The sequence below is a fragment of the Roseovarius aquimarinus genome, from assembly GCF_043661195.1.
Taxonomy (GTDB): domain Bacteria; phylum Pseudomonadota; class Alphaproteobacteria; order Rhodobacterales; family Rhodobacteraceae; genus Roseovarius; species Roseovarius aquimarinus.
In genome coordinates, this window is sequence record NZ_JBIHMM010000003.1 from 277,004 (window position 1) to 500,450 (window position 223,447).

General features: G+C 66.4%; 212 protein-coding genes and 1 tRNA gene (2 of these 213 cut by a window edge). 96 read left to right on the forward strand and 117 right to left on the reverse strand.

Going from position 1 to position 223,447, the window contains the following annotated elements; all coding sequences use genetic code 11:
* Together ACGRVM_RS11960 and ACGRVM_RS11965 are read left to right on the forward strand one after the other, a co-directional pair.
* Positions 1-697, forward strand: partial view of a carbon-nitrogen hydrolase family protein gene (locus ACGRVM_RS11960; RefSeq protein WP_377171925.1) — the 3' portion only. 134 nt of this gene lie to the left of the window's left edge; the window shows 697 of its 831 coding nt (coding positions 135-831); the start codon falls outside the window, past its left edge; the stop codon is at positions 695-697.
* The gene (locus ACGRVM_RS11965; protein WP_377171927.1) at positions 697-1,143 is read left to right on the forward strand and encodes a MarR family winged helix-turn-helix transcriptional regulator; all 447 of its coding nucleotides are present in this window, start codon (positions 697-699) and stop codon (positions 1,141-1,143) included. The genes ACGRVM_RS11960 and ACGRVM_RS11965 overlap by 1 nt, the downstream gene beginning before the upstream one ends.
* Here the strand turns inward: ACGRVM_RS11965 and ubiG are convergent.
* Positions 1,140-1,892 (reverse strand): bifunctional 2-polyprenyl-6-hydroxyphenol methylase/3-demethylubiquinol 3-O-methyltransferase UbiG, encoded by a 753-nt coding sequence (gene ubiG, locus ACGRVM_RS11970; protein ID WP_377171929.1) that lies wholly within the window; start codon positions 1,890-1,892, stop codon positions 1,140-1,142. The genes ACGRVM_RS11965 and ubiG overlap by 4 nt on opposite strands.
* A 49-nt stretch (positions 1,893-1,941) precedes the next feature.
* Between ubiG and pip the strand changes: the two genes are divergently transcribed.
* The 6 genes from pip to infB all read left to right on the forward strand — a co-directional run bounded on the left by pip (position 1,942) and on the right by infB (position 10,281).
* A complete protein-coding gene (gene pip, locus ACGRVM_RS11975; RefSeq protein ID WP_377171931.1) occupies positions 1,942-2,922 on the forward strand; it encodes a prolyl aminopeptidase in 981 nt (326 codons plus the stop codon).
* Between the two features lie 95 nt (positions 2,923-3,017).
* The gene (locus tag ACGRVM_RS11980) at positions 3,018-4,670 is read left to right on the forward strand and encodes a Hint domain-containing protein (RefSeq protein ID WP_377171933.1); all 1,653 of its coding nucleotides are present in this window, start codon (positions 3,018-3,020) and stop codon (positions 4,668-4,670) included.
* Positions 4,671-4,875: 205 nt separating this feature from the next.
* The gene (rimP, locus tag ACGRVM_RS11985; protein ID WP_377171935.1) at positions 4,876-5,463 is read left to right on the forward strand and encodes a ribosome maturation factor RimP; all 588 of its coding nucleotides are present in this window, start codon (positions 4,876-4,878) and stop codon (positions 5,461-5,463) included.
* A gap of 5 nt (positions 5,464-5,468) precedes the next feature.
* On the forward strand, positions 5,469-7,148 hold the full coding sequence (gene nusA / locus ACGRVM_RS11990) for a transcription termination factor NusA (protein ID WP_377171937.1): 1,680 nt from the start codon (positions 5,469-5,471) through the stop codon (positions 7,146-7,148).
* A gap of 23 nt (positions 7,149-7,171) precedes the next feature.
* Positions 7,172-7,804, forward strand: coding sequence for an RNA-binding protein (locus ACGRVM_RS11995; protein ID WP_377171939.1), 633 nt, complete (start codon positions 7,172-7,174; stop codon positions 7,802-7,804).
* On the forward strand, positions 7,801-10,281 hold the full coding sequence (gene infB / locus ACGRVM_RS12000) for a translation initiation factor IF-2 (protein ID WP_394624057.1): 2,481 nt from the start codon (positions 7,801-7,803) through the stop codon (positions 10,279-10,281). Before ACGRVM_RS11995 ends, infB begins: the two co-directional genes overlap by 4 nt.
* Before the next feature lie 86 nt (positions 10,282-10,367).
* Here the strand turns inward: infB and ACGRVM_RS12005 are convergent, their stop codons facing one another.
* The 4 genes from ACGRVM_RS12005 to ACGRVM_RS12020 form a co-directional block, all read right to left on the reverse strand.
* A complete protein-coding gene (locus ACGRVM_RS12005; RefSeq protein ID WP_377171943.1) occupies positions 10,368-10,502 on the reverse strand; it encodes a hypothetical protein in 135 nt (44 codons plus the stop codon).
* 142 nt (positions 10,503-10,644) lie between these two features.
* The gene (gene mutT / locus ACGRVM_RS12010; RefSeq protein ID WP_377171945.1) at positions 10,645-11,043 is read right to left on the reverse strand and encodes an 8-oxo-dGTP diphosphatase MutT; all 399 of its coding nucleotides are present in this window, start codon (positions 11,041-11,043) and stop codon (positions 10,645-10,647) included.
* A 13-nt stretch (positions 11,044-11,056) separates the two neighbouring features.
* Entirely contained in the window at positions 11,057-12,286 is a 1,230-nt protein-coding gene (gene argJ, locus ACGRVM_RS12015) for a bifunctional glutamate N-acetyltransferase/amino-acid acetyltransferase ArgJ (protein ID WP_377171947.1), read from the reverse strand.
* A 6-nt stretch (positions 12,287-12,292) separates the two neighbouring features.
* A complete protein-coding gene (locus ACGRVM_RS12020) occupies positions 12,293-13,165 on the reverse strand; it encodes a peptidylprolyl isomerase (protein ID WP_377171949.1) in 873 nt (290 codons plus the stop codon).
* 194 nt (positions 13,166-13,359) lie between these two features.
* Between ACGRVM_RS12020 and secA the strand changes: the two genes are divergently transcribed.
* The 3 genes from secA (at position 13,360) to ACGRVM_RS12035 (ending at position 18,832) form a co-directional block, all read left to right on the forward strand.
* Entirely contained in the window at positions 13,360-16,080 is a 2,721-nt protein-coding gene (gene secA / locus ACGRVM_RS12025; RefSeq protein ID WP_377171951.1) for a preprotein translocase subunit SecA, read from the forward strand.
* 128 nt (positions 16,081-16,208) lie between these two features.
* Positions 16,209-17,249 (forward strand): hypothetical protein, encoded by a 1,041-nt coding sequence (locus ACGRVM_RS12030; RefSeq protein WP_377171953.1) that lies wholly within the window; start codon positions 16,209-16,211, stop codon positions 17,247-17,249.
* 23 nt (positions 17,250-17,272) lie between these two features.
* Positions 17,273-18,832, forward strand: coding sequence for a substrate-binding domain-containing protein (locus tag ACGRVM_RS12035; RefSeq protein WP_377171955.1), 1,560 nt, complete (start codon positions 17,273-17,275; stop codon positions 18,830-18,832).
* A gap of 69 nt (positions 18,833-18,901) precedes the next feature.
* Here ACGRVM_RS12035 and ACGRVM_RS12040 read toward each other — a convergent pair whose 3' ends face one another.
* From ACGRVM_RS12040 to ACGRVM_RS12050, 3 genes are read right to left on the reverse strand one after another with little or no spacing between them, the layout of a single operon-like run.
* Positions 18,902-19,702 carry a DUF4336 domain-containing protein gene (locus tag ACGRVM_RS12040; protein WP_377171957.1) on the reverse strand — a complete coding sequence of 267 codons (801 nt, stop codon included), beginning with the start codon at positions 19,700-19,702 and terminating at the stop codon, positions 18,902-18,904.
* Between the two features lie 2 nt (positions 19,703-19,704).
* Positions 19,705-20,256, reverse strand: coding sequence for a peptidylprolyl isomerase (locus ACGRVM_RS12045; protein WP_377171959.1), 552 nt, complete (start codon positions 20,254-20,256; stop codon positions 19,705-19,707).
* Entirely contained in the window at positions 20,249-20,755 is a 507-nt protein-coding gene (locus ACGRVM_RS12050; protein ID WP_377171961.1) for a peptidylprolyl isomerase, read from the reverse strand. The genes ACGRVM_RS12045 and ACGRVM_RS12050 overlap by 8 nt, the downstream gene beginning before the upstream one ends.
* Positions 20,756-20,892: 137 nt before the next feature.
* Between ACGRVM_RS12050 and ACGRVM_RS12055 the strand changes: the two genes are divergently transcribed.
* Both ACGRVM_RS12055 and ACGRVM_RS12060 read left to right on the forward strand, forming a co-directional pair.
* Complete coding sequence (locus ACGRVM_RS12055; RefSeq protein WP_377171963.1) at positions 20,893-22,077, forward strand: phosphoglycerate kinase; 1,185 nt, start codon at positions 20,893-20,895, stop codon at positions 22,075-22,077.
* 98 nt (positions 22,078-22,175) lie between these two features.
* Positions 22,176-23,069, forward strand: coding sequence for a fructose bisphosphate aldolase (locus ACGRVM_RS12060; RefSeq protein WP_377171965.1), 894 nt, complete (start codon positions 22,176-22,178; stop codon positions 23,067-23,069).
* 8 nt (positions 23,070-23,077) lie between these two features.
* On the opposite strand, the gene ACGRVM_RS12065 is transcribed toward ACGRVM_RS12060, so the two are convergent.
* A complete protein-coding gene (locus ACGRVM_RS12065; RefSeq protein WP_377171967.1) occupies positions 23,078-24,694 on the reverse strand; it encodes an acyl-CoA dehydrogenase family protein in 1,617 nt (538 codons plus the stop codon).
* A 162-nt stretch (positions 24,695-24,856) separates the two neighbouring features.
* Here ACGRVM_RS12065 and ACGRVM_RS12070 point away from each other — a divergent pair, with 162 nt between their 5' ends.
* From ACGRVM_RS12070 to ACGRVM_RS12090, 5 genes are all read left to right on the forward strand, one after another.
* Positions 24,857-25,156 carry an FtsB family cell division protein gene (locus ACGRVM_RS12070; RefSeq protein ID WP_377171969.1) on the forward strand — a complete coding sequence of 100 codons (300 nt, stop codon included), beginning with the start codon at positions 24,857-24,859 and terminating at the stop codon, positions 25,154-25,156.
* A gap of 122 nt (positions 25,157-25,278) precedes the next feature.
* Positions 25,279-26,289, forward strand: coding sequence for a pyruvate dehydrogenase (acetyl-transferring) E1 component subunit alpha (gene pdhA / locus ACGRVM_RS12075; RefSeq protein WP_377171971.1), 1,011 nt, complete (start codon positions 25,279-25,281; stop codon positions 26,287-26,289).
* A 12-nt stretch (positions 26,290-26,301) separates the two neighbouring features.
* Entirely contained in the window at positions 26,302-27,687 is a 1,386-nt protein-coding gene (locus ACGRVM_RS12080) for a pyruvate dehydrogenase complex E1 component subunit beta (RefSeq protein WP_377171973.1), read from the forward strand.
* Positions 27,688-27,699: 12 nt separating this feature from the next.
* Complete coding sequence (locus ACGRVM_RS12085) at positions 27,700-29,025, forward strand: pyruvate dehydrogenase complex dihydrolipoamide acetyltransferase (protein ID WP_377171975.1); 1,326 nt, start codon at positions 27,700-27,702, stop codon at positions 29,023-29,025.
* Positions 29,026-29,185: 160 nt separating this feature from the next.
* Positions 29,186-30,112, forward strand: coding sequence for a hypothetical protein (locus ACGRVM_RS12090; protein WP_377171977.1), 927 nt, complete (start codon positions 29,186-29,188; stop codon positions 30,110-30,112).
* 59 nt (positions 30,113-30,171) lie between these two features.
* Here the strand turns inward: ACGRVM_RS12090 and cysE are convergent, their stop codons facing one another.
* The 16 genes from cysE to ACGRVM_RS12170 form a co-directional block, all read right to left on the reverse strand.
* A complete protein-coding gene (gene cysE, locus ACGRVM_RS12095) occupies positions 30,172-30,978 on the reverse strand; it encodes a serine O-acetyltransferase (RefSeq protein ID WP_377171979.1) in 807 nt (268 codons plus the stop codon).
* Positions 30,979-31,079: 101 nt separating this feature from the next.
* On the reverse strand, positions 31,080-35,099 hold the full coding sequence (locus ACGRVM_RS12100; protein ID WP_377171981.1) for a baseplate multidomain protein megatron: 4,020 nt from the start codon (positions 35,097-35,099) through the stop codon (positions 31,080-31,082).
* Positions 35,099-35,548, reverse strand: coding sequence for a C40 family peptidase (locus tag ACGRVM_RS12105; protein WP_377171983.1), 450 nt, complete (start codon positions 35,546-35,548; stop codon positions 35,099-35,101). The genes ACGRVM_RS12100 and ACGRVM_RS12105 overlap by 1 nt, the downstream gene beginning before the upstream one ends.
* The gene (locus ACGRVM_RS12110) at positions 35,545-36,432 is read right to left on the reverse strand and encodes a DUF2163 domain-containing protein (protein ID WP_377171985.1); all 888 of its coding nucleotides are present in this window, start codon (positions 36,430-36,432) and stop codon (positions 35,545-35,547) included. The genes ACGRVM_RS12105 and ACGRVM_RS12110 overlap by 4 nt, the downstream gene beginning before the upstream one ends.
* Positions 36,429-37,061 (reverse strand): phage distal tail protein, Rcc01695 family, encoded by a 633-nt coding sequence (locus ACGRVM_RS12115; protein ID WP_377171987.1) that lies wholly within the window; start codon positions 37,059-37,061, stop codon positions 36,429-36,431. The genes ACGRVM_RS12110 and ACGRVM_RS12115 overlap by 4 nt, the downstream gene beginning before the upstream one ends.
* Before the next feature lie 12 nt (positions 37,062-37,073).
* Complete coding sequence (locus ACGRVM_RS12120; protein ID WP_377171989.1) at positions 37,074-37,733, reverse strand: phage tail tape measure protein; 660 nt, start codon at positions 37,731-37,733, stop codon at positions 37,074-37,076.
* Positions 37,717-37,929: a rcc01693 family protein gene (locus ACGRVM_RS12125; protein WP_377171991.1), complete on the reverse strand. Its 213-nt coding sequence runs from the start codon at positions 37,927-37,929 to the stop codon at positions 37,717-37,719. Before ACGRVM_RS12125 ends, ACGRVM_RS12120 begins: the two co-directional genes overlap by 17 nt.
* A complete protein-coding gene (locus ACGRVM_RS12130; protein ID WP_377171993.1) occupies positions 37,926-38,246 on the reverse strand; it encodes a gene transfer agent family protein in 321 nt (106 codons plus the stop codon). Before ACGRVM_RS12130 ends, ACGRVM_RS12125 begins: the two co-directional genes overlap by 4 nt.
* A gap of 1 nt (position 38,247) precedes the next feature.
* Positions 38,248-38,661 carry a phage major tail protein, TP901-1 family gene (locus tag ACGRVM_RS12135; protein ID WP_377171995.1) on the reverse strand — a complete coding sequence of 138 codons (414 nt, stop codon included), beginning with the start codon at positions 38,659-38,661 and terminating at the stop codon, positions 38,248-38,250.
* Positions 38,662-38,685: 24 nt separating this feature from the next.
* Positions 38,686-39,093: a DUF3168 domain-containing protein gene (locus tag ACGRVM_RS12140; RefSeq protein ID WP_377171997.1), complete on the reverse strand. Its 408-nt coding sequence runs from the start codon at positions 39,091-39,093 to the stop codon at positions 38,686-38,688.
* Complete coding sequence (locus ACGRVM_RS12145; RefSeq protein WP_377171999.1) at positions 39,090-39,428, reverse strand: head-tail adaptor protein; 339 nt, start codon at positions 39,426-39,428, stop codon at positions 39,090-39,092. Before ACGRVM_RS12145 ends, ACGRVM_RS12140 begins: the two co-directional genes overlap by 4 nt.
* A complete protein-coding gene (locus ACGRVM_RS12150; protein ID WP_377172001.1) occupies positions 39,428-40,027 on the reverse strand; it encodes a head-tail connector protein in 600 nt (199 codons plus the stop codon). Before ACGRVM_RS12150 ends, ACGRVM_RS12145 begins: the two co-directional genes overlap by 1 nt.
* Before the next feature lie 153 nt (positions 40,028-40,180).
* A complete protein-coding gene (locus ACGRVM_RS12155; protein ID WP_377172003.1) occupies positions 40,181-41,371 on the reverse strand; it encodes a phage major capsid protein in 1,191 nt (396 codons plus the stop codon).
* A 34-nt stretch (positions 41,372-41,405) separates the two neighbouring features.
* Positions 41,406-41,960: an HK97 family phage prohead protease gene (locus ACGRVM_RS12160; RefSeq protein ID WP_377172005.1), complete on the reverse strand. Its 555-nt coding sequence runs from the start codon at positions 41,958-41,960 to the stop codon at positions 41,406-41,408.
* Between the two features lie 21 nt (positions 41,961-41,981).
* Positions 41,982-42,221 (reverse strand): GTA head formation protein, RCAP_rcc01685 family, encoded by a 240-nt coding sequence (locus tag ACGRVM_RS12165; RefSeq protein WP_377172007.1) that lies wholly within the window; start codon positions 42,219-42,221, stop codon positions 41,982-41,984.
* Positions 42,214-43,413, reverse strand: coding sequence for a phage portal protein (locus ACGRVM_RS12170; RefSeq protein ID WP_377172009.1), 1,200 nt, complete (start codon positions 43,411-43,413; stop codon positions 42,214-42,216). The genes ACGRVM_RS12165 and ACGRVM_RS12170 overlap by 8 nt, the downstream gene beginning before the upstream one ends.
* 198 nt (positions 43,414-43,611) lie before the next feature.
* Between ACGRVM_RS12170 and ACGRVM_RS12175 the strand changes: the two genes are divergently transcribed.
* Positions 43,612-44,214, forward strand: a complete 603-nt coding sequence (locus tag ACGRVM_RS12175; RefSeq protein ID WP_377172011.1) for a dimethylsulfonioproprionate lyase family protein — start codon at positions 43,612-43,614, stop codon at positions 44,212-44,214.
* 3 nt (positions 44,215-44,217) lie between these two features.
* Here the strand turns inward: ACGRVM_RS12175 and ACGRVM_RS12180 are convergent, their stop codons facing one another.
* From ACGRVM_RS12180 to ACGRVM_RS12200, 5 genes are all read right to left on the reverse strand, one after another.
* A complete protein-coding gene (locus ACGRVM_RS12180) occupies positions 44,218-45,594 on the reverse strand; it encodes a DNA-packaging protein (RefSeq protein WP_449619168.1) in 1,377 nt (458 codons plus the stop codon).
* Positions 45,497-45,838, reverse strand: coding sequence for a hypothetical protein (locus ACGRVM_RS12185; RefSeq protein ID WP_377172015.1), 342 nt, complete (start codon positions 45,836-45,838; stop codon positions 45,497-45,499). The genes ACGRVM_RS12180 and ACGRVM_RS12185 overlap by 98 nt, the downstream gene beginning before the upstream one ends.
* 214 nt (positions 45,839-46,052) lie before the next feature.
* Positions 46,053-47,051: an acryloyl-CoA reductase gene (gene acuI, locus ACGRVM_RS12190; protein ID WP_377172017.1), complete on the reverse strand. Its 999-nt coding sequence runs from the start codon at positions 47,049-47,051 to the stop codon at positions 46,053-46,055.
* A gap of 10 nt (positions 47,052-47,061) precedes the next feature.
* Positions 47,062-48,540, reverse strand: coding sequence for a M81 family metallopeptidase (locus ACGRVM_RS12195; RefSeq protein WP_377172019.1), 1,479 nt, complete (start codon positions 48,538-48,540; stop codon positions 47,062-47,064).
* Between the two features lie 11 nt (positions 48,541-48,551).
* The gene (locus ACGRVM_RS12200; protein WP_377172021.1) at positions 48,552-49,460 is read right to left on the reverse strand and encodes a DMT family transporter; all 909 of its coding nucleotides are present in this window, start codon (positions 49,458-49,460) and stop codon (positions 48,552-48,554) included.
* Between ACGRVM_RS12200 and selD the strand changes: the two genes are divergently transcribed.
* Positions 49,451-51,802, forward strand: coding sequence for a selenide, water dikinase SelD (selD, locus tag ACGRVM_RS12205; protein ID WP_377172023.1), 2,352 nt, complete (start codon positions 49,451-49,453; stop codon positions 51,800-51,802). The two genes, ACGRVM_RS12200 and selD, sit on opposite strands and share 10 nt — an antisense overlap.
* Here selD and mnmH read toward each other — a convergent pair.
* The 7 genes from mnmH to ACGRVM_RS12240 form a co-directional block, all read right to left on the reverse strand.
* The gene (gene mnmH, locus ACGRVM_RS12210; RefSeq protein ID WP_377172025.1) at positions 51,789-52,850 is read right to left on the reverse strand and encodes a tRNA 2-selenouridine(34) synthase MnmH; all 1,062 of its coding nucleotides are present in this window, start codon (positions 52,848-52,850) and stop codon (positions 51,789-51,791) included. The genes selD and mnmH overlap by 14 nt on opposite strands.
* Before the next feature lie 60 nt (positions 52,851-52,910).
* Positions 52,911-54,980, reverse strand: a complete 2,070-nt coding sequence (locus ACGRVM_RS12215; RefSeq protein WP_377172027.1) for a 3-hydroxyacyl-CoA dehydrogenase NAD-binding domain-containing protein — start codon at positions 54,978-54,980, stop codon at positions 52,911-52,913.
* Complete coding sequence (locus ACGRVM_RS12220) at positions 54,977-56,269, reverse strand: acetyl-CoA C-acetyltransferase (protein ID WP_377172029.1); 1,293 nt, start codon at positions 56,267-56,269, stop codon at positions 54,977-54,979. The genes ACGRVM_RS12215 and ACGRVM_RS12220 overlap by 4 nt, the downstream gene beginning before the upstream one ends.
* Positions 56,266-58,536 carry an acyl-CoA dehydrogenase gene (locus tag ACGRVM_RS12225; RefSeq protein ID WP_377172031.1) on the reverse strand — a complete coding sequence of 757 codons (2,271 nt, stop codon included), beginning with the start codon at positions 58,534-58,536 and terminating at the stop codon, positions 56,266-56,268. The genes ACGRVM_RS12220 and ACGRVM_RS12225 overlap by 4 nt, the downstream gene beginning before the upstream one ends.
* Before the next feature lie 202 nt (positions 58,537-58,738).
* Complete coding sequence (kdsA, locus tag ACGRVM_RS12230; RefSeq protein WP_377172033.1) at positions 58,739-59,590, reverse strand: 3-deoxy-8-phosphooctulonate synthase; 852 nt, start codon at positions 59,588-59,590, stop codon at positions 58,739-58,741.
* Entirely contained in the window at positions 59,587-60,375 is a 789-nt protein-coding gene (locus ACGRVM_RS12235) for a 3-deoxy-manno-octulosonate cytidylyltransferase (RefSeq protein ID WP_377172035.1), read from the reverse strand. The genes kdsA and ACGRVM_RS12235 overlap by 4 nt, the downstream gene beginning before the upstream one ends.
* A gap of 75 nt (positions 60,376-60,450) precedes the next feature.
* The gene (locus ACGRVM_RS12240) at positions 60,451-61,152 is read right to left on the reverse strand and encodes a DUF1045 domain-containing protein (protein ID WP_377172037.1); all 702 of its coding nucleotides are present in this window, start codon (positions 61,150-61,152) and stop codon (positions 60,451-60,453) included.
* Positions 61,153-61,302: 150 nt separating this feature from the next.
* On the opposite strand from ACGRVM_RS12240, the gene ACGRVM_RS12245 reads away from it, so the two are divergent.
* Positions 61,303-62,250, forward strand: coding sequence for a glycosyltransferase (locus ACGRVM_RS12245; protein WP_377172038.1), 948 nt, complete (start codon positions 61,303-61,305; stop codon positions 62,248-62,250).
* A 51-nt stretch (positions 62,251-62,301) separates the two neighbouring features.
* Here ACGRVM_RS12245 and ACGRVM_RS12250 read toward each other — a convergent pair.
* Positions 62,302-62,387 (reverse strand) — tRNA-Leu (locus ACGRVM_RS12250).
* Between the two features lie 150 nt (positions 62,388-62,537).
* Between ACGRVM_RS12250 and ACGRVM_RS12255 the strand changes: the two genes are divergently transcribed.
* The 4 genes from ACGRVM_RS12255 to gltB all read left to right on the forward strand — a co-directional run bounded on the left by ACGRVM_RS12255 (position 62,538) and on the right by gltB (position 70,599).
* On the forward strand, positions 62,538-63,533 hold the full coding sequence (locus tag ACGRVM_RS12255; protein ID WP_377172040.1) for a complex I NDUFA9 subunit family protein: 996 nt from the start codon (positions 62,538-62,540) through the stop codon (positions 63,531-63,533).
* Positions 63,534-63,623: 90 nt separating this feature from the next.
* Positions 63,624-64,427: an undecaprenyl-diphosphate phosphatase gene (locus ACGRVM_RS12260; RefSeq protein WP_377172042.1), complete on the forward strand. Its 804-nt coding sequence runs from the start codon at positions 63,624-63,626 to the stop codon at positions 64,425-64,427.
* A gap of 152 nt (positions 64,428-64,579) precedes the next feature.
* Positions 64,580-66,013 (forward strand): NAD(P)-dependent oxidoreductase, encoded by a 1,434-nt coding sequence (locus tag ACGRVM_RS12265; protein WP_377172044.1) that lies wholly within the window; start codon positions 64,580-64,582, stop codon positions 66,011-66,013.
* A gap of 56 nt (positions 66,014-66,069) precedes the next feature.
* Positions 66,070-70,599, forward strand: coding sequence for a glutamate synthase large subunit (gltB, locus tag ACGRVM_RS12270; protein WP_377172046.1), 4,530 nt, complete (start codon positions 66,070-66,072; stop codon positions 70,597-70,599).
* 75 nt (positions 70,600-70,674) lie between these two features.
* Here the strand turns inward: gltB and ACGRVM_RS12275 are convergent, their stop codons facing one another.
* The 7 genes from ACGRVM_RS12275 to ACGRVM_RS12305 all read right to left on the reverse strand — a co-directional run bounded on the left by ACGRVM_RS12275 (position 70,675) and on the right by ACGRVM_RS12305 (position 78,559).
* Positions 70,675-71,820, reverse strand: coding sequence for an iron-containing alcohol dehydrogenase (locus ACGRVM_RS12275; RefSeq protein ID WP_377172048.1), 1,146 nt, complete (start codon positions 71,818-71,820; stop codon positions 70,675-70,677).
* On the reverse strand, positions 71,817-73,199 hold the full coding sequence (locus ACGRVM_RS12280; protein WP_377172050.1) for an aldehyde dehydrogenase family protein: 1,383 nt from the start codon (positions 73,197-73,199) through the stop codon (positions 71,817-71,819). Before ACGRVM_RS12280 ends, ACGRVM_RS12275 begins: the two co-directional genes overlap by 4 nt.
* A gap of 102 nt (positions 73,200-73,301) precedes the next feature.
* On the reverse strand, positions 73,302-74,684 hold the full coding sequence (locus tag ACGRVM_RS12285; RefSeq protein WP_377172052.1) for a glutamine synthetase family protein: 1,383 nt from the start codon (positions 74,682-74,684) through the stop codon (positions 73,302-73,304).
* Between the two features lie 81 nt (positions 74,685-74,765).
* The gene (locus ACGRVM_RS12290) at positions 74,766-75,806 is read right to left on the reverse strand and encodes a TRAP transporter substrate-binding protein (RefSeq protein ID WP_377172054.1); all 1,041 of its coding nucleotides are present in this window, start codon (positions 75,804-75,806) and stop codon (positions 74,766-74,768) included.
* A gap of 59 nt (positions 75,807-75,865) precedes the next feature.
* A complete protein-coding gene (locus tag ACGRVM_RS12295; RefSeq protein WP_377172056.1) occupies positions 75,866-77,185 on the reverse strand; it encodes a TRAP transporter large permease in 1,320 nt (439 codons plus the stop codon).
* Positions 77,185-77,781: a TRAP transporter small permease subunit gene (locus ACGRVM_RS12300; RefSeq protein ID WP_377172058.1), complete on the reverse strand. Its 597-nt coding sequence runs from the start codon at positions 77,779-77,781 to the stop codon at positions 77,185-77,187. Before ACGRVM_RS12300 ends, ACGRVM_RS12295 begins: the two co-directional genes overlap by 1 nt.
* The gene (locus ACGRVM_RS12305) at positions 77,774-78,559 is read right to left on the reverse strand and encodes an N-formylglutamate amidohydrolase (RefSeq protein ID WP_377172060.1); all 786 of its coding nucleotides are present in this window, start codon (positions 78,557-78,559) and stop codon (positions 77,774-77,776) included. The genes ACGRVM_RS12300 and ACGRVM_RS12305 overlap by 8 nt, the downstream gene beginning before the upstream one ends.
* Positions 78,560-78,677: 118 nt before the next feature.
* Between ACGRVM_RS12305 and ACGRVM_RS12310 the strand changes: the two genes are divergently transcribed.
* Positions 78,678-79,556 carry a MurR/RpiR family transcriptional regulator gene (locus ACGRVM_RS12310; RefSeq protein ID WP_377172062.1) on the forward strand — a complete coding sequence of 293 codons (879 nt, stop codon included), beginning with the start codon at positions 78,678-78,680 and terminating at the stop codon, positions 79,554-79,556.
* Between the two features lie 3 nt (positions 79,557-79,559).
* On the opposite strand, the gene ACGRVM_RS12315 is transcribed toward ACGRVM_RS12310, so the two are convergent.
* Positions 79,560-80,159, reverse strand: a complete 600-nt coding sequence (locus ACGRVM_RS12315; RefSeq protein ID WP_377172064.1) for a TetR/AcrR family transcriptional regulator — start codon at positions 80,157-80,159, stop codon at positions 79,560-79,562.
* 151 nt (positions 80,160-80,310) lie between these two features.
* Between ACGRVM_RS12315 and ACGRVM_RS12320 the strand changes: the two genes are divergently transcribed.
* Positions 80,311-81,756 carry a dihydrolipoyl dehydrogenase gene (locus ACGRVM_RS12320; protein ID WP_377172066.1) on the forward strand — a complete coding sequence of 482 codons (1,446 nt, stop codon included), beginning with the start codon at positions 80,311-80,313 and terminating at the stop codon, positions 81,754-81,756.
* A 76-nt stretch (positions 81,757-81,832) separates the two neighbouring features.
* Here the strand turns inward: ACGRVM_RS12320 and ACGRVM_RS12325 are convergent, their stop codons facing one another.
* A complete protein-coding gene (locus ACGRVM_RS12325; protein ID WP_377172068.1) occupies positions 81,833-83,311 on the reverse strand; it encodes a Do family serine endopeptidase in 1,479 nt (492 codons plus the stop codon).
* Between the two features lie 223 nt (positions 83,312-83,534).
* Here ACGRVM_RS12325 and ACGRVM_RS12330 point away from each other — a divergent pair, with 223 nt between their 5' ends.
* Positions 83,535-83,867, forward strand: coding sequence for a hypothetical protein (locus tag ACGRVM_RS12330; RefSeq protein ID WP_377172070.1), 333 nt, complete (start codon positions 83,535-83,537; stop codon positions 83,865-83,867).
* Here ACGRVM_RS12330 and ACGRVM_RS12335 read toward each other — a convergent pair.
* A complete protein-coding gene (locus ACGRVM_RS12335) occupies positions 83,864-84,262 on the reverse strand; it encodes a DUF4112 domain-containing protein (RefSeq protein ID WP_377172072.1) in 399 nt (132 codons plus the stop codon). The two genes, ACGRVM_RS12330 and ACGRVM_RS12335, sit on opposite strands and share 4 nt — an antisense overlap.
* 194 nt (positions 84,263-84,456) lie before the next feature.
* Here ACGRVM_RS12335 and ACGRVM_RS12340 point away from each other — a divergent pair, with 194 nt between their 5' ends.
* Positions 84,457-85,299, forward strand: coding sequence for a PRC-barrel domain-containing protein (locus ACGRVM_RS12340; RefSeq protein WP_377172074.1), 843 nt, complete (start codon positions 84,457-84,459; stop codon positions 85,297-85,299).
* A 64-nt stretch (positions 85,300-85,363) separates the two neighbouring features.
* On the opposite strand, the gene ACGRVM_RS12345 is transcribed toward ACGRVM_RS12340, so the two are convergent.
* The 3 genes from ACGRVM_RS12345 to ACGRVM_RS12355 form a co-directional block, all read right to left on the reverse strand.
* Positions 85,364-86,017, reverse strand: coding sequence for an HdeD family acid-resistance protein (locus tag ACGRVM_RS12345; RefSeq protein WP_377172076.1), 654 nt, complete (start codon positions 86,015-86,017; stop codon positions 85,364-85,366).
* A gap of 35 nt (positions 86,018-86,052) precedes the next feature.
* Positions 86,053-87,609: a phospholipase D family protein gene (locus tag ACGRVM_RS12350; RefSeq protein WP_377172078.1), complete on the reverse strand. Its 1,557-nt coding sequence runs from the start codon at positions 87,607-87,609 to the stop codon at positions 86,053-86,055.
* Positions 87,610-87,752: 143 nt separating this feature from the next.
* Positions 87,753-87,875, reverse strand: coding sequence for a hypothetical protein (locus tag ACGRVM_RS12355; RefSeq protein ID WP_377172080.1), 123 nt, complete (start codon positions 87,873-87,875; stop codon positions 87,753-87,755).
* Between the two features lie 252 nt (positions 87,876-88,127).
* Between ACGRVM_RS12355 and ACGRVM_RS12360 the strand changes: the two genes are divergently transcribed.
* Positions 88,128-88,712 carry a YqaA family protein gene (locus ACGRVM_RS12360; RefSeq protein WP_377172082.1) on the forward strand — a complete coding sequence of 195 codons (585 nt, stop codon included), beginning with the start codon at positions 88,128-88,130 and terminating at the stop codon, positions 88,710-88,712.
* Positions 88,713-88,789: 77 nt separating this feature from the next.
* Complete coding sequence (locus ACGRVM_RS12365) at positions 88,790-91,030, forward strand: DEAD/DEAH box helicase (RefSeq protein ID WP_377172084.1); 2,241 nt, start codon at positions 88,790-88,792, stop codon at positions 91,028-91,030.
* Here ACGRVM_RS12365 and betA read toward each other — a convergent pair.
* A complete protein-coding gene (gene betA / locus ACGRVM_RS12370) occupies positions 91,027-92,703 on the reverse strand; it encodes a choline dehydrogenase (protein ID WP_377172086.1) in 1,677 nt (558 codons plus the stop codon). The genes ACGRVM_RS12365 and betA overlap by 4 nt on opposite strands.
* 124 nt (positions 92,704-92,827) lie before the next feature.
* Here betA and betI point away from each other — a divergent pair, with 124 nt between their 5' ends.
* Positions 92,828-93,511 (forward strand): transcriptional regulator BetI, encoded by a 684-nt coding sequence (gene betI / locus ACGRVM_RS12375; RefSeq protein WP_377172088.1) that lies wholly within the window; start codon positions 92,828-92,830, stop codon positions 93,509-93,511.
* Positions 93,512-93,643: 132 nt separating this feature from the next.
* Here betI and ACGRVM_RS12380 read toward each other — a convergent pair whose 3' ends face one another.
* Together ACGRVM_RS12380 and ACGRVM_RS12385 are read right to left on the reverse strand one after the other, a co-directional pair.
* Positions 93,644-94,348 carry a winged helix-turn-helix domain-containing protein gene (locus ACGRVM_RS12380; protein ID WP_377172090.1) on the reverse strand — a complete coding sequence of 235 codons (705 nt, stop codon included), beginning with the start codon at positions 94,346-94,348 and terminating at the stop codon, positions 93,644-93,646.
* Positions 94,345-94,575: a hypothetical protein gene (locus tag ACGRVM_RS12385; protein ID WP_377172092.1), complete on the reverse strand. Its 231-nt coding sequence runs from the start codon at positions 94,573-94,575 to the stop codon at positions 94,345-94,347. The genes ACGRVM_RS12380 and ACGRVM_RS12385 overlap by 4 nt, the downstream gene beginning before the upstream one ends.
* A gap of 166 nt (positions 94,576-94,741) precedes the next feature.
* Here ACGRVM_RS12385 and ACGRVM_RS12390 point away from each other — a divergent pair, with 166 nt between their 5' ends.
* From ACGRVM_RS12390 to ACGRVM_RS12400, 3 genes are all read left to right on the forward strand, one after another.
* On the forward strand, positions 94,742-95,107 hold the full coding sequence (locus ACGRVM_RS12390) for a cation:proton antiporter (RefSeq protein ID WP_377172094.1): 366 nt from the start codon (positions 94,742-94,744) through the stop codon (positions 95,105-95,107).
* An 87-nt stretch (positions 95,108-95,194) separates the two neighbouring features.
* Positions 95,195-95,815 (forward strand): ribonuclease HII, encoded by a 621-nt coding sequence (locus ACGRVM_RS12395; protein WP_377172096.1) that lies wholly within the window; start codon positions 95,195-95,197, stop codon positions 95,813-95,815.
* 103 nt (positions 95,816-95,918) lie between these two features.
* Positions 95,919-97,034, forward strand: a complete 1,116-nt coding sequence (locus tag ACGRVM_RS12400; RefSeq protein ID WP_377172098.1) for a site-specific DNA-methyltransferase — start codon at positions 95,919-95,921, stop codon at positions 97,032-97,034.
* Between the two features lie 207 nt (positions 97,035-97,241).
* Here the strand turns inward: ACGRVM_RS12400 and ACGRVM_RS12405 are convergent, their stop codons facing one another.
* The 3 genes from ACGRVM_RS12405 to mutY are packed head-to-tail and all read right to left on the reverse strand — an operon-like array spanning position 97,242 to position 101,485.
* Complete coding sequence (locus ACGRVM_RS12405) at positions 97,242-99,209, reverse strand: oxidoreductase (protein WP_377172100.1); 1,968 nt, start codon at positions 99,207-99,209, stop codon at positions 97,242-97,244.
* Positions 99,210-99,260: 51 nt separating this feature from the next.
* Positions 99,261-100,382 (reverse strand): alkane 1-monooxygenase, encoded by a 1,122-nt coding sequence (locus ACGRVM_RS12410; RefSeq protein WP_377172102.1) that lies wholly within the window; start codon positions 100,380-100,382, stop codon positions 99,261-99,263.
* A 32-nt stretch (positions 100,383-100,414) separates the two neighbouring features.
* The gene (gene mutY, locus ACGRVM_RS12415) at positions 100,415-101,485 is read right to left on the reverse strand and encodes an A/G-specific adenine glycosylase (RefSeq protein ID WP_377172104.1); all 1,071 of its coding nucleotides are present in this window, start codon (positions 101,483-101,485) and stop codon (positions 100,415-100,417) included.
* An 82-nt stretch (positions 101,486-101,567) separates the two neighbouring features.
* On the opposite strand from mutY, the gene ACGRVM_RS12420 reads away from it, so the two are divergent.
* From ACGRVM_RS12420 to ACGRVM_RS12430, 3 genes are read left to right on the forward strand one after another with little or no spacing between them, the layout of a single operon-like run.
* Entirely contained in the window at positions 101,568-102,077 is a 510-nt protein-coding gene (locus ACGRVM_RS12420; RefSeq protein ID WP_377172106.1) for a DUF721 domain-containing protein, read from the forward strand.
* 19 nt (positions 102,078-102,096) lie between these two features.
* Entirely contained in the window at positions 102,097-102,789 is a 693-nt protein-coding gene (locus tag ACGRVM_RS12425) for a DsbA family protein (protein WP_377172108.1), read from the forward strand.
* Positions 102,786-103,910 (forward strand): CaiB/BaiF CoA transferase family protein, encoded by a 1,125-nt coding sequence (locus tag ACGRVM_RS12430; RefSeq protein ID WP_377172110.1) that lies wholly within the window; start codon positions 102,786-102,788, stop codon positions 103,908-103,910. Before ACGRVM_RS12425 ends, ACGRVM_RS12430 begins: the two co-directional genes overlap by 4 nt.
* Before the next feature lie 15 nt (positions 103,911-103,925).
* Here the strand turns inward: ACGRVM_RS12430 and lpxK are convergent, their stop codons facing one another.
* The 5 genes from lpxK to ACGRVM_RS12455 all read right to left on the reverse strand — a co-directional run bounded on the left by lpxK (position 103,926) and on the right by ACGRVM_RS12455 (position 110,187).
* On the reverse strand, positions 103,926-104,918 hold the full coding sequence (gene lpxK, locus ACGRVM_RS12435) for a tetraacyldisaccharide 4'-kinase (RefSeq protein WP_377172112.1): 993 nt from the start codon (positions 104,916-104,918) through the stop codon (positions 103,926-103,928).
* A complete protein-coding gene (locus tag ACGRVM_RS12440) occupies positions 104,918-106,165 on the reverse strand; it encodes a 3-deoxy-D-manno-octulosonic acid transferase (RefSeq protein WP_377172114.1) in 1,248 nt (415 codons plus the stop codon). The genes lpxK and ACGRVM_RS12440 overlap by 1 nt, the downstream gene beginning before the upstream one ends.
* A gap of 14 nt (positions 106,166-106,179) precedes the next feature.
* A complete protein-coding gene (locus ACGRVM_RS12445; protein ID WP_377172116.1) occupies positions 106,180-106,422 on the reverse strand; it encodes a DUF4170 domain-containing protein in 243 nt (80 codons plus the stop codon).
* Between the two features lie 73 nt (positions 106,423-106,495).
* Complete coding sequence (locus tag ACGRVM_RS12450; RefSeq protein ID WP_377172118.1) at positions 106,496-108,283, reverse strand: ABC transporter ATP-binding protein; 1,788 nt, start codon at positions 108,281-108,283, stop codon at positions 106,496-106,498.
* Between the two features lie 92 nt (positions 108,284-108,375).
* Positions 108,376-110,187 (reverse strand): trypsin-like peptidase domain-containing protein, encoded by a 1,812-nt coding sequence (locus ACGRVM_RS12455; RefSeq protein ID WP_377172120.1) that lies wholly within the window; start codon positions 110,185-110,187, stop codon positions 108,376-108,378.
* 227 nt (positions 110,188-110,414) lie between these two features.
* On the opposite strand from ACGRVM_RS12455, the gene ACGRVM_RS12460 reads away from it, so the two are divergent.
* The 8 genes from ACGRVM_RS12460 to folP all read left to right on the forward strand — a co-directional run bounded on the left by ACGRVM_RS12460 (position 110,415) and on the right by folP (position 120,835).
* Complete coding sequence (locus ACGRVM_RS12460) at positions 110,415-111,344, forward strand: glycine--tRNA ligase subunit alpha (RefSeq protein ID WP_377172122.1); 930 nt, start codon at positions 110,415-110,417, stop codon at positions 111,342-111,344.
* Positions 111,345-111,869, forward strand: a complete 525-nt coding sequence (locus tag ACGRVM_RS12465) for a DUF6446 family protein (protein WP_377172124.1) — start codon at positions 111,345-111,347, stop codon at positions 111,867-111,869.
* Between the two features lie 69 nt (positions 111,870-111,938).
* Positions 111,939-112,790, forward strand: coding sequence for a DUF1206 domain-containing protein (locus ACGRVM_RS12470; RefSeq protein ID WP_377172126.1), 852 nt, complete (start codon positions 111,939-111,941; stop codon positions 112,788-112,790).
* A 103-nt stretch (positions 112,791-112,893) separates the two neighbouring features.
* A complete protein-coding gene (gene glyS, locus ACGRVM_RS12475) occupies positions 112,894-115,176 on the forward strand; it encodes a glycine--tRNA ligase subunit beta (RefSeq protein WP_377172128.1) in 2,283 nt (760 codons plus the stop codon).
* 243 nt (positions 115,177-115,419) lie between these two features.
* Positions 115,420-117,993, forward strand: a complete 2,574-nt coding sequence (locus ACGRVM_RS12480) for a putative PEP-binding protein (protein WP_377172461.1) — start codon at positions 115,420-115,422, stop codon at positions 117,991-117,993.
* A gap of 173 nt (positions 117,994-118,166) precedes the next feature.
* Positions 118,167-118,793, forward strand: a complete 627-nt coding sequence (locus ACGRVM_RS12485) for a cell wall hydrolase (RefSeq protein WP_377172130.1) — start codon at positions 118,167-118,169, stop codon at positions 118,791-118,793.
* 107 nt (positions 118,794-118,900) lie between these two features.
* A complete protein-coding gene (locus tag ACGRVM_RS12490; protein WP_377172132.1) occupies positions 118,901-119,827 on the forward strand; it encodes a dihydroneopterin aldolase in 927 nt (308 codons plus the stop codon).
* A 3-nt stretch (positions 119,828-119,830) separates the two neighbouring features.
* Positions 119,831-120,835: a dihydropteroate synthase gene (gene folP / locus ACGRVM_RS12495; protein WP_377172134.1), complete on the forward strand. Its 1,005-nt coding sequence runs from the start codon at positions 119,831-119,833 to the stop codon at positions 120,833-120,835.
* Here folP and ACGRVM_RS12500 read toward each other — a convergent pair.
* Positions 120,803-121,753: a DMT family transporter gene (locus ACGRVM_RS12500; protein WP_377172136.1), complete on the reverse strand. Its 951-nt coding sequence runs from the start codon at positions 121,751-121,753 to the stop codon at positions 120,803-120,805. The genes folP and ACGRVM_RS12500 overlap by 33 nt on opposite strands.
* Positions 121,754-121,914: 161 nt before the next feature.
* On the opposite strand from ACGRVM_RS12500, the gene ACGRVM_RS12505 reads away from it, so the two are divergent.
* Positions 121,915-122,085: a hypothetical protein gene (locus ACGRVM_RS12505; protein WP_377172138.1), complete on the forward strand. Its 171-nt coding sequence runs from the start codon at positions 121,915-121,917 to the stop codon at positions 122,083-122,085.
* Between the two features lie 42 nt (positions 122,086-122,127).
* Here the strand turns inward: ACGRVM_RS12505 and ilvC are convergent, their stop codons facing one another.
* On the reverse strand, positions 122,128-123,150 hold the full coding sequence (gene ilvC / locus ACGRVM_RS12510) for a ketol-acid reductoisomerase (protein WP_377172140.1): 1,023 nt from the start codon (positions 123,148-123,150) through the stop codon (positions 122,128-122,130).
* A gap of 132 nt (positions 123,151-123,282) precedes the next feature.
* Between ilvC and ACGRVM_RS12515 the strand changes: the two genes are divergently transcribed.
* Both ACGRVM_RS12515 and ACGRVM_RS12520 read left to right on the forward strand, forming a co-directional pair.
* A complete protein-coding gene (locus tag ACGRVM_RS12515; RefSeq protein ID WP_377172142.1) occupies positions 123,283-123,738 on the forward strand; it encodes an Lrp/AsnC family transcriptional regulator in 456 nt (151 codons plus the stop codon).
* Complete coding sequence (locus ACGRVM_RS12520) at positions 123,735-124,190, forward strand: Lrp/AsnC family transcriptional regulator (protein ID WP_377172144.1); 456 nt, start codon at positions 123,735-123,737, stop codon at positions 124,188-124,190. Before ACGRVM_RS12515 ends, ACGRVM_RS12520 begins: the two co-directional genes overlap by 4 nt.
* Positions 124,191-124,199: 9 nt before the next feature.
* Here ACGRVM_RS12520 and ACGRVM_RS12525 read toward each other — a convergent pair whose 3' ends face one another.
* Entirely contained in the window at positions 124,200-125,399 is a 1,200-nt protein-coding gene (locus ACGRVM_RS12525) for a UbiH/UbiF family hydroxylase (protein ID WP_377172146.1), read from the reverse strand.
* 84 nt (positions 125,400-125,483) lie between these two features.
* Positions 125,484-126,128 carry a pyrimidine 5'-nucleotidase gene (locus ACGRVM_RS12530; protein WP_377172148.1) on the reverse strand — a complete coding sequence of 215 codons (645 nt, stop codon included), beginning with the start codon at positions 126,126-126,128 and terminating at the stop codon, positions 125,484-125,486.
* A gap of 141 nt (positions 126,129-126,269) precedes the next feature.
* Between ACGRVM_RS12530 and ACGRVM_RS12535 the strand changes: the two genes are divergently transcribed.
* Positions 126,270-126,914, forward strand: coding sequence for a GntR family transcriptional regulator (locus ACGRVM_RS12535; protein WP_377172150.1), 645 nt, complete (start codon positions 126,270-126,272; stop codon positions 126,912-126,914).
* A 6-nt stretch (positions 126,915-126,920) separates the two neighbouring features.
* Here ACGRVM_RS12535 and ACGRVM_RS12540 read toward each other — a convergent pair whose 3' ends face one another.
* Positions 126,921-128,825, reverse strand: a complete 1,905-nt coding sequence (locus ACGRVM_RS12540; RefSeq protein ID WP_377172152.1) for a glycosyltransferase — start codon at positions 128,823-128,825, stop codon at positions 126,921-126,923.
* A 92-nt stretch (positions 128,826-128,917) separates the two neighbouring features.
* Entirely contained in the window at positions 128,918-130,081 is a 1,164-nt protein-coding gene (gene carA / locus ACGRVM_RS12545) for a glutamine-hydrolyzing carbamoyl-phosphate synthase small subunit (protein WP_377172155.1), read from the reverse strand.
* 204 nt (positions 130,082-130,285) lie between these two features.
* Between carA and ACGRVM_RS12550 the strand changes: the two genes are divergently transcribed.
* Entirely contained in the window at positions 130,286-130,753 is a 468-nt protein-coding gene (locus ACGRVM_RS12550; RefSeq protein ID WP_377172157.1) for a GatB/YqeY domain-containing protein, read from the forward strand.
* A gap of 82 nt (positions 130,754-130,835) precedes the next feature.
* Here the strand turns inward: ACGRVM_RS12550 and ACGRVM_RS12555 are convergent, their stop codons facing one another.
* From ACGRVM_RS12555 to ACGRVM_RS12565, 3 genes are all read right to left on the reverse strand, one after another.
* Positions 130,836-131,336 carry a DUF2244 domain-containing protein gene (locus ACGRVM_RS12555; protein WP_377172159.1) on the reverse strand — a complete coding sequence of 167 codons (501 nt, stop codon included), beginning with the start codon at positions 131,334-131,336 and terminating at the stop codon, positions 130,836-130,838.
* A 79-nt stretch (positions 131,337-131,415) separates the two neighbouring features.
* The gene (locus ACGRVM_RS12560) at positions 131,416-131,862 is read right to left on the reverse strand and encodes a GNAT family N-acetyltransferase (RefSeq protein ID WP_377172161.1); all 447 of its coding nucleotides are present in this window, start codon (positions 131,860-131,862) and stop codon (positions 131,416-131,418) included.
* A gap of 69 nt (positions 131,863-131,931) precedes the next feature.
* The gene (locus ACGRVM_RS12565; protein ID WP_377172163.1) at positions 131,932-133,899 is read right to left on the reverse strand and encodes a methylmalonyl-CoA mutase family protein; all 1,968 of its coding nucleotides are present in this window, start codon (positions 133,897-133,899) and stop codon (positions 131,932-131,934) included.
* Positions 133,900-134,089: 190 nt separating this feature from the next.
* On the opposite strand from ACGRVM_RS12565, the gene ACGRVM_RS12570 reads away from it, so the two are divergent.
* From ACGRVM_RS12570 to ACGRVM_RS12595, 6 genes are all read left to right on the forward strand, one after another.
* The gene (locus ACGRVM_RS12570) at positions 134,090-134,899 is read left to right on the forward strand and encodes a hypothetical protein (RefSeq protein WP_377172165.1); all 810 of its coding nucleotides are present in this window, start codon (positions 134,090-134,092) and stop codon (positions 134,897-134,899) included.
* Between the two features lie 154 nt (positions 134,900-135,053).
* Positions 135,054-135,848 carry a bestrophin-like domain gene (locus tag ACGRVM_RS12575; RefSeq protein WP_377172167.1) on the forward strand — a complete coding sequence of 265 codons (795 nt, stop codon included), beginning with the start codon at positions 135,054-135,056 and terminating at the stop codon, positions 135,846-135,848.
* Positions 135,849-135,909: 61 nt separating this feature from the next.
* Positions 135,910-137,310 carry a 1-acyl-sn-glycerol-3-phosphate acyltransferase gene (locus ACGRVM_RS12580; protein ID WP_377172169.1) on the forward strand — a complete coding sequence of 467 codons (1,401 nt, stop codon included), beginning with the start codon at positions 135,910-135,912 and terminating at the stop codon, positions 137,308-137,310.
* Between the two features lie 141 nt (positions 137,311-137,451).
* A complete protein-coding gene (ccrA, locus tag ACGRVM_RS12585) occupies positions 137,452-138,738 on the forward strand; it encodes a crotonyl-CoA carboxylase/reductase (protein ID WP_377172171.1) in 1,287 nt (428 codons plus the stop codon).
* Positions 138,739-138,921: 183 nt separating this feature from the next.
* Positions 138,922-139,914 carry a TAXI family TRAP transporter solute-binding subunit gene (locus tag ACGRVM_RS12590; RefSeq protein WP_377172462.1) on the forward strand — a complete coding sequence of 331 codons (993 nt, stop codon included), beginning with the start codon at positions 138,922-138,924 and terminating at the stop codon, positions 139,912-139,914.
* 76 nt (positions 139,915-139,990) lie between these two features.
* Entirely contained in the window at positions 139,991-142,081 is a 2,091-nt protein-coding gene (locus tag ACGRVM_RS12595; protein WP_377172173.1) for a TRAP transporter permease, read from the forward strand.
* A 42-nt stretch (positions 142,082-142,123) separates the two neighbouring features.
* Here ACGRVM_RS12595 and ACGRVM_RS12600 read toward each other — a convergent pair whose 3' ends face one another.
* Positions 142,124-142,990 carry a branched-chain amino acid aminotransferase gene (locus tag ACGRVM_RS12600; RefSeq protein WP_377172175.1) on the reverse strand — a complete coding sequence of 289 codons (867 nt, stop codon included), beginning with the start codon at positions 142,988-142,990 and terminating at the stop codon, positions 142,124-142,126.
* A gap of 75 nt (positions 142,991-143,065) precedes the next feature.
* A complete protein-coding gene (gene trpS / locus ACGRVM_RS12605) occupies positions 143,066-144,085 on the reverse strand; it encodes a tryptophan--tRNA ligase (protein ID WP_377172177.1) in 1,020 nt (339 codons plus the stop codon).
* An 84-nt stretch (positions 144,086-144,169) separates the two neighbouring features.
* On the opposite strand from trpS, the gene ACGRVM_RS12610 reads away from it, so the two are divergent.
* Complete coding sequence (locus tag ACGRVM_RS12610; protein WP_377172179.1) at positions 144,170-144,856, forward strand: rhomboid family intramembrane serine protease; 687 nt, start codon at positions 144,170-144,172, stop codon at positions 144,854-144,856.
* Here the strand turns inward: ACGRVM_RS12610 and murJ are convergent.
* From murJ to ACGRVM_RS12625, 3 genes are read right to left on the reverse strand one after another with little or no spacing between them, the layout of a single operon-like run.
* A complete protein-coding gene (gene murJ, locus ACGRVM_RS12615) occupies positions 144,847-146,409 on the reverse strand; it encodes a murein biosynthesis integral membrane protein MurJ (protein ID WP_377172181.1) in 1,563 nt (520 codons plus the stop codon). The genes ACGRVM_RS12610 and murJ overlap by 10 nt on opposite strands.
* Positions 146,406-149,192 carry a [protein-PII] uridylyltransferase gene (locus ACGRVM_RS12620; RefSeq protein ID WP_377172183.1) on the reverse strand — a complete coding sequence of 929 codons (2,787 nt, stop codon included), beginning with the start codon at positions 149,190-149,192 and terminating at the stop codon, positions 146,406-146,408. The genes murJ and ACGRVM_RS12620 overlap by 4 nt, the downstream gene beginning before the upstream one ends.
* 20 nt (positions 149,193-149,212) lie before the next feature.
* Entirely contained in the window at positions 149,213-150,400 is a 1,188-nt protein-coding gene (locus ACGRVM_RS12625) for a penicillin-binding protein activator (protein WP_377172185.1), read from the reverse strand.
* A gap of 84 nt (positions 150,401-150,484) precedes the next feature.
* Here ACGRVM_RS12625 and rsmI point away from each other — a divergent pair, with 84 nt between their 5' ends.
* Genes rsmI through ACGRVM_RS12645 form a run of 4 tightly spaced genes read left to right on the forward strand, consistent with a single transcriptional unit; the run spans position 150,485 to position 153,678 of the window.
* Positions 150,485-151,372 carry a 16S rRNA (cytidine(1402)-2'-O)-methyltransferase gene (gene rsmI, locus ACGRVM_RS12630; RefSeq protein WP_377172187.1) on the forward strand — a complete coding sequence of 296 codons (888 nt, stop codon included), beginning with the start codon at positions 150,485-150,487 and terminating at the stop codon, positions 151,370-151,372.
* Entirely contained in the window at positions 151,369-151,782 is a 414-nt protein-coding gene (locus ACGRVM_RS12635) for a YraN family protein (RefSeq protein ID WP_377172189.1), read from the forward strand. Before rsmI ends, ACGRVM_RS12635 begins: the two co-directional genes overlap by 4 nt.
* 58 nt (positions 151,783-151,840) lie before the next feature.
* Positions 151,841-152,788, forward strand: a complete 948-nt coding sequence (gshB, locus tag ACGRVM_RS12640; RefSeq protein ID WP_377172191.1) for a glutathione synthase — start codon at positions 151,841-151,843, stop codon at positions 152,786-152,788.
* The gene (locus ACGRVM_RS12645; RefSeq protein WP_377172193.1) at positions 152,785-153,678 is read left to right on the forward strand and encodes an alpha/beta hydrolase; all 894 of its coding nucleotides are present in this window, start codon (positions 152,785-152,787) and stop codon (positions 153,676-153,678) included. Before gshB ends, ACGRVM_RS12645 begins: the two co-directional genes overlap by 4 nt.
* Here ACGRVM_RS12645 and ACGRVM_RS12650 read toward each other — a convergent pair.
* The 4 genes from ACGRVM_RS12650 to cobU form a co-directional block, all read right to left on the reverse strand.
* Positions 153,656-155,170, reverse strand: a complete 1,515-nt coding sequence (locus tag ACGRVM_RS12650; protein WP_377172195.1) for a YifB family Mg chelatase-like AAA ATPase — start codon at positions 155,168-155,170, stop codon at positions 153,656-153,658. The two genes, ACGRVM_RS12645 and ACGRVM_RS12650, sit on opposite strands and share 23 nt — an antisense overlap.
* Before the next feature lie 79 nt (positions 155,171-155,249).
* Positions 155,250-156,116: a glutathione S-transferase gene (locus ACGRVM_RS12655; protein WP_377172197.1), complete on the reverse strand. Its 867-nt coding sequence runs from the start codon at positions 156,114-156,116 to the stop codon at positions 155,250-155,252.
* 58 nt (positions 156,117-156,174) lie between these two features.
* Positions 156,175-156,747, reverse strand: coding sequence for a histidine phosphatase family protein (locus ACGRVM_RS12660; protein WP_377172199.1), 573 nt, complete (start codon positions 156,745-156,747; stop codon positions 156,175-156,177).
* The gene (gene cobU / locus ACGRVM_RS12665; RefSeq protein ID WP_377172202.1) at positions 156,744-157,268 is read right to left on the reverse strand and encodes a bifunctional adenosylcobinamide kinase/adenosylcobinamide-phosphate guanylyltransferase; all 525 of its coding nucleotides are present in this window, start codon (positions 157,266-157,268) and stop codon (positions 156,744-156,746) included. Before cobU ends, ACGRVM_RS12660 begins: the two co-directional genes overlap by 4 nt.
* Positions 157,269-157,422: 154 nt before the next feature.
* Between cobU and ACGRVM_RS12670 the strand changes: the two genes are divergently transcribed.
* The 14 genes from ACGRVM_RS12670 (at position 157,423) to folD (ending at position 172,215) form a co-directional block, all read left to right on the forward strand.
* Positions 157,423-158,256 (forward strand): RNA polymerase factor sigma-32, encoded by an 834-nt coding sequence (locus ACGRVM_RS12670; RefSeq protein ID WP_377172204.1) that lies wholly within the window; start codon positions 157,423-157,425, stop codon positions 158,254-158,256.
* Positions 158,253-159,014, forward strand: a complete 762-nt coding sequence (locus ACGRVM_RS12675; RefSeq protein ID WP_377172206.1) for a ChaN family lipoprotein — start codon at positions 158,253-158,255, stop codon at positions 159,012-159,014. The genes ACGRVM_RS12670 and ACGRVM_RS12675 overlap by 4 nt, the downstream gene beginning before the upstream one ends.
* Positions 159,015-159,072: 58 nt before the next feature.
* Positions 159,073-160,287 (forward strand): bifunctional phosphopantothenoylcysteine decarboxylase/phosphopantothenate--cysteine ligase CoaBC, encoded by a 1,215-nt coding sequence (coaBC, locus tag ACGRVM_RS12680; protein ID WP_377172209.1) that lies wholly within the window; start codon positions 159,073-159,075, stop codon positions 160,285-160,287.
* Positions 160,288-160,372: 85 nt separating this feature from the next.
* Positions 160,373-160,666 carry a TM2 domain-containing protein gene (locus tag ACGRVM_RS12685; protein ID WP_377172212.1) on the forward strand — a complete coding sequence of 98 codons (294 nt, stop codon included), beginning with the start codon at positions 160,373-160,375 and terminating at the stop codon, positions 160,664-160,666.
* A gap of 36 nt (positions 160,667-160,702) precedes the next feature.
* Positions 160,703-160,936 (forward strand): NINE protein, encoded by a 234-nt coding sequence (locus tag ACGRVM_RS12690; protein ID WP_377172214.1) that lies wholly within the window; start codon positions 160,703-160,705, stop codon positions 160,934-160,936.
* 234 nt (positions 160,937-161,170) lie between these two features.
* A complete protein-coding gene (gene sdhC / locus ACGRVM_RS12695) occupies positions 161,171-161,554 on the forward strand; it encodes a succinate dehydrogenase, cytochrome b556 subunit (protein WP_377172216.1) in 384 nt (127 codons plus the stop codon).
* 12 nt (positions 161,555-161,566) lie between these two features.
* Positions 161,567-161,938 carry a succinate dehydrogenase, hydrophobic membrane anchor protein gene (sdhD, locus tag ACGRVM_RS12700; RefSeq protein WP_377172218.1) on the forward strand — a complete coding sequence of 124 codons (372 nt, stop codon included), beginning with the start codon at positions 161,567-161,569 and terminating at the stop codon, positions 161,936-161,938.
* Positions 161,939-161,957: 19 nt separating this feature from the next.
* Positions 161,958-163,763, forward strand: a complete 1,806-nt coding sequence (gene sdhA / locus ACGRVM_RS12705; protein ID WP_377172220.1) for a succinate dehydrogenase flavoprotein subunit — start codon at positions 161,958-161,960, stop codon at positions 163,761-163,763.
* The gene (locus ACGRVM_RS12710) at positions 163,763-164,077 is read left to right on the forward strand and encodes a succinate dehydrogenase (RefSeq protein ID WP_377172222.1); all 315 of its coding nucleotides are present in this window, start codon (positions 163,763-163,765) and stop codon (positions 164,075-164,077) included. The genes sdhA and ACGRVM_RS12710 overlap by 1 nt, the downstream gene beginning before the upstream one ends.
* A 13-nt stretch (positions 164,078-164,090) precedes the next feature.
* Positions 164,091-164,870, forward strand: a complete 780-nt coding sequence (locus tag ACGRVM_RS12715; RefSeq protein ID WP_377172224.1) for a succinate dehydrogenase iron-sulfur subunit — start codon at positions 164,091-164,093, stop codon at positions 164,868-164,870.
* Between the two features lie 149 nt (positions 164,871-165,019).
* A complete protein-coding gene (locus ACGRVM_RS12720) occupies positions 165,020-166,705 on the forward strand; it encodes an NAD(P)H-dependent oxidoreductase subunit E (RefSeq protein WP_377172226.1) in 1,686 nt (561 codons plus the stop codon).
* Positions 166,705-169,482, forward strand: coding sequence for a formate dehydrogenase subunit alpha (gene fdhF / locus ACGRVM_RS12725; RefSeq protein WP_377172228.1), 2,778 nt, complete (start codon positions 166,705-166,707; stop codon positions 169,480-169,482). The genes ACGRVM_RS12720 and fdhF overlap by 1 nt, the downstream gene beginning before the upstream one ends.
* Before the next feature lie 26 nt (positions 169,483-169,508).
* Entirely contained in the window at positions 169,509-171,185 is a 1,677-nt protein-coding gene (locus ACGRVM_RS12730; protein ID WP_394624058.1) for a formate--tetrahydrofolate ligase, read from the forward strand.
* A gap of 136 nt (positions 171,186-171,321) precedes the next feature.
* Entirely contained in the window at positions 171,322-172,215 is an 894-nt protein-coding gene (gene folD / locus ACGRVM_RS12735) for a bifunctional methylenetetrahydrofolate dehydrogenase/methenyltetrahydrofolate cyclohydrolase FolD (RefSeq protein ID WP_377172232.1), read from the forward strand.
* Between the two features lie 51 nt (positions 172,216-172,266).
* On the opposite strand, the gene pdeM is transcribed toward folD, so the two are convergent.
* From pdeM to ACGRVM_RS12755, 4 genes are all read right to left on the reverse strand, one after another.
* Positions 172,267-172,926, reverse strand: a complete 660-nt coding sequence (pdeM, locus tag ACGRVM_RS12740) for a ligase-associated DNA damage response endonuclease PdeM (RefSeq protein WP_377172234.1) — start codon at positions 172,924-172,926, stop codon at positions 172,267-172,269.
* A 6-nt stretch (positions 172,927-172,932) separates the two neighbouring features.
* Positions 172,933-173,856, reverse strand: a complete 924-nt coding sequence (locus ACGRVM_RS12745; protein ID WP_377172236.1) for a restriction endonuclease — start codon at positions 173,854-173,856, stop codon at positions 172,933-172,935.
* Positions 173,857-173,868: 12 nt separating this feature from the next.
* Positions 173,869-175,824 (reverse strand): DNA gyrase/topoisomerase IV subunit B, encoded by a 1,956-nt coding sequence (locus ACGRVM_RS12750; protein ID WP_377172238.1) that lies wholly within the window; start codon positions 175,822-175,824, stop codon positions 173,869-173,871.
* Between the two features lie 87 nt (positions 175,825-175,911).
* Entirely contained in the window at positions 175,912-176,109 is a 198-nt protein-coding gene (locus ACGRVM_RS12755) for a hypothetical protein (RefSeq protein ID WP_377172240.1), read from the reverse strand.
* Between the two features lie 89 nt (positions 176,110-176,198).
* Here ACGRVM_RS12755 and ACGRVM_RS12760 point away from each other — a divergent pair, with 89 nt between their 5' ends.
* Complete coding sequence (locus tag ACGRVM_RS12760) at positions 176,199-177,098, forward strand: DMT family transporter (protein ID WP_377172242.1); 900 nt, start codon at positions 176,199-176,201, stop codon at positions 177,096-177,098.
* Here the strand turns inward: ACGRVM_RS12760 and ACGRVM_RS12765 are convergent.
* On the reverse strand, positions 177,055-177,864 hold the full coding sequence (locus ACGRVM_RS12765) for a division plane positioning ATPase MipZ (protein WP_377172244.1): 810 nt from the start codon (positions 177,862-177,864) through the stop codon (positions 177,055-177,057). The two genes, ACGRVM_RS12760 and ACGRVM_RS12765, sit on opposite strands and share 44 nt — an antisense overlap.
* Before the next feature lie 151 nt (positions 177,865-178,015).
* On the opposite strand from ACGRVM_RS12765, the gene ACGRVM_RS12770 reads away from it, so the two are divergent.
* Complete coding sequence (locus ACGRVM_RS12770) at positions 178,016-178,627, forward strand: hypothetical protein (RefSeq protein WP_377172246.1); 612 nt, start codon at positions 178,016-178,018, stop codon at positions 178,625-178,627.
* Between the two features lie 57 nt (positions 178,628-178,684).
* On the opposite strand, the gene dnaJ is transcribed toward ACGRVM_RS12770, so the two are convergent.
* Both dnaJ and dnaK read right to left on the reverse strand, forming a co-directional pair.
* Positions 178,685-179,839: a molecular chaperone DnaJ gene (gene dnaJ / locus ACGRVM_RS12775; protein WP_377172249.1), complete on the reverse strand. Its 1,155-nt coding sequence runs from the start codon at positions 179,837-179,839 to the stop codon at positions 178,685-178,687.
* Positions 179,840-179,910: 71 nt separating this feature from the next.
* Positions 179,911-181,824 carry a molecular chaperone DnaK gene (gene dnaK, locus ACGRVM_RS12780; protein WP_377172252.1) on the reverse strand — a complete coding sequence of 638 codons (1,914 nt, stop codon included), beginning with the start codon at positions 181,822-181,824 and terminating at the stop codon, positions 179,911-179,913.
* A 211-nt stretch (positions 181,825-182,035) separates the two neighbouring features.
* Between dnaK and ACGRVM_RS12785 the strand changes: the two genes are divergently transcribed.
* Positions 182,036-182,650 (forward strand): alpha-ketoglutarate-dependent dioxygenase AlkB family protein, encoded by a 615-nt coding sequence (locus ACGRVM_RS12785; protein WP_377172255.1) that lies wholly within the window; start codon positions 182,036-182,038, stop codon positions 182,648-182,650.
* Positions 182,651-182,718: 68 nt separating this feature from the next.
* Here ACGRVM_RS12785 and ACGRVM_RS12790 read toward each other — a convergent pair whose 3' ends face one another.
* Both ACGRVM_RS12790 and mscL read right to left on the reverse strand, forming a co-directional pair.
* Positions 182,719-183,528 carry a mechanosensitive ion channel family protein gene (locus ACGRVM_RS12790; RefSeq protein ID WP_377172257.1) on the reverse strand — a complete coding sequence of 270 codons (810 nt, stop codon included), beginning with the start codon at positions 183,526-183,528 and terminating at the stop codon, positions 182,719-182,721.
* A gap of 120 nt (positions 183,529-183,648) precedes the next feature.
* Positions 183,649-184,080 carry a large conductance mechanosensitive channel protein MscL gene (mscL, locus tag ACGRVM_RS12795; RefSeq protein ID WP_377172259.1) on the reverse strand — a complete coding sequence of 144 codons (432 nt, stop codon included), beginning with the start codon at positions 184,078-184,080 and terminating at the stop codon, positions 183,649-183,651.
* A 137-nt stretch (positions 184,081-184,217) separates the two neighbouring features.
* Here mscL and ACGRVM_RS12800 point away from each other — a divergent pair, with 137 nt between their 5' ends.
* A complete protein-coding gene (locus tag ACGRVM_RS12800; protein WP_377172261.1) occupies positions 184,218-184,910 on the forward strand; it encodes a glutathione S-transferase N-terminal domain-containing protein in 693 nt (230 codons plus the stop codon).
* Positions 184,911-184,943: 33 nt separating this feature from the next.
* On the opposite strand, the gene ACGRVM_RS12805 is transcribed toward ACGRVM_RS12800, so the two are convergent.
* From ACGRVM_RS12805 to ACGRVM_RS12895, 19 genes are all read right to left on the reverse strand, one after another.
* Entirely contained in the window at positions 184,944-185,390 is a 447-nt protein-coding gene (locus ACGRVM_RS12805) for a YtoQ family protein (protein WP_377172263.1), read from the reverse strand.
* Positions 185,391-185,409: 19 nt separating this feature from the next.
* Positions 185,410-187,809, reverse strand: coding sequence for a phenylalanine--tRNA ligase subunit beta (gene pheT / locus ACGRVM_RS12810; protein WP_377172265.1), 2,400 nt, complete (start codon positions 187,807-187,809; stop codon positions 185,410-185,412).
* Positions 187,810-187,880: 71 nt separating this feature from the next.
* A complete protein-coding gene (locus ACGRVM_RS12815; protein WP_377172268.1) occupies positions 187,881-188,102 on the reverse strand; it encodes a YrhK family protein in 222 nt (73 codons plus the stop codon).
* 395 nt (positions 188,103-188,497) lie between these two features.
* Positions 188,498-188,866, reverse strand: coding sequence for a hypothetical protein (locus tag ACGRVM_RS12820; protein WP_377172270.1), 369 nt, complete (start codon positions 188,864-188,866; stop codon positions 188,498-188,500).
* Between the two features lie 86 nt (positions 188,867-188,952).
* Positions 188,953-190,026 (reverse strand): phenylalanine--tRNA ligase subunit alpha, encoded by a 1,074-nt coding sequence (pheS, locus tag ACGRVM_RS12825; protein ID WP_377172272.1) that lies wholly within the window; start codon positions 190,024-190,026, stop codon positions 188,953-188,955.
* A 62-nt stretch (positions 190,027-190,088) separates the two neighbouring features.
* Positions 190,089-190,973, reverse strand: a complete 885-nt coding sequence (locus ACGRVM_RS12830) for a fatty acid desaturase (protein WP_377172274.1) — start codon at positions 190,971-190,973, stop codon at positions 190,089-190,091.
* A 115-nt stretch (positions 190,974-191,088) separates the two neighbouring features.
* Positions 191,089-191,310, reverse strand: coding sequence for a 50S ribosomal protein L31 (gene rpmE, locus ACGRVM_RS12835; RefSeq protein WP_377172276.1), 222 nt, complete (start codon positions 191,308-191,310; stop codon positions 191,089-191,091).
* Between the two features lie 11 nt (positions 191,311-191,321).
* The gene (gene rplS, locus ACGRVM_RS12840; protein WP_377172277.1) at positions 191,322-191,696 is read right to left on the reverse strand and encodes a 50S ribosomal protein L19; all 375 of its coding nucleotides are present in this window, start codon (positions 191,694-191,696) and stop codon (positions 191,322-191,324) included.
* Between the two features lie 272 nt (positions 191,697-191,968).
* A complete protein-coding gene (gene trmD / locus ACGRVM_RS12845) occupies positions 191,969-192,796 on the reverse strand; it encodes a tRNA (guanosine(37)-N1)-methyltransferase TrmD (RefSeq protein WP_377172278.1) in 828 nt (275 codons plus the stop codon).
* 51 nt (positions 192,797-192,847) lie between these two features.
* On the reverse strand, positions 192,848-194,725 hold the full coding sequence (locus ACGRVM_RS12850; RefSeq protein WP_377172279.1) for a Hint domain-containing protein: 1,878 nt from the start codon (positions 194,723-194,725) through the stop codon (positions 192,848-192,850).
* 145 nt (positions 194,726-194,870) lie between these two features.
* A complete protein-coding gene (locus ACGRVM_RS12855) occupies positions 194,871-195,032 on the reverse strand; it encodes a DUF1328 family protein (RefSeq protein ID WP_377172280.1) in 162 nt (53 codons plus the stop codon).
* A gap of 84 nt (positions 195,033-195,116) precedes the next feature.
* Positions 195,117-195,638 carry a ribosome maturation factor RimM gene (rimM, locus tag ACGRVM_RS12860; RefSeq protein WP_377172281.1) on the reverse strand — a complete coding sequence of 174 codons (522 nt, stop codon included), beginning with the start codon at positions 195,636-195,638 and terminating at the stop codon, positions 195,117-195,119.
* Positions 195,635-195,769, reverse strand: a complete 135-nt coding sequence (locus tag ACGRVM_RS12865; protein ID WP_377172282.1) for a hypothetical protein — start codon at positions 195,767-195,769, stop codon at positions 195,635-195,637. The genes rimM and ACGRVM_RS12865 overlap by 4 nt, the downstream gene beginning before the upstream one ends.
* 6 nt (positions 195,770-195,775) lie before the next feature.
* On the reverse strand, positions 195,776-196,405 hold the full coding sequence (gene bluB / locus ACGRVM_RS12870; RefSeq protein ID WP_377172283.1) for a 5,6-dimethylbenzimidazole synthase: 630 nt from the start codon (positions 196,403-196,405) through the stop codon (positions 195,776-195,778).
* Positions 196,406-196,423: 18 nt separating this feature from the next.
* On the reverse strand, positions 196,424-196,840 hold the full coding sequence (rpsP, locus tag ACGRVM_RS12875) for a 30S ribosomal protein S16 (protein WP_377172284.1): 417 nt from the start codon (positions 196,838-196,840) through the stop codon (positions 196,424-196,426).
* 24 nt (positions 196,841-196,864) lie between these two features.
* Positions 196,865-197,164, reverse strand: a complete 300-nt coding sequence (locus tag ACGRVM_RS12880) for a chorismate mutase (RefSeq protein ID WP_377172285.1) — start codon at positions 197,162-197,164, stop codon at positions 196,865-196,867.
* Positions 197,161-197,715, reverse strand: a complete 555-nt coding sequence (locus ACGRVM_RS12885) for a GNAT family N-acetyltransferase (RefSeq protein ID WP_377172286.1) — start codon at positions 197,713-197,715, stop codon at positions 197,161-197,163. The genes ACGRVM_RS12880 and ACGRVM_RS12885 overlap by 4 nt, the downstream gene beginning before the upstream one ends.
* 87 nt (positions 197,716-197,802) lie before the next feature.
* On the reverse strand, positions 197,803-199,308 hold the full coding sequence (gene ffh / locus ACGRVM_RS12890) for a signal recognition particle protein (protein WP_377172287.1): 1,506 nt from the start codon (positions 199,306-199,308) through the stop codon (positions 197,803-197,805).
* A gap of 182 nt (positions 199,309-199,490) precedes the next feature.
* Positions 199,491-200,075 (reverse strand): FMN-dependent NADH-azoreductase, encoded by a 585-nt coding sequence (locus ACGRVM_RS12895; protein ID WP_377172288.1) that lies wholly within the window; start codon positions 200,073-200,075, stop codon positions 199,491-199,493.
* 196 nt (positions 200,076-200,271) lie between these two features.
* Between ACGRVM_RS12895 and ACGRVM_RS12900 the strand changes: the two genes are divergently transcribed.
* Both ACGRVM_RS12900 and ACGRVM_RS12905 read left to right on the forward strand, forming a co-directional pair.
* Positions 200,272-201,153 (forward strand): LysR family transcriptional regulator, encoded by an 882-nt coding sequence (locus ACGRVM_RS12900; RefSeq protein WP_377172289.1) that lies wholly within the window; start codon positions 200,272-200,274, stop codon positions 201,151-201,153.
* Positions 201,150-202,076, forward strand: a complete 927-nt coding sequence (locus tag ACGRVM_RS12905; RefSeq protein WP_377172290.1) for a DMT family transporter — start codon at positions 201,150-201,152, stop codon at positions 202,074-202,076. Before ACGRVM_RS12900 ends, ACGRVM_RS12905 begins: the two co-directional genes overlap by 4 nt.
* Before the next feature lie 157 nt (positions 202,077-202,233).
* Here ACGRVM_RS12905 and ACGRVM_RS12910 read toward each other — a convergent pair whose 3' ends face one another.
* Complete coding sequence (locus tag ACGRVM_RS12910) at positions 202,234-202,566, reverse strand: ArsR/SmtB family transcription factor (protein WP_377172291.1); 333 nt, start codon at positions 202,564-202,566, stop codon at positions 202,234-202,236.
* An 87-nt stretch (positions 202,567-202,653) separates the two neighbouring features.
* On the opposite strand from ACGRVM_RS12910, the gene ACGRVM_RS12915 reads away from it, so the two are divergent.
* From ACGRVM_RS12915 to ACGRVM_RS12940, 6 genes are all read left to right on the forward strand, one after another.
* On the forward strand, positions 202,654-203,067 hold the full coding sequence (locus tag ACGRVM_RS12915) for a universal stress protein (RefSeq protein ID WP_377172292.1): 414 nt from the start codon (positions 202,654-202,656) through the stop codon (positions 203,065-203,067).
* 220 nt (positions 203,068-203,287) lie between these two features.
* Positions 203,288-203,650 carry an AtpZ/AtpI family protein gene (locus ACGRVM_RS12920; protein WP_377172293.1) on the forward strand — a complete coding sequence of 121 codons (363 nt, stop codon included), beginning with the start codon at positions 203,288-203,290 and terminating at the stop codon, positions 203,648-203,650.
* Positions 203,640-204,422, forward strand: coding sequence for a F0F1 ATP synthase subunit A (locus tag ACGRVM_RS12925; protein ID WP_377172294.1), 783 nt, complete (start codon positions 203,640-203,642; stop codon positions 204,420-204,422). The genes ACGRVM_RS12920 and ACGRVM_RS12925 overlap by 11 nt, the downstream gene beginning before the upstream one ends.
* Positions 204,423-204,504: 82 nt before the next feature.
* Complete coding sequence (locus tag ACGRVM_RS12930; RefSeq protein ID WP_113911101.1) at positions 204,505-204,741, forward strand: F0F1 ATP synthase subunit C; 237 nt, start codon at positions 204,505-204,507, stop codon at positions 204,739-204,741.
* A gap of 92 nt (positions 204,742-204,833) precedes the next feature.
* Entirely contained in the window at positions 204,834-205,382 is a 549-nt protein-coding gene (locus ACGRVM_RS12935) for a F0F1 ATP synthase subunit B' (RefSeq protein WP_377172295.1), read from the forward strand.
* 4 nt (positions 205,383-205,386) lie between these two features.
* Positions 205,387-205,944: a F0F1 ATP synthase subunit B gene (locus ACGRVM_RS12940; RefSeq protein WP_377172296.1), complete on the forward strand. Its 558-nt coding sequence runs from the start codon at positions 205,387-205,389 to the stop codon at positions 205,942-205,944.
* A 211-nt stretch (positions 205,945-206,155) separates the two neighbouring features.
* Here ACGRVM_RS12940 and ACGRVM_RS12945 read toward each other — a convergent pair whose 3' ends face one another.
* From ACGRVM_RS12945 to ACGRVM_RS12960, 4 genes are all read right to left on the reverse strand, one after another.
* Positions 206,156-206,767, reverse strand: coding sequence for a LysM peptidoglycan-binding domain-containing protein (locus ACGRVM_RS12945; RefSeq protein ID WP_377172297.1), 612 nt, complete (start codon positions 206,765-206,767; stop codon positions 206,156-206,158).
* Positions 206,768-207,019: 252 nt separating this feature from the next.
* A complete protein-coding gene (locus ACGRVM_RS12950) occupies positions 207,020-208,294 on the reverse strand; it encodes a bifunctional folylpolyglutamate synthase/dihydrofolate synthase (protein WP_377172298.1) in 1,275 nt (424 codons plus the stop codon).
* Positions 208,291-209,307, reverse strand: coding sequence for an acetyl-CoA carboxylase, carboxyltransferase subunit beta (accD, locus tag ACGRVM_RS12955; protein ID WP_377172299.1), 1,017 nt, complete (start codon positions 209,305-209,307; stop codon positions 208,291-208,293). The genes ACGRVM_RS12950 and accD overlap by 4 nt, the downstream gene beginning before the upstream one ends.
* Before the next feature lie 59 nt (positions 209,308-209,366).
* On the reverse strand, positions 209,367-210,254 hold the full coding sequence (locus tag ACGRVM_RS12960; RefSeq protein ID WP_377172300.1) for a CPBP family intramembrane glutamic endopeptidase: 888 nt from the start codon (positions 210,252-210,254) through the stop codon (positions 209,367-209,369).
* A gap of 141 nt (positions 210,255-210,395) precedes the next feature.
* Between ACGRVM_RS12960 and ilvD the strand changes: the two genes are divergently transcribed.
* From ilvD to ACGRVM_RS12980, 4 genes are all read left to right on the forward strand, one after another.
* Positions 210,396-212,153: a dihydroxy-acid dehydratase gene (gene ilvD / locus ACGRVM_RS12965; RefSeq protein ID WP_377172301.1), complete on the forward strand. Its 1,758-nt coding sequence runs from the start codon at positions 210,396-210,398 to the stop codon at positions 212,151-212,153.
* Between the two features lie 50 nt (positions 212,154-212,203).
* The gene (locus ACGRVM_RS12970) at positions 212,204-212,917 is read left to right on the forward strand and encodes a hypothetical protein (protein ID WP_377172302.1); all 714 of its coding nucleotides are present in this window, start codon (positions 212,204-212,206) and stop codon (positions 212,915-212,917) included.
* A 63-nt stretch (positions 212,918-212,980) separates the two neighbouring features.
* Entirely contained in the window at positions 212,981-213,751 is a 771-nt protein-coding gene (locus ACGRVM_RS12975) for a DUF6478 family protein (protein ID WP_377172303.1), read from the forward strand.
* Positions 213,752-213,782: 31 nt separating this feature from the next.
* Entirely contained in the window at positions 213,783-214,160 is a 378-nt protein-coding gene (locus ACGRVM_RS12980; RefSeq protein WP_377172304.1) for a hypothetical protein, read from the forward strand.
* Positions 214,161-214,163: 3 nt separating this feature from the next.
* Here the strand turns inward: ACGRVM_RS12980 and rmuC are convergent, their stop codons facing one another.
* Positions 214,164-215,588: a DNA recombination protein RmuC gene (gene rmuC / locus ACGRVM_RS12985; protein WP_377172305.1), complete on the reverse strand. Its 1,425-nt coding sequence runs from the start codon at positions 215,586-215,588 to the stop codon at positions 214,164-214,166.
* Between the two features lie 69 nt (positions 215,589-215,657).
* Positions 215,658-217,511: a DNA mismatch repair endonuclease MutL gene (mutL, locus tag ACGRVM_RS12990; RefSeq protein WP_377172306.1), complete on the reverse strand. Its 1,854-nt coding sequence runs from the start codon at positions 217,509-217,511 to the stop codon at positions 215,658-215,660.
* A gap of 162 nt (positions 217,512-217,673) precedes the next feature.
* Between mutL and ACGRVM_RS12995 the strand changes: the two genes are divergently transcribed.
* Positions 217,674-219,914: a transglycosylase domain-containing protein gene (locus ACGRVM_RS12995; protein WP_377172307.1), complete on the forward strand. Its 2,241-nt coding sequence runs from the start codon at positions 217,674-217,676 to the stop codon at positions 219,912-219,914.
* A gap of 62 nt (positions 219,915-219,976) precedes the next feature.
* Here ACGRVM_RS12995 and ACGRVM_RS13000 read toward each other — a convergent pair whose 3' ends face one another.
* Entirely contained in the window at positions 219,977-220,570 is a 594-nt protein-coding gene (locus ACGRVM_RS13000) for an MlaC/ttg2D family ABC transporter substrate-binding protein (protein ID WP_377172308.1), read from the reverse strand.
* Position 220,571: 1 nt separating this feature from the next.
* Positions 220,572-221,390 carry an MlaA family lipoprotein gene (locus ACGRVM_RS13005; protein WP_377172309.1) on the reverse strand — a complete coding sequence of 273 codons (819 nt, stop codon included), beginning with the start codon at positions 221,388-221,390 and terminating at the stop codon, positions 220,572-220,574.
* A gap of 279 nt (positions 221,391-221,669) precedes the next feature.
* On the opposite strand from ACGRVM_RS13005, the gene ACGRVM_RS13010 reads away from it, so the two are divergent.
* The 3 genes in view from ACGRVM_RS13010 to ACGRVM_RS13020 are tightly spaced (at most 53 nt apart) and all read left to right on the forward strand, a layout consistent with a single transcriptional unit that may run on beyond the window.
* Positions 221,670-222,131, forward strand: a complete 462-nt coding sequence (locus ACGRVM_RS13010; protein ID WP_377172310.1) for a RidA family protein — start codon at positions 221,670-221,672, stop codon at positions 222,129-222,131.
* Positions 222,128-222,895, forward strand: a complete 768-nt coding sequence (locus ACGRVM_RS13015) for a glycerophosphodiester phosphodiesterase family protein (protein ID WP_377172311.1) — start codon at positions 222,128-222,130, stop codon at positions 222,893-222,895. The genes ACGRVM_RS13010 and ACGRVM_RS13015 overlap by 4 nt, the downstream gene beginning before the upstream one ends.
* Positions 222,896-222,948: 53 nt before the next feature.
* Positions 222,949-223,447: the start of a GNAT family N-acetyltransferase gene (locus tag ACGRVM_RS13020; protein ID WP_377172312.1), read on the forward strand. 692 nt of this gene lie beyond the right edge of the window; 499 of the gene's 1,191 nt are visible here — the first part of the coding sequence; its start codon is at positions 222,949-222,951; its stop codon lies off the right edge, out of view.

Genomic DNA, 223,447 nt, shown 5'->3' on the forward strand with positions numbered 1-223,447 from the left:
CTCTGCGAGCCGTAGCCGCCAGCTGGAGGTGCTTCAAACGGAGGCGGAGGACATCACGCTCGCCGCGCTGCGCGATCTCGCGTCGCGGCGGGGCGTCTGGCTCCTGATAGGCTCGCTCGCGCTCAAGACTTCGGATGCGGACGGGCGCTTCGCCAACCGCTCGTTCCTCGTCGCGCCCAACGGTGCCATCGTGGCGCGCTACGACAAGATTCACATGTTCGACGTGACGATCAGCGACAGCGAGAGCTATCGCGAATCCGCAGGTTATCGCCCCGGCACAAGAGCGGTCTTGGCCCAAGCGCCGTTCGGCCCTGTCGGCATGACGATCTGCTACGACATCCGGTTCCCGCATCTCTACCGCGGCCTCGCGCAGAAGGGCGCGCGCATCCTGACGGTGCCCTCTGCCTTCTCGCAGGTCACGGGCGCCGCGCATTGGCACATGCTCCTGCGCGCGCGGGCGATCGAGACGGGCGCCTTCGTGCTGGCCCCGGCGCAGACCGGCACCCACGAAGCCGCCGGCGGCGCGCCGCGCCGGACCTATGGGCACAGCCTCGCCGTCGGGCCGTGGGGCGACGTGCTGGCGGATGGCGGCGAGGGCACGGGGGTGATTTACGTTGATCTGCACCTTCCCGAAGTGGCACAAGCGCGTCAGCGCATCCCGGCGCTGATGCATGATGTGGAATTCGGCGGACCCTGATGGATGATGCGCGCACCAATTCGCTTGCCGTCGCGCTTTTCAGCGAGATCCTCACGAACGACCAGCTCATTCGCAACCAGCTGAGCCGCATTCTGCCCAAGGGCATGGAGGTCTCGCATTTCTCGGTGCTGAACCACCTCGCCCGCGCCGGGCTGGAGCGTACCCCCGCCGAGCTTGCCAAGAGCTTTCACGTCACGCGTGGCGCGATGACCAACACGCTGCACAAGCTGGAATGGGCCGGATACGTCCATATCCGGCCGGATTGGGACGATGCCCGCCGCAAGCGCGTGTCGATCAGCCCGGCCGGGCGCAAGGCCCGCGATGCCGCGCTCGACGCGATCACGCCCCTCATCTCGGAGGTCGTGACCGAGCTGGGGGACGACAAGGTGCGCGCGGCCCTTCCGGTCCTGCGCAGCCTGCGTGCCCGGCTCGAGCCCAAGGATTAGGCCGCGTCCGGACGGCGGCTCGCGGTGACGTAATTGCAGCTCAGATCCCGGTCCGAGATCGACCATTTCCAGCTGATCGGGTTGAAAACGAAGCCCTTGCGGTCCACCGGCTCCAGCCCTGCCTGCCGCAGCAGATCGTAAAGCTCGTCGGGCGTGATGAATTTTTTCCAGTCATGCGTGCCCTTGGGCAGCCAGCGCATCACATGCTCGGCGCCGATGATGGCCATGACATAGCTTTTCGGGTTGCGGTTCAGCGTCGAGCAGATCTGAAGCCCGCCGGGTTTCAGCAGATCGTGGCAGGCCGTCAGATAGGCCAGCGGATCGGCCACATGCTCGACCACTTCCATGTTGAGCACGGCATCGAACCGCTCGCCCGCCTCGGCCAGCGCCTCGGCGGTGGTGTGGCGATAGTCGATCTCGAGTCCCGATTGCTTGGCGTGAAGCCGGGCCACCGGGATGTTGCGCTCGGCGGCGTCGGCGCCGACCACATCGGCGCCCAGCCGCGCCATGGGCTCGGCCAGAAGGCCCCCGCCGCAGCCGATATCGAGGATGCGCAGCCCGGCGAAGGGCGCATCCGCGCTCAGATCACGCTCGAACTCGGCGGCGATTTGCTGCGTGATGTAATCCAGCCGGCACGGGTTCATCATGTGCAGCGGCTTGAACTTTCCGGTGGGGTCCCACCACTCCTCGGCCATGGCCTGGAATTTGGCGACTTCGGCATCGTCTATCGTGGATGCTGCCCTTTGCATTCCGCTCTCCGTGTGTTCATTTGATCGCGTCTGATAACATAGGGCGGTCATGGATAAAATCTCGGGACCGAAAAGCGCAGTCCAGTATCTCTATCCGCCGATCGAGCCTTTTGACCGGCGCATGCTGGATGTCGGCGACGGTCATGAGGTCTATGTCGAGCAGTCCGGCAATGCGGACGGTATTCCCGTCGTGGTCCTGCATGGCGGCCCCGGCGGCGGGTGCAGCCCCGCGATGCGCCGCTATTTCGATCCCGCCATCTACCGCATAATCCTCTTCGATCAGCGCGGTTGCGGCCGCTCGCGCCCGCATGCCTCGGTCGAGGCGAACACGACCTGGCATCTCGTGGACGATATCGAGCTGATCCGCACGACCTTCGGCATCGAGCGCTGGGCCGTCTTCGGCGGAAGCTGGGGCGCGACCCTCGCGCTGATCTACGGCATCACCCATCCCACGCGCTGCCTCCATCTGGTGCTGCGCGGCGTCTTCACCATGACGCGGGCCGAGCTCGACTGGTTCTATGGCGGCGGCGCGGGCATGTTCTGGCCCGAGACCTGGGCCCGCTTCGAGGGGCTCATTCCCGAGGACGAGCGCGGCGACATGATCGCCGCCTATCACAAGCGGCTCTTTTCCGGCGATCACCATACCGAGGTGCTGCACGCCAAGGCCTGGAGCGGGTGGGAGAACGCGCTGGCGACGGTCCGCTCGACCGGGGCGGGCGGGGACAGCCCCGCCGAATACGCGCGCGCCTTTGCGCGGCTCGAAAATCATTACTTCATCAACGGCGGCTTTCTCGCGCATGACGGCTGGATCATGGACAATGTCGAAAGCCTCCGCCACGTGCCCGGCACGATCGTGCAGGGCCGCTTCGACATGATTTGCCCGCCCGTCACGGCGCATGCGCTCTCGAACGCGTGGCACGGCTGCCGCCTGCACATGATCCCCGTCGCGGGCCACGCGCTCAGCGAGCCGGGGATCAGCGCCGAGCTAATACGCGTCATGGACGGGCTGCGCGCGCGCCTGCATCGTTAGAACTGTAGGTATCTTAAGATAAAATTCGGTTGAGTGCGTAAGATGCGCGCAACCTGAATCCGTTATCTCTCTTGCAACCAAAGCGGAGAGCGCACGTGGCATTTGTAAGCGGCACCAGCGGAAACGACACGATCATCACCGGCGCCGAAAATGACGTGGTCTGGGGCGACGATGGGAATGACGCCATCCGCACGGGTGCCGGTGACGATCTCGTCGGCGGCGGCCTCGGCAACGACACCATAATCGGAGAGGCGGGGGATGACGACCTCTACGGTAACGAGGGCAACGATGTGCTCTTGGGCGGTGAAGGCAACGATTACCTCGCCGGCAACCAAGGCGCCGACTCGTTGGACGCCGGCGCCGGCCGCGACACGCTGGACGGTGGAGAAGGCAGTGACCTTATGTTCGCGAGAGACGGCGACGACCGTTTCTTCGGCGACGCGGGAAACGACACGATCTATGGCGGCGGGGGCAATGACACCGGCGGCGGCGGCACCGGCAACGATCTGATCTACGGCGACGACGGCAACGATTTCCTCGGCGGCGAGGAAGGCCGCGATACGATCTATGGCGGCACGGGCAACGACAGCATCGGTGGTGGCGCAGACGAGGATCTGATCTACGGCGGCGCGGACAACGATACCATCGACGGGCTGGGCGGAAACGATACGCTTTATGGCGATGCCGGGAATGATCGGATCGCCGGCGGGGTGGACAACGACCTCATCGATGGCGGCGCAGGCGACGACACCGTCGGCGGCGACGAGGGCAACGACGTGGTCAAGGGCGGGGACGGCCGCGATTCGGTCTCGGGCGGCGCGGGCGATGACCAGCTTCTCGGGGACGAAGGCGACGATACGCTGTCGGGCGGCACCGGAAACGACACGATGGCGGGCGGCGCGGGCGCGGATCGCTACGTCGTCAGAGACGGCAATGGTGACGACGTCATCAGCGATTTCGACGTGGTGAATGATCGTCTCGCCTTCGACATGGCCGAGATCGCGCGTTTCCGCGATGCCGAGGCGCGCATGACGCAAGACGGCGCCGACACGCTCTTCACCTTCGACAACGGCAACACGCTGCGCCTTCAGAACGTCTCGAAGGGTGATCTGCGCCCCGCCAACGTGGAATCGGTGAACGGCCCCATCTGCATCTGCGCAGGCATGCCGGTCGAGACGGCGCGCGGCCCCGTCGCGGTCGAGCATCTGCGCGAAGGCGACATGGTGCTGACCCGTGACGGCGGCGCGGCGCGGGTGCGCATGATGCTGCACGAAACCCGCGTCTTCCGGGATCGCGAAGACCGGCGCCGTCCCGTGCTGATCGCCGCAGGGGCGCTGGGCGACGGGATACCGGCGCAGGATGTGCGCCTTTCGCCGCAGCACCGCGTCATGATGCGCGATACGGCTACCGGCGAGGAGCGTCTCGTCGCGGCCTGCAAGCTGACCGGCTTGCGCGGTGTGCGCCGGATGCGGGGCGTGGCCAGCGCGGAATATTACAACATCCTGCTCGAGACGCATGAGATCCTCGGCGTCGCGAACCTGCCGGTCGAATCGCTGCTGGTCGCCGAGCGGAGCCTGCCGCGTCTGCCGAAGGCCGAGCAGGCGGTCTGGCGCGCCCGTCCGGCGATGACGCCCGCGCGGCCCATCGACGGGCACGCGGACGACCTCGAGGGCGTGGCCTTCGGTGCGCAGGCGCCGCATTGGATGGTGATCGCGCACGCGACTCCGGTTCTCTTCGCCGCCGAATAGGCGGAGCGGCGCCGCCCCCGGTCCGAGGGGGCGGCGCAAATCGCTTGCACCTCGGGACGCGAGCGCCTATATCCCCCTCAACAGCGGCGCGCCTCGGGTCCACACCAAGGCAAACCACCGGAATTCGTGACGGGCCGCGCGCCCGTTTTTTTGTGCCTGAACCACAGCCCCGACCCAGACAGCCCCGACCCAGATCGACGAGACCATGACCAACGACCTTATCGCCAAAGCCGCCATCGACCGCCGCCTGGCCGAGATCATCACTCCGGTGATCGAGGATCTCGGGCTCGAGCTGGTGCGCGTGCGTCTGATGGGCGGCAAGCATCACACGCTTCAGATCATGGTCGATCGCCCCGATGGCGGCATCGAGGTGGACGAATGCGCGGCGGTCAGCACGGCGGTGAGCGCGACGCTCGATGTCGAGGATCCGATCACCGACGCCTACACGCTCGAGGTCAGCAGCCCCGGCATCGACCGCCCGCTGACGCGGCTCAAGGATTTCGACGCGTTCGAAGGCTACGAGGCCAAGATCGAGACGAGCGAGCTGATCGACGGACGCAAGCGCTTCAAGGGCGTTCTGGCCGGGACAGAGGGCACCGAGGTGCTCATCAACGTCGAAGAGGGCGCCGAGACCGTCACCATCGGCCTCGAATTCGACTGGCTGGCCGACGCCAAGCTGGTGCTGACCGACGAGCTGATCCGAGAAATGCTGCGCCAGCGCAAGGCGGCGGGCAGCATCAACGAAACCGAATTTGACGAAATCCAGACAGATACCGGTTCTGAGGAGGACTGAAATCCATGGCAATCACATCCGCAAACCAGCTCGAGCTGTTGCAGACCGCCGAGGCCGTCGCCCGCGAAAAGATGATCGACCCCGGTCTGGTGGTCGAGGCGATGGAAGAATCGCTCAGCCGCGCCGCCAAGTCGCGCTATGGCGCCGAGATGGACATCCGCGTCAGCATCGATCGCAAGACGGGTCGCGCGACCTTCACCCGCGTGCGCACCGTGGTCGAGGATGACGCCGTTGAAAATTACCAGGCCGAGTTCACCGCCGAGCAGGCCCGCCCTTATTTTGAGCCCGCGCAGAAAGGCGGCGCTGTCTGGATGCGCGGTGGCCAGCCGGTCGAGGATTTCGCCGCCGGTCCGCAGATCGGCGATACCTTCGAAGAAGAGGTCCCGCCTGTCGAGATGGGCCGCATCGCCGCGCAATCGGCCAAGCAGGTGATCCTGCAAAAGGTCCGCGAAGCCGAGCGTGACCGCCAGTTCGAGGAATTCAAGGATCGCGCCGGGACCATCATCAATGGTCTGGTCAAGCGCGAGGAATACGGCAACGTCATCGTCGATGTGGGCCGCGGCGAAGCCATCCTGCGCCGCAACGAGAAGATCGGCCGCGAGGCGTACCGCCCGAACGACCGCATCCGCTGCTACATCAAGGATGTGCGCCGCGAGCAGCGCGGCCCGCAGATCTTCCTGTCGCGAACTGCGCCGGAATTCATGGCCGAGCTGTTCAAGATGGAAGTGCCCGAGATCTATGACGGCATCATCGAGATCAAGGCCGTCGCCCGCGATCCCGGCAGCCGCGCCAAGATCGCCGTCATCTCCTACGACAATTCGATCGATCCGGTCGGCGCCTGCGTCGGCATGCGCGGCAGCCGCGTTCAGGCCGTCGTGAACGAGCTTCAGGGCGAGAAGATCGACATCATCCCGTGGAACGACGATCAGCCCACTTTCCTCGTGAACGCGTTGCAGCCCGCCGAGGTCAGCAAGGTCGTTCTCGATGAGGAGGCCGGCAAGATCGACGTGGTCGTGCCTGAGGATCAGCTGAGCCTCGCCATCGGCCGCCGCGGCCAGAACGTGCGTCTGGCCAGCCAGCTCACCGGTCTCGACATCGACATCATGACCGAGGCCGAGGATAGCGAGCGCCGCCAGAAGGAATTCGAGGAGCGCACCGCGCTCTTCATGGAGACGCTCGATCTCGACGAGTTCTTCGCGCAGCTTCTGGTCTCGGAGGGCTTTACCAACCTTGAGGAAGTGGCCTATGTCGAGCTTGACGAGCTTCTGGTGATCGACGGTGTCGACGAGGACACCGCCGGCGAGCTTCAGGCCCGCGCCCGCGATATTCTCGAAGCCAAGGCCAAGGAGGCGCTGGACAAGGCGCGCGAGCTGGGCGTCGAAGACAGCCTGGTTGAATTCGAGGGTCTGACGCCCCAGATGGTGCTGGCACTGGCGCAGGACGGCGTGAAGACGCTCGAGGATTTCGCGACCTGCGCCGATTGGGAACTGGCCGGCGGCTGGACCGTGCAGGACGGCGAGCGCGTCAAGGACGACGGTCTGCTCGAGCCCTTCGACGTGTCGCTCGAGGAAGCGCAGGACATGGTGATGACGGCCCGCGTCCTGCTCGGCTGGGTCGACCCGACCGAAATGGAAGGCGACGCCGAGGACGAAGGCGACGCGGACGAAGAGGAGGCCGGGGCCTGATCGCAGGTTCCGGTATGCACCCGATGGGACGCGGCGGAGAGACTAAGGACCGCAGCGATGGTCCGGAGCGCAAATGCATCGCCACGGGCGAGGTGCAACCGAAACACGGCCTGATCCGTTTCGTGGTCGGGCCGGAAGGCCAGATCGCACCGGATCTGGCCGAAAAGCTGCCGGGCCGGGGGATCTGGGTGGCAGCCGACAGGGCCGCGCTCGAGAAGGCGGCCAAGAAGGGCCTTTTCGCCCGCGCCGCGAAACAGCCGGTGCAGGTGCCCGAGGCGCTGGCCGACTGGGTCGAAAGTCTTCTGGCGCAGCGGGTGGTGAACCTCATCAGCCTCGCGCGCAAGGGCGGGCGCGCCGTGTCGGGCTACGAGAAAGTCAAGGCAAGCCTCGACAAGGAAGAGGCGCAGGTATTGATGCAGGCCAGTGATGGGTCCGAGCGCGGCAAGTCCAAGCTCAGCACCCCGCATTTCGGCTCATTCATCGGCTGGCTGACGGCCGATGAGCTGGGACAGGCCTTCGGGCGACAAACCACGATCCACGCGGCACTGTCCGCTGGCGGTTTGACGCAACGTGTTGTAGAGGAGGCGGCAAGGCTCAAGGGCCTGCGCGTCTCGGACGATGGCAGCGGCCATCGGAAAGGAAAGAAGACCAGATGAGCGAGAACGACGGAAAGAAGACTTTGGGTGTTCGTGGCGGTCCGCGTGGCGGGAGCGTGAAGCAGAGCTTCAGCCATGGGCGCACCAAGAACGTCGTGGTGGAAACCAAGCGCAAGCGCGTGGTCGTGCCCAAGCCGGGTGCGGGCAACGTCGCGGGCGCAGGCAAACCCGCGCCCGTCGGTGATCCCTCGAAACGCCCCGCAGGCATTTCGGATGCCGAGATGGAGCGCCGGATGAAGGCGCTTCAGGCCGCGAAGGCGCGCGAAAGCGAAGACGCCGCGCGCCGCGAGGCTGAGGAGAAAGAGCGCGAGGAAGAGCGCCTGCGCCGCCGCGAGGAGGCCGAGGCCAAGGAGCGCGAGGAGCAGGAGCGTCTCGAGGCGCTCAAGGCCAAGGAAGAAGAGGACGAGCGCCAGCGCCGCGCCGCCGCCAGCGCCGCCGCCGCTCCGGTCGCCGAACCCGAGGGTGCCCGTTCGGCCCCGCGCGGATCGGCCCCGTCGAGCGCGCCGCGCAAGGCGCAGGAGCGCGACACCGAAAGCAAGCGCCCCGCCAAGGGCAAGGGCATGGGCGACGACAATCGCCGCTCGGGCAAGCTGACGCTGAACCAAGCGCTGTCTGGCGGCGAAGGCGGCCGCCAGAAATCCATGGCCGCGATGAAGCACAAGCAGGAGCGCGCTCGCCAGAAGGCGATGGGCGGCAGCCAGGAGCGCGAGAAGATCATCCGCGACGTGCAGCTTCCCGAGACCATCGTCGTCGCGGAACTGGCGCAGCGCATGGCCGAGCGTGTGGGCGACGTCGTCAAGGCGCTCATGCAGAACGACATGATGGTGACGCAGAACCAGGCGATCGACGCCGACACCGCCGAACTCATCATCGAGGAATTCGGCCACCGGGTCGTGCGCGTCTCGGACGCCGACGTGGAGGATGTGATCGCACAGGTTGAGGACAAGCCCGAAGACATGCAGCCGCGTCCGCCCGTCATCACGATCATGGGCCATGTCGATCACGGCAAGACATCGCTGCTCGACGCCATCCGCGACGCCAAGGTTCAGGCCGGCGAAGCGGGCGGGATCACGCAGCATATCGGTGCCTATCAGGTCAAGACCGACAGCGGCGCGACGCTCTCGTTCCTCGACACGCCCGGTCACGCGGCCTTCACGTCCATGCGGGCGCGCGGCGCGCAGGTGACGGATATCGTCGTGCTGGTGGTGGCCGCCGATGACGCGGTGATGCCGCAGACCATCGAGGCCATCAACCACGCCAAGGCCGCCAAGGTGCCGATGATCGTGGCCATCAACAAGATCGACAAGCCCGAGGCGAATCCCCAGAAGGTGCGCACGGATCTGCTCCAGCACGAGGTCGTCGTCGAGGCGATGTCGGGCGACGTGCAGGATGTCGAGGTGAGCGCCAAGAGCGGCAAGGGTCTCGACGAGCTTCTGGAGGCGATCGCCCTTCAGGCCGAGATTCTCGAGCTCAAGGCCAATCCGAACCGCGCCGCGGAAGGCGCCGTGATCGAGGCGCAGCTCGACGTGGGCCGCGGCCCCGTCGCCACCGTTCTCATTCAGAAGGGCACGCTGCGCCGGGGCGACATCTTCGTCGTGGGCGAGCAGTACGGCAAGGTCCGTGCGCTCATCAATGACCACGGCGACCGCGTCAACGAGGCGGGTCCGTCGGTCCCGGTCGAGGTTCTCGGCCTCAACGGCACGCCCGAGGCGGGCGACGTTCTCAACGTCGTCGAGACCGAGGCGCAGGCCCGCGAGATCGCCGAATACCGCGCCAATGCCGCCAAGGAAAAGCGCGCCGCAGCCGGTGCCGCGGTGACGCTCGATCAAATGATGGCGCAGGCCAAGCAGGACAAGAACGTGGCCGAGCTGCCCATTCTCGTCAAAGCGGACGTGCAGGGCAGCGCCGAGGCGATCGTCCAGGCGATGGAGAAGATCGGCAACGAAGAGGTGCGCGTGCGCGTGCTGCATTCGGGCGTCGGCGCGATCACCGAGAGCGATATCGGCCTTGCCGAGGCATCGGGCGCGCCGGTCATCGGCTTCAACGTCCGTGCCAACGCTCCGGCCCGCCAGAGCGCCAACCAGAAGGGCGTCGAGATCCGCTATTACTCGGTGATCTACGACCTCGTGGACGACATCAAGGCGGCCGCCTCCGGCCTCTTGGGTGCCGAGATCCGCGAGAAGTTCATCGGCTACGCCAAGATCAAGGAAGTCTTCAAGGTCACGGGCGTCGGCAAGGTCGCCGGCTGTCTCGTCACCGAGGGCGTCGCGCGCCGCTCTGCGGGCGTTCGCTTGCTGCGCGACGACGTGGTCATCCACGAAGGCACGCTCAAGACGCTCAAGCGTTTCAAGGACGAAGTGGCTGAGGTTCAGTCGGGCCAGGAATGCGGCATGGCGTTCGAGAAATACGAGGATATCCGCCCGGAGGACGTCATCGAGATTTTCGAGCGCGAAGAGATCACGCGGACGCTCGATTGATCCTCGCCGAGATCCGGACATGGAAAAGGGCGCCCGATTGGGCGCCCTTTTTCGTGTGGTGACCGGGGCCGGTTGCCCGAGGCGTCTCAGGCGGCCCGGCTGACCGGAATGCCGCAATAGATCCGGTTGCCATCCGCGATCTGGATGCGCCCGTCAGGCAGCTCACCGACGAAGATACCCTGGATCAGTGTGCAGCTTCCGATCTTGATCGTGCGATACATGATGTAATCCCCCACTCATGTTGATCTGGCGACGCGACTCGCGCCGGGTAGCGTTCATGACTTAACGTTACCTCGCCTTAACGTAGAGTGGCACAGATATTTTGCTATCTAAAGAGACTCGCTATGCGCCAAAGTGCAGCAGTCAGAGCCAGTCCCGGAGTATGGGGATAAGGGGAATATCGGCTGGCGGCATGGGATAGTCGCGCAACTTCGACGGGTAGACCCATTTGAGCGCCTGCCCCTCTCGCCCTTGAATGATGCCTTCCCACTTGCGGCAGGCGAAAAGCGGCATGAGCAGATGGAACGTCTCGTAACTATGGCTGGCGAAGGTCAGCGGCGCGAGGCAGCTGGCCCAGGTGTCGATCCCGAGTTCCTCCTGCAGCTCCCGGATCAGTGCCGCCTCGGGTGTCTCGCTGGGCTCGACCTTGCCGCCCGGAAACTCCCAGAGGCCCGCCATCGACTTGCCTTCGGGCCGCTGCGCCAGAAGGATCCGGCCGTCCGCGTCGATCAGCGCGACAGCCGAGACGAGCACGGTCTTCATACACGCGCTCCCGTCACGAGCGATAATCGGCGTTGATGTCGATATATCCGTGCGTCAAATCGCAGGTCCAGACGCGGGCGGTGCCGCCACCGAGACCGAGATCGACGTGGATCGCCAATTCCTGACGCTTCATATAGGCCGAAGCCGCCGCCTCGTCGTAGTCGGGACTGACCCAGCCGTTCTCGGCCACCTTCAGATCGCCGAACCAGATCGAGAGCGTGTCGCGATCGGCGCGCGCGCCGGATTTGCCGACGGCCATCACGACGCGGCCCCAATTCGCGTCCTCGCCCGCGATGGCGGTCTTGACGAGAGGCGAATTCGCGATCGATTTGGCGTGGCGATGCGCATCGGCATCGCTGGCGGCGCCGGTCACGTTGATCTCGACCAGCTTCGTCGCGCCCTCGCCGTCGCGCACGACCTGCTGGGCGAGATCGAGCATGACGCGCCGAAGACCTTCCATGAAGCCGATGGAATGCTCGCTCACCTGAACGCCCGACGCGCCGGTCGCGCCGACCAGAAGGGTGTCGGATGTCGACGTGTCGCTGTCCACCGTGATGCAGTTGAACGTGGTGCGATTCAGCGCCGAGACCATGGATTGCAGCACCGGCTGCGGCACGGCGGCATCCGTGAAGATATAGACCAGCATCGTGCCCATATCGGGCTCGATCATCCCGGATCCCTTGGCGATCCCGGCGATGCGCACGGTCTTGCCGTCCATCTCGATCTCGGTGGCCGAACCCTTGGGGAAGGTGTCCGTGGTCATGATGGCGCGGGCGGCCTCTTCGAGCCCGTCTTCCCGGAGCGCATCCTTCAGCTTGTCCAGAACGGCGACGATGCGCTCGTGCTTCATCGGCTCACCGATCACGCCGGTCGAGGAGGAGAAGACGCGATGCGCGGGCAGGCCCAGCACCTTCGCCACGGCGCCCGTCACCTCGCGCACCGACTCGACACCCCGCGCGCCGGTGAAGGCGTTCGAGTTGCCCGAGTTCACGATGATCGCCGCGCCCTCGTCGCCGCCGCGGGCGATCTTGGATTGGCAGTCGAGCACCGGGGCCGAGCGGGTGGCCGAGCGGGTGAACACCCCCGCGACGGTGCTCCCCGGCGCGAGATGCGCCAGCATCACATCGGTGCGCCCCTCATAGCGCACGCCGGCCGCGATACTGGCGAAACGAACACCCTCGATGACGGGGAGGTCGGGAAATGCGGCGGGCGCCAGAGGCGAGACGGAGGTGATCTTGCCCACGGTGTGTCACTCTTCGAGAAGGTCGAGCTGATTGAGCACTTGCGGGTCCATCTCGTCGCCGGCGGTGCGCTCGATATCGCCCTCGTCCTGAAGCTCGGTCACGCGCTGCTCGATCGCCTGCTGGCGCAGCGACTCGACGATTTCGGCGCGCACCTCCTCGAGTTCGGGCGCATCCTTGGCGCGGGTCTCGTTCAGCTTGATGACATGCCAGCCGAATTGGGTCTGGACGGGATCGCTGATCGCGCCCGCTTGCATGCCTTCGACGGCGGCCTGGAAGGGCTCGACCATCATGCCTTCGCTGAACCAGCCGAGCGCGCCGCCCGAGGGGCCGGAGGGGCCGGTCGAATGCTCTTCGGCCAGCGCACCGAAATCGGCGCCGCCGCGCGCTTCTTCGACGAGGGTTTGCGCCTCTTCCTCGGTCTCGACGAGGATATGCGCGGCGTTGTACTCGGTCACCGGCTCGGCATTGGCGTAATTCTCGTCGAAATAGGTCTGGATCGCTTCATCCGTCACGGCGGCCTCGGCGATTTTCGCCATCTCTTCGGAGGCGATCAGCGCGCGGCGCTCGTTCTCGAGCGCAAGGGCCGAGCGGCGGGGCAACTCGCCCTCATGCGCGTCGGCCAGAAGCGTCTGCTGGATCAGCTGGTCGAGAATGCCGGGAAAGAGGACATCGGCGGGGACTTGCTGAAATTGCTCGGGCAGGCCCGCGCGCAGGATCAGCATGTGACCCAGCGTGATCTCGGTGCCGTCCACGGTGGCGACGACGGTGTCGGCGGTCGGCGCCTCGTCGCCGGATGTGTCCTGAGCGATGACCGGAGCGGCACCGAGTGCCCCCATCAGCATGGCGCAGGTGGCAATCGGTTTGATACGGTCGAGCATGGGACGTTCCTTCACAGTTTCCGTCGGCTTGTGCCGCGCGGGGTGCGCGACGTTGACACTAAGACAGCAGGCGCTTACATCGCCTTTGAATAAAGGCATATCCCGCTGATACCCCTCCCGACATAGGGGTGCAATCGAAACGGGACAAGGCATTGCCGAATGCGAAGAAATCACAGGACGGGAACGGATTGCACATGCTGGGATTAGGAACGGTCGCCCGAAAGGTGTTCGGCACGCAGAATGACCGGAAGGTCAAGGCGACACGCCCTCTCATCGAAAAGATCAACGCTCTGGAGCCTGAAATCTCGGCCTTGGACGACGCCGGAATCATCGCGAAAACCGACGAGTTGCGCGGCCGCCTGCAGAACGGCGAGAGCCTCGATGCGCTCTTGCCCGAAGCCTTCGCCAACTGCCGCGAGGCTGCGCGCCGGGCCTTGGGCCTGCGCGCTTTCGACGTGCAGCTCATGGGCGGCATCTTTTTGCATCAGGGCAACATCTCCGAGATGAAGACCGGCGAGGGCAAGACGCTCGTCGCCACCTTCCCCGCCTATCTCAATGCGCTGACCGGCAAGGGTGTGCATGTCGTCACGGTGAACGACTACCTCGCCAAGCGCGACGCCGACTGGATGAGTGCTGTCTTCGGCGCGCTCGGCATGAGCACGGGCGTCGTTTATCCCAATCAGCCCGAGGACGAGAAGCAGCGCGCCTATGCCTGCGACGTGACCTACGCCACCAATAACGAGCTGGGCTTCGACTATCTGCGCGACAACATGAAATCCGAGCTGAGCCAGATGAGCCAGCGCGGCCATCACTATGCCATCGTGGACGAGGTCGACAGCATCCTGATCGACGAGGCGCGCACGCCCCTCATCATCTCCGGCCCCGCGCAGGACCGCAGCGAGCTTTACATCTCCATCGACAAGCTGATCCCCGAATTGGCCGAAGAGCATTTCACCGTCGACGAAAAGACGCGGGGCGTGACCTTCACCGACGAGGGGAACGAATTCCTCGAGAAGCTTCTTGTCGAGCGCGAGATCCTGCCCGAGGACCAGTCGCTCTACGATCCCGAAAGCACGACCATCGTGCACCACGTCAATCAGGGTCTGCGCGCGCACAAGCTCTTCCAGAAGGACAAGGACTACATCGTCCGCGACGGCGAGGTCGTGCTGATCGACGAATTCACGGGCCGCATGATGGCGGGCCGTCGCCTCTCGGACGGTCTGCATCAGGCGATCGAGGCCAAGGAGGGCGTCGATATCAAGCCCGAGAACGTGACGCTGGCACAGGTCACCTTCCAGAACTATTTCCGCCTTTACGACAAGCTGTCGGGCATGACCGGCACCGCCATGACCGAGGCCGACGAATTCGCCGAGATCTACGGCCTCGGCGTCGTCGCCGTGCCCACGAACCGCCCGATCGCGCGGATCGACAAGGACGATGCGGTTTTCCGCACCACCGCCGAGAAATACAAGGCCGTGATCGAGGAGATCAAGGAAGCGCACGAAAAGGGCCAGCCCACGCTCGTCGGCACCACCTCCATCGAGAAATCCGAAACGCTGAGCCGCATGCTCGACGAGGCGGGGATCAAGCACAATGTCTTGAACGCCCGCCAGCACGAGAAGGAAGCGCAGATCGTCGGCGATGCGGGCAAGCTGGGCGCCGTCACCATCGCGACGAACATGGCCGGTCGCGGCACCGACATCAAGCTGGGCGGCAACATCGACATGAAGATCATGGAGGCGATCGCCGCCGATCCCGAAGGCGATCCCGCCGAGATCCGCGCCCGCATCGAAGAAGGCCACAAGTCCGAGGAACAGGCCGTCAAGGACGCGGGCGGCCTCTTCGTTCTCGCGACCGAGCGGCACGAGAGCCGCCGCATCGACAACCAGCTTCGCGGCCGGTCGGGCCGTCAGGGCGATCCTGGGCAATCCTCGTTCTTCCTGTCGCTGGACGATGACCTGATGCGCATTTTCGGCTCCGAGCGTCTTGAAAAGGTGCTGTCGGGCCTCGGCATGAAAGAGGACGAGGCGATCATCCATCCGTGGGTGAACAAATCGCTCGAGCGCGCGCAGGCGAAGGTCGAGGGCCGCAACTTCGACATCCGCAAGCAGCTCCTGAAGTTCGACGATGTGATGAACGAGCAGCGCAAGGTGATCTTCAAGCAGCGCCTCGACATCATGCGCGCCGATGACCTGAGCGAGATCGTCAAGGACATGCGCGCCGAGGTGATCGACGATCTGGTCTATCAATACATGCCGCCCAAGACCTATGCCGATCAATGGGACATGGACGGGCTTCACGACGCCATTCTCGAGCAGCTCAACATGGACCTGCCAGTTCAGGCCTGGGGCGACGAGGACGGTGTCGATGACGAGGATGTCGCCGAGCGCATCGAGAAGCACGCCGACGAGATGATGGCGAAGAAGGCCGTCGATTTCGGCCCCGCCAATATGCGGCAGGTGGAGAAGCAGCTTCTGCTTCAGACCATCGACACCAAGTGGCGCGAGCATCTTCTGACGCTCGAGCATCTGCGCAGTGTCGTCGGCTTTCGCGGTTATGCGCAGCGCGATCCGCTGAACGAATACAAGAACGAGGCGTTCACGCTTTTCGAGTCCATGCTGGACAGCCTGCGCCAGGACGTGACGCAGAAGCTGAGCCAGGTTCAGCCGGTCTCGGAGGCCGATCAGCAGGCGATGCTGCAAAAGATGATTCAGGAGCGCGCCGCGCTCAAGGCGCAGACCGAGGCGGCCGAGCCTAAGGAGGACGGCCGCGACGTCGCGCAGCGTCCGGCGACGGCCGCGATCGAGGGCTTCGACGAGAACGATCGCTCCACCTGGGGCAATCCAAGCCGCAATTCGGCCTGCCCCTGCGGGTCCGGTCTCAAGTTCAAGCATTGCCACGGCCGCATCGCCTGAACAGCGCCGAAAATCATCGGGCCGCCACCGTGCGGCCCGAATGACTCCCAAGCAGCGCCACACGCACGCCCTTTTGTGCAGCTAAATCCTTCGCGAGACCCGCCGTTTATGGTGAGTGGAGGATCAAGATGCAAAAGCTCAAGATGATCGCCCTTGGATGCGGAACGCTGGCCCTGGCGCTGGGCGCCGGTCACTACATGCAGTCGCGCAGCGCCGTGCCCCCTGTGGCGCAGGACGCGGCCCCCGCCGCCCCTAGCCTGGGTGACGAGCATGGCGCGCTGGGCGGTCAGGCGCCTGTGCTCGCCGGTGCCGGAGCGGTCGAGCTGTCGTCCATCACGCTCACCTCGGCAGCCCCGCAACTCCCCAAGGCCGTCCCGGCCCCCGCGGCCCTGCCCGAGCTTCCGGACGACCGCCAAGCGGCGCTGGGCGAGGGTGATGCGCTCACCGCGACGGACGCATTGCCCGCCGAAGAGCCTGCACCCGGCTTGTCCTGCGATTACAGCCTGACGGCCGATGTGGCCCCCGGCGCGATGGTGACCCTCGCGCTCGATGCGCCCTGCGCCCCGCGCGAGCGTTTCACGCTTCACCACAACGGCATGATGTTCACCGAAGTGACCGATGATGGCGGCCATGCGAGCATGCTCGTCCCGGCCCTGTCGCGCCAGGCGGCCTTCATCGCGGCCTTCGCCAATGGCGAGGGTGCCGTCGCCAATGCCGAGGTCGAGAGCCTCGACGCCTATCAGCGCGTCGCGGTGCAATGGCAGGGCGACAGCGGCGTGCAACTTCACGCGCTCGAATTCGGTGCCGATTACGACGAGGACGGTCATGTCTGGGCCGGTGCGGCGCGCGATGTGGCCGCTGCGGCGGATGGCGATCGCGGATTTCTGACCCAGCTGGGCGATGCCGCCCAGCCCGATGCCCTGCGCGCCGAGGTCTATACCTTCCCCAGTCTGCTCGAAGGCCGGGATGGGCAGATCGCCCTTCATGTCGAGGCCGAGGTGACGGCGGGCAATTGCAACCGCGATATCGAGGCGCAGGCGCTTCAGATGCAGGCGGGAGGCGGGCTCAAGGTGCAGGACCTGACGCTCATGATGCCCGAATGCGATGCCGCCGGAGATTTTCTGGTGTTGAAAAATCTGCTGAATGACCTCACCATCGCCCGCAACTGACGCGGCGGATCGAGGGCCCATCGATGACACAGCTACGTGCGGCGATCCTCGCCGCACTTTTTCCTTGTCTCGCCGCCTTTTCCGCAACCGCGCAGGACGTGACCCTGACCTCGCGCGACGGCGATGTGACGATCACCGGTGATCTGCTGGGTTTCGACGGCGAGTTCTACCGCGTCGACACGATCTATGGCGAATTGACCGTCGATGGATCGGGCGTGCTCTGCGAGGGGCCCGGATGCCCCAATCTCAGCGCCTTCGTCGCCGAAGCCACCATGTCCGGCGCGCCCACGATCGGGCGGGTGCTCATGCCCGCCCTGATCGAGGCCTTCGCGTTGCGCGAAGGGCTCGAGCTGTCGCGTGAAAACAGCTCCGACATCGCATTCGCCTACACGCTTTCCGATCCCGAGAGCGGTGAGGCGCGCGGGCGGTTCAACCTGCGCCTGACCAACACCGACGAGGGTTTCGCCGATCTTCTGGCCGGTGAGGCCGACATGGCCATGTCCCTGCGCGAAGTGACCCGCGCCGAAGCGATCCGGGGGCGCGAGGTGGGCCTCGGCGATCTGCGCGACGCGCGGCGCAGCCGGGTTCTGGCGCTCGATGCGCTGGTGCCGCTCGTCTCGGCGGGCAATCCGGTCACGCAGATCACGACGCCGCAACTGGCGAAGGTTCTGACCGGCGAGATCAGGGACTGGACCCCGCTCGGCGGGCCGGATGCGCCCATTGCCGTGCATCTGCACGACGCGACCACGGGCCTCGGCCAATCGACCGAGCGGCAGATGCTGCGCGGCGAGGGTGAAACCTTCGCCGAGGACGCCATCCGCCATCTCGACGGGCAGGCGCTCGCCGAGGCCGTGGCGCAGGATCCCTTCGCCATCGGTGTCGGCAGCCGCTCGGAAAAGGGGCTGACGTTCGAGCTGGCGCTGACCGGCGATTGCGGCTTCGGCATGACGGCGACGCGCCGCGCGATCAAGACCGAGGATTATCCGCTGACCGCGCCGATGTTCCTCTACCTGCCTGCGCGCCGCCTGCCCAAGATGATGCGCGAGTTTCTCGCCTTCACCCGCGAGCCTGCGGCGCAGCTCGTGATCCGGCGCGCCGGGTTCGTCGATCAGCTCCCCGAGGAGATCGTCATCGACGAGCAGGGTGACCGCTTCGCCAATGCGGTCCTGCGCGCGGGCGAGGATGTGACCCTCGAGGACCTTCAGCGCATGGTGCAGGTGCTCAGCCCGCTCAAACGGCTCACGACGACCTTCCGCTTCGAGCCCGGCTCGGCGCGGCTCGACGCGCAATCGCGCTCGAATGTGGAAAGCCTCGCCCGAGCGCTCGAGAGCGGTTTCTACGATGGCCGCCGGCTCGTTTTCGTCGGCTTTTCCGATGGCGAAGGTCCGGCGAGCGGCAATCGTGCCATCGCCCTGCGCCGCGCCGACACGGTGCGCGAGGCGGTCATCCGAATGGCGGAGACCGCGGAACTCGACCGGCTGACGCTCGAGACCGAAGCCTTCGGCGAGGCGATGCCGATGGCCTGCGACGACAGCGAATGGGGCCGCCGCGCCAATCGCCGGGTTGAAATCTGGATGCGATAAACGAGGCTGGCCGCGCGCCGTTGAGCGGGCATCGCTTGGGTATTTCCACCAAGAAAAAGCAGAGCGGGATCAATCGCCCTGCCGTTGGCGATCTTCCTCGATGCGATTCATCACGGCGGTCCATTCGCGGTCGCGCAGGATGCGCCGAAAGGCACGGCGCAATTCGCCCGCCGCATCGCGCCTGTACCAGCGCCCATGCACGAGGACGAGGCGGCGCGGCGCCCATGCGATCATGCGCTCGACCGACTCCGCGAGCGGGCCCTTTTGAAAGCTCAGCCGAAGCCCGAGGGGCATCTTGCCATCGCTGTCATCCGTTCCGGCGATCCAGATGAAGGGGCGCATCCATGCGGGGAGCTTGGCCGTTTCGAGATTGTGCAGCAGGTCCGCCACGATCAGCGTGTGAGAGGCGCGGTGAAAGAACACCGCCTCGCGGTGAACGCGCGAGCCTTCGACCATGAGTTGCTCGATCTCCCCCGCCCATGCGCCCGGCGGGATGGCGCCGAGCTCGTGCTGGGCCGCGAAAGGCGTGCCGGCTTTCTCCGCACGCTCCGCCGCGCCGGGCGCGGCATGGGTCTGCGCCTCCGGGAAGGCGGTCTGCCACTCGGCGACATGCGCGGTCTGCAAGGGGCTGGGCGCGACGAGGTGCTGGACCGGGCCGAGCGCATTAAGCGCCGCGCGCAGATCGTCCGTGAGGGGAACGGGCGCATGCACCCAAAGAGCGCCGCTTGCGAGGCGGATGACCGTGCAACGCGCTGGGTAGGGCATGCCCCGTATCCGCCGCGCAAGCCCGTCGATCAGCCAGATATCGTCAGCCACGGGCTGAAGCCCGCTCTGCGGCGCATCGCCCGTGACTGAAAGCTCTGCGGCCAAGATCAGTCCGTGACGCGCACGTCGGTCATCACGTCGGGCTGGCCGATCACGGCGCCGTTGCCGCCGGTGCCGCGCTTGATCGCGTTCACCACGTCCATGCCGTCCGTGACCTTGCCGACCACGGTGTATTGGCCGTTCAGACGCGGCTCGGGGCCGAACATGATGAAGAACTGGCTGTTCGCGCTGTCGGGGCTCTGGCTCCGGGCCATCCCGACGATGCCTTCCTCGAAGCGCTGGTCGGAGAATTCGGCCTCGAGATCGGGCAGGGCGCTGCCGCCCATGCCGGCGCGGCTCATGTCGCCGCCCTCGAGCTTGCCGAATTGCACATCGCCCGTCTGGGCCATGAAGCCGTCGATCACGCGGTGAAAGACGACGCCGTCATAGGCGCCCTCGTCGGCGAGGGACGTGATCTGTGCGACATGCGCGGGAGCCAGGTCCTCGAAGAGGTCGATGGTGACCGTGCCGTTCGCCTCGCCCGCGATGTCGATCTCGAGACCCGTGGCCAGCGCCGGTGCGGCGGCGGTCATCAGGATGGCGGCAAGAAGGTTACGCATCGGCGGCCACCTTGACGCTGATCATGCGGTCGGGATTCGCGGGCGGCTCTCCGCGGGCGATAGCATCGACATGCTCCATCCCCTGGATGACGCGGCCATAGACGGTGTATTGCCCGTTCAGGAAATGGTTGTCCTTGAAATTGATGAAGAACTGGCTGTTCGCGGAATCGGGATTGGCCGAGCGGGCCGCGCCCAGCGTGCCGCGATCATGCGGGATCTTCGAGAATTCGGCCTTGAGATTAGGCAGATCGCTGCCGCCGGTGCCTGCAGCGCGCGGGTTGTAATCCTTTTCCATATTGGCGTTCTGCACGTCGCCCGTCTGGGCCATGAAGCCGTCGATCACCCGGTGGAACGCGACATTGTCGTAGGCGCCGCTGCGCGCGAGCTCCTTCATGCGGGCGGAATGGCCGGGGGCCACGTCGGTCAGAAGCTCGATGGCGACGGTGCCGTCCTTCAGCTCGATCAGGATCGTGTTCTCGGGGTCTTTGATCTCGGCCATGGAAAGGGCCTCCTGTTTGAAATGCGTCGCTGCAATATCTAGGCGCTCGGGCAGGGCTTGCCAAGCGCGCCCGTCTTGACGCAGGCGCGGCGCCGCGCCAAGACGGGCGGCGACCGAGCACGGCCAAGGAGAGCGACATGAGCTGGAAGACCCTCGACGACATGGACCTTGCGGGCAAACGCGTGCTGGTCCGGGTCGATATCAACGTGCCGGTCGAGGGCGGGCGCGTGACCGACGCCACCCGGATCGAGCGGATCGTGCCGACCATCGAGGATATCCTGACCAAGGGCGGGCGCCCTATCCTGATCGCGCATTTCGGGCGGCCCAAGGGCAAGGTCGTGCTCGATCTGTCGCTGCGCGTCGTGATCCCGGCGCTCGAAAAGGCGCTGGGCCATTCCGTGCGCCTCATCGAGACGCTGGACGGCGCCGAGAACCTCACCGCAGAGGCGGAGGCCGCCGAGGTGCTGCTTCTGGAGAACATCCGCTTCAATCCCGGCGAGGAGGCCAATGACGCAGATTTCGCCGCGCGTCTCGCGGCGCTGGGCGACGTCTATTGCAACGATGCGTTCTCCGCCGCGCACCGCGCCCATGCGAGCACGACCGGCATCGCGCATCTCATGCCGTCCTGCGCGGGCCGCCTCATGCAGGCCGAGCTCGAGGCGCTCGAGGCCGCGCTCAGCCGTCCCAAGCGGCCCGTCGTGGCGGTGGTCGGCGGCGCCAAAGTCTCGACCAAGCTCGATCTGCTGGGCAATCTGGTGAGCAAGGTCGACAGCCTCGTGATCGGGGGCGGCATGGCCAATACCTTTTTGGCCGCGCAGGGCCTTCATGTGGGCAAGTCGCTGTGCGAGCACGACATGGCCGCGACGGCGCGCGAGATCATGTCGAAGGCCGCGGCGAGCGGCTGCGAGATCATCCTGCCCGCCGATATCGTCGTCGCGCGCGACTTCGTCGAGAATGCCGAGAACGAGACGGTGGCCGTGCATCTATGCCCCGATGACGCGATGATCCTCGATGCGGGGCCGCAAAGCGTTCGGCGCGTGGCGCAGGTGCTGGACAACGCGAAGACGCTGATCTGGAACGGCCCGCTCGGCGCCTTCGAGATCGCGCCGTTCGATGCCGCCACGAATGCCGCCGCGCGCCATGCCGCCGCGCGCACCCGCGAAGGCAAGCTCGTGTCGGTGGCCGGAGGCGGGGATACCGTGGCGGCGCTCAACCGCGCGGGGGCGGCGGAGGACTTCACCTATATCTCCACCGCGGGGGGCGCCTTCCTCGAATGGATGGAAGGCAAGGATCTGCCCGGGGTCGCCGCGCTCAAGGGATGACCGGGGGAGCGTTCGTTAGCGCCACCACAATTGCAAGCCCGCGCGCGCTGACCTAAAAGCGCGCCTGACCCAGAGATCAGCGAACCGGAGCCGACCAGATGACGCACGCAGCCCAAGCAGACAAGATTCGCGCCGGGAACGGCTTTGTTGCGGCGCTCGATCAATCCGGCGGATCGACCCCGAAGGCGCTGGCGCAATACGGCGTGCCCGAGAGCGCGTATTCCAATGACGCCGAGATGTTCGACCTGATCCACGCCATGCGCGCCCGCATCGCGCAGGCGCCCGATTTCAACGGCGACAAGGTGATCGGCGCGATCCTCTTCGAGATGACGATGGACCGCGCGATCGGCGGCAAGCCCTCGGCGCGGTATCTGTGGGACGAGCGCGGCGTCGTGCCGTTCCTCAAGGTGGACAAGGGCCTCGAGGACGAGGCGGATGGCGTGCGCCTGATGAAGCCGATGCCGGGTCTCGATGCGCTTTGCGCACGGGCCGTGGAGGCCGGCATCTTCGGCACCAAGATGCGCTCGGTGATCGACGCGGCCTCGGCCAGCGGGATCGAGGCGGTCGTCGCGCAGCAATTCGAGGTGGGCCGCCAGATCCTCGGCCATGGCCTCACTCCGATCATCGAGCCCGAGGTGACGATCAGCATCGCGGACAAGGCCGAGGCCGAGGCGCTGCTTCTGGACGCGCTCTCGCGGCATCTCGATGCGCTGCCCGAAGGTACCGAAGTCATGCTGAAGCTGACCCTGCCCGAGAAGGCGAACCATTACCGCGCCCTGACCGAGCATCCCGCCGTGATGCGTGTCGTCGCTCTTTCGGGCGGCTACAGCCGCGACGAGGCGAACCGCCGCCTTGCCCAGAATACCGGGATCGTCGCCAGCTTCAGCCGCGCGCTGACCGAGGGGCTTTCGGCCGATCAGTCCGATGCCGAGTTCAACCGCACCATCGGCGCGACGATCGACAGCATCCACGCGGCCTCGGTCGCCGGCTGAGGCCGGGCTCAGCCGATCCGCGCGAGGATCGCGTCGATATCCACGCCTTCGATCGCGCCATAGCTGCGCCCGCGCGCATCGCCGAGGCGGGTTGCGACATAGGCATCGGCGATGGCGCTCGGCCCCTGCGCGATGAGGATGGCGGAGGTGAGCAAGCTCGCGAGGCTCTCCACGTACCAACGTGCCTGCGCTTCCTCCGGCAGGCGGGGGAAGCGGGCCATATGCGCGCGCAGCGCCGCGTCATAGGCGCGCGATCCGCCCGTCACGCTCCCCAAAATGTCGCCGAGAACCTGGCCGGTCACCGGCGCCTCGCGCAAGATCCTCAGGATCTCGAGGCAGAGCGTGTTGCCGGTCCCTTCCCAGAGGCTTGTCGCGGCGGCTTCTCGCAGGAGGAGGGGCATGCCGCTCTCCTCGGTCGGGCCGATGACGCCGAGGCAGTCCATTGCCTCCTGCACGACGCCGGGGCAAAGGCGCGCGCTCTGATGAAGGGCGAGCGCGGATCCGATGCGGGCGAAGGCACGGCCCTGCTCGGTCGGCTCGTCGAAGGCGCTCGCGGCGGCCATTGCCAGCGCCAGCGCGCCCTCCCATTCGAGCGCGAGATCGGCCAGAACACCGCGCATCAAGGGCAGCTCGACGAGGCGAGCCCCGCCGGATCGCCGCTCGCCGCACCAGTGCCACGCCGTGGCCAAGGCGGCGCGCATCAGGCCCACGGGCGCGATGCCGGCACCGAGCCGAAGATGCTGCATGATCGGCGCAAGGCTCGCCGCGCCGTCGCCCTCTGCGCCGAGCGGATAGGCGATGGCATCGGCAAGCTCGATCTCGGCGACCCCGCTCGCGCGCTGTCCCATCATGTCCTTGAGGCGCTGGATATGCACCATGTTGCGCGTGCCCTCGAGCCAGCGAGGCACGAGAAAGGCGGTCGGCCCGCCGGGCGCTTGGGCCAGCACGATCAGGCCGTCGGACATTGGTGCCGTGCAGGCCCATTTATGTCCGCGAAGCCGGTAATGCTCTCCGTCGCGCTGGGCGCGGGTCACGGGCGCGCCGCCCTGCTTTTCGGTCAAGGCGAGGCTGACCGTCGCCGCCGCCTTGACGCCGACCGGGCGCAGGGCCGGATCGTGAAGGCGGGCGGTCAGCTTGGGCACCCAGAGATCGAAGAGGGGAGGCGCCGCGCGCAGGGCGGGGATGGCGGCATAGGTCGACATGAGCGCGCCGCACTGTCCCGGCGCGATCTGCGCGGTCATGTAGATCATCGCGGCATGGGTGGAATGCCCGCCCACCGCGCCTTCCCACGGCAGCGCGGCAATCCCAGAGCCGAGTGCGGCCTGCATCACGTCATGATAGCCGGGATGATAACTCAGCTCGTCGAGCCGACGCCCGCCCGCATCGAAGAGGCGCGGCCGGGGCGGCTGCCGGTCCGCCTCGGCGGCGGCATCGCGCATCGCCGCGCGCCCGATCTTGCGTCCGTAAAGCGCGAGGTGGTCCCCATCGGCGGTCAAGCCATGCGCGCGGAGCGCCGGGTCCTCGGCCCAAAGGTCCAGATCGCCGCGCGCGCCCGGCTGGTTTTCGACGGCATGCGTATCCGTCTCGGGATGCGGTCCGGACGTTGTTTGGCGGGTGTCTAGCATTCCGAACTCTCCCTAAGCGAGAGCATTTAGGCGCGGCTGCCGCAGGATTGCAACGCCTCCCGCGCATGCGGAGCACCGATCACAAATATGATTCCAATGGCTTGCCCGCTGTGGCAGGGTGCCCCAAAGCCCGATCAGAGGCATGACAATGAGGCACGACCGGTGATCCATCGCAAGAAACCCCCTGTGGGCGTTTTCGTCTATTTCATCATCGCTTTCGCTCTCGGCACGTATTTCACCTTCGCCGCCGTGCAGGGTGATTATGGGTTGTTCAGCCGCGCCGAGATCGAGGCCGAGGCAAGCGAGCTTCAGGCGCAGCTCGATGCGCTCAATGCCGAGATCGCGGTGATGGAGAATCTCACGCACCGCCTGTCGGACACCTATCTCGATCTGGACCTTCTGGACGAGCAGGCGCGCTCGGTGATCGGGCTTCTGCGGGGCGACGAAATCGTCATCCGCTGATCGCGCTTGCCACCCGCATTGCCCCGCGCATATCGTGACCCCGACGTGCAACTGTTTGTGCAAGGGATAGTTTAGCTTTAAACTATCCCCGTCACATGTGCCAACCAAGGGGATACCTGCCAATGGCTGCCCAGAAGAAAGCAATCAAATCAAACGCTTCGGCGGAAGAGCTGAAAGCGTATTACCACGATATGCTCCTGATCCGTCGATTCGAGGAAAAGGCGGGACAGCTCTACGGGATGGGCCTTATCGGCGGCTTCTGCCACCTCTACATCGGCCAGGAAGCCGTCGTCGTCGGGCTCGAGGCCGCGGCGGAGGAAGGCGACAAGCGTATCACCACCTACCGCGACCACGGTCACATGCTCGCCTGCGGGATGGACCCGAACGGCGTCATGGCCGAGCTGACGGGCCGCGAGGGCGGCTATAGCCGCGGCAAGGGCGGCTCGATGCACATGTTCTCGAAGGAGAAGCATTTCTATGGCGGTCACGGCATCGTTGGCGCGAACGTGCCGCTGGGCGCGGGCCTCGCCTTCGCCGACAAGTATCGCGAGAACGACCGCGTCACCTTCACCTATTTCGGTGACGGCGCCGCCAACCAGGGCCAGGTCTACGAGACGTTCAACATGGCTGCGCTCTGGCAACTGCCCTGCATCTTCGTGATCGAGAACAACCAGTATGCGATGGGTACGGCGCAGAAGCGCTCCACCTCGTCGCCCGAGCTCTACAAGCGCGGCGAAGCCTTCGGCATCCCCGGCGAGGCGGTCGACGGCATGGACGTGCTGGCCGTGAAGGAAGCGGGCGAGCAGGCGGTGGCGCATTGCCGCTCGGGCAAGGGGCCGTACATCCTCGAGATCAAGACGTATCGCTATCGCGGCCACTCGATGTCGGACCCGGCCAAGTACCGGACCCGTGACGAGGTGAACAAGATGCGCGACGAGAAGGACTGCATAGAGCATGTCCGCGACCTTCTGCTGACCGGCAAGCACGCGACCGAGGAGGATCTGAAATCCATCGACAAGGAGATCAAGAAGATCGTCAACGCCTCGGCCGAGTTCGCCAAGGACAGTCCCGAGCCGGATGAGGCCGAGCTGTGGACCGATGTCTACGCCGCCGAAATCCCGCAGAAAGCCTGAGGAGCCACGCATATGCCGACAGAAATTCTCATGCCCGCCCTCAGCCCCACGATGGAAGAGGGAACGCTTGCCAAATGGCTGGTCAAGGAGGGCGACACGGTGTCGTCCGGCGACATCCTCGCCGAGATCGAGACCGACAAGGCCACGATGGAATTCGAAGCCGTCGATGAAGGCACGATCGGCAAGATCCTGGTCGAGGCCGGAACCGAGGGCGTGAAGGTGAACACCGCCATCGCCGTGCTGCTGGAAGACGGCGAAAGCCCCGAGGACATCGACGCGGACGCCAAGGCAGAAGCGCCGAAGGATGCGCCGAAAGAAGAGGCCGACGCGCCCAAGTCCGACGCCCCCAAGGCGGTCCCTGCTCAGGCCAAGGCGCCGCGGCCCGACCGCACGCCCGACTGGCCCGAAGGCACCGAGACGAAGAAGCAGACCGTCCGCGAAGCGCTGAACGAGGCGATGGCCGAAGAGATGCGCCGCGACAAGGAAGTCTTCATCATGGGCGAGGAGGTGGCCGAGTATCAAGGCGCCTACAAGATCACGCAGAGCCTGCTGGAGGAATTCGGCGCCAAGCGCGTGATCGATACACCCATCACCGAACATGGGTTCGCCGGGATCGGCGTCGGCGCGGCCTTCGGCGGCCTGAAGCCGATCGTGGAATTCATGACCTGGAACTTCGCCATGCAGGCGATCGACCAGATCATCAACTCGGCGGCCAAGACGCTCTACATGTCGGGTGGCCAGATGGGCTGTCCCATCGTTTTCCGCGGCCCCAACGGCGCCGCCGCCCGGGTGGGCGCGCAGCATAGCCAAGATTACGCCGCGTGGTATGCGCATATACCCGGCCTCAAGGTGGTGCAGCCCTATTCCGCGTCGGATGCGAAGGGTCTGCTCAAGACCGCTATCCGTGATCCCAACCCGGTGATCTTCCTCGAGAACGAGATCCTTTACGGCAAGTCCTTCGAGGTGCCCATGATCGAGGATTACACCGTTCCCTTCGGCAAGGCGCGCATCTGGCGCGAAGGCGACGACGTGACCATCGTCAGCTTCGGCATCGGCATGACCTATGCGATGGAAGCCGCCGAGAAACTGGCCGAAGACGGCATCTCGGCCGAGGTGATCGACCTGCGCACCCTGCGCCCCATCGACTACGATACCGTCATCGCGTCGGTCCAGAAGACGAACCGCTGCGTGACGGTCGAGGAAGGCTTCCCCGTCGCGTCGATCGGCAACCACATCTCGGCGATCCTGATGGAGCGCGCTTTCGACTATCTCGATGCGCCGGTCATCAACTGCCTCGGCAAGGACGTCCCGATGCCCTACGCCGCCAATCTAGAGAAGCTGGCGCTGACTTCCACCAAGGAGGTCTTGAACGCCGTGCATAAAGTGACCTACCGCTAAGGAGAAAGAGCGATGCCGACAGAAATTCTGATGCCCGCGCTTTCTCCGACGATGGAGGAGGGCACGCTGGCGAAATGGCTGGTCAAGGAAGGCGATACCGTCTCGTCCGGTGATCTTCTGGCCGAGATCGAAACCGACAAGGCGACGATGGAATTCGAAGCCGTGGACGAAGGCACGATCGGCAAGATCCTGGTCGAAGCCGGAACCGAAGGCGTCAAGGTGAACACTGTCATCGCCGTTCTTTTGGAAGAGGGCGAGAGCGCCGACGACATCGACGAGGGCGGCAGCACGCCCAAGAAGAAGGAACCAGAGGACGCTGCACCCAAATCCGAGGACAAGGCCCCTGCCGCAAAGGATGCGCCCGATGCGGCCGAGGCGCCCGCCGCACCCGAGACCGCCGATGGCGAGCGCATCTTCGCCTCGCCGCTCGCGCGGCGCATCGCGGCGGACAAGGGCCTCGATCTGAGCGCGATCCAGGGGTCCGGCCCGCATGGCCGGATCGTGAAGGCGGATGTCGAGAAGGCCACCGCCAAGCCCGCGAAGAAGGCGGACGCCGCCGAGGCCGACGCCGTCGGCGCACCCGCCGCCACATCGCCCGCGCCGGCGGGGCAATCCGCGGATGCCGTGGCCAAGATCTACGAGGGCCGCGAGTATTCGGAGGTCAAGCTCGACGGGATGCGCCGCACCATCGCCGCGCGCCTGACCGAGGCCAAGCAGACGGTTCCGCATTTCTACCTGCGCCGCGACATCCGCCTCGATGCGCTCCTCAAGTTCCGCGGCGATCTGAACAAGCAGCTCGAGCCGCGGGGCGTGAAGCTTTCGGTCAACGACTTCATCATCAAGGCCTGCGCGCTGGCGCTTCAGGCGGTCCCCACGGCGAATGCCGTCTGGGCCGGTGACCGGGTTCTCCAGCTCAAGCCATCGGACGTCGCGGTGGCCGTCGCCATCGAGGGCGGGCTGTTCACCCCGGTGCTCAAGGATGCCGAGATGAAATCCCTCTCGGCGCTCTCGGCCGAAATGAAGGATCTGGCCAGCCGTGCGCGCGACCGCAAGCTGGCGCCGCATGAATATCAGGGCGGCAGCTTCGCGATCTCAAACCTCGGCATGTTCGGCATCGACAATTTCGACGCGGTCATCAATCCGCCGCACGGTGCGATCCTGGCGGTGGGTGCGGGCGTCAAGAAGCCCGTGGTCGGCAAGGACGGCGAGCTGTCCGTCGCGACGGTGATGTCCGTCACTCTCAGCGTCGATCACCGCGTCATCGATGGGGCGATGGGGGCCGAGCTTCTGAAGCACATCGTCGAAAATCTCGAGAATCCGATGGTCATGCTGGCCTGAAACGGCCCTCGGTTCAGTCAGTGAAAAGCGTGCCGTCCCGGCGCGCTTTTCGTTTTTGCCGCGAGCCTAATTTCATGATTACGAAAATGTTTCTTGAATCCATGGCCATGACTGTGATTCATCGAAGCATAAGAACAAAAACGAACATGAGGTGAGCGACGTGACTCCTTTCAAGGGCAATATGGTGCTGTGCGCACTGATGATGGTGCCGGGTGCGGCCATCGCGCAGGACATTTCCGGCGCGGCAACGCTTGGCTATGGCTTCTCTTCCATTTCGAACGGCGGCGGTGATCTCAATCAGTTCACGCTCGACGGTGCGGGCGATATCGACTTTCTGAACGGTCTCGCCCTCGGTCTGACTGGAGGACTCGTGCATGCGGATGCCGATCGCGGCGGCGATATCAGTCTGACCGACCTCGGTGCCGATCTGGCCTATACCTCGGTCGGCGGCGCGACCTTCGGCGGATATCTCGACTACACCGATTTTGGCGGGAACGGCCTGCTGACCGGCAGCACGGATACGTCCTCCTACGGCCTCATGGGGGGCTATGCGGGCGATTTGTTGCAGCTCACCGCCAATCTGGGATGGAGCGACGCGTCGGGTGCGGCCGTCGCCGGGGTCTCGGACTGGATGGACTATGGCCTGAACGTTTCCTACACGCCGAGCGATCAGACGCGGATCGCCGGTCACTGGCAGCTCGGCGATCTCGACAACGCGCTGGGCGGCGACGATCTGAGCAGCATCGGAATCGGGGCGAGCCACGTCTTCGGCGCCGGCATCATCGGCTTCGGTGGCATCAGCCGCACGGAGTTCGACGCCGCCAATCTCGAGGCGACCTCCTACGGTATCGGTGTCGGCTATGACCTGAGCCAGATTTCCAACCTGCCCGCGCAAATGTCGCTCGAGCTGGCGCGCACGAATGTCGAGCGCGCGGCGCGCCCCGACGCCGATGTCGACACGATCCGGCTTGGCGTGACGATTCCGCTCGGTGCGCGGGCGAGCGCCGCGCCGCTCAACAGCCTCGCAAACGGCATCATGAGCCCGCGCCGCAACGCGCTTTCGACGCTTTACGGCTCGTCCTTCTGAAACGTGAAAAGCACCGGGGACCACCCCCGGTGCCTTTCTCGAATTCGCCCTGAAAAAGCTCAGCGCACGCCGAGCAACTGGTCCATGCGCACCGAAGGCTGATCGCATCCGGCCTCGCCGACGATACGGGCCGGAACGCCCGCGACCGTCTTGCAGGGCGGCACCTCCTCCAGAACCACCGAGCCTGCGGCGATACGGCTGCAATGGCCGATCCTGATATTGCCCAGCACCTTGGCGCCCGCGCCGATCAACACGCCATCCTCGATCTTCGGATGGCGGTCCTCTTCTTCCTTCCCGGTCCCCCCTAGCGTGACCGAATGCAGCATCGACACGTTGTCACCGACAACCGCCGTCTCGCCGATCACGATGCTATGCGCGTGGTCGATCATGATCCCCTTGCCGATCCGGGCCGCGGGATGAATGTCGACGCCGAAGACTTCGGAGACCCGCATCTGGAAGAAACGCGCCATATCGCGCCGCCCCTCCCGCCAGAGCAGATGCGCGATGCGGTAGGCCTGCAGCGCCTGGAAGCCCTTGAAGAACAAAAGCGGCAGGATGTAGCGATCGCAGGCCGGATCGCGATCATAGACCGCCACGATATCGGCGCGCGCCGCGATGCCCGTCGCGGGATCGTGCCGATAGGCCCAATCGCAGATTTCGCGCAGGATCTGTTCGGGCATCTCGTTCGATGCCAGCTTCATCGATGTGCGATAGGCCAGCGCCGATTCGAGCGACTTGTGATGCAGGATGCTGGAATGCACCATCCCGCCCATGAGCGGCTCGTCCCTGACGGCGCTCTCCGCCTCGGCGGTGATCTGGTCCCAGACCGGATCGCAATTGCTCAGCTGCGCGTGCGATTTGACCATGGCTTTGGCTCCCTCTTTGGGAGTCCAATATAGCACGTCGAAGCGGTTGGCAAAACGCAATGCCCGGCGGCGCCCGTCCTTCGGCGCGCGCCGCTGTCCGATCACGCGATGCCGGTGAGCCGCGCGAATACCCCCGGCCCGAATTTCGCCGAGATCTGAGCCACTTCCACATCGAACGGCCCCGTCACGCCGTCTATCGTCTTGAGGGCGTCCTCATAGACCCAGCCGGGCGATGCTACGATCTCCTCGCGCCGGATCTCTCCATTTTGGAGCACCCTCACGAGATAGCTTTCGCTTTCCTCGCCCAGCGGCACGTCCGGCGTGTCCCAACGATCCCCGTCGATCCGCGTGCGCCGGATCCAGGTCATCGTCGTCGCCTGCCCATCAGTTCGGGCCCTTAGATGCACCGGACTGTAGGGCCTGAGCCCAAGCCCTTCGAACGCGATCACCGCATGCTGATAGGACGGATCGTCCACCGCGCGCCCCGCCGGCCCGATCCGGTAATTCTGCGCCCTGCGGCGCAGCGCGTCCGGCAGGTCGATCTGGCCCGGCGTGCCATCCATCAGCACGAGATAGCTGCCTTCCGGCCATCCCGCCCTCGCAGCGCCTTCGGTCCCCAACTGGCCACGAAGCCGGTGCGTCAGGAAATACGTGTCCTGCGCCACCAGTTCCGCATCCCGAAACTGCATCAGCTCCCAGCCATCGACCGTGCCGTCGCCCACCGCGCAGAGATTGGCGCCCGCCAACAACGCGCGCTCGTCCACACTCTCGAGACGGCCCGAAAGCATGCGCACCGTCACCCCGTCCGCCCTGTCGATCAACCCGGCATTGCCCGGGGCCAGTGGCGTCTCGAGAATGCCCACGGTCGAGCGCGCCTCGATCAGCCGGTTCAGCCGGTAATTAGCATCGCTCTCCGACGCATACAGCGCCGCCGAACCGGGCCAAGGGCGCGCCGTAACCGCCAGATGCGGCGCGCTCGGCGCTTCCTGTCCCGTCATCAGCGGCAGATCGAGAAAGAGCGGCAGCACAGGGACCGGCGGCACGAAGGGCCGCAAGCTCGGCGGCGTTTCGGCGATGTCGATCGCGCGATAGCTCTCCGGCTCGATCCGCACACCGTCCACGCGCTGCGCATTGCCCATTTGCTCGACCCGGTCGATCCGGAAAAGGCCCTTGCCGCCCGCCTCGCTGAGGCCGACGACGTCTCCGGCGCCGAGCGTCAGTTTCGAGGGCGGCAGCATGAAACGCACGGTGTCGATCGACACTCTCGCCTCCGAAAGCCACCGCTCGGTCACCGCACGGCCCTCGGCCCGCGTCATCGCCAGAGGAATCTCGGAGGTCGAAACGGAATGCGTGGCCTCGTCGGGCAAAACGGACTCCTCGGCGATCACCTCGAAATCGCTGTCGGCCTCCACAAAGCGCAGCCTGACGCACCCCGCGATCTCGGCGGCCCCCGCGCGCGTCTCTTCGAGTCGGGTGCCGCTTTCGGCATCGCGCACCAGATCGTCCAAGCCGATTTGCGCATCCGCGCGCCCGTCGCGCATACGGAAACTCAGCACACCGTCCCGCTCCACCGCGTCGAACCCGTAGCGCAGCATCAAGGGCTGCAAAGCCGCACGCGCCTCCCCCACGTGATCGACCGAATAGCCGCTGACATAGCCGAAAAGCCGCGACGTATCGACATGCCGAAGACCCGCGCGCGCCGCGACCTCCTCGACGACCGACGCCAGGGATCGCCCGGCGGTGCGCCCGGTGATCCAATGCCCGCGCGCGTAGTTGCGGCCATCCTCCCACTGGCTCCGATTGTTGGGAAAGAAGGGAAAGGGCCGCGCATCCCAGGCCCAGACATAGGTTTTGTCGATATCGATCATGCGCCCGTCATACTCGGGCGAGAGGGGGTTATACGCCGGATCGGTCCAGTAGCCGCGCAGGGCGCGCAGGTACTGCCGCTGGATCAGATCGTCGCGCCGCCCGTTCGAATATCGCGGCAAGGCCGACTCGGACGATTTCGGGTCGACGAACTTGTTTGGCTCATTGGTCCCCTTGTCGATGGCCGCGCATCCGATCTCGGTAAAGCGGATCGGCTTGGACATGGGCACCCACGGGCTCGGAGTGCTCCGCCGCTCGCCCCCGATGCGATCGTGATGCGCCTGCGACCACCAGTTGCGCAGATCCTTGTAGCGCCAGATCCAGGGCTCGCCGTGCGCGTCATCCGTGATCGGCGTGCGGATCTGCGCCTCCCGCGCCTCGGGTGAATGATAGTACCAGTCATACCCCTCGCCGCCCTCGATATTGGCGCTCAGGTAATCGGGATTATAGATCGAACCCCACGCGGCATCCGCATGCGCGTCCCCCTCCCGCCAATCGGAGAGCGGCATGTAATTGTCGATGCCGATGAAGTCGATATTCGCATCCGCCCAGAGCGGATCGAGGTGAAAATAGCGATCGCCGCTGCCGTCCTGCGGCTGATAGCCGAAATATTCGGACCAATCCGCGGCATAGCTGATCTTGACGTCCGGCCCGAGCAGCAGGCGCACTTCGGCCGCAAGATCGACGAGCGCTTCCACGGCGGCAAAGCGGCCATTCTCGCCGCGCAGCTGCGTGAGCCCGCGCATCTCGGAGCCGATGCAGAACGCCTCGACGCCGCCCGCCTTGGCGCATAGCGCGGCGTTGTGGAGAATGAAGCGCCGATAGCTCCACTCGTCCGGGCCCGAGTAGAAGACGGTCTGCAAAACCGGCGGAGGCGTCAGTGACAGAAGATCGAAATAGGCATTCTCACGCGACTCCCGAGGGTCTTCCGGCGCACTCGGAGCGGGTGGCGGGGTCAGGCTGAAATCGGCCGCGCGGGCTCTTCCGAAGAAGGCGGCGATCTGCGCATCCGCATCCGCCGTGCCGTCGGGTCCGCCCTCGGTGCCCGGCACCCGCGACAAGGTGATGCGTCCGCGCCAGGGCAAAGGCGGCTGGCCCGCCGCGCCCCTATAGGGGTCGGGCAGCGCGTTACCGGCGATCTGGTCCATCAGAATGAACGGGTAGAACATCACCTCCTTGCCCGCCGCCTTCAAAGCCGCGATCGCCTCGAGGACGGAGGCATCCGCCGGGGTGCCGCCATAGATCGGGTTTCCTGTGCTTGTCTGCGGCACCTCACGCGCGGTCTGCCGGGTAAGCCCCGCAACGGCCCATGGCATGTTGCGCGCCTCGTACCGCTTCTGCTCGACCTTGGGCCGCAGGCTGCACGCGCCGCAGCGCAGATCGTCCCCGAACCACGACACCACGAGCGACACGCTCTTGCATGCAGGCAACTCGCCCCGCAGTGCATCGAGCGAGGTCAGAAAATCGGACTTTCCCGAGGGCGTGTTCACATTGGCAAGGACCGACGAGCCGGCGCCGTAATTCATCGTCACCGGGCTGGTGGCGAGGGCGTATTCTCCGCTCCCCGGAAGGAGCGCCACTCCCGTCACGCCGCGCACAGGGTCGAGCTCGGCGCCCACCTCCTCGATCTGCGACGGCCGCATGACCTCGAACGTGAATTGCGGCACGCGGTTGCCGAATTGGCCCAGCTCCAGATCCTCGATCACGACATAGGCCGTGCCGCGATAGGCCGGAGCCGTGCCCGCGCCTTCCACGGCCTCGATCTTGGGGTCGGGCAACTGATCGCGCGTGCCGGTATAGACCCGCATCGTGAGCGCATCACGCGCCAATTCGGTGCCGTCTGCCCAGACGCGCCCGACATGGCTGATCTCGCCTTCGCAAAGCGCGAGCGCGACGCTCACCGAATAGCTGAACTGGCGCACTGTCGGCGCCTTGGGCGCGCCCTTGCCGCCGCCTCCGCCGGATACGCTGACCTCTTCGCGGAACTCTGTCGCCCAGATCACTTGCCCGGCGACACGCATGCGACCATAGACCTGCGCGATCGGATCTCCCTCACCCGATCCCGTCAGACGCAGTCGGCTGATGCGCCCGGTTTCGACGACATCCGATCCTTGACCCATCAGCCGCTGGTCGATGGACCGGCCGATGATGCCCCCGGCAAAGCGCCCGGCTGCCGCCATCGACAGCCCCAGAACCGTGCCGCCCATCGAGCCGCCGAGTGCCGCGCCCGCGGCCGAAAGTAGTATCGTCGCCATCAGATCTGTCCTTCGGGAAATGAAAACCGGGCCACGATGCGCCGCCGCCACGGTAGGCTCAGAGGGCTTTCGACCACCGCATGGCCCGAATACGCGTGGATGAAGGACGCCTCCGGTCCGACGCGCCCCGCGATCCCCAGATGTTTCGCGATGCTCCCCTCGCGCATGCGAAAGAGCAAGACGTCGCCCGGCGCCTCCTCATCCAGTGCCTTGCCGTGAAGGTGCCGCTCGGCGGCTTGCCACAGCGCCTCGGTGCGGCTCGGCTCGGCCCAGTCCATCGAATAGGCGGGCGGCAGTTCCGGCTCATGCCCCAGGACTTCGCGCCAGACCCCCCGCAAGAGGCCGAGGCAATCCGTGCCGGCGCCCTTCAGCGAGGCTTGATGCAAGTAGGGTGTGCCAATCCAGCCACGCGCCGCCGCGACGACGGCGCTCTTTAAATCTGCGCTCATCTCCGGCTCCCCCCGTCCAGCCGGCTCGATCGCGACGGATCGCTGATCGACCAGTCATCGCCGGGAATGTCGGGAAATCCCTGAAAGTTGTGAAGGTTCTCGAACTTGAGCCGGCACGTCTCCGCCCGCTTGTCGCACCCCGCCTCGAGCCGAACCGCATCCTCGGGACGCACATCCGCCCGGATGGGGTGCCAAAGCTCGACGATCCGCCACCCGCCATCCTCGGCGTCGCGCTTGATGAGGCCGTGAAGGCCCTTCGCAGCGCCCTCGAGCACGATCAGCCGTCCATGCTTGAACCAGCCGGCATCGAACCCGCCGAAGGCCTGGAACCGAAAAACGCGCCGCTCCTCGATGTCGGCGGGCTTGCGCTCGGTTGCATATCCCGGCTGGCCCATGTCGAAACCACAGGCGCGGTCGCCCAGCACCGCCGAGCACGGCTTCTGATAGACCCGCCCGATGGGCCGGTTCAGGCTCTCCGTCAGCCCGCGCAGCTCTGCCTCGAACGCCCCGCCCGAGCGGCGAAGCTCGCCGATGGTGCCGCGAAACTGCAAATGCCGCTGACCGACATCCTGCCAATTGACCAGCCACGCGCGGATTTCAGCCCCGTCATAGCGCCCCGCCTCGATATCCTCCTCGCGAATCGACGCATCGCTCAGCGCACCGATCGCTTCCGTATTGTCCACCGACAGCCCGGTCGTCTGCTGAAGCGCCATCGCGCTGAGGCCGGTATCCGCGCGAAAGGTGATCCCGTCGAAGACAAGCGCGCCGTCATGATCGGTAAAGCCCAGAACTTCGCCGTCCTTCCGCGTCAACGCCCAGGCCCGGCATGTCGTCGTGACGCCGCTTTTCAGATGAGCCTCGAGACCCGCGTTCATCCCGCTCATACCCGGATCTCCACCACGGGAATGTTCGGCGCATCGCCCGCCTGAAAGCTGGCGACGCTCACCATGATCCGGTCCGTGTCGAAGCGCACCGGCACGTCGAATTCGAATCCCGCCGTCACCGCATCCCCCGCATTGGGCGGATGTAGGAACGTCACCACGCCCGTCGCATGATCGACGGTGTAGTGTATGCCCTCCTGCTGTTCGTCCCCGCCCAGCCCGATCCGCACCGTTCCGCGCACCGGCTTGGTCACGGGCCGCGCGTAGTCATGCTCGCCCGAGCGGTAGGTCTTCACGAGCTGAAAGCTGGGCGTTACGTCGTCGCCGCGCGCAATCACCTGATCGTCGAAGGCCGGCTCCGCCTGTGCGCCGCCCGTCTTGAAATCGGCCCAGTCCTTCCAGCGAAACCCGTGCATTTGCCCGCGCCGCGCTTCGAAGAACGCGATCAGCGTTTGCAGATCGTCGAGGCTGCGCATCGCGATCCCGGCATCATAGCGGCGCCGCGAATGCTGCCAGGGCGTATTGCGCTCCTCATGACCGTTGGCCAGTGTCACGACATCCGTCAGCCGCTCGGGCCCGCCGATCGAGCCGAAGCTGAGGCTCGCCGGAAATCTCACTTCGTGAAAACCCATCTTCGTGCTCCCTTACCGATTGCGCTGACCGCGCCCGATCGCGCGGCTCAGCTGCGCGGCGATCTGTCCCTGGCTGCGCCGGAACCCCTCCGAATCCGGCGTCGAGATGTTCATCACGACATTCACCGCCCCGCCGCCGCCGCCGCGCACGCCCAGCTTGCCGTCCGGCCCGCGCGCCAGCGGCATGATCGCCTCCGGCCCCGCCTCGCCCATAAGGCCGGTGCCGCCGCGCATCGGGAAGGTCACGGGGCCGCTCACGATCCCGCCTGTGGCGAAGGGCTGCACCCGCCCCTGGGAGAAACTGCCGCCCTTCTCGAAGGGCATCAGCCCGCCCAGAAGGGCGCCGACGCCGTTCGACAAAAGGCCGCCGACATGATCGCTGACCGGTCTCACCGCGGCATTGAACGCGGTGTTGATCATCGACGTCGCAAGCGTGCGCAGCGAGGCCGACAGGCTCTCGCCATCCACCACGGCGCCCTTGATCGCGCGGCTCAGCCCCCGGCTGATCCCGCGGTCGAGCGTGGCCACATCCTGGCCCGTCCGCTCGAACGTGCCGCGCACCCGCGCCAGTTCTGCGTTGAAGGCGGCCGCCATGTCAGCCGCAGCCCCCAGCGAGCCGTCCAGCGCCTCGATCTGCGCATCGAACGCGCCGAAATCATCTCTCTCGTCCATCGTCTTTCGCTCCTCGCGTATCGGGATGGGCGCGCATCAGCGCATCCAGCCCACTGCGTCCCAAGGGTGCGCTCCCGCGCATGTCGCCCAGCATCACGCGCAGCTCGGCGGGGGTCAGCGCCCAGAATTCGGCGGGCTTCAGGCCCAGCCCGCGCATTCCCGCCTGCATCAGCGCCGGCCAGTCGAACCGGCTCATCGGTCCTCGGGCAGGGTGAAGGCCCGCGCCAGCAGCTCCGCCGCCGCGCGGGCCGCCGCCAGCGGCCCGCCTTCGATCTCCGCCGCGATCAGATCGCGCGCGTCTCCGCCCCATCCGCCGCCGCGCAGGCCCGCCACGATCAGCGCCAGCACATCGCGTGTGTTGAACGCGCCCGCCTCGAAGCGTTCGACGAGGGTCACGAGCGACCCCGCCGCCAGGCCGGCCTCCAGCTCGGCCAGCGCTCCCAAGGTGAGCTTGAGCACCCGCTGCTCGCCGTCGATCATGAGCGCCACCTCGCCGGTCCACGGATTCGCCATCTCAGATCGCCGTGAAGATCAGGCGCCCCGCCGAGGCCAGCGACAGCTCGTAGGTCGCCTCGCCGTCATGCGTCCCCGAATATTCGATCGACGTCACCTGGAACGGCCCCTCGACGATGCCGAAATCGGGGATCACCACTTGAAAGTCGGGGGTCTCCCCGTCGAAGAAGATCTGCCGCGCGCGCTCGTCGGAATCCGCGTCCCGAAAGATCCCCGAGCCGCTGATCGCCGCCGATTTGACGCCCGCGCCGGACAGAAGCTCGCGCCATCCCCCAGCGCTCTCGAGGCTCGTCACATCCACGCTCTCGGCGTTGAAGCTGATGCGCGTCGCGCGCAGCCCCGCCACCGACTCGAAATTGCCGTCGCCCGTCAGGTCGACCTTGATCAAGAGGTCCTTGCCGTTCTGAACTGCCATCTGTCTCGTCTCCGATTGAAAGGGTTAGGCCGCGTCCGACACACGGGCGCGAAAGATGAGGTCGATGCGGCGCAACGCGCCGTCCCTAAGGGCCCGGGCGCGGTAGAAACGAAGCCCCGCGAGATGCCCGCGATCGAGGCTCAGCTCCGCATCGGTCAGCGCATCGCCGACTGCCGCCGCCACCGCCTTCGCGGTTGCGAAGCCTGCGGCCTCGCTGACGACGGAGACCGTGAAGCGGTGCCACGCGCCCCCCGCCGTCGCGTCCGAGCGGTCGCGCACCTCCTCGGGGCCGAGCGTCACGTAAAGCGCGGGAAGCGTGCCCGCCGGCGGCGCATCGTAGATCGCGCCGCCCACCATCGCCGACAGCTCGGCATCGCCGATCAGCCGGCCATAGACCGCCGCCTGAAGCGCCGCGGATCCTCCATAGCTCATACCGCCACCTCCTCGGTCGCATGGCAGGTCAGGTAGCGGCCCTGCGGGTCCTGCTCGGTGACCGCCGTGATGTTGAAGACGCGGCTGCCACTGCGCAGCCGCTGCTCGGGCTTTGGGCGCGAGGGCGCACCATGGGGCGCCGCTCTCACCGTGATCCTGTAGCCGGCGCTCGAAAGCGCGGCGGTGCCGTCCTGCGTCTCGCGCCCCGTGCGCGCCGCGATATCGGCCCAAAGCTCTCCGATGCGCCGCCATGTCTCGATATATCCGCCGGCCCCGTCGGGCCCGCGTTCGGGCGCCTCGAGCACGAGGCGCCGGTTCAGCTTGACGTCGTGCATCAGGCCGCACCCCCGCCCAGAAGGCGCACCGTGCGGTAACGCTCGATGAGGCTCGTCACGCCGAAAGGCATGCAGCCGCCGCCCAGCGCCGTATCCGCGCGATACTCGTAGTAATGCGCCGCCAGCAGCAGCACCGCCTGGCCCAGATCGGCAGGCAGATCGCCCCAGCCCGTCCCGAAGCCCGCGCGAAACCGCACCACCACGGCCCCGCCCGAAGGCACGGGCGGCAGGACGGTGCCGAGAGGCACGATCCGGGGCCGGTGCGTGTCGCGCTCGAGGCGGTAATGCGCGGGATCGGCGATCTGCTCGCTGCCCGAGGCATGCCGCAGGACGATCTGCTCGACCGCCTTCACCGGCGCCACGGGAAGCGCCTGCCCATAGCTGGTGCGCCAGGCCAGCAACTCCCACGAAAACACCCGCTCGATCAGCACCTTGCCCGTGCGCGCCTCGATCGACGCGATGGCCGCCCGCAGGAAACTTTGTAGAACCGCATCCTGAACATCGTCATCGGCAAAGCCCGTGCCCAGCCGCAGATGCGCCTTGAACTGCGCCACTGGCAGCGCGGCGTCCGGGACCGCGGTTTCTTCGATCAACATCATGGAACAACTCCGATAGTGCCGGATTCCTCCGGTGCTTCAGGCGCGCGCCACCCAGCGTTGCTCGGACGGAGGGGAGCAGCTGGACAACGCATCAAGTGTCGGGCGGCGCGCGCCCCGGACGGGGGCAGATCCCCCGCCCGATCCGCGCCTGACTTAAGAGGCCGCGAATTTCAGCAACTTGATCGCCGCGTAGTCGCTCACATCGCCGCCGACGCGCTTGGTCGCATAGAAGAGGACATGCGGCTTGGCGCTGAACGGATCGCGCAGCACGCGCAGATCCGGACGCTCCGCGACGGTGTAACCCGCGCCGAAATCACCGAAGGCGACGGACATCGAGCCCGAGGCGATATCCGGCATGTCCTCGGCGATCAGCACGCGGTAGCCCAGAAGGCGCGCGGGCTCGCCTGCCGCCAGGCCGTCCGACCACAGGAAACGGCCATCGGCATCCTTCATCTTGCGCAATGTACCTGCGGTCTTCGAGTTCATGACAAAGCTCGCATTGGCGCGGTATTCGGCCCCCAGCGCATAGACGAGATCGATCACCGCATCGGCACCGTCGAAATCGCCATCGGCGCCCGTCGGCACATAGCCGAGATTGCCCCAGGTCCAGACATCGTTGTCGACCGCCAGTTTGGTCAGAAAGCCGGTAGGCTTGTCCACGCCGTTGCCCATGACGAAAGCGGCCGCTTCGGCGCGGGCGAACTTGTCCGCGATCCGGCCCGCGAGCCAGCCTTCGATGTCGAAGGCGCTGTCGTCCAGCAGGCGCTGCGATGCCTTGGGCAACGCGCTCAGCTCGTGCAGCGGGATGGTGATGCGGTCGATGCCGGGCGTCGCCGTCTCGGTCACGCCGGCGCTTTCGGTCGCCCAGCCATGGCCCACGTCGCCATGGTCGATCAGCACATCGAAGCTGGTCGCCTCGACGGCCACGACATTGGCGATCGCGCGGATCGAGGCGGTCGCGCTCAGCACCGACTTGATCGCATTCGCGGTCTGCGGATCCACAAGATAGCCGCCATCGCCCGCGATCGTCGTGCCCAGTGCCTTGCTTTCCATCTCGAGGCCGCGCAGCCCGTCGTCATCGCCCGAGCGCAGATAGGCATTGAACGCCTTGCGATGGGGGGCGGGGCCGTGATCGCCGCCCGCCAGAACCGGACGCGCGGGCACAAAGGATTTACGTTCCATCATGGTCATCTTCTCTTCTTGTTGTTGCACTCGTTTCTCGATGTCGGACTGAAAGCCCTTCAGCTCCGCCACGAAGCCCGCCACGGCGGACTTCACCTCGGCCACCGGCGCATGTGCGTTGGACACACCTTCCCCGGCACCGGAAATCCCGGTCTCGTTCATCACCTGATCCTTCTGTTTCCCGCTTGCTCGGCCGCTACCTGCGCGCCAATTCCCGGCGCGCGTCCTCGAAGACCGCCGCCAACTCGTGCAGGTCGCCGCCCCCCAGGGCATCGCCCTTGGCGCCGACCCGCGCACTGGGCAGCATCGGGAAGGTCACGAGCGACACCTCCCAGAGCTCCAGTTCCTGCAAGAGCCTCTGGCCCTTCTCGTTCTTGGACGCGCGCACCGTGCGATAGCCGATGCTCAGCCCGTCGATCGCGCCCGCGCCGATCAGAGCAGCCGCCTCGCGGCCCCGCCCCACGGCCTCCAAAAGGCGGCCCTTGACGTAGAGACCGCGCGCGTCCTCGCGCACCTCGTCCCAGATCCCGATGGGCTGCGCCGGATCATGCTGCCACAGCATCTTGACTTGCCGCCGCTCCGCACCGAGCCGCGCCAGCGACTTGGCATAGGCGCCGCGCATCACCACGTCGCCGCACTGGTCGACATCCCCGAAATAGCTGGCATAGCCTTCGATCCCGACCCCGTCCCTGACGGTCAGATCCGCGTCGAACCGCGCGAACTTGCGTTCGAGCCCCGTATCGTTTTCCATGACTCTCATCCTTTCAAAACCTCAGGGCAGCGCCACCAGCAAGGGTTGAAGCGCCTGCGCCACGATCGCGCCCGCGATCCCATAGACCGCCAGCCAGAGCCGCCGCTCCAGCCGCTCCATCGCTTCCTCCAGCCGTTTCTGCTTCTCGGCGATGGACTGGAATTTCAGCATGGCGATCCGCTCATTCGCCTCGAGCCGCAGCGCGGGCGCGCAATCGAACGCCTCGAAGCCATAGCGTTCGGGCCGTTGCTCCTCATGCATCCGCGCCTCCCGGCTCGGGCAGGGCAGGCAGGCCCAGCAGGCTGCGCTTTTCTGCATCCGTCAGGAAATCGGCTCCGGCGACGCGCGCCCATTGCGCATCGCGCTCGGCGGCCAGCGCAGGCACCTGATCGAGATCGGGCTTCAGCTCGAGCAGCGTGCCCTCGAATCCGCTCAGCCAATCGGAAAGGCTCGCCGCGACGCGGCTCGCCAGCGGCAGCACGGTCAGCCGGAAGAACGCGCGGTTCGCTTCCTGGTAGTTGGAATAGGTCGCATCCCCCGGCACCCCGAGCAGCATGGGCGGCACCCCGAAGGCCAGCGCGATCTCGCGCGCCGCGCTCTCCTTGGTTCTCTGGAACTCCATGTCCGACGGCGAAAAGCCCATCGGTTTCCAATCGAGTCCGCCTTCGAGCAGCATGGGGCGCCCTGCATTGCGCGCACCCTGATGATGCGTCTCCATCTCGCTCACCAGCCGGTCATACTGATCGCTGCTCAGACCGCCTTGCCCATCCGCGCCCTTGTAGACGATGGCCCCCGAAGGCCGCGCGGCGTTGTCGAGAAGCGCCTTGGACCAGCGCGAGGCGGAATTGTGGACATCCACCGCCTGCGCGGCGGCCTGCATCGGAGACAGGCCATAATGGTCGTCCTGCGGATGAAAGCTCTTGATGTGACAGATCGCGGGATGGCCGTCGCTCACAGCGAAGCGATGCTTGCGCCCGGCCACCGCGTATTCATAAGCCACCGGCCAGCCGTCGCTTCCGGGAACGACGCTCATCCGGTCCGAGCGCAGCACATGCAGCTCCACCGGCGCGCCTTGGGCATCGCCCACCGCCTCGACATAAGCGTTCCCTGTCAGCAGAAGCTGACCGTAAAGCGCCTCGAGCAATTCGGCCCGCCCCTGCGCGGGATTGGGGCGGCGCATCAACGTCAGAAGCGGATGCTCGGCAAAGCGCGTCTCGGCATCCTGCAGCACCAGCGGCAGCGAGGCGGCCGCCTCGGCGATCATCTTCACGCAGCGAAAACCGACAGGATTGGCGGCGAAGCCCTGACGCGTCAGCGTGCCGGAATCGCGCGCACTCCACGCCACACGGTTCGCTCCATGCCAGGCCATCACGCGGCCGGCAGCGCTCGCCTTGGCTTCGGGCGCGCTGGGCGGCTGCTGCGCTGCGCTCTGCCTGAAGAAGTCCATGATCATCTGCCGCTACTCCTTGATCTGTCCAAGCTTGAAAGGGCGCGAAGGCCCTTCATCCGCTGTTGGGGGCATCATTGTTCCAAAGGTTTAAGAAAACTGAACAGCACCGCGCGCCCCTGCGCAGGATGCGGAATTGCACAACAAACGCTGGCGCGCCGCTTGCCGCGCCGCTACGATTCGCCCCGATCTTGGGGGCTGGAAATGCGATCCGAACATCTTCAGACGTTTCTCGATGCCGCGCGCGCCGCCTTCACGGCTCATGTGCGCGATCCGCGCGCATCGGACTCCATCGCACGCATCTTCGACGCCCTGTCGAAGCCGGGCGAGCCGTCCACGCAGCCGGGAACCCGCCTTCCGGTCTGCGATCACCTCCAACAGGCGACGAGCGATGCGCATTTCACCGATCCCAGCCTCAAGGCTCTCTCATCCGCCTTCATGACGCTCGAGCCGTCGCTCACCTGGTATCGACGCGGCGGCGACAACACGAATGCCAGCCCCGAATTCGCGGAGAACCACGCCAACGCGATGATCGTCGGCCCCGGCGGTGCCGAGCGCCGCACCGATGTCTGGATCGGCGTCTCGCTCGTCGCGCCGCACATCCGCTACCCGGATCACGATCACCCGCCCGAAGAGACGTATCTCGTCCTCAGCGAGGGCGACTTCATGCAAGGCCGGGACAACTGGGTGACGCCGGGCATCGGCGGAACGCTCTACAACCCGCCGGGCATCCTGCACGCCATGCGCTCCGGCGCGGCCCCGCTCTTCGCCTTCTGGGCGCTCTGGGCCGCGCCGCACGGCGCCTAGCAGTCACACCGCCCGCACGCGCGGGTGGCGCCATTTCGCCGCCGGCTCGATCATCAGCTCATGCAGGGCCCAGACCAGCGCATCGACACGGTCGGGGCTGCCCTTGCCCTCATAGCCCTGCGCGGTCATAGCGCACATCTGGTCCTCGAGCGCGCCGAGGCCGCGCAGGTGATGCACGCGTCCCTGCTCGTAGAGCGCCGCCACCGGCTCGGCCCGCGCGACTTTGCCGCGCGCCGCATGAACGGCTCTGATCGGCACCATAGGATCGATCTGCCGGATCACTTCGGACACGAGCTCGCCCCCCTGGTTGACCTCGGCGACCAGCCGCTCCGCCCCCCAGGTCTGCATCGCGCGCACCGCGGCCGCGGCCCATGTCGCCGGGCTGGCGGCCGTCACACTCTCGTCAGCCAGGACATAGGCGCGCCAATCCTGCACCGGCCCGCGCGTCACGGCGCCGACGACGACGATACCGCACTCGTCCGCTTTCGGCCCGCCCGTCACGGGCGGATCGACCGCCACGACGATCCGGTCCATCTCGGGCGCGAGGTCCACCCGCAGCGCCTCCAGCCCCGCGCCGGTCCAGAGCGCGCCTTCGGCATCCTCCATCAGGATGCCGTCAAGCTCCTGCCGCCCCAGCCGCGTGCCCGCATATCGCGTGCGCACCTCATCGAGAAAGCTTTCCGCCAGAAACGCACGGTTCGCTTCGGTCGGCGCGCTCGTCACCACCGTCGAGGGCGCTTTCAGAAGCTCCTTCAGAACGCCCACATTGCGCGGTGTGGTGGTCACGCAGACGCGCGGTCGCTCGCCCAGACGCAGCGCGAATTGCAGCATGTCCCATGTCTCCTGCGCCTTCTTCCACTTGGCCATTTCGTCCACCCAGGCCCCGTCGAATTGCGGCCCGCGCAGCCCTTCCGGCTCATGCGCCGAAAACACCTGCGCGATGGCGCCGTTGGGCCACACGAGCCGCGCCTTGCCCGCCTGCCACTCGGGCCGCCGGTCGGGCGGCGAGCAGGCGAGGATACCGCTCTCGCCGAAGATCATGACGTCGCGCACCTGCGCCACCGTCTCGCCGACAAGCGCGAGGCGCCTGCATTCGCCGGAATCGAGCGGCGTCGAGCCTTCGACCATGCGGCGCACCCACTCGGCCCCGGCGCGCGTCTTGCCCGCGCCGCGCCCGCCCATGATGACCCACGAACGCCAATCGCCCTCGGGCGGCAACTGATGCTCCATCGCCCAGAACTCGAAAAGATAGGGCAGCGCCAACAGCTCCCCCTCGCTCAGCTCATTGAGGAAAGCGTCGCGGACAGCCGGCTCTTCTGAGGCGATCCAGACGGCACCCGATCGAATCCCGTGCCGCGTCCATGTCGAGGGCGTATCCATTGACGATCCCCTGTTCTTTCTTCTTGCGTTGCTCAAGTTGTGTCTCCGCTTCGATTGCCAGTTTCAGCCATTGCCGGATATCGCCGAGAATGCGGCTGCGATTTTTGATGTCTTCGAAATCCTGCGCGCGGACCCTGTCGGACAGCGCCTCGAGGTCCTCGCACATGCCGCGCAACTGACGCTCCAGAGTGGTGACGGTCGCGCTCAGGGTCGATTGTCCCTCTTCGGGTGTTATCAAACTCATTCGTGATCACTGCCTCATGCGATTGCGTTGCTTGCCCCACCGCCCGCGCGAAATGAAAAAGCGGCCTCCGGGGGACACCCCGGGGCCGCTTACCCATTTCTTCCAGCATGCCACAACCTATACGCGAAGCCGTGCGCAAAGTCAAAGAAATCCGGCCGGCGGATCAACGCCAACCGCCCGGATTATTTAGGTTTTCTTAACCTCGGACAACGTGTCAGGCATTCACGTCCACGACGACCCGGCCCTTGACCTTGCCTTTCAGGATATCGTGTCCGAGCTGCGGCAGATCCGAGAGCGTCGCGGGCTGGATCATTGCCTCCAGCTTCTCCATCGGCAGATCCGACGCGATGCGCTTCCACGCCTCGACGCGCCGCGCATAGGGCTGCATGACCGAATCGATGCCCAGAAGATTGACGCCCCGCAGAATGAAGGGCGTGATGAGCGCCCCCTCGATCGGCGCGCCGCCGGCGAGCCCGATGGCCGCGACTGAAGTGCCGTATTTCATCTGCTTGAGAACCCGGCCCAGCATCGCACCCGCGACCGCGTCGATGCAGCCCGACCATTGCTCCGCTTCGAGCGGCTTCTTGGTCACCTCGGTCAAATCCTCGCGCGGCACGATCTGCGTCGCGCCCAAGTCCTTGAGATAGTCACCCGTCTCGGGCCGCCCGGTCACCGCGGCCACCTCATAGCCGAGCTTGGCGAGGATCGAGACGGCGACGCTGCCCACGCCGCCTGCCGCTCCGGTCACGAGAACAGGCCCCGCGCCGGGCTTCAACCCGCCGTCCTCGAGCGCCATGATCGCCAGCATCGCCGTGAACCCGGCCGTGCCGACCGCCATGGTTTGACGCGTGTCGAGGCCCTCGGGAAGCGGCACCAGCCAGTCGGCCTTGACCCGCGCTTTCTGGGCATAGCCGCCCCAATGCGCCTCGCCCACGCGCCAGCCGGTCAGCACCACCTTGTCCCCCGGCTTGTAACGCGCGTCGCTGCTCTCCTCGACGGTTCCGGCAAAATCGATGCCCGGCACGTGGGGGTAATTTCGCACCAGACCGCCGCCCGGTCCGATGCAAAGCCCGTCCTTGTAATTGACCGTCGAATACTCGACCGCCACCGTCACGTCGCCCTGCGGCAGATCGCTTTCGGAAATCTGCGTCACGGCGGCGCTCGTCTTGCCGCTGTCCTCGTCCTTGGTGACGACCAATGCGTTGAAGCTCATGTCTTTCTCCTCATTTGGATGAAATTGGATCAAGTGGATAGATAGGCCGCGCCAGCTTGCGGAAATCGAACAGGTCGAGATTCGAGCTTGTGATGCCTGCACTCGCGCATTCGATCACGGCGCGGCAAAGCGGCTCGAACACCGGCCGGCAGTACATGCGCGATTTCAGAATCAGGAAATCCGCCGAAACAGGATCTATTCCGGCGCATTCGAACACGCCCAGATCCCACGGCTCATGCGGGCGCTCGGTCACCAGAACTGTCGCGCCCTCGGTTGTCAGGACAGCGGCCCGTCCCATGTCGCAGCATTGGCCTGTATAGATCGGCCCGCGCACGACATAGCGCCCCGGGCCCGCGAAGGTGACGTCGCCCGTCAAGTCGAGCGGCGGATTTTCCGGAAATCCGGGCAGCGCGACCTTGTTGCCGAGCCGGAGTTCGACCGCATTCCCCTCACCCGCCGCATGCATCTGTGCCACAGCCTCCGGATCGCAGATCGGCCCGGCCACGATGCCGCGCATCCCGGCCCGCAATGCGGCACGAAGCACGTCGATCGTATCGCAGGTGCCGCCCGACATGCAGTTGTCCCCGTGATCGAGCAGCAGGACAGGGCCTCCGCCCCCGCCCCCCGACGCCGCCCGCGCCTCGGCCAGCGACACCTCGAGCGGCGCCTCTTCATAGACGAACCCCGCGCGCCCCTGCCACGCGGCCTCCCCCAACTCTTCCGCGGCGGCTTGCGCGGTCGACGCATCGTCGGCGACCGCGACCAGCGAAACGCCTGCGTCGGGAATGTCGGACAAGGGAAAGCCGCCGAACACCGTCGCCGCCCAGATGCCCTCCCGTGTCTCGATCTCGCGCGCCAAGTCGATCAGATCGGCCATGATCCCCGGCACCTCGGTATTCATCCGCAGGGTCTGCGCGAGGATCGGCGGATGGACGCGCGCCACCCAAGGCCGCCCCGCGCCCTCGAGCACGCGCGCCATCATCCGCGCGACATGCGCTCCCGTCTCGCGCATGTCGATATGTGGATAGGTCTTGAACCCGGCCAGGACGTCGCAGTTCTGGACCATCCGCTCCGTGATGTTCCCATGCAGATCGAGCGCCACGCCGATCGGCACACCCGGCGCCTTCTCCCTGATCCGCGCCAGCAACTCCCCCTCGCAATCGTCGATGCCCTCGGCCACCATCGCGCCATGCAGATCGAGCAGGATCGCGTCGCATCCTTCCCGCGCGGCCTCGATGACAGGCGCCGCCAGCGCCTCGAAGACGTCGCGCGCCGCGGGCCCGCTGGGATTGGCCGTCGCGCAAAGCGGCGTCACCAATTCGGCTCCCATTCTCTCGGCATAGTCTATGAACGCCCCGAACGCGGTCGCCGAGCCCCTACCGAATTCCAGCGCCGCAGCACCATGCAGCGGCCCGAAATTCTCGAGCGGCGTCGGCACGGGCGAGAAGGTGTTCGTCTCGTGATTGAACCTCGCGGCGATGATGCGCATTCAGGTCTCCTTCAGGCCGTCTCGGGCATGGCCGGCTTGCGGGGCCGCCCGGTCAGGGTGATGGCGATGGAGACCACGATCAAGCCCAGAGCGACGATCTTTTGCCAACTCACCGGCTCTCCCAGAAGAAGGATGGCCGAAATCACGCCCACCGTCGGCGCCGTCAGGATCGAGATCGCCGCGACGGTCGCGGGCAGGCGCTGCAAGAGCACGCTCCAGAGCAGATAGCAGGTCGCCATCGGCCCCGCGACGTGAAAGCCGAAAACCCACCACGTCTCCGCCGAGAGCCCGAGGGCGGTGCCATGCGGCTCCAGCCACAGCGCGAGGGGCCAGGCCAGCACGACCGAAAGCGCGAAGAACCAGAATGTCAGCGCGAGCGGCGTGAGCGACCATGCGCGTGCCTGAACGAGCACGTTGCCGATGGACCACGAAAGCGCCGCAGCCAGCATCAGCAGCGCGCCCCACGGCGACGCGACGAGCGCCGACAGATCGACCGAGGCGAGCACGGCCAGACCCGTCATGCCGATGACCACGGCCAGAACGCGCCGCACGCTCAGCCGGTCCTTGAGGAAAACGGCCGCGAGAACCGCCGTGATCGCGGGCATCGTATAGGCGATGATCGCCGCCCGCGACGCTTCGGTCAGCGTTTGCCCCAGCGCGGCCATCATGTTGAAACCGAACACGACGAAAAAGCCTGTCACAGCGATCATCCCCGCCTCGCCCGCCGCCGGGCGCAGGCGATGGCCCAGCATACGGGCCATGAGCCACAGCACGATGGCGCCTCCGGTGAACCCGGCCGCCCTCAGCGTAAGGGGCGGAACCTCGCGCAGCATGAATTTCACCGCGGGCCAGTTCAGCCCCCAGAGCATGCCGACGAGCGCGACCATCGCCAGAACGAAAGGCGTCAAGCGTGGCTCCAAGTCGCATCTCCCCTGCATCTTCCGGCGCGGTGACCGCCGCGACCGTTCCACAAAGCGCCGTGCTCTTCCATCGAAAACCGGACGCGGGGCCGCGCTGCCTCCGCCATCTCGACAAGCCGCGCGAATTGAGGCACCTCTCGGGCACCATGCAGAGCGATATTCCCCTCACCCGCGACCTCGTCCTCATCGGCGGCGGTCATGCCCATGCGCTTGTCTTGCGCAGATGGGGGATGAACCCGCTCCCCGGCGCACGGCTGACGCTGATCGACCCCACGCCTAAGGCGCCCTATACCGGCATGCTGCCCGGCCACATCGCGGGCCACTACCCGCGCACCGCGCTCGATATCGACCTCGGGCGCCTCGCGCGCTTCGCCGGCGCCCGGCTGGTGACGGGGCGGGCCGTGGCCATCGAGCGTGCGGCGCGGCGTGTCAGCGTCGAGGGGCGTCCCGACATCGCCTATGACGTCCTGTCGATCGACATCGGCATCACCTCGGCGCCGATGCGCCTCGAAGGCTTCGACGCGCACGGTATCGCCGCCAAACCGCTCGGCCCTTTCGCCGACCGTTGGCAGCGTTTCGTCGAAGCGGTGAGATCAGGCTCTGAAAAGCCGCTTTGCGCCGTCCTGGGGGCCGGTGTCGCCGGTGTCGAATTGGCCCTCGCGATGCAGCACCGCCTCTTTGGCGTCGCGACGCGTCCGCAAGTGCATCTTCTCGACACGGGCGCCGCGCTCACCGGCGTCGCCCCGGCCACGCAGCGCATCTTGCGCAGGCAGCTCCGCAGCGCCGGTGTTCATCTGATCGAGAATGCCGAGATTGCCAAAATCACCCACGATAGTGTCGAATTGAAGGGTCGAGATGCCATTCGATCCGCTCTGACCGTCGCCGCCGCCGGTGCCCGCCCTTGGCCTTGGCTCGCCGATACGGGCCTCGATCTCACCGATGGGTTCGTCACGGTCGCCCCCGATCTGCGAAGCACCTCCGATCCGGCGATCTTCGCTGCCGGCGATTGCGCCCATCTCGCCCACGCGCCGCGTCCCAAGGCGGGCGTCTATGCCGTGCGCGCGGTGCCGGTTCTTCATCACAACCTGCGCGCCGCGCTCATGGGCGAGAGCCGAATGCGCCGTTTCGAGCCGCAGAAACGCTATCTCAAGCTGGTTTCGCTCGGCGACAAGTCTGCGGTGGCCGATCGCGGGGCGCTCGGCCTGTCTCTCCCGGGTCTCTGGCACTGGAAGGACCGGATCGACCAGAAATTCATGCAGAAATTCCGGGACCTGCCTGCGATGCCGCCTGCCCCCCTGCCGCGCGAGATGGCGGGTGGCGCCGCACGCGAGCTGAGCGATCATCCGATGATCTGCGGCGGATGCGGCGCCAAGGTCGGCCCCGAAGCGCTCGAGACCGCGCTCGCCGGCGCGCGCACCGATCTGCGCGACGATGTGCTCATCCGCCCCGGCGACGATGCGGGTGCGCTCAGGATAGGCGGGCGCATTCAAGTCGTCAGCACCGACCATCTGCGCGCCTTCACCGACGATCCGTGGCTGATGGCCCGCATCGCTGCCCTTCATGCGCTGGGCGACATATGGGCCATGGGCGCGGAGCCGCAGGCGGCGCTCGTCAACATCGTCCTGCCCCGGATGAGCGCGCAGCTTCAGGCGCGGACTCTTGCCGAAATCATGTCGGCCACGAAGGACGTCATGTCCGAATGCGGCGCCGAGATCATCGGCGGCCACACCACGCAAGGCGCCGAAATGACGATCGGCTACACCGTGACCGGGCTCATGCCCGAGGCCAGCACTCCCATCGGCGTCGGTGGCGCGCGTCCCGGCGACCACATCATCCTCACCGGCGCGCTCGGCACCGGCGTGATCCTCGCCGCCGATATGGCGGGAAGAGCGGATGCGGATGTCGTGACAGCGGCGCTCTCGCACATGTCGAATAGTCCCCAAACCGCAGCGCAGAGCCTGAAATCGGCGCGTGCCATGACCGACGTGACCGGCTTCGGCCTCGCCGGGCACCTCGCCGCCATGTGCCGGGCCAGCGATTGCGGAGCGAAGATCGACCTCGCAGCCCTTCCGCTTCTGGGCGGCGCCGAGGCCTTGCTGGCGGCCGGACGCCGCTCTTCGCTCCATGCCGCGAACCGCGCTCATGCCGCCCCGCGCCTCGCCGACTTGGACGATGCGCCGCGCAGTGAAATTCTGTTCGATCCGCAGACCGCCGGCGGGTTCCTGGCCGCGCTCGCGCCCGAAGACGCTCCAAACGTGCTGGCCGCGCTCGAAGCCGCTGGGGTTCAGGCCGCCGATATCGGACGAATGACCCCGTCAGAGGCGGGCATCAGGTTCCGCTAGCAGTCTCTATTGCGGCCATTAGCTCCGGCAACGCCGCAGTCAGGGCGGCGTCGTCCAAAGCGGGCAGATGGACGGCCAGAGGCTCCGCCATGTCCTGCCGCGCGCGCGCCCGTTCGTAACCCGGATCGTAATGCTGCCGGATCAGCTCCTCGGCCAGCGGCGTGAAGTCCTTGGCCAGCACCATCTCCTGCCAATGATCCACCGCCTCGTGCCCGCGCAGCGGCCGCAGCAAATCGAGCGCGGCTGAAAGCGTCTCGGGGCGTTCGGTCATGTCGCCGTAGGCCTCGGCGAGGAAGCGTGCCCGCGCCTCGACCGGGGCAGTGACGCGCACGACCGGAGCCACCTTCATCGCGCTCCAGAGGCTCGGCGGCAGGATCCGCGTGCCCACCTTGTGCGATTCGGCCTCGATCACCACTGGCCGTTTCGGATCGAGCGTCGCCAGCTTCTGTGCCAGCCGCCCCTCGAAAAGCTTCTGTGTCGGCTGCCCGCCCTCCATCGCGCCGAGGGCCGAGCCGCGATGGTTCGCCAGCCCCTCGAGATCGACGATTTGAACGCCCTCACGCTCGAGCAGATGCAGGAGCCGCGTCTTGGCAGTCCCCGTATTGCCGTCGAGCAGCACGGGCCGCAGAGCGAGCGGGCTGTCGTAGAGTATCCCGACGACCAGCCGCCGATAGGCGCGATACCCGCCGTCGAGAAGCCGCACACGCCAGCCGATCTGTTCGAGAATGGACACGAAAGAGCCGGAGCGCTGCCCGCCGCGCCAGCAATAGACCAAGGGTTGCCACCCGCCACCATGATGCGCGAGCGGCCCCTCGAGATGCGCGGCCACGTTCCGCGCCACCATCGACGCGCCGATGCGCCGCGCCTTGAATCGGTCTTCCTGCACGTAGATCGTACCGACCTCGGCGCGCTGTGCGTCGTCGAGGCTGGGCAGATTGATGGCGCCCGGCAGGTGATCTTCGGCAAACTCGGCGGGCGAGCGCGCGTCGATGAGCGTGTCGCACGGCAGCTCCGCAAGCTGGCCGATATGGGTGAGCGTGAGTTTCATCCCCTCGGCCTACTGCGGATCATCGGCGCGCGAAATGGCAAATCCAACGCGCGCCTGATGTTACTTGAGCCGGTCCCACCCCTCGTCGGGCGCGAAACGTTCGCCATGCGCCTTCTCGAGCCGCTTCAACTGCTCGACGATCTCGGGAACGCCGCGGCGCCGTGCGTAGTGCATCGGCCCGCCCCGGAAGGGTGCCCAACCGGTCGCGAAGATCATCGCGGCGTCGATATCGTCGGGATCCTTCACCACGTCCTTGCGCAGAAGCTCGGCGCAGGCGTTCAGCATCGGCAGAATCAGCCGATCGGTCAGATCGTCGGGCGCACCCTCGTCGCTATCGGGATGCGGCGTGCCTTGCGACCAATCGTAGAAGCCCTTGCCAGCCTTCTTGCCTGTCTCGGACGCCGCCACCTTGGCGCGCAGCCTGTCGGAAATGGGCGCCATCGGCTTTTCGAGGTTCTCCGAAAGGCTGACCGCGACATGTAGCCCGATATCGAGCCCCACTTGGTCGGCCAGCGTGACCGGCCCCATCGGCATTCCGAACCGCAGCGCCGCCGTGTCGATGACCTCCTTCGACACGCCTTCGTCCATGAGTGCCATCGCCTCCATCATGTAGGGCACCAACGCCCTGTTCACGAGGAAGCCGGGATAGTCGGCCACATGCACCGGCAGCTTTTTGATCGCGCCGCAGAAGGCCGCGAGCCGCGCGGCCGTTTTCTTCGATGTCTTGGCGCCTTGGATGACTTCGACCAGATCGATTTTCGAAACCGGGTTGAAGAAATGCAGGCCCGCGAAATTCGCGGCCACGGGCGCATGACCCGCCAGCGCATCGACCGACAGGCTCGACGTGTTGCTGGCGAGGATGGCACCCTTTTTCAAGCGCTTGGCCAGATCCGCGTAGATGCTCTGCTTGATCTCCATCCTCTCGGGACCGGCCTCGATCACCAGATCCGCCGCCCCGATGCCGTAACCCTTGGAATCCGGCATCAGACGGTCGAGCGCATCGCGCCTTTCGAGACTACCTAGGTGTTTCGAGCCGCAAATCTCGTAGGCGAGCTTCATCGCGCGCGCCAGCGCCTCGGGCGAGGTATCGCCCAGCGTGACACGCTTGCCGCGAATGGCCGACATGGCGGCGATCTCGGCGCCCATCGCGCCCGCGCCGATCACGTGCACATGCGCGATCTCATCCTCGCCCTTTGCGTTGCCCCGCAGCCGCTGCCGAAGGAAGAACGCGCGCTGAAGGTTTTGCGAGGTCTGCGTCTGCAGGAGCGAACCGAAGGATTTGATCTCGGCCTTCTGCATCGCCTTGCGGTCCTGACCGTGCTTTTCCCACAGATCGATCATCGCGTGGGGCGCCGGGTAATGCTCTTTCGGTGCCTTCTTTTCGGTCTGCGCGCGCATCTGGCGCACAGCATATCCGCGGGCCGTCGCGTAGTTCATTGCGCGCGCCTTCAGCCCCGGCTCGGGCCGCTTGAGTTTGCCCGCGACGGCGGCGGCCACTGCCGAAGCGACATGGCGCTCCTCGATTACCGCATCGAGAAGGCCAAGCGACTTCGCCTTCTTCGTATGCGCCGTCTTGCCGGTCAGCATCAGCGTCATCGCCTCGATCGGATCGATCAGGTTGAGCGAGCGGAACGTGCCGCCAAGCCCCGGATGCAGGCCCAGCATCACCTCGGGAAAGGAGAAGGACGCGCCGCACAGCCCGATCCGGTAATCACATGCCAGCGCCAATTCGAAACCGCCACCGAGACAGGCGCCATGCACCACGCAGATCGTAGGGCATTTGAGTGCAGCGAGTCTGTCGAACACCGCATGCCCTTCGCGCAGAAGGGTCTCGGGATCGTCGGCAACGTCCTTGAACTCGGAAATGTCGGCCCCGGCGGCGAACCCGCCATCCTTTGCCGAACGGATTACGAGCGCCTTCGGCAGATCGCGCTCCGCGGCGGCCAGATGCGCGTTCAGCTCTTCCAGAACCTTGCGCGAGATGACGTTGGTGCCGCTGCCCTCGCAATCCATGACGAGCCACAGAACGCCGTTCGCGTCGCGCCCGCTGCGCCAGTTACCCTCGCGCGTGCCCGCGCCGCCCATCTCGCGCAGCTCTTCGCCCAGAAATTCCATCACGGGTCCGGTCATCGCACAGCCTCCAGCATCATGGCGCCGCCGAGACCGCCGCCGATGCACTCGGTGGCGATGCCTCGCTTGGCGCCGCGTTTCTTCATCGCGTTGGCGAGGTGCAGAACGATCCGGTTACCGCTCGTCCCCACTGGGTGGCCGAGGCTGATCGCCCCGCCATGCACGTTCAGCCGGTCGCGGTCGATCCGCCCGAAAGCTCCGTCATAGCCCAGCACCTCCCGGCAGAATTCCTCGTGATCCCACGCGGCCACGCAGGAAAGAACCTGCGCGGCGAAGGCCTCGTTCAGCTCCCAAAGGTCGATATCGTCAACGCCGAGGTTGTGCCGCTGCGTGATCGGGCTCGACGACATGACAGGCCCGAGGCCCATGACCGAGGGATCGAGACCCGCCCATTCGCTGTCCGTGATCTCGGCCAGCGGCTCCAGCCCATGCGCGTCGACCGCCTTTTGCGACGCGACGATCACCCAGCTCGCGCCGTCGGTGATCTGGCTCGAATTGCCCGCCGTGACCTTGCCGTAAGGCTTCTCGAACACCGGCTTGGGCTTCGACAGCCCTTCCATGTCGCTGTCGGGACGCACGCCGTCATCGTGGTCGTAGACGCGGCCATCGGTGCCGAACGCCGGCATGACCTCGTTGTCGAAAGTGCCGTCCTTCTGCGCGGCGGCGAGACGGTGATGGCTTTGCATCGCGTATTCATCCGCCATCTCGCGCGTGATGCCGAAGCGGTGCGCGAGGATTTCGGCGGTCTGCCCCATGCCCAGATCGGTGATCGGATCGGTCAGCCCCCGCTCGAGCCCGATGACCGGCTTGAAAAAGTTCGGGCGCACGTCGCCCAGAAGCTTCAGCTTGTCCACCGTGCTGCGCGCGCCGGCCATGCGTCCCATCCACTTGGCGGCGGATTGGCGCAGGATCAGCGGCGTGTGGCTCAGCGATTCAGCACCGCCCGCGAGGATCATGTCGTGGCTGCCGTCTCGGATATAGCGATAGGCCGTGTCGATGCTCTGCATCCCCGAGCCGCAGTTGATCTGCATCGTGAAGGCGACCATCCGCTCGCCGAGGCCCAGCCGCAGCGCCGCGACACGGGCGGGGTTCATCTCGTCCGCCATCACGTTGACGCAGCCGAGGATGCAAAGATCGAACGCCTCCCGCGCGAAGGGCTGCCGCGCCAGCAGGGGGCGCCCGCATTGCACGGCGAGATCCACCGGCGTGAACGGCCCCGGCGTGCCGCGCGCCTTGAGGAACGGTGTGCGCGCGCCATCGACAAGGAAAACTCGTTGCGCTTGGGTCATTCTGCGGCCTCCTGCGGTGTCTCCATACGGGCAAGCTTGTTCTGCGCGTTCGGCACGTAGTTGCGGAAGTAGCGCGGCAGTTCTTCGGGTGTGAAATCGTCCACCGCGATCACCTGCGCCACCACTTCCTGCATCTCGCGGACCCGCTCCAGCTCCGCCGCGCTGATGAGGTTCGCCTCGCGCGCGTCTTCGGGCGTCTTGCGGGCATCGCGCAGCCGTTTCATCACAGGCGCCATGTCGTTCACCATGTCGTAGCAGCGGTTGAGCAGCGCAATGCCCGGATGCGTGCAGCCGCCGCCGATGCCGCTGGTGATGCGGTCGCGCGTGGGCGAGGACGCATAGATCAGATCGCTGCACGTCTCGACGAGCGTATCGCTCGGCCCCATTTCGCGGCGGCCGGGCAGGGTGATCGCGCGCAGGATCCACGCGGCCCAGCGGGCCGGCAGATTGGCGATCACATCGTCAAGCGACGTCTGGATGCGCTGGAAACCCGCCTCGGCGGCGTAGTTCAGCACCGGCAGATCGGTCTCCTGACGGCCTTCGTCCTCCCAACGCTTCAGAGCGGCGGAAAGGATATACATCTCCGACAGGATATCGCCCATCCGGCTCGACAGCATTTCCTTGCGCTTGAGCGCGCCGCCTAGCGTCAGGAAGCAGACATCGGCCGTCAGTGCATAGGCCGCCGACCAGCGCGACAGGCGGCGATAGATATGCGTGGCCTTGCCCGCGTCCGGCGCGGGCGCGAAACGCCCGCCGGTCAATGCGCGGCCCCAAGCGCGGAAGAGCGTCCTGGTGGTATGCCCGATATGCGCCCAGACTGATTTGTCGAACGCCTCCAGAGACTTGCGCTTGTCCGGCTCCTGAAGCGCCATCATGTTGTCGAGCATGTGCGGATGTGCCCGGATCGAGCCTTGGCCGAAAATGATGAGGCTGCGCGTGACGATGTTGGCGCCCTCGACGGTGATCCCGATGGGCACGGCGCGGTAGAGCGCCAGCAGATAGTTGGACGGCCCGTCGATCACCGCCTTGCCCGAATGCACGTCCATCGCGTCGTTGAGCGCCTCGCGCATGCGGAACGTGGCATGCGCCTTCATGATCGCCGAAATGACCGACAGCGCGCGCCCCTCGTCGAGGCCCGCGCAGGTCAGGTGCCGCGCCGCATCCATCGAATAGGCGTCGGCGGCGAGCTTGCCCATGCGCATCTGAACGCCGCCGAACTTGCCAATCGGCAGGCGGAACTGCTCGCGGATGCGCGCATACGCGCCGGTCGTATGCGCGCTCAGGGCGATGGCGGCGCAGCCCATGGACGGAAGCGAGATGCCCCGCCCCGCGGCCAGCGCGCTCATCAGCATCATCCAGCCGCGCCCGGCATAATCCGGCCCGCCGATAATGTTCTCGAGCGGGATGAAGACGTCCTTGCCGGTCGTCGGCCCGTTCATGAACATGGTCGACGCGGGAATATGGCGCCGCCCCGTCTCGACGCCTTCCAGATCGGTCGGAACCAGCGCGCAGGTGATGCCGATATCCTCGTCGCCGCCGAGAAGCCCGTCCGGGTCGCGCATTTGAAACGCGAGACCCAGGACCGTGCAGACGGGCGCCAGCGTGATGTAGCGCTTGGCCCAGTTGAGGCGGATGCCCAGCACCTCCTCGCCTTTCCACATGCCCTTGCAGACGACGCCCGCGTCGATCATCGCGCCCGCGTCGCTGCCTGCCTCGGCGCTGGTGAGGCCGAAGGCCGGCAATTCGCGCCCGTCGGCCAAACGGGGCAGCCAGTAATCCTGCTGCTCCTTGGTGCCGAACTGGTGCAGAAGCTCGCCCGGCCCGAGCGAATTGGGCACCATCACGGTCACCGCGGCGGCGACCGAACGGGTCGAGATGAAGCGCACGATCTCCGAATGCGCGAAGGCCGAGAACTCGAGACCGCCATGCGCCTTCGGGATGATCATCCCGAAAAAGCCCTTCTCGCGCAGGAACTGCCAGACCTCGGGCGCCAGATCGGCGGTGTCCTGGTTGATCGCCCAATCGTCCAGCATCGCGCAAAGCTCGGTGCAGGGGCCATCGATGAAGGCCTGCTCCTCTTCGGTCAGAACCGGCGCCTTGACCTCATGCAGCTTCGACCAGTCGGGATTGCCCGAGAAAAGCTCTTTCTCCCACCAGACCTCGCCGGCGTTCAGCGCCTCGCTCTCGGTCTCCGACAGGGCCGGCAGTGCCTTTTTCGCCCAGCCGTGGATGGGCCGTGTGATGTATTTCGCTCTAAACGAAGACATGGGCAGACTCCCTTCATTGATCGCTCAACGCCCTGCGATGCGTCCGTGTTCCCTGCACCCGAGGCGTCGGCGGACGGCCGGCCCGAACCGGCCCTACGATCGCCGTTGTCCTTGTCACCAAGGGCGTATCGATCCTATCGGACCTTAACGTAAAGCAAATCGCAAGAGGGTGAAGGCCCCTCCCAAGCCGAATGCCGCGACGTCATGTCGCCAGATCTATCTCCGGCTGGGCCTTCGTCAGATCGTCGATCTGCCGCAACTGCCCGATCAGGGCCTTCATCTTGTCCACGGGAATCATGTTCGGCCCGTCGCTCGGCGCCGTGTCGGGCGCCTCGTGCGTTTCGATGAAGAGAGCCGAGACGCCCACCGCCACCGCCGCTCGCGCCAGAACCGGCGCGAACTCGCGCTGCCCGCCCGAGGTCGTGCCCTGCCCGCCGGGTTGCTGCACCGAATGCGTGGCGTCGAACACCACCGGATAGCCCGTGCGCGCCATCACCGGCAGTCCGCGAAAATCGCTGACCAGCGTGTTGTAGCCGAAGGACGTGCCCCGATCGCAGAGCATGATGCGCGTATTGCCGGTGCTGGCGATCTTTTCGGCCACGTTGCCCATATCCCAGGGCGCGAGGAACTGACCCTTCTTCACATTGATGGCGCGCCCCGTCTCGCCCGCGGCCAGCAGCAGGTCTGTCTGGCGGCAGAGAAAGGCGGGGATCTGGATCACGTCCACCACCTCGCCTGCCGGAGCGCATTGATGCGCGTCATGCACATCGGTCAGCACCGGACAGCCGAACTCGCCGCGGATCTTGTCGAGGATCGTCAGACCCTCGTCCATGCCGAGGCCGCGCTGCGTCGACAGGGACGAACGGTTCGCCTTGTCGTAGCTTGCCTTGAAGATGAAGCGCGTGCCCGTCTCGGCGCAGGCTTCGGCGATCCGCCCGGCCATCATGCGCGCGTGCTCGAGGCTTTCCAACTGGCAGGGGCCGGTGATGAGCGCGAAAGGCGCGGTGCCGCCGATCTCGATATCGCCGACCTTGATGGGTGTCGTCTCGATCATGATGCCTCCAGTGCCGCCTCGATCCGGGCCACGTCCTCGGGGTTGTTCAGCTCCCAGAAAAGGCGCCCGCGCGCCTCCACCTCGACGCAGCGCACCGCCAGCCCCGCGCTCAGAAAGCGCAGCTGTTCCAGCCCTTCGAGCGTCTCCAGCTCCGACACCGGCGTCTCGATATAGGCCTTCAGCGCCCCGGGCCGGTAGGCATAGACACCGACATGGTGAAAGACGGGGATCGGCTCGGGCAGCTTGCCGGGCGCGATATAGGGGAGCACTTCTTTGGAGAAATAGAGCGCGTTCATATGCCGGTCGAACACCGCCGTCGTGCCGCCGACGCGGCCGTTCCTACGGTCCTCGGTGAAATTCTCGTAGGTCTGCCGGTCGCAGCGCAGCACGGGCGTCGCCATCTGGACCGACGCATCCGCCTTCATCGCCGCAATGAGGCCCTCGACGAACCAGGGCGGCGTGAGCGGTGCATCGCCTTGGAAATTGACCACCAGATCGGGCGCCTCGCCGAGTTGCGCCGCCGCCTCGGCGCAGCGCGCCGTGCCGTTCTCGCACGCCTCCGAGGTCATGATCACCTCCGCGCCGAAACCCCGCGCATGCTCGGCGATGCGCGCGTCATCCGTCGCCACATAGACGGCATCGACGCCCTCGATGGCCCGCGCCGCCTCCCAGCTCATGCGGATCAGGCTTTTGGTGCTGCCGTCCTTCTGGCGCAACTCGGCCAGCGGCTTGCCCGGATACCGGGAAGACGCATAGCGGGCCGGAATGAAAATGACGGTTCTCATGGGGTGCCTTCCACGTCGATGACTGCGCCCATACATCATAACCCCCGCATGGGGGCAATCGCCAGCCGTCCGCGCTCAGCCTTGCCGGGTGTCGCCCAAAGGCGCGCGGGCGATCAGATGGAAGCGTTTCTGCCGGTCCTCGCCCATGAGGCTGAGCGCATCGATGGGGAAGGGCCGGGTCAGGAGCGGCTCCAGCATCGGCGCCAGCGCGGCCTCGGCGCGGGACATCGTTTCGGGGTCGAGCTGGCCGGTGAGCGTCACGTGAAAGCGGAACCGCTGCATCACATGCGGATAGCCCCAGTGCAGCATCAGCGCATCGGCCTCGGGCGCGAGGCCGCCTTGCCTGCGCCGCGCGATCTCGGCTTCGGTAAGCGGCGCGCGAAACCCGTCCAGATCCCGCACCGCATCCGCGGCGAGCCTGTCCAGCGCCCCCGCCTTGCCTTCGGGCCTGAGGCACAGAAAGCGCCCGAGCCGCGCAAGGGCGAGGCCGTCCAGCATGACGGGCGCCTGCCGCGCCGCGAAGTCGTGAAACGCGCGGCAAAGCTCCGCCGCCGTCCGTCCCTCGGCCAGCCGGAAAGGCGCCTTCATAGTCGCATGCAGCCCATAGGGCCGGGGCGTCTCGGTGATTTCCCCGGTCGCAAGACCCTCCACCGCAAGAGCCTCCGGCGCCGTGCCGCTCGCCGGATCCCAGCCAAGCCACGCCGCGCCGAACCCAGCGAGCGGGCCGGGCGGCGGCGTCCAGTAAACCGCGTACCGCGTGAATTCCTTGCCCTGCATCCGCGCCGCCTCGCTAACCTCTGTCTCGCCTCCACATGCCAGACCGCGCACCCCCTGCAAAGAGGCGTCCCGCAACAAAGCCGTTTCGCGCCCGCCGCCCATATGCCATACCCACCCGCGTCCGGAGCGTTCGCGGCGAAAGGCCCCCGCATGACTGATCTGCGCTATGCCATCGTGCTTTATGCCTATAATCACGAGGATTGCGTGCGCGCCGCCGCCCGCGCGATGCTCGCGCAGGATTGCCCGCCGACCGAGATCATCTTCAGCGACGATTGCTCGAAAGACGGCACCTTCGGCATTCTCGAGCAGGAAGCGGCGGCCTATGCCGGGCCGCACCGCGTCACGCTCAATCGGAACCCCCGGAATCTGGGCGTGATCGGGCATGTGCACCGCATCTTCGAGTTGACCGATGCCGATGTCATCATCAACTGCGCCGGCGACGATCTATGCCATCCGCATCGCGCCCGGCGCATCATGGAGACGTTCGAGCAGGGCCGTCCCTGGCTCGTCTGCTCGCATGCCGCCGTCGTCGATGCCGAGGGCAGGCCCGCGCCCCGCGTCTATGCCAAGGCCGATTTCTATCACGCTGTCGATGCGACGCGGGCGGCCACCTCCATGCAGCTCTATCTCGGCGCGACTTCGGCCTGGCACCGAGACCTCTTCTCGGCATTCGGCCCCATCCGGTTCGAGGAGTGTTTCGAAGATCTGGTCTGCGGCTTTCGCGCGGCACTGGCGGGCCGCGTCGCCGTGATCGACGAAGAGCTCGTAACTTACCGCATCGGGGCGGGCCTCACTAACAGCGCGCACCGCGCCGAGACACTTGCCGACACCCGCCGCCGCCGCGAGTGCGAACTGCGCATGCAGATCGCGGTTCTCAAGCAGCGCGCGGTGGACCTGGAAACCTTCGGCCATGCCGAGCAGGACCGGATGCAGCGCGCCATCTCGAAGGCCCTTGCGGCCCGCGAAACCCGCCTGCGCTACATCACTGAAGGCGCCCGTGCCCTCCTCGGCCCGGCACTGCGCCACCCCCTGGCAACGCTGAGAGCCGCCCTCAGCGAAAACCGCCGCTGGCGCAAGGCCAAGGCGCGCAAGCGGTGAGGCGCGCCTGGTGAAGCGTCGGAATTCGCAGCGGTTTCGACTTTGAGGAATTGGTGCCCAGGAGAGGACTCGAACCTCCACACCGTTGCCAGTACTAGCACCTGAAGCTAGCGCGTCTACCATTCCGCCACCTGGGCAGGTCACGTGAGGGGGCGTTTAGACGGGGGGCAGGGGCGTGTCAACGGGCTTTTTCGCGCGGCGCGCGGTCTCGCCTTGCCCGCGCGGCGCGTCGCGGGTAGGACGGTAGGCGCTAGAACAGGAATGACGGCGCGCCGGAGGCTTTCTACATGTCGAAACTGGTCACAATCTTTGGCGGATCGGGCTTTGTCGGCCGCTATGTCGCATACCGGATGGCCCAGGCGGGATGGCGTGTGCGAGTCGCGTGCCGGCGCCCCGAGGCGGCGGGATTCGTGCGCACCTACGGCGTCGTCGGCCAGGTCGAGCCGGTGATCTGCAACATTCGCAACGACGAGTCCGTGCGCTCGGTCACGCGCGGCGCGGATGCGGTGGTCAATTGCGTTGGCACCTTCGATCGCAAGGGCAAGAACAATTTCGACGCCGTGCAGGACGACGGCGCGACGCGCATCGCCCGCATGGCCGCCGAGGAGGGCGCCGAGCAACTGGTGTACCTTTCGGCCATCGGCGCGGATGTGGACGGGGACAGCCTCTATGCCCAGAGCAAGGGCCGCGGCGAGAAAGGCATTCTCGAGCATTTCCCGAATGCCGTGATCCTGCGCCCCTCGATCGTGTTCGGCCCCGAAGACGCGTTCTTCAACCGCTTCGCGGCGATGACCAAGATGGGCCCGGTGCTGCCCGTCGTCGGCGCGGACACGAAGTTCCAGCCCGTCTATGTGGGCGATGTGGCCGATGCCGCTGCGATGGCCGCGCAGGGCAAGGCGGCGCCCGGCATCTACGAGCTGGGCGGGCCGGACGTGCATACGTTCCGCGAATTGATGGAGCTGATGCTGCGCGTCATCCGCCGCCGCCGGCTCATCGTGAACATCCCCTTCCTGCCCGCCAAGGGCCTCGGCGCCGCGATGGAGCTGGGACAGACGGTGACGCTGGGCCTCGCCCCCGCGCAGATCACGCGCGATCAGGTCACGTCGCTCAAGTCGGACAATGTCGTGGCGGAAGGGGCCAAGGGGCTGCCCGACCTCGGGATCGAGGCGACGGCGCTCGAGGCGGTGCTGCCGGATTACCTCTGGCGCTTCCGTCCCTCGGGCCAGTACGCGGCGATCAAGGAATCGGCCAAGGACGCGTCGGGCAAGCTCGGCACGCATTGATGACGTCACCCGGCCACGCCGGCGCAGACCGGCGGGCCGCAAAGCCCTGAGCCGACCGGGCAGGGCGTAGAGGCAAAGAGCGGTGCAAATATGTCGGACACCACGTTGGTTGCGGCCGCCCTCGGGCTGATCGAGGGGCTGACCGAGTTCATTCCGGTCTCGTCCACCGGCCATCTGCTCCTGACCGGGCATTTCATCGGGTTTCATTCGCCGGGTCGCAGCTTCGAGGTGGTGATCCAGCTCGGCGCGGTGCTCGCCCTTCTCAGTGTCTATTTCACGCGGCTGGCCCAAGTTTTGATCGATGCGCCGCACAAGCCCGGGGCGCGCCGTTTCCTCGCCTCGGTGCTGATCGCCTTCCTGCCCGCGCTCGTGGTCGGGGTTCTGGCGCATGATTTCATCAAGCTGGTGCTGTTCGAGACGCCCGTCCTGGTGGCAGTGATGCTGATCCTCGGCGGGATCATCTTGATCTTCGTCGACCGTTTCGCGCCCGCGCCGCGCCATCACGATGCCGCCCATCTGCCGATCTGGGTGACGCTGCGCATCGGCCTCTTTCAGTGCCTCGCGATGATCCCCGGAACCAGCCGTTCGGGCGCGACCATCGTCGGCGCGCTCCTCATGGGCGTCGACAAGCGCGCGGCGGCGGAATTCTCGTTCTTCCTATCGATGCCGACGATGGCCGGGGCCGTGGCCTACGATCTCTACAAGAACCGCGACGTTCTGGACCTGAGCGCCATGGGCGATATCGCAGTCGGCTTCGCGATGGCCTTCGTGAGCGGCCTTCTGGTGGTCAAATGGCTGCTCGGCTTCGTTGCGCGCAACGGGTACGCGCCGTTCGGCTGGTGGCGAATCGCGGTCGGCACGATCTCCTTGGGGCTGCTTTGGGCGGGATATTGACAGATGGGTAAATACTACTGCCATAAAATCGGTGATGTGGATCTTACTATTTCACCCAACTTCCTGAAAACTGATATATAGGACAGCAGTACTGTCTTTTATCCATCCCGCGACCGGTCTATCCCAGCACTGCTGAATAGATAGGTGCGCCGATGGCCGACAACCCGATGCTGAAATTCACGACCGTCATGCGCGACATGCCGGAGAAACGTCCGCCCGATCTACGCGCGCGGGATTTCCGCGAAATCTATGCCGAATACGCTTCGGACAAGGCGCGCGAGCAGTCGAGCCGGTGCAGCCAATGCGGCGTGCCTTATTGCCAGAGCCATTGTCCGCTTCACAACAACATCCCCGACTGGCTGCGCCTCACCGCCGAAGGCCGTCTGCGCGAGGCCTACGAGATCAGCCAGGCCACGAACACCTTCCCCGAGATCTGCGGCCGCATCTGCCCGCAGGACCGCCTCTGCGAGGGGAATTGCGTGATCGAGCAATCGGGCCACGGCACCGTCACCATCGGCTCGGTCGAGAAATACATCACTGACACCGCGTGGGAGGAAGGCTGGGTCACGCCCGCCAAACCCGCGCAGGAGCGCGCCGAGAGCGTCGGCATCATAGGCGCCGGCCCCGGCGGGCTGGCCGCTGCGGACATGCTGCGCCGTGCCGGCGTGCAGGTCACCGTCTATGACCGGTATGACCGGGGCGGCGGTCTCATGACTTACGGCATCCCCGGCTTCAAGCTGGAAAAGGACGTGGTCATGCGCCGTATGGAGCAGCTCGAGGCGGGGGGCGTCAGCTTCCGGCTTGACTGCAACGTGGGCGAGGACGTGAGCTTTGCGGAGCTGCGCGCCGCGCATGATGCGCTCATCATCGCCACCGGCGTCTACAAATCACGCGAGTTGCAGGGCCCCGGATCGGGCGCGAAGGGCATCGTGCGCGCCATCGACTACCTGACCACAAGCAACCGGCAATCCTTCGGCGATGCCGTGCCCGAATTCGACGACGGCACGCTCAATGCCAAGGGCAAGCGCGTCGTCGTGATCGGCGGCGGCGACACCGCGATGGACTGCGTGCGCACCGCCATCCGTCAGGGCGCGACATCGGTCAAATGCCTTTATCGCCGCGACCGCACGAATATGCCGGGCAGCCAGCGCGAGGTCGCCAATGCCGAGGAGGAGGGCGTCGAATTCGCTTGGCTCAGCCTGCCAAAGGGCTTCTCGGGCGATCCCGTCACCTCGGTGCGCGTCCAGCAGATGCGCCTTGGCGCCCCCGATATCACCGGCCGCCAGACGCCCGAGGAGATCGAGGGCGCCGTGCATGACGAGCCGGCCGATCTGGTGATCAAGGCGCTCGGCTTCGAGGCGGAGGAGCTGCCGACTCTCTGGGACCAGCCAGAACTCGAGGTGACCCGCTGGGGCACCATCAAGGCGGAATTCACCACGGGGCGCACGTCGCTGCCGGGCGTCTATGCCATCGGCGACATCGTGCGCGGCGCGAGCCTCGTCGTCTGGGCGATCCGCGACGGGCGCGACTGCGCGGAGGCGATCCTGAACGATCTGGCCGCGCCCCAGGCGGTGGCGGCGGAATGAGCGGGTTCGGAAAAATGAACGACATGGCGCAAAACACGCGCGGGGAGGCTGAGGCGATGAATGGTTTCGATGCGAATTGGGCCTCCGAAGAGCAGGCCAAGCGCGATTGGCTGGCCGAGAACGGCATGTATGCGCATGAGGAGGAGCATTCCTCCTGCGGTGTCGGCCTTGTCGTCGCCGTCAGCGGCAAGCGCTCGCGCCGCGTCGTGCAGGCGGGCATCAACGCGCTCAAGGCGATCTGGCATCGCGGTGCGGTCGATGCGGATGGCAAGACCGGCGATGGCGCGGGCATCCATCTGCAAATTCCGGTGCCGTTCTTCTACGACCAGATCCGCCGCACCGGGCATGAGCCGCGTCAGGATCAACTCGTCGCCGTGGGTCAGGTCTTCCTGCCGCGCACCGATTTCGGCGCGCAGGAGGCCTGCCGGACCATCGTCGAGACCGAAGTGCTGCGCATGGGCCACACGATCTATGGCTGGCGCCACGTTCCGGTGAATATCGACTGTCTCGGCGAGAAGGCGAACGCGACGCGGCCCGAAATCGAACAGATCCTCATTTCCAATGCCAAGGGCATCGAGGAGGAAGCGTTCGAGCGCGAGCTTTACGTCATCCGCCGCCGGATCGAGAAGGCGGTCATCGCCGCCGGGATCGCGAATTTCTACATCGCGTCGCTGAGCTGCCGCTCGATCATCTACAAGGGCATGATGCTGGCCGAGGAGGTTGCGGTCTTCTACCCCGACCTGATGGACGAGCGGTTCAAATCCGCCTTCGCCATCTATCATCAGCGCTATTCGACCAACACCTTCCCGCAATGGTGGCTGGCCCAGCCCTTCCGCATGCTGGCGCATAACGGCGAGGTCAACACGCTCAAGGGCAACCGCAACTGGATGAAGAGCCACGAGATCCGCATGGCCTCCAGCGCCTTCGGCGATCTGGCCGAGGATATCAAGCCGATCATCCCCGGCGGCGCGTCGGACTCGGCCGCGCTCGACTCGGTCTTCGAAGTGCTGGTGCGGGCGGGCCGCTCCGCCCCGATGGCGAAGACGATGCTGGTGCCCGAGTCGTGGTCGAACCTCGCGCAGGAATTGCCGCAGGCGTGGCGCGATATGTATTCCTACTGCAACTCGGTGATGGAGCCGTGGGACGGCCCCGCCGCGCTGGCGATGACGGATGGCCGCTGGGTCTGCGCGGGTCTCGACCGGAACGGCCTGCGCCCCATGCGCTATGTGGTCACCGGCGATGGCCTCGTCATCGCGGGCAGCGAGGCGGGCATGGTGCCGATCGACGAGGGCACCGTCCGCGAGAAGGGCGCGCTCGGGCCGGGCCAGATGCTCGCCGTCGACATGAAGGAGGGCAAGCTTTTCCACGATGTCGAGATCAAGGACAAGCTGGCCGCCGCCCTGCCATTCGGCGAATGGGTCGGCAAGATCAACGAGCTCGACGACACGCTGGCCGTGGTCAGCGAAGCGCCGATGCACACGGGCAGCGAGCTGCGCCGCCGCCAGATCGCGGCGGGCTACACGATCGAGGAACTCGAGCAGATCCTCGCCCCCATGGGCGAGGACGGCAAGGAATCCGTGGCGTCGATGGGCGACGACACGCCGAGCGCCGTGCTCAGCACCCAGTATCGCCCGCTCAGCCATTATTTCCGCCAGAATTTCAGCCAGGTCACGAACCCGCCCATCGACAGCTTGCGCGAATACCGCGTGATGAGCCTCAAGACGCGGTTCGGCAACCTCAAGAACGTGCTGGACGAAAGCGGTGCCCAGACGCAGATCATCGTGCTCGACAGCCCCTTCGTCGGCAACGCCCAGTGGAATGTGCTGATGGAGCAGTTCAGCTCGGATGTGGGCTATATCGACTGCACCTTCGCGCCCGGGCCGGGCGCGCTTCAGGACAGTCTCACACGCATCCGCGCCGAAGCCGAGGACGCGGTGCGCAGCGGCGCTGGGCATCTGGTGCTGACCGATCAGGCCGTGGGCGCGGACCGCATCGGGATGCCGATGATCCTCGCCACCTCGGCGGTGCACAGCCACCTCACGCGCAAGGGCCTGCGCACCTTCTGCTCGCTCAACGTGCGGTCCGCGGAATGCATCGATCCGCATTACTTCGCCGTGCTGATCGGCGCGGGCGCGACGGTCGTCAACGCCTACCTCGCCGAGGACAGCCTCGCCGACCGGATCGAGCGCAACCTGATGGACGGAACGCTGACCGAGGCGGTCGCGCGCTATCGCAAGGCGATCGATCAGGGCCTGCTCAAGATCATGTCGAAGATGGGCATCTCGGTGATTTCCTCCTATCGCGGCGGTCTCAACTTCGAGGCCATCGGCCTGTCGCGCGCGATGTGCGCCGAGTATTTCCCCGGCCTCGTCAGCCGCATCAGCGGCATCGGCGTGACCGGCATCCAGGCCAAGCTTGAGGAGATCCACGCCAAGGCCTTCGGCACCTCGGACAACGTGCTGCCCATCGGCGGTTTCTACAAGGCCCGCAAATCCGGCGAGACCCACGCCTGGGGCGCGCAGAACATGCACATGCTGCAATCGGCCTGCAACACCGCCAGTTTCGAGCTCTGGAAGCGCTATTCGGCGGCCATGCAATCGGCCCCGCCGATCCATCTGCGCGATCTCATGGCGATCAAGCCGCTCGGCAAGGCGATCCCGCTCGACCAGGTGGAATCGGTCACCGCGATCCGAAAACGCTTCGTCACGCCCGGCATGAGCCTCGGCGCGCTCAGCCCCGAGGCGCACAAGACCCTCAATGTCGCGATGAACCGCATCGGCGCGCGCTCCGACAGCGGCGAGGGCGGCGAGGATCCGGCGCATTTCCACCCCGAGCCGAACGGAGACAACCCGTCGGCCAAGATCAAGCAGGTGGCCTCGGGCCGCTTCGGTGTCACCGCCGAATACCTCAACCAGTGCGAAGAGCTCGAGATCAAGGTCGCGCAGGGTGCCAAGCCCGGCGAGGGCGGCCAGCTCCCCGGCATGAAGGTGACCGAGCTGATCGCGCGTCTGCGCCACTCGACCAAGGGCGTCACGCTCATCTCGCCGCCGCCGCATCACGATATCTACTCGATCGAGGATCTCGCGCAGCTGATCTACGATCTGAAGCAGATCAACCCGCATGCCAAGGTGACGGTCAAGCTCGTCGCCCAGTCGGGTGTCGGCACCATCGCGGCGGGCGTCGCCAAGGCGAAGGCCGACGTGATCCTGATTTCGGGCCATAACGGCGGCACCGGCGCCAGCCCCGCGACCTCGATCAAATATGCGGGCCTGCCTTGGGAAATGGGCCTGACCGAGGCGCATCAGGTCCTGTCGATGAACAACCTTCGGGGCCGCGTCACGCTGCGCACGGATGGGGGTCTGCGGACCGGGCGCGACATCGTGATGGCCGCGATGCTCGGCGCCGAGGAATACGGCATCGGCACGGCGGCCCTCATCGCGATGGGCTGCATCATGGTGCGCCAGTGCCAGAGCAACACCTGCCCCGTCGGCGTCTGCACGCAGGATCCGGCCCTGCGCGAGAAGTTCACCGGCAATGCCGAGAAGGTCGTGAACCTCATCACCTTCTATGCGCAGGAAGTGCGCGAGATTCTCGCTTCGATCGGCGCGCGCAGCCTCGATGACGTGATCGGGCGCGCGGATCTTCTCACGCAGGTCAGCCGCGGCTCGGCGCATCTCGATGATCTCGACCTCAATCCGATGCTCATCACCGTGGCCAGCAGCGAGACGCCCTATGACCGCGCCCGCCCGCGCAACCCGGTGCCCGATACGCTCGACGCCGAGATCGTGCGCGATGCCGCGCGCTTCCTCGACGATGGCGAGAAGATGCAGCTGCATTACGCGGTGCAGAACACGCACCGCACCGTCGGCACCCGCGTCAGCAGCCATATCGTGCGCAAGTTCGGCATGAAGAACGGCCTCCAGCCGGATCACCTGACTGTCAAGCTGTCGGGCAGCGCGGGCCAATCTCTCGGAGCCTTCGCCGCGCCGGGGCTGAAGCTCGAGGTTTCGGGCGATGCCAACGACTATGTCGGCAAGGGCCTCTCGGGCGGCATCATCGTGGTGCGCCCGCCCATGTCGAGCCCGCTAGAGGCGGGCGAGAACACGATCATCGGCAATACGGTGCTCTACGGCGCGACGGCGGGCTATCTCTTTGCCGCCGGGCGCGCGGGTGAGCGCTTTGCCGTGCGCAACTCGGGCGCGCATGTGGTAATCGAGGGTTGCGGCAGCAACGGGTGCGAATACATGACCGGCGGCGTCGCGGTGATCCTCGGCCGGATCGGCGCCAATTTCGGCGCTGGCATGACCGGCGGCATGGCCTATCTCTACGATCCCAATGGCCGCGCCGCACCGATGATGAACCGCGAGACGATCGTGACCGGCCCCGTGGAGCACCCGCATTGGGAGGCGCAGCTCAAGGGCCTCATCGAGCGTCACGCGGAAGAGACCGGCAGCCGCCGCGCGCGCGATATCCTTCAGCATTGGGAGAGCGAGCGGGCCAACTTCCTGCAAATCTGCCCGCGCGAAATGCTCGACAAGCTGCCCCATCCGCTGAGCGAGAGCGACATGGCCGTGCCCGCCGAGTAACGGCGCGATCGGGCCAGCAAAAAACCCCCGGCCGCTGATGGCGACCGGGGGTCTTTTTTCGAGAAGCGGAAGATTTTAGAGGCTTGCCTCGAAAAGCCCGCGCAGGTTCTCGCGCGTCAGCTTCACGGGGTTGCCGCCACAGCTCGGATCCTGGACCGCCTCGGCCACCAGATCGTCGATGCGCGCGGCCTCCACCCCGAGATCCGAGAGCTTGCGCGGAATGCCCAGCGAGTCGTTGAATTCCTGCACGAAGGCGCGGAACCCGTCGAAGCCGCCCTCGATCCCGAGATAGGCGGCGGCGGCGTCGAACCGCGCGCGGATCTCGGGCGCGTTCAGCTCGAGAACGGCGGGCATGCAGACCGCGTTGGTCGTGCCGTGATGCGTGCCGAAGACCGCGCCGACGGGATGGCTCATCGCATGGATCGCGCCGAGGCCCTTCTGAAACGCGGTCGCACCCATCATCGCGGCGCTCATCATATGCGCGCGCGCCTCCAGATCGCTCCCGTCCTTGTAGGCGCGGGGCAGGTACTCCTTGACGAGCCGCATCCCCTCGAGCGCCATGCCCTGGCTCATCGGGTGGTAATGCGGGCTGGAATACGCCTCGACGCAATGCGCGAAGGCATCGAGGCCGGTGCCGGCGGTGATGAATTTCGGCATCCCGGCGGTCAATTCCGGATCGCAGATGACGACCGTGGGCATGACCTTGGGATGGAAGATGATCTTCTTCACATGCGTCACGGAATTGGTGATGACGCTGGCGCGCCCCACTTCCGAGCCGGTGCCCGCCGTGGTCGGCACCGCGATGATCGGCGCGATGGCGTCCGCGTCGGCGCGCGTCCACCAATCGTCCACATCCTCGTAATCCCATACGGGCCGCGTCTGATGCGCCATGAAGGCGACCATCTTGCCCAGGTCCAGCCCCGAGCCGCCGCCGAAGGCGATCACGCCGTCATGGCCGCCCTCGAGATAGGCGGTGACGCCGGCGGCGAGGTTGTTCTCGTTCGGATTGGGATCGACCTCGGAAAAGATCGCGCGGCCGAAGCCCGCGTTTTCCATGATGTCGAGCGTCTGCGCCGTGATCGGCAGATCGGCGAGGCCCCGGTCGGTCACGAGAAGGGGGCGCGTCATCCCGGCCTGCGCGCAGGCGGCGGGCAGCTCGGCAATGCGGCCCGCGCCGAATTTCACCGAAGTCGGGTAGGACCAGTTTCCAGTCAGAATCATTTCGTCACCTTCTTGAGATGGTAGGATTTCGGGCGCGTGAGGTTGTGATAGCCGATCACCGACAGGCCCCCGCCGCGCCCCGTATCTTTGCAGCCGGTCCAGCACAGGCCCGGGTCGAGATAGTCGGCGCGGTTCATGAAGACGGTCCCCGTCTCGATCCGGTCGCCCACAGCCTGCGCGCGGGCGACATCGGCGGTCCAGAGGCTGGCGGTCAGGCCGTAAGGGCTGTCGTTCATCAGCTCGATCACCTCGTCGTCCGAGGCGACCTTCATGATGCCCACGACGGGGCCGAAGCTTTCGTCGCGCATCACGCGCATGTCGTGGCTCACATCCGTCAGGATCTGCGGCGTCAGATACGCGCCGCCGTCATCGGCCGGCATCTTGGCGATATGCGCCTTGGCGCCCGCCGCCACGGCCTCGTCGATCTGCGCGCGCACCTCCTTGGCGAAGCGGACATGCGCCATCGGGCCGATGGTGGTCTCGGGGTCGAGCGGATCGCCGAGCTTGTAACCCTCGACGATCTTCACGGCCTTCTCGACGAACGCGTCGTAGAGACTCTCATGGACATAGATCCGCTCGATCCCGCAGCAGCATTGCCCCGAGTTGAACATCGCCCCGTCGATCAGCGTATCGACGGCGGCGTCGAGATCCGCGTCCTCCATGACATAGCCCGGATCCTTGCCCCCGAGCTCTGTGGCCACGGGGGTGAACGTGCCCGCCGCCGCGCGCTCCATCTCGCGCCCACCGCCGACCGAGCCGGTGAAGTTCACGAAATCGACGGCGCCCGCCGAGATGAGGCCCGATGTCGTCTCGTGCCCCATGAAGACGTTCTGGAACACGTCCTCGGGCACGCCCGCCGAATGAAACGCCCGCGCCATGCGCTCGCCCACCAAGAGCGTCTGCGTCGCGTGTTTCAGCAACACCGTATTCCCGGCGATCAGCGCGGGCGCGACCGTGTTGATGGCGGTCATGTAGGGATAGTTCCAGGGCGCGACGACCAGCACGACGCCATGCGGCAGACGCCTGATGTAGCGCAGGAAGGTCTCGTCCTCGCCCACCTCGATATCCGCGAGCGCCTCCTCGGCGATCTTCGCCATATGAGAGGCGCGCTCGTTGAAGCCACCGAATTCGCCGCCGTAGCGGACGGGCCGGCCCATCATGCGCGCGAGTTCGGGCACCACCTCGTCGTTCATCGCGCCCACGGCCTCGACGCCCGCCATCACAAGCCGGATGCGTTCGGTCAGGGGCCGGGCCGCCCAGTTCATCTGCGCCTTGCGCGCCCGGGCGGCGGCGGCCTTGGCGCCGTCCGAATGCAGCGTCTCGCGCGTGGCGAATACCGATCCGTCGATCGGCGATATGCAGGTCAGTGTCTCGCTCATTGCACCTTGTCCATTCATCCGCGGGGCAGAGCTTTCTTCTTGCCCCAAATATCCCCGCCGGAGGCTCCGCCGCCCGCAAGGGGGCGGGCTGGCGGCTTTGCCTTAGCAGCGCTCGAAACCGCGCGCGATCTCGTAATCGGTGACGGCGGCCTCGAAATCCTCGATCTCGACCTCGGCAGCGCGGGCGTAGTGATCGACCACGTCATCGCCAAGCGCGCGGCGCAGCATCTTCGAGCCCTTCAGCGATTCATAGGCGTCACGCAAGTTGGTCGGGATCATGCCCTCGTCGCCGGAATAGGCATCGCCCTTGAAGGGCGGCGCCAGCTCCAGCTTCTCCTCGATCCCGGCGATGCCCGCGGCAAGCTGCACCGCCATGGCGAGATAGGGATTGATGTCCGAGCCGCCGACGCGGCATTCCACGCGCACGCCCTTCGTGCCCTCGCCGCAGAGCCGGAAGCCCGCAGTGCGGTTGTCCACCGACCAGATCGTGCGCGTGGGCGCGAATGTGCCCTTCACGAAACGCTTGTAGCTGTTGATGTAGGGCGCGAGGAAATAGGTGTAATCGGGTGCGTATTTCAGCATCCCGGCCATGTAGTGCTTCATCAGCTGAGACATGCCCAGATCGTCGGACTTGTCGAAAAACGCGTTCTCGCCGTCCTTCCAGAGCGACTGGTGCACATGGCTCGAGCTGCCGACGCGGTTCTTGTTCCATTTCGGCAGGAACGAGACGGCATGCCCCTGCTGCCAGGCGATCTCCTTGACCGCGTGCTTGGCGATCGTGTGGAAATCCGCCGTATCGAGCGCGGCGGCGTATTTGATGTTGAGCTCTTCCTGCCCCGCCTCGGCCTCGCCCTTTGTGCATTCGATGGGCAGGCCCGCGCTGCGCAGATGGTTGCGCAAGGGCCGCATGACATGCTCTTCCTTGGTGGTCTGAAAGAGGTTGTAATCCTCGTTGTAGCCCGAAATCGGCGCGAGGTCGCGATAGCCGCTCTTGCGGATCTCGTCGAAGCTCTTCTCGAAGAGGAAGAATTCCAGCTCCGTCGCCATCATGGCGCTCATGCCCATCTTCTCGAGACGGGCGAGCTGCTTTTTCAGCATCGCGCGCGGCGAGTGCGGGACCGGCTCATGCGTGTGATGATCGACCACGTCGCAAAGGACGAGGACCGTGCCCTCGAGCCAAGGCATCGGGCGCAGGGTCGAAAGGTCTGGCTGCATGACGTAGTCGCCGTACCCCGCTTCCCAGGAGGTGCTGGCGAAACCCTCGGGTGTCGCCATTTCCAGATCGGTCGCCAGAAGGTAGTTGCAGCAATGCGTCTCCTCCCACGCGCTCTCGATGAAATGCTCCGCGTGGAACCGCTTGCCCATCAGGCGGCCCTGCATGTCGACGAGCGCGGCCAGAACGGTGTCGACCGTTCCTTCCTTCACCTGTCTCTTCAGGTCGTCGAAGCTGAGGGCAGGGGTCTGGGCGGAGGGCTGGGCAGGCATGGGGAACCTCGGGAATGCGGATGAACTGTAGGGGATGGCCTGCCCCGGCATGAAGCCGGGGCAGGTGGAGAGACTGGACGATCACTCGAAATTGTAGGGAGGGCCAGCCTTGCTGATGACGTCGTTGTAGTCGCGGAAGATCTGCACGACCTTCTGGTGCACTTCGCCTTCCTGCGCGATCTCATCCCAGAATGTCAGCGCGGCCTCTTCGACCTCCTTCCATTCCGATTGCGGGATCGAGCGCAGCTGGAGCTTGTCGCCCTGCGCCCGGAGCCGCGCCTCGCCGCCCCAGTACCACTGGTTGCGGTAGGTATGGCTCGCTTCGATACCGGCCATGACGATCTGCTTGAGATGCTCGGGCAGGTCGGCCCATTTCTGCTGGTTCACGAAGAACGAGCCGATCCACGCGCCCGAGATGTTGTTGGTCAGGAAGTAGTCGGTCACGTCCGCCCAGCCCACTGTGTAATCCTCGGTGATGCCCGACCAGGCCATCCCGTCGAGCTCGCCGGTCTGCACCGCGACCTCGGCATCCTCGTAGGGGATCGAGACCGGCACGACGCCGAATTGCGACAGGAACCGGCCCGCCGTGGGGAAGGTATAGAGGCGCAGCCCGTCGAGATCGGCGAGCGATGTGATTTCCTTCGTGGTGTTGAAGTTGCACGGATCCTGACCCGCTGCCGAAAGCCATGTGACGCCGACTTTCTCGTATTCCTCGCGCCAGATATCGGCGAGGCCGTACTGGTTGAAGAGAACCGGCACGTCGAGGATGTGCTTGGTCGCCATCGGGAAATAGCCGCCGAAGCGTTGCAGCGGCGTCGGCGAGGCCATCGAATCGTCATCCGAATGCACGCCGTCGATGGTGCCGCGCTGGAGCGCCTGGAAGAGCTCGCCCGTGGGCACGATCTGATCGGCGTAGAACAGCTCGATCTCCATCTCGCCATTGGCGGCGGTGTTGATGTAGTCGATGGCGGGCTTCGTCACTTCCTCGCCCAGCGCGGCGCCGGCATAGGTCTGGAACCGCCACTTGATCGGCGCTTGCGCGCGCACGATCGACGGTGCGGCCAGAGCCGTCGCGGCGGTGCCGAGACCGGCGGAGGCTAGAAACTTTCTGCGTGTCGTCATCTTTTCTCTCCTTGGGTTGGATCCATGAGCGCCCCGGTGGTCCGGGATCGTGATTGGGCCTAGTTATAGACCAGATTGGGCAGCCACAGCGCGATCTGCGGAAAGGCCATGACGGCGATCAGCGCCCCGACCATCACCAGCACGAAGGGGATGATCGAGCGATAGATGTCGCGGATCGAGATCTCGGGCGGAGCCATCGCGCGCATCAGGAAGAGGTTGTAGCCGAAAGGCGGGGTCATATAGGCGATCTGGCAGGTGATCGTGTAGAGCACACCATACCATATCAGATCGAAGCCGAGCTGCCCGACAAGCGGCACATAGAGCGGCGCGACGATGACCAGCATGGCGGTATCGTCCAGAAACGTGCCCATGATGATGAAGCTGAGCTGCATCAGGATCAGGATCACCCAAGGATTGAGGCCCCATTGCGTGGTGAAAAGATCCGAGATCGCCTTGACCGCGCCCAGCCCGTCAAAGATCGCGCCAAAGCCGAGCGCGGCGAGGATGATCCACATGAACATGCACGAGATGCCGAGCGTCTGGCGCACCGAATTCTCGAAGACCTCGCGCGTCATCCGGCCCTTGAGCACCGCGGCGAGGAAGGCCGCCGTCGCGCCGATCGCGCTGCTCTCCACGAGGCTCGTCCAGCCCTTGACGAAGGGCACCATCATCACCGCGAAGATCACCAGCGGCAGAAGGCCCGCGCGCAGGAGGCGCAGCTTCTCGCCGAGGCTCACGTCGCGCTCGTCGGCGGGGAGTGCCGGGCCCAGATGCGGCTGCATGCGGCACCGCACGTAGATGTAGATGATGAACATCGTGGCCATCATCAGGCCGGGAATGACGCCCGCAAGCCAGAGCTGTCCGACCGGCTGGCGCGCGATCATCGCATAAAGCACCAGCACGACCGAGGGCGGAACGAGGATGCCGAGGCTCGATCCCGCCTGGATGACGCCCGTCACCATGATTTTGTCATAGCCGCGTTTCAGAAGCTCCGGCAGCGCGATGGTCGCACCGATGGCCATGCCCGCGACCGAGAGGCCGTTCATCGCCGAGATCAGCACCATCAGGCCGATCGTGCCGATGGCGAGGCCGCCGCGTACCGGCCCCATCCAGACATGGAACATCTTGTAGAGATCGTCCGCGATGCGGCTCTCGCTGAGGACGTAGCCCATGAAGATGAACATCGGCAGCGTCAGCAGCGGGTACCATTTCATCAGCTTCATCGCGGCCGAGAAGGGCACATCCGCCCCGCCGGTGCCCCACAGCAGCATGCCCCCCGCTGCCGCCACGAAGCCGATGGCGCCGAAGACGCGCTGGCCGGTGAGCAGCATCAGCATCATCGTGCTGAACATCAAAATGGCGATCATCTCGTACGGCATCAGATCTCTTCTCCGCGGATGCGGCCGATATCGCGGAAAAATTCAGCGAGAACCTGGAGGATCATCAGCGTCACGCCGAGGATCATGATCGCCTTGACGGGCCATATATAGGGCCGCCACGCGGTCGGGCTGCGCTCCATGAAGCCCATCTGTTCCTTCGCCGCCGCCGGGCCTTCGGTGACGAAGGTGGTCAGCAAATTCCAGAAGAAGGCGAAGGGCTCGCCCTGGAAATGGCCCAGCGAATAGGCGGTCGAGCCGACCGCGCCATAGAGCAGGACGGCCAGATAGAAGAGGAGGAACAGCACGGTGAAGGCATCCACCTGCGCCTTTCGGCGCGGGCTCCACTCGCCATAGAAAAGATCCATCCGCACGTTCGATCCCATCTGGATCGCATAGGGCCCGCCGAGGACGTAATAGGCGACCATCACGAATTGCGCGGTCTCGAGCGTCCAGAGCGTCGGGTCGAAGAAGGTCTTGGAGACCGAGGACCACATCAGCACGCCGACAAGCGCGAAGATCAGATACATGGCGATGCGCCCGATGAAACGGTTCATCGCGTCGATCCCGCGCACATAGCCCCGGATGAAGCTAGGCATGCGCGGTCCCCTGCGTCTCGAGGCCCAGATGCACCAGTGCCGGCCGGAGCATCGCACAAAGCTCGTCCCCGATCGCCGCGATATCCTCGGGCGAGCGCAGCAGATCGTTTCGCACCTCGATCATCACGTTGGGCAGGCCATGGGCGATCCCGTGCAGTTTCAGCGAATGGGTCACGCCGTCCTCCGGCCCGTAAGGCCGATTGCGATGGAGCGCGCGCCTGCCGCCACGCGCACCCGCTTTCAGCATCGCATCGGCGAGCGCGGTGTCGCTGTCATGCAGGATGCCGATTTCGGTCTCGCGCGGGGTTCCGTAATAGACGGGCGTGAAGCTGTGCACTGTGACGATGGCGGTCGGCTGCGCGCGCGCCTCCCGCGCCGCGATCTGGTCCGTGACCGCCTCGCAGAAGGGGCGATAGACCGCATCGACGCGGGCGGCGCGCTGGGCCTCGCTCAGCCCGACATTGCCCGGCACCTCGATCAGCTCCGAGACGGTCGGCATGGCCGAGGGCGCCTCGGGCGGGCGATTGCAGTCATAGACGAGCCGCGAGATGGTGCCCGCCACCAGCGTGGCGTCCAGACGCTCGAGCATGTGCAGCGACAGATCCCGCGCGCCCGGATCCCAGGCGGCATGGCTGAGCGCGGCCTCTTCGGTCAGCCCAAGCCCGTCATAAGCGGGCGGAATGCGGCGCGACGCGTGCTCGCACAGGATCAGCGCCGCACCGGCGGCACCGGCGTTGATCGTCTCGACCGCATCGCTGACATCTGGCCGCGTCGCCATGAAGACCCTCCCGCTTGTGAAAAATTGTTTTCACGCGCGAGAATTTCTGTCAATATCTTTCCAGTAACGATTTTGCCTTCCGTTCCAAGCAGCCCGAATTTCAAGCAAGGTCCGGCATATGAGCGATCCGGCCACCCCGGCACAGAAATCGGTCCGCGACGCGATCCGGGCGCATTACGCGTCCCTGACCGCGTCCGAGCGCAAGTTCGCGCAGGCTCTTCTGGACAACTATCCCGCCGCCGGTCTCGCCTCGATCACCATCGCCGCCGCCAATGCCGATGTTTCGACGCCCACCTTGGCGCGGCTGGTGCAGAAACTCGGCTTCAAGGGGTATCCGCAATTCCAGCAGGCGCTTCTAACCGAGCTTGAGGCGAAAGCGTCGGGGCCAACCCAGCGCCGCGATCAATGGGCGCAGGACGTTCCCGAATCGCACCTGCTCAACCGCTTCGCCACCGCCATCGGCGACAATATCCAGCAGACCCTCGCCAATATCGACTCGACGCAATTCGATGCCGCCGCCGCGCTCCTCGCCGATCCCGAGCGGCGGCTCTACGTCGTCGGCGGGCGCATCAGCCGCGCGCTGGCCGATTACGCCTTCACCCATTTTCAGGCGGTGCGCCGGCGCATCACGCATATGACGTCGAGCTCGGCCACATGGCCGCATTATGTGCTCGACATGTCCGAGGGCGATGTCCTTTTGCTCTTCGATATGCGCCGCTACGAGACGAACCTTCTGCGTCTCGCCCAGCTGGCGCATGCGCGGGGGGTGCGCGTGATCCTCATGACCGATCAATGGGCAAGCCCCGTCGCCGGTCACGCCACGCACACGTTCCACTGCTGGACGCAGATCCCCTCCGCCTGGGACAGCAACACCTCCACCATGATGCTGCTCGAGGCGTTGATCGCCGCAGTGCAGGAGGCGAACTGGCCCGAAACGCGCGAGCGCTACGAGCGGCTCGACGCCATATTCGACGCGGCGCGGCTTTTCGAGAAATAGACCTCAGCCGGCGAGACTGGCCAGCGCGTCGTCGCGCGCGTCCTCGAGCGCCGTGACAGGCCGACCCGAGCGCGCCATCACGCGAAGACCCGCATAGACCGCGAGCAGCATCTGCGACCGGCGCGGTGCGGCCTCGGGGCCGACCACCTCGGCCACCGCGTTCTCGAGCGCGCCCGCCAGCTTGGCATAGCAGCGCTGCACGATGGCCGCCGTCTCCTCGTCGAGCGCGGCGCGGTCGGCGGAGGCGTTGCACAGAAAACAGCCGGTATCGTCATTGGCATCGCGCCGCGCCGCGATCGGCGCATCTAGAAAGGCCCGGATGCGATCCATCGCCGGCATCGCATCCGAACTCAGCATCTGCGCGCCCGCATCGACCATGTCCGTCTCGAACGCGGCCAAGGCGCGCAGATACATGGATTGCTTGTTGCCGAATGTCGCGTAAAGGCTCGCCTTTCCCAGCCCGGTCGCGTCGATGATGTCGCTCAGGCCCGTGCCTTCATAGCCGCGCTCCCAGAAAAGCTGCATGATCGCCGAGAGGGCCTTGCCCTCGTCGAACTGACGCGGACGTCCCGGCGCGGGGCGGGTCATCGTCTGATCTGACATGTCATTCGCTCCTCTTTACCTACACGTCATGTAACGGGTCTCTTCGACGACTTCAAGACCGCTCGGTCTTTATAGTGCGGCCGTGACGTTTTTGTCTGCAACGAAGCCGCCCGCCCATGCGTTGCATCCTGAACCGGGGAGTTTTGAAGATATGACGAGTTACGATCTCGACGTCGCAATTCTGGGGGCGGGCACCGCCGGGATGGCGGCCTATCGCGCCGCCGCCGAGCATACCGACAAGGTGGCACTGATCGACGGCGGCCCTTTGGGAACGACATGCGCCCGCGTCGGCTGCATGCCGTCCAAACTTCTGATCGCGGCGGCTAACCGCGCCGAGGCGGTGCGCGACGCCGACAAATTCGGCGTCCATACCGATACGCCCCGCATCGACGGCGCCGCCGTGATGCAGCGCGTCCGGGAGGAGCGCGACCGCTTCGTCGGCTTCGTCATCGACGCGATCGACGGCTTTCCCGAACGCCACATCATCCGCGAGAATGCGCGCTTCGTCGACGACCACACGCTCGAGCTGGAATCGGGCCGCCGCTTGACCGCGCGCGCCATCGTCATCGCCACCGGATCGCGCCCCAATATCGCCGGGCCGCTGGAAGGCTTGGGCGACAGGCTCCACACCAATCAGGACCTCTTCGACTGGCCTGACCTGCCCGCATCGGCCGCGGTCTTCGGTGCGGGCATCATCGGGCTCGAGCTGGGGCAGGCGCTCCACCGGCTGGGCGTGCGAACGCGTCTCTTCGGGCGCGATCATGCGGTCGGCCCGCTGACCGACGACGAGGTGCGCCGCTACGCCGCCCGGACCTTCGAGCGGGAATTTCCCGCCCATTGGCACGCCGACAGCGAGCTGAGCCGGACGGATACCGGCGTCCGGGTGAAATGGTCGGATGCGTCCGATGAGGATGCGCCCTGGCATGAAGAGGAATTCGACTGCGTGGTCGCCGCGACGGGGCGCGTTCCGAATGTGGACGGGCTGAACCTCGGGGCGACGAGCCTGCCTTGCGACGACATGGGCGTGCCGGTCTTCGATCCGCTGTCAATGCGCATCGGGCGAAGCCATGTCTTTATGGCCGGAGATGCGGGCAACGACGCGCCGCTCCTGCACGAGGCATCGGACGAGGGGCGCATCGCGGGCGAGAACGCCGCCCTTCTCCCCGAGGCCTATCGCAAGTCGCGCCGCACCCCGCTCAGCATCGTCTTCAGCGATCCGCAGATCGCCATGATCGGCGCGACCCATGCCGAACTGACCGAGGCGGGCACGAATTTCGCCGTGGGGTCGGTCGATTTCGAGGATCAGGGACGCGCGCGGGTCATGGCCCTCGCCCCCGGCCTTCTGCGCATCTATGCCGAGCGGGACAGCGGCCGCGTTCTGGGCGCCGAGATGGCCGGCCCCGAGGCCGAGCATATCGGACACCTGCTGGCATGGTCGATGGCCGAAGGCGCGACCGTTGACCAACTGCTCTCGCGCCCCTTCTATCACCCGACGGTGGAGGAAGGTCTGCGCACCGCGCTGCGCAAGACGTCCGAGGCGCTCGGCATGGCGCCCGCCCCGCCTCTGCGCAGCATCGATTGCGGCCCCGGCTGCTGACCGCGCGCCATGCATGCAGAACGCCCGGCCCCCTTGCGAGGGGCCGGGCGCGTCTCAGTCTCACCTCAGGCGGCGATCACTCGGCGTCGTCGCCCAGCGTGACCGCGATGAAGGTGTAGTTGCCGCCGCGATAGACCCGCAGCAGAAGCGGCGCGTCTTTCTCGGCCGCCGAGGCGACGGCCGCCCGCAGCGCGTCGAGATCGGCGATCTCCTCGTTCGATGCGGCGGTGATGACATCGCCCGGCTGCATGCCCGCGCGGGCGGCGGCGCTGTCCGGCTCGACGCCGGTAATGGCGACGCCGTTCACGTCTTCGGGCAGGCCGAGCCGCGCGCGCAGCGCCGCATCGAGCGGTGCGATCGCCACGCCAAGGCGGGGCGTTCCGGCGTCTGCGGGCTCCGCATCACCGGCTTCCGTGACGCTCTGGCTCGGGTGCAGGCCGATAGCCACCGAAAGCTCCTGCTCCTCGCCATCCCTCAGAATGGTCAGGGTCGCGTCCGAGCCGACCTCGAGATCGGCCACCGCGAGCGACAGCTCGCGCGGGCCGGTGATGGGTTCCTCGCCCAGCGACAGGATGACGTCGCCCGGCTCGAGACCCGCGTCCTCTGCGGGGCTGCCGCGCGTCACCGACGACACCAGCGTGCCCTCGGCGGCGTCCAGACCCAGCGCTTCGGCGATCTCGTCGGTCACGGGCTGGATGCCCACGCCGAGCCAGCCGCGCTCGACCGTGCCGTCCTCTTGCAGATCGGCCACGATGCGCTGCGCCACCGCCGACGGCACGGCAAAGCCGATGCCCACGCTGCCGCCCGAGGGCGACACGATGGCGGTGTTCACACCCACGACGTCGCCCTCGACATTGAAGAGCGGGCCGCCCGAGTTGCCCCGGTTGATGGCGGCATCCGTTTGAAGGAAGTCGTCATAGGGGCCGGCGTTGATGTTGCGCGAGCGCGCCGAAAGGATGCCCGCCGTCACGGTGCCGCCAAGTCCGAAGGGATTGCCGATGGCGACGGTCCAGTCACCGATCTCCAGATCGTCGGACGAGCCCCATTCGACATGCGGAAGCGCGTCGTCGCTCTCGATCTTCAGGAGTGCGATGTCGGTCGCGGGATCGGTGCCGACCAGCGTCGCGTCGAAGCGCCGTTCGTCCTCGAGCACGACCTCGATGCCGCTCGCGTTCTCGATGACGTGGTTGTTCGTCACGACATAGCCGTCAGCCGTGATGATGAAGCCCGACCCCTGCGCCTGGGCCGGTCCTTGCGGTGCGCGGGGTCCGCGCGGGCCGCCGAAGAGATCGCCAAGGCCGGGGGGAAGTTGCGGCTGTGCGCCGCGTGCGCCTTCGGGCGCATCGACCGTGCTGACGATGCCGACGACGGCGGGCAGCTTTTCCTTGACGATGCTCGAGAAGCTAAGCGGCGCGCCCGCCACCGGGGCGACCGAGCTGTTTGCGGTGTCTTGTTGCGCGATGCCGCTCATGGGGACCGCCATCGCGATGCCGATCGCCGTCGCGGCGCCGATCATCAGGCGCGGCTTGCCGGCAAGCCGGGAGAATGTGGTCATCAGGTATTCCTCTTGGTGTGTTGATGCGCGTCAATTGGGCGAGCGCGGCGCGAGGTTCAACCCTGCGGCGAGGCCGATCCGGTCACATCTGCATCCCATTCGCGTGAGCGATGCGTCGCCGTGCCGCGCCCCTCGGGGGAACGCCGCCGCGCGCCGAGGGTTGACCCGGCAGAGAATTAAACCGGGTGCGCCACGAGCATCGCAAAGTTGAAGGAGACAGATCATGGCCGAAGACCGTGCCAAATCGTCCAAGCCGCGCCACACCGAAGCTGGCCCCGAAATCGCGCCGCACGGGCGCGAGAAAATGATGGAAGAGCATCGCGGCCGCCGCGAAGACGAACCGGCCGCCGCCGCGATGGAGACCGATGCGGAAAGCGGCGGTGCCTCGGCCATATCGCATCTGCCGAAGGGCGAAGCGCCGCGCGATCCGGCCAAGCAGTATGAAGGGGCAACCGCGCCCGATCAGAGCGGCGCCGCCGTGACCGGCGGCTGGCTCGGCTGGACCATCGCGGCGCTTCTTCTTCTCGCCGTGGCCTATGCAGCGATGCAGTTCTAGGGAGCTTCGAGACGCGGCGCGAATTCCGCGCGCAGCAGCGCCGCGTTCTTGAGATTGGCCTTGTAGCCGATATCGAAGAGATCACCCACGAGCGGGATCGCCCCGACAACGAAGTCGATCCCGCTATTCGTGGCCATGCGCAGCAAAACGCGCTTGCGGGCCCCATGATGCCAGCCCCGCTCCAGCATCCATGCCGACGGCAGAAACACCACAGCATCCCCTATGCCCGGAATGAGGCCGATCAGCCCGTCGAGGCCGATCGGCACGCGAATGAGAGGAAGGGTGAATTGCGCATCCATGAGCCGGGCCACACGGTCGATACGGTCCAGATCGCGCGCCAAGGCTTCGCGCGCTTTGATATCATTCGGAGTGTCGGGCTTTTGCGAAACTGCCACGGTGGTGAAAATCCCTATTGAAAATGCGCTCGGCGCAGCCATCCAAGGGCCGCGAGCGCCCGAGTCCGTGAACGTGTCCAGCGCCCGGAAGTTCCATGAAAATAAGCGGAATTTAGCTGAAACCATCGGGCGGGGGAGTTGCTTGTCTAGGCATGAAGCAGGTTCGCCCTGCGCAACGGAAAGGAGCAATTCTTATGAAACGCTTTATGATGACAACCGCACTCGTCGCCGCAACGTCGATCCCCGCAGCCGGTCTGGCCGCGAGCGATGACACCGCGCAGCAGGACGGTGCGATGAAAGATGCGACGTCCACCTTCATGGCGCAATCGCCCTCTGGCGACACGATGGACATGAAGGCGTCCAACATCATCGGCCACCGTCTTTACATCGTCTCCGACGGCAGCGAGATGACGCCGATGGACGAGCTGACCGAAGCCCCCGAGAATTGGGAAATGGCCGGTGACATCGACGACGTCATTATCGGCAAGGACGGCAGCGTGAAAGAGGTGTTGGTCGATGCCGGCGGCTTCCTCGGCATGGGCGAAGACAATCTGCGCGTGTCGCTCGACTCGATCCGCTTCCAGCCGGATGCCGACGATGAAGGCGAGTTCTTCGCCGTCTACACCGGCGACCGCAACATGTTGCAGGAGTCCGAGAATTACGACGAAGCCGCAGCCAGCGAGCAGGGCGAAACGCTCGGCACCAATAGCTGGGAAGGCTACACCGAGAACAACGAAGCCCAGATGCAGACTGTCGCGTTCGACGAGATGAACACCGAAGAGCTGCTCGGCACGACTGTCTACGGCTCGAACGACGAGTGGGTTGGCGAGATCAGCGAGCTGGAGCTGGGCGATGACGGCAACGTCTCGGCGCTGATCCTCGATATCGGCGGCTTCCTCGGCATCGGCGAGCATGCCGTGTCCATGCCGATGGACAAGGTCGAGCTGCGCCGCATGGGCGACGACGGCGAGATCAACGCCTACGTCTCGGCGACCGAGGAAGAGCTGGAAAACATGGAAGCCTATGACGCGAGCTAAGCGCAAGGCTTAGGTGACAAGCGAAGGGCGGGCCAGATGGCCCGCCCTTTTTCATGCGCGCGGCTCAGCCCGCCGCCGCCTCGCTCGCAGCGGCGATCTGCTCGCTCCGGCTGCCGAGCGCGATCAGAATCGCGCCCCATGTCACCAGGTCGATCCCCAGAAGGACGCCCGGCACCCAGGCCGCGCTGAAGGGCAGGCCGGAGATCAGCATGACGGCCAGGATCAGCGACAATGCGCCCCCGGCGATCATCCAGCCCCCGCCGCTGCCGTATCGCATCAGGCGGATGCCGTAATAGACGCGCAGCGCGCCGCTGGCCGCGAAGAAGCCGATGATGAGCGCGGTGATGGTGATGAGCCCCAGAACGGGCTGCGCGAGGATCATGAGACCGATGAAGACCGACAGGGCCGCGCTCAGCGCCGCGGCTACCATGTGCCATCCGTGCCGGCGCCGGAACGCGGCGATCAGCCCGATCGCGCCGCTCGCCACCAATACCCAGCCCGCCACAAAGGCGGCGGTGATCGAGGCGAGAAACGGCATCGCGATGGCCAGCACCCCGGCGATCAGCGTGACGATCCCGATGATGAGCAGCAGCCACTTGTTATGCGCGCCTTCCCGGCCCGCGAGATAGGCCGCCTGCGACGCGGCGGAGTCGGGGGCGTCGGAAGGGGTTTCGGCCGCAGCCTCGCGGCCGCCTTGCGTCTGGGACGGGTCGGTCATGAAAAGCTCCTTTTCTGTTTTGGGGAAGGTCTTGGTCAGACCATCGCGTCGGGAATGCCGGGCAGATTGCGCCCGAATTCTTTCGCTGGTCCTAGATCGTAGGGCACAAGAAAGCCGCGCCGATCCTCGGGCGCGACCTCGGCATTGCGGCGTGCGCGCTCGGCCCAGAGGGCGACGGCGGTATCGCCCGAATAGAACTCCGGGCCCGCATCCGCGCCCAGCCAATGCCGAAAGATCCGCTCGCGCAGATGCGTCACCTGCGCTTCGTCGCTCAGCATCACGCCCGCCTCGGTATCCCATCTCAGCGAGCGTCCGTTGAGATTGGCCGACGATACGATCGCGCGGTCCGTATCGAAGATCGACACCTTGGAATGCACGTAGATGATGGGCGAGCCGCTAAGCGTGTCGCGCTTGCCGGTGTCGAGCACCTTGGGCCGCACCGGAGAGCAGACCGTCACGCGCTCGCCGAAGGCCTTCTGAAGGATCTCGATGCATTTCACCTGCTGATACTCGCCGAATTTCGCGTCCGAGCCGACATTGCCGTCGAAGGCGATGGCTTCGGGCGCGCCGGGTAGCACGATGATGAGCGCAAGATGCGGGTTGTCCTGCGCCGCCTCGGCAAGCCGGTGGCAGAGAGGCCGGTCGCGCAGGAACTGCGTCTCGAGATAGATCAGCCCCCGCGCGCGCTGAACCAGACGGTAATGATCGTCGAGAATGGTATGGACGAGGGGCTTCGGGCCGAGAAAAGGCCAATCATGCTTGCGTTTGCGTGAGAGCGTGCGCAGAAGCCGCCCCTCGGCGGTCGGCGCGCTGATGCCGCGCACCACGTCCAGAAATTCGTTCAGATGGCTGTGCACGTCGAGCGCAACCGGCCCGGTGCAGCGCAATTGCACGTCCTGCCAGGTCTCGCTGCGCTCTCGGTCATGCGCCTTGGTGTCGAAGCGCCGCTCGTCAAGATCGAGCCCGCCGATATAGGCGAGCCGCTTGTCGATGACGCAGATCTTCTGGTGATGCGTGCCGGGAATGAGCGACGGGATGGGCCAGCGCTTGGCCCTCAGCTTGCCCGTGCGCGTCTCGCACAAAAGCGGGCGCAGGCCCGGACTGCATTCGAGGATGCGTTCCGCCTCAGCCCCGCCCATGTGGTTGAGCCGGCTCGCGACGGAATTGACCTCCTTCACGAGGCGCGGCCAGAGGAAGAAGCGCGGCAGGATGCCGACCTTGGCCGAATGCGCCGCGTTGATGACGTCGAGCTTCGCTTCGGTCCCCGCCGCCTCGCGCGCGGCGACGAAGGCGCGCCGCGCTTTCCATGACTGGTAATGCAGCTCATGCGCCAGCACCGCGTCGAAATCGGAGATGATGAAGCGCATCTTCACGCCCTTGCGCAGGACATGCACGATGAGATCGAACCAATCGTCCCCGATGGCCCGCCCCTCGTCGCTGCGCAGCTTTGTGGAAAGATCGAATACGCGGTAGCCCGCCGAAATCTCGCGCTCCGCGGCGAGGAAGTCGCGCTCCATCGCCGGATAGACCTCGCCCGCGGTCAGCAATACCTCTACGTCCGCGAGGCCTTCGTTTTCTGTCGAATTGCTCAAGGCGCGCCCCGCGGTGCTGATTGCCGGATGAATTCCGTTCACGTCATGCAGTCTCCGCCGCATGATCGCGTGCGGATGCCTCTCAACGCAAGGGGGGCCGGCAGGTTCCGGGCGCATGGGGGCGCAGTCTTGGCGCCGCCCTTTCAGGCGTCGGCCTGCTCCTCCGCTTCCCGCAGCTTGCGCAAGAGGTCTTCCATCGCGGGGGGAAGCTCTTGTTTCTCCGGCTCGCGATACGCGCGCTTCAGATTTTTCGCTACAGGATGCATGTCGTTATCTCTCGCTTTCCGGCTGCCTCTTTCGGTTTCGTTTCTCGTTGGGCTCCGCCGTCGCCAGCAGCGGAACAGGGGCCTAACCTCGCTCGCGTGCCGCAGGTTCCATCGGGCGGAACGCGCTCACCGAAAGTTGTTGCCAAAATGCCCGGGCCTCTCGGATCGTCCCTCGGGTGGCTCGGAACTGTGCCGAATAAGGTGCGTTGCATCGCAGCAACCCCGCACCTCTAGCGACGGACATCATCGCCCATGACCAAGGACACCAAACCCGGCTGGACCCACCGCCTCGCGCAGAACCGCGTTGGCCTCGGCCTTCTGTCCTTCGGCGAAAGCACTGTCGTGCCCATCCCACTCGAAGCGATCGCGGTGCCGCTCATGGTGGGTCATCCGCGCCGCGCGCTGAGAATCGCGCTGGTGATCTGGCTCGGCTGTCTCGCCGGGGCGAGCCTCTTTTACTTCGTCGGGCTGTGGCTCGCCGATCCGGTGGTCAAACCCGCGCTCGAGTATCTCGGGCTGTCGGACACCTACCGCACGATGACCGATCGGCTCAGCGAGGACGGGCTTTTTTGGTCCGTCTTCCTCGTCTCGCTCCTGCCCGCGCCGATGCAGCTCGCCACGCTGGGCGCAGGCGCGCTCGGCGGCAATTTCCTCACCTTCCTCGCCGCCATAGTCCTCTCGCGCGGGCTGCGCTATTTCGGCATGGCGATTCTCGCGCAATTCGTGGGCGAGCGGATCGCGCATCTCAACATTCCGAAACGCTACCTCGTGCCGGGTCTCTTCGCCGTTCTGGTGCTCGGCTGGGGCCTCTCGAAGCTCTGGACCGGCGCGCCCTGATGCCGCAGGCGCTATACATCCCCGGCGCGAGGGTATAGACGCCGCAGCTTGTGGCGCTCACATGCCCGCGCCCGCCCATGACACAGCAGAAATCGATACCCGTGAAACAAGCTCTCGCCGACGCCATCAAAGCCCGTGGATATGCCACGCTCACCCCAGTTCAGGAGGCCGTGACGAACCCGGACCTGACCGGCGCCGACATGCTGGTCTCGGCCCAGACCGGCTCGGGCAAGACGCTGGGCTTCGGCCTCGCCATTGCGCCCACGCTGCTCGACGAGGCCGAGGTGTTCGATACCGCCGCCGCGCCGCTGGCACTCGTCATCGCGCCGACGCGCGAGCTGGCGTTGCAGGTCAAGCGCGAGCTGACATGGCTTTATGCCGGGGCGAACGCGGTGCTGGCCTCTTGCGTCGGCGGCATGGACATGCGCGACGAGAAACGCGCCTTGGCACGCGGCGCGCATATCGTCGTCGCAACGCCCGGCCGCCTGCGCGATCACATCATGCGCGGCTCGATCGACCTCGGCAGCCTGCGCGCCGTGGTGCTCGACGAGGCCGACGAGATGCTGGACCTCGGCTTTCGCGAGGATCTGGAATTCATCCTGGGCGAGGCGCCCGAGACGCGCCAGACGCTGCTTTTCTCGGCCACAGTTCCCGCCGCGATCGCCAAGCTGGCCGAGAATTATCAGCAGGACGCCGTGCGCGTCAGCACGGCCAGCACCGAAGCGGGCCAGCACGCCGATATCGAATACCGCGCCATGAACGTCTCGCCCCGTGACGGCGAGAACGCCATCATCAACGTGCTGCGCTATTACGAGGCGCCCAATGCCATCGTCTTCTGCAACACCCGCGCGATGGTCGCCCGCCTGACCACGCGCCTGTCGAATCGCGGGTTCGCCGTCGTCGCCCTCTCGGGCGAGCTGTCACAATCCGAGCGCACGCACGCCCTCCAGGCGATGCGCGATGGCCGCGCCCGCGTCTGCGTTGCCACCGATGTCGCGGCGCGCGGCATCGACCTGCCGAACCTCGATCTGGTCGTCCATGCCGAGCTGCCCGGCAGTCACGAGACGCTGCTCCACCGCTCGGGCCGCACCGGCCGTGCCGGGCGCAAGGGCGTATCCGCGCTGATCGTGCCGCCCGCCGCCCGCAAGAAGGCCGAGCGCATCCTGAACTGGGCCAAGCTGCGCGCCGAATGGGGCCCCGCGCCCTCCGCCGACGAGGTGACCGCGAAGGACGAAGAGCGGATGCTCGGCGACGAGGCCTGGTCCGAGGCCATCACCGAGAGCGAGGCGCCCGCCGTCGCCAAGCTGCTCGAGCGTTTCTCGCCCGAGCAGATCGCCGCCGCCTATCTGCGCTTCTATCATGCGCGCCATTCCGCCCCCGAAGATCTCGGCGATCCGGGCGAGAAGCCCGCGCCGCGTGCCGCCTTCGGCCCATCAGTCTGGTTCTCCATCTCGGGTGGACGCGCCAAGGGCGCCGAGCCGCGCCGCCTTCTGCCGATGCTCTGCAAGGCGGGCGGCGTCACGCGCGAGGATATCGGCGCGATCCGCGTCGGCGATACCGAAAGCTATGTCGAGCTGCGCAAGCCCGCCGTGGCGGGCTTCAAGGCCTCCATCGGCGATGCGATGCGCGTCGAGGACGGCGCCGAAGTGACGGAGCTGAGCCAACCGCCCGCCATCGCGCAGCGCAAGGGCGGCCCGGCCGGCAAACCCCATTCCGGCCCCAAGCCCGACTGGAAGAAGCCCAGCCCCAAATCCCCGCCCCCGCCCAAATCCCCGCCCCCGCCCAGTGCGATGGACGATCTGCCGCCCATCCAGCCGCAGGAGCCGCAGCCCGAACGCAAGCCGCGTCCCAAGGCCAGCAAGCCCGTCGAATACGACGACGCGCCCGCGCCCCGCTTCAAGAAGCCGAAGGGCGAGGCGCCGTCCAAGCCGCACCGCAAGGGGCCGAAGCCCGACTTCACCCGCGACGGCGCGGTGACGCCGGCGGGTGACAAGCCGAAATACAAGGGCAAGACCGGCGGCTTCGCCAAGCCGGCGGGCGCGCCCCCTGTCGGCAAGCCGAATAGCAAGAAGAACCGCGCCCGCGCCGCCGCCAAAGCCGCCGAAGGCTATGCCAGCAAACCGGGCGCCGCGCCCAAGCCGAGCGGCAAACCCGGAGCGAAGCCTTTCGGCAAACCGAGGGCCAAGCCCGGTGCGAAGTCCGGTGGCAAACCGGGGGGCAAGCCCTTCGGAAAACCGCGCGACGGCGCCCCCAAGGCTGGGCCGAAATCCGGCCCCAAGCCCGGCCCGAGACCCGGCCCCAAGCCTGGCAAGAGCTAGGCCGGGATCGCCGCCTTCACCGTCTCGCGCCAGCCGGGATGCACCCACGGCTTGAGGTTCGAGGCGGGCAGGGGGTCCTTGCCCAGAATATGATCGGCGGCTTTCTCGCCGGTCATGATGCTCGGCCCGTTCAGGTTGCCGTTGGTGATGCGCGGAAAGATCGAACTGTCGGCCACGCGCAGCCCCTCGACGCCGATCACCCGGCATTCGGGATCGACCACCGCATCAGGATCATCCTTCGCGCCCATCTTGCAGGTGCCGCAGGGGTGATAGGCGCTTTCGGCATGCTCGGCGATGAACGCGTCGAGATCCGCGTCCGACTGCACATGCTCGCCGGGCTGTATTTCCTTGCCGCGATAGGGATCGAACGCTTCTTGGGTGAAAATCTCGCGCGTCAGGCGGATGCAGCGCCGGAAATCCTCCCAGTCGCTGTCGTGCGACATGTAATTGAAGGCGATATGCGGCGGCGCCATCGGATCGGCCGAGGCGAGGCTGACCCGCCCGCGCGACTTGGAGCGCATCGGCCCGACATGCGCCTGATAGCCATGCCCTTCGGCGGCAGCCTTGCCGTCATAGCGCACCGCCATGGGCAGGAAGTGATACTGGATGTCGGGATATTCGACACCGGGCTTAGAGCGCAGGAACGCCGCGCTCTCGAACTGGTTCGACGCACCGAGGCCGGTCTTGCGCAAGAGCCATTCGGCCCCGATCAGCCCTTTCGAGAAGACGTTCCAATGCTTGAAGAGCGTGATCGGCTGGATGCAGGTCTGCTGGATGTAAAGCTCAAGATGATCCTGAAGATTGCCGCCCACGCCGGGCCGGTCGACCACTACGTCGACGCCATGCTCGGCCAGATGCGCAGCAGGGCCGATGCCCGAGAGCATCAGGATCTTGGGCGAGTTGAAGGCCGAGGCCGCCAGCACGACCTCGCGGTTCGCGCGCACGGTCTCGATCCGCCCGCCGCGCTCGATCTCGACGCCCGTGGCGCGGCCCTCCTCGATGATCACGCGCCGCACGTAGCAGCGCAGCATGTCGCAATTGGGGCGCTTCAGCGCAGGCCGCAGATAGGCATTCGCGGCGGACCAGCGGCGCCCCTTGTGGACCGTCTGCTCCATCGGCCCGAAACCTTCCTGCTTCTCGCCGTTGTAATCCTCGGTGATCTCGTAGCCCGCCTGCCGCCCGGCCTGAACGAACGCGTCGAAAAGCGGGTTGTGGCGCGGCCCGCGCGTGACGTGCAAGGGCCCGTCCGTGCCGCGCCATGCCGGATCGCCGCCATGCCCGCCATCGGTCCAGTTCTCCATGCGCTTGTAATAGGGCAGCACGTTCCGGAAACCCCAGCCGATCGCGCCGCTCTCTTCCCAATGGTCGAAATCGCCGGCATGGCCGCGCACATAGACCATCCCGTTGATCGAGGACGAGCCGCCCACGACCTTGCCGCGCGGCGCGGCGAGGCGGCGCCCGTTCAGATGCGGCTCGGGCTGGCTGCTGTAGCCCCAGTCATACCGCTTCATGTTCATCGGATAGCTGAGCGCCGCCGGCATCTGGATGAAGGGCCCCGCATCCGTGCCGCCATATTCCAGCACCAGAACGGAATGCTTGCCATCCTCCGACAGCCGATAGGCCATGGCCGAGCCTGCCGAGCCCGAGCCGATGATGACGAAATCCGCCTGCATTGCGATCCCTTTCCCAAATGCGAGATGCAAATACTTACCAACGGTCAGTTTTTGAGTCAAAAGGTAAATATTGTCGCGCCCGGCCGTGCGGGATAGGGTGGACGCGCAGCGGATCGGCAGGGCTATGGCACGCAGGAGCATCGGAGATATCAGGCGCGCGGAATTGTCCCAGGCGGCGTTCGATGCGCTCGTGGAGCACGGCATCCGCGGCACCACGCTCGACCGGGTGGCAAAGATCGCCGGGGTGTCGAAAGGCGTCGTCCTGCACCATTTCAAGGACAAGGACGCGCTTTTCGAAGGGGTCCAGCGCAAGGCGAACACCGTCCTGCGCGACTGCGTGACCGAACTTCTGCGCCACGCGGACACCCCGCTCGAGCGGCTTTACGCGATCATCGTGGGCAATTTCGCGGCGCCCGTCTTCCAGCAGGAGATCTGCCACGCCTGGATCTCGCTCTGCTCGGACGTGCCGCATAACAGGCAGAGCCAGCGCATCCAGACCGCCGTTCACGCCCGCATGCAGAGCAATTTGATGAGCGCCTTGCGCCCCATGGGCATCGCGGACGCGCCCCGTATCGCCTTTCAGCTCCGCACGGTCATGGACGGGATATGGCTGCGCGCGAGCTTTCAGATCGCCCCGATGGAGGGCGCCGAGGGCGTCGCAGAAGTGGATTTCGCCGCGCGCCACCTTCTCGGCGCGCGGGGCGTGCCCGGCGCCGAGATGGAGCAGGCGCGCACCAAGATGCAAACGCTCGCAAGCCTCATCCTCGGCTCCCGCGCCTTTCGCGACACCGCGCTGACGGCAAGCTGAGACAGGGGGGCGTTGCCCCCCGCCGCCCTTCGGGCGTCTCCCCCCAGGATATTTGCGGGCAAGAAGAAAGGGGCCGCGCGCGCTTTCTTCTTGCTTCAAATATCCCCGCCGGAGGCGGCGCGGCGCGCGCGCTCAGATCACGCGGATGACGTCCTTGTCGATGGCGAGCACATAGCCCTGCCGCGCGATGTTCTTGACCAGAAGCTCGCTCACCATCTGATTGCCCAGCGTGTCGCGCAGCCGCTTGATCCGCGTCGCGCCCGCGGCTTCCTCGCAATCGGAGGCATCGCGCCCCGAGACGATGGCCTCGATCTCGGCGCCGGTCAGCACGTCGCCGTCCATCCGCGCCTCGGCGAGCACCGAAAGCGTCTCCATAGCCGCGTCCGTCAGCTTGAACCCCATGTTGTTGAGATAGACCGACTTCTCGGCGCGGCTGATGAGGAGCGAGCTGACCTGGATGCCCGACCTCTCGATCTGCGCCATGCGCCGGTTGAGCATCGTCAGCATGACGAGAAAGGTGAGCGCCGCGATCAGGAGCGCCGTGCTGAACACCAACAGCACGAAGATCACCATGCGGTAGCTGACGAGCGTTTCGCTGAAGGCCGTGCCCGAGAGGGCGAGGATCTCGAGGAGTTTGATCTCGGCGTCGCTGGTCAGCGCGTCGTTCTCGACGAAGATCCGCTCGACCCGCGCGTTGAAGGCGCCCGCGTCGGGCAGCGACAGGAAGAGGAGGATCGCGGCGAGGCTGAGGATCGCCACGATGGCGACGACGCCGAAGACGACCACCCGGCCGCCCGAGCGGCGCGCATCCCCGGCGAGCACCGGATCGTCCCTCATGAGCCGCGCACCGACAGCACCTTGAGCAGCGTGAGGCCCTCCCGGTCGAGTGCGCCGCGCAGCTCTGCCTCGGCATCCTCGAGCGTGCAGGGCCCGTCGATCTGCGCCGTGCCGTAGAAGAGCTCGAGCGGGTCGTCCCGCTTGGCCTTGTATTCCGCGATGCAGGCGGCGCCGGCGGGCGCGGCGAGCGAGGCCGCAAGGGCCAGTGTGAGAACCGTTTTCATCATGTGCCGGAGCATGGCGAAGCGCGCGGCGCTATTCAATATCCCATCGCGCGGCGGCGCCGCCGCACCGGCTGCTATCGGATAACAGGCCGGCGTTATTGCGAGGCGGCGCGCGCCGGGGCGAGGATTGCCTTGTTCATTGACCCAAAGCCCGAAAAGGATTTCCGACATGTCCCGCAAATTCATCACGCTCGTCATCGCGGCCTCCATCGCCGTCACCGGCTTCACCGCCGCGCCCGCCCGCGCCTCCGACCGCGACCTCGCGCGCGCGCTGGCCACCATCGCCGGCATCGCCATCGTCGGCGTCGCCATCAACGAGGCGCGCAAGACCGATCGCCGCGCGGCGCCGCGCGCCTACTATCAGCCACAGAGGCGCGCCTATCACGCCCCCCGCGGCCGCGCGCTCGAGCGGGCCTATCGTCAGGGCTTCGCCGATCATCGCAGCCTCGTGCGCGAGCGCCGGGCCGAGCGGCGCTTTCATCGCCCGGTCTACCGCGATCAGCGGCACTACAGCGCGCGGCCCTACCGCTACTGAGCGGCGCGGCACCGCATCGGGGGGCTTCGGTCCGGGCCCCTCGACATGCGGGTGGCCATTCCGCCGCACCCGTGCAAACTGGCGCACATGAGCGCACCCGATTATTCCTTCGAAACCGAAGCGCGCGCCGCCGGCGCGCGCCTCATCGCGGGCGTGGACGAGGTGGGTCGCGGCCCGCTCGCCGGTCCCGTGACCGCTGCCGCCGTCGTGCTCGATCCGGCGTGCATCCCCGAGGGGCTGAACGATTCCAAGACGCTGAGCGAGACGCGCCGCCTGGTCCTGCGCGAGGCGATCCTCGCCAGCGCCGAGGTCAGCATCGCCCATGCGAGCGTCGAGGAGATCGACGCGCTCAACATCCTGCGCGCGTCGCATCTGGCGATGGAGCGCGCCGTGGCGGGCCTGCCGCGCCGCCCGGATCTGACCCTGATCGACGGAAACATGATTCCGCGCGGTCTGGACGTTCCGGCGCGCGCGATCGTGAAGGGCGATGCCCTCTCGGTCTCCATCGCGGCGGCCTCGATCATGGCGAAAATATGTCGAGATCTTGTCATGCGGGATTTGGCGCAACACTATCCCGGATATGGCTGGGAGACGAATGCGGGATATCCGTCAAAGCGCCACATCGAGGCGCTCCGAGATATCGGTGTCACCCCACACCATAGACGAAGCTTCAAGCCGGTGCACAATATCTTGTATCAAGATAAATAACTAACCCGCTGATTCAAAAAAGAAATTGACCGCGAATCGTCGATGACTCATCTTTGTCCACAAGCAGACAGAGCGCAAAAACGCGCCGGGACAGAGGCAAGACATGACGAAGATGACCAAGATCGAGGGCGCGCCCGCGCTTCCTCTCAACACGATTATCGGCGGCGATTGCATCGAGGCGATGAATGCGCTTCCGGCCAATTCCGTCGATCTGATATTCGCCGATCCGCCCTACAATCTTCAGCTCAAGGGCGATCTGCACCGTCCCGACAACAGCCAGGTGGATGCGGTCGATGACGCCTGGGACCAGTTCGACAGCTTCGCCGTCTACGACACGTTCACACGCGAATGGCTCAAGGCCGCGCGCCGCCTTCTGAAGCCGAATGGCGCGATCTGGGTCATCGGCTCCTATCACAACATCTTCCGTGTGGGCGCGGCGCTTCAGGATGCGGGCTACTGGATCCTCAACGATGTGGTGTGGCGCAAGTCGAACCCGATGCCGAATTTCCGGGGCAAGCGGCTCACCAATGCGCATGAGACGATGATCTGGGCCTCGAAGTCGGAAGGCGCGAAATACACGTTCAACTACGAGGCGCTGAAATCGCTCAATGACGGCGTGCAGATGCGCAGCGACTGGGTCCTGCCGATCTGCACCGGGCACGAGCGGCTGAAGGACGAGGCGGGCGAGAAGGCTCACCCGACTCAGAAACCGCAGAGCCTCCTGCACCGCGTGATCGTGGGCAGCACCAACCCCGGCGACGTCGTGCTCGATCCCTTCTTCGGCACCGGTACGACCGGCGCCGTCGCCAAGATGCTGGGCCGCGACTATATCGGCATCGAGCGCGACGAGGGCTATCGCAAGGTCGCCGAGAAGCGCCTGAAATCCATCCGCAAGTTCGACCGCGAGGCGCTTCAGGTCTCGACCTCGAAACGCGCCGAGCCGCGCGTGCCCTTCGGCCAGTTGGTCGAGCGCGGCATGCTGCGCCCGGGCGAGGAACTCTATTCGCTCAACCAGCGCCACAAGGCCAAGGTGCGCGCCGACGGCACGCTGATCGGAGACGACATCAAGGGCTCGATCCACCAGGTCGGTGCGCATCTGGAAGGCGCCCCCAGCTGCAACGGCTGGACCTACTGGCACTTCAAGAAGGACGGCAAGCGCGTGCCGATCGACCTTCTGCGCCAGCAGATCCGGGCCGAAATGGCCGAGCGGCCCAACTAGGGTTACCCGAGTTTCACAAGAACACCGCCGGTGCCTGTGGTCTGACGCTAGGCACCACCTCAACTGCGCCCTGCCGCTTGCCGGTGGGGCGTCTTTTTCTGCGCGCGCGGCGCGGCTTGAAGGCAGGGGCTTTGAGTATTTGAACCAAGATGAAGAGCTGCCGGCCCTGCTTCATCTTGGTAAAAATACTCAATCGACCGGATGGCGTCAGAGCGACCACGCGGCTTTCAGCCCGTCCAGCACCGCTTCTTCGGCTGTGCGGGGCGCCATGCAGTCGCCGATGCCGATGACCGTGCCGTCATACCCGTGAAGCGCGCCGAGGAGCGCGTCGTCGCTCGTCGTGCCCTGGGCCAGAACGAGCGTGTCGGTCTCCTCGACCAGCATCGCCTCGCCATTGGCGGCATGGATGAAATAGGCGGTGTCGTCATCGGCGCCGTAGAGCCGGGCATAGGGGATGATCTCGACCCCGAGCTTCTGCACCCGGCCCACCATGCTGTCGCGCACATAGCTTTGCAGCATCTCGCCCGCATGGGTGCCGTTCACGCAAAGGCGCACGCGGCGCCCGGCGGCGGCGAGCATCTCGGCCACGCCGAGACCGACCCAATCGGCCCGCCAGTCGGCGATGGTGACGCTGCCGCCGACATTCGCCTGCCCGCGCAGCACGTCCCAGGCCGTGACGACATGCGCGCCCTCGGCGATGTCGAGACCCTCGGGGCGGCGCGCGCGGCCGCCCGTGGCGACGATCACCGCATCGGGGGCGGCCTCGGCGATGCACCCGGCACTTGCCGCGCTGTTCAAATGCACCGTCACGCCCGCGCGGCTCATCTCGCCCGAGAGGTTGGTGACGATCCCGCCGAACTCGGCCCGTCCGGGCAGCATCTGCGCCAGAAGCGCCTGCCCGCCGAGCTGCGCCGCCGCTTCATGCAGCGTCACGCGGTGGCCCATCGCCGCCGCCACCGCCGCCGCCTTCATGCCGGCGGGCCCGCCGCCGATCACCATGACCGTCCTCGGCCTCTCGGCGCGGCGCAGCCTGCCATAGCGCAACTCACGCCCCGTTTCGGGATACTGGATGCAGGAGATCGGCACGCCCTTGTGGAAATGTCCGATGCAGGCCTGATTGCAGGCGATGCAGGCGCGGATCTCGTCCGCGCGGCCCGCCTCGGCCTTGCCGGGCATCGCCGGATCGCAGATGAGCGCGCGGGTCATGCCGCACATGTCGGCCTGCCCCGAGGCGATGATGCCTTCCGCCTCCTGCGGCTGGTTGATGCGGCCCGCCACCATCACCGGAATCTCGACCGCCGTCTTCACCGCATGGGCGAACGGCGCGACATAGCCCGTCTCCTGAAACATCGGAGGCACGATATGGATGGCGCCGCCGAGGCTCGCCGAGGTGCCGGCGATCACGTTCACGTAGTCGAGCGAGGGCGCGAGCGCGCGGATCGCCTCGAGGCTCTCGGCATCGCGCATGCCGCCCTCGACATGCTCGTCGCCAGAGATGCGCAGGCCGAGCACGAAGTCTTCGCCTGTCGCAGCGCGCACCGCCTCGATCACCTCGCGCAGGAAGCGCAGGCGGTTCTTCGCGCTGCCGCCATATTCGTCCTCGCGCCGGTTCACCTCCGGGCTCAGGAATTGCGCGGGCAGATAGCCGTGGCTCGCCACGATCTCGACCCCGTCCATGCCGGCCTCCTGCATCCGGCGCGCGGCGGCGCCGTAGCCCTCCACGACCTCGCGGATCATTTGCGCGGACATCGCGCGCGGAATGACGTGGAACCGGTCCGAGGGCGTGGCCGAGGCCGAATAGGCGACGGGCGCGGTGCCGTCCGCCACCTCCATGATCTCGCGGCCGGGATGAAAAAGCTGCGCGAAGATGCGCGTGCCGTGCGCCTGGACCGTCTCGGCGAGGCGGCGAAACCCCGGCAGGCAGTCGTCGCCGGTGCCCATCAGCACGTGGGATGTGTAGCGCGCCGTCTCGTGCACGCCGACCACCTGGCTCACGATCAACCCCGCGCCGCCTCGGGCGCGGGCCTCGTGATAGGCGATCATCGCGTCGGTGACATGCCCGTCATGGGCCATCGACGTGTCGTGCCCGGTGGAGAGGATCCGGTTCTTCACCTCCACGCCCCCGATGCGCAGCGGCGAGAAGAGATGCGGAAAAGGCGGCGCGGCGTCGGGCATGGCGGTCTCCGGCTGGATCTGCCGTCACGCTAGCGGCGCGCCGGGGCGGCTTCAAGCGGGGGGCGGATTGGCCCCCGAATTGTAGGGCGCCCAGTCGGTGATTCCGGGGTAATACATCTTGCGCCATGCGCGCACGCGGCGGTTCATCACCCGGCGCCAGAGCGGCGGCACCATCGCGGCCATCGTCATGACCGGGTAGCCGTAGGGCAGTTGCGGCGCCTCGTCCTCGGCGTAGTTCTGCAAGAGGGGGAAGCGGCGGTCCGGCTTGTAGTGATGGTCCGAATGGCGCTGAAGATTGATGAGCAGCCAGTTCGTGGCCTTGTGCGACGCGTTCCAGCTGTGGCGCGGCTTCACATGCTCGTAGCGCCCCGCGCCCAGATGCTCGCGCGTGAGGCCGTAATGCTCGACGTAATTGACCAGCTCGAGCTGCCAGATCGCGATCAGCGCCTGCCACAGAAAGAGCGCGAGCCCGGTCCAGCCGCCGAGCGCCAGCGCCAGCGCCAGCATCCCCGCCTGAAGCGCCCAATAGCGCCAGAAGGGGTTCGAGCGATGCAACGGCCCCAGCCCCCTGCGGGCCAGCATCGCCGCCTCCGCGCGGAAGGCAGAAATCGCGCCGCCCGGCACGACGCGGGCGAAGAAGCGGTGAAACCCCTCGTTATAGCGGGCCGTGACCGTATCGCGCGGCGTCGCCACATGGCGGTGATGCACCAGAAGATGCTCGGAGCGGAAATGCGAGTAGAGCACCATCGCGAGCAGAAGATCCGCCATCGCCCGCTCGTATTTCGGCCGCTGGTGCATCAGCTCATGCGCGTAGTTGATGCCGACCGTGCCGGTGATGACGCCGACGCCGAAGAAGAGAACGATCTTCTCGAGCGCACCCAGATGCGCCGCTTGCGGCACATACCAAAGCATCCACAGCAGAAGGACGAACTGCACCGGCGCCCAGAGAAGCGTGATCGCGCGGTACCATGTCAGATCGTCGCCGCCTTCGGGGTCGAGATTGCTCTTGTCGAGGCCGAGGATCGCATCGAGCAGCGAGAAGAAATACCAGGTGAAGACGGGCAGCAGCACCACCGTCCATCCACCCTGCATGGCGCCGAGGAGCGCGATGGGAACCAGCAGGAGCGACATCCAGAAGGGGATGGCGCGGCGGATCTGGGCGAGGGTGGTCATCGGCGGTCTGCTCCGGCTCTTTTGCGCGCAATCTACCCCATTTCGCGCAGAACGCCACGCGACAGATCATACACCTTGCGCATCACCGTGGGCAGGTCCGACGGGCGAAAGTCCGCGGGCGGCAGGAAGGCGCCGCGCCGGGGCGCCGCCTCCATCCCGACCTGCGCCACCTGCACCATGAGGCGCAGGTGAAAATGCGTGAAGGTGTGACGCGCCTCCTCGGGCAGAGCCTGCCAATCCGCGTCGAGCGGCGGGGCGGGAGCGGGCGCCTCCTCGGCCCATTCCGAGCCGGGCCAGCCCAGCATGCCGCCCAGAAGGCCCCGGTCCTCGCGCCGCTCGAGCAGGAGCGCGCCATCCGCGCGCTGCGCGACATAGGCGATGCCGAGCCGGATCGGCTTGGCCTTCTTCGGCGTCTTTTTCGGCAACTCGGCGGCGGTGCCGCGGGCGCGCGCGGCGCAAGGCGCGCGCCAAGGGCAGATGCCGCATGCGGGAGTGCGCGGCGTGCAGATCGTGGCGCCGAGATCCATCACCGCCTGCGCGTAATCGCCCGCGCGCCGCTCGGGCGTCAGCGCGGCGGCGGCGGCGGTCAGTTCGGGCTTGGCGGCGGGCAGGGGCGTGTGGATGTCATGGAGCCGCGCCATCACCCGCTCGACATTGCCGTCCACGACCGTTCTCGGCAGATCGAAGGCGATGGCCGAGATCGCGGCGGCGGTATAGGGCCCGATGCCCGGCAGCTTGAGAAGGGCGTCGTGATCGGCGGGGAAGGTGCCGCCATGCTCGGCCACCACGGCGCGCGCGCATTTCAGAAGGTTGCGCGCGCGGGCGTAATAGCCGAGCCCCGCCCATTCGCCCATCACATCGCCATCCTCGGCGGCGGCCAGATCGGCCACGCCGGGCCAGCGGGCGGTGAAGCGGTTGAAATACGCGGTGACGGCGGCCACCGTCGTTTGCTGCAACATCACTTCGGAGAGCCAGACGCGGTAGGGATCGGGCGCCGTCCCGGCCCGGCGCGCGGCGGGCGGGACGCGCCACGGCATGATGCGCGCGTTCCGGTCATACCATTCGAGAAGATCGGCGGCGCGCGGCGTTTCTGTCTCACGCATACTTTATGACCCCGCGCCCTCATTCCGCTGGCAAGACCAGCACCATGCCCTAGAATGGCGCGCATCGACAGGAGGTCAACGCATGCCGCCCCGCAGCCCGACGACCAAGGGTTTCGCCCGCTCCAGCACGCTTCTTCAGGCGCGCATCCGCAAGGCGTCCGAAAGCCGGGGCTTCGCCGAATCGCGGCTGCTGACGCAATGGTCCGAGATCGTCGGCGAAGAGATCGCCGCCATCGCGCGCCCGGTCAAGGTGGGCCACGGGCGCGGCGGCATGGGCGCGACGCTGACCCTGCTGACCACCGGCGCGCAGGCGCCCATGCTCGAGATGCAGAAGGAGCAGCTGCGCGCCCGCGTGAATGCAGTCTACGGCTACAACGCCATCAGCCGCATCACCATCACACAGACCGCGCCCACGGGCTTTTCCGAGGGCCAGGTCAGCTTCGAGCATCGCAAGCCCAAGCCCGCGCCGCGACAGCCCGATCCCGAGGCCGTCGAAGAGGCGCGCCGCCTTGCCGCGCCCGTCGCCGATGCGGGGCTGAGGGCCGCGCTTGAAGCTCTCGCGCAAAACGTATTATCCAAGTCCAAACGCTGATCCCAAAAGGAATATCGCCATGAACCGCAAAATCTTGATCGGCGCAGCCGTGCTGGCCGTCGCCATCGGTGCCCTCTGGTGGCAACTTGGCGGTCACGAGGAAGTGCAGACCGCGTCGGCGCAGGAGGCGAGCGCGCCCGACAGCGCATCCGAAGGCACCGGCGAGGCCGCCGATATCGACACCTCCTCGATCACCGAGATGACGATGGGCCCCGAGGACGCCAAGGTGACGATCACCGAATACGCCTCCTTCACCTGCCCGCATTGCGCGACCTTCCACCAGACGACGTTCCAGGAGCTCAAGCGCGACTATATCGAGACCGGCAAGGTGCATTTCATCTACCGCGACGTCTATTTCGACCGCGTCGGCCTCTGGGCGTCGATGCTGGCACGCTGCGGCGGACCGGTGCGCTTCTTCGGGATCACCGATATGCTCTACAAGCAGCAGAAGGAGTGGCTGAACTCGGACGATCCGGTCACGATCTCGAACAACCTGCGCCGCATCGGCAAGGTCGCCGGCCTCGAAGAGGACCAGATCAACGCCTGCCTCGAAGACGCCGGCAAGGCCGAGACGCTGTTGGCCTGGTACGAAGAGAACAAGGCGGCGGACAACATCACGTCGACGCCGACGCTGATCGTGAACGGCGAGAAGCAGGGCAACATGGCCTATTCCGACCTGAAGGCGCTCATCGAAGAGAAACTCGCCGAATGAGCGCGGCGCCTCTCGCCGCCCCTCTGGCAGGTCTCAAGGTCGTCGAACTGGCCCGCATCCTAGCCGGCCCCTGGGCCGGTCAGACGCTGGCCGATCTCGGGGCCGAGGTCGTCAAGGTCGAAAGCCCCGAGGGCGATGATACCCGCCGGTGGGGGCCGCCCTTCGTCGAGCGCGACGGCGACCGTAGTGCCGCCTACTTCCACGGCACCAATCGCGGCAAATCGAGCGTCGCCATCGACTTCCGCTCGCCCGAGGGGCAGGCCGAGGTGCGCGCGCTCATCTCCGAGGCCGATGTGGTGATCGAGAATTTCAAAGTCGGCGGTCTGGCGAAATACGGGCTGGACTACGCCGCCCTGTCGCGGGAATTTCCGCGCCTCATCTATTGCTCGGTCACCGGTTTCGGGCAGGATGGGCCCTACGCGCATCGCGCGGGCTATGACTACATCATTCAAGGCATGTCGGGCCTCATGTCGATCACCGGCGCGCCCGAGGGCCAGCCGCAGCGCGTGGGCGTGGCGATCACCGATATCTTCACCGGCGTCTATTCGGCCACCGCCATCCTCGCCGCGCTGCATCAGCGCAGCCTGACCGGCAAGGGCCAGCAGATCGACATGGCGCTTCTCGACGTGGCCGTGGCGGTGACGGCGAACCAGTCGATGAATTACCTGACGACCGGCGAGGCGCCGGGACGGATCGGGAATTTCCATCCCAATCTCGCGCCCTACCAGGTCTTCGACTGCGCGGACGGGCATATCATCATCGCGGTCGGCAACGATGCGCAATATCAGCGGCTCTGCGCCGCGCTGGGCGCCCCGGATCTGGCCACGGCGCCCAAATACGCCACGAACGAGAGCCGTGTCGCCCTGCGCGATCAGTTGAGCGTGCGCCTGACCGCCCGCACCGCGACCTTCACCAAGGACGCGCTTCTGGCGGCCTGCGAGGCGGCGGGCGTGCCTGCCGGGCCGATCAACACGCTCGAGGAAGTCTATGCCGATCCGCAGGTCATCGCGCGCGGCATGCGGATCGACCCCGAAGGCGTGCCGGGCGTGCGCACGCCCATTCGCTTCTCGGATGCGTCGCTCTCGCTCGGAAAAGCGTCTCCGAAGCTCCCGAAGGGCTGAGGCGCGCCGCCCCGCCTAGAGCCCCAGCGCCGCGAGGCGGGTGTCGAGTTCGGTCCAGTCCTCGATCTCGAGCCGCACGGGCAGGGTCAGCACCTTGGGACGGAAGGCGTCCGGCAGGCGCACGGCGTCCTTCTCGGTGGTGACGAGTTGCGCGCCGTGGCGCGCGGCCTCCGCCTCGAGCCGGGTCAGGATCGCGGGGGTGAAGGGCTGGTGATCGTCCAGCGCCTCGACGGCCACCACATCGGCGCCCATCGCCTTGAGGCTCGCGAAGAATTTTTCGGGATGTCCGATCCCCGCGAAGGCGAGGCACCGCGTACCGCGCCAGTCCATCCCGGTCTGCAAGGGCGCGAGCGCGCCGCGCAGATGCGGCAGGCGCAGCGCATCGCCCCATGCGGCGCGGAAGGCCCGCTGCGCTCCATCGCCGCCGATCGACAGCAGCAGGTCCGCGCGGCCGAGGCCGACATCCACCGGCTCGCGCAGCGGCCCGGCGGGCAGGCAGCGCCCGTTGCCGAACCCCGCCACGGCATCCACGACGATCAGCGACAGATCCTTGTGCAGCGACGGGTTCTGGAAGCCGTCATCCATCACGATGACCTCCGCGCCCGCCGCGGCTGCGGCCAGCGCTCCGAGCGCGCGGTCCCGCGCGACCCATGCCGGCGCGAAGGCGGCGATGAGAAGCGGCTCGTCCCCCACATCCTCGGCGCCGTGATGCGCGGGGTCGACCTGCACGGGGCCGTCCAGCCGCCCGCCATGGCCGCGGCTGACGACATGCACGGCCCGCCCGCGCGCCGCGAGGCGCTGCACCAGCGCGATCACCGTCGGCGTCTTGCCGGTGCCGCCCGCGTTGAGATTGCCGACGCAGATCACCGGCACCGGCGCGCGCACCTGATCGCCCGCCGCCAGCCGCCGCGCCGTGATGCGGGCGTAGACCGCGCCGAGCGGTGCGAGCAGACGGGCGCGCAGGCCGGGGGCGTTCGGCGGGCGGAGCCAGAAGGCGGGCGCGCGCATCAGCCGAACTCCAGATCGTCGAGCATGTCCTGAAGCAGATCGAGGATGTGATCGGTCACCTCGGCGCCCGCCGTCGCCACTTCCCAGGCCGCATGGGCCATCGTGGCGCTGCGGTCCGCCGCGATCAGATGCGCCAGCGCCGCCGCGAGCGTGCCCGCGTCCCGCACGATGCGTGCGCCGCCCGCGCCCGCGTAGCGCTTGTAGTTGGGCAGGTAGCGCGCGACGTTCGGGCCATAGACGATGGCCGTGCCGTGGGCCGCAGGCTCGTTCGGGTCGCTCCCGCCCATGCCGGGCAAAAGCGAGCAGCCCATGAAGGCGATGGTCGCAAGGCGATACCAGAGCCCCATCTCGCCGGGCGTATCGGCGAGGAGCACCTGCGTCGCCTCGCTGGGCATCCCGCCCTGCGACCAGACGACATGCCGCCAGTTGCCCCGCCTCAGCGTGTCGCGGAAGGCCTCGGTCTCGTCCAGATCGTCCGGCGCGACGATCAGAAAGAGCCGGTGCGCGAGGCGGCTGGCCTGCCGGTGCGCGTCGAGGATCATCTCGAGCTCGGAATGGCGCACCATCGCGGCCAGCCAGATGGGGCGTCCGCGCAGGCTCGTCGCCATTTCGTCGCGCAGCGGCTCGCTATAGGGCAGCGCGATGGCGCCCTCCTGAAAGAGGCCTGTGACGCGCAGCTTCTCCTCGGGCACCCCGAGGCGGCGCAGATGACGCGCGGCCCCGTCGGAGCGCGCGAGGATATGCCGGAACCGCGTCAGCAGCGCGGGCGTCACATCGGGCAGCCAGCGCCAGCCCGGACGCTCGAGCATCGAGGTCTCGGCATCGACGAGGATCAGCGGCACGCCCGCATCATCCGCCGAGGTCAGGAGCGCCGGCATGAGATCGCCGCCCGTCCAGAGGCAGATATCGGGGCGCCAATGGGCCAGGAACGCGGCGGCGGAGGCCGGATTGTCGGCGCCGAGGGTCTGATGGCAACTCAGCGCGCGCGGATGCGACGGAAACTGCACCCCCGGCCCGGTTGTCAGCAGAAGATGGAGGCCCTGCCCCTCGCGGCTGGCCTCGCCGCGCTGCGTGGCGAGGCGTTCGGTCAGTTGCACGAGGGCGTTGGCATGCTCGAGGCTGGTCGCGTGGCCCCAGATCACCGCGCCTTGGGGGCGCGGCCCGCTCGGGGCGAACCCCCCGTCCGGCGCGGAGGCCCCGCGCCGCGACAGCGCCATGTAGGCCGCAAGGCTGAGCGAGCGGGCCATCGGCGCCTGCCTCCTCAGCCCAGCTCTTCGGTCGGGGATGCGGCTGTCTCCTCGTCGCGCAGGCGGTGCAGATGGGCGATGAAGTAGCGCATATGCGCGTTGTCCACGGTGCGCTGCGCCTCGGACTTCCAGGCGTTATGCGCGCTTTGATAGTCGGGAAAGATCCCGACGATATGCAGATCGTCCACGTTCTTGAACACGTTCTTCGACGGATCGACCAGCTCTCCGCCGAAGACGAGATGCAGGCGTTGGGTCATGCTGTGGCTCCTCGGTGACGTCATGGCGCGAAACTATGGGCTGCGGCCGGAAGGGGCAAGGGCCGCACGGGCCTCACCGATCCTTGTCGTAGCCCTGCTTTTGCGCGCTGTAGAGCTGTGCGTAGAGGCGGTTCTGTTTGAGCAGGGTCTCGTGCGTGCCCTCCTCGACGAGCTGCCCGGCCTCGAGCACGAAGATCCGGTCGGCATCCGCGATGGAGGACAGCCGATGCGCCACGACGATGCAGGTCTTGCCCTTCGTCAGACGGTCGAGCGCGCTCTTGATGCGCGCCTCGGTCGCCTGATCGAGCGCGCTCGTCGCCTCGTCGAGCAGGATGATGGGCGCATCGGTCAGGAAGGCGCGCGCGATGGCGATGCGCTGTTTCTGCCCGCCCGAAAGCTGCGCGCCCTTGGGCCCGACGGCCGCACCGCCGCGCCTGCGGATGACATCCGCGATCTCGGCCTTCTCGGCGGCCTGCCAGACCTCCTCGTCGGTGGCATCCGGGCGCACGTAGCGGATATTCTCCCAGATCGAATTGTTGAAGATCACGATGTCCTGCGCGACCACCGAATAGGCGCTGCGCAGCGCCTTGACCTGAAGCTCGTCGATGGGCTGCCCGCCGATGGTGATGCGCCCGCCCTTGGTGTCGTAGAGCCGGGTCAGAAGCGACAGGACGGTCGTCTTGCCCGACCCGGTCGAGCCGACGATGGCCGAAACCTCGCCGCCCTTGAACGTCATGTCGAGCCCGTGAAAGAGCGGCTGATCCTCGGAATAGGAAAAATGCACATCCTCGAGCACGATGTCGCCGCCGGTGTCGAACTCGGCGACGGCGCCTTCCTTGTCGGTGATGCTGGGTGTCTCGTCATGCAGGCGGCGGACACGGTCGAGAATAACAAAATGGGAGGGAAGGCTTCCGATAAACATCGCAAGCAAGCGCGCTGGATCGAAAACCATCACCATACCCAGCAGGAACGTAATAATACTGGCACCGTCCACATCGAATTCAGGGCTAATCACCATATAACCGCCGCCGCCGATGACTAGGACATAGACGAAAGCGCTGCTCAGATCGATCGACGGCATGGTTAGAGCCTGGGTGATCTGCACGCGGTTCATCAAATCTCGCAACGCGGAGGTGCCCCCCATTAGACGGCTTGTTTCGACCTCTTCCTGGCTCGCAATCTTGACAGTGCGCATGCCAAATACCGCCTCGTCTATATCATTCATGTATTCACCGAGCGCGGTTTCAGCTTCGCCCTGAACAATTTTCACTCTGTTTGAGACGTAATTCATTACCCAAATTATGAACGGCAGCACCACGACTGCGGTGGCGAAAAGGATCGGGTTCTTCCAGATGAGATAGCCTGACACGATGATGACGGTGACCGCATCGCGCACCGCGTTCGCCGTCGCCTGCCCCACGAAGACGCCGAGCGCCTGTGTCTGCGTCACGAGCCGCTGGATGATCTCCCCCGACTTCGTGCGTTCGAAATACGCAAGATCGAGCCGCATCATATGGTCGATCAGATCACGTCGCATATGGAAGATCGCATCATTGCTGGCCCAGATAGTGATGCGCGGCACGAGATAGGACATGAGGCCGCGCACGGCGAAGAGCACGAAGACCACGATGCAGACCTGAACGAGATCCGCGACGCTCCCGCTCTCGAAGATCACGCGCAGACCGCTTTCCGTCATGGAGAGGAATTGCTGATAGACGACGCCCTGAACGAGGATCATGCCGAGCACGACGAGCAGCCACGGCGCCTTCTTGCGCAGATACCGCGACCAGAGCCAGCGCAGATTGTCGCGGTCCCGCTCGGAATAGAGGGGAATGCGCTCGGATTTTTCGGTCTTGCTCATGCGGTGCGGGCCTTTGGCGTTTGGTCTCCGGCCCGCTCTTACAGCAGCCCGGCGGCAAGGTCACCTGCCGCGGGCTTTCTTTTGCGCGCGGCTCATTCCCAGCAGCTGACAAGGACGGTCATGCCGTTGGCCCGGTCGGCCATCTGCGCGGGGGCAAGCGCCGCTCCGGGCTGCGCGGCGGCGGGCGCGCTGCCTGCGGCGGTCAGAATCGCGCTGAGTGCCTCGGCATCGGCGGCGAAGGCCACGTCCTCGGGCAGCATGCGCCCGTCCTGCTTGCGCGGGAGGAGCATTCCGATCACCGCGCCGCCCGCATCCAGAACCGGCCCGCCCACATCGCCCTCGAGCGCGTTCAGCGCGAGGCGCGAGACGGTCTCGGTGCCATCGAGCCCGCGAATATCGGCCACCGTGCCGAAGGTCAGCGACGGCGCGCCCAGAACGCCGCCGTAGGAATAACCCGACAGCGTCACCTCGGATTGCAGGCGCGGCGCGTCCTGTGCGAGCGCGGCCACGCCGATGGGCGCGACGCTGCTCTCGGGGCGCAGGACGGCGACGCCCAGATCCGCATCCGACGCCGCGATGGTGGCGTCGATATGGTCCTCGATGGTGATATGGCCGCAGGCGCCGACGATCTCGGCGCTGGTCACGACCGTGCCGCGCGCATCGACATAGAAGCCCGAGCGCGTCATCAGCGGCTTGCGGATCTCGAGCCCCGAGACGAGATCGATGCTTTGCGCGTCGTTCGATCCGGCGGCGGGGTCGAGCACCCCGTCGAACCGCGTGAAGCTTTGCTGCATCCGGCTCAGAACGCGGGCGCGGCGGTCCTCGTCGCCGGTCGGCCAGATCAGCGTGAAGCCCTTGATCTGCCCGTTTTCCAGGCTCGCCTCGGTATGCGAGATCATCTTCGCGTTCTCGCCGATCAGCGTGAAGCTGTCGCCGCGCCGCTCGCGCGGGCCGTCTTCCGGCACGATCTCGAGCGTCTGCATGATGTCGTACAGGCCGAACAGCGTGTCCTGCGTGCCTTCCTGGCTGATGAGAAGGGCGCGCGCCGGAAGATCGCCCGTGGCGTCGAACTGCGCGAAGGGCGGCTCGTAGCGCGCGAAGCCGACGACGCCCAGCGGCAGCTTGATCGCGATGCCCGCCTCCTCGTCGCTGACGAGCGCCATGCCCATCCCCTCGAGCACGGCGTTGTATTGGCGCAGCAGCTCGGCGCGCTGAAGCGTCGTGAGGATGCCGGTCGGCTCGAAGCCGTTTGCGCCTTGCCAGTTGGCCATCGAGCGCCGGGTGCCGGCGCCGAAGGCCGCGTCGATCGCGCCGTCGTAGAACCCGGCCCATTGCAGGGCGATCTGTAGATCGGCGCGCGCCTCGCGGCTGAGTTCGGCCTCGCTCGCGCGGGCCTCGCGCGGGGTTTCGTCGACGATTTCGGGCTCGGGCTCGATCTCGGGCAGGCTTTCCGGCTCGGCGGCGGGCACCGGCTCCGGGGTCACGGCGGCCAGATCCTCGGCCGTGATCGGCTCGGGCGCGGCCTCGGCGCCGTCTGCCAGAAGGTCGGCGCCGATGGGCCAGATCTGCCGGGCGTAATCGCTGCTTTCGGCGATGTAGCTGTCGCGCGGGATCGCACCCTCGCGGCGCAGGCGCGTCAGGATTTCCTGCGCGTCATCCGCCTCGTAGGGGCCGAGCGCCACGACATACCAGCCCGAGCCATCCAGATCGAAGCCGTTGACGTCGTTCAGCTCGGCGCTGCGGCGGCGCAGCGCCTCGTTGATCTCGGCAAGGTTCGGCTGCGCTTCGATCTGCACCCAGACAAGGCGCGAGCCGGCGCCCGCGGCATCGCCCGACTGCTGTGCCAAGGCGCCGGAGGCGCCCAACATCACAACGGCGATCGCCGCCAGAAAACTGCGTTTCATTCTCAGCCTTACCCTATGGTCATCGACGGGCCGCCCCGCGCTTTGGGCGGTTCTATCAAAAAACCCCCTGCATGCACCTAAAATATGAAACTTTCGAGAGGTCCCGAGGCGCCGCGCCTGCGCCCAAATAACGCCCCGCCGCCTGATTGACCCCTCGCGCGCCGCGCCGTAGGTAGAAGGCGCGATTTCCGGGGGCCATGCCCCGCCGATTTCCCGAAGGGGCCGCCATGACCGACACGCCAGCCAAGCCGCGCAGTTTTCAGGAGATCATCCTGAGGCTTCAGACCTATTGGGCCAGCAAGGGCTGCGCGATCATGCAGCCCTATGACATGGAGGTGGGCGCCGGCACGTTCCACCCCGCGACCACGCTGCGCAGCCTCGGCTCGCGCCCCTGGGCTGCGGCCTATGTCCAGCCCTCGCGCCGCCCCACCGATGGCCGCTATGGCGAGAACCCGAACCGGCTCCAGCATTATTACCAGTACCAGGTGCTTATCAAACCGAGCCCGCCCGATCTTCAGGCGCTCTATCTCGGAAGCCTCGAAGCCATCGGCATCGACATGGCACTCCACGACATCCGCTTCGTCGAGGATGACTGGGAAAGCCCGACGCTGGGCGCGTGGGGCCTTGGCTGGGAAGTGTGGTGCGACGGTATGGAAGTCAGCCAGTTCACCTATTTCCAGCAGGTCGGCGGGCATGATTGCGCGCCCGTCTCGGGCGAGCTGACCTACGGGCTCGAGCGGCTGGCGATGTATGTGCTGGGCGTCGATCACGTGATGGAGATGCCCTTCAACGATCCCTCGGCGCCCATCCCGCTCAGCTATGGCGATGTCTTCCGCCAGACCGAGGAGGAGTATTCGCGCTGGAACTTCGATGTGGCCGACACGGATGTGCTGCTGCGTCATTTCGAGGAGGCCGAGGCCGAGTGCCGCGCCATTCTGGCTGCGGAGGATGCCGATCCCAAGACCGGCAAGCGCATCGTCATGGCCCACCCCGCCTATGATCAGTGCATCAAGGCCAGCCATATCTTCAACCTTCTGGACGCGCGCGGCGTCATTTCGGTCACTGAACGGCAGGCCTATATCGGGCGCGTGCGCGCGCTGGCCAAGCAATGCGCGGACGCGTTCGTGCAGACCACCGCCGGCGGGTGGGCGGCATAGATGGGAAAGTTTCTGGCGGTGCTTCTCTTTCTTTGCGCGGCGGGCGGCGGCGCCTTCATGTATTACCAGCAGGTCTATGCCTATTACGAGGAGGTCGAGCCCGATGGCGAGACCGATGTCGTGATGACCTCGATGATCACCGACGCGCCCGAGCCGGTGCTCTATGACGATTTCCGCGCCATCGACGCGACAAGCTCGCCCATCCGCTACCGGGCCTGCTTCACCACCTCGATGAGCCACGCGATGCTGACCGAGACCTACTTGCTCGACGAGGACGCCGTGCCGCTGACCGCGCCGGGCTGGTTCGACTGCTTCGATGCGCGCGAGATCGGCGAGGCGATAGAGGCGGGGCGCGCGCTCGCCTTTCTCGGCACCGAGAACATCGAATACGGCATCGACCGCGTGGTCGCCATTCACGAGGATGGGCGCGGCTGGGTCTGGGATCAGATCAACCCGTGCGGCGAGGTCGTCTTCGACGGCAATGCCGCCCCCGAGGATTGCCCGGAGCCGCCCGAGGGCTACTAGGCCCCGCTGTAGGACGGAACGAAAGGGCGCGCCATCGCTTGTCTTACCGACACCAAGGGAGGACATCCGATGGCGAACAAAGCCCCTGCATGGGTCGTGCCCGTGATGCGCACCGGATACGGCGCGCGCGGCGTGGTCTATCTCATCGTCGGAGGACTGGCGCTCTGGGCCGTCTTCTGGGGCGGCGCGGCGCAAGGCACGCAGAACGCGCTCGCCGATCTCAAGCAGCTCGCCTTCGGCAATCTCCTGCTCTGGCTCATCGGTCTCGGCCTCGTCGCCTACATGGTCTGGCGCCTGATCGACGCGGCGATGGATCTCGAGGATTACGGCAGCGGGGCCAAGGGCATCTTCGCGCGTCTCGCGCAGGCGGTGACGGGCCTCATCCACGGCGCGCTCGGCCTGTCGATCATCCGCCTCGGCATGGGGCAGGCAAGCGGCGGCGGAAACGGCGCCGAGAACTGGACCGCGCGGCTCATGTCGCTGCCCTACGGCCCGTCGCTCGTCGCGGTGCTGGGCGCCGCGGTGATCGGCGCGGGCCTCTATTACATGCAGAAGGGCCTGCGCGGAAAATACCGCGAGGACATCCGCATCACGCCCGTCACCCGCAAGCTCGATCCGCTGATGAAGCTGGGCTTCGTCGCCGAGGGCGTGATCGTCGCCACCATCGGCGGCTTTCTCCTCTATGCGGGTCTTACCTCCGATCCCGGCCAGGCAGGCGGCGTCGGGCAGGCGCTGGGCTATATCCGAAGCATGGAGTACGGCGCGTTCCTCTTCGCCGTCATCGCCGTGGGGCTTTTGTGCTTCGCGCTCGAGAACATGGTCGAGGCGGTCTATCGGATAGTGCCGCGCCATGCCGGACCGGATGTCGGCACACTGGCCGCCGAGGCGAAGGCCAAGGCGCGGGCGCACGCTCCGGGCTGAGGCCCGCTATTCGCTGGACCTCGCCCCGGCGCGCTTGTATCTCCCTCACCGAATTGCCGCTGCTCAGACGCGGCGCGCGTGATGCCAAGACGAGGGTGAGACAATGCCGGACCTTCTGATCGAACTCTTTTCCGAAGAGATCCCCGCCCGGATGCAGACCCGCGCCGCAGAGGATCTGAAGGCGCGCGTGACGGAAGGTCTGGTCGACGCGGGTCTCACCTATGCCGGCGCCGCCGCCTTCTCGACCCCGCGCCGCCTGACGCTCGCTCTGGGCGGGCTGAGCGCCGCCTCCCCGACGCTCAAGGAAGAGCGCAAGGGCCCGCGCACCGACGCGCCCGAGAAGGCCATCGAAGGCTTCCTGCGCGGCGCGGGCGTCGGACGAGGCGATCTGGAAGTGCGCGACGAGAAGAAGGGCCAAGTCTATTACGCCACCATCACGAGGCCGGGCCGCGACGCCGATGTCATCGTTGCTGAAGTGCTCGAACAGGTGATACGCACCTTCCCCTGGCCGAAATCGATGCGCTGGGGCAGCGGCAGCCTGCGCTGGGTGCGCCCGCTCCAGTCGATCCTCTGCATCCTCACCGATGACGCGGGCGAAGCGCGCGTGGTCGATCTCGACGTGGACGGCATCAAGGCCGGGAACACGACCGAGGGCCACCGTTTCATGGCGCCGGGGCGCTTCGCCGTCAGCGGTTTCGATGATTACGCGGCCAAGCTGAAGAAGCGTTTCGTGGTGCTGGACGCCGCCGAGCGCGCCGAGGCGATCTGGCAGGACGCCACCAATCAGGCCTTCGCCGCCGGACTGGAAGTGGCCGAAGATCGCGGTCTGCTCGCCGAAGTCGCGGGACTGGTCGAATGGCCCGTCGTGCTGATGGGCACCATCGACGCGGCATTTCTGGGCCTGCCGCCCGAGGTGCTGCAAACCTCGATGAAGGAGCACCAGAAATTCTTCTCGGTCCGTAACCCGAAGACGGGCCGCATCGAGCGGTTCATCACCGTCGCCAACCGCGAGACCGCCGATGGCGGCAAGACGATCCTCGCGGGAAATCAGAAAGTGCTCTCGGCGCGTCTCTCTGATGCGAAATTCTTTTGGGAGAACGATCTGCGGCTGGTCAAGGAGCGTGGCCTCGAAGGCATGGCCGCGGGCCTCGGCGACGTGACCTTCCACAACAAGCTGGGATCGCAAGCCGACCGCATCACCCGTATCGAAGCGCTGGCGCGGGAGATCGCGCCCATCGTCGGCGCCAAGCCCGATCTGGCCGCCGAAGCCGCGCGCATCGTCAAGGCCGATCTGCAATCCGAGATGGTGGGCGAGTTCCCCGAATTGCAGGGCCTCATGGGCCGCTACTACGCTGAGGCGGCGGGGCATGAGGGTGGCGTGCCCGAGGCCTGCGAAGAGCATTACAAGCCGCTCGGGCCGGGCGATATGGTGCCCTCCGCGCCGGTCTCGGTCGCCGTGGCGTTGGCGGATAAGATCGACACGCTGACGGGGTTCTGGGCGATTGATGAGAAGCCTACGGGGTCGAAGGACCCCTATGCGCTTCGCCGTGCGGCGCTGGGGGTTATTCGGCTGGTGCTGGAGAATGATCTCAGGATTTCACTTGATCAATTACAGTTGGATGGATTTGCAAGACATCGAGAGCAAGACTCTTTGCGAAAAGGCATTGCTCACGACGCCCGGCTCGTAAAATTTGCACAAGAGTTCGGTATCGAGCCCGCCGATCTTAGTGTGGCCATTGACGAGTCTCGCCGCAATCCACAGACCGCCGAAGGACTACTTCGAAAGCACCTTGGAGATGTTAAAAGCTTTTTGGAGAAAGCTCTTACTGATACTGGACGCAGAGACGTTTGGAAAAAAGCCGACGATCTCCTCTCCTTCTTCCACGACCGCCTCAAGGTTTACCTCCGCGATCAGGGCATCCGCCATGACGTGATCGACGCCTGCGTCGCGATGGACGGCAATGACGACCTCGCGCTTCTGGTCAAGCGCGCGACGGCGCTCAGCGACTTCCTGAAAACCGAGGATGGGGAAAACCTGCTGCAAGGTTTCAAGCGGGCGAACAATATCCTCAGCCAAGCCGAGGAGAAGGACGGGGTCGAATACTCTTTCGGCGCGGACGTGAAATTCGCCGAGACGGACGAGGAGCGCGCGCTGTTCGATGCGCTCAAGGATGCGGCGCCGCGTGTGGATGCGGCCCTCAAGTCCGAGGATTTCGCCGCCGTCATGTCGGCCCTCGCGGCCCTGCGCGCGCCCATCGATGCCTTTTTCGAGGCTGTTCAGGTCAATGCCGAGAACGACATCGTGCGCCGCAATCGTCTCAACATGCTGGGCCAGATCCGCAAGATCGGCCTCTCGGCGGCGGATCTGACGAAGATCGAGGGCTAGAGAGTCCTTCTCGCGCCGGAATAGCGCCGGACCGGCCCGCGGTTTAGCGCTTTTGTTCCTGAGTGCGCGGCATATCCGTAGCGCGGACATCGCTGCCATGAAGCGCATCGAACAAGCGTTGCCGCGCCAGCCCCCGGTCCGGCGCCCGCCGGGCTTCCGTTCGCAGTCCGTGCGGCCTCACACGCGCCCTGCGCCGCTTGGCCGCGCCCCTGACTTTCCCTTGCCTTGCGCGTGTTCCTGCCTATGCTGCACCGACACGCGAAAGGTGCCGCAGTGCAGCAAGGCCAGACCGACATCACCCTCATCACGCCCGATGCCCCGATCCGGACGGATACGCATGGCGGGCGCGCGAAATGCCTTCAACGGCTCGCGCGGCTGAGCCTGCCGGTGCCGCCGACCGTCGCGCTCTCTTTCGCCGCCGTGCAGCGTATCGCCGCCGGGGAGATGCCGGACCTGCGCGCACTCCTGTCTCAGCTCGACGACAATGCGCTGCTCTGCGTGCGGCCCTCGTCCGAGCATGGAGATTGGGGCGGCCCGCGCGCTGTGCTGAATATCGGCATGACCGACGCGATGCGCGAAATCCTCGCCACAAGGATCGGGCCGGAGGCGGCGACGCGGCTCTATCTGCGCTTCGTCGAGAGCTACGCGATCCACGTCGCGCGGCTCGATCCCGACATGCTGGACGACATGCCGGACGCGCCGGACGCCGCGCTGACCTTCGCGCTGCGCGTCTACGAGGACGAGGTCGAGGAGGCGTTTCCCCAAGATCCCGCCGTGCAACTGGCCGAGGTGCTGCGCTCGATGGCGCGGGCCTGGGACGGGACCACCGCGCGGCTTCTGCGGCAGGCCAAGGGCGCGCCGGCGGATGCGGGGCTGGGCCTCGTCGTGCAGGAAATGGCCATCGGCCTTGGGCGCGGCGAGTGCGGCAGCGGCGTCATGCAGCTCGTCAACAGCAAGTCGGGCCTGCGCCAGATCACCGGCCGTTACCTCAGCCAGAGCCAGGGGCGCGACGCGCTCTCGGGCGGCAAGGAGGCGCTCTATCTCGAGCGCGATCCGCGCGGCCCGTCGCTCGAGGATCTCGCGCCCGAGGCCTTCGCGCAGCTCAAATCGCACCTGTCGCTGATGCGGGAGAAGCTGCGCGAAGAGATGCAGGCCGAGTTCACCATCGAGAACGGCAAGCTGCACCTCCTCGACGGCGTGCGCGTCGCGCGCAACGCCCGCGCGGCGGTCAGCATCGCCGTGGCGCTGGCCGAGGACGGGATCATCCCGCGCGAGGAGGCGCTGATGCGGATCGAGCCGCGCGCGCTGAACGAGCTTTTGCACCGGCAGGTCGATCCCGAGGCGAGGCGCGACGTGCTGGCGCGCGGGGTCGCCGCCAGCCCCGGCGCCGCGACGGGCCGTATCGTGTTCAGCGCCGAGGCGTCACAGGCCGCCGCCGCGCGGGGCGAGGCCTCGGTGCTGGTGCGCCGCGAGACGACCTCGGAGGATATCCGGGGCATGCACGCCGCCGTCGCCGTCCTGACCGAGCGCGGCGGCATGACGAGCCACGCCGCCGTGATCGGGCGCGGCATCGGCCTGCCTTGCGTCGTCGGCGCCTCCTCGATCCGGTTTCAGACCGCCGCGCGCAAGCTGACGGCGCCCGATGGCCGCGTCCTCAAGGAAGGCGACGAGATCACCATCGACGGCACCAATGGCGAGGTGCTCTTCGGTCAGGCGCCGCTGCTCGATGCGGGCCATGACGACAGCTTTCAGGTGCTGATGGGCTGGGCCGACGATGTGCGCGACATCGCCGTGCGCGCCAATGCCGACACGCCGATGGACGCCAAGATGGCGCATAACTTCCTCGCCGAGGGGATCGGTCTTTGCCGGACCGAGCACATGTTCTTCGAGGAAGCGCGCCTGCGCGTCATGCGCGAGATGATCTTCGCCAGCACCAGTGCCGACCGCGCCGCCGCGCTCGAGCGCCTGTTGCCCATGCAGCGCGCCGATTTCGCTGAACTCTTCCGCATCATGAAGGGCCAGTCGGTCTGCATCCGCCTCTTCGATCCGCCCCTGCATGAATTCCTGCCGAGCGACCGCGCCGGGCACCGAGAGCTGGCCGAGGCGCTGGATCTGCCGCTGAGCAAGGTCACCCGCCGTGTCGAGGCGCTCGCGGAATACAACCCCATGCTGGGCATGCGCGGTGTGCGGCTCGGGATCACGGTGCCCGAGATCTACGAGATGCAGGTGCGCGCGATCTTCGAGGCGACGCTCGAAGTGGCCGGCGAGGGCGCCGAGATCGTCCCCGAGATCATGATCCCGCTGGTTTCCGCGAGCCGCGAGGTCGAGTTGGTCAAGGCCCGCGTCGATGCCATCGCCGCCGCCGTGCGCAGCGAGACGGGCCGCGATTTCGCCTATCGCCTCGGCGTCATGGTGGAGACGCCGCGCGCGGCGCTGCGCGCGGGCGATATCGCGCCGCAGGTCTCGTTTCTCAGCTTCGGCACGAACGATCTGACGCAGATGGCCTATGGCCTCAGCCGCGACGACGCGGGGCGCTTCATGTCCGAATACGTGCAGCTCGGCGTTTATCCCGAGGATCCGTTCCACACGCTCGATCTCGATGGCGTGGCCGAGCTTCTGAGCATCGGGGCCGAGCGCGCACGCAAGGCGAACCCGGATCTGACCCTGTCGATCTGCGGCGAGCATGGGGGCAACCCCGAATCGATTGCCTTCTGCCGGGCCGCCGGGTTCGACTATGTGTCCTGCTCGCCCTTCCGGGTTCCGGTGGCGCGACTAGCTGCCGCACAGCTTGCCGTGCGTGACAAGATCGGGCGGTAGTGATGTGCAAAGCCACTACATAGAGGGTCCGAACCGGCGGAGCCGCGCCGATTTCGGCGTCTGAAAACGCCATGATCTGTCCCATAATCGTCACGGGCTGGACGAAAGGGCGCGAAAACTATATCCCACCGCGATCCTGGGGGGCTGCGCCCCTCGCTGCCAGTAGGTGTTTTATGACGCGCAAAATTCGTCTTGCTCTCGTCGCCGCCCTTCTCGCCACGGGTCCGGCGCTTCCCGCCGCAGCCGATACGGCGATCAACAAGCTGATGGGCCAGGAGCGCCGGGGTCTTTCGGCCATGTCGCAATCCCGCGTTGCCAGCTATCTCAAGAAACCCGCAGCCACCGCCGGTTATACCCGCGAATGGCTCGATGCACAAAAGCCCGTCAAGGGCGATGCCGAATGGCGCTGCCTGTCCGAGGCGCTCTATTTCGAGGCCCGCGGCGAGACCGTGAAAGGCCAGTTCGCCGTCGCCGAGGTCATCCTGAACCGCGTCGACAGCCCCCGCTATCCCAACACGATCTGCGGCGTCATCCATCAGGGCACCGGCCAGAAATACGCCTGCCAGTTCACCTATACCTGCGACGGCCATGCCGAAATCATCGCCGAGCCGCGCGCCTTCGAGCGTGTTGGCAAGATCGCCAGCATCATGAAGAACGGCGCCAAGCGGCCCCTGACCAAGGGCGCGACGCATTATCACACGCATGCCGTCTCGCCGCGCTGGTCGCGCGTTTTCCCGCGCACCGCCGAAATCGGCTATCACTATTTCTACAAGCAGCCGACGCGCCTGTCGCAGAACTGAGCCCCGGCACGGCGTGCCGCTTTGCCGGTTTGTGCGCGGCGGCCCGCCATGCTAAGCCGCGCCGGCGGGGAGGATTTCCCCGCAAGGCGCGATCAGGAAGACGGGCGATGAGCAACGATACGACACTGGCCTTCGGGCATCCCGATGCCCGCGCCGAGGCCACCGCGCCCGCCGGCCCGCTCGACCGCATTTCGCTGCGCGATCACATCGTCGAGGTCGAGATCGGAGCCTTTCAGACCGAGCGCGGCATCACCCAGCGCATCTGCTTCAATGTCGTGGTCGAGGTGCGCCCCGTGGGGCCGGATCTGGGCGACGATGTGGACCGCATCCTGTCCTATGACCGCGTGACGCAGGCCATCGCCGCCGAGCTGGCCGAAGAACGCCTGAACCTGCTCGAGACCCTCGCCGAGAACGTGGCCGAGCGCATCCTCGCCGAGCCGCAGGCGGTGCGCACCTTCGTGCGCATCGAAAAGCTGGATCGCGGCCCCGGCGCGCTCGGCGTGGAAATCGTGCGCTCGGTCGATGATCTGGGCGCCCGGCCCGCGACGCCTATCTCGGCGCCGCGCCCGCATGTCGTCTATCTGACCAACGCCGCCGTCAAATCGCCCAATCTCGAGCGCTGGCTCGATCAGCTCGAGCAGCGGGCCGAGCCGGTCATCCTTTGCGTGGGCCGCGCCGATGCGATGCCGCCCCAGACCGGCCACAAGATGACCCAGCGCCGCGTCGATCTTCTGGCGATCGAGCAGAACGCATGGGTGCTTGCGGGCCGCGACGACCGCTGCGTTGTCGTCGATACCCGCACCGAACTCGACTGGGCGATGCGCAACGGGCGCATCAGTGTCTGGGCGCCCTCGAAGATCGTGCTCGATGCCGTCGATGGCCCCACAGTCGGCCCCGACAAGCCGGTGGCGCTGGCCGCGTGGTTCGCCGGGCACATGGATGCGTCAGACCTTCTTCTGATCGGCGAGGCGCCGCCCGAAGGCGGCGCGGACGTCCCGGTGCTGGTGCAGGACATCGCCGAATCGGGTCTCTGAGCCATGCGCAGCTATTACCGTCCCATCCCCCAGTCCGATCCCGGTCGCCCCGATGGCGCATTGACCCTCGCGGGCGGGTGGACATGGTTCGACCGCGCCGAGCGCATCACCCGCGAGGGGCGCGAGATCGTCGCGGCGAAGGACATCCCGAGCGAAGTGCTGGAGCGCCTGACAGAGCCGCGCGCGCCCATCGCCGGGCTCGGTTTCGACGCGCCGCGCCTCATGGGCATTCTCAACGTCACGCCCGACAGCTTCTCCGATGGCGGCAAGTTCATCGCTCCCGAGGCCGCGCTGGCACAGGCGCAGGCGATGGCCGAGGCGGCGGATCTGATCGACGTGGGCGGCGAATCCACCCGCCCCGGCGCGCTGCCGGTCGCGCCCGAGGACGAGATCGCCCGCACCGCGCCCGTCATCGCCGCGATCCGCAGCCGCATCGACGTGCCGATCTCGATCGACACGCGCAAGGCCGCCGTCGCGCAGGCCGCGATCGGTGCGGGCGCGCGCCTCGTCAACGATGTGGCGGGCTTCACCTACGATCCGGCCCTCGCGCCCTATTGCGCCGAGGCGGGCCTGCCCGTCTGCGTGATGCACGCGCAGGGCGATCCGCAGACGATGCAGGACGCGCCCCATTACGAGGACGTGCTGCTCGACGTTTATGATTTCCTGGAGGCGCGCATCGAGGCGCTCGAGGCGCTGGGCATCCCGCGCGCGCATATCATCGTCGATCCGGGCATCGGCTTCGGCAAGACGCAGGCGCATAATCTCGCGCTTCTGGCGCGGCTCGGCCTCTTTCATGCGCTGGGCTGCGCGGTCCTCTTGGGCGCGTCGCGCAAGAAATTCATCGGCACCATCGGCGGCACGCCCGAGGCGTCGGACCGCATGCCCGGCTCTGTCGCCGTTGCGTTGGCGGGGATCGCGCAGGGCGTGCAGATCATCCGTGCCCACGATGTGCCCGAGACGCGCGCGGCGATGCGCCTATGGGGCGCCGCCACCACCGGCGCGGCGTGACGCGCGCCCCGCAAAAAGCCGTTTGAGCGCGCCGAGCTGGCTGAGCGCGAGGCCCGACAGGATCAGCAGCAGCGCCCAATAGATGTTGGGCGGCAATTGCTCGCCCAGAAACACGATGCCGAACCCCATCGACCAGAGCGGCACCTGGTAGTTGACGAGGCTCATGAAGACCGGCCCCGCGCTGCGGATGATCTGCACCAGCAAGAGCTGCGCGAAGCCCGTCGGCAGCGCGCCGAGATAAAGCAGCGCCATCAGGCTGGGCAGGGGCACGTCGCTCGGCCAGCCGTCGAGGATGAGCGCGGCGGGCATGATGAGCGCCGCCCCGATGCAGAGCGCGGCGGCGGCGAGCGACAGCATGTCAACGTCCGGGCAAAGCCGCGTGACGATGGCGCCGAGCGCATAGCAGAGCGCGGCGCCGATACAGCCGAGGCGCGCCGTCGTCTCGAATTCCGCGCCGGTCGCGGCGAAGGCGGCGGGCCCGATCAGGACGATCACGCCGATCGTGCCGATAACGAAGCCGACAAGCCGGCGCAGGTTCATCTGCTCGCCCGGAATGAGCAGATGCGCGAGCGGCAGGATCAAAAGCGGGACGACCGCCATGCAGACCCCGGCAAAGCCAGAGGCGACGAATTGCTGGCTCCAGCTCAACAGGAAGAACGGCAGAGCGTTGGAAAAAACGCCGATCCCCAGCGCGCTGAGCCATATCGCCCGCGCATTCGGCCCCGAAAGACGCGGCAGCCCGCTGCCCTTCAGATGCGCGATGACGAGGAGCATGAGCGCCCCGAGGCCGAGCCGCGACGCGACCACGATGCGAGGCCCGACCCCGTCGAGCGCGACCCGCGTGAACATGAAGGCGGCGCCGAACATGAGGCCCAACGTCATCAGGCGCAGCCAGTTGATGGGAGTGATCGGTGTCATGCGGCGGGGCTCCTGCCTGATCGGGCGTGAAAGAAGCGCCCTCGTTCCGGGCGGACAAAGGCGTGTTCGGATGGGCAGCCCGGCCGGGGCATCCTGCCGCAGGCGGGGAACCGATGCATGCGAGTCACGTTTGTGGCCCAATCATCGAGAGGAGTTTTCCCATGGAGATGCCACTTCTGGTCATCCTGCCGCTTGCGACCTTCGCCATCGTGATGGTCGCCGTTCTCTGGAGCAGATCCGCGACCCGAAAGCGCAAGGAAGAGGAGGCGGCCTCGAAATCGACGCTGGCCCGCGACAAGGACAGCCACGGCAAGCCCGCCGATGTGGAATGATGCGGCCGAGGCCCGCACGGAGCCTCGGCCCGTCTTCTCGGATCAGTTCTTTTCCTGATCGACCAGCTTGCCGGCGGAGATCCACGGCATCATGCCGCGCAGCTTCTTGCCGACTTCCTCGATCTGGTGCTCGTCATTCATGCGGCGCGTGCCCTTGAAGAAGGGCTGGCCCACCGCATTCTCCTGCATGAAGTCGCGCACGAACTTGCCCGATTGGATGTCGTGCAGGATCGCCTTCATCTCCTTCTTGGTCCGCTCGTAGGGCAGAACGCGCGGGCCGCTGACATACTCGCCATACTCGGCCGTGTTCGAGATCGAGTAGTTCATGTTGGCGATGCCGCCTTCATAGATCAGATCGACGATCAGCTTCACCTCGTGGAGGCACTCGAAATAGGCCATCTCGGGCGCGTAGCCCGCCTCGACCAGAGTCTCGAAGCCCATGCGGATCAGCTCGACAAGACCGCCGCAGAGCACGGCCTGCTCGCCGAAGAGGTCGGTCTCGCATTCCTCGCGGAAGTTCGTCTCGATGATGCCCGAGCGGCCACCGCCGATGGCGGAGCAATAGGAAAGGCCCAGCTCCAGCGCCTTGCCCGATGCGTCGGTATCGACGGCCACGAGGCAGGGCACGCCGCCGCCCTTGACGTATTCGCCGCGCACGGTGTGGCCGGGGCCCTTGGGCGCCATCATGATGACGTCGATGCCTTCCTTCGGCTCGATCAGGCCGAAATGCACGTTGAGGCCGTGGGCAAAGGCGATGGCCGCGCCCTCGCGGATGTTGTCATGCACGTATTTGCGGTAGGTTTCGGCCTGCAGCTCGTCAGGCATGGTGAACATGATGAGGTCAGCCCAGGCCGCCGCCTCGGCGATGCCCATGACCTTGAGGCCCTCGCCCTCGGCCTTCTTGGCCGATTTCGAGCCTTCGCGCAGCGCGACGACGAGGTTCTTGGCGCCGCTGTCGCGCAGGTTCAGCGCGTGGGCGTGGCCCTGGCTGCCATAGCCGAGGATGGCCACCTTCTTGTCCTTGATGAGGTTGATGTCGCAATCGCGGTCGTAATAAACGCGCATGTCTTGGTCCCTTTCGGTTATGTGATTGGGCCTGAAAGTACAGGCACGACCCCGAGAAGAATTGCAAAAGCGCGTTGATGGTCCGGTTATTTCGAGTATTTATAACCAAGATGAAGGATTGGCGGTAAATTCATGCTCGACGATACGGACAGGCGCATCCTGCGGCATTATCAGCATGCTCCCGCGGCGGCCCTGTCGGATCTGGCGGAGCTTGCCGGCGTCACCGCCAATACTTGCGCGCGGCGGCTGGAGCGGATGGAGGCGCAGGGCGTGATCCTCGGCAACCGCGCCGTGATCGACTGGCGCGCCCTCGGCTACGAGGTGGAGGTCAGCCTGCGTGCGCAGCTCGACAAGACCCAGCCGCGCGCCTTCGACGAGTTCACGGCGGCGGCGCGCGAGGTGCCCGAGGTGGTGGAAATTCAGACCTTTCTGGGCCGGGTCGATCTGCGCCTTTGCGTGATCGCGCGCGACATGGCGCATTACCAGCACATCTATCGCAGCGCGATCCTGCCCCTGCCGCATATCGCCGATATCGAGGCGCTGATGCATATGGCGCGGATCAAGGCGGACGAGGCGCTGCCGCTATGATCGAGCTCGACGAGACGGATCGGCGCATCCTGCGCGCGCTGGTGGAGGATGCGACCCAAAGCGCCTCGGCGCTGGGCCGCAAGCTGGGCCTGTCGCAACCCGCCGTCTGGCGGCGCATCAAGCGTCTGCACGAGACGGGCGTCATCAAGGGGCAACGCCTCGATCTCGACCGCGAGAAGCTGGGCTTCGGCGTCAGTGTTTTCCTGGGTGTCAAGCTCGCCACGAAGGGGCGGGTCAGCCTCGACGATTTCGAGCGGGCCGTGACGGCCATTCCCGAGGTGCAGAGCGTCGAGCATATTCTGGGCGTCTATGACTACCGCCTGCGCGTCGTGGCGCGCGATATCGCGGATTTCGAGCGCGTGCTGAGGCGCCGCATCATGACCCTGCCGGGGGTCGGAGATGTCGAGGCGAATGTCCTTCTGAGCGAGGAGCGCCGGCCGGGGCCGATCTAGCGGGCCGATCTAGTCGCGCGTCCCGCCCATCCCGAGCCGCATGAGGCCGCGCCGCACCGGCGCCAGCGCATAAAGCGCGTTCAGCCCCATGGCGCGCGCATCCCGCAGGGGCTGCGCGCCCATCATGGAGGCACGGTTCAGCATGTCGATCCCCTTCATCCGGAATGCCACCTCGGTGTGCCGGGCGCGGTGATAGGCGTCCAGCATCGCGGCGTCGCCCAGCGTTTCGGGCGATTTGCGCGCCAGATCGAGAAGCGCGCGCAGATCGGCGAGCGAGGTGTTCAGCCCCTGAGCGCCGATGGGCGGCATGACATGCGCGGCCTCGGCGATGAGCGCGACGCGCTGCGCGGAGTAGCGGTCGGCGATCTGGCTGATGATGGGCCAAATGCCGATCTGCGAGGCGAGCGTGAGCGGGCCGAGGACATGGCAGGCGCGCGCGTTCAGCGCCTCGTTGAAGGCCTCGGCATCCAGTGCGGCGAGACGCTGCGCCTCGGGGCCCCGCTCCATCCAGACGACGGCGGAGGAGGGCATGCCATCGTGGTCCGGCAGCGGCACCAGCGTGAAGGGGCCGCCGCTGCGGTGGATCTCGGTCGAGACATTGCCATGCGGGATCGGATGCGTGACCGCGAAGGCCAGCGCCTTTTGCCCGTAGCGCGTCGTCGTCGTCTCGATGCCCGCCGCCCGCCGGATGGGCGAATTGCGCCCGTCAGCCGCGACGACCAGACGTGCGGTTACATGGGTGCCGTCGCTCAGCCGCACGCGGGCCTCGCCGTCGCGGGTCAAGAGCCCATCCGTGCCGACACCGGAGCGGAAGGTGATCCGCTCCGCATCCTCGACATGGGCCAGCATCTCTCGGCGCAGGAGCCAGTTGGGAAGGTTCCAGCCGAAGGGGGCGTCCGAAATCTCGGAGGCGTCGAAATCGCGCGTGAGGCGGGCTTCGGCCTCGGCGCCGCCCGCGTCGATGATCCGCATCGTCTGGAGCGGCATGGCATGGGGCGCGAGGCGCGCCCAGAGGCCGCAATCCTCGAGGAGCTTCTGCGCAGGTTGCAGGAAGGCTGTGCTGCGCAGGTCCGCGCCCTTGGTATCGCGCTCGGTCACGGGCGGCGCGGGATCGACGCAGATCACATCGAAGCCCGCCGCGCCGAAGGCCGACGCCGCCGTCAGCCCTGCGATACCGCCGCCTGAGATGAGGATGTCGACCTTCTCCATGAGACCGCCCTTTCGCATTCTATGCTTGACGATATAGGCCCGCGCATTGCCGAGGGCCACCCGGCAGAAGGCCGCAGCCGGCCCTCAGACGAGCCGCGCGAGAAAGCCGCTCAGATCGTCGGTGTGGTGATGGATATGGCTTGCCTCATGCGGATCGGGTGCGACCAGAACCGTGCGCAGACCCATCTCATGAGGCGCGGCGAGGTTGCGCGGATCGTCCTCGAACATCGCCGCCGTCTCGGGAGCGAGGCCATCGGCGGCGAAGACCGCCTCGAAGGCCGCGCGGCCGGGCTTGGGCACATAGCCCGCATGCTCGACGCCGTAGATCGCGTCGAAAATGCCGGATAGTCCGCGCGCCTCGGCCACGCGTTCGGCATAGGGGGCGCTGCCGTTGGTGAAGATGATCTTGCGCCCCGGCAGCGCGGTGATGCGCGCGCGCAATTCGGGATCGGGGCTGAGGACGCTCATGTCGATGTCATGCACATCGATCATGTATTGCTCGGGCGCCATGCCGTGCACATTCATCAGCCCGGCGAGGGTCGTGCCATGCTCGCGCCAATAGGCGACGCGCAGCCTGTCGGCCTCGGCATGGCTCACGCCGAGCGTGTCCATGACGAATTGCGTCATGCGCACCTCGATCTGATCGAAAAGGCGCAGATGCGGCGAATAGAGCGTGTTGTCCAGATCGAACACCCAGGCGCCCACGTGACTGAAATCCTGCTTCGGCATGGCGCGCAGCCTAGTGCCTTTCGACGCGAAGCTGAATGCGATTCTCGCATCGCTAGGAACGCCGCGCCCGCATGCAGTCTTGATCGTCGGCGGCGGCGCGCCTACCGTCGCGCGATGCGACGCAGAATTGGACCCGCCCCCATGAAACCGCCCCAGACCGATGCCTATTCGCTGATCCTCGAGGCGATCGACATGGGCGAATTCCGCCCCGGCGACCGCCTTGTCGAGAGCGATCTGGCCGAGCGGTTCGGCGTCTCGCGCACGCCCATCCGCGAGGCGCTCCAGCGGCTCGAGACGCAATCGCTGCTGACGCGCGACGGGCGCAGCCTCATCGTCGCCTCGCTCGATCACAACCAGCGGGCCGAGCTTTACGTCGTGCGCGCCGAACTCGAAGGCCTCGCCGCGAGCCTCGCCGCGCGCCACGCGACACCCGAAGAAGTGGCGGTGCTGCGCGGCATGGTCGAGCAGGACCGCGCCCTGATCGGCGATCCGTCCAAGATGGCGCGCGCCAACCGCCGCTTTCACAAGCAGATCCACCTCGCCTCGCATAACCGCTTCCTGGTGCAGCAGCTCGGCCTCGTGCACCGCTCCATGGCGCTGATGGCGACCACGTCGCTCGCCGCGGAGGGGCGCGGCGAGGTCGCCATCGCCGAGCATGACGCCATCGTTTCGGCCATCGAGGCGGGCGAGGCGCGCATGGCGCATGACGCGCTCAAGGCGCATATCTCGAAGGCCTTCGTCACGCGCCTCCGGCTCGAATCGGGCGAGGTGAAATCGACGCTCTGATGCGGCTCAAGGCTCGGGCTGGTTCAGGTCGAGCGAGTGGCCATGCGCCGTCTTGTCCCAATAGTAGGGCGCGACGATCATCTCGTAGATCGCCTTGACGGCGGCGATGGTGCCGAGCGGCGTGTAGAGATGCATGGTCGGCGCCCAGGGCAGCAGATGGCGATGCCCCTTGCTCGAAACGCCCAGCATGTAGAACCCGATATTGAGGATCTCGACTGCAAGGAACAGCTTGCCGAAGAGCAAGAGCCCCTCGCGCGGCAGTATCGGATCGAGCGGGTGCGGAAGACCGAAGAGGACGAGCCAGAAGGACCACAGGAACGGCGCGAGCACGAATTGCGAGAGAGCGGTCAGAAAATGCGCCTGAAAGCCCCAGAAACGCCACGCGCCGAGCTGGCGATGCAAGAGGAGGGGCCGGCGCATATGGACGAGATAGGTCGTCATGTAGCCCTTGAGCCAGCGCGAGCGCTGCTTGATCCAGGGCCAGGCGCGGCAATTCGCCTCCTCGCCGGTAACGGTGCCGATCACCTCCGTACGGTAGCCGTGCCGGGCAAGGCGGAAGCCGAGATCGGCATCCTCCGTCACGTTATGCGCATCCCAGCCGCCAAGCTCCTCCAGCACGTCGCGCCGGAAATAGAGCGTCGTGCCGCCGAGCGGGATGGCGAACCCGAGACGCGCCATGCCCGGCAGCATTACGCGGAACCATGTCGCGTATTCGATGGTGAAACAGCGGGCGAGCCAGTTCTGGCGCGGGTTGTAGTAGTCGAGGATGCCTTGCAGGCAGACCACATCGGGCGGCGCGGCTGCGAATCTGCGGGCCACTTGGGTGATCTGGTCGGGCGCGGGGGCATCTTCGGCGTCGAAAATGCCGACGATGTCGCCCTCGCAGAAATCGAGCGCGTAATTCATCGCGCGCGGCTTGGTGCGGGGCTGCCCGTCCGGAACGATCACGGCGCGCATCCAGGGCGGCAGGTCGATGGCCGCGACGGTCTCGCGCGTGGTGTCGTCTGTCTCCTCGAGCACGAGGATCACGTCGAGCAGGCATTTGGGATAGGTCAGCCGGCTCAGCCGCCGGATGAGCGCCTGCGCGATGCGCGTCTCGCGGTAGAGCGGCACGAGGATCGAAACCTTGGGCAGTTTCGCGCCCTCCGGCAGGGGCGGCTGGACCGGCTCCGGTGCGCCATGCACGACGCGCGCGCAGACGGCGGCCGTCTTGAAGAGCGCCGAGACGATCAGGGTCAGCGTCGCCCAGGCGACGAACAGGCCGAAGACCTGCGCCGGAAACAACACGCTGAGGCCAATCAGCGCGCCGACCACGCCGAGCGCAAGCGCGCCTCGGCCCGCGGGCGTCGCGCGCCAAGTTCGGCAACTTTCGGCTTCGGGAGGGCGGGCTTCAGCGGCGGCGGTCAGCGCGATGCGCGCGGCATCGGCCATGGCGCCCTGAATGGCGCGGCGCGGCGCGATCAGAGGCGCGCGGCGGCGCAGGGCATCGGGCAGATCTCCGAGGCTCGCCGCGTCCTCGGGGCGCTCGACCGCGAGACGCAAGACGCCGTCCGCGCCCCGGAGCGGCACCGCCCCGCGACGGATCAGGCTGCGCGCGTCGATCCCCGGCAGTTCTTCGGCCCCGGAGGCGATTTCGGCCTCGCTCGCCCAGCGCAGTCCCGCGCGCTCGGCTTGCGCGGCCAATGCGACGTCTTCGTCCAGAAGGCCCTCGGCGCGCAGGACGCGGTCGAGGGGCGCGTCGCAATGCGCCTGAACGATCTGGCCCAGCGCGGCGTCCGATCGCGAGATCGCGCCAGTCTGCACGAGGTGGCGGCCGAGCGCGCAGAGCGGCTCCGTGCGGCCCGCCCCGTCGCGCAGGCTGGCGGCTGACCAGGACGGCGTGTCCAGCTTCCGCAGTTCCGAGGTCGCCATAAGATACCCTTCGCCGTGCAATTCAGCGACGAGTTTCGTTCACCTCGGTTAACGAAGGGTAAAGAAAGTCCTAAAGATGATACTGAAAACGCTCAGGAAGCCGGCGTTTTCGCGGCCATATACCCTGCGAACCGCTCGAAAAGGTAAAAGCTGTCCTGCGGGCCGGGGCTCGCCTCCGGGTGGTGCTGCACCGAGAAGACGGGGCGATTCTTCAGCGCGATGCCACAGTTCGAGCCGTCGAAGAGCGACACATGCGTCTCCTCGACGCCTTCGGGCAGCGATTGGCCGTCCACGGCGAAACCGTGGTTCATCGACGTGATCTCGACCTTGCCGGTGGTGTAGTCCTTGACCGGATGGTTCGCGCCGTGATGGCCGTGGCTCATCTTGACGGTGCGCCCGCCCAGCGCCAGCGCCAGCATCTGATGCCCGAGGCAGATGCCGAAGATCGGCAGATCGGCCTCCAGAAGCTCCTTGATGACCGGCACGGCATAGGCGCCCGTCGCCGCCGGATCGCCCGGCCCGTTCGACAGGAAGACGCCGTCCGGCTCGTGCGCCAGCACCTCCTCGGCGGTGGCGGTCGCGGGCAGCACGGTGACGTCGCAGCCCGCCGAGGCGAGGCAGCGCAGGATGTTGCGCTTGGCGCCGTAGTCGATCGCGACCACCTTGTGCGGCGCATTCTCCTGCACCGGATAGCCATCGGGCCAGGCCCAGCGCATCTCGTTCCAGCGGTAGGATTGCGCGCAGGTCACGTCCTTGGCGAGGTCCAGACCTTCGAGCCCGGCAAAGCCGCGGGCCTTCTCGACCAGCGCGGCGATGTCGAAATTGCCTTCGGGATCGTGCGAGAGCGCCACATGCGGCGCGCCCTGCCGGCGGATCGCGCGGGTCAGGCGCCGCGTGTCGACGCCGCCCATTGCGATGCGCCCGCGCTGGGCCAGCCAGTGCTGGAGCGTCTGCGTGCTGCGCCAGCTCGACGGCGCGGTCGGGTCCCATTTGACGACCATGCCGGCCGCCACGGGATCGGCGGTCTCGTCATCCTCGGCATTGGTGCCCGTGTTGCCGATATGGGGAAAGGTGAAGGTCACGACCTGCCCGGCATAGCTCGGGTCCGTCATGATCTCCTGATAGCCGGTCATCGCGGTGTTGAAACACAGCTCGGCCACCACCTCGCCCGTCGCGCCGAAGCCGTGACCGTAGAAGACCGTGCCGTCCGCCAGCGCGAGGCAAGCGGTGGGGCGAGGCTGAAGCGCATCGGGCATGGCGTCTCTCCGGTCATGTATGGCAGGGGCAAAATTTGCGCGAAACTAAGGGTGCCGCCCGGGAGGGTCAAGGGCCAAGCCCGCAAGGGTGCCGTAGCGGCAGGGCCGCGACATGTTGCCATGCGCGCCCGGATTGGATAGACCCCGGCGCCTGTGATACCCTGCCGGCCACTTTCGGCCCAGCCGATGCCAAAGGATCGAGACATGGAAAACACTCTGCGCGACCGCGTCAATGCCGCCCTCAAGCAGGCGATGCGCGACAAGGACGCCGCCCGCCTCGCCACGCTGCGCCTCATCAACGCCGCGATCAAGGATCAGGAGATCGCGGCCCGTGCGACGGGCGGCGAGGTGCAGCTGAGCGATGACGACGTGCTCACGATCCTCGGCAAGATGACCAAGCAGCGGCTCGAGTCGGTGCGCGCCTACGAGGAAGGCGGGCGGATCGATCTGGCCGAGCGCGAGCAGCAGGAAGTGGCGGTGATCTCCGAATTCCTGCCGCGCCAGCTTTCCGAGGCCGAGGTCGACGCCGCGATCGAATCCGCCATCGCCGAGACCGGTGCGAGTTCGATCCGCGACATGGGCAAGATCATGGGCGTGCTGAAGTCGAAATATGCCGGGCAGATGGATTTCGGCGCCGTCGGACCGCGCATCAAGGATCGCATGACCCAGTGAACGGGCGCGCCCCGGCGCCTTTTCCATCTCTACGGAAACACCCGACGGCGAGGCCCGTCCGGCCGCGCGCGATCCGTCCGCCTCAGCCGCGTTCGCGCGCGAGCTTCAGCGCGCCGCGCAATTCGCCATAGAGCGCCTTGCGCTCGTCTTCGGACAGGAATGCGCCCACCTCCACCTCGCGGCCCGCGCCGCGCAGCGTGATGTAGTGTTTGACCGGCCCGCCCGAGGGATAAATCTGCGCCTGCGCCCAGTAGGCGTTGCAATCCCATTTCTGCACCTCGCCGCCCGGATTGGTGCGCGTCAGCAGCACCTCCTGCGCGTCGATGATGAGCGCCTCGTGCATGTTCCCGCTGGCATAGCTGCGCTCGAGCGCCCACCACATCAGCACGACCGCGCCGGCAAGGAAGGGCAAAAGCCCCCAGAGCACCACGGTGCCGACCAGCGCGAAAAGCGGGATCGAGAACATCAGGCACGTCGCCAGCATGAAACCGGCAAAGCCGCGCCGGGGCAGCGACCTGTGGGGCCACATGTCGAGGCGCTGCGTCTCGGTGCCTATTGCCGGAGGGGACCATTCGTAGGGCATGGGCGGAGAATATCCCGCAGATCGCGTTTGAAAAGTGCCTGCCTTGCGATTTTTTGCCGCTCCCGCGGGCGCCGCGTCCTCAGCGCGAGTATTTGATGAAGGGCGTCAGCGTTCCGATCCGATCATAGAGCGTGCGCGCGGTGGCGTTGAAATCCTGCGTCATCCAATAGACGGACGGGCGCCCGTCGCGGTCGGCGGCCTCGTAGACCGCCTCGATCAGCTTGCGCCCCACGCCCATGCCGCGCGCCGCCGGATCGGCGAAGAGATCCTGCAAATAGCACACGTCCTCGATCTTCCAGTTATGCGGATGATAGATGTAATGGACGAGCCCGACCGGATGATCGCCGCGAAGCGCCAGAAGGCCGTTCTGGTTCGGATGCTCGTCCGACAGAAGCCGCGCGAAGGTGGTGGCATAGACCTCCTCGGGGACGGAGGCCTCGTAGAATTGCAGATAGCCCGTCCAAAGGCGGCGCCACTCGGCCTCGTCACCGGCGTCGAGCGGGCGAATGGTGATCTGGTCGGACATGGCGCGCTCTCCCCCGGGCCTTGCGGAATCATGCGCAAGCCTAGCCGATGGCGCCCGCACCGCCAGCCCCTATTCGGCGGCGACCGCCCCGGGATCGACCAGCGCCACGATGTCGCGCATGATGGTGTTCAACTCGAAATCCTTGGGGGTATAGACCCGCGCGACGCCCATCGCGCGCAGGCGCGATGCGTCCTCCTCGGGGATGATGCCGCCGACGATCACCGGCACGTCGCCGAGCCCCGCCGCGCGCATCCGCTCCATCGTCTCCTCGACCAGCGGGATATGGCTGCCCGACAGGATCGAGAGGCCCACCACATGCGCACCGTCCTCGAGCGCGCTTTTCACGAGCTCCTCCGGCGTGAGGCGGATACCGCGATAGTCGATGTCCATGCCGCAATCGCGGGCGCGGAAGGCGATCTGCTCGGCTCCGTTGGAATGCCCGTCGAGACCGGGTTTGCCGACGAGGAAGCGCAGGCGCCGGCCGAGCCGGGCAGAGGCCTCGGCCACCGCCTCGCGCAGATCGTCGAGACCTTCGGTCATGTTGGAGGGGCTGGCGCTGACGCCGGTGGGGCCGCGATATTCGCCATGCACGCGGCGCATCTCCTCGGCCCATTCGCCGGTCGTCACGCCCGCGCGGGCGGCGGCGATCGAGGCGGGCATGATGTTGCGCCCCTCGCTGGCGGCGCTGCGCAGCTCGGCCAATGCCGCCGCGACGGCACCCGCATCGCGGGCGTCGCGCCAGGCATCGAGGCGCTCGGTCTGCTCGGCCTCGACGGCGGGATCGACGGTCATGATGCCGCCATCCTCGTCCATCAGCGGCGAAGGCTCGCCCGTGGTGAACTTGTTGACGCCGACGACAGTCGTCTCGCCCGCTTCGATCCGGCCCAGCCGCGCGGCGTTGCTGCCGACGAGCTGCGCCTTCATGTAGTCGATGGCGCCAATGGCGCCGCCCATGCTCTCGAGGCTGGCCAGCTCGCGCCGCGCGCCCTCTTTCAGCGCCTCGACCTTCCGGTCCACGGCGGGGTTGCCGTCGAAGAGATCGTCGAATTCCAGAAGGTCCGTCTCGTAGGCCAGGATCTGCTGCATCCGCATCGACCATTGCTGATCCCAGGGGCGCGGCAGTCCCAGCGCCTCGTTCCACGCCGGAAGCTGCACTGCGCGGGCGCGGGCCTTTTTCGAAAGCGTCACGGCCAGCATCTCGATCAGGATGCGATAGACGTTGTTCTCGGGCTGCTGCTCGGTCAGGCCGAGGGAGTTGACCTGCACGCCATAGCGGAAGCGCCGGAATTTCGGGTCCTCGACGCCGTAGCGGTCCTTCAGGATCTCGTCCCAGAGATCGACGAAGGCGCGCATCTTGCACATCTCGGTGACGAAGCGGATGCCCGCGTTGACGAAAAAGCTGATGCGCCCCGCCAGCATCGGGAAATCGGCGTCCGGCACGCGCGGCTTCAACTCGTCGAGGACCGCGATGGCGGTGGCGAGCGCGAAGGAAAGCTCCTGCTCGGGCGTCGCGCCGGCCTCTTGCAGATGGTAGGAACACACGTTCATCGGGTTCCATTTGGGGATATGCGTGTAGCAATACTCGGCCACGTCCCCGATCATCTTGAGCGACGGCTTAGGCGGGCAGATATAGGTGCCGCGACTCAGATATTCCTTGATGAGATCGTTCTGCACCGTGCCTTGCAGCGCCTTCGGGTCCGCGCCCTGCTCCTCGGCCACCGCGATATAGAGCGCGAGAAGCCACGGGGCCGTCGCGTTGATCGTCATGGAGGTGTTCATCTGCTCGAGCGGGATATCCGCGAAAAGCTGGCGCATGTCGCCCAGATGGCACACGGGCACACCCACCTTGCCGACCTCGCCGCGCGACAAGACATGATCGCTGTCGTATCCCGTCTGCGTCGGCAGATCGAAGGCGACCGACAGCCCGGTCTGGCCCTTGGCGAGATTCGCGCGATATAGCGCGTTCGACGCGGCGGCGGTCGAGTGTCCGGCATAGGTGCGGATGAGCCAGGGGCGGTCGGGGGTGATGTCGGACATGATCTTGCCTCGGGCTTGGGTAACAAAATTGCGCTGCCGAATGACTATGCGAAACATTGCGCCAATGTCAATTCGCTGCGTTGCAGCACGAAGAATCCTCTAGGCGGCGCACCGCAGGTCAAATATCTTGGGCGCGCGCTGGCATGGGCCCGCTGATTTGCCGATTGGGCGATGTTTCGGACTGACATGAATGGTCGATGAACTTTTTCGCCTGATGGCCTTCAATCGATGGCTGTTCCTGCTGCTTTTCCTGATCGCCATGATCGTCTTCAGCGAATTGGGCCGCTGGATCGGCGTGCATCGACGCAGCCGCATCAACGAGGACAAGGACGAGGGCGCGAGCCTCGTCGTCGGCTCGCTTCTGGGTCTTCTGGCCTTCGTTCTGGCGCTCAATCTTTCGAACGCGAGCAGTCGGCACGACCGGCGCATGGATGCCACGCTCACCGAGGTGAACGCCATCAGCACCGCGCTGCAACAGGCGAGCGCGCTGGGCGGTCCCGAGGCCGAGGCGATCGAGGCCGCGCTCAAGGAATATCTGCTGCTGCGTTACATCTATGTGCGCGCCAACCCCGCCGACGAGGAGATCGCCCGGCTCAGCGCGCTCACCGACGAGATGCAGGGCGAGATCTGGGAGCGCATGAGCCGGATCGTGCGCGAGACGCCCACGCCGCCCGCCACGTCGCTGATGAACGCGCTCAACACGGCCTTCGATGCCTCCACCGCGATGCGCATGGCGATGGAGTATCGCATGCCCGCGCAGGTGGTCTATCTGCTGCTCGCGATGAGCCTTCTGGGCACCGGCGCCGTCGGCTACCAGTTCGGTCTGACGCGGCGGCGCGGGCGGATTCCCGTCATCGTGCTCTCGACGCTCTGGGCCGTGGTCATCACGCAAATCATCGATATCGGCACCGCCCGCATCTGGACCTTCCGGACCGAGACCAAGGTCTATGAATGGTCGATGGACACTCTGGGCATGACCTATCCCAAGGACGGCGCCTGACCCAGGCCCGCGGCGGTGTGCTCCTGATGCACCAAGGCGCCGTTTCGGCCGGCGGCGCATGTGCGCCACTGGTCCGCCGCGGCGGATTGCCCTACAAACCCGTCACACCACACACGCCAACGGTGCCTGTGGCACCTGTGCCATGAGGGGCCAGATGACAGGACCGCGCGAAGTGCTCTACGATATTCCCTCCAGCCTGATCGCCCTCGGGCTTCTGGTTCTCATGTTGGTCGCCATGGGCCTCGCCTGGAGGATCGGGCGGCGCAGTCACCGCAACCAGTCCGAGGAAGGGCGCAGCCAGACGACGGCGGTCCAGGGCTCGATGCTGGGCTTGCTGGCGCTGCTGCTGGGCTTCACCTTCTCGCTCGGCCTCTCGCGCCACGACACCCGCTCGACCGCCGTGGTCGACGAGGCGAACGCCATCGGCACGGCATGGCTGCGCACCGATTTCCTTCCCGAGGAGCTGCGCGCCGAGGCCAAGGCCGATCTGCGCCGCTACACGCGCCTGCGGCTCGAGGCGGCGGAGGTCTCCGCCGATCAGCACCAGCGCCGCGCGCGCCTCGTCGCCAATGCCGAGGCGGCGTTCGCCGATCTGTGGGAGCAGGCCTCGCGCCACGCGGCGACGGCGGGCGGGCCTGCGGCGGTCAGCTATGCCGCCGCGCTCAACGACATGATCGACGCCTTGGGCGCGCGGGACGCGGCGATCGAGCGGCATGTGCCCGAGATCGTGCTGTTCATGCTCTTCGGCACCTTCATTCTGTCGGGGGCGATGCTCGGCTTTTCCTCGGGCCTCGCGGGCACGGCCCCGGCGACGCCCGTCTATCTGATGCTGGCGCTGATCGTGCTGCTGGTCTTCATGATCATCGATCTCGACCGGCCGAGGCGCGGGCTGATCGAGGTGGACCAGCGCCCGCTTGCCGCGGTGCTGGCCGGGATGCAGCAGAAATGAGCGGCCCGCGCCCTGCCTGCCCTCGGGTGGCGGGGCGCGCGTCGGCGCGCGGTGCGGGCGCATGACCTCCACCGTCTCGATGCCGCTTTGGGTGCTCTTGCTGCTCATCGCCTTCGCGGCGGTGACCTTCGCCTCGCATTTCCTCTTTCCCTCCGTGCGATGGTTCTTTCGCCGCAGGCTTGAGCGCGCCGTCTCCAAGCTGAACGAGCGGCTGGCCCGCCCGATCCAGCCCTTCAAGCTGGCGCGACGGCACGACATGATCCAGCGGCTGATCTACGATCCCGATGTGACGCAGGCCATCGTGGACTATGCCGCGCGCAACAACGTGCGCGAGGACGTCGCCTTCGAGCAGGCCCGCCGCTATGCCCGCGAGATCGTCCCCAGCTTCAGCGCCTTCGCCTATTTCGGCTTCGGCACGCGGCTGGCCAATTGGCTGGCCAATCTGCTCTACGATGTACGCACCGGGCCGCATAACGGCGAAATCATCGACGGGATCGAGCATGACGCGACGCTGATCTTCATCATGAACCACCGCAGCAACATGGATTACGTGCTTGTCACCACCCTCGCGGCGCAATCCTCTGCCCTCAGCTATGCGGTGGGCGAATGGGCGCGGGTCTGGCCGCTCAGTCGCCTCATCAAGGCGATGGGCGCCTATTTCATCCGGCGCCGCTCGCGTGGGGGGCTCTACCGCGCGGTGCTCGCGCGCTATGTGCAGATGGCCACCACGGGCGGCGTCACGCAGGCGATCTTTCCCGAGGGCGGGCTGACGCTGAACGGGACCGTGCAGCCCGCCAAGCTGGGGCTTTTGTCCTATGTGATCGAGGGTTGGAAACCCGGCGGGCGCGACGTGGTCTTCGTGCCTGTCGCCATCAACTACGACCGCGTGCTCGAGGACCGCGTGCTGATCGCGGCGGGAACGCGCGGGGATCGCCGCTTTCGCGCGGGCAAGCGGAAGGTTCTGCGCGGCGTGCTGCGCATCGTCTGGCAGCGGATGCGCGGGCGCTTCAAGCGCTTCGGCGCCGCCTCTGTCGTCTTCGCGCCGCCAGTCCGGCTGAGCGATTACGGCCCCGAGCCGTCGCTCGACACGCTCGGACGCGACCTCATGCAGCGGATCGAGGCCGAGATGCCGGTGCTGGCGGTGCCGATGGTGGCGCGCACACTCTTGCGCAGCGGCGGGCCGATGACCGAAGCGGCCCTGACCGCCGCCGCGCGGCGCATCATGACCGCCTCGGGCGCCGAGACGGTACCCGAGGGCGCTCTCGATGCGGAGATCGCCCATGCCTGCGCAGCGCTGGCCGCGCGCGCCGCGATCCGGCGCAGCGGCGAGGGCTGGATCATCGCCGAGGGCGGCGCGCCGCTTCTGACCTTCTATGCCGCGTCGATCGCGCATCTGCTGCCCGGGCAACCAGCGCGCGATGCTGCGCTTGCATCAGGCGTTGCTGCGCCTGCGGGGTCATAAAATTACAAAATCACATCTCTTGTCATTGCATTGTTGCGCGGTGGCCGGTATCCCCTAAGTCAGAGGGCCGCGATTCTGCATTGCGGCACGAAAAGGATTGATCGCGCGGGTCAGGAACCGCGCAGACGACAGGAGGCCCGCATGGCATTGGACACCGACACCGGCATCGCGCGCTACGACGCGCCCGAGAAGGATCTCTACGATATCGGGGAAATGCCGCCGATGGGCTATGTGCCCAAGCAGATGCACGCATGGACCATCCGCCGCGAGCGTCATGGCGAGCCCGACAAGGCGATGCTTCAGGAAATCGTGGACGTGCCGCTACCCGACAGCAACGAGGTGCTGGTCCTCGTGATGGCGGCTGGCGTCAACTATAACGGTGTCTGGGCCGCGCTGGGCCAGCCGATGTCGGTCTTCGACGTGCACAAGGCCGAGTATGCCATCGTCGGCTCGGATGCGGCGGGCATCGTCTGGGCCGTGGGCGACAAGGTGCGCCGCTGGAAAGTTGGCGACGAGGTGGTCATCCACTGCAATCAGGACGATGGCGACGACGAGGAGTGCAACGGCGGCGATCCCATGTTCTCGCCCAGCCAGCGCATCTGGGGCTACGAGACGGCGGACGGCTCCTTCGCGCAGTTCACCCGCGTGCAGTCGCAGCAGCTCATGCCGCGCCCCAAGCATCTGACATGGGAGGAATCGGCCTGCTACACGCTGACGCTGGCCACCGCCTACCGCATGCTCTTCGGGCACGAGCCGCATGACCTCAAACCCGGCCAGAACGTGCTGGTCTGGGGCGCGTCGGGCGGTCTCGGCTCCTACGCGATCCAGCTCATCAACACGGCGGGCGCCAACGCGATCGCGGTGATCTCCGAAGAGGACAAGCGCCAGTTCGTGATGGATCTGGGCGCGAAGGGCGCGATCAACCGCAAGGATTTCTCCTGCTGGGGCCAGTTACCCAAGGTGAACACGCCCGAATACAACGATTGGCTGAAAGAGGCGCGCCGCTTCGGCAAGGCGATCTGGGACATCACCGGCAAGGGCGTCAATGTCGACATGGTCTTCGAGCATCCGGGCGAGGCGACCTTCCCGGTCTCGTCGCTGGTCTGCAAGAAGGGCGGCATGGTCGTGATCTGCGCGGGCACCACCGGCTTCAACTGCACCTTCGACGTGCGCTACATGTGGATGCACCAGAAGCGCCTGCAAGGCAGCCATTTCGCGCATCTCAAGCAGGCGAGCGCCGCGAACAACCTGATGGTCGAGCGTCGCCTCGATCCCTGCATGTCCGAGGTATTCCCCTGGGCCGAGATCCCCTCGGCGCATATGAAGATGATGCGCAACGAGCACAAGCCCGGAAACATGGCCGTGCTGGTCCAATCGCCCCGCACCGGTCTGCGCACCGTCGAGGATGCGCTCGACGCGCGCGGATAGGCGCAGCGCGCTCCCGATCCGGCTGAAATCCCGCCACGCCCCGAGAGGGGCGGGCGGCCCCCTGCTGCGGTGGGTTGACGCAGCTACCGCGTTGCAAACGCCGCATCCCTGTAGTTTAGTTGGGCCTCATGCTCTCACAGAGTTCAAGGAGGACCCCTCATGACATTCGGATTCAAAAGCCTCATGCGCGCCGCCACGGTCGGCGCGGCCATGATGGCCGTCGGCACCGTCGCATCCGCACAGGAGCCGCAATTCTTCCGCATCGGGACGGGCGGCACGTCCGGCACCTACTATCCCATCGGCGGCCTGATCGCGAACGCGATCTCCAACCCGCCGGGCTCGCGCCCCTGCGAGGAGGGCGGCTCCTGCGGCTATCCCGGGCTGATCGCCTCGGCGCTGTCGGCCAACGGCTCGGTCGCCAACATCAACGCCATCGCGGGCGGCGCGCTCGAGTCGGGCTTCTCGCAGTCCGACGTCGCCACCTGGGCGCAGACCGGCACCGGCATCTGGGAGGGCAAGGAGCCCGTCGAGAAGCTGCGCGCCATCGCCAACCTCTATCCCGAGACGATCCACCTCGTCGCATCGGCCGACTCGGGCATCACGTCGGTCGCCGATCTCAAGGGCAAGACCGTCTCGCTGGACGAGCCCGGCTCGGGCACCCTCGTCGACGCGCGCATCATCCTCGGCGCCTATGGCCTGAGCGAGGACGATGTCGATGCGGCCTTCCTCAAGCCCGACCAGGCCGCCGAGCGCATGCGTGACGGCGCGATGGACGCGTTCTTCTTCGTCGGCGGCTTCCCTGCGGGCGCCATCGCCGAACTGGCGAGCCAGGAAGACATCACGCTCGTTCCGATCTCGGGCGCCGAGGCAGAGGCCGTGACCGGCGAATACACCTTCTTCGCCGAGAACGTCGTGCCCGCCGGCACCTATGAGGGCGTCGACGAAGACGTCACGACCCTCTCGGTCGGCGCACAGTGGGTGACGAGCGCGGATCAGCCCGAAGACCTGATCTACGGCATCACCGCGGCGCTCTGGAACGAGAACACCCGCAAGCTGCTCGACTCGGGCCACCAGAAGGGCAAGTCGATCACCGCCGAGACCGCTCTCGACGGCATCGGCATCCCGCTGCACCCGGGCGCCGAGAAGTTCTACCGTGAGCAGGGCCTGATCGAGTAATCGGCGGCTCACGACCCGGCCGGCCCGCCACGCGCGGGCCGGCATTTCCATCCCCAGACATCGCAGCGAGGCGGCCATGGCCGAGACACCCGAATCCGATCGCGTCAAGGAAATGACCGACGCGGAAATGAAGGCTCTCGAGGAGAAATACGATCCCGAGGTCCGCTTCAGACCCCTCCTTCCCAGCATGGCCTGGATCGTGGGCGGGATTCTCTTCGTCCTCTCCTGCTATCATTTCTACACGTCGGGCTTCGGCATCCCGCAGGCGACCGTGCATCGCGGCACGCATCTGGCCTTCACGCTGGGCCTGATCTTCTTCTCCTTCACCGTCCTCGGCGCGCGCCCCGAGCCGCGCAACACGCTGCTGACCCCCATGGGCATCTCGCTGGCCGATTGGATTCTGGCCATCGCGGGCGTCGTCTCGGCGCTCTATGTGCCGTGGGTTTTCGCCGATCTCGCCTTCCGTGTCGGCAACCCGCTCCTGGTCGACGTGGTGATGGGCACCATCCTCATCGTCGTGCTGATGGAGGCGACGCGCCGCGCCATGGGCTGGCCGCTGCCGGTGATCGCGATCATCTTCATGGGCTATGCCTATTTCGGGCAGTCCATGCCGGGCGTTCTGACTCATCCCGGCGCGAGCTGGACCAACATCGTCAACCACCTTTACCTTACATCGCAGGGTATCTACGGCACCGCGCTGGGCGTGATTTCGACCTACGTCTTCCACTTCGTCCTCTTCGGTGTGATGGCGACGCGCATCGGCCTCGGACAGCTTTTCATCGACCTCGCTTCGGCCCTCGCGGGCCGCTTCGCGGGTGGCCCGGCCAAGGTATCGGTCGTCTCCTCGGCCATGCTCGGCTCGATCTCGGGCTCGAGCATCGCGAACACGGTCACCACGGGCTCGCTCACCATTCCGGCGATGATCCGCATCGGCTATCCGCGCCACTTCGCGGCGGCGGTCGAGGCCGCCTCCTCAACCGGCGGGCAGATCACGCCGCCGGTCATGGGCGCGGTCGCGTTCCTGATGATCGAATATCTCGGCGTGCCGCTGACCACGATCCTGACCGCCGCGCTGGTCCCGGCCTTCATGCATTTCTTCGGCGTGCTGGTGCAGGTCCATCTCGAGGCGCGCCGCCGCGGCCTGCGCGGCATGACGGCGGACGAGCTTCCCGTCGCCTGGGCCGTCTTCAAGGCGGGCTGGCTGACGACGCTGCCGCTCTTCGTGCTGGTGGCAACGCTCCTGTCGGGCAAGACGCCCTATCTCGCGGCGTTCTACGGCATCTTGTCGTGCATTCTCGTGCTCATCATCCAGAACCTCTTGCGCCACGGAACCGACCTCAAGGCGATGGCGACGCAGACGATCTCCGAGCTTTGGGACAGTTTCGTGACCGGCGCGAAATTCTCGCTCTCGGTCACCGCCGCCGCCGCGCTGGTCGGCGTCATCATCGGCGTCGTCACGCTGACGGGCGTCGGCTTCAAGATCGCCTACATGGTCACGTCCGTCGCGGCGGGCTGGGCAACGAGCGTGTCCGAAGGGCTCAGCTTCCTGCCCTTCGAGGTCATGTCCGTCTCGGCGCTCACGCTGATGTTCACGCTCATCATGACGGCCATCGTCTGTATCCTGATGGGCTGCGGCATTCCGACGACGGCCAACTACCTCATCATGATCGCGGTGGCGGCGCCCATTCTCGGCATGCTGGGGGTGCAGCCGCTCGTGGCGCATTTCTTCGTCTTCTATTACGGGGTCATGGCCGACATCACGCCGCCCGTGGCGCTCGCGGCCTATGCGGCGGCGGGCATCGCGGATTCGAACGCGTTCAAGACGGGCAATACCGCCTTCCGGCTCGGCATGGGCAAGGCGCTGGTGCCCTTCGTATTCGTCTTCTCGCCCTCGCTGCTGCTGGTGGTCGACGGGTTCACGTGGACCGAGTTCCTCATCGGCGTCTCGGGCGCGATGGTGGGCATCTGGATGCTGTCGGCGGCCTTCGCCGACTGGCTGATCGGCCCGATGAGAGGGTATGAGCGCGCGCTCCTCGCCGTCGCGGCGATCCTTCTGGTCGCACCGAACCTCTACGCGACGCTGGTCGGCCTTGCGCTGATCGCGCCGGTGGTGATCCGCCAATTGCCGATGCTGAAGATGAGCGCGGCCGAGCGCGCGGCGCTCTGAGACGAAAAACGCCGGGCGGATGATCCGCCCGGCGCCTTCACGTCACAGCGGGCTTCCCGCCGCCCAATCCCAATAAAGCTCGCGCGCGCGCCGCGTCACCGGACCGATCTGGTAGGAGGTCCCGTCGAAGGCCGTGACGGGCGTGACCTTCGCCATGTTCCCCGTGAGGAACACCTCGTCCGCCGCGTGGAAATCCTCGAAGCTGAGGACGGTTTCATGCACCGTCACGCCATCGGCGCGCAGATTCGCGATGTGCCGCGCCCGGGTGATCCCGGCGAGGAAGGTGCCGTTGGGCTGCGGCGTGAAGACCTCGCCATCCTTGACCATGAAGGCATTGGAAGTCGCGCTTTCGGCGACATTTCCGAGCGCATCGGCGCATAGCACATTGCCGAAGCCCTTGGCCCGCGCCTCGGCCAGCATCCGCGCGTTGTTGGGATAGAGGCAGGCGGCCTTGGCGTTGACCACCGCATCCTCCATCACCGGACGCCGGAAGCGCGTGCGCGTGAGCGTGGTGGACGCGCCCTCGGGCGGCATCGGCACCTCCTCGAGGCAGATCGCGAACCCGACCGAGGCCGCGTCCGGCACGATCGCCATATAGCCCGTGTCCCGCCCCCAATACATCGGCCGGATATAGACCGCGGACCCCGGCGCATACATGCGCAGCCCCTCCCGGATGATCTCCACCATGTCGCTTGCATCGACGGTCGGCTCGAGCATCAGCGCGCGCGCCGAGGCATTCACCCGCGCGCAATGCAGGTCGAGATCGGGAACCACACCATGCGCAAGACGCGCCCCGTCGAAGACGGCGCTGCCGAGCCACATGCCGTGATCGGCGGCGCGCATGACGGGCGCATCGCCCTCGTGCCACGCTCCCTCGAACCATGTCCGGATATTCGTGCCCGTTCCCATGCCGTGCGCCCCCCTTTCATCATTTCCAGAAAAACTCCCGCCAGGGACGGAAGAAACTTCGCGGCGTCTGCCGGCCTAGCGTCCGACCATCCCGACGATCTCGTAGGTGCGCGCGAGGATCGGCGCGGCGATTTCGCGCGCTCGCTCGGAGCCGCGCGCGAGGATCGCGTCGATCTCGCCCACATCCTGCATGAGACGGCCCATCTCCTCGGAAATAGGCGCCATGCGCGCCACGGCGAGATCGGCCAGAATGGGCTTGAACTCGGAAAACGGCTTGCCGCCCATCTCGCGCATCACCTCTTCGGCACTCATACCCGCAAGGCCCGCGTAGATGTTCACGAGGTTGCGCGCCTCGGGGCGGCCTTCGAGGCCGTCCAGCTCCATCGGCAGCGGTTCAGGGTCCGTCTTGGCCTTGCGGATCTTCTTCGAGATCGTGTCGGCGTCGTCGGTCATGTTGATCCGGCTCATGTACGAGGGATCGGATTTCGACATCTTCTTCGAGCCGTCGCGCAGGCTCATCACCCGCGTCGCGGCACCCTCGATGACCGGCTCGGCCATCGGGAAGAACTCGGTCTCGTAGTCATGGTTGAACTTCGCCGCGATGTCGCGCGTCAGCTCGATATGCTGCTTCTGGTCTTCGCCCACGGGCACGTGCGTCGCGTGATAGACGAGGATGTCGGCCGCCATCAGCGCCGGGTAGCCGAAAAGGCCCAGCGAGGCGTTCTCGGCATTCTTGCCCGCCTTGTCCTTGAACTGGGTCATGCGCTTCATCCAGCCCATGCGCGCCACGCAGTTGAAGACCCATGCGAGCTGCGTGTGTTCGGGCACCTGGGACTGGTTGAAGAGGATGGATTTCTCGGGATCGAGCCCCGAGGCGATGAAGCCCGCCGTCAGCTCGCGCGTGGCGTGGCGCAGTTTCGCGGGGTCCTGCCAGACGGTGATCGCGTGCAGATCGACCATGCAATAGAGCGACTGGACGCCCTTCTCCTGCGCTTCGGCGAAGCGCTTGAGCGCGCCGAGATAGTTTCCGAGGTGCAGATCGCCCGAAGGCTGGATGCCCGAAAACACCCGCGGGGTGAAGGCTGCATCGCTCATCTCTTGCGTCTCCGTCTGGATTTCCGTGCCTGCCTCGCTTACCCATGCGCCATAGCCCCGTCAAGCGAAGGCCCGGACCCGCCCATGACCCATTCCGACGATTCGAGCCCGTTCAATCCGCTGCCCCCGGTGGTGATCCTGCTGTTTCTCGGCGTGGTCATCCCCGAGATCGCGTTCTTCCTCGGCTCCAAGGGTCTGATCGGCGGACCGCAGGCGGTGGGCTGGCGGCAGGCGATGATCCAGGATTACGGGTTCAGCGGCGACATCCTGCGCTGGATGATCGGCAACGGCATGTATCCGCCCGAGCAGCTTCTGCGCTTCATCACCTATCCCTTCCTGCATGGCGGGTTCAGCGAGATGCTCTTCGCCGCAGCGCTTTTGCTGGCGATGGGCAAATTCGTGGGCGAGGTCTTTCGTCCGATGGCGCTGCTCGCTGCATTCCTGATCCCGTCGCTCTGCGGCGCGCTGGTCTACGGCCTCGTGGCGCGCGACAATCCGTGGCTCTACGGCGCCTTCCCCGGGATCTACGGGCTCATCGGTGCCTTCACCTATCTTCTGTGGCTGAAGCTCGGCCAGCAGGGCGCCAATCAAGCCCGGGCCTTTCTGCTGATCGGCTTCCTGATGGGTGCGCAGCTTCTCTTCAGCCTGCTCTTCGGCGGCACGATGCGCTGGGTTGCGGATCTCACGGGGTTTCTGACGGGCTTCGCCGCCTCCTTCGTGCTGCGCCCCGGCGGCTGGGCCAAGCTGCGCGCGCGGCTGCTTCAGCGCTGACGGCGCAGCGCCGCCTTGAGTTCGGCCTTGTTGAACGCGCCGAAGAGGCGCCCTGCGATGTAGTAGACGACGCCGCCGAGAAGGATCATGACGGCGAGCGCCAGCGCCCGCCAGCCCGGCACGCCGAAGACGGGCGAGAGCGCGATCATCAGCCCCCAGAGCGCCGCGCCCATCACCGCCGAGGCGGCGCAGATGCGCCAGAGGCGGCTGCGGAACCGGTCATCGAACCGTGCCACGTCGCCGAAGGGCCGCACGCCGCGCGCCAGGAGCCAGACCATCGCCCAGCCCGCAACGGTCGTGCCGATCGCCGCCGCGATCCAGCCGATGGCAGGCGCGAGGCCGATGGCAAGCGCGGCGTTCACCACCATCGAGGCAACGGCGTAATAGAAGGGCCGCTTGGTATCCTCTCGCGCGAAATAGAGGGGTTGCAGCACTTTTTGGAGCACGAAGGCGGGCAGCCCGAGCCCGTAGATCGCCACGGCGAGCGCGGTGGCCGCCGTGTCATCGACGTTGAAATTGCCGCGCTGGAACAGCACCGTGATGAGCGGGATGGGGATGACCACCAGCGCCACAGCCGAGGGAATGGTGAGCGCCAGCGACACCTCGCCCGCACGGCTGAGCGCCATGCGCGCGCCGCTGCCGTCATCCGCCCGCAGGCGGCGCGAGAGATCCGGCAGAAGCACGATGCCCACAGCGATGCCCACGACGCCCAGCGGCAATTGGTAAAGCCGGTCGGCGGCATAGAGCCAGCTCACCGCGCTCTCGAAATTCGAGGCGACCTGCTGGCCCACCAGAAGGTTGATCTGCATGACGCCGCCCGCAAGGGCCGCAGGCACCGCGATGCGCACGAGCTGGCGCATCTCGGGCGTCCAGCGCGGGCGCATGGGGCGGATACTCTGGCCCGCGCGGGACGCGGCGACCCAGACGAGGGCGAGCTGCGCGACGCCGGCGAAGGGAATGGTCCAGACGAGGGCGGCGGGCACGCTGCCATTCGTCCAGACGGCGACCGCCATCGCGGTGCAAAGCATGACGTTGAGCAGGACCGGCGCGGCGGCGGCGGCGACGAAGCGGCCCGTCGCGTTCAGAACGCCCGACAGAAGCGCCGCCAGCGAGATGAAGAAGATGTAGGGAAAGACGACGCGCCCGAATTCCACCGTCAGATCGAAGCGCGCATCGCCCACGAAGCCTTCGGCGGTCAGCCACACGAGCGCGGGCATGAAGATCATCGACAGCGCGACCAGGAACAGCAGCACCAGCGCCAGCCCGCTGAGCGCGAGCCGGGCGAAGCCTTCGGCATCGTCGCCCCCTTCGAGGCGTTTCGAGAACATCGGCACGAAGGCCGCGTTGAACGCGCCCTCGGCGAAGAAGCGGCGGAACATGTTGGGCAGGCGGAAGGCCGCGACGAAGGCATCCATCACCGGCCCCGGCCCGATGAGGCCCGCGATCATCACGTCGCGCACGAAGCCGAGGATGCGGCTGAGCATGGTCCAGACGCCCACGGTGAAGATGCCCGTTATCAGGCGTACGGGCTTGACGCCGCTTGGAGTGCTCACTCGATGGCCCTTTGCGTGCCTTCGGAAATGGCCGCGCGCAGCTTCGCCTCGAGCGCTTTCTGCTTGGCCTCCGAGTAGAATTTCAGACCGAACATGTCCTTGACGTAGAAGGTGTCGACCACCTGCTCGCCGAAGGTCGCGATGACGGCACTGGCGATATAGACGTTGCCCGCCGCAAGCGTGCGGGTCAGGTCATAGAGAAGGCCGGGCCGGTCGCGGGTATCGACCTCGATGATCGTGTAGATCTCGGAGCCTTCGTTGTCGAAGGTGATATGCGTCGGAACGCGGAAGGCGCGCTCGCGCTTCTTGATCTTGTCGCGCGATTTCATCGCGTCGCGCGCCACGACCTCGCCCTTGAGCGTCTTGAGGATGGTCTGGCGCAGGCGCGGCAGGCGCTCGTCCGCGAAGGGGTGCCCGTCACTGTCTTGGATCCAGAAGACCGCCGTCGCATAGCCGTCCTTCGACGTGTAGGTGCGCGCATCCACGACGCCCGCGCCCACCAGCGCCAGCGCGCCGGCAAGCCGCGAGAAGATGCCGGGGTGATCCTCCATCACGAAACAGGCGCGGGTCGCGTCGCGGTCCTCGTCGGGATGCAGGTCGATCCCGATCTCGCCCACCTTGCCCGACATCTCGCGCAGAAGGTTCGCGAAGACGACATGCGCCGTGACGTGAAGACCTTGCCAGTAGGGCGGGTAATGCCGCGCCGTCTCGGCTTTGAGCGCCTTGGCGTCCCAGCCCTTCAAGGCCTTGCGCAGACCTTGTTTGGCGTCCGAGCCGCGCTGCTCGCGGTTGAGGTCCTCGAGCCCGTTTTCCATCGCGTTCAGCGTCTGGCGATAGAGCGCGCGCAAGAGCGAGGCTTTCCAGTTGTTCCACGTCCCCGGCCCGACGCCGCGGATATCGCAGACCGTCAGCACGCACAGAAGGTCGAGCCGCTCGCGCACCTGCACCGCCTTGGCGAAATCGCGCACGGTGCGCGGATCGGCGATGTCGCGCTTCTGCGCCATGTCGGACATCAGGAGGTGATAGCGCACCAGCCATTCGACCGTGTCCACTTCCTTGGGCTTCAGCCCCAGCCGAGGCGCCACCTTCCGCGCGATCTTGGCGCCGAGGATCGAATGATCCTCGCTCCGCCCCTTGCCGATATCGTGCAGAAGGAGCGCGATATAGAGGATGCGGCGGTTGACCCCGTGCTTGAGGATCGACGAGGCGACCGGCAATTCCTCGACAAGCTCGCCGCGCTCGATCAGGGCAAGGTGGCTTATGCATTGGATCGTGTGCTCGTCGACCGTGTAGTGGTGATACATGTTGAACTGCATCATCGCGACGATCGGCTCGAATTCGGGGATGAAGGCCGAGAGCATGCCCAGCTCGTTCATCCGCCGCAGCGCCCGCTCGGGATTGCCGTGGCGCAGCATGAGCCCGAGAAAGAGCTTCTGCGCCGCCGGATCGGCGCGCACCTCGTCGGTGATGAGGTCGAGATGGGCGGTCACCAGACGCATCGCGTCGGGATGGATCAGAAGGCCGGTGCGCAGCGCCTCATCGAAGACCCGCAGCAGGTTGAGCGGATCGGCGAGGAACGCGCCGTCATCCGCGATGGCGAGCCGTCCGTTCACCTCGACATAGCCGTCCCGCAGCTTGCGCTTGCGGCGGAAGAGGCGCTGAAGCAACGGCTCGGATTTGACATGCGCGGCCTCGAGCTGCGTGAGGAAGATGCGCGTCAGATCGCCCACGGCGGTGGCATGGCGGAAATAGTCCTGCATGAAGATCTCGACGCCGCGCCGCCCGGCGCGGTCGGCATAGCCCATGCGCTCGGCGACCTCGACCTGAAGATCGAAGGCCAGCTTGTCGTTCGGGCGCCCGGTGATGAGATGGAGCTGGCAGCGCACCGCCCAGAGGAAATTCTCGGCAAGCTCGAAGGTCTCGAACTCGTCATGGGTGAACATGCCCTGGCTCACCAGATCGGCCTTGTCGGTCACGCGGTAGGTGTATTTCGCGATCCAGAAGAGCGATTGCAGATCGCGCAGCCCGCCCTTGCCCTCCTTCACGTTCGGCTCGACCATGTAGCGCTGGCCGCCCTGCTTCTCATGACGCTGCTCGCGCTCCTCGAGCTTGGCTTCGGTGAATTCCCGCTCGGTCCCCGAGAAGAGGTCGTGCCAGAGCCGGTGGCGCAGATTGCCCGCGAGCTCCGCGTCTCCGGTCAGGTACCGATGCTCGAGCAGGGCGGTGCGGATGGTGAAATCCTCGTCCCCGAGGCGGAGGCAATCGCGGATGGTGCGGCTCGAATGGCCGACCTTGAGGCGCAGGTCCCACAGGATGTAGAGCATCGATTCGATGACGCTCTCGGCCCAGCCGGTGATCTTGTAGGGCGTCAGGAACAAAAGATCGACATCCGACTCGGGCGCCATCTCGCCCCGGCCGTATCCGCCGACCGCCAGAACGCCGAGACGCTGGGCCTCGGTCGGATTCGGCAGCGGGTGCATCGCCTCGGATGCGAGGCGATAGGCGGCGAGCACGAGACAATCGGTCAGCCAGCTATAGGCGCGCGTGGCCTCCCGCGCGCGCAGCGGCTGCGCGGCGAGGGCTGAGGCGATGGCGCCGCGCCCGCGCCGCATCTCGGCGCCGAGGATATCGACCGCATGGCGGCGCAGATCCTCGGGCGCGGCCAAGCGATGCTCGGCCAGTCGCGCCTCAACGCCGTCCCGGTCGAAGATGGCGTGCGCGTCGCAGATCAGATCGCCCGGCGCCGCATCCCGCGCCGGGCCCGTCGCCGTCATGGCTGTCATTCTTGCCTCTCCGGGCCGGATCAGAAACCGGCCCCGCCGAAGCCCTGCGGCGCGGGATCGACGATGACCACGCGGTTGTCGCGCACCGTGGCGACGGCAAGGCCGCGCTGGTTCGTGCCGTCTTGGCGCAGGCGGAAGACGCCATCGACCCCCTGGAAGCCCGCCGATTGCGTCAGGCTCGCCCGCGAGAGCGCATCGCGCTTGCCGGTCTTGACCAGCGCCCCCACGGCCGCGATGCCGTCATAGGCGAGGCCCGCGATGGGATGCGGCTGGTTGCCGTTGGTCTGCGCGAACCGCGCCCGGAACCGCTGCGCCTTGCCCTGATCGGGCAGCGCGAAGAGCCCGCCCTGAAGGCCCGGCAGCTCGAGCGTCTGCGGCGGCGAATCCCAGCGCGAGAGGCCGATATACTGCGTCGTGGCGGGGTTCAGCCCATTTTCGGGAAGCATCTGCGCGAAAAGCGGAAGCGCGCCCGCGGAATTCGCGGTCAGGAACACCGCGTCCGCGGAGTTGCTGCTCGCGGTCTGCGTGATCTGCGGCACCGCCGCGACGACGCCCTCCTGCGAGAAATCATAGCCCACATTGCCGACGATCTGCGCGCCCGAATTGGCCGCCGCCTTGGCGATGGCCTGCGCGCCGAGCTGCCCGGCGAGGTTGTTGGACGACACCGTCAGGATGCGCCGCTTGCCTTGGCGCACGGCATAGCGCGTCAGCCGGTCGGCGGTGTTGTCGAAGGTCTGCCCCAGCACGAAGAGGTTGCCGCCCGCGATGGTGGGATTGTTCGAAAAGGCGAGCACGTTGACGTTCTTGGGCGCCACGGCGACGGCGACGGCATTCGCCGATTCCGCGTGGAGCGGCCCGATGATGATCTTGGCGCCGTCCGCCACCGCGTTGAGCGCGGCCTGCTGGGCCTGCCCCGGCTGGCCGGCGGTGCCGTAGACCCGCAGATCGATGCGCACGCCCGAAAGATCCGCGACCGCGAGCCGCGCCGCGGCCTCGAGATCGCGCGCGAGCGCCGCCTCGCCCGGCGCCGAGGAGCCGTGCGGCACCAGCAGGGCCACCGCGACCGGCGCGCCGGGATCGATCGGCTGGCCGCCGCCCCCGCCGCCCATGGTGACGCCCGTCGCGTCGCACGCGGCGAGCCAGAGAAGCGACAGGACCGCGAAGAGACGGGTCAGCACCTTGCGGGCGATCTGCGAAATGGCGAACATGGGGAAGATACCTCGTTTCGGACGGTTTTCTTGCGAAGGATGCGTTGCGGGCGATCATAAACGTCAGGAAGGGCGGGTCCAGCGATGAATCATGTCAGGCAAACTCTCGCTCCGGGCGTGTATCTGGTGGCAACGCCCCTTGGGGCGGCGCGCGACATCACGCTGAGGGCGCTCGACATCCTCGCCTCGGCGGACATGCTCGCCGCCGAGGATACGCGCAGCCTGCGAAAGCTTCTCGACATCCATGCCGTCCCACTGGGCGACCGCCCGCTTCTCGCCTATCACGACCATAACGGCGACAAGATGCGCCCGAAGATTCTCGCGGCGCTTGCGGAAGGAAAATCAGTGGCTTACGCGTCCGAAGCGGGCACGCCCATGGTGGCCGATCCGGGCTTCGATCTGGCGCGCGCGGCGATCGCCGAGGGTCACGGGCTGATCTCGGCGCCCGGCCCTTCGGCGGTCATCGCGGCGCTCACGCTCTCGGGCCTGCCGACTGACCGCTTCCTCTTCGCGGGCTTTCTTCCGAACACGGCGAGCGCGCGGAAATCCGCCCTGCGCGCGCTGGCCGAGACCCCGGCGACGCTGGCCTTTTACGAATCGCCCAAGCGCGTGGCCGCCATGCTGCGCGACGCCGCCGCCGTGCTGGGCGGCGAGCGCCGCGCGGCGCTTTGCCGCGAGCTGACCAAGAAATTCGAGGAGGTGATGCGCGGCACGCTCGCCGAATTGGCCGAGGAGATCGCCGCCAACCCGCGCAAGGGCGAGATGGTGGTCCTGATCGACCGTGCGGGGGAACGGTCCGTTAACCTTTCGGACGTAGAACGGTCGTTGGAGGTGACGATGCGTGATATGTCGGTGAGGGACGCAGCCGACAAGGTCTCGCACGATCTCGGGATGAAGCGGCGCGAGGTCTATCAGATCGCATTGCGGCTTGGGGGCGGTGGCACGGACGGTGCCGGAAAGGATCGCGAATGACATTGACGATGGATTTCGGAACGCCCCTCCATGTGCCGGCCCCGGCGCGGCGGGATCGCGGCCGGCGCGCCTACAACTCCGGTCTCGCGGCGGAAGAGCGTGCCGTCGCGCTCTACAGGGCCGCAGGCCTGCGCCTTCTCGAAACCCGCTGGCGCGGCAAAAGCGGAGAGATCGATCTGATCCTCGACGACGGGGGCGAAATCGTCTTCGCGGAAGTGAAGCAGGCCCGCAGCCACGATGGCGCCATCGCAAGTCTCGGGGTGGCGCAGATGCGGCGCATCCATGCCGCCGCCTCGGAGTACCTCGCCCATTGTCCGAAGGGGCAGCTCTCGGACATCCGCTTCGATCTCGCCGTCGTCGATCAGGCAGGGCGCTGCGATATTCTCGAAGGGTTCTTCTCGCATTTCTGAATTGCACCCCGGCGGCCCTTCGCGCATGAAGGCGGGGCAGCAGGACGGGGGATTTCCCATGAAGATCGCGTTTCAGATGGACCCGATCGGGCCGATCAACATCGATGCCGACAGCACCTTCCGTCTGGCCGAGGAGGCGCAGGCGCGGGGGCATGAGCTCTTCTACTACACGCCGCAGAACCTCGCCTATGACGAGGGGCGCATCACGGCGCGGGGCCAGTCTCTCAGGGTGCAGCGCGTCAAGGGCGACCATGCCATTTTGGGCGAGATGGAGACGGTCGATCTGGGCGATTTCGACGTGGTCTGGCTGCGCCAGGATCCGCCTTTCGACATGTTCTACATCACCACCACCCATCTTCTCGACCGGCTCGCGCCGGGCACGCTTGTCGTCAACGATCCGTTCTGGGTGCGCAATTTCCCCGAAAAGCTGCTGATCCTCGATTTTCCGGAGCTGATGCCGCCCACCGCCATCGCGCGCGATCTGGCCACCATCCGGCAGTTTCGCGATCGGCATGGCGACGTGATCCTCAAGCCGCTCTACGGCAATGGCGGCGCCGGGGTCTTCCTGCTCAAGGGCGGGGACAGCAATCTCAGCTCGCTGCACGAGATGTTCACCGGCTTCAGCCGCGAGCCGCTGATCGTCCAGAAATTCCTGCCGGACGTCTCGAAGGGCGACAAGCGCGTCATTCTCGTCGATGGCGAGCCCGTGGGCGCCATCAACCGCGTGCCCGCCGAGGGCGAGACGCGCTCGAACATGCATGTGGGCGGGCGCCCCGAGAAGGTCGCCCTGACCGAGCGCGACCGCGAGATCTGCGCCGCGATCGGCCCGCGCCTGCGCGAGAAGGGTCAGGTCTTCGTCGGGATCGACGTGATCGGGCGCTACCTGACCGAGATCAACGTGACCTCGCCCACCGGCATTCAGGAGCTCGAGCGCTTCGACGGCGTCAACATAGCCGGCAAGATATGGGACGCGATCGACGCGCGGCGCGCCGCCTCCCGCACGTGAGTCGCCGCGCCCGGCTCCTGAACGCCTGGCTGCGCCGTTTCGAGAAACCGCGCCTCGCGCGGGCCGAGGATCCGGTCAAGCTGCGCCGTCAAATGGAGCTGAGCGCCCGCATCTTTCTGCGCGCCCCGCGCGGGACCCGTTTCGACCGGATCGATCTCAGTGGGATCGAAGCGGTGCAGGCGGTGCCGCGCCGGCATTCCGGCGGGCCGGTTATTTTCTACCTGCATGGCGGCGGCTTCATTCTCGGCAGCCCCCACACCCATCGCGCGCCGGTCGCGCATCTGGCTGCGCTCACCGGTCTTCGCGCGATCCTGACGCGCTACCGCCTCGCCCCTGAGGCGCCGTTTCCCGCCGCGCTCGAGGATGCGATGCAGGCCTATCGCGCGCTCGGTGATCCGCCCGGCGGGGTCATTCTCGGCGGCGACAGCGCGGGCGGCGGTCTCGCCCTCGCGCTTCTGGCGCGTATCCTCGCCGAGGGCCTGCGTCCACCGCTCGGCACGTTCGGCTTCTCGCCCTTCACCGATCTGACCTTTTCCGGTGCGAGCTTCACCGCCAACGCGAAGGCCGATCCGATGCTTCCCGCGCAGCGCGCCGCCGATCTCGCGCGGATGTATCTGAACGGCGCCGATCCGCGCGATCCGCGCGCCTCGCCGCTCTTCGCCGATTTCACCGGCGCCGGGCCTGTCTGGATCACGGCGGCCCGGACGGAAATCCTCCTCGACGACGCGCGGCGCATAGCGGACCGGCTGATGGCGCAGGGCGTCGATGTGACCTGCGTGATCGAAGGGGACCTGCCGCATGCCTGGCCGATGTTCCAGGGCTACATCCCCGAGGCGCGTCAATCGATGGTGGAACTCGCGGCGTGGATCAGCACTCTTTCGCGGCTGTGATCCGGAAGCTCGCGGCTTCGGCCACATGCGGCCGCCGGACGACCTCCGAGCCATCGAGATCGGCGATCGTGCGCGCGACCCGCAGCACCCGGTGATAGCCGCGCGCCGAGAGGCCGAAGCGCTCGGACATGCGGGTGAGCAGATCGCGGCCTTCGGTGTCGGGAGTCGCCACTTCGGCGAGAAGCCCGCCCTCGGCATCCGCATTGAGATGCACGCCGGGCGCCCCGGTATAGCGCGCCGCCTGCACAGTCTGCGCCGCCACGACACGGGCCGCGACCTCGGCCGAGCCATCGCCCGAAGGCGGCAGATCGAGATCGGAAAAGGCGACCGGCGGCACCTCGATTCGCAGATCGAAGCGGTCCATCAGCGGCCCGCTGATACGCCCGAGATAATCGTCACCGCAAACCGGCGCGCGGGCGCAGGCGCGGGCGGGATCGCTGAGATATCCGCATTTGCAGGGGTTGGCGGCGGCGATCAGCATGAAGCGGCAAGGATAGGTGACATGGGCATTGGCCCGCGCGATCATCACCTCGCCCGTCTCGATGGGCTGGCGCAGCGTCTCGAGCACGGTGCGCGAGAATTCGGGAAACTCGTCCATGAAGAGAACGCCGTTATGCGCGAGGCTGATCTCGCCGGGCGAGGCACGGCGCCCGCCGCCGACGATGGCGGCCATCGAGGCGGTGTGATGCGGCTCGCGGAAGGGGCGCACGCGGCTGATCCCGCCCTCGTCCAGAAGCCCCGCGAGCGAATGGATCATCGACGTCTCCAGCGCCTCGCGTGCGCTCAGCGGGGGCAGGATGCCGGGAAGGCGCGCGGCCAGCATGGACTTGCCCGATCCCGGCGTGCCGAGCATCAGAAGGTGGTGCCGCCCCGCCGCCGCGATCTCGAGCGCGCGCTTGGCGCGCTCCTGCCCTTTCACGTCGCGCAGATCGCGGCCCATGGGCGGCGCCGTCACCTCGCCCGGCTCGGCGGGGGCAAGCGGCGACTGGCCGGTGAAATGGCGCACCACATCGGCGAGCGTCGCCGCGCCGATCACATGCGCGGCGCCCACCCACGCCGCCTCCGCGCCTGAGGCCTTGGGGCACAGAAGCGTGCGGTCCTCCTCGGCGGCGGCCATGGCGGCGGGCAGCGCGCCGATCACGGGCATGATCTTGCCATCGAGCGACAATTCGCCCAGCGATGTCGTGCCCTCGATGGCGTCCTTCGGGATGATGTCGAGCGCGGCGAGGAGAGCGAGGGCGATGGGCAGATCGAAATGGCTGCCTTCCTTCGGCAGGTCCGCGGGGCTGAGATTGACCGTGATGCGCTTGGACGGCAGCGCGATCGCCATCGAGCTGAGCGCGGTGCGCACACGGTCGCGCGCCTCGCTGACGGCCTTGTCGGGCAGGCCGACGAGCGAAAATGCCGGCACGCCGGGTGTGACGGCGCATTGCACCTCCACATGCCGGGCCTCGACCCCTTCGAAGGCGACCGTGTAGGCGCGCGCGACCATCTCCTGCCCCTTCGGCACAAACTTTCATCAAGGTTAATGCCGAAGAGATTGAGGATTGGTTAACGCGTGTGCGGCAGGCTCAGACCAGCGCCATGAATTGCGGCCAGGCCTCCGGATCGGCCGCCGTCTTGTCGCGGCAGCGCGCGTTGCACATGCCGAAAATGCGCCCCTCCATCTCCATCAGATGCGTGACCGGCTTGCCCGAATAGGGGCAGGCATCGTTCTCGGGCGTGCCCGTCCGGGCGGCTTCGGCCGCGCGGGGCGCGGGGCCGGGCCAGGCGCCCGTCTCATGGTCGCGCCGATACCGCTCGAGATCGGGGCCATGCGCCAGCCCCAACGCGCGCCAGCGCCGCAAGGAAAGGTCGGCCAGATGCGCATTCACATAGGCCTGCGCCGAGGGCGATACTTTCAGCCCGTAACCCGCGATGCGCATGGCGACCGGGGCGTAGAACGCATCGACGATGCCATAGTCTCCGCAGAGCCACGGCCCCTCTGGCCGGCAGGTGGCGCGGGCATGGTCCCAAAGCGTCTCGATGCGCCGCAGGTCGCGTTCGACGGCCTCGGAAGGAATGAAATCGGTATAGGCCTTGCGCAGGTTCATCGGGCAATCGCCGCGCAGGGAGGTGAAGCCCGCGTGCATTTCAGCGGAGAGGGCACGGGCGGTGGCGCGGGCGAGCGGAGCCTCGGGCCAAAGCGGCAGGTCGGGATGGCGGCTCGCCAGTTCCTCGGCGATGGCGAGGGATTCGCCCACCACGGCGCCTTCGGGCGTGCGGATCGCAGGCACGGTTTTCGCCGGTGTCCAGTCCGGCATGAGATCCGGCACGGCGCCGTCGGCGAAACAGATTTCCGTCTCGCGCCGCTCGATGCCGAACCGATCGAAGAGCAGCCATGCCCGCATGGACCAGCTCGAATAGGCGTAATCGCCGATGATGAGATCATATGTCATGGCAAGATGGTATGCGGCGTGCCGGCCTGCGCAAAGTCAGCAAATGTGCGGCGGACCATCAGGGCAGGTGATTGATCGCATCCGCGTGCCAGCGCGTCCCGTCATGGCTGAGCGACGTGACCGAGAGATTGTCGATCCGGTGCGAGAAGGCGTCATAGGCGCTGATCCCCAGCGCGGCCTGCACCTGCGTCAGGATCGCGCCCATATGCGCGACGGCGATGATGTCGCGCCCCGGATGCGCGCGCAGGAGCGCCGCCGCCGCGCCGCTGACACGGGCCGAGATCATGTTCCACGACTCGCCCTCGGGGGCGGTCAGATCGCCCGGCGTCTCCCAGAAGGCGCGCAGGCGTTCGGGCTCGGGGGCGGTGTCGAACGCGGCCATCTCCCAGGCGCCGAAATGGATTTCGCGCAAGGCAGGATCATCCGGCAGGCGCTGGCGCGGGCCGAGGATCGCGCTGGCGGTATCGCGAGCGCGCATGAGATCCGAAGAGACGACGAGCGCATCGGCAGGCAGGTGCGCCGAGAGGCGCGCAAGCTGCGCGGTATCGCTCAGATCTGCGGGCAGATCTGTCCAGCCGACCATCGCCTTGGCATGGGTCGGCCCGTGGCGGACCCAGTGAAACCGGCTCACGGCAGCGCGCCCTTGAGAACCAGCGGCAGGCCCGCGATCATCTGCACGACCAGATCGGCCTCGGCCGCGAGACGCTTGTTCAGATCGCCCTGCGCGCGCCGGAAGCGGCGGGCGAGCGCGTTGTCCGGCACGACCGAGAGGCCCACTTCATTGCTGACCACGATCACCGGCGCGGCGCAGGCGGCGAGCGCCGCAATCAGCCCGTTCTCGGCGGCGTTCAGATCATGCTCGGCCAGCATGTGGTTGCTTAGCCAGAGCGTCGCGCAATCCAGCAGAACCGCCTGATCCGGGCGCGCCTCGGCCAGCGCCGGGGCCACCTCCATCGGTGCCTCGATGGTGGTCCAGCCATCCTCGGCGCGGGCCGCCTTGTGCTGCGCGATCTTGTCCCGCATCTCGTCGTCATAGGCCTCGGCGGTGGCGATATAGAGACGTTTTGCACCGCTCTCGCGGATCAACGCTTCGGCCCAGCGGGATTTTCCGGAGGCCGCGCCGCCTAGCACCAATGCGAGCGATGGCAACATTTTATCTGAACTCTTTTGTGATCCGAAACGTTCGTAATCCCGTAGCACTTGGCGAGTAAGTGAGAAAGAGCGCACTGGACAGTGGCGCGCAAACCCTGGGGGAAGTCTCATGGCAATCGACGTTCAACAAAACAGCTCCTTGTCCCGCAAGGCCATGAAAGCCGAGCTGCTCGATGCGGAAACCGAATTGCAACTGGCCTATGCCTGGCGCGATCAGCGGGATGAGGAGGCGCTGCACCGTCTCATCACCGCCTATATGCGTCTGGCGATCTCGATGGCGTCCAAATTCCGCCGTTACGGCGCGCCGATGAACGATCTCATTCAGGAAGCCGGCCTCGGCCTCATGAAGGCAGCCGAGAAGTTCGATCCCGACCGCGGCGTCCGCTTTTCGACCTATGCCGTCTGGTGGATCAAGGCGAGCGTGCAGGACTATGTGATGCGCAACTGGTCGATGGTGCGCACCGGCAGCACGTCCTCGCAAAAGTCGCTCTTCTTCAACATGCGCCGCGTCCAGGCCCGACTCGAGCGCGAGGCGATGGCGCAGGGGCACGAGCTTGACGGCTACCAGCTCCGCGAGATGATCGCGCAGGAAGTTGGCGTGCCGCTGCGGGATGTCGAAATGATGCAGGGCCGTCTTTCGGGTTCGGATTTCTCGCTGAATGCGACGCAAAGTTCCGAGGACGAAGGTCGCGAATGGATCGACGCGCTCGAGGACGAGGCGCCCCGCGGGGACGAGCTGGTCGAGGTGGACCACGATCTCGGCACGCTCCGCGTCTGGCTGACCGAGGCGATGGGCAAGTTGAACGAGCGCGAGCGCTTCATCGTCCGTGAACGCAAGCTGCGCGACGAGCCGCGCACGCTCGAAAGCCTCGGCGAGGAGCTGAGCCTCAGCAAGGAGCGCGTTCGCCAGCTCGAGGCGGCGGCATTCCAGAAGATGCGTAAGGCGCTCGAGGCCAACGGCTCCGAGGTGCAGAGCCTTCTGGCGTGATCCGCTGGCTTGCGGCGCTGGCCCTGTGGGCCGCGCCGGCCACGGCGCAGGATGTTTTCGTGATGGGCGAGGTGCATGACAACCCCGCCCATCACGCCGTTCAGGCCGAGCGTGTCGCGCAGATCCAGCCCGCCGCCATCGTCTTCGAGATGCTGACAGAAGATCAGGCCGCGCGCGTCACCCCCGAGTTGCGGAATGACCCGGAGGCCCTGGCGGATGCGCTGGGCTGGGACCAGAGCGGTTGGCCCGATTTCTCCTTCTATCATCCTATCATGACCGCCGCGCCCGAGGCGCGCATTCTCGGCGCCGGTATCCCGCGCGAGGCGGTGCGCGGCCTGTCCGAAACCGGATTGGCGGAGACCTTCGGGGACGGGGCCGAGGCGTTCGGCCTTGCAGAGCCGTTGCCGGAGGCGGAGCGGGCCGCGCGCGAGGCTCTTCAGGCGGCGGCCCATTGCGACGCGCTGCCGCCTGAGATGCTGCCGATCATGGTGGATATCCAGCGCCTGCGCGACGCTGCGCTGGCGCGCGCGGCGCTCGAGGCATGGCGCGAGACGGGCGGGCCGGTCGCCGTCATCACCGGCAACGGCCACGCGCGCAAGGATTCGGGCATGCCCGCGCTTCTGGCGCGTGCGGCGCCCGAGCTTCGCATCCACAGCCTCGGGCAGGGTGAGGACAGCACGCCGCCGGGCGGCGGCTTCGACGAGATCGCGGACAGCCCCGCGCCCGTACGCGGTGATCCCTGCGAGGCCTTCCGCTGAGCCTCTCTTGTCTTGGAGGCGGCGCGGCCCTAGGCTCGCGGCGCTCGGAGGATCGCGCATGACGCTGGCTGGTAAACGAATTCTTCTCATCATCGGCGGCGGCATCGCGGCGTTCAAGACGCTGGATCTGATCCGGCGCCTGCGCGAGCGCGGCGCTGCCGTGACGCCGGTATTGACCCGCGCAGGCGCCGAGTTCGTCACGCCCCTGTCGGTCTCGGCACTGGCCGGGCAGAAGGTCTATACCGATCTTTTCGATCTGACCGACGAGGCCGAGATGGGCCACATCCAGCTCAGCCGGAGCGCGGATCTGGTGCTGGTCGCACCGGCCACGGCGGATCTCATGGCGAAGATGGCGGGGGGGCATGCCAATGATCTGGCCACGACGCTCCTTCTGGCCACCGACACGCCCGTGATGATCGCGCCTGCGATGAATGTGCGCATGTGGGAGCATGCGGCGACGCAGCGCAACCTCGCCGCTCTGCGCGGCGACGGCATCGCCGTGATCGGCCCCGAGCATGGCGACATGGCCTGCGGCGAGCATGGCCCCGGCCGCATGTCCGAGCCGCTGGAGATTGTCGCCGCCATCGAGGCCGCGTTGGTGGATGGTCCGTTGAAGGGGCGCCGCATCCTCGTGACGTCCGGCCCCACGCATGAGCCGATAGACCCGGTGCGCTATATCGCCAACCGCTCTTCGGGCGCGCAGGGGAGCGCCATCGCCCGCGCGCTGACCGCGCTCGGCGCCGAGGTGGTCTTCGTGACCGGCCCCGCCGAGGCGCCGCTGCCCGAGGGCGCGGAGGTCCACCGCATCGAGACCGCCGAGCAGATGCTGGCCGCCTGCCGCGCCGCGCTTCCCGTCGATGCCGCGATCTGCGCCGCCGCCGTGGCCGACTGGCGCGTCGCCAGCGCGTCGGACTCGAAGATCAAGAAGGACAAGGGCGGGCTGCCCAAGCTCGAGTTCACCGAGAATCCCGACATTCTCGCCGCGCTCTCGCAGCCCGGTCCCGATCGCCCCCTGCTCGTTGTGGGCTTCGCCGCCGAGACCGACGCGGTGGAGCGAAACGCGATTGCCAAGCGGCAGCGCAAGGGTTGCGATTGGATCGTGGCTAATGATGTGAGCCCGCGGACGGGCATCATGGGCGGCACCGAGAACGAGGTGATACTCATCACCGAGACGGGCGCCGAGCCGTGGCCGCGCCTCGGCAAGACGGAGGTCGCGCGCCGCCTCGCCGCGCGTCTTGCGGCGCATCTGGAGTCTGAACAAGGCGCGTCCTAGGCGCAGGGCGCACTTTCGATAGTTGTTGCGCCCTATGGGGCTTTGGGCCAATAAAGGGCTGAAAGACCAAGAAACGGCGCCGATCATGCAGCATTCCACGGAACGATCGCCCAAATCCTACGGGACCGCCGTCCTTCTTTGCGGGATCTTCGGCATCCTCGGGATCCATCATTTCTATCTCGAGGACTGGCTGCACGGGCTGGCGGATGTGGGTCTTCTGATCCTCGCCATCGGGTTCGCGGCGCAGGGCATGGCCGGGCTCGCGCTGTTCGTTCTGATGCTCGATGCGCTGCACACGATCGTCATTTTCTATTATCTCATCATCGAGAAATGGCGCGACGGGAAAGGCCGCCCCGTTCTGATGCCGAGCACTTCATAAGGCGCAAAACGCGCCACCATAGCGAGGGACATTCCAATGACCAATTCCACCGATGTCGGGCCCGTCAGCGAAAAGAAATTCGTGCCCGCCGTGCTGCTCTGCTTCTTTCTGGGCAGCCTCGGCATTCACCGCTTCTACCTCGGCAAGGTGGGCACGGGCATCCTGATGCTGCTCACGCTGGGCGGCTTGGGTATCTGGACCATCATCGACTTCGTGCGCCTCATCATCGGCTCGATGAAAGACAAGCACGGCCTGCCGCTTCAGCACTGATCGCGCGGCACTGATTCCTGATCGAGGGGCCTTCGGCGGCGGCGTGTGACGCCGCCGTTCGCGTTTGTGATCACATGATATTCGCGTGTGATCACAAATTGCATCGCCAAGCGCCATGAACCGCGTTTTAGTGGTTTTTTGCTGGGCAAGCGCGCCAAGACCGCTAAAACGAAGGCCAAGTCATCGCGTCATGCGAGCCATGCGCGCGAGAGCCAATTGAAGGATACCGAAGATATGGCAGACGTGAACCGGGGCAATCGGCCGCTTTCACCGCATATTTCCATCTACCGCCCGCAACTGACCTCCATGACGTCGATCCTGACGCGCATCACGGGCAACGCGCTTCTCATCACCACGCTCCTGATCGTCTGGTGGTTCCTCGCTGCCGCGTCCTCCCCCGAGGCCTTCGTGACCGCCGGCGCGGTTCTGACGAGCTGGTTCGGCGATCTGGTCATGGTCCTGTCGCTGCTCGGCATCTGGTATCACACGCTCGCGGGCGTGCGGCACCTGATCTGGGACACCGGCTCGATGCTCGAGATCGGGCGCGCCGAGATGCTGGGCTGGATCTGCCTCGGCGGCTCGGTCGTGCTGACCATCCTCACCGTCATCATCGTCTAAGGGGTCACCACCATGCGTTTTCTGACTGACCGCAAACGGGCCGAGGGCCTTGGATCGGCGAATTCCGGCGTCGAGCATCACTGGTCGATGATCCTCAGCTCCGTCGCGCTGCTGATTCTGATCCCGCTCTTCATCTTCACCTTCGGGCCGGTTCTGGGCGCGCCCTACGAGGAGGTCGTCGCCTATTACAGCCGCCCCTTCCCCGCGATCGTGGCCGCGCTGACGCTGATCGTCGGCCTGCGGCACTTTGCCGGGGGCTGCCAGGTGATGATCGAGGATTATGTTCATGGGCTGGCACGGAAGGTTTCGATCCTTCTGATGTATTGCCTTTCCTACGCGGCGATGGCGGCTGGCGTTTTCGCCATCGCGCGCCTCGCGCTGTAAACTACCGGAGTAGAACCGAATGGCCGAATACGAATACGAGACGCATGATTATGACGTCGTGGTCGTCGGGGCAGGCGGCGCGGGCCTGCGCGCGACCCTCGGCATGGCCGAGCAGGGCCTGCGCACCGCGTGCGTGACCAAGGTTTTCCCGACCCGCTCGCACACCGTCGCCGCACAGGGCGGCATCGCCGCTTCGCTGAGCAACATGGGCCCCGACCATTGGCAGTGGCACATGTACGACACCGTGAAGGGCTCGGACTGGCTGGGCGACACGGATGCGATGGAATACCTCGCCCGCGAGGCGCCCAAGGCGGTCTATGAGCTCGAGCATTACGGCGTGCCGTTCTCGCGTACCGAAGAGGGCAAGATCTATCAGCGCCCCTTCGGCGGCCACACCACCGAATTCGGCGAAGGCCCTGCGGTGCAGCGTACCTGTGCCGCCGCCGACCGGACCGGCCACGCGATCCTGCACACGCTCTATGGTCAGAGCCTCAAGCAGAAGGCCGAGTTCTATATCGAATATTTCGCCATCGACCTGCTGATGTCGGACGATGGCGCCTGCACCGGCGTCGTCTGCTGGAAGCTCGATGACGGCACGATGCATGTCTTCAACGCGAAGACGGTCGTTCTGGCGACGGGCGGCTATGGCCGTGCCTATTTCTCGGCCACCTCGGCGCATACCTGCACCGGCGACGGCGGCGGCATGGTGGCGCGCGCGGGTCTGCCGCTTCAGGACATGGAGTTCGTGCAGTTCCACCCCACCGGCATCTACGGTGCGGGCTGCCTCATCACCGAAGGCGCGCGCGGCGAGGGTGGCTATCTCACCAACTCCGAGGGCGAACGCTTCATGGAGCGCTATGCGCCCCAGTACAAGGACCTCGCGCCGCGCGACTATGTCAGCCGCTCGATGACGATGGAGATCCGCGAGGGCCGCGGTGTCGGCAAGGACGGCGATCACATCCACCTGAACCTCTCGCACCTGCCGCCCGAGGCGCTCAACCTGCGCCTTCCGGGCATTTCGGAGTCGGCCAAGATCTTCGCCGGCGTCGATGTCACCAAGGAGCCGATCCCGGTTCTGCCCACCGTGCATTACAACATGGGCGGCATTCCGACGAACTATTGGGGCGAGGTTTTGAACCCCACCAAGGACGATCCCAACGCCATCGTGCCGGGCCTCATGGCCGTGGGCGAGGCGGGCTGCGCGTCGGTGCACGGGGCCAACCGGCTCGGCTCCAACTCGCTGATCGACCTCGTCGTCTTCGGCCGCGCCGCCGCGATCCGCGCGGGCAAGGTCGTGGACAAGGAGGGCGCGGTCCCCGCGACGAACAAGGCGGGCGTCGAGAAGGCCTTCGAGCGCTTCGACACCCTGCGCAACGCCAAGGGCGGCACGCCCACCGCCGAGCTGCGGCTCGACATGCAGAAGACCATGCAGGCCGACGCCGCCGTCTTCCGCACGTCCAAGACGATGGCCGAGGGTCTGGAGAAGATGAAGGCCATTGCCGCCAAGCTCGACGACCTGCACGTCACCGACCGCAGCCTCGTTTGGAACACCGACCTGATGGAAACGCTCGAGCTGACGAACCTCATGCCCAACGCGATGGCCACCATCGCGGGCGCCGAGGCGCGTCATGAGAGCCGCGGCGCGCACGCCCATGAGGATTACGAGAAGCGCGACGACGAGAACTGGCGCGTGCACACGATCGCCCGCGTCGATGGCGCGAAGGTCGATCTGAGCTATCGCCCCATCGTCGAGGCGCCGCTGACCACCGAGGATCAGGGCGGCATCAGCCTCAAGAAGATCGCGCCGAAGGAACGCACATTCTGATGCGAGCGCTCGCCATATCGGCCTTCGCCGCGCTCGCGGCCTGCACGGCGGCGAACGACGCCGCCGATGCGGTTGCGCGGGGGCAGGCCAAGAACGTGGTGAACACCTATGTCGCGACCCGATATCCCGGCCTCAACGCCGCGCCGATCACCGATTGCATCATCGACGCCGCCGACGCGCGCGAGATCCTGCAAATCGCCAGCGGCGCGGTCACGGGCCTCGATGCGGCCACGGCCGAGCAGATCGGCCAGATCGCCCGCCGCCCCGAGGCCCTGCAATGCATTGCCCAGAGCAGCCTGACCCTGGTCGGCTGAAAGGAGTAAGAGAATGGTTCAACTGACCCTGCCGAAAAACAGCCGCATGGTGACGGGCAAGACCTGGCCCAAGCCCGAAGGCGCCACCAACCTGCGCAAGTTCAGCATCTATCGCTGGTCGCCCGACGATGGCGAAAACCCCCGCGTCGACACCTATTTCGTCGATATGGACACCTGCGGTCCGATGGTTTTGGATGCGCTCATCAAGATCAAGACCGAGATCGACCCGACGCTCGCCTTCCGCCGCTCCTGCCGCGAGGGGATCTGTGGCTCCTGCTCGATGAATATCGGCGGCATCAACACGCTGGCCTGCATCTACGGCATGGACGAGGTGAAGGGCGACGTGAAGATCTATCCGCTTCCGCACCAGCCGGTCGTGCGCGATCTGATCACCGATCTCACCCATTTCTACGCCCAGCATGCCAGCATCCAGCCTTGGCTCGAGACCGAGACGGTCGCGCCGTCCAAGGAATGGAAGCAGTCGATCGAGGATCGCGAGAAGCTCGACGGGCTTTATGAGTGCGTCATGTGCGCTTGCTGCTCCACCGCCTGCCCGAGCTACTGGTGGAACGGCGACAAGTATCTCGGACCGGCCGCGCTTCTGCACGCCTATCGCTGGATCGTCGATTCGCGCGACGAGAATACGGGCGAGCGGCTGGACGATCTGGAAGATCCCTTCAAACTCTACCGCTGCCACACGATCATGAACTGCACCAAGACCTGCCCGAAGGGTCTGAACCCCGCCAAGGCCATCGCAAATATCAAGAAGATGATGGTCGAGCGCGCAGTTTGATCTTAAAGTGACGCAAGTAGTATAGCAGGCCGCATCCCGGCCTGCTTTTTGTCGCCCACGGACCCATGTTTCTCGCCCTCCTGTCGTTTGCATCTGTTGACTGGGGGGAAAATAAATTAAACATTGGGAAATTAACGTGAGGAGGCGACATGGGCGCGGATCAAGGTAGCGGTGTATGGAAGTCCGGGCGCGGCAAGGGCCGCGTGACGCCCAAGGGGCGGCAGCTGGATGATGCCGCATGGAGCGATGTGCGCGCCCTTCTGGAGGGCCGCGCGATTCGCCGCGACCACCTGATCGAGTATCTGCATCTCATTCAGGACAAGTTCGGACACCTCTCGGCGGCCCATCTGCGCGCGCTCGCCGAAGAGATGCGCATCAGCATGGCCGAGATCTATGAGGTCGCCACCTTCTACGCGCATTTCGACGTGGTGAAGGAAGGCGAGACGCCGCCGCCCGCGCTCACCATCCGCGTCTGCGATTCGCTCAGCTGCGAGCTGGCGGGCGCGCAGGAATTGAAGGCCGCGCTCGAGAAGGGTCTCGATCCGTCGGAAGTGCGCGTGCTGCGGGCGCCCTGCATGGGCCGCTGCGACACCGCGCCGGTGCTCGAACTGGGCCACGCCCATATCGACCACGCGACGCCCGAGAAGGTGCACGCGGCGATCGCCGCCAAGCACACCCACCCCACGATCCCCGATTACGAGACCTTCGACGCCTACCGCGCGAATGGCGGCTATGCCGTGCTCGCCGATCTGCGCGAGAAGGGCGATTTCGAAACCGTCCAGAAAAAGCTGCTCGATTCGGGGCTGCGCGGCTTGGGCGGCGCGGGATTCCCCTCGGGGCGCAAATGGGGCTTCGTGCGCGATGCCGCCGGTCCGCGCTATCTCGCCGTCAATGGCGACGAGGGCGAGCCGGGCACGTTCAAGGACCGCTATTACCTCGAGCGCACGCCGCATCTCTTTCTCGAAGGCATGCTGATCGCGGCATGGGCGGTCGAGGCCGAGACCTGCTTCATCTACATGCGCGACGAGTATCCCGCCGTGCTCGAGATCCTCGCCCGCGAGATCGCGGCGCTCGAGGCGGCGGGCATCGTGCGCGAGGGCTATATCGAGCTGCGCCGCGGCGCGGGCGCCTATATCTGCGGCGAAGAGAGCGCGATGATCGAATCGATCGAGGGCAAGCGCGGCCTGCCGCGTCATCGTCCGCCTTTCGTCGCGCAGGTCGGCGTTTTCGGCCGGCCCACGCTCGTCAACAACATCGAGACGCTGCACTGGGTCACGCGCGTGCTGCGCGAGGGCGGTCAGATCCTGTCGGACGTCGAGAAGAACGGACGCAAGGGCCTGCGCAGCTACTCGGTCTCGGGCCGCGTCAAGAAACCGGGCGTGCATCTTCTGCCCGCAGGCTCGACGATCACGGACATCATCGAGGCGGCGGGCGGCATGCTCGATGGCCACACGTTCAAGGGGTATCAGCCGGGCGGCCCCTCCTCGGGCCTGCTGCCGGCGTCGATGAACGACGTCCCGCTCGACTTCGACACGCTTCAGGCGCATGGCACTTTCATCGGCTCCGCCGCCGTGGTCGTGCTGAGCGACAAGGACAGCGCCCGCGCCGCCGCCCTCAACATGCTGCGCTTCTTCGAGGATGAAAGCTGCGGCCAGTGCACGCCCTGCCGCGTCGGCTGCGAAAAGGCGGTCAAGCTGATGCAGGCCCCGAAATGGGACCAGGCGCTTCTGGGCGAGCTCTGCACGGCGATGGCCGATGCCTCGATCTGCGGTCTCGGCCAGGCCGCCCCGAACCCGATCCGTTCCGCGATCAAGCATTTCCCGGAGGAAATCTGATGCTCGACTCCAATGTGCAGACCGTTACCTTCATCCTGGATGGCGAGGAAGTCACGGCGCCGAAGGGTCAGACGATCTGGGAAATCAGCCATGGCCGAGGCCTGATCATTCCCAATCTGTGCCACAAGCCGGCGCCGGGCTATCGCCCCGACGGCAATTGCCGCGCCTGCATGGTCGAGGTCGAGGGCGAGCGGAACCTGATCGCCTCCTGCATCCGCGAGCCGAGCGACGGGATGGTGGTCAAGACGAACACCGACCGCGCCCGGACCGCGCGCAAGATGGTGATCGAGATGCTGGTCGCCGATCAGCCCAAGCCCGAAGCGGCACACGACAAATCGAGCCATCTGTGGGACATGGCCGCGATGCAGGGCGTCTCGGAGAGCCGCTTTCCCAAGCTCGAAGAGGGGCGCATCCCGCTGCTGGACGACAGCCATGTCGCGATGAGCGTCAATCTCGACGCGTGCATTCAGTGCGGCCTCTGCGTGCGCGCCTGCCGCGAAGTGCAGGTAAATGACGTGATCGGCATGGCCGGGCGCGGGCATGACGCCTATCCGGTCTTCGATTTCGACGATCCGATGGGCGAGAGCACCTGCGTCGCCTGCGGCGAATGCGTGCAGGCCTGCCCCACCGGCGCGCTCATGCCCGCGACCGTCGTGGACGAGAACCAGGTCGGCGACCGCGCGGACTACGATTCCGAGACCAAGAGCATCTGCCCCTTCTGCGGCGTCGGCTGCCAGATCAACCTCAAGGTCAAGGACGGCAAGATCAAATATGTCGAGGGCATCAACGGCCCCGCGAACGAGGGCCGGCTCTGCGTCAAGGGGCGCTTCGGCTTTGACTATATCCACCACGAGCATCGCCTGACCAAGCCGCTCATCCGCCGCGAAGATGCGCCGGCCAAGGGGCTGAACGTCGATCCGGGTAACTGGCAGGAGTATTTCCGCGAAGCAAGCTGGGACGAGGCGCTGGACCTCGCCGCGAGCCGCCTCAAGGGCCGTGGCCGCGAGGTCGCCGGGTTCGGCAGCGCGAAATGCACCAACGAGGAGGCGTATCTCTTCCAGAAGCTGATCCGTCAGGCCTTCCGCCACAACAACGTCGATCACTGCACACGGCTTTGCCACGCGTCCTCCGTCTCGGCGCTGATCGAGAATGTCGGCTCGGGCGCCGTGACGGCGACCTTCAACGAGATCGAGAACGCGGATGTCGCCATCATCATCGGCGCCAACCCGGTCGAGAACCATCCGGTCGCCGCGACCTATTTCAAGCAGTTCACCAAGCGTGGCGGCAAGCTGATCGTGATGGACCCGCGCGGGCAGGGGATGAAGCGTTTCGCCACCCACATGCTGCAATTCCGCCCCGGCGCGGATGTCAGCATGCTGAACGCGATCATGCACACGATCGTCGAGGAAAAGCTCTACGATCAGCAGTATATCGACGCCTATACCGAGAACTGGGAGGCCGAGAAGGCGCATCTGGCCGATTTCTCTCCCGAGAAGATGGAAGGCATCTGCGGCATTCCCGCCGAGACGCTCCGCGAGGTCGCGCGCACTTTCGCGGGCGCGAAATCCGCGATGATCTTCTGGGGCATGGGGGTCAGCCAGCATATCCACGGCACGGACAATTCGCGCTGCCTCATCAGCCTCGCGCTGATGTGCGGGCAGGTGGGCCGCCCCGGCGCTGGTCTGCACCCGCTGCGCGGCCAGAACAATGTGCAGGGTGCGAGCGACGCGGGCCTCATCCCGATGTTCCTGCCCGACTACCAGAGCGTCACCGACGACGGTGTGCGCCGCGCCTTCACCGAGGTCTGGGAGTCCGAGGATTTCAGCGCCGAGAAGGGTCTGACCGTCACCGAGATCATGGATGCGGTCCATGACGGCGATATCAAGGCGATGTATATCCTGGGCGAAAACCCGGCCATGTCTGACCCGGACGTGGACCACGCCCGCGACGCGCTGGCCAAGCTGGATACACTGGTGGTGCAGGACATCTTCCTGACCGAGACGGCGAATTACGCGGACATCATCCTGCCCGCCTCGGCCTTCGCCGAGAAATCGGGCACGGTGACCAACACCAACCGCCAGGTGCAACTGGCCCGCCCCGCCGTGCCGCCCGTGGGCGACGCGCGCGAGGATTGGCGCATCACGACCGAGTTGGCCAACCGCCTCGGCCTCGGGTGGTCCTACGACAGCCCCGCCGATGTCTTCGCCGAGATGAAGCGCAACATGCGCAGCCTCGACAACATCACCTGGGAGCGGCTGGAGAACGAGGGCGCGGTGACCTACCCGTCGCTCAGCCCGACCGATCCGGGACAGGCCATCGTCTTCGGCGACGGCTTCCCGAGGCCCGAGGGGCGCGCGCGCTTCACCCCCGCGAGCGTCATCGCGCCCGATGACGTGCCGGACGAGGAATATCCGATGATCCTCACCACGGGCCGTCAGCTCGAGCATTGGCATACCGGCTCGATGACGCGCCGGTCAAAGGTGCTCGACGCGGTCGAACCCGAGGCGAACTGCTCGCTGCACCCCAGCACGCTGCGCAAGCTGGGTGTCGAGCCGGGCGGCCATGTGCGCCTGACCACCAAGCGCGGCAGCATCAGCATCATGGCGCGGGCCGACCGCGCCGTGGCCCCGGACATGGTGTTCCTGCCCTTCGCCTATGTCGAAGCGGCGGCGAACATCCTGACAAACCCCGCGATCGACCCCTACGGCAAGATCCCGGAATTCAAGTTCTCCGCCGTCAAGGTGGAAGCAGACACCCAATCCGTCGCCGCCGAGTGACGCAACCTACGAGGGACTGACCTAAAATGGCCTATAAAAGCGACATCGAAATTGCCCGTGCCGCGCAAAAGAAGCCGATCCAGGAGATCGGCGACAAGCTGGGCATTCCCGGCGAGCACCTGCTGCCCTACGGCCATGACAAGGCCAAGATCAGCCAGAGCTATATCGACAGCGTGCAGGGCAACAAGAGCGGCAAGCTGATCCTCGTGACCGCGATCAACCCGACCCCGGCGGGCGAGGGCAAGACGACCACCACGGTCGGCCTCGGTGACGGTCTGAACCGCATCGGCAAGAAGGCGATGGTCTGTATCCGCGAAGCCTCGCTTGGGCCGAACTTCGGTATGAAGGGCGGCGCCGCGGGCGGCGGTTATGCGCAGGTCGTCCCGATGGAGGACATGAACCTCCATTTCACGGGTGACTTCCACGCCATCACCTCGGCGCATTCGCTGCTCTCGGCGATGATCGACAACCACATCTATTGGGGCAACGAGCTCGATATCGACATCCGCCGCGTCGTCTGGCGCCGCGTCGTCGACATGAACGACCGCGCGCTTCGCCAGATCACCGCGTCGCTCGGCGGCGTCTCGAACGGCTTCCCGCGCGAGACGGGCTTCGACATCACCGTGGCCTCCGAAGTCATGGCGATCCTCTGCCTCGCCAAGAACCTCAAGGATCTCGAGGAGCGTCTGGGCGCCATGATCGTCGCCTATCGCCGCGACAAGAGCCCCGTCTACTGCCGCGATATCGAGGCGCAGGGCGCGATGACCGTTCTTCTGAAGGACGCGATGCAGCCGAACCTCGTGCAGACGCTCGAGAACAACCCGGCCTTCGTGCATGGCGGCCCCTTCGCCAACATCGCACATGGCTGCAACTCCGTCACCGCGACCACGACCGCGCTCAAGATCGCCGATTTCGTCGTGACCGAAGCGGGCTTCGGTGCCGATCTCGGCGCCGAGAAGTTCATGAACATCAAGTGCCGCAAGGCGGGTCTCGCGCCTGACTGCGTCGTGCTCGTCGCCACCGTGCGCGCGATGAAGATGAACGGCGGCGTCGCCAAGGCCGATCTGGGTGCCGAGAACGTGGACGCCGTCAAGGATGGCTGCGCCAATCTCGGGCGCCATATCGCCAACCTCAAGAGCTTCGGGGTGCCCGTCGTCGTGGCGATCAACCACTTCGTCAACGACACCGAGGCCGAGATTGACGCGGTCAAGGCCTATGTGAAGGAGCAGGGCAGCGAGGCGATCCTGTCGCGGCACTGGGAGCTGGGCAGCGAAGGCAGCGCCGAGCTCGCCACGCGCGTGGCCGAGATCGCGGAGAGCGGCGTCTCCGAGTTCAAGACGCTTTATCCCGACGAGATGCCCTTGATGAAGAAGATCGAGACCATCGCCAAGAACATCTACCACGCCGACGGCGTCGTCGCGGACAGCAAGATCCGCGACCAGCTCAAGCAGTGGGAAGATGCGGGCTATGGCAACCTGCCGATCTGCATGGCCAAGACGCAGTACAGCTTCACCACCGATCCGACCCGCCGCGGCGCGCCCACGGGCCATTCCGTGCCGATCCGCGAAGTGCGCCTCAGCGCCGGTGCCGGTTTCGTCGTCGTCGTCTGCGGCGAGATCATGACCATGCCCGGCCTGCCGCGCGTGCCGGCGGCGACCTCGATCCGTCTCAACGAGGGCGGCGAGATCGAAGGTCTGTTCTAAGAAGAAGCGCGGGCTGCGAGGGGCATCGAGCCCCCCGCAGCCCGATCGCCGCCCTTTCGGCGGCTCCTGCCTCCGGCGGGGATATTTTCAGCAAAAAGAAAGCAGGGGCGGCGCCCCGTGTCGCAAGGAGAGCGCGATGACGGCTCAGGTGATTGATGGCAAGGCCTTCGCGGCCGAGGTGCGCGGCAAGGTGGCCGAGCATGTGGCACGGCTGAAGGAAAAGCACGACCTCGTGCCGGGCCTCGCCGTGGTGCTGGTGGGCGAGGACCCCGCGAGCCAGGTCTATGTGCGCTCGAAGGGCAAGCAGACCACCGAAGTCGGCATGAAGAGCGTCGAGCACAGGCTCGACGCGGACACGTCGGAGGCGGATCTGCTGGCGCTGATCGACACGCTCAACAAGGACGAGAGCATTCATGGCATTCTCGTGCAGCTTCCCCTGCCGAAGCACCTGAACGAGGATCTGGTCATCAACTCCATCGACCCGGCCAAGGATGTGGACGGGTTCCATATCTCGAATGTCGGTCTTCTGGGCACCGGGCAGAAGAGCATGGTGCCCTGCACGCCGCTCGGCTGTCTCATGATGCTGCGCGATCATCATGGCTCGCTCTCGGGAATGAATGCGGTCGTGATCGGGCGCAGCAACATCGTGGGCAAGCCGATGGCGCAGCTGCTGCTGGGTGACAGCTGCACCGTGACCATCGCGCATTCGCGCACGAAGGATCTGGCCGATGTGGTGCGCCGCGCCGATATCGTCGTCGCCGCCGTGGGCCGCCCCGCAATGGTGCCGGGCGACTGGATCAAGGAAGGCGCCACGGTCATCGACGTGGGCATCAACCGGATCGAGACGGAAGACGGCAAGACCAGGCTGGTCGGCGATGTCGATTACGAGAGCTGCGCCGCGCGCGCGGGCGCCATCACGCCGGTGCCGGGCGGCGTCGGGCCGATGACGATCGCCTGCCTTCTGGCCAATACGCTCACCGCCGCCTGCCGTGCCAACGGGCTCGAGGAGCCCGAGGGGCTGACGGCCTGACCTGGGCCTGACCGCGCAGCAAGGGGCCGCCATGCGCGGCCCCTTTCGCGTTCAACGGGGCATCGGAATGGCGCGCGCGGCGGTCCCGGTGAGCACCGCCACCGCCTCGGCGCGCATGAGCCGGGAGAGCACGGCACTGTCGCTGCGTAGCCCGCCCGTATAGGTGCCGTAGGCCGGCAGGATCACGCGGTCCCCGTCGATCAGGAAGGCGGGCCGGCTGAGGCTGCGCCCACGCGCGCGCACCTGCGCCTTGGGGTGGTAGTGCCCCGAGACCTCGCCGCTGGCGCCGGGGCGGGCGATGTGGCGAAAGGTGAGCGGCGCCGCCGGAAGCTCGGCCAGATGCGTGCCGCCCAGATCGACGGGGCCGGGATCGTGATTGCCCTCGATCCAGACCCAGCGGCGGCCCGATTGCAGCGTCGCGATCCAGAGCTTCTCATCCTCGCCCAGCGCCTCCGCCGCCGCACTGTCGTCGAAGCTGTCGCCGAGGCAGACGACCGTCTTGGCGCGCGTCGCCGACAGATCCGCATCGAGCCGCGCGAGCGTGTCGCGCGTCTCGTAGGGCGGCAGCGCGCCCGTCCCGAGCCGGGCCCGCCGCTCGGCCTTGCCGAGATGGAGGTCCGACACGCATAGCAGGCCCTGCTCGGGCCAATGGAGCGCGCCCGAGGGCAGGGCGACCAGCCGCGCGCCGGCCAGGGTGAAGGGGTGGGTCATCTACGCTCAGGCGTCAGAAAAATAGTCTTCGTCGAGACCCTTCACATGGTACGTGATGCGTGTCCTCACGCCCACTCCATGTTCGATCATGAGCTGCGCAAGCTTCTTGCCATCGATCAAGACGATACGCTGCTGGACGCGCTCGACATAATCTCGGGCGTCTTTCGAGAATGAGGAGGTCGTAACGAACACCCCTTTCGTCGCGCTCTCGCCGGTCAAAGATCCCACGAAGCGTTGAATGTCCGGTCGCCCCACTTTGTTGTCGGGAGCGTAACGCTTGGCTTGGATGTAAACAGCGTCCAACCCGAGCGCGTCTTCATTGATTATTCCGTCAATGCCGCCATCCCCACCGGCGGATGTCATTCTGCCATTCTCCAAGTCGCCACGGCCGAAATTCATTGCCGCAAGCAGGTCGAGGATGAGGCGCTCAAAACGGGTGGGAGACACCTGCATGAGAGCGCCGATCAATTCATCCCGCAACGCCGAGTCGATGATGCTGCTGGCGGTCTGCATCGCGTCTTCCGGGGTCTGTTCATCGGTCGACGCTTTTGAAACGGGATAGTCGGCAAGAGTGCCATCCTCTTTCGGAGGCTGACTTTTCCATTCGGAGAATGCTTCGAATTGCGCAAGAAACGCGTTGTCGATTGTCTCAGGCTTTGACGCCAGGACTTTGAGGCCCGCATCGGTGATCTCGTGATAGCCGCGCTTTGGCGACGTCAGAAGTCCGGCTTTGCCGAGATATGTTCTCGCCCAGTGTGCCCGGCTGTATAGTCTCGTAATTCGGCCACTTGGCAGGAGTTCTGCTGCCTCTTCCTCACTGATATTGAATTGAGCTTTCAGATCGTCGATACAATCGGCAATGCTCGTCTTGCCATCCGCGAAAAGCTTGAGGACAGGCAGCATCAGCGTTTGGTAGTCAGGGACTGCCACAGTCGTTACTCCTCAAACATCCAGCTCTTCCACAAAGCGCGCGTTCTCCTGGATATACTGGAAGCGCAGTTCGGGTTTCTTGCCCATCAGGCGCTCCACGAGATCGCCCGTCTCGCCCGGTTCGTCCTCGTCGATGGTGACGCGGATGAGGGTGCGCGAGGCGGCGTCCATCGTGGTTTCCTTGAGGTCCTTCGCATCCATCTCGCCGAGGCCCTTGAAGCGGCTCACGTCGATCTTGCCCTTGCCGCCGAGGCCCTTTTCCAGCCAGTGGTCGCGCTCGGCCTCGTTGATGCAATAGACGCGGCGAGCGCCCTGGCTCAGGCGATAGAGCGGCGGGCAGGCGAGGTAGAGATGGCCCGCGTCGATCATCGGGCGCATCTGGGTGAAGAAGAACGTCATCAGAAGCGCGGCGATATGCGCGCCGTCCACATCGGCGTCGGTCATGATGATGACCTTGTCATAGCGCAGATCGTCGAGGTTGAACTTGGAGCCGAGACCGACGCCGAGCGCCTGCGTCAGATCGCTGATCTCCTGGTTGCTGCCCAGTTTCGAGCTGGCTGCGCCGAGCACGTTGAGGATCTTGCCGCGCAGCGGCAGGAGCGCCTGCGTCTTGCGATCGCGCGCCATCTTGGCCGAGCCGCCGGCGCTGTCGCCCTCGACGATGAAAAGCTCGGTGCCGTCGCGCGTGGCGGAGGAACAATCGACCAGCTTGCCGGGCAGGCGCAGTTTCTTGGTCGCGGTCTTGCGCTGCGTCTCTTTCTCCTGCCGGCGGCGCAGGCGCTCTTCGGCGCGCAGGACCAGGAAATCGAGGATCGCACCGGCGGATTTCGTGTCGGCGGCGAGCCAGTTGTCGAAATGATCGCGCACCGAATTCTCCACCATGCGCTGCGCATCGACCGTGGCGAGGCGGTCCTTCGTCTGGCCGACGAATTCGGGATCGCGGATGAAGCACGAGACCAGCGCGCCCGCGCCGGTCACCAGATCCTCGCGCGTGATTGTGGCGGCCTTCTTGTTGTTCACGAGCTCGCCGTAGGCCTTGATCCCCTTGAGGATCGCGGCCCAGAACCCGGCCTCATGCGTGCCGCCTTCGGGGGTGGGGACCGTGTTGCAATAGGACTGGATGAAGCCGTCGCGGGCGGGCGTCCAGTTGATCGCCCATTCGACCTTGCCGGGCACCTTGAACTTCTCGAAGCTGACCGCGCCGGCGAAGGGCGTCTCGGCATAGGTGGTGGCGCCGCCCATCGCCTCGCTCAGATAGTCCGAGAGGCCACCGGGGAAGTGGAACTTGGCCTCGCGCGGGGTCTCGCCATCGTCGATGCCGGACTTCCAGCGGATCTCGACGCCCGAGAAGAGATAGGCCTTGGAACGGGCCATCTTGAAGAGGCGCGCGGGCTTGAGCCTGAGCGAGCCGAAGATCTCGGCATCGGGATGGAAGGTGACGGCAGTGCCGCGCCGGTTGGGCGCCGCGCCGATCTTCTCGAGCGGGCCTTGCGGCAGACCGCGCGAGAACTCCATCGCGTAAAGCTCCTTGTTGCGGGCCACCTCGACGCGCAGATGATCGGAGAGCGCGTTGACCACCGACGAGCCGACGCCGTGCAGGCCGCCCGAGGTCTGGTAGCTGTCGCCCGAAAACTTGCCGCCCGCGTTCAGCGTGCAGAAGATGATCTCGAGCGCCGATTTCGTCGGGTCCTTCGGATGCGGCCCCGTCGGGATTCCGCGCCCGTTGTCGCGCACCGACACATGGCCGTTCTCGTGCAGCTCGATCTCGATCCATGTCGCGTGGCCGGCGACGGCCTCGTCCATCGAGTTGTCGACGATCTCGGCCACCATGTGATGCAGCGCGCGGTCGTCCTTGCCGCCGATATACATGCCCGGACGCAGGCGCACATGCTCCATGTCCTCGAGGACCTGAATGGAGGATGCGTCATAGTCGCCCGAGGATGTGGCGGGTGTCAGAAGATCGGACATGGGGTGCGCTGCTCGCTCTTGTCGGAGTTTGCGCGATTATGACAGAGCCGCGCGCCGGTTGAAAGAACGCAAGGGCGCGCGTGCCGCTCAGGGAGGCCATAAAAACAGGCCGATGCCGTTCACGATCAGAAGCGCCGCCGTGAGCGCCGCCACCCGCGCGCAGGGACGCCGCCGCGCTGCGCCGGATGTTCGCGCGGCATGGGGCAGCCCGCCCAGCATCGCCAGCCAGATCGAGAAGAGACCGGCGGCCAAAGCGAGCCACATCACCTGTGCGAAAACCATCATGCCCGCCTTGCGATCCGCATCACGCCCTCCCTGCACCGGCCGCTGCCGCATCGCTTTACTTTGGCGCGATTCGCGTCAACAAACCTCTAATGAGCGAGCATCTGAAGGGGCTTCTCATCACCGCGCTCGGCGTGCTGATGATCGTCCCCGACTCCCTTTTCGTGCGCATGATCGAGGCCAGCCCGGCCACGATCACCTTTTGGCGCGCCGCCGTCTCGGGCAGCCTGATCCTGCTGGGGTGTCTTCTCTTCCAAGGGGTCGGCGGCTTTCGGGCGGTGCTGCGCACGGGCCGCGCGGGCCTTCTCTATACGCTTCTGATGGCGACGACGGCGCCGGGTTTCGTGATGGCGATCTCGCTCACCAGCGTGGCGAATGTCGTCTTCATCTTCGCGTCGATCCCGATCTTCGCGGCGATCTTCAGCCGCGTCTTCCTCGGCGAGCCGTTCAGCCGGCGCACGATGCTCACCATGGCCGCCGTGCTGCCCGGCCTTGCGATCATCGCCTATGGCAGCCACGAGAGCGAGATCGCAAGCTGGCAGGGCGACGTGATCGCGCTGGCGGTCTCGGCCAGTTTCGCAGGCGCGCTGACGACCATCCGCAAGGTGCGCGCGACGTCCATGATCCCGGCGATCCCGGTCTCCTACCTTCTGTCGGCCACGGTCATGCTGATCTGGGCCGCGCCCGGCGAGGTGATGGCGTCGCAATGGCCGCTCGTGCTCGCGCATGGCGGGTTCATCGCCATGTCCACCTGCCTTCTGACGCTCGGTCCGCGCTATCTGTCCTCGGCGGAGGTGTCGCTGCTCATCCTGCTCGAGTCGGTGCTGGCGCCGCTGCTCGTCTGGGCGGTGATCGGCGAGGACCCGGGGGCTTGGGCGATAGTCGGCGGCGCACTGGTGATCGGGGCGCTGCTCGTGTCGAACCTGATCGCGCTCCGGCGCCGGCGGGTCAGAACTTTGCCGTCACGCCCGGAAGCTTCAGTGCCGAGATGAGATCGCGCAGCTCCTGACGCGCGGCGATGTTCGAGATGTTGAGCTGCTTCACGCCCACATCCTTCAGATCGAGCAGTGTAAGGCCGCGCGGGAACAGCTCGCGGAAGATCACGCGCTCGTTGAAGCCGGGCGCGGTGCGAAAGCCGATCCGCTTGGCCAGATTCTCGAGCGCGGCGCCCATCTTCTCCTTGTTGACCATGGCCTGAGCGCCGACGCGGTTGCGCACCACGATCCAGTCGATCGGCTTCAGCCCCGCCTGAGCGCGCAGCTGGCGCGCGTTCCAGACCATCTCGGAATAGACCGAAGGACGCAGGATCTTGGAGCCGTCGGCATCGACATGGGCCAGCAGGTCGAAATCGACGAAACTGTCGTTGAGCGGCGTGATGAGCGTGTCGGCAAGGCTGTGCGCCACCTGGCTGAGGCGCGTATGCGAGCCGGGGCAGTCGATCACGATGAAATCGCTGTCCGGCTCGAGCGAGGCCACCGCTTCGGAAAGGCGCCGGTCATACATGTTCTCGCCGGGATTGAGGGCGCTCTGATCGACCTCGGGCAGGTCGTGATAGAACGGGCTGGGAAGGCTCAGCCCTTCCTTGGCGAGATACGCCTTGCGGTTCTCGGCATAGCGCCCGAAGGTCTTTTGCCGCAGGTCCAGATCGAGCGCGCTGACGGTGAAGCCGAGCCGCGCCAAGGCGGTGGCGACGTGCATCGACACCGTGGATTTCCCCGCGCCGCCCTTTTCGTTGCCGACGACGATGATATGCGCCATGTCCCAAGATCCCTTGCCCACGCCCTCGGAGCGGGGCGTTTGGCGCATAGTATATCGCGCCGGAACGAGAGGAAAGGGCGCCCGGCCGGAACTTGGCGCCCGTGGCAGGGTTGTCATCGCACCGATCAGGACTGGAAAGGAGCGTCTGGCCATGTGGGCGTGGATCGCAGAGAACAGCGCCGCGCTGAGCGTTCTGGTGAGCTGCCTGACCGCGCTGATCTGGATCGGGTATTTCCAGCTTCTCTTCATCTCCTTCCGCCGCCAGCGGCGCACCCGCATTCTGATCAATCGCGGCGCCGGCAAGGGGACCGATGCGCGCTGCTTGATCTCCAACATGGGGGCGGAGCCGCTCTATGTTATGAGCATTCTCGCCACGATTCACGACGGGCAGGAGCAGGTCACGTCCGAGGTCGCCGATCTGCACCGATCCGAGAAGGAGCAGCTCGGCGCCGAGGACCGCGAGACGCATCAGGGGCCGCTCATGTCGGGCGACTTCATGGATATCGGGCGGTTCTCCACCCTCATCGAGCGCTGCGCGCGGGGTGCGGGCGGCATCGGTGACAGCAGGAATGTGCAGAGCCTTCATCTGCTGGTGATCGCGGCCTATGGCGCCGATGATCTCTCGGTCGGGGCGGAGCGGCATTTCACGGTCTGCGAGAAAGATGGCGAGACGCTCGTCGATCCGGACAGTATTTCGACCACGCAACTGCGCTCGCGCAGCGAACGGCGTCGGCTCGAGCGGACGCTCGACACCTACCGCTGAAACGCGAAAGGCCCCGCCGATGAAGCGGGGCCCTGCATGCGGAGTGTTTTGCCGGGGTCAGCCCTTCATGCTGTCCCAGAACGACTTGACCGATTTGAAGAAGCTCTTGCTCTCCGGGTTATTGTCTTCGGAAAGGGCCTCGAATTCGCGCAGAAGCTCCTTCTGGCGCGCCGTCAGGTTCACGGGCGTCTCGACCGCGAGCTCGATGAACATGTCGCCCGAGCCGCCGCCGCGTAGGGCAGGCATGCCCTTGCCGCGAAGGCGCATCTGGCGGCCTGACTGGCTGCCCTCGGGGATTTTCACCTTACTGCGCCCGCCATCGATCGTCGGCACCTCGATATCTCCGCCGATCGCGGCGGTGATCATCGACACGGGGACGTTGCAGTAAAGGTTCGTCTCCTCGCGCTCGAAGAGCTTGTGCTTGGCGACCTCGATGAAGATGTAGAGATCGCCCGGAGGACCGCCCCGCATGCCGGCCTCGCCTTCGCCCGAAAGACGGATGCGCGTGCCGGTCTCGACGCCCGCGGGAATGTTGACGCTCAGCGCGCGGTCCTTCTCGACCCGGCCTTGTCCGCCGCAGACCTTGCAGGGGTTCTGGATGATCTGGCCCAGCCCTCCGCAGGTCGGGCAGGTCCGCTCGACGGTGAAAAAGCCCTGCTGCGCGCGCACCTTGCCCATGCCCGAACATGTGGGGCAGGTCGTCGGCTCGGCGCCGCCCTCGGCGCCCGATCCGTCGCAGGATTTGCACTGCACCGAAGTGGGCACGTTGATCGTCTTCTGCAGGCCCTTGTAGGCCTCTTCGAGCGTGACGCGCATGTTGTAGCGCAGATCCGAGCCACGCGCGGCGCGCTGCCGCCCGCCGCCGCCACGGGCACCCATGAAGTCGCCGAAGAGATCGTCGAAGACGTCCGAAAAGGCGCTGGCGAAATCGCCTTGGCCGGGGCCGCCGGGCCGCCCGCCGCGCGCGCCGCCGCCACCCATGCCGCCCTCGAAGGCCGCATGGCCGAACCGGTCATAGGCCGCCTTCTTCTCGGCGTCCTTGAGAACGTCATAGGCCTCGCCCACTTCCTTGAACTGAGCCTCGGCGTTGGGATTGTCCTTGTTGCTGTCGGGGTGCAGGCTGCGCGCCTTCTGGCGATACGCCTTCTTGATCTCGTCAGCCGAAGCCCCGCGCGCGACGCCCAGAACCTCGTAATAATCGCGTTTGGCCATTGGGGACCTCCAAAACCTGAAACGAAACGGGCCGGCCCAAATGACCGGCCCGAAGGTTTCTCAGGAGCGCATCACGCGCGCTTGTTGTCGTCGAGGTCCTCGAAGTCGGCATCGACGATGTCGTCATCGTCCTGGCCGCCCGACTGGTCGGTGGCCGAGGGGCCGCCGTCATCCTCTTCCTGGCTCGCCTTGTAGATGGCCTCGCCGAGCTTCATCGCGGCTTCCGAGACGTTCTGGATGCCCGACTTGATCTTGGCCGCGTCATCCTTCTCGAGATCGTCCTTGAGTGCCGAGATCGCAAGCTCGATGGCTTCGATCGTCGTCGGATCGACCTTGTCCGAATGCTCTTCCATCGACTTCTCGGTCGAGTCGATCAGGCTCTCCGCCTGGTTGCGCGCCTCGACCAGCTCGCGGCGGGACTTGTCGGCCTCGGCATTCTCCTCGGCGTCCTTGACCATCCGCTCGATGTCTTCCTCCGAAAGGCCGCCCGACGCCTGGATGGTGATCTTGTGCTCCTTGTTCGTGCCCTTGTCCTTGGCCGAAACGGAGACGATCCCGTTGGTGTCGATGTCGAAGGTCACCTCGATCTGGGGCATGCCGCGCGGTGCGGGCGGAATGTTCTCGAGGTTGAACTGGCCGAGCATCTTGTTGTCGGCCGCCATCTCGCGCTCGCCCTGGAACACCCGGATCGTCACGGCGCTCTGGTTGTCCTCGGCGGTCGAGAAGACCTGGCTTTTGTTCGTCGGAATGGTCGTGTTGCGGTCGATCAGGCGGGTGAAGACACCGCCCAGCGTCTCGATGCCGAGCGACAGGGGCGTGACGTCCAGCAGGACCACGTCCTTGATATCGCCCTGAAGAACGGCGGCCTGAATGGCGGCGCCCATCGCGACGACCTCATCGGGGTTCACGCCCTTGTTCGGCTCCTTGCCGAAGAGCTTGGTCACTTCCTCGATCACCTTGGGCATGCGGGTCATGCCGCCCACGAGAACGACCTCGTCGATATCGCTGGCCGTGAGGCCCGCATCCTTGAGCGCGGCCTGGCAGGGCTTGAGCGACGCCTTGATGAGATCGCCCACGAGGCTCTCGAGCTTGGCGCGGGTCAGCTTCATGACCATGTGCAGCGGCTGGCCGCTCGAGGACATCGAGATGAACGGCTGGTTGATCTCGGTCTGGCTCGAGCTCGACAGCTCGATCTTGGCTTTCTCGGCTGCCTCTTTCAGGCGCTGGAGCGCCATCTTGTCCTGCGTCAGGTCGACCTGGTGCTCTTTCTTGAACTCGTCCGCCAGGTAGTTGACGATCCGCATGTCGAAGTCTTCGCCGCCGAGGAACGTGTCGCCATTGGTGGCCTTCACCTCGAAGAAGCCCTCGGCCATCTCGAGGATGGTCACGTCGAACGTGCCGCCGCCGAGGTCATAGACCGCGATCGTCTGCTCGTCCTTCTTGTCGAGACCATAAGCCAGCGCGGCCGCCGTCGGCTCGTTCACGATGCGCAGCACTTCGAGACCCGCGATCTTGCCCGCGTCCTTGGTGGCCTGGCGCTGCTGGTCGTTGAAATAGGCGGGAACCGTGATGACGGCTTGGGTCACCTCTTCGCCCAGATAGCTCTCGGCGGTTTCCTTCATCTTACCGAGGATGAAGGCGGAAATCTGGCTGGGCGAGTACTTCTCGCCGCGCGCTTCGACCCATGCGTCGCCGTTGCCGCCGTCGACGACCTTGAAGGGCATGTTCTTCTTGTCCTTGGCCAGATCGGCATCATCCGCGCGGCGGCCGATCAGGCGCTTGACGCCGAAGATGGTGTTCTCGGGGTTGGTCACCGCCTGGCGCTTGGCCGGCTGGCCGACAAGGCGCTCGTTCTCGGTGAAGGCGACGATCGAGGGGGTCGTGCGCGCCCCTTCGGAGTTTTCGATCACGCGTGCATTCTTGCCGTCCATGATGGCGATGCAGCTGTTCGTGGTGCCGAGGTCGATACCAATGACTTTGGACATGATTTCATCCCTTTCTCTTCAGGCGATATGGACGGAGGCAGACCCGTTTCGGCATCCGCTCCCGGTTGATGTCGGCAGGGACGGTGTTTGCTGCCCCTTGCTTCCGGGCGTATATAGGGAGGGCGGGAACGCCCTGCAAGCGTTCGGGCGGATCGCGATTTGCAGAATCTTTTCAGGGGGCCGCGGGGCCGAGCCGCGGCGAGCGGACACCATGGCGGAGCATGCGAGCGAATTGGACCTGCGCGGCTTTCGCATCCTGCCGGGATATCTGGACGCCGAGGCGCAAGCGGCGCTTGTCGAGGCGCTGTGCGGCGTCGTGGCGGCGGCGCCGCTCTTTTCCCCGATGACGCCGATGGGCCGCAAGATGAGCGTCCGCATGACCTCGGCGGGGCGCTACGGCTGGGTGTCGGACCGCTCGGGCTATCGCTATGCCGCCGCGCATCCGGAAGGCGGGCCGTGGCCCGCCATCCCCGCTTGCGTGCTGCGCATCTGGCGCGATCTGGTCAGCGCCGAGCGCGATCCCGATTGCTGCCTCGTCAACTATTACGGCGAGGGCGCGCGCATGGGGCTGCACCAAGACCGCGATGAGGCCGATTTCGACTGGCCGGTCCTCTCGATCTCGCTCGGTGACGAAGGGCTCTTGCGCATCGGCAATCCCGTGAAGGGCGGCAGCACTGTCTCGCACTGGCTGCGCTCGGGAGATGTCGTGGTGATGGGGGGCGCGGCGCGGCTGACCTATCACGGGGTCGATCGCATCCGCTTCGGCTCGTCCACGCTTTTGAAGGGCGGCGGGCGGATCAACCTGACCTGCCGGGTGGTGGACTGAAAGCGCCGCCGGCCTTTCGTGACCGGCGGCGGAATTCGAGTATTTTCGCCAAGATGAAGCCTCCGGCGTCAGGCCTTCTTCGGCTCGACATTGACCTGATGCGGGAAGGGGATCGAGATGCCCTTGGCGTCGAAATCCTCCTTGATCTGCTTGGTCAGCTCGAACTTGAGGTCCCAATAATCACTCGTTGAGGTCCAGAGCCGCGCCGTGATATCGACCGAGCTGTCGCCCAGATTGGTCACGCGCGCCCAAGGCTCGGGGTCCTGCATCACGCGCTCGTCGGCGCGGGCGTTCTCGAGAATGATCTGCATCGCCTGATCCGCATTGTCGGAATAATCGATGCCGAAGGTCAGATCGAGGCGGCGGGTGTCATGCGCGGAATAATTCGTGATGACCGATCCCCAGGCCTGCCCGTTGGGCACGATGATCTGCACGTTCTGGGGTGTCGTAAGCTCGGTGAAGAAGAGGGCGATCTCCGTCACCGTGCCGCTGGTCCCGTCGATATCGACATATTGGCCGAGCCGGTAGGGGCGGAAGATGACGAGCATGATGCCCGCCGCCAGATCCGCGAGCGTGCCCTGAAGCGCGAGGCCGATGGCCAGCGTCGCCGCGCCGAGCACCGCGACGACGCTCGTCGCCTCGATACCGAAGAGGTTGAGCACCGCGAGAAGGACCATGATGCGGATGGCCCATGTCGCCACCGTCGCGGCGAAATTGCCGAGCGTCTGGTCGATGCGCTGATGCCGGCGCACCTGCCGCCGCACGAAGCTGCCGACGAAGCCCGCGATGAGCCAGCCGACGATGAGAACGACGAGCGCCTTGCCGACGTTGATGACCAGCGGCGCATAGCCGCCCAATTGATCTAGAAAACCTTCCATCGCGTGAACTTACCCTTTTGAAATCGTGATTTTTTAGCCGTGCGAGGCCCTATAACCTGCCGGGTCCAAAGACGAAAGGCCCCGGAGGTTCCGGGGCCCTTGCCATGCCGAATGCGGCGCTCAGCGCGTTTTCAGGGCGTCGCGGATCTCGATCAGGATGTCCTTCTCCGACGGGCCGGTCGGCACTTCGGGCGCGACCTCGTCGGGTTTCTCGGCCATCGACTTCACCTTGTTCACGTATTTCACCAGCATGAAGACCACGAAGGCGATGATGAGGAAATTGATGACCGCCATGATGAAGGCGCCGAAGGCGAAGACCGAGGCGCCCGTCTCGCGCGCCGCCTCGAGCGAGGCGCCGGCGGGCACATCGCCGGCCAGCACGGCATAGTTGTTGGTGAAATCCACACCGCCGGTGAAGAGCCCGATGATCGGGTTGATGAGATCGGCCACGAGCGATGTGACGATCGCGGTGAAGGCCGCGCCGATGATGATACCGACAGCCATGTCCATGACATTGCCCTTGGCGATGAAATCCTTGAATTCGTTAAGCATATTTTTTGGTGTCCCCCATAGTCGCATGCGATCTGCGCACATGCGCAGGGAGCCTAGCACATATCCGCACCGGCAAATCCATGTTTTCTGCGCGCCGCCGCGCTAGCTTGTGGCTCCCAGACAGGAGACATCATCGCATGGCACTTTCGCACCCCATCACCGCCCGCTTTCCCGCCAGCCGACCCGATATCTTGCAACTCTATTCCTTCCCCACGCCGAACGGCGTCAAGGTGTCGATCATGCTCGAGGAGACGGGGCTCGACTACGAGCCGCATCTCGTCACGCTCGCCGACAAGGACGTCAAGAGCGAGGCCTTCACCGCGCTCAACCCCAACGGCAAGATCCCCGCGATCATCGATCCGAACGGCCCCGAGGGCGCTGTCGAGCTCTTCGAGAGCGGCGCGATCCTGATCTACCTCGCCGAGAAAACCGGACAGTTCCTGCCCGAGGCGGGCGCCGCGCGGGCCGAGGTGCTGGCGTGGCTGATGTTCCAGATGGGCGGGCTGGGGCCGATGCTGGGCCAGCTCGGTTTCTTCTACAAATTCGCGGGCGCCGAGATCGAGGACCCGCGCCCGCGCGATCGCTACATCAACGAGGCGAAGCGCCTCCTGGGCGTGATCGAGGGGCGGCTCGAGGGGCGCGACTGGATCGCAGGGGACTATTCGATTGCGGACATGGCGATCGCGCCGTGGCTGAACGCGCTGGACTTCTACGGCGCGAAGGAAGCGGTCGGCTGGGCTGGGCATCCCAATTGCATCGCCTATCTCGAGCGCTTCATGGCGCGCTCGGCGGTGCAGCGGGGCATGAAGATCCCCAAGCGCGACGGGTGAGCGGCAAGGCCCGTCGGCGCGCCGGGCCGCGCCTCACTTGGGCAGCGTGCCTTCGAGGACGTAGCGCAGGATCTGCACCACCTGCTCGGGCGTGCGCGCGACGGCGAGGGCGGCCGCGTCCACCTCCTTCAGCGCGTGGTCATGCTCCTCGGGCTGAAGGATGATGAGCGATTTGCCCAAGGCCGCGGCATAGCCCGCATCGAAGGCCGCGTTCCATTGCTTGTATTTCTCGCCGAAGCGCACGACCACGACATCGGCTTCCTCGATCCCCATCCGGGTGCGGATCGCGTTCAGCTTGGCGCCCTTGTGGTCGTGCCAGAACTTGTCGTCCTCGGCCCCGAGGATCGCCACGCCGCAATCGTCGCTGGCGCCGTGATCGGTGACGGGCGCGCTGAAATGAATGTCGATTGTCTTGGCGCCCTCCTCGATCCGGTCGCGCCAGTCGGTGTGAATCTCGCCGCTCAGATAGACGTTCAGCATGTCCTCTCCTTCCTTCGGTTCAGCCGCGCAGGGTGCCCCCCGTGGCCTTGGCGACCTTCTCGACGATCTTGGCCGAGACGGTCTCGATATCGGCATCCTTCAGCGTCGCCTCGGTGGGCTGGAGCCTCACGGTGATCGCCAGGGACTTGCGCCCCTCGCCGAGGCTGCCGCCGATGAATTCGTCGAAGACGCGGACGTCTTCGATCAGCGCCTTGTCGGCGCCCGCCGCCGCGTTGACGAGCGTCAGAGCCTCGACATCGGCATCCACGACGAAGGCGAAATCGCGCTCGACCGCTTGCAGCCCGTGCATCTGCGCCGCGCCCCGGTTGGCCGTGGCGTTGCGCGGCAGCGGGATCTCGGCCGGCCAGAGCGTGAAGGCCATCGCGCTCCCCTTGATGCCCATCGCGCGCAGCGTCTTGGGGTGCAGCTCGCCGAAGACGCCGAGCACCTTCTTGGGGCCGAGGCAGATCATGCCGTGGCGCCCCGGGTGCCACCATGCATCCGCGCCGCGCAGGATCTGCACCTTGGCGGGCGCGCCGATGGCGGAAAGGATCGCTTCGGCATCGGCCTTCACGTCATAGAGATCGACAACGCGGCTGCCGCCATGCACGTCCTTCGGGCCGGTGCGGCCCAGCAGGACGCCCGCGACCTGCAAATGCTGCTCGCCCGGCTCGCCGCCGTGGAAGGCGTGGCCGACCTCGAAAAGGCCCATGTCGGAAATCCCGCGCGCCTGGTTGCGGGCTGCGGCCTGCAGGAGGCCGGGCAGAAGGGCGGGGCGCATATGGCTCATCTCGCTGCTGATCGGGTTGGCCAGCATGGTCGCGTCATCGCCGCCGCCGAAAAGCGTCGCGCTCGCATGGTCGATGAAGCTGTAGGTCACGCATTCGTTGTAGCCAAGGCTCGCCGCCGTGCGCCGGGCGATCTGCTCGCGCTTCTGCGCGGGCGAGAGGATCGGCGCGGGCACGCCGGCTTGCATGCGCGGCAGGGGGCGGCCCTTGAGCTTCGTCAGCGAGGCGACGCGCGCCACCTCTTCGACCAGATCGGCCTCGCCCAGGATATCGGGCCGCCAGCTCGGCACCGATGCCAGATCGCCGTCGAGCCGAAAGCCGAGCGCCGTCAGCGTCTGGCGCTGCTCGCTCTCGGGAATGTCCATGCCCACCAGCGATTGCACCCGCGCGGGCACCAGCTTGTAGGCGCGGCGCACATCCGGCACGCGGCCCGCCTTCACGAGGTTCGAGGGCGTGCCACCGCACAGATCCATGATCATCTGCGCGGCGAGATCCACGGCCTCCATGTTGAATGCCGGATCGATGCCGCGCTCGTTGCGGTAGCGCGCGTCCGAGTTGATCTTGAGCGCGCGGCCCGTGTTCGCGATCTGGACGTTGTCCCAGATGGCGGCCTCGAGAAAGACATCCGTCGTCTCGCTCGTGCAGCCCGTCGCGAGGCCGCCCATGATGCCGCCGATGCTCTCGATGCCGCTCTCGTCGGAAATCACGACTTGCCCTTCGGAGAAGGTATATTCCTTCTCGTCGAGGCCGATCAGCGTCTCGCCGCCCTTGGCGCGGTGGACACGCAGATCGCCGGTGACCTTGCCCGCGTCGAAGACATGCAGGGGGCGGTTGCGATCGAAGGTGAAGAAATTCGTGATGTCCACCAGCGCCGAGCGCGGACGCAGTCCGATGGCGCGCAACCGGTCCTGGAGCCATTTCGGGCTCGGCCCGTTCGTGACGCCGCGGATGAGGCGGCCCGCGAAGACCTCGCAGCCGTTCGTCGCGGTGTCCTCGTCGATGGTCACGTTGATGGGGCAGGGGAATTGCCCCTCGACATGCGCGCTCGGCGCGTCCTTCAGCTTGCCGAGGCCGCGCGCGGCCAGATCGCGGGCGATGCCGCGCACGCCCAGCGCGTCGGGGCGGTTGGGCGTGATCGCGATCTCGATCACGGGATCGACCTTGGCCGGATCGTTCTTGGCCAGCCAGTCGATATAGCGCTCGCCCACCTCGCCCGAGGGAAGCTCGATGATGCCGTCATGCTCGTCCGAAAGCTCCATCTCACGCTCCGAGCACATCATGCCGTGGCTCTCGATGCCGCGGATCTTGCCGATGCCGATGGTGGTGTCGATGCCGGGCACATAGACGCCGGGCTTGGCCACGACGACGGTGATCCCCTCGCGCGCGTTGGGCGCGCCGCAGATGATCTGAAGCTCGCCCTCGCCGGTCGCGACCTTGCAGACGCGCAGGCGGTCCGCATCGGGATGCGGCTCGGCATGGGTGACATGGCCCAGCGTGAAATCGGCCAGCCGCGCGGCGGGGTTCGCGATGCTCTCCACCTCGAGGCCCAGATCGGTCAGCGCATAGGCGATCTCATCGACCGTGGCCGATGTGTCGAGATGGTCCTTGAGCCAGGAGATCGTGAATTTCATGTGCCGTCATCCATGAGGTCGTTTTCGCGTTGGCTTCGCATAGCGCAGAAGGCGCGGCGGGGAAAGGCCGCTTACTTCTCGAGCCGCTCCGCAAGGTCTTCGGTATCGCCCATTTCCAGCAGCTTGATCTCGCGCACGAGGCGGATGGTGGGCTTGAGGCAGAAACAGACCGAGCCGATCACGAAAAGCCAGATGGCCTGGGTCTCGTATTCGGCCCAGAAGAAGAGGATCGAGCCGATGAGAAAGGAGATGGCGGCGGCGAAATCGACGAGCGTGTAGGCGAGTTCGAACATTGCGTAGAGACGCCGGCTTTCTGCGGAGTTCTGGCGGTTTTCATGTCTGAATAGACGCATCGGCGGCCTCCTTTTGGTCTGAGGCCAATAAAGGGAGCCAAAGTGGCTGAAATCAAGGTGAAGGGCCCAAGGAAGGCGCGCCCCTTCGTCCGGAATCACGCCGAAGGCGCCGGACGAGCGCCTGCCCGTCCCGGCGGGCTGGCGCTTTTGCAAAGTCGTGCTGTCGTTCGAATGGAGGACGGACTTGGCAGGCATAAAGCGCGCCGCTCAGCCGTTGCAGCGCCAACCCACGGGCAGGCGCGCGTCCGGCTAAAGGCAAAATAGCGAAACGGGAATGGAATAACCATGCAATTTAGGACTTGCAGCGAAGATCATTCTTTATGTTGTCAGCATCTTTAAGGAGCGCCCCAATAGAGTATTGCCCAAGTTGTTAGGGCCGCAGTGAAAATACTCGTGACAGCATGTGGGACACGTTCAACTAAAGTGGATCCCCATTGGTGGAGCAGCAGTTTGTTGTTTTCTTCAAGGTATTCCCAGCCCTCACGCGTCAGACGAACGACTTCACCTTCGAGATCATAAGAAGATTTGTCCAAACCCGATACCCAATTAACTTCATGATACTTCGAGCGCTCCAAGAAGCCAAACCGCCAAGCCAAAATCAAATAAGTTTCAAACGTCTCTGGCGATAATTTGTGGGCCGGCGCGGCCGAAAATCTAAACCGGCGCGAAGATCTATAGTTCGATTGCTCGAACATAAGTTCCATAAGTCGATTTTACTCAAAGCCATGTATGCCTTCTTCACCTACAATCGTAAGCGCTTCTGCCATAGTTGCTTTAGAGTAGTGGAAAGTCACCTACTCAACCCACCCCTGAGCGTAGGCACATCGAGCGCGGCAAACCCATAATGCCGCAGCCACCGTAGATCTGAATCAAAAAACGCCCGCAGATCCGGAATCCCGTATTTCAGCATCGCGATCCGGTCGATCCCCATGCCGAAGGCGAAGCCCTGCCATGCGGCGGGGTCGATATTCCCGGCCTCGAGCACCTTGGGGTGCACCATGCCGCTCCCCAGGATCTCGAGCCAGTCGTCGCCCTCGCCCACTTTCAGGGTGCCGCCCTCCCATGAGCAGCGGATGTCGACCTCGGCCGACGGCTCGGTGAAAGGAAAATGCGAGGCGCGGAAGCGCAGCTCGACATCGTCCACTTCGAAGAAGGCCTTCACGAACTCCTCCAGTACCCATTTCAGGTTCGCCATCGAGATGTCCTTGTCGATGGCCAGCCCCTCGATCTGGTGGAACATCGGCGTGTGCGTCATGTCGTAATCGGCGCGGTAGACGCGGCCCGGGGCGATGACGCGGATGGGCGCGCCCTCGGCCTGCATCGCGCGGATCTGCACCGGCGAGGTGTGGGTGCGCAGAACGTGCGGCGGGCGTTCGTCCCCCTCGCCGCGATGGGTATAGAACGTGTCCATCTCGGCCCGCGCGGGGTGGTGGCCGGGGATGTTCAGCGCGTCGAAATTGTACCAGTCGCTCTCGATCTGCGGGCCTTCGGCCACGGCGAAGCCCATATCGGCGAAAATCGCGGTCACCTCTTCGGTCACCTGGCTGATCGGGTGGATCGTGCCCTGCCGCCGCGTGCGCGCGGGCAGCGTCACGTCGAGCCATTCACCGCGCAGACGCTCGTCGAGGGCGGCATCGCCCAGCGCTTCCTTCTTGGCGGCGAGGGCCGAGGTGATTTCGTCCTTCAGCGCGTTCAGCCTGGGCCCGGCGGTCTGCCGCTCCTCGGCGCTCATCTTGCCGAGCTCGCGCATGGCGAGGCTGATCTCGCCCTTCTTGCCCACGGCCTGCACACGCAGATCCTCGAGCGTGGCCTCGTCGCCCGCCTTGGCAATGAGGCTGATATACTTGTCGCGCAGATCGTCCATCGGGCTGTCCTCGGTCAGTGCTCGCTTGGCGAGTTACCGCGCATCCCCCTTGCGTGCAAGCCTCACCGCAGATTGCGCGCATAGTCCGCGCTGAACGCGGCATAGCCGTACTGCAACACGCCGTGATGCCCTCGCATATGCGCATGAAGATCGGGTAGCCGATGGAAGGGCACGTTCGGCAGGGCGTGATGCTCGGCGTGATAGGGCATGTTCCACGCAAGGAAGCGGATGACGCGGTTGGTATGCGTCGTGCGCGTGTTCCGGAGCATGTCGGCCACCATCGGGCAGCGCCCGTGCTCGGCCAGAAGGTAGAGCCGCAGGAACGGCTGGCCCAGAAGCGCGGGCAGCAGCCAGATCCAGAAGAGCAGCGGCGAGACAAGGAGGCTCGCCAGAACGGCGGCATAGATCGCCAGCATCGCGCGCGCCTCGCGGATGATGCGGGGCCGGGCGCGGGCGGGAATATAGGCGGGGTCCATGCGGCCCCGCGCGCAATTCAGCGTGATGCGCGCCATCGCGATCCAGTAGGGCAGGCCCGAGATGTGACGGATGTAGTCCCGGCGGGTTTCGGGCCGCCCGCCCTCCAGCTCCGGGTCGCGCTCGGGATCGTTCGTATGGCGGTGATGGGCGAGGTGGAAATAGCGGAACCACTCGAACGGGAGCAGCATCAAGACGCCGCAGACGCGCCCGACCCATTCATTGAGCCTCAGCGACGCGAAAGGCGTCTTGTGCGTCGCCTCATGCGCGAGCGTGAAGAGAAAGCAGATCGCGATGCCCTGGAGCAGCAGCGCCGCCTGCCAGAGCGGCCAGCCCTGCGCGATCCAGACCGCCAGCGCCGCGATCAGCCCCGCATGGCCCGCCAGATGCCGCAGCCCGGCCTTATCATCGCGCGCGCTGAGCGCGGCCAGCTTATCGGGGGGCAATTGCGCGATGAAAGCCTTGTGATCCATGCGCCCGCACATAGCGCGCGGCGCCGCCGCGTTCCAGCGTCCGGCGTGGCACGCGACATGAAAAACGCCGCCCCGTTGGGGGCGGCGTTCGCGAAACTCCGACAAGGCGGTTGGCTCAGAAGCCGAGGCCTTCGTATTTCTTCTTGAACTTCGACACGCGGCCGCCCGTGTCCATCAGGCGCGACGAGCCGCCGGTCCATGCGGGGTGCACGGTGGGGTCGATGTCGAGCGACAGCTGATCGCCTTCCTTGCCGTAGGTCGAGCGCATTTTCAGGATCGTGCCGTCGGTCATCTTGACGTCGATCTCGTGGTAATCGGGGTGGATGTCTTTTTTCATCGTACCGGTCCTTACGCTTTCTTGGGCTTGTAGGTGGTGTCTTCCGCGATGCGCGCGGATTTGCCACGGCGCGAGCGCAGGTAATACAGCTTGGCGCGGCGGACGCGGCCACGGCGCACGACCTCGATGCTGTCGATGTTGGTCGAATAGAGCGGGAACATGCGCTCCACGCCTTCGCCGAAGGAAATCTTGCGCACGGTGAACGAGCCGGCGATGCCTTCGCCGTTCTTGCGGCTGATGCAGACGCCCTCGAAGGCCTGAACGCGGGTGCGCGTGCCTTCGGTCACCTTGAAGCCGACGCGCACGGTGTCGCCGGCCTTGAAATCGGGAATGGTCTTGCCGAGTTCGGCAATCTGTTCCGCTTCGATCTGAGCGATAATATCCATCGCTTGTCTCCTGGGTTGCTTGCGGTTTTGGTCCGCAAAGTGTTTCGCGCCCCGAGAGCTGGTGGTCCTTGCCCGGATCCCCCCGGCCCTATTGCCGAAAGTCCGCCCCAGATCGGATCGTCATTATCTTGTGTGGCGCCCGAAGCGCGCGCGGCCCGGATGAAAGGAACATCCGGCAAGACGCAACGCCGAGCAGACCCGACTCGGATGGCTCCGCGCCGGGATGGGCGGGCTTTACGGCAGATGACCGGCTATTGCAAGGGCGGCGCGCGTCAGTCCTCGGAGCTGCCGGTCGCCGCGCGCCGCGCCCACATGTCGGGCCGCCGCTCCCGCGTCAGCCGCTCGGCCTCGGCCTGGCGCCAGCGGGCGATCTCGCCGTGATTGCCGGACATCAGCACGCCCGGGATGGTGCGGCCCTGCCACTCGGCGGGGCGGGTGTAGTGCGGATGCTCCAGAAGACCGCTCGAATGGCTTTCCTCGACGGCGCTCGCCTCGTTGCCGAGGATGCCGGGCCGCAGGCGGAGCGCGGCGTCGATCATGGCCTGCGCCGCGATCTCGCCGCCGGTCATCACGAAATCCCCCAAGGAGACCTCGATGGCGCCGTAATGCTCGATCACCCGCTCGTCGAGCCCTTCGAAACGCCCGCAGATCAGCGTCATGCCCGGGCCCGCCGCCAAATCGCGCGCCATCGCCTGATCGAAGCGCCGCCCGCGCGGACTGAGATAGATGAGCGGGCTGCCGGGTGCGGAATGCCGTTGCGCGGCCTCGATCGCGGTGCCCATCACGTCCGCGCGCAGGACCATCCCCGCGCCACCGCCCGCGGGCGTGTCGTCGACATTGCGATGCTTGCCGATGCCGTGGCTGCGCAGATCCACCGTCTCGAGCTGCCAAAGCCCGTCTTTCAGCGCGCGGCCCGTCAGGCTCTCGCCGAGGATGCCCGGAAAGGCCTGCGGAAGAAGGGTGATGACCTGAACCTGCCACGCGCGGCTCAGCCGCTCGGCCTCGCCCATCAGATCGCGCGGGGCGGCGGTCAGCGTCACCGACTTGCGGCCATGCGACCGCTTGGGGCCGCTCTCGGAAGGATCGGACGGGCTGGACATGCGCTGGCCATAGCCCGCGCGCGCCACTCTTGGCAAGCGATGTCGCGGCGCTCAGGCCGCCATGCGGCAAAGCGCGGCTTCATGCGCGCGCAGGCTGCGCCGCACGTCGCGACCATACGACGAAGGGCCGAGGCTGCGCAGCGCGGGAAAGAGGGCGAAAAGCTCGGCCCGGACCGCCTCCTCCAGCGCGCTCAGCGCCATCTCGCCCGGCTGGAAACTCTCGGACCAGCAATTCTCGGCCAGGATCAACTGGTGCCGGTCGAAGAGGATATGGAAATACTCGACGCTGCCGCCCGGTGCCTCGCTGATGCCGGGGGTGCCGACCAGAAGCTTGGCCGCGGCCAGCGCCTCCGGCTCGCCGGTGAAAAGCTCCGTGCGCCAGCCGCGCATGAGCAGCCTATGCTGCGGCGAGACGAGCAGATCGCGGTCGTTGCCCATGGCGCCCGCCCTGATGCGGATCGGGGCGAAGCGACCAGCCGCCGCCACGCGCCGCGAGCCGACCCAGCGCACCGGCTGCACGCCGTCGTCGCGGGTCTGAATGAGATCGCCGGCGCGCACAGCCTCGACGGCGATGCGCCCGCGCAGCGTGTGGATCTGCGTGCCGCGCGCGAAGCAGACGACGCCGGTCGTGTCGTTGGTCAGATCGTTGCGCGTCACGCCGGTGAGCGTGATCGAGCCGTTCATCGCCGTGTTGTCGGAATAGTCGCCCACGGACTGGTTCAGGATTCCGTCATCGCTGAAATCGTTCCGCAGTTCGGTCAGCCCGGAATAGAAGGCGCTGAGATCGAGCGAGTCGTTGTTCGATCCGTCGCCATCGGTGATCGAGCCCGCGTTGCCCGTCCCGAAATCCGTGATCGTGTCGTTGCCGGAGCCGGGCGCATAGACGAACCGGTCGTTTCCGGCGCCCCCCGTCAGCACATCGTCGCCATTGCCCCCGTCGAGCGTGTCGTTGCCCGCGTCCCCGGCAATCGTGTCCCGATCGGCGCCGCCGGTCAGCCGGTCGTCGCCGTCGCCGCCCGACAGGATGTCGCGCCCGCCCCCTCCGAGGATCGTGTCGTTCCCGGCCTCGCCGCGCAGCGTGTCGTCGCCCGCGCCGCCGCGCAGCTCGTCGTTCCCGGTGCCGGCAAGAAGGCTGTCATTGCCCGCGCCGCCCGTCAGCGTGTCGTTGCCGCCATCGCCGAGGAGCGTGTCGTCGCCCGCGCCCCCGGTCAGCGAATCGTTGCCTTCGACGCCCGCGGGCACGCCCGTGACCGAATAGCTCGGCCCCGGCGGCATCCCGATCATCGGGGAGGTCAGCAGATCCTGCGCCACGTTGGCGGTGTCCGGTCCGCGAATGGTCGCGCTGAGATTGTCTTGGCCGCCGTTCTCCCAATAGCGGATCTGGATCGTGTAGGTCTGGTTGGCCGACAGCACCACGTCCCCGAACCGCGTCGTCGAGGCTTGGTGAAAATCGTTGTTGAGGTAATTAAGCGTGCCGCCGCTCTGGTTGGCGAAATTCAGCGCGTTGCCGTTGCTGTCGAAGATCTGGATGGTCGAGCCGTCATCCGAGGTCAGGTTGAGCCGGTAAGTGCCGCCCTGCACGGTGTTGAGCGTGCTGGTATAGATGACGCCGAAATCCTCGGGGTTGCCCGAGGTGCCGCGCAGCGTGTTGGTGAGACCGCCCTCGTTGAAATCGCTGACATAACCCGAGCCGGTGCGCGTCCCGCTCTCGATCGTGAAGGCCTGCCCGTTGGCGCTCGAGAAATCGCGGTTGTAGGTCTCGAAATGCCAGCTTCCGCGCACGCCGCCGTCGCCGCGCAGGAAGTCGTTCCCGTCGAGCCCGTCGATCGTGTCGTTTCCGAGGCCCCCGGTGAGCGTGTCGGCGCCCGAGGTCGCATTGAGCGTCTGGCTCGCCTGCGTGCCGGGGTTGGTGTTGTCGTTCGTGGCCATCTCGCCTCTGCCTGCAAGAAGCCGCGCGCCGGAAACCGGCACGCGGATAATGGTTTACTTGCATTAACGGTAAATGTTGCTTGCGCCTTAATTGAGCCGGGATTGCGGCGACGCAGCGGCGCGGCGTCAGGCCCGAGATGCCGCCTCAGGCGAGCGCGATGACCCCGAAGAGCACCAGCAGGAAAAGCACCAGCGCCACGAAGATCAGGAGCTTGGCCCCCGAGAGCGCGAGGCCCGACAGGTTGTTGAAGCCCAGAAGGCCGGCGATGGCCGCGATGGCGAGAAGGATGAGAATCCACTCGAGCATGAACATGTCCTTTCGGTTGCTGGCCGGCCGCGCCGGCCCTTCCGCTCACAAACCCGTGAGCGCCGCGAAAGGTTCCAGCCGGGCTCAGCCGTCGGGGAAAAGGCCCTCGGGCGGGTCGGCGACGATGCGACCCTCTGCCAGATCGACTGTCGGAACCGAGGCGCGCGTGAAAGGCAAGAGCACCGTCTCGGCCATGCCCGGCACGGCGATCTCCAGAAGATCCGAGGCGCCGTGGTTGAGCACCGAGCGGACCTTGCCGAGCGGCGCGCCGCCCGTGTCGTGAACGGCGAGGCCGACGAGATCGGCGTGATAGAATTCATCGTCCGGCAGGCTCGGAAGGCGCGAGCGGGCCACCATGAGGCGCACGCCGCGCAGCGCATCGGCCTCTTCCTTGGTGCGGATTCCCGACAGGCGCGCGGTGAAGCCGCCCTTGGTCTGGCCGGTGAGCGTCACGCTGAACGACGCGCCGCCGGTCTCGGCCGTCAGCGGGCCGTAGGCCGCGATATCCTCGGGCACGGCCGCGAAGCTCTTGAGCCGCACCTCGCCGCGCACCCCGAAGGAGCCCGCGACGGCCCCGATGCAGATCATTTCGCCTTGCTCGCTCATCGCGTCTCTCCCTCGCAGAGGCCGCGCACCACCTGCCCGCCTGCCGCCGCACATGCCTCGGCGTGTTGATATTTGCCATAGCCCCAGCCCGCAAGAAAGAGCAGGCCCCAGAAGATCGGCTTGCGCAGCATCGGCGCTCAGCGCCGCAGCGGGGCGAGGGGCGCCGCGCGCTCCTCCCAGCCGGCACTCTCGAGTTCGGGGGTCAGGCTGTCGGCCTCGGGCCAGCCGATGCAGAGATAGGCCACGAGGCGCCACGCCTCCGGCACATCGAGATCACGCGCCAGCCGGGCAGGATCGAGGATCGACACCCAGCCGACCCCGAGACCCAGCGCGCGCGCCGCGAGCCAGTATTGCGTGACCGCGCAGACCACCGAATAACGCCGCATCTCGGGCATGGTGCCCGCGCCGAGACCCGCGCCCTTGGGCGTCTCCTCGTCGCAGAAAACGGCCAGTTGCACCGGCGCATCGCGCATCCCCGACAGCTTGAGGGTGCCGTAAAGCTGCGCGCGCTCGCCTTCGTAGCCCGCGAGCGCATCGGCATTCGCGGTCTCGAAATTCAGCCGCGCGGCCTCGCGCGCGGCGCCGCTCGCCACCTCGACGATGCGCCAAGGCTCGCTCAGCCCCACGGACGGGGCCATGCGAAACGCGTCGAGGCAGCGCGCCTGCGCTGCCTCGTCCACGGGATCGGTGCGAAAGCGGCGCACATCGCGCCGCCAACGCATCAGATCAGCCAGATCGGACTGGAAGCCTTCGGAAAACGTCGACATCCCAGCGCGCTCCCGGCTTTACTCTTCGGCGGCTGCCTCTTCGGCGGGCGTGTCCTCGGCCGGGGCCTCGGCGGGGGCGTTCTTGGCCTCCTCGAGAGCGGCGGCCTTGGCGGCGCGCTCTTCAGCGCGGTCCTGTGCCTTCTTGCCGGGGACGGCCTTCTTCATGTTGGCGCGCTCGGTCTTGGGGCGGGCGCCTGCGGCTTCGAGCATGCGCGCGACACGGTCGGTCGGCTGCGCGCCTTTCTCGATCCACGCCTGAACGCGCTCGATGTCCATCTTGACGCGGTCTTCGCTGTCCTTGGGCAGGAGCGGGTTGTAGGTGCCCAGCTTCTCGATGAAGCGGCCGTCGCGCGGCATGCGGCTGTCGGCGGCGACGATGGAATAGTGGGGGCGCTTCTTGCTGCCACCGCGGGCGAGGCGAATTTTCATGGCCATGGGGGTATCTCCTTGGGTCTTTGATTACGATTGGTGCTGTTTGTGGTGCTGAATGACTTCAGCGATGATGAAGTTCAGGAACTTCTTGGCGAATTCAGGATCCAGATCGGCCTGTCTCGCCAAATCCTCCAGGCGCGCGATCTGCGCGGCTTCGCGCGCGGGATCGGACGGGGGAAGGTCGTGCTCGGCCTTGAGGCGGCCGACGGATTGCGTGTGCTTGAACCGCTCGCCCAGCGTGTAGACGAGGATCGCGTCCAGCCGGTCGATGCTGTCGCGGTGATCCTTGAGCAGTTGCGCGGCGCGGGCGGAGGGGGAGGCGGTCATGCGCCCACCTTTCCCGCTGCGGGCGTAAGCCCCAGATCCTCGGGCGAGGGGTGACGGTAGATCATGTCCTCGCCCATATGCGGGTTCATGTAGGTCCGCTCGTATCGCGCGCCCATGCGCTCGGCCAGCGCGATGGAGCGGGTGTTGCCCGGCACGATATGCGAGCCGAGGCTGGTGAGCCCCAGATCGACATAGGCCCACTCGCGCGCCCGCAGCGCGGCCTCGTGGGCGATGCCGCGCCCCTCGAACCCGTCGAAGACGACATAGCCAAGCTCGGGTTCGGGCCAGCCTTCGGGCGCCCAGATGCCGGTCAGGCCGCAGGGCTGACCCGACGCCTTGTCCTCGATGATGAAATACCCGAAGCCGCGCAGCGCCCAATGACCGAGATTCATCGCGAACCAGCGCCAGGCGCTGCCGCGGTCCGGCTCGGAGCCGAAGCCGTGCGAGCGGGCCTCGTCCAGCAGAAATGCGATCGTCGGCTCGATATCGCGCTCGCACGGCGCGCGCAGGATCAGGCGCTCGGTCTCGAGGCGGGGGATATCAACGTTCATGAAGCCGCTCCTTCATCTGTGCCGCCGCCGCGGAACGGACGGGCCGTTCGGGGCCGGAATATCTGGGGTAGGATGCACGCATGTGGATCACTTCTTGCGTCCGAAGCCCGAAAGACCAGGGGGAAGACCGCCGCCGCCCATTCCGCCCAAGCCGCCGAGACCGCCGGGCATCGAGCCGCCCATTTGCTTGGCCGCCTGTTCCAGCGCCTTCGGGTCCATCTTCTGGATCTCTTCGGGGGTGGGGCCGCCGCCCTTGCCGAACATGCCCTTCATCGCCTGTTTCAGCATGCCGCCCTTGCCCATCTTCTTCATCATGTCCGCCATCTGGCGGTGCATCTTCAAAAGCTGGTTGAGCTGGCTCACCTCAAGGCCCGCGCCCTTGGCGATCCGCTTCTTGCGGCTGGCCTGAAGGATCTGCGGGTTCGCGCGCTCCTTCTTGGTCATGGACTGGATGAGGGCGATCTGGCGCGCGATGATCTTGTCGTCGAAGCCCGCTTCCTGCACCTGCTTGGCCATCTTGCCCATGCCGGGCATCATGCCCATGACCGATTCCATGCCGCCCATCTTCTGCATCTGCTCGAGTTGCGAGCGCAGGTCATTCATGTTGAACTGACCTTTCTGGAAGCGGCGCATCATGCGCTCGGCCTGTTCGGCCTCCATCGTGGCCTGCGCCTTCTCGACGAGGCTGACGATATCGCCCATGCCGAGGATGCGGCCCGCGATGCGCTCGGCCTCGAAGGTCTCGATGGCGTCCATCTTCTCGCCGAGGCCGACGAAGCGGATGGGCTTGCCGGTGACGGCGCGCATCGAGAGCGCGGCGCCGCCGCGCCCGTCGCCATCCATGCGGGTGAGCACGACGCCGGTGACGCCGATCTTGTCGTCGAACTCGGTCGCGACGTTCACCGCGTCCTGGCCGGTGAGGCCGTCGACCACCAGCAGGGTCTCGCGCGGGTTCGCCACGTCGCGCACGGCGGCAGCCTGGGCGATCAGCTCGGCGTCGATGTGAAGGCGCCCGGCGGTATCCAGCATGTAGACATCGTAGCCGCCGAGGCTCGCTTGCGTCTTGGCGCGTTTGGCTATCTGGACGGGATCCTCGCCCGGCACGATGGCGAGCGTATCGACGCCGATCTGCTTGCCGAGAATGGCGAGTTGCTCCATCGCCGCGGGGCGGTTCACGTCGAGCGAGGCCATCAGCACGCGCTTGCCGTCCCGCTCGGTCAGGCGCTTGGCGAGTTTCGCGGTGGTCGTCGTCTTGCCCGACCCCTGCAGGCCGACCATCAGGATCGGCGCGGGCGCGTTGTCGATCTTGAGCGCGCCGGGATCGCCCTCGCCGCGCAGCGTGTCGATCAGGGCGTCATGCACGATCTTGATGACCTGCTGGCCCGGCGTGATGGATTTCAGCACCGCCTGCCCGGTCGCCTGGCTCTGCACCTTCTTGACGAATTCGCGCGCGACGGGCAGCGACACGTCCGCCTCCAGAAGCGCGACGCGCACCTCGCGCAGGGCCGTCTTGACGTCCTCTTCGCTGAGCGCGCCCTGTTTCGTCAGGCGGTCGAAGACACCGGAGAGGCGTTCGGACAGATTTTCAAACATCTCGCTCGTCTCCTTCAGGCACCGGACGCGCCAAACCGAAAGAGCCCCCGTGGGCGCAGACGCGCTGACGGAGGGCGATCCCGGCATTGGCCAAGGGACCGGAAGACGAGAGCGCTTCCGGGAATTGCGGGCCTTCTAGGCCGGGGCGCCGCGCGAGTCAAGCGCCGCCCCGGACGCACGGCTCAGGCGGCGGCGCGGCCGAGCGCCTCGATCCCGGCATCGGCCTTGGCCTGCGCGGCATCCGCATCGACCATCTGCCGGCCGGCCTCGACCACCTCCACATCGGTGATCCCGATGAAGCCGAGTACATGGCGCATGTAGCCTGTCGCGAAATCGATCTCCGAGCCGAGCGCGGTCCCGCCCGAGGCGACGGCCAGCACGGCGCGCTTGCCGGTCAGAAGGCCCACCGGACCCGCCTCGGTATAGCGGAAGGTGCGGCCCGCGCGCGCCACCTGGTCGATCCAGAGCTTGAGCGCCGCCGGAACGCCGAAATTGTAGATCGGCACGCCGATCACCAGCACATCCGCCGCCTCGATCTCGGCGATCAGCGTATCCGACAGGGCGAGCGCGGCTTTCTGCGCTTCCGAGCGGTCGGCCTCGGGCGTGAAATTGGCGCCCACCCAGGCCTCGTCGATCTGCGGCAGGGGCGCCGCCAGATCGCGCCGCGTGACGGCGCCGCCGAGGCGGGCCGAAATCCGATCGGTAAGCGCGCGCGTGGTCGAGCCGTCGCGGCGGGCCGAGCTGTCAATCTGCAAGATGGTCGTCATGGAAGGTCTCCTGATGAGGCCCGGGCGCGGCGGGCGATTGGCCGGCGGCGGGGCAAGGGGCGCGGAGGGGGGTCTCCGCTCTGCCGCACATAATTGTTCGCTTGTCCGCTCGGGCTCAATTACCAAGGGGCGAACCGGCACTGTGCGCGAATGCGCAGCCCGCCGCGCCGCGCCGCCGCCGCATCGAGGGACGAAGATGGAAAACTGGGACGAGATCAAGACCGCCTATCACGTCGCCCGCGCGGGCACGGTCAGCGGCGCGGCGGCGACGCTGGGTGTGCATCACGCGACCGTCATCCGCCATATCGACGCGCTCGAGGCGCGGCTGGGCGTGCGGCTCTTTCAGCGCCATGCGCGCGGCTACACCGCCACCGAGGCGGGCGCCGATCTTCTCTCGGTCGCGCGCGAGGCCGATGACCGCTTCGCGCAGCTCGCCGGGCGCATCAAGGGGCATGGCGGGGACGTGTCGGGCGATCTGGTCGTCACCTCGCTCGCGGCGTTCAACCATTTCCTCGTGCCCGCCCTCGCCGCGTTTCAGGAGACCTATCCGGACCTCACGGTGCGCTACCTGACCGGCGAGCGGCTCTTTCGGCTGGAATACGGCGAGGCGCATCTGGCCATTCGCGCGGGCGCCGCGCCCGATCAGCCCGACAACGTCGTGCAGCCCTTCTTCGAGCAGCCGGTCGCGCCCTATGCCTCCTCCGCCTATATCGCGCGGCACGGCTTGCCGCAGAGCGCCGAGGCGCTGGCGGAGCATCGCATCGTGGGCCACGCCGATACCGACTCGCGCGCGCCGACCGCGCGCTGGATGGCAAGCGCCCTGCCGCCCGACGTCACCGCCTTTCGCAGCGACGATCCGCACGCGCAATGGCAGGCGATCGAGGCGGGCATTGGCATCGGCTTCATGCCCTGCCTGCGGGCCGCCGCGCTCGGGGATCTGAGGCAGGTTCTGCCGCCGCGCCCGGAATGGGCGTCGCCGCTCTGGCTCGTCTCGCACATGGATCTGCATCGCACCGCCAAGGTCCGCGCGCTGACCGCGTTTCTCAAGGAGCGCGCCAAGGGCTGGGCCGGGGCATGAGCGGTGCGCTGCGCGGGCATCTGGCGATGCTGGCCTTTTCGGGGCTGATCGCGGGATCCTTCGCGCTGGGCGCGCTGGCGGCGCCGCATATCGCACCGGCGGCGCTCAACGCGCTGCGCTTCGGGATGGCGGCGCTAATGCTGGGCGCCTGGGCGGTCTGGCGGATCGGGATCACGCGGGCGGATATGGCGGCGCCCTGGCGCTATCTCATCCTCGGCGCGTTGCTCAGCTGCTATTTCGTGCTGATGTTCGAGGCGCTCAAGACCGCGCCCGCCGTCTCGCTCTCGGCCGTTTTCACGCTTTCTCCGATCCTCTCGGGCATCGCGGGCTATATCCTTCTGCGCCAGCGCATGACGCCGCGCATCGCGCTGGCGCTCGCGGTGGGTGCGGCGGGGGCGCTCTGGGTGATCTTCCGCGCCGATCTCGCGGCGCTTCTGGCCTTCCGCCTCGGCTGGGGCGAGGCGATCTTCTTCGTCGGCTGCACGGCGCATGCGATCTACACGCCCTTGGTGCGCAGGCTGAACCGGGGGCAATCGGCTGTGGTCATGTCCTTCGGCACCATCGCGGCGGCGGCGCTGATCCTGAGCGCATGGGGCGCGCCCGCGCTCGCCGCGCTCGACTGGGGCGCGGTGCCGGGCATCGTGTGGATCACGCTCGCCTATATCACCATCGTCGCGACGGCGCTCACCATCGTCCTTCTGCAATACGCCTCGCTGCATCTGCCGAGCGCGAAGGTCATGGCCTATACCTATCTTCTGCCGACCTGGGTCATCATCTGGCAGGCGGCGCTGGGCCAGCCCCTGCCGCCCGCGCTGGTGATCGCCGGGGTCGGGCTGACCATCGCGGCGCTGCTGATGCTTCTGAAGAACGAGGAGGGCGCGGCGCGTCCCCGCGATACGCAGGCTCGGAACCTTACGCGCTAGGCCCGCGTTGGCGCAGCAATGCAAATCGAACCCAAAGGGGCAGAACCATGCGCAACATCATCTATCTCGTCGGCCTTGTCGTCATCGTCGCGGCCATCGTCAGCTTCGTGCTGTAACACGGATTTCAACGGAGTGACCGCGCCTTGCAACGGCGCGGTCACTCCGCATCTTTCCGCAGCTCGCCGGCGAGGAATATCTCGAACGCATCGAGATCCACCGGCTCGAACTGCCCGAACCCCTGCATCCACACAGACGCCGCGCGCAGCCCGCCCGGCTCGAGCTTGCACCATTTGACGCGCCCGCGCCGCTCCTGACTGATGAGGCCCGCGCGGCCCAGAATGGCCAGATGTTTCGAGATGGCGGCAAGGCTCATCTCGAAGGGTTCGGCCACGTCCGTCACGGCCATATCGTCTTCCAGCAGCATCGACAGGATCGCCCGGCGCGTCGGATCGGCCAGCGCCGCGAAGGTCAGATCGAGGGCGTTCGTCATCGATTCCTCATGATTTGCGCCAGATCAAGGGCGGCGGATACGCGCGACTTCATGATGCCCGTTCACGCAAGCAAGGAAGGAAAACGCATGTTCGCTCACATCATGGTGCCGGTCGATCTGGTTCACAAGGACAAGCAGCAGAAGGCGCTCGACCTCGCAGGCGAAATGGCCAATACGCATGGCGCCACGGTGCATGTCGTCAGCGTGGGGGGCGATCTGCCCGGCAGTCTCGGGCACAATCCCGGTGAATTCGGCGCGACGCTCGAGGCCTTCGCCGCATCGCTGCGCGAGGCATACGGCGCCGATGTCGAGGCGCATCCGGTCCAGTCCAACGATCCGGCGGTCGACACCACCCGCAAGCTGATGGAAGCCATCGAGAGCATCGGCGCCGATCTCGTCATCATGGCCTCGCACGAGCCGGGCATGATGGAACACATCTTCTCGTCCCATGGCGGCTACATCGCGCAGCACGCAAAATGCTCGGTCTTCGTGGTTCGCTGAGAAAGTGCGCCCCTTGCTCAACCGCTTGGTTGAATAAGCTTCGCTCGTCCGCAGGGCGCTCGCCCGGTGCCATCGGGCGGGCCAGTCTCTCTAGACCTGCTGAAATTACCGAACAAAAACAATACTATCTATGCTGTTATCCTGCGACGCACGCGCGCTTGACTCATCACGCCCCGCCGCATAGCACTACCGCAACCCGACGTATGAGGGGCTTGCCCAAGTGACCGACCCCGATCATCGCGCCAGGCTTCGCGATCTCGAGGCCAAGATCGAGGCGCTGAAGGCGCCGAAAGCGGCCAAGTCCCATACGGAGGAGCACTATTCGCAGGCACAGCTCGCCTGGCGCATGGTGATCGAATTGGTGGCCGGTCTCCTGATCGGTTTCGGCATCGGATACGGGCTCGACAGCCTTTTCGGCACATTGCCGATCTTTCTGGTGCTCTTCACATTGCTGGGCCTGGCGGCGGGGATCAACGTGATGATCCGCAGCGCCAAGGAGATCCAGCAGACGCAAGAGGCCGAAGCGGCCAAGGACAATACGGCCGCAGGCGGCCGAGACGAGAGGGCGAAAGATGGCGACTGAAGCAGCATCCGGGGAAACCACGGGCCTCGTGTTCCACCCGATGGACCAGTTCATCATCAAGCCTCTGTTCGGCGACGGCGCCGTGGGCATCTTCACCGTGACCAACCTGACGCTCTGGATGGCGATCACCGTTCTGGCCACGGTCGCGCTCCTGGTCCTCGGCTCGTCGAGCCGCCAGTCCATCCCGACCCGCATGCAGTCGATGGCCGAGCTTGCCTACGGCTTCATCCGCAAGATGGTCGAAGACGTCGCGGGCCGCGATGCGCTTCCCTACTTCCCCTATATCATGACGATCTTCATGTTCGTCGTCATGGCTAACTTCGTCGGCCTCATTCCCGGCTCCTTCACCTCGACCAGCCATATCGGCGTGACCGCGACGCTCGCGCTTCTGGTCTTCGTGTCGGTGACGGTCATCGGCTTCGTCAAGCATGGCGCCGGCTTCCTCGGCCTCTTCTGGATCAGCGCCGCGCCGCTGCCGCTGCGTCCGATCCTCGCGCTGATCGAGGTCATTTCCTACTTCGTGCGCCCGGTCAGCCACTCCATCCGTCTGGCGGGCAACATGATGGCCGGCCACGCCGTCATCAAGGTGTTCGCGGCCTTCGCGCCGATGATCATCATCTCGACGGGCATCGGCCTCGCCGTGACGCCGCTCTCGATCCTCGCGATCTCCGCGATCTACGCGCTCGAGGTGCTGGTGTCCTTCATCCAGGCTTACGTCTTCACCATTCTGACCTGCGTCTATCTCAAGGACGCGCTGCACCCGGCGCACTGATCCGCAGGCCAAGTCACCGGCGGGTCCGCCCGCCGCACGTTCCGACCGAAATACCGCAAATTCCACAGTAAGGAGACATCACATGGAAGGCGATATCGCAACAATGGGCGCTTACATCGGCGCAGGTCTGGCATCCGTCGGCATGGGCGGCGCAGCCGTCGGTGTGGGCAATGTCGTCGGCAACTTCCTCGCCGGCGCCCTGCGCAACCCCTCGGCCGCTGCTGGTCAGACGGCCACCATGTTCATCGGCATCGCATTCGCCGAAGCACTGGGGATCTTCTCGTTCCTCGTCGCGCTTCTGCTGATGTTCGCCGTCTAAGAACACCGCCGAGCTGATCCTTACGGGATGGGTGAAGGGCATCACGCCCTTCACCCTCTCTTACCGACAGGTTCCTGGGAAAGGACTACACCATGGCTACCGAGACCGCCGCTGCGACAGCCAGCCAGTGCGTCACCTCCTATGGCGGAGCGATCGGCCTGCCGCAACTTTGCCCCGACTGGATGGGCAACCAGATCTTCTGGCTGCTGGTCACGCTGGTCGTGATCTTCTTCGTGCTGTCGCGCATCGCGCTGCCGCGCATCGCCGCCATCCTGGCCGAGCGTCAGGGCACCATCACCAATGACATCGCCGCTGCAGAAGACCTGAAGGTCAAGGCGTCCGAGGCCGAAGCCGCCTATGAAAAGGCGCTCGCCGACGCACGCAGCAACGCGAACGAAATCATCGCCGAGACCAAGGCGGGCATCAAGGCCGACCTCGACGCCGCCATGGCCAAGGCCGACGCCGAAATCGCCGCCAAGACCGCCGAGGGCGAAAAGGCCATCGACGAGATCCGCGCCAACGCCCTGCAAAGTGTCGAGGCCGTGGCCAAGGACACCGCCAAGGAGATCGTCGCGGCCATGGGCGGCAACGCCGACGCCAAATCGGTCGACACCGCCGTCGCCTCGCAGATGAAAGGCTAAGAACATGCGCATTCTTGCATCCCTGATCGCCCTCGTCTCTGCCGGCCCCGCGCTGGCCGCGACCGGTCCGTTCTTCTCGCTGTCGAACTCCAACTTCGTCGTGATGATCTCGTTCATCCTGTTCATCGCGTTCCTCGTCTACCTCAAGGTGCCCGGCAAGATCGGCGAGATGCTCGACAAGCGCGCCGAAGGCATCAAGTCCGAGCTGGACGAGGCCCGCGCCCTGCGCGAGGAGGCCCAGGCACTTCTGGCGACCTACGAGCGTCAGCAGAAGGACGTGCAGGAGCAGGCCGACCGGATCGTCGCGCAGGCCAAGGCCGAAGCGACCGCCGCGTCCGAGCAGGCCCGCGAGGACCTCAAGAAGTCGATCGCCCGCCGCATGCAGGCCGCCGAGGACCGCATCGCCTCCGCCGAGGCGAGCGCCGTGCGCGAAGTGCGCGACCGCGCCGTCGCCATCGCCATCGCCGCCGCGCGTGACGTGATCGCCAAGCAGATGAGCGCCACCGAGGCGAACAAGCTGATCGACGAGGGGATCGACACGGTCCAGGCCAAGCTGCACTGAGCCGCTCCGAGATTTCGAGCACAAGAACCCGGCGCCGGAAGGAGCCGGGTTTTTTCATGCGCGAGGCTATGTCCGGTGATCGCTTGTGCGCCGAAGGCCGGATTTATCCCAGCGTCGCGCAGACACCCGTCCCTGCAAAATGAAAGGGGGCCGTTGGTTCGGCCCCTCGATCATTCTGCCCACTGCTGCTCTGGTCTTCTGCCTGTGTTCCTTAACTCCGGGGCGGGATGATGAGCCTTTGGCCCACCATCAATGCGGGCCGCGCGTCGAACGTGGCGCGATTGGCCTCCGTGATGCGGCTCGCCATATCGGTCCGCCCATAGCTGCGATACGCGATGCTGGCCAGCGTATCGCCCGGCTGCACCGTGTAGGCGCCGCTGGGCGCGGGAATGTCCCGCGCGGTATGATGCGAGAGCGCCGCGATGAGCGCCTGCGTGTCGATGCGTCCGCCTTCCCCGACGAACTCCCCTGGCACATCGACGCCCGAGGCGGCGGCGCTCGTCACCAGCGCGTCGATATAGGCGTCGCTCTGACCTTCGCCGAGCGCGGCGGCGATCATGCGCTCGAGCTCGGTCTCGGGCATACGGGGGGGCTGCGTCTCGGCCACGGGGGCAAGCGGCGCAGCGACGGGAATGGGAGCCTCGACCGATGCAGTCTCCCACGCTCCGACGCTGTCGATGTCGATCTCCGTGTCCATCCCTGCGGAGGCGCGCGTGACGGGCTCGTCCTCGCCGTCGATGCTGCGGGGGGCGGTCGGCTGAATTGCGATGAGTGCGCCGGTCACGCCCAGAAATCCAAGCGAGAGGAGCGCCGGACGGATCATGCCGCTGGACCCTCGACGCGGTGCGCTTTATCTGCGGCGAAACATGGCATGCGGTCGGCGTCTCCGGGCAAAATCGATCGAGGGATCGGGCCACCTAGATATAGCTGGCGACGCAACATATAGGCGACTTTGCGCGAATCGGTCAACCTTCTAGGGCCTTCGCAACAGGCTCTTTGGCGTCCGGACTATCCTTCGATTGGCAAAATCGAATCGATTACCGATAGTTAGCCGTCATAAAAAATTTACGCGGCGTCAGCCGTTTTCCCGCAGGACATGCCCCGCGAGGTAGAGCGATCCGCAGATGAGGATGCGCGCCGTCGGCTCCTCCTCCATGATCCGCCGCAGCGCGCTGCGCAGATCGGGCGCGACATGCGCCGTCATGCCGGCGGCCTTCGCGGCGGCGGCGGTCACCTCGGCGGGCAGGGTATTCGCCTCGCCGGGGATCGACAGCGCGGTGAGACTCGCGGCCTCGGCGGCCAGCGGGCGCAGATAGCCCGCGATGTCCTTGGTGTTGAGCATGCCGCAGATCAGATGCGTGGGCCGCCTCGGCAGGCTTGCCAGATGCCGTCCCAGCGCCTCGCCCGCCGAGGCGTTGTGCCCGCCATCGAGCCAAAGTTCGGCCTGCGGCACGGTCTCGGCCAACGCGCCACGATCGAGCCGCTGCATCCGCGCGGGCCACTCGGCGCGGGTGACCGCCGCTTCGGCCGCCTCCTCGCCCTTGCCCAGATGGCGCAGCGCGGCGAGCGCGGCGCCCGCGTTCTCGATCTGATGCGCGCCGGGCAGGTTCGGCAGCGGCAGGTCCAGAAGGCCGCTCTCGTCCTGATAGATCATGCGGTCGCGCTCGGCGCTGATGTGCCAGTGCTGGCCGTGGGCGATGAGCCGCGCGCCGTGGCGCTGCGCGACCTCCTCGATCACCTCCTGTGCCTCGTCCGTCTGCGGGCCGACGACGCAGGGCACGCCGCGCTTGATGATCCCGGCCTTCTCGAAGGCGATCTTGGCCAGCGTGTTGCCCAGATATTGCTCGTGATCCATGCTGACCGGCGTGATGATGGTCAGCTCGGGCCGCGCCACCACGTTCGTCGCATCGAGCCGCCCGCCCAGCCCGACTTCGAGCAGGGTATAATCGGCCGGCGTGCGGGCCATGGCGAGGATGGCGGCGCAGGTCGTGATCTCGAAATAGGTGATCGGATCGCTGCCATTGGCGGTATAGCACTCGTCCAGAACCGCGCTCAGCGCCTCTTCGGTGATGAGACTTCCGGCAAGGCGAATGCGCTCGTGAAACCGGGCGAGATGCGGCGAGGTATAGGCGTGAACGCGGCTGCCGCCCGCCTCGAGCCCCGCGCGGATCATGGCCTGCGTGCTGCCCTTGCCGTTCGTTCCCGCGATGTGGATGACCGCCGGCAGATCGTTCTGCGGATTGCCGAGCGCCACCAGAAGGCGCCAGACGCGGTCGAGGGTCAGATCGATGATCTTGGGGTGAAGCGCCATCATCCGCTCGAGGATGACGTCCGATCCTGCGCCGGTCATTTGCGGGCCGACGCCTCGGCTGCGGGGCCCGATTGCGCCGCCTTGTCGGTGGCGGTCTGGGTCTTGCTGGCGCCCGCGCCGGGCTCTGCGGTCTTGGGCGCGTCGCTCGTCTCCTTCGGCTCGGCGCCTTTCGGCGGAGCGGGCAGATCGCCCGCGATGGCGGGCGTGAGGCCGAGGAGCATGCGGGTGATGGTGATAAGCTCCTCGCGCATCTTGGGGCGGGGCGTCACGCGGTCGAGCATCCCGTGATCGAGCAGATATTCCGCCCGCTGGAAGCCTTCGGGCAGCTTCTCGCGGATCGTCTGCTCGATCACGCGCGGCCCGGCAAAGCAGATGAGCGCGTTCGGCTCGGCGATCTGAACGTCGCCCAGCATGGCGTAGGAGGCGGTCACGCCGCCGGTCGTGGGATGGGTCAGCACCACGATATAGGGCAGGCCCGCTTCCTTGAGCATCTGGATCGCGACCGTGGTGCGCGGCATCTGCATGAGGCTGAGAATGCCCTCCTGCATCCGCGCGCCGCCCGCCGCCGAAAAGAGGATGAGCGGGCGCTTGAGCTTCACCGCCGTCTCGGCGGCGGCGATGATCGCGTTGCCGACATACATGCCCATCGAGCCGGCCATGAAGCTGAAATCCTGGGCGGCGGCGACGATGGGCGTGCGCCCGATCTCGCCCGTGGCGACGAGCATCGCCTCCTTCTCGCCCGTGGATTTCTGCGCGGCCTTCAGCCGGTCGGGATAGCGTTTCTGATCGCGGAAATGGAGCGGATCGGGCTTTGGCGCGGGTACGGCGACTTCGGAAAAGGTGCCGCCGTCGAACAGCGCCTTGAAACGCGCGCGGGGCGCGATGTTCATGTGGTGGCCGCAATTGGTGCAGACGTTCTGGTTCTCGGTCAGCTCGCGGTGAAACAGCATCGAGCCGCATTCATCGCACTTGGTCCACAGATTCTCGGGCATCTCGCGGCGCGAGAAGATCGAGTTGATGCGCGGGCGCATGTAATTCGTGATCCAGTTCATGAGGCCTGCCTGTTTGTCGCGGTTCGCATCGAAATAAGCCGCGCGCCGCGGAAATGCAATCAAACGCGCAAGGCCAGCCGCGCCGCGAGATACGAGCAGAAGAGCAGCGCGAGATCCATCGGCATCCATCGCAGCATGAGGGCGGTGTCCTCGGGTCCGAACGGATAGGTGGCGAGCGCGAGGCCGTCGAAATAGCCCGAAGTCGACGCGATGGCGATGGCGCCGAAATTGTTGATGAAGTGCAGAGTGATCGCCGGTCCGAGCGTGCCGCAGCGCGCCGTCAGATCCGCTGCCGCGATCCCGAAGAGCATGGCCCAGAGGACGATGATCCAGGCCGCATCGCCCATGAGGCCGGGCTGGAAATGCAGCATTCCGAAGAGGACCGACGGCAGCACCATCCACACCGCCGGATGGCGGAACCGCGCCGCAAGCTGGCTTTGCAGGTAGCCGCGGAAGAGCAGCTCCTCGGCGCCGGTCTGGATGAGGAGGCCCAGCACCGTCAGCGGCAGAAGCCCGAGCCAGAGGCCCGCGGGCAGCCCCGGCAGCATCTCGATCGGATCGAAAAGCTGCACGAGCGAGCCGAGGACGAGGACCGCGACGACGAAGGCCGCAACGCGCCCCGATTGCCGAAGCGCGAGGCGGCGCGGCCCGATCAGCGTGCCGATCCCGCGCTTGTGCAGCAGCGGCAGCACCACCGCCAGCGCGAGGATCAGGAGCCCGAAGGCGAAGAGATTGACCAGCGCGCCTCCCGGGGTCGAAGCGGTCTCGATTCCGGTGCCGTCCGGCCCCCAGGTCTCGGGCGGCAGGAATTGCGTGCAGAGCCAGCCATATCCGACCGAAAGCGCCAGAAAGAGCACGATGACCAGCACAACCCCCAGAAGGAGCCGCCACGGGGAGGCGCTGGGGCGGGCGGGATCGACGAGCCGGGCATGGAGCGGGTAACGCATGGGCGAACGCTATCCGCGCGGACCGGCCCGCGCAATCGTCATGGCTGCGGCATCGGCGCGATCCGGCGCGCTTGCGCCAGAAGGGCCGCTCGCCTATTCCTCGGACAGCGTATTTTCAGCCAAGGTTTCCGCGAGGCCCTCATGACCAAGTTCGACAAGTCCAAATTGCCCAGCCGCTATGTCACCGAAGGGCCGTCCAAGGCGCCGCACCGCTCCTACATGTACGCGATGGGTCTCAGCGAGGAAGAGATCCATCAGCCGCTCGTCGGCGTCGCCACCTGCTGGAACGAGGCCGCGCCCTGCAACATCGCGCTGAGCCGTCAGGCGCAGGCGGTCAAGATGGGCGTGAAGGCAGGCTCGGGCACGCCGCGCGAATTCACCACCATCACCGTGACCGACGGCATCGCGATGGGCCATGAGGGCATGCGCTCGTCGCTGGCGTCGCGCGAGGCGATCGCCGACACGGTCGAGCTAACGATGCGCGGCCATGCCTATGACGCGATCGTGGGCCTCGCGGGCTGCGACAAGTCCCTGCCGGGCATGATGATGGCGATGGTGCGGCTCAACACGCCCTCGGTCTTCATCTATGGCGGCTCGATCCTGCCCGGCCGCGCACCCCAGGTCGAAGAGATCCCCGAGGATTTCCGCACCCGTGATCTGACCGTTCAGGACATGTTCGAGGCCGTGGGCCGCCACCAGAACGGCAGCCTGTCGAGCGCCGCGCTCGACATGCTCGAGCGTGTGGCCTGCCCCAGCGCAGGCGCGTGCGGCGGGCAGTTCACCGCGAACACCATGGCCTGCGTCTCGGAGGCGATCGGCCTCGCGCTGATGAACAGTTCGGGCATGCCCGCCCCCTACGAGAGCCGCGATCAATATGGCGAGGCGTCGGGCCGCGCCGTGATGAACCTTCTCGAGAAGAACATCCGCGCCCGCGACGTGGTGACGCTCAAATCCCTTCAGAACGCCGCGCGCGTCGTGGCCTGCACGGGCGGGTCCACCAATGCGGGCCTGCACCTGCCGGCCATCGCACATGAGGCGGGCATCGACTTCTTCCTCGAGGATGTCTGCGACATCTTCCGAGATACGCCCTATTTCGTCGATCTCAAGCCGGGTGGCAGCCATGTCGCCAAGGATCTTTACGATGTGGGCGGCATTCCCGTCGTGATGAAGGAGCTGCGCAAGGCCGGCCTCATCCACGAGGATTGCATCACCGCCTCCGGCCGCTCCATCGGCGAGGAGCTCGACCTCATCAGCCGCGAGGCAGATGGCAAGGTGATCTACCCGATCGAGACGCCGATCACCAAGACGGGCGGTGTCGTCGGCCTCAAGGGCAATCTCGCGCCCGAGGGCGCCATCGTGAAGGTCGCGGGCATCAAGGCCGAGGATCAGGTCTTCACCGGCCCGGCCCGCGTCTTCGAGAGCGAGGAGGAGGCTTTCGAGGCCGTCCAGAATCGCGGCTACGAGGAGGGTGAAGTGATCGTCATCCGCAACGAGGGCCCGGCGGGCGGTCCCGGCATGCGCGAGATGCTGGCGACCACGGCGGCGCTCTCGGGGCAGGGCATGGGCAAGAAGGTCGCGCTCATCACCGATGGCCGCTTCTCGGGTGCGACGCGCGGCTTCTGCGTCGGCCATGTCGGTCCCGAAAGCGCCTATGGCGGCCCGATCGCCCTGCTCAAGAACGGCGACATGATCACCATCGACGCCGTGAAGGGCGCGCTGACGGTCGATCTGAGCGACGAGGAGCTTGCCAAGCGCCGCGAAGCCTGGCCCGGCCCGCGCGAGACGATGTATGCCTCGGGCGCGGTCTGGAAATTCGCGCAGCTCGTCGGCCCGACCTACAAGGGCGCCGTGACGCATCCGGGCGCCGAGGCCGAGCGCCACATCTACATGGATCTCTGAGGCCGTTGCGCCTTCGGCACCCTGCGGCGCGCGCGGCTCTCGCCGGCGCGATGATCCTCTCCCTCGCCGCCTGCATCGGCGGCGAGGGCATCAGCCGCGTGGTGCCCGAAAGCGAGACGCGTACCGAGGCGCCGCGCCGCATCGCCTTCTATTCGGGCGATGTCGTCGTCGCCGGTCCCGAGGGCTATTGCGTCGATGTGAACTCGATCCAGAAGGGCGGCGGCGCGGCCTTCGCGCTTCTGGCCAATTGCGGCCATCTCGGCACGCTCTTCGCCGATGACGTGCCGCCCGCCGTCGTCACCGTCTCCGTGCTCGCCCGCGACGGGCGCGCCGAGCAACCGAGCGCCGAGAGGCTGGCGCGGGCGTGGAAGAACGCGGGCGTCACGCGCATGGTCAACGGCGACGGCATCTCGCTCATCCAGCTCGCGCGCGGCGGCGACAGCCTGCTTCCGGGCGGCGATCCGCGCCACTGGCGCGGTGCGATGCTCATCAACGGGCACATGATCGGCCTTGCCGCCTATGGCGGGACCGGGAGCGGCCTTCACGGCAAGGCGGGGCACGATCTTCTGGTCGCGACCGCCGAGGCGATGCTGAGCGGAAGCCCCCATCGCCGCGCCGTGCCCCCGCCCGCGCCGCGCCCCGAGGCGCCGCAATCCACCGCGCCCGAGGATGCCGCCGAGGCGCCGCGCGCGCGGCCACGCACGGCGCGACCACAAACGGGGCTGAATTCCTTCCTCGCGGGATTGTTTCGCGATCCAGCTTAATCCTATAGAAGGAAGAGAAAGGTCAGGATAGAACCGGACCGAGGCAGGCGGGGGCGTCAGGACATGCAGGTGCGAAGTGCGTTGGTCGATTGGATCGTGCATCGGCGCGGTGTGCGCCGCTGGGCACGCGCCGCGCGCCGCGCGCCGGAGATGCCCCTGTCCGAGCTGCGCCGCGAGCGCAGCATGGCCCGCAAGCTGATGTATTCGCTTCAGGAAATGGTCGCGGTCGCCGAGAACCGTCTGGCCTTGCCGATGATCGGATCGAACGCCTTTCCCAAGCCGCACGGCACTGATTGGTCCTGGCGTCCGGCGCTGTGGAACCTGCCGCTGGCCAGTCCCGGCATGTCCTCTGCCCCCAGCAAGTCCAAGCTGGGCGACGAGTTGACACTGTTTCACGATTGCGCACGGTCCGAGCTGACCTTGCGGCAGGTGCGCAACACCCGCGAGGCCGATCTGGCGCCTTATGGTTTGCGCATGGACGTTTTCGCCTTCGACGGCTCGTTCCTGTCGGTGGTGCTCGACCTGCCGCATGGCGCGGTGGACGGGCTCAAGAAACGGCATCTCATCCGCATGACGACCATCGTCGAGCTCGAGAAGCCGCTTGAGATCTTCGCGCGGCTCAACATCAAGCATGGCCCGAATACCGAGCAGATCGTGCGCGAATTGCCGCTCCATGAAAGCGAGATCGTGGTCGAGTTCGATCTGGCCTATTCGGGCCTCAACGAGAAGCGGATCGAGCGCGCCTGGGTCGATCTCATCTTCGAGAATCCCGAGATGAGCCAGGTCACGCTGCGCGATCTGACCTTCAGCCGCCGCCCCCGCGCCGAGTTTTGACGGCCCAAAGACCTGCCGAGGAAGGGACCACATGAGCACTCTCAAACTGACCAAGACACGGCTTTTCGAAGGCGTCTGGGAAGGCCAGCTGACCCACGAGGGCGAGGGCAACATCCAGCCCGATATCGAGGTCACGCATCTGGAGCGGCCCCTGACCGGCGTGCGCGTTGTCGAGAACGAGCAGGGCGGGTTCTGGACGCTGCGCGTGCCGATCCCGCCCGAGGTCATCACCGACGGCGTTCAGACATTTCTGATCCGCGACCGCAAGGCCGGTGTCGTGCTGGACAGCTTCTCGCTCATGTCGGGCGATGCGCTGGGCTATGACATCCGTGTCGAGGTGCAGCTTCTGCGCGAGGAGCTCGACATGCTCAAGCGCGCCTTCCGTCGCCATTGTCTCGAAACGGGCTGACAGCTAGCCGTCATCGGTGAATTCATGCGCGCTGAGACGGCGCGGCTCGTGCTCGACGGCGGACGGGCGCTCGATCTTGCCCGCTGTGGCGGCCACGACGCCCAGATCCTCGAATTTCCGCGCCGAGGGCAGAACGCGGCCCTCGAGCGATCCGAGCGCCTTGTTGTAGTGATCGACGGACTGCCCGAGCGACCGGCCGACGCGCGCCAAATGCTCGGCGAAGACGCGCAGCCGGTCATAGATCTCCTTGGCCGATTTCTGCACCTCTTCCGCGTTCTCGGCCATCTTGTCCTGCTGCCAGCCATAGGCGATGGACTTGACCAGCGCCATCAGCGTCGTCGGCGTCGCGATCAGGACCTTGCGCTCGAAGGCGTATTCCAGAAGGCCAGGATCGGCTTCGGCCGCGGCGGAGACGAAGGTTTCGCCGGGGATGAACATCACCACGAAGTCGGGCGTCATGCCCAGCGTGTCGTGATAGGCCTTCGACGCGAGGTCGTTGACATGCTTGCGCACCTGCATCGCGTGCTGCCTGATGAACACGCTCTGCTCGTCCGGCGTCTCGGCCTCGAGCGCGTCGAGATAAGCCGAGAGCGGCGTTTTCGCATCGATCACGATGCTCTTGCCGCCGGGAATATGGACGATCGCATCGGGGCGGCGGCGCCCCTCGTCGGTGTCGAAGCTCTGCTCGAGATGAAAATCGACCCGCTCGGTCATGCCCGCCATCTCGAAAACCTGCCGGAGCTGCATCTCGCCCCAGCGCCCGCGCGTCTTGGGCGCGCGGAGCGCCTGCACGAGACGGCGCGTTTCGGTGCCGAGGCTGGCCTGCCCTTCGGCGAGGCTCAGCACCTGCTGGCGGATCGTGCCGTAGGCTTCGTTGCGGGCCTTCTCGATCTCGGTCATGCGCGCGTCGAACTTGCCCAGCCGCTCGTCCAGCGGCTTGACCAGATCGCGGATCGCCGCGTGGCGCTGCGCGGTGTCCTGATCGGCGCTTTCCTTGTGCTTCTGGAACCGCTCCGTGACCATCGACAGGAACCGCTCGGAATTCTGCGTGAGCGCGCCGGAGGCGAGCGATTGAAACCGGTCCTCGATCTCCTTACGCATGGCCTGCATGTCGGCGATGCGCGCATCATGCGTCTCCTGCTGGCTGGCGAGTTTCTGGCGCAGCTCGGCGGCCTTGACCTGCTCCTGATAGACTTCGGTCAGCAGCCCCTCGGCGCGCTCTTCCAGATTGGGCAGCCTGGCCGCAAGAGGCTCCAGCCGGGCGATCTCGGCCCGCAGGCGATGAATTTCGGCCTCGCGGCTCCGCGCGCGCCCTCCGGCGCTCCGGGCGATCAGTCCGAGAAGCACGGCAAGAAGGGCGGCGCCCGCGGCGATGCCCTGCCAGACGGCGATATCCCATCCCGCGATCAGCTCCAGAATCTCGTCCATGCCCGCCTCATGTTCAGTCTTTGTTCTATTCTGGCCGCAAGATACCCCAACGCGCAAGCGTCAAATCCGTCAACTTCTCCCGAAAAGCCGTTCGATGTCGCTCAGCTTCAGCGCGACATAGGTGGGGCGGCCGTGGTTGCATTGGCCCGAAAGGGGCGTCGCCTCCATCTCGCGCAGGAGGGCGTTCATTTCATCGGCCTGCATGCGCCGCCCCGAGCGGATCGAGCCGTGGCAGGACATGCGGCTGAGGATCGCGTCGATGCGGGCGCGCAGGGTCTGGCTGTCGCCCTGATCGGTCAGCTCGTCCAGCACATCCAGAACCAGCGCCCGCGCGTCCACATTGCCCAGCATCGCGGGCGTCTCGCGCACCGCGATGGCGCCGCCGCCAAAGGGCTCGATGCACAGGCCAAGGCGCGCCAGATCTTCGGCGGCCTCCATCAGCGTCGCGCAATCGCCCTCGCACAACTCCACGATCTCGGGGATCAAAAGCGCCTGCGCCGGGATGCCATGCCCCTCCTGCTCGCGCTTCAGGCGCTCGTAGACCAGACGCTCATGCGCGGCATGCTGATCGACGATGACGATGCCGTCCTCTGTCTGGGCAATGATGTAATTCTCGTGCACCTGCGCGCGCGCGGCACCGAGCGGCAGTCCGGCGGCGGCCTCCTGCGTCCCTCGCTCTTCTTGCGCCGGCTCGGCGCGGGCGCTGTAATCGCCCTGCATTTCGGCGAAGCCCGGCGCCTGCGCGGCATAGCTCGCGGCGCGGGCCTGCTGCGAAGGGCGGTCCATCTGATAGATGCGCGCGCCGGTCTGCTGGCCGCCCTGCTCGGGGCGAAAGGCGCCCAGCGTGCCCGCCGCGACGGTGGAAGAGGCGCGGTGCCCTGCCTCGGCCAGGGCATGGCGCAGGCCCGACACGATGAGGCCGCGCACCAGCCCCGGATCGCGGAACCGCACCTCGGACTTTGCGGGATGCACGTTCACGTCCACCAGCGCGCCCTCGCATTCGACGAAAAGCGCGGCGACGGGATGCCGGTCACGGCCGAGCACGTCCATGTAGCCCGCGCGAAGCGCGCCGAGCAGCATCCGGTCCCGCACCGGACGGCCATTCACGAAGAGATACTGCGCGACCGCCGCGCCCCGCGAATAGGTCGGCAGGCCCGCGCAGCCGGTCAGGCGGATTCCCTCGCGCTCCGCGTCGATGCGCATGGAATTCTCGGCGAAGTCGCTGCCGATCACCCGCGCGAGCCGGGCATGGAGCGCATCGAACATGTCGCCCGTTTCGGCATCGGCGCGGAAGCTGAGCCGCCCCTCGCCGCCGCCCGAGACGTCGCGCAGCGTGAAGCCGATCTGCGGCTCGGCCATCGCCAGTCGCTTGACCACGTCGCCGATGGCCTGCGCCTCGGCCCGGTCCGTGCGCATGAACTTGAGCCGCGCGGGCGTGGCGAAGAAAAGATCGCGCAGCGTGATGATGGTGCCGCCGTTCAGCGCGGCAGGGCGCACCGCGCCGATTCTGCCGCCCGAGACGCTGATCTCGGCGCCCTCGTGCCCCGCCGCGCGCGAACTGATGCTCAGCCGCCCCACCGCGCCGAGCGAGGCGAGCGCCTCGCCCCGAAAGCCGAAACTGTGGATGTTCAGAAGATCGCTGCCGTCGATCTTGGAGGTCGCATGCCGCGCGAGGGCGAGCGGCAGGTCCTCGGGCGTCATGCCGCAGCCGTCATCCGTCACGCGGATCAACGTCTTGCCGCCATCCGCGATTTCGACAGCGATGCGCGATGCGCCCGCGTCGATCGCGTTCTCGACCAGCTCCTTGACCGCCGAGGCGGGACGCTCGACCACCTCGCCCGCCGCGATGCGGTTGATCGCCGCCTCGTCGAGCTGGCGGATGATGGGGCCGCTTTGGCCGATTTGGGGTGCGCCTTGCATCATGCCACAAGACTTAGCATGGCGCCGTTTGATTCTGCCACCATGCTCGGCACCCTGCGCCGGCTTAAAATCGCGCAGCCCCTCTACAAGCCCCGCTATGTGGGGTAGTCTCGGAACACACCAAGGGGTAAAAGCCCCGGGGCAGATTGGCCGGGCAGGGCACGCATGAGCACTTCAGGACCGCGCAAGCCACCTCTGGTGGCCGAAAAGCGCAAACCCAAGACAGCACCGAAACCGGCCAAGGCGCCGCGCACGGCCCGTGCGCGCAAGCCGGCGCGGCCGCCGCGCGGCGGCAATGTCGTGACGCGCGGCATCTTCGGGCTCTTGCGCTTTATCTGGCGCATCGTTTGGGGCTTCGGCTGGCGGATCACCGTGATCGCGCTCCTGCTGGTCGGTATGTCCGTGGGTTACGTCTATACCACGCTGCCCGACGCGTCGGCCCTGCTCGACGGGCGCGCGCGCGGCTCGGTGACGCTCCTGGACCGGGACAGCGACGTCTTCGCGTGGCGCGGGGACCAGTTCGGCGGCGCGGTCACGGCGGGCGCGGTCTCGCCGCATCTGCGCAACGCGGTGATCGCCACCGAGGACCGGCGCTTCTACCTGCATCCCGGGATCGATCCCATCGGCATCGCCGGCGCGATCAGCATCAACCTGCGCGAGGGGCGCGGGCCGCTCTCGGGCCATGGCGGCTCGACCCTGACGCAGCAGACGGCCAAGCTGCTCTGCCTCGGTGTCGAATACGTCGAATCCGAATGGGAAAGCCAGGCCGCCTACGAGGCCGATTGCCGCCGCGGCTCCCTGGTGCGCAAGGGCAAGGAGGCCATCTACGCGATGGCCATGGAGGCGAAATACACCAAGGAGCAGATCCTCTCGATCTATCTCAACCGCGCCTATATGGGCGGCGGCGCCTATGGCGCCGAGGCCGCCGCGCAGCGGTATTTCGGCAAGAGCGCGGCGCAGCTCAATCCCGCCGAGGGTGCGATGCTGGCCGGTCTGCTGACCGCGCCCTCGACCCTCGCGCCGACGAGCAATATCGAGCGCAGCCAGAACCGCGCGGCCACGGTCATCCGCCTGATGCGCGATCAGGGCTATCTGGACGAGAGCGAGGCCGCGCTGGCCCTCGCCACCCCGGCGGAGCTGTCGGAGGCCGCCGAGCGGCAGGCGGGCGGCTATTTCGCCGATTGGGTCATGTCGTCGGGCCCCGAATACTTCACCCGCGACACCACCGAGGACGTCATCATCCGCACCACGCTCGATCAGCGTATCCAGCGCGCCGCCGAAGAGGGCCTGCATGCGGTGCTTGACGACAAGCTGCGCGACGGCTCCAAGGCGCAGGCCGCCGTTGTGGTGATGAGCGCCGACGGTGCCGTCCGCGCGATGGTGGGCGGGCGCCAGACCAAGGTGACGGGCGCCTTCAACCGCGCGACGCAGGCCAACCGGCAGACCGGCAGCAGCTTCAAGCCCTTCGTCTATGCCACCGCGCTCGAGCTGGGGTATTCCAGCCTCGATACCGTGCTGGACGACGCCTATTGCATCAACATCGCCGGGTCGGGCAACTGGTGCCCCAGCAATTACGACAACAAGTTCCACGGGCGCGTGACGCTCGCCAAGGCGCTCGAGGAATCCTACAACATCCCCGCCGTGAAAGTGGCCGAGAGCGTCGGCCTCGACCTCGTGCGCAAGGTGGCCAGCGATTTCGGGATCGAGAGCGATCTCGCCGCCGGTCCCGCGCTGGCGCTCGGCGCGTCCGAAAGCACGCTTCTCGAGATGACGGGCGCCTTCGCGGGTATTCTCAACGGCGGCTCTTCGGTCACGCCCTACGGCCTCGTCGAGCTGAAGCTGATGGGACAGGACGAGGCGGTTATGGGCGCGGGCGGTGGTATCGGCGAGCGGGTGATCCGCGAGGACGCGGCGCGCGAGCTGACATGGATGATGAGCCGCGTGGTCGAGGCGGGCACCGGCGCGCGCGCCAAGCTGCCGGGCCGCGAGGCGGCGGGCAAGACCGGGACGACGCAGGCCGCGCGCGATGCGTGGTTTCTCGGCTTCACCGCCGATTACGTGGCCGGTGTCTGGATGGGCTACGACGACAACACGCCCCTGACCGGCGTGACCGGCGGCGGCCTTCCGGCCGAGATCTGGCACGAGGTGATGGTCCGCGTGCATGAGGACCTGCCCGCAACGCCCCTGCCGATGACGCAGCCGACGCCCCCCGCGCCCCAGCCGCAGCTCTCGCAGGGCACGGCCGGCCAGACCTATCAAGGGCAGGGCAATCAAGGCTATCAAGGCGATCAGGGAAACCAAGGCACGCAAGGTCGTGGCTGGGAGGGGAACCCCACCGGCCCCGCCCCGGTGGATGATCGCGAGGGGCCGATCACCAATATCCTGCGCCGTCTTCTGGGCGGCTGAGCGCATGAAAAAACGCGCGCGCCCTGCCGGGGCACGCGCGTTTCATGACTGTGCGGTAAGGCTCAGCCCGCCTGACGCAGATCCGCGATGAGCGCGTCGATATTGCCCTGACGGCGGTCCAGCATCGCGCCGATCTCGGTGCGCTCGCTCAGTCGCAGGCTGATGCCCTCGATCACCATGTCGAAGAACAGATCGCGCCCCGAGCGGCCCGAGACCAGAAAGCGCACGTCGAAGGGCGCTTGGCCGCGCAGGTTCACCCGCGCCTGCACCTCGTGCCAGGATTTGACGGCCTGTGTTCCGACCACCTCGATCTCGCCGCCGACGAATTCCTTGAACCGCTTGCCGTATTTGCGCGCTATATAACCCCGGAACGCTTCGGTGAAGGCCGCGAGCTGCGCGGGGGTGGCGCGGTTGGCATCGGCGCCGAGCGTGCTGCGCGCGATCAGATCGACATCGGCATAACGGCGGAAGATCGCCTCGAATTCCGAGATCATGCCGCCGAGGCCCTTGCCCGACGCGATCACCGAATTGATCTCGACCACGACCTTGTCGACGAGCGCGCGCGCGCCCGCTTCGGTCAGGGCCAGCGCGCCTTGCGGCAGCGCGGCGACGAATGCGGCGGCAAGGCCCGAGCCGAGAAGGCCGCGGCGTGTCATGTCATTGCTCATAGGGGTCCTCGAAATCTGCGCTGACGGCGCCGCCCGCACTGGGCGCGCCCGGAGTGGTATCATAGGGGTCCAGATAGTTCTCGCTTCCGCCGGTGCCCAGCTTGAAGCGGCGATTTTGCAGGTAGACCGAGCGCGAGACGGCATAGCTGTCCGCGCTGTCGTAGAGAACCGAATCGATCGTGTCGCCGAACCGCGCGCGCGAGGTGAGGCCGCTCGCCGCGCCCGTGCCGAGGGCATAATAGCTCTCGGGGTCCTGGATCCAGTATTCGAGCGGGTTGGTGAAGAAATCGACGAACCGCCCCGCCGCATGCCGGCTGGTCGAGGGACCGAAGACCGGCATCTCGACATAGGGGCCTTCATGCACGCCCCAGGCATAGAGCGTCTGGCCGAAATCGGCATCGGTGCGGTCCGGCATGCCCAGATCCGTCGCCACGTCGATCAGCCCGCCGAGACCCAGCGTCGAATTGACGAGGAAGCGGTAGAAATCCGACGTGAGACCCACGCCGTTGCCTTGCAGCGTGCTGTTCACCATCGCGCCCGGCAACGAGAGGTTGGTCGAGAAATTGCTCACCGCCGTTTCCAGATCGTCGGGCATGAAGGCGCTGTAGCCGTCGGCGACGGGCCGCACCACGGCGCGGTCGACCGATTTGTTGAACGCATGATTCTTGCGGTTCGATTGCTCGTTCGGATCGAAAGGCGCGCCGCGCGTCACGGCCGGGTCGGGCTTGTGCCCGCAGGCGGCGACGATGGCGAGCGCGGCGAGCGACAGGGCGAGACGGGGTGCGAAGGAGCGGAAAATGCGGGTCAACGGATCACTTCCAGGCTGGTTTCGGCAAAACTCGGTCTTCGAACAGTTAGTGCGATACCGCCAGTCCGGCACGCAGGCAGCGGATAGTTGCTGCTCGGACGTTGCACAAATATGACGCCCGTACCGGGCGCGCCCACACCCGCTTCGTACATTTTTCCTCGAATTGCCGCAAGTGGCGCGCCTTCGCGCCATCGCACATCCTGTGTGCATTTGCCGTTTTATTCCCGCGTGGCAGGCGCTAGCGTCCGCGCCAAGCAATCATTCACGGAGACCATGCTCATGGGAAAATTCGAATCGAAGCTGGCCGAGATGGGCATCACTCTCCCCGAGGCTCCGGCGCCCGCGGCCAATTACGTCCCCTACGTTCAGGTCGGCGACATTCTCTATGTCTCGGGCCAGATCTCGCGCGATGAGAGCGGTCTGCTGACCGGCAAGCTGGGCGAGGATCTCGACGTGGCGGCGGGCGCCAAGGCCGCGCGCAGCTGCGCCATCGCGCTTCTCGCGCAGGTGAAGGCGGCGTGCGGCGGCGATCTCGACCGGCTCAAGCGCGTGGTCAAGCTGGGCGGCTTCGTCAACTCGACCCCCGATTTCACCGAGCAGCCGCAGGTCATCAACGGCGCTTCGGATCTCTTGGGCGAAGCGCTGGGCGATGCGGGCAAGCATGCGCGCGCCGCCGTCTCGGCCGCCGCGCTGCCGCTGGGCGTCGCCGTCGAAATCGAAGGCGTCTTCCAGATCGGATGATCCGCCTGCATCCGGATTTCCTGCGCCTGCCCTTGGCGCATCGCGCGCTGCATGTGCCGGGTACCGAGCGGGTGGAGAACTCGCGCGCGGCGATCCGGGGGGCCATCGCGGCGGGCTACGGGATCGAGATCGACATCCAGATGTCCTCGGACGGCGTTGCCATGGTCTTCCATGACGACGCGTTGGACCGTCTCACGGACGCCGCCGGCCCGATCCGCGCGCAGAGCGCCGCGGGCCTTGCCGGTGTCATGCTGAAAGGCACCGAGGAGAGCATCCCGACCCTCGCCGAAGTCTTGGGCGAGGTCGCGGGGCGCGTGCCGCTGTTGATCGAGCTCAAGGACCAGCACGGGCAGATGGGCGCGACGACCGGCGCGCTCGAGGCGGCTGTGGTGCGCGATCTTGAAGGATACGGCGGCCCCGTCGCGCTCATGTCGTTCAATCCCGATATGGTGACGCGGCTGGCCGATCTGGCCCCGCATCTTGCGCGCGGCATCGTCAGTTGCGACTACGCGCCCGAAGACAGCCCCGAGCTGACCGCCGAGATATGCGATCGCCTGCGCGCGATCCCGGATGCGGAGGCGTCGGGCGCATCCTTCATCAGCCATCAATGGGACGATCTGGAGCGCCCGCGCGTCGCCGAGCTGAAGGCGGCGGGCCTCGACGTGCTCTGCTGGACGATCCGCACGCCCGAGGCGGCCAAGGCCGCGCGCCACATCGCGCAGAACATCACCTTCGAGGGATATCTGCCCCCGTTGCCCGCTTGAATTCGGTCGGCCCGGCCACAGGTATGGGCGAGGGGCACGAGGGCGAACGCGGCATGACCACCACCAAGGACATCACCATTCGCGCGCATGGCCATCTCGGCGCCATCGACACGGCGGAGTGGGACGCCTGCGCCTGCCCCGAGGCGGCGGAGGGCGGCCGTCCGAACGACCCTTTCACCACCTATCGGTTCCTGTCGGCGCTCGAGCAAAGCGGCTCGGTCGGGCCGGGAACGGGCTGGCAGGCGCAATACCTGACGGCCGAGCAGGGCGGGCAGGTGATCGCCTGCGCGCCGCTCTACGCCAAGTCGCACAGCCAGGGCGAATATGTCTTCGATCACGGCTGGGCCGAGGCCTATCATCGCGCGGGCGGGCGGTATTATCCCAAACTCCAGATCGCCGTGCCCTTCACGCCGGTCACCGGGCGGCGCCTTCTGACGCGCCCCGGCCACGAGGAGACGGGCCGCGCCGCGCTGATCCAGGGCGCCGTCCAGATCGGCGAGCAAAACGCGCTGTCCTCGCTGCATCTGACCTTCTGCACCGCCGCCGAAGCCG

What these genes read in the sequence shown, in the direction of transcription:
- ACGRVM_RS12260 (WP_377172042.1), top strand. Translation starts at nt 63,624, where the DNA reads ATGTCGGACACCACGTTGGTTGCGGCCGCCCTCGGGCTGATCGAGGGG.
- ACGRVM_RS12065 (WP_377171967.1), bottom strand. Translation starts at nt 24,694, where the DNA reads ATGCTAGACACCCGCCAAACAACGTCCGGACCGCATCCCGAGACGGAT.
- ACGRVM_RS12385 (WP_377172092.1), bottom strand. Translation starts at nt 94,575, where the DNA reads ATGATGAAAACGGTTCTCACACTGGCCCTTGCGGCCTCGCTCGCCGCG.
- ACGRVM_RS12400 (WP_377172098.1), top strand. Translation starts at nt 95,919, where the DNA reads ATGACGAAGATGACCAAGATCGAGGGCGCGCCCGCGCTTCCTCTCAAC.
- fdhF (WP_377172228.1), top strand. Translation starts at nt 166,705, where the DNA reads ATGCTCGACTCCAATGTGCAGACCGTTACCTTCATCCTGGATGGCGAG.
- ACGRVM_RS12155 (WP_377172003.1), bottom strand. Translation starts at nt 41,371, where the DNA reads ATGAACGAGACCGGGATTTCCGGTGCCGGGGAAGGTGTGTCCAACGCA.
- ACGRVM_RS12240 (WP_377172037.1), bottom strand. Translation starts at nt 61,152, where the DNA reads ATGCAGGGCAAGGAATTCACGCGGTACGCGGTTTACTGGACGCCGCCG.
- mscL (WP_377172259.1), bottom strand. Translation starts at nt 184,080, where the DNA reads ATGCTTAACGAATTCAAGGATTTCATCGCCAAGGGCAATGTCATGGAC.
- glyS (WP_377172128.1), top strand. Translation starts at nt 112,894, where the DNA reads ATGCCGGACCTTCTGATCGAACTCTTTTCCGAAGAGATCCCCGCCCGG.
- ACGRVM_RS12805 (WP_377172263.1), bottom strand. Translation starts at nt 185,390, where the DNA reads ATGCTGAACGTCTATCTGAGCGGCGAGATTCACACCGACTGGCGCGAC.
- ACGRVM_RS12915 (WP_377172292.1), top strand. Translation starts at nt 202,654, where the DNA reads ATGTTCGCTCACATCATGGTGCCGGTCGATCTGGTTCACAAGGACAAG.
- ACGRVM_RS12265 (WP_377172044.1), top strand. Translation starts at nt 64,580, where the DNA reads ATGGCCGACAACCCGATGCTGAAATTCACGACCGTCATGCGCGACATG.
- ACGRVM_RS12500 (WP_377172136.1), bottom strand. Translation starts at nt 121,753, where the DNA reads ATGACACCGATCACTCCCATCAACTGGCTGCGCCTGATGACGTTGGGC.
- kdsA (WP_377172033.1), bottom strand. Translation starts at nt 59,590, where the DNA reads ATGATCGAGACGACACCCATCAAGGTCGGCGATATCGAGATCGGCGGC.
- rpmE (WP_377172276.1), bottom strand. Translation starts at nt 191,310, where the DNA reads ATGAAAAAAGACATCCACCCCGATTACCACGAGATCGACGTCAAGATG.
- ACGRVM_RS12085 (WP_377171975.1), top strand. Translation starts at nt 27,700, where the DNA reads ATGCCGACAGAAATTCTGATGCCCGCGCTTTCTCCGACGATGGAGGAG.
- ACGRVM_RS12365 (WP_377172084.1), top strand. Translation starts at nt 88,790, where the DNA reads ATGACACAGCAGAAATCGATACCCGTGAAACAAGCTCTCGCCGACGCC.
- rpsP (WP_377172284.1), bottom strand. Translation starts at nt 196,840, where the DNA reads ATGGCCATGAAAATTCGCCTCGCCCGCGGTGGCAGCAAGAAGCGCCCC.
- ACGRVM_RS12125 (WP_377171991.1), bottom strand. Translation starts at nt 37,929, where the DNA reads ATGAGCCGGTTCGACTGGCCGGCGCTGATGCAGGCGGGAATGCGCGGG.
- acuI (WP_377172017.1), bottom strand. Translation starts at nt 47,051, where the DNA reads ATGAGCTTCAACGCATTGGTCGTCACCAAGGACGAGGACAGCGGCAAG.
- ACGRVM_RS12310 (WP_377172062.1), top strand. Translation starts at nt 78,678, where the DNA reads ATGAGCGATCCGGCCACCCCGGCACAGAAATCGGTCCGCGACGCGATC.
- ACGRVM_RS12570 (WP_377172165.1), top strand. Translation starts at nt 134,090, where the DNA reads ATGGTCGATGAACTTTTTCGCCTGATGGCCTTCAATCGATGGCTGTTC.
- ACGRVM_RS12950 (WP_377172298.1), bottom strand. Translation starts at nt 208,294, where the DNA reads ATGACCGGCGCAGGATCGGACGTCATCCTCGAGCGGATGATGGCGCTT.
- ACGRVM_RS12935 (WP_377172295.1), top strand. Translation starts at nt 204,834, where the DNA reads ATGGCTACCGAGACCGCCGCTGCGACAGCCAGCCAGTGCGTCACCTCC.
- pheT (WP_377172265.1), bottom strand. Translation starts at nt 187,809, where the DNA reads ATGAAATTCACGATCTCCTGGCTCAAGGACCATCTCGACACATCGGCC.
- ACGRVM_RS12410 (WP_377172102.1), bottom strand. Translation starts at nt 100,382, where the DNA reads ATGACCACCCTCGCCCAGATCCGCCGCGCCATCCCCTTCTGGATGTCG.
- ACGRVM_RS12685 (WP_377172212.1), top strand. Translation starts at nt 160,373, where the DNA reads ATGCAGCATTCCACGGAACGATCGCCCAAATCCTACGGGACCGCCGTC.
- ACGRVM_RS11965 (WP_377171927.1), top strand. Translation starts at nt 697, where the DNA reads ATGGATGATGCGCGCACCAATTCGCTTGCCGTCGCGCTTTTCAGCGAG.
- ACGRVM_RS12715 (WP_377172224.1), top strand. Translation starts at nt 164,091, where the DNA reads ATGGTTCAACTGACCCTGCCGAAAAACAGCCGCATGGTGACGGGCAAG.
- ACGRVM_RS12600 (WP_377172175.1), bottom strand. Translation starts at nt 142,990, where the DNA reads ATGGGAACGGGCACGAATATCCGGACATGGTTCGAGGGAGCGTGGCAC.
- mutY (WP_377172104.1), bottom strand. Translation starts at nt 101,485, where the DNA reads ATGCGTGAGACAGAAACGCCGCGCGCCGCCGATCTTCTCGAATGGTAT.
- ACGRVM_RS12900 (WP_377172289.1), top strand. Translation starts at nt 200,272, where the DNA reads ATGGAAAACTGGGACGAGATCAAGACCGCCTATCACGTCGCCCGCGCG.
- ACGRVM_RS12525 (WP_377172146.1), bottom strand. Translation starts at nt 125,399, where the DNA reads ATGGAGAAGGTCGACATCCTCATCTCAGGCGGCGGTATCGCAGGGCTG.
- ACGRVM_RS13010 (WP_377172310.1), top strand. Translation starts at nt 221,670, where the DNA reads ATGGGAAAATTCGAATCGAAGCTGGCCGAGATGGGCATCACTCTCCCC.
- ACGRVM_RS12220 (WP_377172029.1), bottom strand. Translation starts at nt 56,269, where the DNA reads ATGACCCAAGCGCAACGAGTTTTCCTTGTCGATGGCGCGCGCACACCG.
- ACGRVM_RS12925 (WP_377172294.1), top strand. Translation starts at nt 203,640, where the DNA reads ATGGCGACTGAAGCAGCATCCGGGGAAACCACGGGCCTCGTGTTCCAC.
- trmD (WP_377172278.1), bottom strand. Translation starts at nt 192,796, where the DNA reads ATGTCCAGCCCGTCCGATCCTTCCGAGAGCGGCCCCAAGCGGTCGCAT.
- ACGRVM_RS12530 (WP_377172148.1), bottom strand. Translation starts at nt 126,128, where the DNA reads ATGCCGAAGCAGGATTTCAGTCACGTGGGCGCCTGGGTGTTCGATCTG.
- ACGRVM_RS12150 (WP_377172001.1), bottom strand. Translation starts at nt 40,027, where the DNA reads ATGATGTTGATCGAAGAAACCGCGGTCCCGGACGCCGCGCTGCCAGTG.
- ACGRVM_RS12135 (WP_377171995.1), bottom strand. Translation starts at nt 38,661, where the DNA reads ATGGCAGTTCAGAACGGCAAGGACCTCTTGATCAAGGTCGACCTGACG.
- ACGRVM_RS12175 (WP_377172011.1), top strand. Translation starts at nt 43,612, where the DNA reads ATGCGATCCGAACATCTTCAGACGTTTCTCGATGCCGCGCGCGCCGCC.
- ACGRVM_RS12100 (WP_377171981.1), bottom strand. Translation starts at nt 35,099, where the DNA reads ATGGCGACGATACTACTTTCGGCCGCGGGCGCGGCACTCGGCGGCTCG.
- ACGRVM_RS12255 (WP_377172040.1), top strand. Translation starts at nt 62,538, where the DNA reads ATGTCGAAACTGGTCACAATCTTTGGCGGATCGGGCTTTGTCGGCCGC.
- ACGRVM_RS12720 (WP_377172226.1), top strand. Translation starts at nt 165,020, where the DNA reads ATGGGCGCGGATCAAGGTAGCGGTGTATGGAAGTCCGGGCGCGGCAAG.
- ACGRVM_RS12730 (WP_394624058.1), top strand. Translation starts at nt 169,509, where the DNA reads ATGGCCTATAAAAGCGACATCGAAATTGCCCGTGCCGCGCAAAAGAAG.
- folD (WP_377172232.1), top strand. Translation starts at nt 171,322, where the DNA reads ATGACGGCTCAGGTGATTGATGGCAAGGCCTTCGCGGCCGAGGTGCGC.
- ACGRVM_RS12515 (WP_377172142.1), top strand. Translation starts at nt 123,283, where the DNA reads ATGCTCGACGATACGGACAGGCGCATCCTGCGGCATTATCAGCATGCT.
- ACGRVM_RS12005 (WP_377171943.1), bottom strand. Translation starts at nt 10,502, where the DNA reads ATGTATCGCACGATCAAGATCGGAAGCTGCACACTGATCCAGGGTATC.
- ACGRVM_RS12420 (WP_377172106.1), top strand. Translation starts at nt 101,568, where the DNA reads ATGCCGCCCCGCAGCCCGACGACCAAGGGTTTCGCCCGCTCCAGCACG.
- rmuC (WP_377172305.1), bottom strand. Translation starts at nt 215,588, where the DNA reads ATGGACGAGATTCTGGAGCTGATCGCGGGATGGGATATCGCCGTCTGG.
- ACGRVM_RS12165 (WP_377172007.1), bottom strand. Translation starts at nt 42,221, where the DNA reads ATGCATGAGGAGCAACGGCCCGAACGCTATGGCTTCGAGGCGTTCGAT.
- secA (WP_377171951.1), top strand. Translation starts at nt 13,360, where the DNA reads ATGCTGGGATTAGGAACGGTCGCCCGAAAGGTGTTCGGCACGCAGAAT.
- ACGRVM_RS12450 (WP_377172118.1), bottom strand. Translation starts at nt 108,283, where the DNA reads ATGAGCAAGACCGAAAAATCCGAGCGCATTCCCCTCTATTCCGAGCGG.
- ACGRVM_RS12590 (WP_377172462.1), top strand. Translation starts at nt 138,922, where the DNA reads ATGCGCGCCGCCACGGTCGGCGCGGCCATGATGGCCGTCGGCACCGTC.
- ACGRVM_RS12490 (WP_377172132.1), top strand. Translation starts at nt 118,901, where the DNA reads ATGAGCAACGATACGACACTGGCCTTCGGGCATCCCGATGCCCGCGCC.
- ACGRVM_RS12815 (WP_377172268.1), bottom strand. Translation starts at nt 188,102, where the DNA reads ATGTTCGAACTCGCCTACACGCTCGTCGATTTCGCCGCCGCCATCTCC.
- rsmI (WP_377172187.1), top strand. Translation starts at nt 150,485, where the DNA reads ATGAATCATGTCAGGCAAACTCTCGCTCCGGGCGTGTATCTGGTGGCA.
- bluB (WP_377172283.1), bottom strand. Translation starts at nt 196,405, where the DNA reads ATGTCGACGTTTTCCGAAGGCTTCCAGTCCGATCTGGCTGATCTGATG.
- pdhA (WP_377171971.1), top strand. Translation starts at nt 25,279, where the DNA reads ATGGCTGCCCAGAAGAAAGCAATCAAATCAAACGCTTCGGCGGAAGAG.
- ACGRVM_RS12295 (WP_377172056.1), bottom strand. Translation starts at nt 77,185, where the DNA reads ATGCCGTACGAGATGATCGCCATTTTGATGTTCAGCACGATGATGCTG.
- ACGRVM_RS12395 (WP_377172096.1), top strand. Translation starts at nt 95,195, where the DNA reads ATGAGCGCACCCGATTATTCCTTCGAAACCGAAGCGCGCGCCGCCGGC.
- sdhC (WP_377172216.1), top strand. Translation starts at nt 161,171, where the DNA reads ATGGCAGACGTGAACCGGGGCAATCGGCCGCTTTCACCGCATATTTCC.
- ACGRVM_RS12655 (WP_377172197.1), bottom strand. Translation starts at nt 156,116, where the DNA reads ATGACATATGATCTCATCATCGGCGATTACGCCTATTCGAGCTGGTCC.
- ACGRVM_RS13015 (WP_377172311.1), top strand. Translation starts at nt 222,128, where the DNA reads ATGATCCGCCTGCATCCGGATTTCCTGCGCCTGCCCTTGGCGCATCGC.
- ffh (WP_377172287.1), bottom strand. Translation starts at nt 199,308, where the DNA reads ATGTTTGAAAATCTGTCCGAACGCCTCTCCGGTGTCTTCGACCGCCTG.
- ACGRVM_RS12325 (WP_377172068.1), bottom strand. Translation starts at nt 83,311, where the DNA reads ATGACCACATTCTCCCGGCTTGCCGGCAAGCCGCGCCTGATGATCGGC.
- sdhA (WP_377172220.1), top strand. Translation starts at nt 161,958, where the DNA reads ATGGCCGAATACGAATACGAGACGCATGATTATGACGTCGTGGTCGTC.
- ACGRVM_RS12440 (WP_377172114.1), bottom strand. Translation starts at nt 106,165, where the DNA reads ATGGCCCGCTCGCTCAGCCTTGCGGCCTACATGGCGCTGTCGCGGCGC.
- ACGRVM_RS12560 (WP_377172161.1), bottom strand. Translation starts at nt 131,862, where the DNA reads ATGTCCGACCAGATCACCATTCGCCCGCTCGACGCCGGTGACGAGGCC.
- ilvC (WP_377172140.1), bottom strand. Translation starts at nt 123,150, where the DNA reads ATGCGCGTTTATTACGACCGCGATTGCGACATCAACCTCATCAAGGAC.
- mutL (WP_377172306.1), bottom strand. Translation starts at nt 217,511, where the DNA reads ATGATGCAAGGCGCACCCCAAATCGGCCAAAGCGGCCCCATCATCCGC.
- ACGRVM_RS12505 (WP_377172138.1), top strand. Translation starts at nt 121,915, where the DNA reads ATGGAGATGCCACTTCTGGTCATCCTGCCGCTTGCGACCTTCGCCATC.
- ACGRVM_RS12405 (WP_377172100.1), bottom strand. Translation starts at nt 99,209, where the DNA reads ATGCCCGACGCCGCGCCGCCTTTTCCGCATCTCTTCTCGCCGCTGCGC.
- ACGRVM_RS12820 (WP_377172270.1), bottom strand. Translation starts at nt 188,866, where the DNA reads ATGGAACTTATGTTCGAGCAATCGAACTATAGATCTTCGCGCCGGTTT.
- ACGRVM_RS12755 (WP_377172240.1), bottom strand. Translation starts at nt 176,109, where the DNA reads ATGATGGTTTTCGCACAGGTGATGTGGCTCGCTTTGGCCGCCGGTCTC.
- cobU (WP_377172202.1), bottom strand. Translation starts at nt 157,268, where the DNA reads ATGTTGCCATCGCTCGCATTGGTGCTAGGCGGCGCGGCCTCCGGAAAA.
- ACGRVM_RS12785 (WP_377172255.1), top strand. Translation starts at nt 182,036, where the DNA reads ATGGCGGAGCATGCGAGCGAATTGGACCTGCGCGGCTTTCGCATCCTG.
- mutT (WP_377171945.1), bottom strand. Translation starts at nt 11,043, where the DNA reads ATGAAGACCGTGCTCGTCTCGGCTGTCGCGCTGATCGACGCGGACGGC.
- ACGRVM_RS12355 (WP_377172080.1), bottom strand. Translation starts at nt 87,875, where the DNA reads ATGCATCCTGTAGCGAAAAATCTGAAGCGCGCGTATCGCGAGCCGGAG.
- ACGRVM_RS12770 (WP_377172246.1), top strand. Translation starts at nt 178,016, where the DNA reads ATGTGGGCGTGGATCGCAGAGAACAGCGCCGCGCTGAGCGTTCTGGTG.
- ccrA (WP_377172171.1), top strand. Translation starts at nt 137,452, where the DNA reads ATGGCATTGGACACCGACACCGGCATCGCGCGCTACGACGCGCCCGAG.
- ACGRVM_RS12520 (WP_377172144.1), top strand. Translation starts at nt 123,735, where the DNA reads ATGATCGAGCTCGACGAGACGGATCGGCGCATCCTGCGCGCGCTGGTG.
- ACGRVM_RS12140 (WP_377171997.1), bottom strand. Translation starts at nt 39,093, where the DNA reads ATGAGCTATGGAGGATCCGCGGCGCTTCAGGCGGCGGTCTATGGCCGG.
- ACGRVM_RS12245 (WP_377172038.1), top strand. Translation starts at nt 61,303, where the DNA reads ATGACTGATCTGCGCTATGCCATCGTGCTTTATGCCTATAATCACGAG.
- rplS (WP_377172277.1), bottom strand. Translation starts at nt 191,696, where the DNA reads ATGGATATTATCGCTCAGATCGAAGCGGAACAGATTGCCGAACTCGGC.
- ACGRVM_RS12315 (WP_377172064.1), bottom strand. Translation starts at nt 80,159, where the DNA reads ATGTCAGATCAGACGATGACCCGCCCCGCGCCGGGACGTCCGCGTCAG.
- ACGRVM_RS12425 (WP_377172108.1), top strand. Translation starts at nt 102,097, where the DNA reads ATGAACCGCAAAATCTTGATCGGCGCAGCCGTGCTGGCCGTCGCCATC.
- ACGRVM_RS12975 (WP_377172303.1), top strand. Translation starts at nt 212,981, where the DNA reads ATGCAGGTGCGAAGTGCGTTGGTCGATTGGATCGTGCATCGGCGCGGT.
- ACGRVM_RS12995 (WP_377172307.1), top strand. Translation starts at nt 217,674, where the DNA reads ATGAGCACTTCAGGACCGCGCAAGCCACCTCTGGTGGCCGAAAAGCGC.
- ACGRVM_RS12285 (WP_377172052.1), bottom strand. Translation starts at nt 74,684, where the DNA reads ATGCCTGCCCAGCCCTCCGCCCAGACCCCTGCCCTCAGCTTCGACGAC.
- ACGRVM_RS12460 (WP_377172122.1), top strand. Translation starts at nt 110,415, where the DNA reads ATGACCGACACGCCAGCCAAGCCGCGCAGTTTTCAGGAGATCATCCTG.
- trpS (WP_377172177.1), bottom strand. Translation starts at nt 144,085, where the DNA reads ATGAGCGATGCAGCCTTCACCCCGCGGGTGTTTTCGGGCATCCAGCCT.
- coaBC (WP_377172209.1), top strand. Translation starts at nt 159,073, where the DNA reads ATGACGCTGGCTGGTAAACGAATTCTTCTCATCATCGGCGGCGGCATC.
- ACGRVM_RS12060 (WP_377171965.1), top strand. Translation starts at nt 22,176, where the DNA reads ATGACGCACGCAGCCCAAGCAGACAAGATTCGCGCCGGGAACGGCTTT.
- dnaK (WP_377172252.1), bottom strand. Translation starts at nt 181,824, where the DNA reads ATGTCCAAAGTCATTGGTATCGACCTCGGCACCACGAACAGCTGCATC.
- ACGRVM_RS12650 (WP_377172195.1), bottom strand. Translation starts at nt 155,170, where the DNA reads ATGGTCGCGCGCGCCTACACGGTCGCCTTCGAAGGGGTCGAGGCCCGG.
- ACGRVM_RS12905 (WP_377172290.1), top strand. Translation starts at nt 201,150, where the DNA reads ATGAGCGGTGCGCTGCGCGGGCATCTGGCGATGCTGGCCTTTTCGGGG.
- ACGRVM_RS12910 (WP_377172291.1), bottom strand. Translation starts at nt 202,566, where the DNA reads ATGACGAACGCCCTCGATCTGACCTTCGCGGCGCTGGCCGATCCGACG.
- ACGRVM_RS12535 (WP_377172150.1), top strand. Translation starts at nt 126,270, where the DNA reads ATGAAACCGCCCCAGACCGATGCCTATTCGCTGATCCTCGAGGCGATC.
- ACGRVM_RS12160 (WP_377172005.1), bottom strand. Translation starts at nt 41,960, where the DNA reads ATGGAAAACGATACGGGGCTCGAACGCAAGTTCGCGCGGTTCGACGCG.
- ACGRVM_RS12280 (WP_377172050.1), bottom strand. Translation starts at nt 73,199, where the DNA reads ATGAGCGAGACACTGACCTGCATATCGCCGATCGACGGATCGGTATTC.
- ACGRVM_RS12885 (WP_377172286.1), bottom strand. Translation starts at nt 197,715, where the DNA reads ATGAACGTTGATATCCCCCGCCTCGAGACCGAGCGCCTGATCCTGCGC.
- ACGRVM_RS12300 (WP_377172058.1), bottom strand. Translation starts at nt 77,781, where the DNA reads ATGCCTAGCTTCATCCGGGGCTATGTGCGCGGGATCGACGCGATGAAC.
- ACGRVM_RS12960 (WP_377172300.1), bottom strand. Translation starts at nt 210,254, where the DNA reads ATGCGTTACCCGCTCCATGCCCGGCTCGTCGATCCCGCCCGCCCCAGC.
- ACGRVM_RS12275 (WP_377172048.1), bottom strand. Translation starts at nt 71,820, where the DNA reads ATGATTCTGACTGGAAACTGGTCCTACCCGACTTCGGTGAAATTCGGC.
- ACGRVM_RS12050 (WP_377171961.1), bottom strand. Translation starts at nt 20,755, where the DNA reads ATGGCCGAGATCAAAGACCCCGAGAACACGATCCTGATCGAGCTGAAG.
- ilvD (WP_377172301.1), top strand. Translation starts at nt 210,396, where the DNA reads ATGACCAAGTTCGACAAGTCCAAATTGCCCAGCCGCTATGTCACCGAA.
- folP (WP_377172134.1), top strand. Translation starts at nt 119,831, where the DNA reads ATGCGCAGCTATTACCGTCCCATCCCCCAGTCCGATCCCGGTCGCCCC.
- betI (WP_377172088.1), top strand. Translation starts at nt 92,828, where the DNA reads ATGGCACGCAGGAGCATCGGAGATATCAGGCGCGCGGAATTGTCCCAG.
- pheS (WP_377172272.1), bottom strand. Translation starts at nt 190,026, where the DNA reads ATGGACGATCTGCGCGACAAGTATATCAGCCTCATTGCCAAGGCGGGC.
- carA (WP_377172155.1), bottom strand. Translation starts at nt 130,081, where the DNA reads ATGCCCGATGCGCTTCAGCCTCGCCCCACCGCTTGCCTCGCGCTGGCG.
- ACGRVM_RS12305 (WP_377172060.1), bottom strand. Translation starts at nt 78,559, where the DNA reads ATGGCGACGCGGCCAGATGTCAGCGATGCGGTCGAGACGATCAACGCC.
- ACGRVM_RS12110 (WP_377171985.1), bottom strand. Translation starts at nt 36,432, where the DNA reads ATGAGCGGGATGAACGCGGGTCTCGAGGCTCATCTGAAAAGCGGCGTC.
- ACGRVM_RS12055 (WP_377171963.1), top strand. Translation starts at nt 20,893, where the DNA reads ATGAGCTGGAAGACCCTCGACGACATGGACCTTGCGGGCAAACGCGTG.
- ACGRVM_RS12760 (WP_377172242.1), top strand. Translation starts at nt 176,199, where the DNA reads ATGAGCGAGCATCTGAAGGGGCTTCTCATCACCGCGCTCGGCGTGCTG.
- ACGRVM_RS12710 (WP_377172222.1), top strand. Translation starts at nt 163,763, where the DNA reads ATGCGAGCGCTCGCCATATCGGCCTTCGCCGCGCTCGCGGCCTGCACG.
- ACGRVM_RS12635 (WP_377172189.1), top strand. Translation starts at nt 151,369, where the DNA reads ATGACATTGACGATGGATTTCGGAACGCCCCTCCATGTGCCGGCCCCG.
- pdeM (WP_377172234.1), bottom strand. Translation starts at nt 172,926, where the DNA reads ATGACCCACCCCTTCACCCTGGCCGGCGCGCGGCTGGTCGCCCTGCCC.
- cysE (WP_377171979.1), bottom strand. Translation starts at nt 30,978, where the DNA reads ATGGTCAAATCGCACGCGCAGCTGAGCAATTGCGATCCGGTCTGGGAC.
- lpxK (WP_377172112.1), bottom strand. Translation starts at nt 104,918, where the DNA reads ATGCGCGCGCCCGCCTTCTGGCTCCGCCCGCCGAACGCCCCCGGCCTG.
- ACGRVM_RS12185 (WP_377172015.1), bottom strand. Translation starts at nt 45,838, where the DNA reads ATGAGTTTGATAACACCCGAAGAGGGACAATCGACCCTGAGCGCGACC.
- mnmH (WP_377172025.1), bottom strand. Translation starts at nt 52,850, where the DNA reads ATGAAACTCACGCTCACCCATATCGGCCAGCTTGCGGAGCTGCCGTGC.
- ACGRVM_RS12380 (WP_377172090.1), bottom strand. Translation starts at nt 94,348, where the DNA reads ATGAGGGACGATCCGGTGCTCGCCGGGGATGCGCGCCGCTCGGGCGGC.
- ACGRVM_RS12195 (WP_377172019.1), bottom strand. Translation starts at nt 48,540, where the DNA reads ATGCGCATCATCGCCGCGAGGTTCAATCACGAGACGAACACCTTCTCG.
- ACGRVM_RS12455 (WP_377172120.1), bottom strand. Translation starts at nt 110,187, where the DNA reads ATGAAACGCAGTTTTCTGGCGGCGATCGCCGTTGTGATGTTGGGCGCC.
- ACGRVM_RS12625 (WP_377172185.1), bottom strand. Translation starts at nt 150,400, where the DNA reads ATGTTCGCCATTTCGCAGATCGCCCGCAAGGTGCTGACCCGTCTCTTC.
- ACGRVM_RS12555 (WP_377172159.1), bottom strand. Translation starts at nt 131,336, where the DNA reads ATGCCCTACGAATGGTCCCCTCCGGCAATAGGCACCGAGACGCAGCGC.
- ACGRVM_RS12485 (WP_377172130.1), top strand. Translation starts at nt 118,167, where the DNA reads ATGACGCGCAAAATTCGTCTTGCTCTCGTCGCCGCCCTTCTCGCCACG.
- pip (WP_377171931.1), top strand. Translation starts at nt 1,942, where the DNA reads ATGGATAAAATCTCGGGACCGAAAAGCGCAGTCCAGTATCTCTATCCG.
- ACGRVM_RS12290 (WP_377172054.1), bottom strand. Translation starts at nt 75,806, where the DNA reads ATGACGACACGCAGAAAGTTTCTAGCCTCCGCCGGTCTCGGCACCGCC.
- nusA (WP_377171937.1), top strand. Translation starts at nt 5,469, where the DNA reads ATGGCAATCACATCCGCAAACCAGCTCGAGCTGTTGCAGACCGCCGAG.
- gltB (WP_377172046.1), top strand. Translation starts at nt 66,070, where the DNA reads ATGAATGGTTTCGATGCGAATTGGGCCTCCGAAGAGCAGGCCAAGCGC.
- ACGRVM_RS12390 (WP_377172094.1), top strand. Translation starts at nt 94,742, where the DNA reads ATGTCCCGCAAATTCATCACGCTCGTCATCGCGGCCTCCATCGCCGTC.
- ACGRVM_RS12445 (WP_377172116.1), bottom strand. Translation starts at nt 106,422, where the DNA reads ATGACCCAACGCCTGCATCTCGTCTTCGGCGGAGAGCTGGTCGATCCG.
- ACGRVM_RS12130 (WP_377171993.1), bottom strand. Translation starts at nt 38,246, where the DNA reads ATGGCGAATCCGTGGACCGGCGAGGTGGCGCTCATGATCGACGGCGAG.
- ACGRVM_RS12105 (WP_377171983.1), bottom strand. Translation starts at nt 35,548, where the DNA reads ATGAGCGCAGATTTAAAGAGCGCCGTCGTCGCGGCGGCGCGTGGCTGG.
- ACGRVM_RS12020 (WP_377171949.1), bottom strand. Translation starts at nt 13,165, where the DNA reads ATGCTCGACCGTATCAAACCGATTGCCACCTGCGCCATGCTGATGGGG.
- ACGRVM_RS12595 (WP_377172173.1), top strand. Translation starts at nt 139,991, where the DNA reads ATGGCCGAGACACCCGAATCCGATCGCGTCAAGGAAATGACCGACGCG.
- ACGRVM_RS12895 (WP_377172288.1), bottom strand. Translation starts at nt 200,075, where the DNA reads ATGACGACCATCTTGCAGATTGACAGCTCGGCCCGCCGCGACGGCTCG.
- ACGRVM_RS12855 (WP_377172280.1), bottom strand. Translation starts at nt 195,032, where the DNA reads ATGCTCGAGTGGATTCTCATCCTTCTCGCCATCGCGGCCATCGCCGGC.
- ACGRVM_RS12470 (WP_377172126.1), top strand. Translation starts at nt 111,939, where the DNA reads ATGGCGAACAAAGCCCCTGCATGGGTCGTGCCCGTGATGCGCACCGGA.
- ubiG (WP_377171929.1), bottom strand. Translation starts at nt 1,892, where the DNA reads ATGCAAAGGGCAGCATCCACGATAGACGATGCCGAAGTCGCCAAATTC.
- ACGRVM_RS12980 (WP_377172304.1), top strand. Translation starts at nt 213,783, where the DNA reads ATGAGCACTCTCAAACTGACCAAGACACGGCTTTTCGAAGGCGTCTGG.
- ACGRVM_RS12850 (WP_377172279.1), bottom strand. Translation starts at nt 194,725, where the DNA reads ATGGCCACGAACGACAACACCAACCCCGGCACGCAGGCGAGCCAGACG.
- ACGRVM_RS12750 (WP_377172238.1), bottom strand. Translation starts at nt 175,824, where the DNA reads ATGTCCGATCTTCTGACACCCGCCACATCCTCGGGCGACTATGACGCA.
- ACGRVM_RS12430 (WP_377172110.1), top strand. Translation starts at nt 102,786, where the DNA reads ATGAGCGCGGCGCCTCTCGCCGCCCCTCTGGCAGGTCTCAAGGTCGTC.
- ACGRVM_RS12540 (WP_377172152.1), bottom strand. Translation starts at nt 128,825, where the DNA reads ATGGCGACCTCGGAACTGCGGAAGCTGGACACGCCGTCCTGGTCAGCC.
- ACGRVM_RS12575 (WP_377172167.1), top strand. Translation starts at nt 135,054, where the DNA reads ATGACAGGACCGCGCGAAGTGCTCTACGATATTCCCTCCAGCCTGATC.
- ACGRVM_RS12030 (WP_377171953.1), top strand. Translation starts at nt 16,209, where the DNA reads ATGCAAAAGCTCAAGATGATCGCCCTTGGATGCGGAACGCTGGCCCTG.
- ACGRVM_RS12610 (WP_377172179.1), top strand. Translation starts at nt 144,170, where the DNA reads ATGACCCATTCCGACGATTCGAGCCCGTTCAATCCGCTGCCCCCGGTG.
- ACGRVM_RS12045 (WP_377171959.1), bottom strand. Translation starts at nt 20,256, where the DNA reads ATGCGTAACCTTCTTGCCGCCATCCTGATGACCGCCGCCGCACCGGCG.
- ACGRVM_RS12320 (WP_377172066.1), top strand. Translation starts at nt 80,311, where the DNA reads ATGACGAGTTACGATCTCGACGTCGCAATTCTGGGGGCGGGCACCGCC.
- ACGRVM_RS12945 (WP_377172297.1), bottom strand. Translation starts at nt 206,767, where the DNA reads ATGATCCGTCCGGCGCTCCTCTCGCTTGGATTTCTGGGCGTGACCGGC.
- ACGRVM_RS12180 (WP_449619168.1), bottom strand. Translation starts at nt 45,594, where the DNA reads ATGGATACGCCCTCGACATGGACGCGGCACGGGATTCGATCGGGTGCC.
- rimP (WP_377171935.1), top strand. Translation starts at nt 4,876, where the DNA reads ATGACCAACGACCTTATCGCCAAAGCCGCCATCGACCGCCGCCTGGCC.
- betA (WP_377172086.1), bottom strand. Translation starts at nt 92,703, where the DNA reads ATGCAGGCGGATTTCGTCATCATCGGCTCGGGCTCGGCAGGCTCGGCC.
- ACGRVM_RS12360 (WP_377172082.1), top strand. Translation starts at nt 88,128, where the DNA reads ATGACCAAGGACACCAAACCCGGCTGGACCCACCGCCTCGCGCAGAAC.
- ACGRVM_RS12790 (WP_377172257.1), bottom strand. Translation starts at nt 183,528, where the DNA reads ATGGAAGGTTTTCTAGATCAATTGGGCGGCTATGCGCCGCTGGTCATC.
- ACGRVM_RS12940 (WP_377172296.1), top strand. Translation starts at nt 205,387, where the DNA reads ATGCGCATTCTTGCATCCCTGATCGCCCTCGTCTCTGCCGGCCCCGCG.
- dnaJ (WP_377172249.1), bottom strand. Translation starts at nt 179,839, where the DNA reads ATGGCCAAACGCGATTATTACGAGGTTCTGGGCGTCGCGCGCGGGGCT.
- sdhD (WP_377172218.1), top strand. Translation starts at nt 161,567, where the DNA reads ATGCGTTTTCTGACTGACCGCAAACGGGCCGAGGGCCTTGGATCGGCG.
- ACGRVM_RS12930 (WP_113911101.1), top strand. Translation starts at nt 204,505, where the DNA reads ATGGAAGGCGATATCGCAACAATGGGCGCTTACATCGGCGCAGGTCTG.
- ACGRVM_RS12080 (WP_377171973.1), top strand. Translation starts at nt 26,302, where the DNA reads ATGCCGACAGAAATTCTCATGCCCGCCCTCAGCCCCACGATGGAAGAG.
- ACGRVM_RS12145 (WP_377171999.1), bottom strand. Translation starts at nt 39,428, where the DNA reads ATGCACGACGTCAAGCTGAACCGGCGCCTCGTGCTCGAGGCGCCCGAA.
- ACGRVM_RS12565 (WP_377172163.1), bottom strand. Translation starts at nt 133,899, where the DNA reads ATGTCCGACATCACCCCCGACCGCCCCTGGCTCATCCGCACCTATGCC.
- ACGRVM_RS11995 (WP_377171939.1), top strand. Translation starts at nt 7,172, where the DNA reads ATGGGACGCGGCGGAGAGACTAAGGACCGCAGCGATGGTCCGGAGCGC.
- ACGRVM_RS12215 (WP_377172027.1), bottom strand. Translation starts at nt 54,980, where the DNA reads ATGACCGGACCCGTGATGGAATTTCTGGGCGAAGAGCTGCGCGAGATG.
- ACGRVM_RS13000 (WP_377172308.1), bottom strand. Translation starts at nt 220,570, where the DNA reads ATGACACGCCGCGGCCTTCTCGGCTCGGGCCTTGCCGCCGCATTCGTC.
- ACGRVM_RS12480 (WP_377172461.1), top strand. Translation starts at nt 115,420, where the DNA reads ATGCTGCACCGACACGCGAAAGGTGCCGCAGTGCAGCAAGGCCAGACC.
- ACGRVM_RS12170 (WP_377172009.1), bottom strand. Translation starts at nt 43,413, where the DNA reads ATGATCATGGACTTCTTCAGGCAGAGCGCAGCGCAGCAGCCGCCCAGC.
- ACGRVM_RS12345 (WP_377172076.1), bottom strand. Translation starts at nt 86,017, where the DNA reads ATGACCGACCCGTCCCAGACGCAAGGCGGCCGCGAGGCTGCGGCCGAA.
- ACGRVM_RS12880 (WP_377172285.1), bottom strand. Translation starts at nt 197,164, where the DNA reads ATGACCGCCTCCCCCTCCGCCCGCGCCGCGCAACTGCTCAAGGATCAC.
- ACGRVM_RS12970 (WP_377172302.1), top strand. Translation starts at nt 212,204, where the DNA reads ATGATCCTCTCCCTCGCCGCCTGCATCGGCGGCGAGGGCATCAGCCGC.
- accD (WP_377172299.1), bottom strand. Translation starts at nt 209,307, where the DNA reads ATGAACTGGATCACGAATTACATGCGCCCGCGCATCAACTCGATCTTC.
- ACGRVM_RS12670 (WP_377172204.1), top strand. Translation starts at nt 157,423, where the DNA reads ATGAAAGCCGAGCTGCTCGATGCGGAAACCGAATTGCAACTGGCCTAT.
- ACGRVM_RS12035 (WP_377171955.1), top strand. Translation starts at nt 17,273, where the DNA reads ATGACACAGCTACGTGCGGCGATCCTCGCCGCACTTTTTCCTTGTCTC.
- ACGRVM_RS12690 (WP_377172214.1), top strand. Translation starts at nt 160,703, where the DNA reads ATGACCAATTCCACCGATGTCGGGCCCGTCAGCGAAAAGAAATTCGTG.
- ACGRVM_RS12550 (WP_377172157.1), top strand. Translation starts at nt 130,286, where the DNA reads ATGGAAAACACTCTGCGCGACCGCGTCAATGCCGCCCTCAAGCAGGCG.
- ACGRVM_RS12800 (WP_377172261.1), top strand. Translation starts at nt 184,218, where the DNA reads ATGGCACTTTCGCACCCCATCACCGCCCGCTTTCCCGCCAGCCGACCC.
- ACGRVM_RS12330 (WP_377172070.1), top strand. Translation starts at nt 83,535, where the DNA reads ATGGCCGAAGACCGTGCCAAATCGTCCAAGCCGCGCCACACCGAAGCT.
- ACGRVM_RS12830 (WP_377172274.1), bottom strand. Translation starts at nt 190,973, where the DNA reads ATGGATCACAAGGCTTTCATCGCGCAATTGCCCCCCGATAAGCTGGCC.
- infB (WP_394624057.1), top strand. Translation starts at nt 7,801, where the DNA reads ATGAGCGAGAACGACGGAAAGAAGACTTTGGGTGTTCGTGGCGGTCCG.
- ACGRVM_RS12120 (WP_377171989.1), bottom strand. Translation starts at nt 37,733, where the DNA reads ATGGACGAGAGAGATGATTTCGGCGCGTTCGATGCGCAGATCGAGGCG.
- ACGRVM_RS12580 (WP_377172169.1), top strand. Translation starts at nt 135,910, where the DNA reads ATGACCTCCACCGTCTCGATGCCGCTTTGGGTGCTCTTGCTGCTCATC.
- ACGRVM_RS12765 (WP_377172244.1), bottom strand. Translation starts at nt 177,864, where the DNA reads ATGGCGCATATCATCGTCGTCGGCAACGAAAAGGGCGGCGCGGGGAAA.
- rimM (WP_377172281.1), bottom strand. Translation starts at nt 195,638, where the DNA reads ATGAGCGAGCAAGGCGAAATGATCTGCATCGGGGCCGTCGCGGGCTCC.
- ACGRVM_RS12235 (WP_377172035.1), bottom strand. Translation starts at nt 60,375, where the DNA reads ATGAGAACCGTCATTTTCATTCCGGCCCGCTATGCGTCTTCCCGGTAT.
- ACGRVM_RS12340 (WP_377172074.1), top strand. Translation starts at nt 84,457, where the DNA reads ATGAAACGCTTTATGATGACAACCGCACTCGTCGCCGCAACGTCGATC.
- gshB (WP_377172191.1), top strand. Translation starts at nt 151,841, where the DNA reads ATGAAGATCGCGTTTCAGATGGACCCGATCGGGCCGATCAACATCGAT.
- ACGRVM_RS12620 (WP_377172183.1), bottom strand. Translation starts at nt 149,192, where the DNA reads ATGACAGCCATGACGGCGACGGGCCCGGCGCGGGATGCGGCGCCGGGC.
- ACGRVM_RS12115 (WP_377171987.1), bottom strand. Translation starts at nt 37,061, where the DNA reads ATGGGTTTTCACGAAGTGAGATTTCCGGCGAGCCTCAGCTTCGGCTCG.
- ACGRVM_RS12865 (WP_377172282.1), bottom strand. Translation starts at nt 195,769, where the DNA reads ATGCTGCGCAAGCCGATCTTCTGGGGCCTGCTCTTTCTTGCGGGCTGG.
- ACGRVM_RS12465 (WP_377172124.1), top strand. Translation starts at nt 111,345, where the DNA reads ATGGGAAAGTTTCTGGCGGTGCTTCTCTTTCTTTGCGCGGCGGGCGGC.
- ACGRVM_RS12225 (WP_377172031.1), bottom strand. Translation starts at nt 58,536, where the DNA reads ATGTCTTCGTTTAGAGCGAAATACATCACACGGCCCATCCACGGCTGG.